Raw genomic sequence first — 230,063 nt, forward strand, 5'->3', positions numbered from 1 at the left:
GCCGGAATCGGCGCGTCCACGAGGAAGAACGGCGGCGCCTCCGCGCCGATGCCCTTGCGCTGCTCGATCTGCGCGAGGGTGCGGCGCGCGAGCTCGGCGCTGGACGCACGCAGTTCGGACTTCGGCATCAGCGAATGCCAGGTCGCGAAGCTCGCGTGGTCCAAATCGCCGCGCTGCTTCGTCCAGTAGGCCTGCGCCTTGTCGTCGAGCGTCTCCATGCGGACCTCGCGCAGCGCCGCCGGGCCATCGGGACCGCCGCTCATCATCATGAAGGTCATGACGCGGCCGAAGGTCTCGTAATCGGTCCAGGTCTCGCCCACGCGCTTGATCTCGGGCACGCTGGCCGGCGAGCCGATCCAGATGAGGATCTCGATGATGCGGCGCGCGATCGCCGGGTCGGTCTCCACGCGCAACAGCTCGCGCAGATGGGTCTCCCCGCGCTCGCCGTACGGCCCGTAGAGGAACACCGACGCGAGCGTGCTCTCGAGCTTCATCGCATGCTGCGGTACGAAGAGCTGCACGTCCTTGCGCAGGAAGGCGCGGTCGATCAACGGGAACGCGCGCACGTCCTGCCTCGCTGCGACGAGCCGGGCGAACTCGAACAGCTGCTGGACATTGGCATCGACCACCGGATCCTTCGGATCGATGGCCGCCAGCGCCTGGGCACCCTTGTCTCGATCGGCATCGTCGATGCCGTTGAGCGTCAGGTAGTCCCCCAGGTCCAGCAGCACCATGCCGTTGGGCTGGGGCGCGCGCAGCTCTTGGTGGAGTTGCTCGCGCAGCAGCGGCAGCACCTGCGGCTTGTTCGCCTTGAAGTAGGCCCACCCCGCGTCCATCTGCCGGTTGTGACGCGCGATGGTGGCGTTGTCATCGTCGGCGCGGATCTCGCGGAGGTACTTCACGTGCGATTGCACTTCCTCCGCCGGAGTGGCCGCGCACGCGCCGCCGATCCCGCTTCCCATCAGCGCGCAGGCGCCCAGCCAGCCGGCGATCGCTCGCCGCATCCTCGTGTTCATCGGAACTCCCTCCGTGGTGATGCGATCCGGGGCCGCTGTCGATCGCGGCGATCGCCCCGGGATTTCTCCGTCCGTGCTCAGTTGCCCGGCCGGCTCTTGGACTTGTAGCTCGTGCCGGCCGGCGTCCAGAACACCGCGCCGACGGACGTCTCGTTGAGGTGGGTGTCCAGGTCGCGCTCCGCGAGCTGCTCGCGCAGGCCTTCCAGCCCGGTCTCCGAATTCAGGATGTAGCCCTCCTCGAGCACATCGCCGTAGTTGGACTCCGTGTTCCCGACGGCCAGCTCGACGAGGTCGTCGACCTCGCTCACGTCCATCGACCAGACATGCACGTCCTGATCGATCGCGAAGGTCTTGATGCGCCACACGGCGCCCTCGTGCGAGAAGAACTGGATCGTGTCGAAGCTGTCCTCGGTGGCCTCCTCCTCCGTGTCGGCGGCATAGCTGCTGCGGATGCTCAGACGGAAGAGGATCAGTTGCGTGGTCATGACAGTCCCATGGCTTGAATGGCGCGCACCAGCGCGGAGAACTCCACCGGTTTGCGGAAGTGGGCCTGGAAACCGGCCTCGAGCGCCTGGCGCTGGTCGGTCTCACGGGCGAAGGCGGTCAAGGCGATGGCGCGGATGTCGCCGCCCTGCCCCGCGGGCAGCTCGCGCACACGGGTCAGCAGCTCGAAGCCGGTCATCTCGGGCATCCCCAGGTCGGAGATCAGCAGGTTCAGATCGGACCCCGGCAGCACGTCCAGCGCCTCGGCACCGCTGGCCGCCGCGGTCACCTGCGCGCCCTGCAGGCCGAGCGCCCGCGCGACCATCTCGCGCACGGTCTCGTCGTCGTCCACGACGAGGATGCGCGCGCCCTTGAGCGAGATCCGGTCCGTCGCGCCCGGATCGGGCGAGGCGCTGGCGAGGTCGCGCGTGACGATGGCCGGCAGCGAGACGATGAATCGCGCGCCCTGCCCCTCGCCGGCGCTCTCGGCGCGCACGTCACCGCCATGCAGTTCGACGAGATTGCGCACGATGGAGAGCCCCAGCCCGAGACCGCCATGGCGCCGTGCCATCGAGCCATCGGCCTGCCGGAAGCGCTCGAAGACATGCGGCAGGAACGCCGGCGCGATGCCCATGCCGGTGTCCTCGACGATCAGGTCCACATGGCTCGCGCCGCCGCGCAGCAGCACGCGCACCTCGCCGCCGCGCGGCGTGAACTTGATCGCGTTGGACAGCAGGTTGGACACGACCTGCTGCAGCCGGTCGGCATCGCCCATCACCGTGGCGCCCGCGTCGACGGCGACGTCCGCGGTCATCTGCACGCCGGCACGCTCGGCCGCCGGCGCGAGCAGCTCCACCGCCGCCAGCGTGAAGCTCGCCGCCGACACCGGCGCGACCTCCAGGCTGAGCTTGCCCGTGGTGATGCGGCTCATGTCCAGCAGGTCCTCGATCAGCTGCGCCTGCGCCTTGGCGCTGCGCTCGATGACGTCGATGCCCTTCTTGAGGTCGGCCGGCTCGTCGCCGAACTTGCGCCGCAGGATGTGGACCCATCCGGTGATCGCGCTCAGCGGCGTGCGCAGCTCATGCGACAGCGTGGCGAGGAACTCGTCCTTGACCAGCCCCGCCTGCTCGGCGGCCAGGCGCGCGGTGCGCTCGCTCTCGAGCAGCCGCGTGCGCTCGACCATCGCCTCGCGCGACGCGGCGTACAGCCGCGCGTTGTCGATGGCGACGGCGGCCTGGCTGGCGATGCCCTCGGCCAGGCGCTCGCTGCGCTCGGTGAAGACGCACACGTCCTCGTGTCCGAAGAACAGGCCGCCGAGGACCTCCCCCGATCGGCTGGTCACCGGCACCGCCAGGTAGCTGCGCACCGGCAGGTGGCCCGGCGGCTTGCCGTGATGCGGCCCCCACTGGCCGTAGCGCGCATCGGCCATCACGTCGTCCAGCCGGATCGTGGGCTCGCCACGGAAGGTCGGTCCGAACAGCGCCGTGGGCCGCGGATGGCCCAGCTTGTCGAAGTGCTTGCGGTCCGCGCCGGACAACGCGTAGAGCAGGTAGGCCTCGCCCTGGTCGTCCACGCCGTTGTAGAAGAACGCGCCGAAGCGAGCGCCGGTCAGCTCGGTGGCCGCGTCGGTCACGCGCTGCACCAGCGCGCCGATGTCCAGCTCGGCCGACAGCGCCGCGCCGGTGCGGTTGAGCGTCTCCAGCGTGCGGGCCTCCTCGCGCAGCGCGGCCTCGGCCCGGGTGCGCTCCAGCGCTTCCCAGCAGCGCGCCACGACGATCTTCACCAGCGCGATCTCGTCATCGGTCCAATGCCGCGCCTCGCGCTGATGCACGGCCATCGCGGCGACGAAGCGTCCGTCCTTGTGCAAGGGCACGCAGATGACCGACTGGATGCTGGTGCGCGCGTAGGCGCTGAGATCGGTGTCGGCGGTGACCGGGTCGCGGTCGACGTCGTGGTTCACGAAGGCCTGGTCGGCGCGCATCTGCCGCAGCACCTCCTGGCCGAAGTCGCCGAAGCGGTAGGTCCCGACGATGCTGGCGACGCCGTCGTTGAAGTCGCCGATGACATCGAAGGTGTCCTGGTCGCCGCGCACCGTCGCATAGGCACAGCGGTTGGCGCCGAGATGCCGGCCCAGCCGCTCGGCGGTGACACGCATCACGTCGGCGGGCTCGGTGATCGCGCGCGTGGCCTGGGCCAGCGCGTCGAGGAAGGCCAGCCGGCGCGAGGCCAGCACCTTCTCGGTCGTCTCGGCGAAGGTGACCAGCACGCCGGCCGCGCGGCCCGCGTCGTCGCGCACCGCGCTGTAGGAGAAATTGAAGAAGACGTCCTCGGGATACCCGAAGCGGTCGATGGTCAGCTTGAAGTCATCGAAGCCCATCGGCGCGCCCGCCAGCGCCTGCTGCCACATCGGGCCGATCGTGGGCCAGATCTCGGCCCAGGTCTCGGACGCGCGCCCACCGAGCGCGGGCTCGGCCTTGTCGCCGAGGATCGGGCGATAGGCGTCGTTGAAGATCTGGATGTGCTCCTCGCCCCAGGCCAGGTACATCGGCAACTGGCATTCGAGCATCGTCGCCACGACGCTGCGCAGCGCGGCAGGCCAACGCTCGAAGGGCCCCAGCGGCGTGCGTGCCCAGTCGAAGGCGCGCACGCGGTCGGCCATGTCGCCCCGGAGGGAGGCCAGGGCCGGGAAGGAAGAGGAATCACCCATGACGCGCATAACGCGCGAGCATAGCCGCGCTCAGCTCAGATCGGCCTCGCGATCTCTCCGCCCGACAGCGTGGCCGCGACGGCGACGATCAGCGCCAGTTCCGGCCCCGTGAAGAAGTCCTTGTCGAAGGCCTCGGAATCCAGGATGCCGACGATGCGGCGATCGGCATCGAACAGCGGCAGGCAGGCCTCGGCCTTCACCTTGGGATCGCAGGTGTAGTAGCCGCCGCCCTCGGCCACGAAGGCCGCCACGTCGTTGATCAGCCGCGCGCGGCCGCTCAGGCCCACGGCGCTGTTGTTGCTGCCTGCGGCAAAGGCCTCGGTCAACGGGAACTCGGCGCGGCTCTCCGCACCGAAGTAGGCCAGCTTCACCAGCACCGGCTCGCCGTCGGGCTTGCGTCGCGCCTGATAGACGCCGAACCAGTGGCTGGCGCTGTGCGCGCGGTAGTAGCGCGTGACGATGGTGGCCTCGGCGACCAGGCGCTGGTTGTCCACCGAGGGCGCGCCCAGCAGGCCGGTGAGGTCGTAAGGCTGCTCGGCCAGTTGCCCGAACAGCGAGCACGCCCCACCCTCGCCCAGCTCCGGCACTCGGTAGCGCCAGGCCACCTCGGTGTCGGCCAGCGCCTGCGGCGTCAGCAGCGCCTGCAGCGCGGCCTGATGGGCGGCGACGAGCGCGGAGAAGTCCGCGGGCAGCGCCGCGGCGGCGAGGTCGGCGCGAAGGCCGCTGGCGTCGAGGTAGAGGTCGTGGTTCATGAATCAGGGATCAGGGAAGCGCCGAAAGGTCCAGCTCCCAAGTTTCGCCGATCAGGTCCAACCCGAATCCCTGGAAGGCTTCTGTGCCGGTGAGCCGATAGCCCGCCTTGCGATAGATGTGCTTGGCCGCGTCGAGCTGGCTGTTGGTCCACAGACGAACGCGTCGATAACCGGCCTCGCGCGCGAAGCGGTGGCACTCGGCCACGAGCCGGTCGCCCAGACCCAGCCCGCGCGCCGAGGGTTCCACCAGCAGCAGTCGCAACTGGGCCGTGCCCTCGATGGGCGCGTCGCTCGCCTCGTCGCGGGCCTGCACCAGCGCCACGCTGCCGATGTTCAGGCCGTCGCGCTCGGCGATCCAGCAAGCCTCGCGGCGAGCATCAAAACGCTCGATGAAATCAGCGGCGATGCGCGCGACGAGCGCCTCGAAGCGCATGTCGAATTGGTACTCCCGCGCGTACAGCGCGCCATGCCGCGCGACGATCCAGCCCAGATCGCCGGGCCGATGGGACCGCAGGATGAAGCCGCCCCGCGCGGGTTTGGCCGCGGCCTCGTCCGGCGATTCGAGCAGCGCCTGCACGCGCCGGAAGGCCTGCAGCAGCTCGGTCTGCTGCGCCTCGCCCAGCGCCTCGAGCAGTTCCCCCACCTGGGCCTGCGAGCGTTTCTCCAGCGGCTTGAACGCCTTGCGCCCGGCCGGACTCAGTTGCAGCAGCGACTGCCGCGCGTCCACCGCGCTGCGCGTGGCGCGCACCAGATCGCGTTCCTTGAGGTCGCGCAGCAGCCGGCTCAGGTAGCCCGCATCCAGGTCCAGCAATCGCCCCAGCTCGGTCGCGGTGAGCCCCTCGGCCTGCTCCAGATGGGCGAGCTCGAACAGGATGCGGCCCTCGGTCAGGCTGAACGGCGAGTCGAGCAGTCCCTCGTTGAGCACGCCGATGCGGCGCGTGTAGAAGCGGTTGAAGCGCCGGACGGCTTCGATGCGGTCGAGATCGGTCATGGCCGCATGCTCCGCCATTTGGTTGCTTTTGGCAAGTATTTGATTGCCTCGTGGAATTCTGCGGATGTGAGGAATTGGCCGCGAATGCGTCGATTCATCGGCCGCGCCAGCGCCGGCGGCGACGCTTCGCCATGCTTCAATCCGCGCTTTCCAGACATCAACCGATGCGTCGACATCGGATCAGGGAGTTCCGGGCATGTCCGCCACCTTCTCGCGCCGGCGCTCGCACGCGCTGGCCGCGCTCGCTTTCGCGGCGCTCTCCACGCTCGCCGCATTCGCTTCGACGGCTCATGCCGCGCAGGCCGCCCAGTCAGCCCAGACCGCCTCGGTGCCGCTGCTCGATGAGCTGGAGCAGTCGGTGCGCGCCGAAGGTGGCTTCATGAAGGAGCTCACCGAGGAAGGCATCGCCGATGTGCGCCGCAAGCTGGCCGCAGGCGAGACGCCTTCGGGGGTTGATTACGGCCTGCTGATCAGCAAGCTGGTCGAGGAATGCCAGGACGAGGCGGTCGAACATCCGGACCGCGCGCTGCGCAAGATCGCCCTCGCGCTGAAGCTGGCCGATGCCTGGCGGGACCGGTTCGATAACTGGGACTCGATCGTGCGCCGCAATGAAGCGACGGCGCTGATGTGGCGCTGGCTGCTGTTGGGCCAAGACGCGGACCGCCAACTGGCGCATCGCCATCACGCGCTCAACGACGAGACCGAGACCATCCCCAAGGACCGCGGCATGGGCGCCTATTTCCTGGGCGCCGAATACGAGCAACTGGCCATGGCCGCCCAGAAGCTGGGGCGCCCGCGCGAAGCGCAGGTCGCGCTGCTTCGCCAGGGCCTGGCGGTCCATCAGGCCGGCTACGCGCGCTATCGCGACGGCTTCGATTCCACCGTCGGCCTGAACGCGCTCTACGGCAAGTTCCCGTTCGTCACCGGCGGCTCGATGCTGGCCGAGGTCATGGACGAATGGCTCGCGGCGCTGCGCGATCGCCCGCCGCAGGCACAGGCACGCTCCGGCACCAGCGTCGCCGGACCGCTCTTCCTGCTGGGCCGCGACGACGAGGCCGTGGTCTGGCTCAAGCGCTACCTCCGCCAGGACGAGGCCGAGGACGCCGCGCAGATCGCGGCACTCGCCGGTCTGCCCGATGCGCCGCCCGACGCCCGGGCCCAGGTCCAGGCCATGCGGCGCGAGGGCCGTTGCATGACCGTGATCCACACCAGCGAGTTCCAGGCTTTCTCGCACCGCGCGCCGCGCCGCGCCGCCGAGGTCCGCGACCTCGCCTGCGCGGGCGTGTCGCCCGGGGATTCGCCCAATGTCAGCCGCGCGATGTCGCAGTTGGGCCGCGCGGATTGAGGGTCGATGCTGAGGCTCAATGCCTCGGTGTGCGATCCCTGTATGCCGCGGGCGTGGGGCGGATCGTCGGCGCGCTGTGGCTGGCGCTGAAGTTGCCGGGTCTTGCGGTCAGCAATACCGCCAGCAGGTCGGTCACCTTCAGCGGCTTGTAGAGCAGCCGGTTGAATCCCGCCTGGCCGGCCTTCTCGTCGGTGATCTCGGGACCGCCGCCCGTCAGGCACACGTACATCACGTGACGGCCCGCCTCCGCGTCGATCAGCTTGGCCTCGGCCACCACCTCCAGCCCGTTCATGTCGGGCATGTCGAAGTCCACGAAGACCAGTTCCGGCTTGAACAGCTTGGACAGCCGCAGTCCCACCCGGCCGCTGTAGGCCACCGAGGTCGCGCAGCCATAGCAGCGGAACAGCTCGCTGAGGCTGCGCGCGCCCTCGGGATCGTCATCGATCACGAGGACGCGCAGGGCGTGAGGCGATGTGTCCGACATCGTTGATTTCTCCGTGAATGCAACACGACGCAACAGCAGTAGGCACGCGACGAAGCGCGTCCGGCTCCCGCCGTCCGTCCATACCCTGATTTGGCAATCAGCGTGCCCGCTCCTCCCCTCCTAAACCCACCCCTGTCAGCGTTGTCGCGCGGCTAAAGTCGATCGGTTGAGCCGCGTTCAGACGGCCGGGAGTCGCTCATGAGCGTCTTGGAAGAAGGGGTGGCCGTGGTCCCGGCCGAGCATCTCAACGCGATGCTGCTGGCCTTGCACGCACTGCGCCGAGGAGACCCCGACATCCGCCTGCCGTTCCACTGGACCGGCGTGGCGGGCAAGCTGGCCGACGCGTTCAACGAGGTCGTGGAGCAGAACGCGACGATGGCCGCGGAGCTCTCGCGGCTGCGCCAGGTCGTCGGCCGCGAGGGGCGGCTCAAGCAGCGCGCCGCGCTGCGCGAGACGCGCGGCTTCTGGGGCCAGCAGGTCGACTGCATCAACGCGCTCATCGACGACCTCGTCCACCCGACCAGCGAGGCCGCCCGCGTCATCGGCGCCGTGGCCGAGGGCGACCTGACCAAGTCCATGGCGCTCGAAGTCGACAACCGCCCGCTGCAGGGTGAGTTCCTGCACACCGCCAAGACCATCAACCGCATGGTCGAGCAGCTCGGCGACTTCTCCGCCGAGGTGACCCGCGTGGCGCGCGAGGTCGGCACCGAGGGCAAGCTCGGCGGTCAGGCCGAGGTGCAGGGCGTCGCTGGCACGTGGAAGGACCTGACCGACTCGGTCAACTCGATGGCCGGCAACCTCACCGCGCAGGTCCGCAACATCGCCGACGTGACCACCGCCGTCGCCCAGGGCGACCTGTCCAAGAAGATCGACGTCGACGTCAAGGGCGAGTTCCTGACGCTGAAGAACACCATCAACACGATGGTCGACCAGCTGCGCTCGTTCGCGTCCGAGGTCACGCGCGTGGCGCGTGAGGTCGGCACCGAGGGCTCGCTCGGCGGCCAGGCCCGCGTGGAGGGCGTCTCGGGGACGTGGAAGGACCTGACGGACTCCGTGAACTCCATGGCCGGCAACCTGACCTCGCAGGTGCGCAACATCGCCGACGTGACCAAGGCCGTGGCTGCGGGCGACCTCTCCAAGAAGATCACCGTCGACGTCAAGGGCGAGATCCTCGAGCTCAAGAACACCGTCAACACGATGGTGGACCAGCTGCGCTCCTTCGCCGCGGAAGTGACCCGCGTGGCGCGCGAGGTCGGCACCGAGGGCAAGCTCGGCGGCCAGGCCGACGTGCAGGGCGTCGCCGGCACGTGGAAGGACCTGACCGAGTCCGTGAACTTCATGGCCGGCAACCTGACCTCGCAGGTCCGCAACATCGCCGAGGTGACCACCGCCGTGGCCGCGGGCGACCTCTCCAAGAAGATCACCGTCGACGTCAAGGGCGAGATCCTGGAGCTCAAGAACACCGTCAACACGATGGTGGACCAGCTGCGCTCCTTCGCCGCGGAGGTGACCCGCGTGGCGCGTGAGGTCGGCACCGAGGGCAAGCTCGGCGGACAGGCCGATGTGCAGGGCGTCGCCGGCACGTGGAAGGACCTGACCGACTCCGTGAACTCGATGGCGTCCAACCTGACCTCGCAGGTGCGCAACATCGCCGACGTGACCAAGGCCGTGGCCGCGGGTGACCTCTCCAAGAAGATCACCGTGGACGTGCTCGGTGAGATCCTGGAGCTCAAGACCACGATCAACACGATGGTGGACCAGCTGTCCTCCTTCGCCGCGGAAGTGACCCGCGTGGCGCGAGAGGTCGGCACCGAGGGCCGGCTGGGCGGACAGGCCACGGTGCGCGGCGTCTCCGGCACGTGGAAAGACCTGACCGACAACGTGAACTTCATGGCCGGCAACCTGACCGGCCAGGTGCGCGGCATCGCCAAGGTCGTGACCGCGGTGGCCAACGGCGACCTCGCGCAGAAGCTGACCGTGGAGGCCAAGGGCGAGATCGCCGCGTTGGCCGACACCATCAACTCGATGACCGACACGCTGGCGATCTTCGCCGACCAGGTCACGACCGTCGCGCGCGAGGTGGGCGTGGAAGGCAAGCTCGGCGGTCAGGCCAAGGTGCCGGGCGCCTCGGGCACGTGGAAGGGCCTGACGGAGAACGTCAACGAGCTTGCCGCCAACCTGACCACGCAGGTGCGCGCGATCGCGGAGGTCGCCACCGCCGTGACGCAGGGCGACCTGACGCGCTCCATCACCGTGGAGACGCAGGGCGAGGTCGCCGCGCTCAAGGACACGATCAACGAGATGATCGTCAACCTCAAGGACACGACGCAGAAGAACACCGAGCAGGACTGGCTCAAGACCAACCTCGCCAAGTTCAGCCGGATGCTGCAGGGCCAGAAGGACCTGGTCACCGTCGGCCAGCTGATCCTCAGCGAGCTCGCGCCCGTCGTCGGCGTGCAGCAGGCCGAGTTCTACGTGATGAACATGCGCGGCGAGATGCCGCGCCTGAAGCTGATCGCGAGCTACGCCTCGGGCGGGCTGTCCACGCACGGCAAGGAGCTCGCGCTGGGCCAGGGCCTGGTCGGCCAGTGCGCGCTGGACCAGGAGAAGATCCTGCTGGCCAACGTGCCCGGCAGCGCCTTCCGCGTGGCCTCGGGCCTGAGCGAATCCGCGGCGATGGAAGTGCTGGTGCTGCCCGTGGTCTTCGAGGGCCGCGTGCGCGCGGTGCTGGAGCTGGCCTCGCTGGAGCGCTTCAACCCGACCCACCAGGCCTTCCTGGACCAGCTCACCGAATCGATCGGCATCGTGATCAACACGATCGAGGCCAGCACGCGGACCGAGGACCTGCTGATCCAGTCGCAATCGCTGGCCGAGGAGCTGCAGCGCCGGCAACAGGAACTGCAGCAGACCAACGGCGAGTTGCAGGAGAAGGCCCAGCTGCTGGCCCATCAGAACCAGGAGGTCGAGCGCAAGAACACCGAGGTCGAGCAGGCCCGCCAGGCGCTGGAGGAAAAGGCCGAGCAACTCGCGCTGACGTCCAAGTACAAGTCCGAGTTCCTGGCCAACATGTCGCACGAGCTGCGCACCCCGCTGAACTCGCTGCTGATCCTGTCGGACCAGCTCTGCAAGAACAGCGAGGGCAACCTGACGCTCAAGCAGGTGGAGTTCTCCAAGACCATCCACGCGTCGGGCAACGACCTGCTGATGCTGATCAACGACATCCTGGACCTGTCCAAGATCGAGTCCGGCACGGTGGCCGTCGACGTCAGCGAGCTGCGCCTGGACGAGCTGCAGCGCTCGGTGGAACGCAGCTTCCGCCACTTCGCGGAGTCCAAGCACGTGGGCTTCGCCGTCGAGATGGCCGCGCCGCTGCCCAAGGCGCTGGTCACCGACGTCAAGCGGCTGCAGCAGATCATCAAGAACCTGCTGTCCAACGCCTTCAAGTTCACGCACCAGGGCCAGGTCACCTTCGCCGTCACGGCCGCGAGCGAGGGCTGGTCCGCCGACAACGAGGCGCTCAATCACGCGAGCCAGGTCATCGCGTTCTCGGTGGCCGACACCGGCATCGGCATCTCCGCCGACAAGCAGCAGATCATCTTCGAGGCCTTCCAGCAGGCCGACGGCTCGACCTCGCGCAAGTACGGCGGCACCGGGCTGGGCCTGGCGATCAGCCGCGAGCTGGCCCGGTTGCTGGGCGGTGAGATCAAGCTGGTGAGCGCGCCGGGCCATGGCTCGACCTTCACGCTGTACCTGCCGCAGCACTACGCGCCGGCGCGCAGCCCGCGCGCCCGGGCACCGAGCGCTGGCCGAGCGGCCTCGGCCGCGGCCCTGGACGCGGGATCGCGCGCGATGGCGGCCGACGCGCCGACCTCGATCAGCGCAGCCGAGCTCGCCGAGGCGGCCGTGCAGCGCGCCGCGGCGCGACGCGCCCCGCCCGCCCACGGATCGACGGGAGCCGGCGGGTCCGTCGCGCGCCAGGCCGGTCCGGGCGATCCCACCCACGACGACGACGCGGCGGCGCTCGACCCGCATCGCGTGCAGATGGACACGCCGCCAGACAGCATCGTCTTCGCCAACGTCGCCAAGGACGACCGCGACGACATCGGCAGCGGCGACCGCGTGGTGCTGATCGTCGAGAACGACCTCGCCTTCGCCCGCGTGCTGCTCGACGCGGCGCGCCAGGGCGGGATGAAGGGCCTGGTGGCGACCACCGGCGCGGCGGCGCTCACGATGGCGCAGGAGTTCCGGCCCAGCCTCGTCACGCTGGACATCTTCCTGCCCGACATGCAGGGCTGGCGCGTGCTGGACCGGCTCAAGTCCGGCCCGGACACCCGCCACCTGCCGGTGTGCGTGGTCTCCACCGACGACGCGCGCGATCGCGCGCTGCAGGCCGGCGCGCTCGGTTTCCTGTCCAAGCCGCTACAGTCGCGCGATGACGTCGAGGACGCGCTGCGTGACCTGCAGCGCTACCTGGACCGCCCGCAGCGCCGGCTCGCCGTGGCGATGGCCGACGGTCCCGCGCGTCAGGCGCTGCTCGAGCCCCTGGCGCGCGACGTGGAGACCGTCTTCATCGCCGACGCCGAACAGGCACGCGCGCTGCTGCCCGGCGCGGACGCGCTGCTGGTGGACGCGGCCCAGGGATGGATCGGACCGCAGGACGTGCTCGACGCGATCGAGCGCCGCCCCGGCACGCTGCCGCTGCCGGTCGTGGCGGTGAACGCGCTCCCGGTGGCCAGTGCGGCCGCAGGGGCCGACGCCGTCATCACCGGCGGCGACGACCCGGCCCGGCGCTGGTCGCGGCCGGTGGGATTGCCGGTCAGCCTCGCCGCGGGCACCGATGCCGCGCGGGCCGCGCTGGCGCTCGCGCTGCATCGACCGCAGACCGACATGGACGACGACGAGCGCCGCGCCTTGCATGACGCGCAGCAGGCGCGCTGTCCGCTCATGGGCCGCAAGGCGCTGATCGTCGACGACGACATGCGCAACATCTTCGCGCTGGCCACGGTGCTGGACGGGCACGGCATGGTCATCGTCTCGGCCGACAACGGCCGCGAGGCGATCCGGCTCGTGCAGGAGGACCCGTCCATCGACATCGTGCTGATGGACATCATGATGCCGGAGATGGATGGACTGGAGACCATGCAGCAGATCCGGCGCCTGCCGCGCGGGCGCGAGCTGCCGATGATCGCCGTCACCGCCAAGGCGATGAAGGGCGACCGCCAGAAGTGCATCGAGGCGGGCGCCTGGGACTACCTGTCCAAGCCCGTCGATCCGGCCAACATGCTGACCGTGCTCCGAGGCTGGCTATGCCGTTGAGCGCCCTCTTCGACGGCTATGCGACGCCGGACGCGGCCGAGCGCGCGAGCATCCTGATCGTCGACGACCTGCCCGAGAAGCTGCTCGTCTTCGAGACCATCCTGGCCGATCTCGACCAGCACCTGGTCATCGCGCGCTCGGGCAGCGAGGCGCTGCGTGAGGTGCTGCGCCAGCAGTTCGCGGTGATCCTGATGGACGTGAACATGCCCGGCATCGACGGGCTGGAGACGGCCCGGCTGATCCGCGGTTATCGGCGCTCGGCGCACACGCCCATCATCTTCGTCACCGCCTACGCCGACGAGCTGCAGACGGCGCAGGGCTATTCGCTCGGCGCGGTCGACTACATCCTCTCGCCGGTCATCCCGGACATGCTGCGCAGCAAGGTGCGGGTCTTCGTCGACCTGTTCATCATGCAGCAGCGCCTGCGGCAGCAGGCACTGGAGCGCATCGCCATCGCGCGCGCCGAGGCCGCGCAGCGCGCCGCCGAGGAGAACACGCGCCGCTCGATCTTCCTGGCGCAGGCCGGGCGCGAGCTGGCCGACTCGCTGGACGCCGACGTCGCGATGCGACGGCTGCTCACGCTGCTCGTGCCGCGTTTCGCGCCGCGCGCGCTGCTGTGGCTGCGCGACGCGGGCCACGGCCACGAGCGCGTGCTGCGCTGCGACGCGCCGACCGCCGCGGGCGAGCCGCCGCTGCTGATGGAGGGCCGCGAGCAGATGCTCAGCGAGGTGCTCTACAACGCCGCGCGCAGCGCGCTGGACGATGAGGAGCCGGCCTCGCGCGCGCTGCTGCGCCGCGAGACCACGAGCGGCGTGGCGCTTCCGCTGGTGGCCGGCGAGCGCGAGCTCGGCGCGCTGCTGCTGGTGGATCCGCATGAGCCGCCGGACTGGCCGACGCTCGAGGAGCTGGCCGGCCGCGCCGCCATCGCGTTCGAGAACGCCCGGCTCTACGGCGCGCTGCAGGCGGAGATCGTCGAGCGCCGGCAGGCCGAGTCCGAGCTGCTCGAGGCCAGCCGCCGCAAGGATGAGTTCCTGGCGATGCTGTCGCACGAGCTGCGCAACCCGCTCGCGCCGATCCGTGGCGCGATCGAGGTCATGCGGGCGCTGTCGTCGACCTCATCGACCTCATCGACCTCCGCCCTCGGCGCGGGCGCGCAGGCACTGCCTGCCGCGGACCGCGCGCGCCGCCTGGTCGACGCCATCGCGATCACCGATCGCCAGACCCGGCACCTGACCCGCCTGGTGGACGAGCTGCTGGACGTCGCCCGGATCAGCCAGGGCAAGATCGTGCTGAAGACGGAGACGCTCGATCTGCGCGACATCGTGCGCCAGGGCCTGGAGCAGGTGCGCGCGCTGATCGACGAGCACCACCAGCAGCTCCGGCTGGACCTGCCCGATCGGCCCGCGCGCGTGCGCGGCGACGCCGCCCGGCTGATCCAGGTCGTGACCAACCTGCTGCACAACGCGTCCAAGTACACCGAACCCGGCGGCCACATCGCGCTGAGCCTGGCGCAGGAGGACGACGGCTTCGTGCTGTCCGTGCGGGACAACGGTCGCGGCATCGAGGCGTCGCTGCTGCCGCATGTCTTCGAGTTGTTCGAGCAGGGCCCGCGTGGGCTGGACCGCAATCAGGGCGGACTGGGCGTCGGGCTGACCCTGGTGCAGCGCCTCGTGCAGCTGCATCACGGCGAGGTCGAGGCGCTCAGCGATGGCCCCGGTCAGGGCTCGGAGTTCCGCATCCGCTTGCCGGCCGCATCGTCGGATGACGCCGTGTCCGAATTGCCGCAAGAGCCGAGAGGGTCGATCGCGGAAGCGACGTCGCACGCGACCCTGGCATCCGCCGTGGCGTCACGGGCCGTGCCGTCGCCGCGCGCCGATGAACCGGGCGCGCCGGCGCGGGCCGACGCCTGCCAGGTCCTCGTCGTCGACGACAACCGCGACGCGGCTGATTCGATGGCGGTGTTCCTCGAGCTGGCGGGCTTCGAGACCCAGGTCGAACTCGATGGCCCCGGGGCGATCGACCGGGCGGCGACGCATGGGCCCGAGGTGGTGCTGCTGGACATCGGCCTGCCGGGGCTCGATGGCTACGAGGTCGCGCGACGGCTGCGCGCGCTGCCCGGCGGCGATCGCTGCCTGCTGATCGCGCTGACCGGTTACGGCCAGCAGGACGATCGTCGCCGTGCGCACGAGGCCGGGTTCGACGTGCACCTCGTCAAGCCGGCGGACCCGGATGCGGTGGTCGAACTGATCCAGGAATGGCGCCATCGAGACAGGACCGAGCGCCGATCCGAACCTTCACTGCGGTGAACGGGCGCGCGCCGCGCCGCACTACGCCGCTCCCCAGCCATGTCGAGCCAGGTCTTGCCCATGCCGGGCCGCGTCGCGCGCCCGGCCGGAGACCGTTCATGTCCCTTCCGTCCGCTCTGCCCCGTTCGTCCACGCCCCGTATCCTGAGCCGCCTCTCGAACGACCTTCCGCCTGCCTCAAGCTGCTTCGCCTGATCGCGCGCGTGCGCCATCTCGACGGCCCCGATGACATCGCCAGCGGCATTCCGGCCGCGATGTCCAAGGCGCAGGCACCGTTCGTGGAGCTCGGGCTGCTCGGTCTGTTCTTCCCGCCCGTGGCCCTGGGGCTCGCCGCCCCGGGCATCGCCCTCACGCTGGGCGGCAGCGTGGGGGGCGCTGTCAATGAGGCCCGGCGCGAGCGCTACCTCGGCGAGGACGCCCCGCCCGCGGTGAAGGCGGCGGCCCTCGGCAATCTGGGCGCCGACCTGCGCGAGCGCGGTCTGGGCCGGGTGCTCGGCGACGTCGCCCGACGGTTCGAGGCGCCCGGCCACCCGTTCATCCGCGCCGACTCCCGCGCGGCGCTCACCGACCTCGCGGCGGTGATCGTCGAGCGGCGAGCTCGGCACGGGTACGAGCGCCACGCCGCCCCGGCATGAAAAAAGGGACGGCTCCCCAGCCGTCCCTTCCCGGTTCACCGGCCCCGCCGAGGCGAGGCCGCCACACGGCGATCAGCCGTGCTTCGCGTCGAAGAACTGTTCGTCCTCGGTGGAACCCTTCAGCGCCGCGGTCGACGCCTGCGCCTCGATCGTGGTGGTGACCGCGTCGAAGTAACCCGTGCCCACCTCGCGCTGATGCTTCACGGCGGTGAAGCCCTTCTCGGCAGCGGCGAATTCCGCTTCCTGCAGCTCGACGAAGGCGCTCATGTTGTTGCGCGCGTAGCCGTAGGCCAGGTTGAACATCGAGTAGTTCAGGCTGTGGAAACCGGCCAGCGTGATGAACTGGAACTTGTAGCCCATGGCGCCCAGCTCGCGCTGGAACTTGGCGATCGTGGCGTCGTCCAGGTTCTTCTTCCAGTTGAAGGACGGCGAGCAGTTGTAGGCCAGCAGCTTGCCGGGGAACTTCGCATGGATGGCCTCGGCGAAGGCCTTGGCGAAAGCCAGGTCGGGCTTGCCGGTCTCGCACCAGATCATGTCGGCGTACGGCGCGTAGGCCAGGCCGCGGCTGATCGCCTGGTCCACGCCGTTGCGGGTGCGGAAGAAGCCCTCGACGGTGCGCTCGCCGGTGCAGAACGGCTTGTCGTTGTCGTCGATGTCGCTGGTGACCAGGTCGCCGGCCTCGGCGTCGGTACGCGCCAGCAGCACGGTGGGCACGCCCATCGTGTCGGCCGCCAGACGCGCTGCGACCAGCTTGGCCACCGCCTCACGCGTCGGCACCAGCACCTTGCCGCCCATGTGGCCGCACTTCTTCGCGGCGGCGAGCTGGTCCTCGAAGTGCACGCCCGAGGCGCCCGCCTCGATCATGGCCTTCATCAGCTCGAACGCGTTGAGCACGCCACCGAAGCCGGCTTCCGCGTCGGCCACGATCGGGGCGAAGTAGTCGATGTCGCTCTTGCCCTCGGACCACTGGATCTCGTCGGCGCGCTTGAAGGTCGCGTTGATCTTCTTCACGACCTTCGGCACCGAGTCCACCGAGTACAGCGACTGGTCGGGGTACATCTCGCCGTTGCTGTTGGCGTCGCCGGCGACCTGCCAGCCCGACAGGTAGATGGCCTTCAGGCCGGCCTTGACCTGCTGCATGGCCTGGTTGCCGGTCAGCGCGCCCAGCGCGTTGATGAAGGGCTCGGTGTTGACCAGGCTCCACAGCTTCTCGGCGCCGCGCTTGGCCAGCGTGTGCTCGATCGGCAGCGAACCGCGCAGGCGAACCACGTCCGCGGCGCTGTAGCCGCGCTGGATGCCCTTCCAGCGGGGGTTTTCCGCCCAGTCCTTCTCGAGGGCGGCGATCTGCTGTTCGCGGGTCAAGGTCGTCATGGTGAGCTCCTGTAGGTATGAACTTGCTGAGAGAAAAAACGAAAACCGATGGGCTCAAATCTAGGCGCCTCGACCGGGGGCGTGGAGCTTTATGTCTTATATAAGACTTAATTTTTTATCTTTCAAAATCAATAACTTGCAGAACAAAAACCGGATTGTGAGAGTGACTCTTCCATCATGAGAAATCTTGCGGCGGTGCAGCACGCGACTTTTTTGCATGCCGCAAAGAACTTTTCATGATTCGAAATTTGACGGTTTCGGGCTGCCCTGCGAACTTCCACCTGCCGTACAAGCGACTAGCCGCCCGTGCCGCGACCTGATCCCAGGCCGCCGCGTACCGGAACACCGGTCGCAAGACGCGGCACCTCGGCGATCGGACCGATCTCGCGGCGACCTTTCCCTAGGAGAGAAAAATGATTGGTGCACTCGTTCCCATGGCGTCGAAGCTCATTGGCGGTCAAGCACTGGGCGGCATCGTCGGCGGCCAGGGCGGCGGCATCGGCGGCGCGATCGGCGGCGTGGTCAACACGCTCACCGGCGGCCTGTTCGGCAACGTGATGAAGGGACTGGGCGGCATCTTCGGCTGACCCTCGCAGACATTCCCCACCCCGACGCCCCGTGAGGGGCGTCCTTCCAGGAGAACACCATGATCGGCCTGATCGGCGAAGCCATCGGCGGCATCAAGCGACTGGTGGAAGGACCTTCCGCCTCCGACATCATCAGGAAGTCCGGCCTGCAGGGCGACATCGCGGCGAGCAACGCCGCACGCGGCCTGTCCGCGGGCCTGATGAACCACTCGATGCAAGGACTCTGCGGCCTGTTCCGCTGAGCCCGCGCCAGAACGACAAAAGGGGCGTCCTTCGGGACGCCCCTTTCTCATTGGCGCGGTGGACGCCGGACGTCCACGCCAGGGATCAGTCGAGCTTGAGCTTCTGCGTCTCGACGACCTTCTTGTAGACCGCGTACTCGGCCTTGATCTGCTCGGTGAATTGCTCGGGGGTGTTGCCGATCACGATGGAGCCGGTTTCCTCGATGCGCTTCTTGACCTCGGGCATCTCGACGGTCTTGCGGGCCGCCTCGTTGATCTTGGCCACGACCTCCTTGGGCAGGTTCTTCGGACCCAGGATGCCGTAATAGGCCATGCGGTTCACGGGCTCCAGGCCGAGCTCCTTGAAGGTCGGCACGTTGGGCAGCACGGCCAGGCGCTGCGGCGCGGCCACGGCGATGGCCACCAGGCGGCCGTCCTTGATGAAGGGCAGCGCCGAGGGCAGGTTGTCGAAGATCATCGGCACCTGGCCGGCAACGGTGTCGTTCAGGGCCGGGCCGGCGCCGCGATACGGGATGTGCGTGACGAAGACCCCGGTCAGGCTCTTGTACAACTCCATCTGCAGGTGGCCGATGCCGCCGGTGCCCGAGGTGGAATAGCTGTACTTGCCGGGGTTCTTCTTGAGCTCCGCGACGAAGGCCTTGTAGTCCTTGGCCGGGAACGACGGATGGACGGCGATGACGTTGGGCGTGGCCGCCAGGTTCACGATCGGCGTGAAGTCCGTCAGCGGGTTGTACGGCGTCTTCGGGTTGATGGCCGGGTTTGTGGCCGTGGTGGACACCGTGGCCACACCCAGCGAATAGCCGTCGGGCGCGGACTTGGCCGTGTCGTTGGCGCCGATGATGCCGCCGCCGCCGGCCTTGTTCTCGACGATCATGGTCTGGCCCAGCGGGCCGGAGATGTGCTGCGCGACGACGCGGGCGACGATGTCGGTGGTGCCGCCCGGCGCGAACGGGACGACCAGCTTGACCGGCTTGTTGGGATAGGACTGCGCGAGCGCCGCAGCGCAGGACAGCGACAACGTGCTCAACAGCAGGCCGTGTTGAAGGATCGAGCGACGGTTCATGGGCTCCTCGTCTTCTGAAGGATGGGGGATCGGCAGAGCTTAAGTATCCCGATGTATCGCCCGGGCTAGCGGAACTACGTAGAGACCTCACCGGGAGGGCGGGAAAGCGCTGGCACACTCTGTCGCCCCCTTCGAGTCTTCCGATGTTGCTGCTGTTGCCTGACTTCCTGCTGATCGTGGCCGGCTTCGTCCTGTGCCGCTACACGCCGCTGGACCGCCCGGTCTGGGAGGCCGCCGAGAAGCTGGTGTACTTCCTGCTGTTCCCGGTGCTGCTGTTCAATTCGATCTCGCGCAGCAGCCTGTCGCCGGGCGACACGATGGCGCTGATGGGCGGGGGGCTGGGCGTGATGCTGACCGGCATCGCGCTGGCCTTTGCGCTGCGCTGGGTGCCAGGTGTTGACGCGAGGACGCATGCGTCGGGCTCGCAGGTGGCCTTCCGGTTCAATTCCTTCGTCGCGCTGGCGCTGGCGGAGCGGCTCTACGGCGCGCAAGGCGTGGCGTGGATCGCGATGATCGTGGCGGTGTGCGTGCCGGTGGCCAACGTGGCGGCGGTGTACCCGCTGGCGCGCCATGGCGGGCACGGCTACCTGCGCGAGCTGGCGCGCAATCCGCTGATCGTGTCGACCTTGGCGGGGCTGGCCGCCAACCTGCTGGGGCTGCGGCTGCCCGAGCCGGCCGCCATCTCCTTGCAGAAGATCGGCCTGGCCGCGCTGCCGCTGGGGCTGATGGCGGTGGGCGCGGGGCTGCGGCTGGGCGCGCTGAAGGATGCGCCATGGCTGGCGACGGCGCTGCTGTCGATCCGGCACGTCGTGCTGCCGCTGGTCGCGCTGCTGATCGGCCATCTGCTGGCGCTGCCGGCGCCGCAGGCGGCGTTGCTGCTGGCGTTCGCCGCGATGCCCACGGCGTCGAGCGCCTACGTGCTGGCGGTGCGCATGGGCGGCAACGGGCCGTTCGTCGCGGGACTGGTCACCGTGTCCACGCTGTTGGGGATGATCGTGCTGCCGTTGTGGCTGGCGCTGGTGACCGGATCCCCCTAGCCACCGCCAGTTCGCCGCCGCCCCTCCATCCCTTCAGGGCCGCGCCCCGCGATCCTGCGCCAACGCCCAATCGATGTGCTCCGCCAGCAGCTCCGACGCGTTCGGACGCACGGCGCCGAGGGCCTCGCGCAGACGGGCCCGGAGCTCCGGCGCCAGGTCTTGCCTCAGCGCGTTGCCCATCGCCACGGCGAGATTGCGGCGCCAGCGCGCGTGACCGATGCGTCGGATCGCCGATCCCTCGGTGCGACGCAAGAAGCTCGCCTCGTCCCAGGCCCACAGCTCGAGCAGCGACGCATGCCCCAGCGGCTCGCGCCACTCGAAGTCCGGCAGCGCGTTCCTGCGCGCGAACTTGTTCCACGGACACGCCAGCTGGCAGTCGTCGCAGCCGTAGATCCGGTTGCCGATGGCCGCGCGGAACTCCACCGGAATCGGTCCATCCTGCTCGATCGTCAGGTAGCTGATGCAGCGCCGCGCGTCGAGCCGGTACGGGGCGACGATCGCCCCCGTCGGACACGCGTCGAGGCAGGCGCGGCACTGGCCGCAATGCGCGGTCACCGGCTCGCTGGGCGGCAACGGCAGGTCCAGGTAGATCTCCCCGAGGAAGAACATCGAGCCGCTGTCCCGATGCAGCGTCAAGGTGTGCTTGCCGCGCCATCCGATGCCCGAACGGCTCGCGAGCTCGACCTCGAGCACCGGCGCCGAATCGGTGAACACGCGGTGCCCCATCGGCCCCAGGCGCTGCTGGAGCCGATCGGCGAGCTGCTGCAGGCGCTGGCGCAGCACCTTGTGATAGTCCCGGCCCCGCGCGTACAGCGAGACCTGGGCCCGCGCGGGATCCCGCATCGCGGCCCATTCGCGGTCCTGCCAGTCGTCGCCGGCGGCCTCGGGCAGGTAGTCCATGCGCGCGGTCAGGATGCTGATGGTCCCGGGCACCAGCTCCGCGGGACGCGCGCGCTTGAGGCCATGCGCGGCCATGTACTGCATCTCGCCATGGAAACCGGCGTCCAGCCAGGCCTGCAAACCTGCTTCCGCATCGCTCAGATCGACGAGTGCGACGCCAATCTGTGAGAATCCGAGCTCATGCGCCCAGGCGCGGACCTCGACCATCAGCGCGGCCAGCGCGTCGGGGTCTCGGGAGGGGCTCGGCATCGCGTCGCCGGACGCGCCGGGCCGCGGGGTGTTGATCAAGGAATTCATCGCTGTTGAGCATTCTAGAAACCCGCCCTTACCGTTGGCCCGACGAGGCCGCCTGCGAACGATTCGCCCAGGCGTTGGCCCGCTGTCCGCAGATCGTGGACCTGAGCATCGAGCTCGATGGCGGCCTGGGCGCCGGCAAGACCAGCCTCGTGCGCCACCTGCTGCGCGCGCTGGGCGTCACCGGCCGCATCAAGAGCCCGAGCTACGCCGTCGTCGAGGACTATGCGCCACCGGGGCTGGCCGGCGCGCCCGCCCACCATTTCGACTTCTACCGCTTCAGCGATCCGCGCGAGTGGGAGGACGCGGGCTTCCGCGATCTCTTCGCCGCGCCGGGTCTCAAGCTCAGCGAATGGCCGGAGAAGGCCGCCGGGATGTTGCCCCCGGCTGATCTGCGCGTGCTGATCGAGGTCAACGCCGACGACAGCCGCGACGTTCGCGTTGAAGCCCGCACGGCCCGCGGCCAGGCGGTGCTGGCCGAACTCGATACCCGTCTCGATCCCCGAATCGACCCCCGCCTCACAGGACAGGAGCCATGACCGGTCTGCCGCCCTCCACGAAAGATCGGAACGATCCGCTGATCGCCCTGCCCTCGCGCGGACGCCGCAAGGCGCTGGGCCGGATGGGCGCGGTGGTGCTGAGCTTCCCGGTGCTGCCGGCCCTGCCCGCGCTGGCCGCGGCCGGCTCGGCCAGCATCGTCGCGGTGCGGGTCTGGCCCGCGAGCGACTACACGCGCGTGACGATCGAATCCGATCGCCCGCTCGCCGCCAAGAGCTTCCTGGCGGTGAATCCCGACCGGCTGGTGATCGACGTCGACGGACTCGCGCTGGACGCGGGGCTCAAGGACCTGCTGGGCAAGATCAAGCCGGACGATCCGTACATCGCCGGCGTGCGGGTCGGACAGAACCAGCCGCGCGTGGTGCGCATCGTGCTGGACCTGAAACAGCCGGTGGCGCCGCAGGTCTTCACGATCGAGCCGGTGGCGGCCTACAAGAACCGGCTGGTGCTGGACCTGTATCCGACCCGCGAGCGCGACCCGCTGCTGGACCTGGTCCGCGGCAAGGAAGCGGCGGAGACGGCCGCGGCGCAGTCGGTGAACGACGCGCTGGGTGAGCTGATCGGGCGCATCGACCGGCCGCTGAGCGCGGCATCCGCGGCCGAGCAGGCGGCGAGCGCCGTGGCGACAGCGCCGCAACGCCCGGCCAGCGCGGTCGCGCGGATCGACACGCCACCGCCGGTGACGCCGCCGCTCAAGGAAGCGGCGCCGGAGATGAGCCAGACCAAGCTGGACCGGTTGATCGTGATCGCGATCGATCCGGGGCATGGGGGCGAGGATCCGGGCGCGATCGGTCCGACGGGTCTGCGTGAGAAGGACGTGGTGCTGGCGATCGGCAAGAAGCTGCGGGACCGGCTCAACAGCAATCCGCGCATCCGCGTGATGATGACGCGCGATGCCGATTTCTTCGTGCCGCTGGGCGAGCGCGTGCGCAAGGCGCGGCGGGTGCAGGCCGACCTGTTCGTGTCCATCCACGCCGACGCGTTCATCACGCCCAAGGCGCGCGGGGCCTCGGTGTTCGCGCTGTCCACGAGCGGGGCGAGCTCGACGGCGGCGCGCTGGATGGCGGACAAGGAGAACGCGGCGGACGTGATCGGCGGCGTCAACAGCAAGGCCGTGAAGGACGCGGGCGTGCTGCGGGCGATGCTGGACATGAGCACGTCGGCGCAGATCAAGGACAGCCTGAAGCTGGGCGGCGAGGTGCTGGGGCAGATCGGCAAGCTGGCCAAGCTGCACAAGGGCAGCGTGGAGCAGGCGGGATTCGCGGTGCTGAAGGCGCCCGACGTGCCGTCCATCCTGGTGGAGACGGCGTTCATCTCCAATCCGGAGGAAGAGGCGAAGCTGCGCGACCCGGACTATCAGGACGACCTGGTGAAGGCGCTGGCCATCGGCATCGCCCGCTACTTCGCGAAGAATCCGCCGCTCGCGGCGAGACATCGGGCGTTGTGAGCGCCCGGCGCTCACAACGCTTCGCGTGAACGGCTGAACTCCCACCCCATCCTCGCCCTCCAAGCGGGCGGGCTCGCCGTCACCCCGCCCCGCCCGCCCCCAAGGGGCGGGTGAGCGTCGACGGCTCTCTGACCATGACTGGCTGCGCGGCCTATGAAAAACGGGGCCGCAGCCGCGTTCCGTGTCTGTCGGTTCAGTCGATCATTTCCCCACTTGCCTCGGCATGGCAGACGCCGTGATCACCTGGTGAGCGGACTCGGGGGGCGAGCGTGATTCAGCCCTTGCGCTTGACCGAGCGCCCGCGTGGCTCCTGAAGCCGCTCGGGAGTCGAGATGCCGGTCTCGGGCAACAACGTGCCGAAGCCGTCAAGCACGATCACCACCCCTGTGGCCGTCCGGATGCTGAGTTGCAGCTCCGCGCCCATGGCGGACACATACTTCCGCAGCGTCGAAAGCAGCATGTCGCTTCGTTTCTCCAGTTGAGCGACTGCGTTCTGCTTGATCTGAAGAACGTCAGCCAGTTCGGTCTGTGTCTTCTCGAGAGCGCGACGAGCCTCGGCCAAAGTTTCGGCGTATCGAATCATGTCGTCAGCCATTTCTCGACTCTTGGCCTCGACCTTCGCGCGACGTTCCGGCGGAAGCGCGGCAACGATGCTTTTGAGTGATCGGCTCATTTTCATTTCCTCTTGGACGTATCGGTCCGTTCGAACTTTCGAGCCAGGTGATCGGCAAAGCGCCGATCGGCCACGCGGATCAACTGCTCGTAGAACAATCCGCAGCTCCTGCCCTGCTTGGCTCCCGCCACCAACACGCAGGCTTGCCGATCAGGATCAAACGCGAATGCAGCGCGCCAGACTTCCCTGCCTGCATTTGCGGTGAACCGCAGTTCCTTCATGTTTGGAAACTTGGAGCCATGAAGCGTGTCCACATGGGGCCTGCCTGTCATGGGTCCGGACAACTCGATGGCCCCAGCCGCACCGACGAGTGCATCCTGGACATCAAGTTCAAACGCTTCGAACTCGGCCACGAATTCATCGTGGAAGAAGACATCCCATGCGTCGGGAGAACAGTGGGCTGAAGTCAAAACCATAACCTTTGCGTGATATCACGTCAAGGTGATGGTAGAGAGCACTAGTGCGCTCCGGCGCGTTTCTCCCCCATCGCCGCGCCCGGCCAACCTTCAGGGGGAGAGCGTCAGCGAAGTGAAAGGCTTTCGCCCATGAAGAACGGGGCCGAAGCCCCGTTCTTCCTAGCCATCGGCGCAGCCGATCACTTCCCCACTTGCGTCGGCATCGCCGGCGCCGTCGTGCGCTGGATCGGTTTCCAGGTCTTCAGGCGTTCCAGCACGTTGGCCACCGCGGCCTCGAGCTGCACGTCGCGACCCGCGTTGACCTGCACCGGGTCCAGATCGACGTCGATGTCGGGCGACACGCCTTCGTTCTCGATGCGCCACTCGCCTTCCGGCGTGAAGAAGCGGAAGAACGGCACCACCAGCGACCCACCGTCGATCAGGTTCGGATTGGCCGAGATCCCGATCAATCCGCCCCAGGTCCGCTTGCCGATCAGCGGGCCCAGCCCTGTGCGCTTGAACGCATACGGCATGAAGTCCCCGCCCGAGCCCGCGTCCTGGTCGATCAGCATCGCCTTGGGCCCGTAGATCGCGCCGGCCGGCGTGTCGTAGATCAGGCCATCGCGGTCCTTCCAGCTGCCCAGGTAGGCGCGGTTGAGCAGCTCGGTCACGTAGTTGGCCGCCTGGCCGCCGCCATTGCGACGGTCATCGACGATCAACCCCGGCTTGTCCACCTGCGCGAAGAACATCCGGTTGAAGTGCTGGAAGCCCGGACCCGCCGTGTCCGGCATGTACACGTAGGCGATCTTGCCGCCGCTCAGACGATCCACTTCCTCGCGGTTGTGGTCGATCCACGCCCACTGGCGCAGACGCGACTCGGTGGCCACCGGCTCGACGGTCACCCGGCGGGCGCCCTGCCCGTTCGCGTTGATCGACACCGTCAGCTGCACCGGCTTGCCCACCGTGTTCTCCAGCGCCTGGTACAGGTTGCGCGACCCGTCCACCGCCTGGCCGTTGACCGCCAGCAAGTAGTCGCCTTCCTTCACACCCACGCCCGGCGCGGCCAGCGGCGCCTTCAGGTAGGGATCCCAGCGGTCGCCCTTGAGGATCTTCCTGATGCGGTACTTGCCGTTCTCCAGGCTGAAGTCCGCGCCGAGCAGGCCGACCGCGACACGCGGCTCCTGGAACACGTCGCCACCGCCCACGCGGTTGTGGCCGACCTGCAGCTCGCCGATCATCTCCACGAGCAGGTCGTTCAGGTCCTCGCGACGCTGCACACCCGCCACCAGCGGCGCGTAGCGCTGATACACGCCCTGCCAGTCGAGCTGATGCAGCTTGGGATCGTAGAAGTACTCCTTCTCCATCCACCAGGTCTCGTCGAAGATCTGACGCCACTCGGCGCGCGGGTCGATGCGCGTCTTCAGCCCCGACAAATCGATGCTCTTGGTGTCGATCTTCTCGCGCGCGTCGGAGATCTCCAGACGCCCGCCGCCCAGGTTCAGCAGGATCTTCTTGCCGTCGGCGCTAAGGCTGTAGTCCTCGACCTGCGGCTTCACCAGCTTGGTCTTCTTCTCCTCGAAGTCGAAGCGGTAAAGATCGCCCTTGCGGCCGTTGCCGCCGTCGGCCTCGATGGACGCGCCCGGCTGCTTGCGCTCGACATAGAACAGCGCGCCGTCATCGGCCACGCCCAGATTGTCATAACGCGCGGTGGCCACCGGCAGACCCACGATGCGGTCCTTCAGGCCGGCGAAGTCGATGCGCACCGGCTTGACCTTTGGCTTGACGTCCTTGCCCTCGTCCTTCTTGCCGTCCTTGCCGTCCTTCTCGGGCTTGTCGCCCTTCTCGGACTTCTCGGACTTCTCCGCCTTGTCGGACTTGTCAGACTTGTCGTCCTTGTCCTCATCCGCCTTCTTGTCCCTGGACTCCTCGTCGCCGGCCTTGGGCTCGAGCGGCGACTTGCCGTCCGCGCGCAGCACCGCCGCGTACAGGCCCATGCGCACGGCGCGTTCCTGCGTGGACATGTCCAGGCCCACCTGCGCGGGTCCCGAGTTGATCGACGCGGCGAAGAACAGCACGTCGCCCTTGGTCGAGAACACCGGCAGGTTGGCGTGGCTCAGTCCGTCGGTGACGGTGTGCTGCTGTCCGGTCTGGAAGTCGACGACGCGGACCTGGCTGAAGAAGTTCCTGCCGATCACCGTGTAGGCCAGATAGCGGCCATCAGGCGAGAAGCTGACGTCCATGCCGCCGCGGCGCTCGCTGGTGTCGATCTTCGCGAGCTTGCCCGACTGCGCGCCGGTCAGCGGCAGCTGGAACAGGTTGAGGTGGTTGTCCTGCAGGATCAGGCGCGCGCCGTCGGGCGACCAGTCCATCAGCGTGTAATACCCGGTCTCGGGCAGCAGGATCTTGCGGGTGGGCTTGTTGGCGGCCTGATCGCCGAGCTGATCGCGGATCACGACCTGATGGCGCATGCCGGGCTCGTCGGAGACGTAGGCGACCTGCTGGCCGTCGGGGCTCCACAAGCCGTCCTTCTCACGCACGCCCGAGGTCTGCGTCAGGTTGCGCACCACGCCGTCCTTCACCGGCACGGTGAAGATCTCGCCGCGCGCGCTGATCACCACGCGCTTGCCGGTGGCCGACAGCGACGCATTGGTGATGGTCTTGGACGCGTCCTTCCACTGCACGCGGGCCTGGGTGCTGGACTCGTTGAGCGCGATGCTCAGGAAGCGCGGCGCGCCGCCGTCCAGGCCGATCTCCTTGAGCTGACCGCCCACCTCGTAGACGATGCGCCCGTCGCGGCCGTCGGCGCCGCGCACGTCCCAGACGGTTTCCTTCGTCAGCTGGCGCAGCGCCTTGGTCTTCGTGTTGAACGCGAAGAGATTGGCCGCGCCGTCGTTGCGATCGGAGATGAAGACGACCTCGTCGCCCATCCAGATCGGGTTGCTGTCGGTGGCGTTGACATGGGGGATCTGCTCCCAGGTCTTGCCCTTGGGATCGATGATCCAGATCGGCGGCGTGGTGCCGCCGCGGCTCTGGCGCCAGCCGCTCGGGCCGGAGTACGCCGCGTTGTACGGGCGATAGGCCAGCTTGCTGCCGTCGGGCGACCACACGCCCTCATAGGCGACGGCCTCCATGACCTTGTGCTCGAAGCCGCCGTCGACGCCGACCTCGAACAGCTGCTTGCTGCGGTTGTTCAGCACCTCGCGCGCGGAGGCGAACAGCACCCGCTTGCCGTCGGGGCTCCAGCCGGTGACCTGGTCCGCGGACGGATGCCAGGTCAGGCGCCGCGGCTGACCGCCGGCGGCGGCGATCACGTAGACATCGACATTGCCGTCATACGCGGCGGAGAACGCGATCCACTGGCCATCGGGCGAGAAGCGCGGCGCGAACTCCGGCGCGGCGTGACCCGCGAGTCGGCGCGGCTGGCTGCCGTCGCGGTTGGCGATCCACAGATCGCCGCCGTAGACGAAGGCCAGATGGCGCGCCGACACGGCGGGCTCGCGCAACAGCATGGTGACGGCGGGTGCCGGCGCCGTGGCGGTGGCCGTGGCGGAAGCGGTCGATGTCGCGGCCTGTTGGGCTTGCGCGGGCGCGGCCGCGATCGCGGCGGTCAGGCTCAGGGCCAGGGTGGCGGCCTTGCTGATGAGGCGGTGTTGCATGGAGCGTTGTCGGCGGTGAAAGCAGCGGGCGAGGATAGCCCTGCGCTTTCACCGTGACGAAGCTCACCCCCGTGCTTTGCGCGCCAGGCGCCTCGGTGTTTTCCCGTGGGCGCTCACGCGGCCGGCGTGGGTTTCGCGCGCGAGGCCTTCCATCCGCCGTACAGCGCGATGAGGCCGGGGATCAGGATCATGGCCCAGATGATCTTGGACAGATGCGTCTGCACGAACGGGATATTGCCGAAGAGGTAGCCCGCGAGCGTGAGGCCGACGACCCAGATGACGCCGCCGGCGACGTTGTAGGCGGTGAAGCGGCTGCGGGTCATCTCGGCCACGCCGGCCACGAAGGGCGCGAAGGTGCGGATGAACGGCATGAAGCGCGCCAGGATGATGGTGACGCCGCCGTGCTTCTCGTAGAACTCATGCGCGGCGTCGAAGGCCCGCTTGTTGAAGAAGCGCGACTGCTCCCACTGGAAGACCTTGGGGCCGAAGTAGCGCCCGATCGTGTAGTTGCACTGGTCGCCGAGGATGGCGGCGACGAGCAGCACCGTGATGGCCAGCGGCAGGCTCATCATGCCGGTGCCGCACAGCGCGCCGACGACGAACAGCAGCGAGTCCCCCGGCAGGAAGGGCATCACGACGAGCCCGGTCTCGACGAAGACGATCAGGAAGAGCAGCGCGTAGACCCACAGGCCGTAGGCGGTCACGAACTCGGCGAGGTGCTTGTCGACGTGGAGGATGAAGTCGACGAGGAAGTACATCAGGTCCATGGGCGCGGATTATGGCGGGCGCTTCCTGAAGCACTTGTGAAGAAACGCGAGATCCGCCAACCCGGTTTTGCTGTGTGCCCCACCGCACACACGGCCGCGCCTGCCCCGCCCCTCTAGCCCCCGAGCGACACCCAAGGCACCGGCGCGCAGGCCGAGTACGGGCATTGCGGCGCCTCCAGGAAGCAGGCGAATGTCGGCGCGCCCGCATGGCCGCCGTCCGGCCGCGGCCAGACACGCCCGAGCCAGCCTCGACTGACCCCCATCGACCAGTGCCCGAACGAGGTGTACATCGTGGGGAGAAAGCCCCGCCCTCGGCAGCCGGGCATCGCGAGGGCTCCTCCGAGACGTGCCGGCGAGGGTCCGCCCAGGGGCGCGAACCGGATGAGGTACATGACTCAGCTCCTGACAAGCTCGGCGGGCACATCGCGATGTCGTCGTTCCGGATCTAGGTGCCCAGTGGCTTCGCGTCGGAGATCTCGATCTCCGCGTCATTGAAGTCGTTGTCGGTCCAATCCTCAAAGGCCAGTTTCACGCCCTTGTCTGTGACGGTGGTCCGCCCGTGGTCGCGCTTGTCGGCGTTGTCCGTGCTTCCGGCGCGGTGTATCTTGTCGTCTTCCGTCTTGATTCGGAACTCGACCGTCGACCCGGGTTCGGCATCGATCCATTTGCTCGAGCCCTTGCCCGACTTGGCGCGGTCCAGGTCCTTCCATTCCCCGCCCTCCGTCCGGTACTGCACCATGCTGTCGCTGGAGGACTCGCCGCCCTTGAGATCGATCTGGAGCCGGCCGCTCTCACCGACGACATAACCGCCCTTCGAGTCGCTCCATCCGCCCTTGGACAGATCGCCGACTTGCCCGGGTCCCCCGGCCATGGCAGGCGTCCCGAATCCACCGGTCATGGCAGGCGTCCCGAAAGCCTGCGAGGCCATCATCCTCAGGGAGTTCTGGAGGCCGTAGGCGTAGGCCATCATCCCTGTCTCGTCGCCGTAGCCGAAGGGCATCCCTGACTGGCCGCCGACGCCGAAGGGCATGCCTCCCAGCCATTGGCAGCTGTACCCCATCGAATAGTTCGCGTAGAGCGGATACGCGGAAGCCGGGAAGCAGCCTCCCCACGGCGCGTGGGTCGCGACGCCGCCCATGCCCATCGGCGTGAGCGAGTAGGACTGCGACAGGCCGGTGTACATCGGCTGATTGAAGACCATGGATCGATTCCTTCCATTGTTGAGGGCACCTGAGCGCGGGGCTGCTCGGTCCAACCCGATCACCACGCCTTCCGGAAAGCGCGGCAGTACCCCCTTTTGCCCGACCGGTTCTACCTGTCCGCACGACACCCTTCGCAACGAACGCCCGCGATCTCCACGCGTCCGGATGGCCTCGCGATCCGAGGGCCGGTTCCAGGTGCACCGGTGATCGGCGACGCGCTTCACCGACTTGGACTTGTGGTCTGACCGACTGGACCAGGTGGGTGACGTCGCGGTCACCGACTCATCGATGTGATGGAAGAAATGACTATCGACGGGACATGAGGCCGGTCGAAGAATGAGGTCGAGACCGGAGCGCTCACCCTCGGCGCGATCTACCTGACCTCCCGATCGCTGCTCGCGCCCATCGCGCTGCACTTCAGCGTCAACATGCTGCTGGCGCAGACCGCGCCGCAGTCCTACTGGATCGCACCGCCACTCGTCGACTCCATCCGCTGGCAATGGTTCTACGCCTGCCCTTGGGGCTTCCTCCTCGCGGGCGCCGTGTTCCTGCTCTGGTTCACGCTCAAACGAACGGCGACATCGCACCGGTCCACCGGTTGAGACGACCTGTCTCTACAATCCGCCCCCATGGATGACACCCTCGCCCCGACGGCGGACTCCGCGACCGCGCAGGGTCCCGCCGCATCCGGCGCACGCCGCGCGATCCGCGAGCTTCCCGATGAACTGATTTCGCAGATCGCCGCCGGCGAGGTCGTCGAACGCCCATCCTCCGTCGTCCGCGAGCTCGTCGACAACGCCCTGGACGCCGGCGCCTCCCAGATCCAGCTCAAGCTCATCGCCGGCGGCATCCGCTCCCTCATCGTCGAGGACGACGGCGCCGGCATCCCCGATGGCGAACTCCCGCTCGCCATCAAGCGCCACGCCACCAGCAAGATCGGCACGCTCGACGACCTCGAGGCCGTCGTCACCATGGGCTTCCGCGGCGAGGCCCTCGCCGCCGTCTCCTCCATCGCCGAGCTCGCCATCGTCTCGCGCTTCCACGGCGCCGCCCACGCCTGGCGCCTGGAAGCCCGCACCGGCGAGCTCAGCCCCGCCGCCCGCGCCAGAGGCACCTCCGTCGAGGTCCGCGAGCTCTTCTTCAACACGCCCGCGCGCCGCAAGTTCCTCAAGAGCGAGAGCACCGAGCTCGCCCACTGCCTCGAGGCGCTGCGCCGTCACGCGCTGGCCCGGCCCGACGTCGGCTTCGCCGTCTGGCACGAGGGCAAGCTCGTCGACCAATGGCGCGCCGCGCCGCTGCCCCAGCGCATCGCCGAGGTCCTCAACGAGGACTTCATCGCCCAGAGCCGCGAGGTCCTCACCGAGGTCGGCCCGATGCGCATCCACGGCCGCGTCGGCCTGCCCGAGGCCGCCCGCAGCCGCGCGGACATGCAGTACGTCTACGTCAACGGCCGCTACGTGCGCGACAAGCTGATCGCGCACGCCATCCGCTCCGCCTTCGACGACGTCCTGCACGGCCACCGTCAACCGACCTACGTGCTGTTCATCGACGTCCAGCCCGAGCTCGTCGACGTCAACGTCCATCCGACCAAGATCGAGGTCCGCTTCCGCGACGGCCGCGAGATCCACCAGCAGGTGCGCCGCGCCGTGGTGGCCGCGCTCGCGCTGTCGCGCACCGAGGACGCCACGCCCGAAGCCGCGCCCGCAACCTCCGGCCGTGAACGCTGGTCCGGCACGCCCGCCTGGGAACGCCCGATGGACGGCGCCGCCGCCCCTGAGAGCAGCAGCGGCACCGCCGGCACCGCGCCCGGCCTCGCCGCCTACGAGCCGCCCGCGCCTTACCACGCGCCCTCCGCCCGCTTCGCCGGCCCCGAGGGCTGGCGCGCGCCGATCCCCACCCGCGCCCAGACCGCGCTCGCGCTCGAGCAGGCCGAGGCGCTGTACGCGTCCGGCCCGAGCGCCGGGCTCCCGGCCGCGGCCGGCGCGCCCTCGGCGTCGTTGTCGATGCTGGCCGGCGCACCGCCCTCCCCGCTGCCGTCCAGCCAGGCCGGCGAGTGGCCGCTCGGACGCGCGATCGCTCAGATCCAGGGCATCTACGTGCTGGCCGAGAACGCGCAGGGCCTGGTGATCGTCGACATGCACGCCGCCCATGAGCGCGTCGTCTACGAACGCCTGAAGACCGCGCTGGGCGAGACCCGCATCGATTCCCAGCCGCTGCTGATCCCGGTGACCTTCGCCGCGACGCCATCCGAGATCGCCACCGCCGAGGCCCAGGCCGACACGCTGCGCCGGCTCGGCCTGGACATCTCGCCGCTCTCGGCCAAGGTGCTGGCCGTGCGCGAGCGCCCGGCGCTGCTGTCCGGCGGCGACGTCGTCGAACTCGCGCGCGGCGTGCTCGCCGAACTCGCGCAGTTCGACGCCAGCCATGCCATCGAACGCGCGCAGCATGAGATCCTCGCGACCATGGCCTGCCACGGCGCCGTGCGTGCGAACCGCCAACTGACCCTCGACGAGATGAACGCGCTGCTGCGCGACATGGAACGCACGGAACGCGCCGACCAGTGCAACCATGGCCGTCCGACCTGGCGCCAACTGACCGTGCGCGACCTGGACGGGCTCTTCCTGCGCGGGCGCTGAGTTCGCCGACTCACCGCCCTTCGATCCGCTCCCTCCCGCTGTCCGTTCCAGGTTTCCCGTTTTCCGTTCCCGATTTCCGTTTTTCGATTTCCCGGCGCCCACCCTTTCACCAGAAGCAGTACCGACATGGCCACGCTCAAGCTCAACAAGAACAAACCGGCCGATGCCAAGTCCGACGGCTCGACCGACAAGGGTCCCCGCCGCGCGCCGCTGCGCGGCAAGGGCGTCAACAAGCCCCGCCCGACGCTCGCCCAGGCGCAGACCGACCGCGCCGAACGCGAGGCCGCGTATCAGCAGCGCCGCGCCGAGGAAGGCCGCCAGGATCGCCGCGGCCCGCCGGGACGTGATGACCGTCGCGATGACCGCCGGGGTTCGGGCGACCGCCCGCGCTTCGAAGGCGACCGTCCGCGCCGCGATGACCGCGGTGGCGATCGTTATGGCGATCGTCCGCAGCGCCCGCAAGGCGATCGTCCCCAGGGTGACCGCCCCTACGGCGACCGTCCCCGCTTCGAGGGCGACCGCCCGCGCCGCGATGATCGCGGCGGCGATCGCTATGGCGACCGTCCGCAGCGCCCGCAAGGCGACCGTCCCCAGGGTGACCGGCCCTACGGTGACCGCCCCCGCTTCGAGGGCGACCGCCCGCGCCGCGATGACCGCGGCGGCGATCGCTATGGCGACCGTCCGCGACGCGATGACCGCGGCGGTGACCGTTACGGCCGCCCGCCGGAAGGCTCGCGCTACGGCGACGATCGCCCGCGCCGCGCGCCCTATGGCGATCGCGGCGATCGCAACGATCGCGGCCAGGCGCCGTTCTCCGACGCCCACGCCCGCGCCGAACGCGAGGAACGCGCCGAGCGCACCGACCGTCCGCGCCAGCCCGACGCGCCGCGTCAGCCCGCGCCCGCGCGCCTGGCCGATCCGGATGCCGGCGAGCGCCTGTCCAAGCGCATGAGCGAGCTCGGCCTGGCCTCGCGCCGCGAGGCCGACGAATGGATCGAGGCCGGCTGGGTCACCGTCGACGGCGAGCCCGCGACGCTGGGCCAGCGTGTCGGTCCCGACGCGAGGATCGAGGTCGATCCCGCCGCCCGCGAGCAGCAGGCGCAGCGCGTCACCATCCTGCTGCACAAGCCCATCGGCTACGTCTCGGGTCAGGCCGAGGACGGCTACGAGCCCGCGTCGGTGCTGGTCAAGGCCGACACGCATTGGGGCGAGGATCCCTCCAAGATCCAGTGGGCCCCGGGCCACGGACGCAGCCTGGCCCCCGCCGGCCGCCTGGACATCGACTCCACCGGTCTGCTGGTGCTGACACAGGACGGCCGCATCGCGCGCCACCTGATCGGCGAGGATTCCGACGTCGAGAAGGAATACCTGGTGCGCGTCGCCGTCGAGAACGGTGACCCCGAGCAGCATCCGCAGCATCAGCTCGATCCCCGCGCGATCGCGCTGCTGAACCACGGCCTGGAGCTCGACGGCGTGCAGCTCAAGCCCGCCAAGGTGAGCTGGGCCAACGAGGACCAGCTGCGTTTCGTCCTGCGCGAGGGCCGCAAGCGCCAGATCCGCCGGATGTGCGAGATGGTCGGCCTGAAGGTGCTGGCGCTCAAGCGCGTGCGCATCGGCCGCATTCCGCTGGGCCAGCTGCCCGCCGGCCAATGGCGCTACCTGGCGCCGTGGGAGCGCTTCTGAGCGCGTCAGGCCCGGCCAGTTCCCCGGAGCCGTCGGTGCCATCGGGCCCAACGAGCGCGCTGACGCCACTGTGCCTCGCCGGTCCGACCGGCTGCGGCAAGACGGCCGCCGCCCTGGCGATCGCGCGGCATCAGCGCGTGGAGATCATCAGCGTGGATTCCGCGCTGGTGTACCGCGGCATGGACATCGGCACGGCCAAGCCCACGCCCGAGGAGCTCGCGGCGGTCCCGCATCACCTGATCGACATCCTCGAGCCCACCGAGAGCTACTCGGCCGCGCAGTTCGTCCGTGACGCGCTGCGCCTGGTGCCCGAGATCCAGGCCCGCGGCGCGCGACCGCTGCTCGTGGGCGGGACGATGCTGTACTTCAAGGCGCTGTTCGACGGCCTGTCGGAGCTGCCACAGGCCGATCCCGCGCTGCGCGCGCAACTCGATGCAGACGCCGCGCGCGAGGGCTGGCCCGCGATGCACGCGCGGCTGGCGACGCTCGATCCGGCGACCGCCGCGCGCCTGGCGCCGCTGGACGCGCAGCGCATCCAGCGCGCGCTGGAGGTGTGCCTGCTGAGCGGGGAGCCGATGTCGGTGCTGTATGGGCGGCAGCGCTCGCAGGGCGTGGACTGGCCGCTGCTGTCGCTGGAGCCCTCGGACGCGGCGCGCGCCTGGCTGCACGCGCGGCTGGCGCAGCGGTTCACGCTGATGCTCGAGCAGGGCTTCGTCGACGAGGTGCGGCGCCTGCGCGCGCGCGCCGATCTGCACCTGGGCCTGCCGTCGATGCGTTGCGTCGGTTATCGGCAGGCCTGGGAGCTGCTGGACCAGAACGAGGCATCGCCCGATCTGGCCGCCTTGCAGGAACTCGGCACTGCCGCGACACGGCAGCTCGCCAAGCGCCAGATCACCTGGCTGCGCAGCATGCCGACCCGGCAGATCGTGCCGGCCGAGGCGCCTGGCGCGCTGGACCAGCTGATCGCGCTGTCGCGCGCCTCCTGAGGCGACCCACCTGTTCAGGTGGTCCACACCCTTTTTCGAGTGGGTTGGGCGCATCCCGACCTCCTGCCGCACCGCGCCACCTGCGCTGCCCCGGCCGAGGGCCACAATCGCCGGATCGCGTTACCGCGCCGGCGCCACCGCCGGCTGCCTTGCCCGACGATGGACGTTCCCCTGCTGACCGCCTCCGGCCTGACCAAGCGTTATGGCGCGCACACGCTCTTCGAACACCTCTCGCTGACGCTCCATCGTGGCGAGATGCTCGCGCTGCTGGGCGAATCGGGCAGCGGCAAGTCGACGCTGCTCAACGGACTGGCCGCGCTGGAGCCGCTGGATCGGGGCCAGGTCGTGCTCGAAGGGCGGGATCTGCTCGCGCTGGACGAGTCAGGCCAGGCGAAGCTCCGCCGCGAGCAGCTCGGTTTCGTCTTCCAGGCCTTCCACGTCCTGCCCCACCTGAGCGTGTTCGACAACGTCGCGCTGCCGCTGCTGCTGCAGGGCCGGCCCGATCCGGCGCGCGTGGCGCAGATGCTCGACGCGGTCGGCCTCAACGCCCAGGCCCGGCACCTGCCGCGCCAGCTGTCCGGCGGTCAGTTGCAGCGCGTGGCCATCGCCCGTGCATTGGTGCACCGGCCCGTGCTGGTGCTGGCCGACGAACCCACCGGCAACCTCGATCCCGCGCACGCCGACCAGGTCCTGGCGCTGCTGCGCGACCAGTTGCGCGAGCAGCGCGCGGCCTGCCTGCTGGTGACGCACTCGGCGCACGCGGCCGCGATGGCCGATCGCCGGCTGCGGCTCGAGAACGGCCACCTCGTCGAGGTCTGAGCCCGCATGGCCGACCTGCCGCCCTCCTCCGCCGCCCCGGGCGCGCTGCGCCGCGCGTGGGGCTGGTGGTGGCAGCTCTCCTGGCCCGCGCTGCGCCTGCAGTGGGGCCGCCAGCTCGCCGCGCTGCTGACGATCGCGCTGGGTCTGGCGCTCGCCGGCGCGGTGCACTGGATCAACGCCTCCGCCCTCGCCCAGTTCGAGTCCGCCGCGCGCCAGAGCAGCGCGCAAGCCGATCTGGAGCTCGTGGCCGCGCCCGGCGCGGCGCCACTGTCGGACCGCCTGTTCGCTGAGCTCGCCGCCCGCGACGACATCTCCGCGCTGGCCCCGCGCCTGGACGCCAGCATCCGGATCCAGGCCAAGGACGGTCAATGGCAGCGCGTGCGGCTGATCGGGCTGGACCTGCTGCAGCTGGGCGCCTTCCACCCGCAATGGCTGCCCCGGCTGGACGGCGCCGACCTGGGACGTGCGCTGCGCGAGCCGGCGCTGCTGGTCAGCGACGCGGCCTGGACGCGGCTGGGCTGGGAAGCAGGCGCGGCACTGCGCCTGGACCTGCCCGGCGAACCCGATCCGGTGCCGGTCGCCGGCCGCGTGCCGGATCGCCAGCAGGCGCTGGTGATCGTCGACATCGCCTGGGCGCAGCAGATGCTGCGCCGCGAGAGCCAGCTCGACGCGATCCTGCTGCGGCTGTCGGCCGGCCAGGCCGGTCGGGCGCCATCGGCCTGGCCGCCGGGCGTGACCGCGCGCGCCCCGAGCGACGAGGCCCGCCAGCAGGCCGACGAGGCGCGCCGGCTCACGCGCGCCTACCGGCTCAACCTGGGCGTGCTGTCGCTGATGGCGCTGTTCGTCGGCGCCTTCATGGTCTTCGCCGTGCACAGCCTGTCGGTGGCGCAGCGCCTGCCTCAGCTCGCGCTGCTGGGCGTGCTCGGCATGAGCGCGCGCCAGCGCCTGGCGCTGCTGATGTCGGAAGCGCTGCTGCTGGGCCTGGCCGGCGCGGTGCTCGGCCTGGGGCTGGCGGTGGCGCTGGCGGAACTCGGCCTGCACGCGCTCGGTGGCGACCTCGGCAGCGGCCTGACGGGCCTGAGCGGCGCGCGGCCGGCGCTGACGATGTCGCCCGCCTCGATCGCGGGCCTGCTCGCGCTCGGGCCGCTGGTGAGCCTGGGCGCCGCGGCACTGCCGCTGATGCGGTTGCGCCGGCTGCCCGTCGCGCAGGTGCTCAAGGGCCTGGGCAGCGGGCAGGCGTCGGGGCGCGGCTGGTGGTTCGGGCCGCTGCTGCTGGCCGCGGCGCTGCCGCTGGCGGCGATGCCGATGGTCGCGGGCCTGCCGCTGGGCGCGTACGCGGCCATGGTGGCGCTGCTGCTGGGCGCGCTGGGCACCGTGCCGCTCGTGCTGCGCGCGATCACCGGGTTGCTGCGCGGCTGGGCGGCGCGCCGCGCGCTGCCGCTGCTGGCCGTGGAGCGCGCCCGCGACCAGGCCGGCGAGGCCGGCCGCCTGATCGCCGGCGTGCTGGTCGCGCTGGCACTCGCGGTGGCGATGCTGGTCATGGTGGCGAGCTTCCGCCAGTCGCTGGACCAATGGCTGACGGACATGCTGCCGGCCGATCTCTACCTGCGCCAGACCGCGCGCGACAGCGCCCAGCAGGGGCAGCCGATGCCGCCGGGTCTGGCCGCGTCCGCCGCGGCGCTGGCGGGCGTCGAGCGCGTGGCCGCGCAACGCACGCGCGCCGTGGGCCTGACGGTGCGCGGCATGACCGGCAGCACCACGCTGCTGGCGCGGCCGCTGGACCACCGGCTGCCGCTGCAGGGCGCGGCGGTCGCGCTGCCGGCGGGCGTGACGCCGGTCTACATCAACGAGGCGATGCGCGACGAACTCCGCCTGAGACCGGGCGACCGCTTCATGCTGCGCCTGGACGGCCGGCAGTTGCCAGTCGCGGTCAAGGCGATCTGGCGCGACTACAGCCGCCAGTCCGGCGCGGTGCTGATGGCGCGCGAGGACTGGGCGCGGGTCAGCGGCGACGGCGCGGTCACCGAGCTGGCCGTGTGGCTGCGTCCGGGCGCGGATCCCGTGGCCGTGCAACAGGCGCTGCGCGCGGCCTCGGGCGCGCCGGAGTCGCTGGAGATCGCTTCGGCCGGCGAGCTGCGGCGCTTCTCGCTGGCGATCTTCGACCGCAGTTTCGCGATCACCTACTGGCTGCAGGCGGTCGGGCTGGGCCTGGGGCTGTTCGGCGTCGCGGCCAGCCTGTCGGCGCAGCTGCTGGCGCGACGGCGCGAATTCGGCCTGCTGCTGCATCTGGGCCTGACCCGCGCGATGCTGCGCCGGCTGGTGCTGGCGGAAACGCTGCTGCAGGCCGTGGCCGGCGCGCTGATGGGCTTGCTCGTGGGCCTGGCGATCAGCGCGGTGCTGGTGTACCGGCTCAACCCGCAGAGCTTCCACTGGAGCATGGACGGGACGATTCCCGGCTGGCGCGTCGCGGCGCTGCTCGCCGCCAGCCTGCTGGCCACCGGCGCCACGGCCGCCTGGGCCAGCGCGCGGGCGCTGCGGGCCGGCCAGGGCGAGGCGCTGCGCGCCGTGCGGGAGGATTGGTGATGATCGGACGACGCCCGCTGCTGGGCGCCCTCGCGGGCATGGGGATCACGCGGCCAGGCTCGTCCATCGCGCAGGCCGCACCGGCCGCACGGGCCGATGCGCCGGTGGCCGCGACGGAAGACGCCCTGTCCGACGCCCCGCTGCGGTTCCCGCGCGACCACGGCGCGCACCCCGAGACCCGCGTCGAGTGGTGGTACGTCACCGGCGTACTCTTCATCGGCGACGGCTCGCGGGCACCGATTCCCGCCGGCACGCGCCCGGACTTCGGCTTCCAGCTGACCTTCTTCCGCGTGCGCAACGACCTGCGTCGGCCCTTGTCGCCCGGGGGCTCGGCGTTCTCGCCGGCGCAGCTGATGCTCGCCCACGCGGCGCTGTCGGACCTGGGACAGCAGCGCCTGCTGCACGACGAGCAGGTCCTGCGCCACGGCTTCGCCAACGCCCGCGCCGAGACCGACGACACCCGCGTGCGGCTGACCGGCTGGCGCCTGACGCGCTCGGACGGTCCGGCCGGCCACAGCCGCTACACGCTGGCCATGCCCAGCGAGCGCGGGGGTTTCGCGCTCGCGCTGACGCTGGACGCGCCCCAGCCGCCGCTGCTGCAGGGCCGCGAGGGCTGGTCGCGCAAGGGCCCCGGCGCGCAACAGGCCAGCCGCTACGTCAGCGAGCCGCAATTGAGCGGCGGCGGTCAATTGGCGCTGCGCGAGGGCGGCACGCGCGAGGTCCGCGCCCGCGCCTGGCTCGATCACGAGTGGAGCAACCAGTACCTGGGCCGCGGCGCCGAGGCCGCCCCCGACCGCGCGGTCGGCTGGGACTGGCTGGGGCTGAACCTGGACGACGGCTCGTCGATGACGCTGTTCCAGATGCGCGGCGCCGATGGCGCGGTGGTCTGGACCGGCGGCAGCTGGCGCGCGGCGCCGGACAGCGGGGGATCGGCCGCACGCGCCTCGGCGCCCCTCGACTTCGAGCAGCAGCTGCGCTTCGAGCCGCTGGCGCACTGGCGCAGCCCGGTCAGCCTGGCGAGCTATCCGACGCGCTGGCGCATCCACACGCCGCGCGGCGTGTTCCTCGTCGAGGCGGCCTACGCCGCGCAAGAGGTGGACGCCCGGCGCAGCACCGGCTTCCCGTACTGGGAAGGCGTCGCCCGCCTGACCGACGAGTCCGGCCGGACGCTGGGCTGGGGCTATCTCGAGATGACCGGCTACGCCGGCCGCGTGCCGCTGTAGCGGTTGCGCCCGGACGGCATCGCCGCGTACGCGCGCACGCAGTTGCATCCTGCGCCGCGGGCCATCGCCAGCGCCTGACGGGCTTGCTGCAGCAGCTGATCCGCGCCTTGCTGCGGCTCGCGCCGCCAGTCCTGCCAATGCGCCAGGCCCAGGCTCGCGCTCAAGGGCAGCGCCTGCCCTGACCAGCGGTAATCCAGCGTGGCCACGCGCGAGCGCACCCGGTCCGCGGCGTCCAGCGCGCCCAGCGGGTCCGTGCACGGCAGGTAGGCGGCCCAGACCCCACGCGGCAGCGGCAGCAGCCAGTCGCCGCCGCGCAGCTGCTGGCGCACCAGTTGATCGAGCCGCTCATCCAGCGCCTGCAGGCACTCGCTGCCGTACTGCTGGTGGAACCGCGCCCAGGGATCGAGTTCCAGCAGCATCAGCACGCCGTCGTGGCGGTGGCGCTGCGCGCGCGCGGCCTCGCGTTTGAGGCCGTCCATCAGTTGCGCTTCGTCGGCCGCGGCGATGCGCGCCGGTTGCGTCCCGCGGGCCGACCAGCGCCTCCGCACCATCGCCCACCAGCCCTTCGGGCTCCTGTCCGAGTCTTCCGCCATGACTGCACGCCTTTGCCGGAGATGAGGATTGATTGCAGCACAAGAGCAAGCCGCGCGCCGCCCCCTGGAGCGGGGGAGGATAGGCGCTCGCGCGACGCCGCGGCGCATCAGATGTAACGAGTCGGGGCTTCGCGGGACGGCGCGCGCACGACCGCGCGCCCTGCCCTACAGTTGTCGGCTGTGTCCAGCATCCGCGGTCCCGCCGCCCTGCCCGTGCACGACCCTTCCGAGCCCGTGATCGACACCGCGCGCGCCGCACGCCCCAGCGCCGGCGACCTGCCGATGACCGCCGTCGTGGCCGCGCTGCTGGTGCTGCTGGCCGGCCTGGTGATGACGCTCAGCGCGATGCTCTGGAACCGCAACCGCGTCGTGTCCGAGGCGCATCGGCTGCTGGACGCCCAGGCGGAACGGCTGGAGCGCGACATCGTGCAGCGCTTCATCCAGCCCGTGTACGGCCTCAAGGGCGCGCGCGGCGCGATCGCCGCGCTGCACGGCCGGGTCGATCGCCAGGCCTTCCGCGCCTACGTCCAATCCCGCGACCTGCCGCGCGAGTTCCCCGGCGTGCGGGGATTCGGTTTCGTGCCACGCGTGATGCGCACCGAGCTGTCCGCCTTCGTCGCGGCCGAGCGCGCGGACGGCGCGCCGCAGTTCTCGGTGCGCGGCATGAGCCACGCCGCCCCCGACCTCTTCGTCGTGGCGCACATCGAGCCGCTGTCCAAGAACTACCCCGCCTGGGGCTTCGACCTGGGTTCCGAGGGCATCCGGCGGCGAGCCATCGAGCACGCCATCCTCACCGGCGAGGCGACACTGTCCGCGCCGGTGCCGCTGGTGCAGGACCGCGCGCACGGTCCCGGCATGCTGCTGCTGGTGCCGGTCTTCCGCGAGGGCGCCGATCCGATCGACGCGGTGCAGCGGCGCCGCGCGCTGCTGGGCCTGCTGTACGCGCCGCTGGTGGCGCAGGAGATCCTGCACGGCCTCAAGGAGGGCCTGGCCGACGCGCCGATGGACTTCCGGCTGATCGTCGACGACCACACCGCCACCGAGGACCTGCTGCTGGACTCCGCCACCGGCATCCAGCCGCTGGATGCGCCGGTCACCGCGCAGCCCGGTTTCGACAACCGCGTCGTGACCCAGCTGCGTCACCTGGAGATCGCGGGGCGCGCATTCCGGCTGGAGACGGCGCTGAACGCGGCCTACGAGCGCCGCGTGATCGACGCCGCCGGCTGGGGACCGGGGCTGATCGGCCTGATCCTGACGACGCTGCTGGCGGCCACGACCTACCTGCTGGCCGCGGGACGCGCCCGCGCGCAGGCGCTCGCCGATGCGATGACCGAAGACCTGCGCCGCCTGACGCTGGACCAGCAGGCGATGCTGGACGCGGACGTCATCGCCATCGCCAAGCTGCGGGGCCGGCGCATCGTGTGGAAGAACCGGGCGCTGGAGCGGCTGTTCGGCTACGGCGAGGACGAGATGCAGGACCTCCCCGTGCGCGAGCTCTACCTCGACGAGGAGACCTTCCTCGCGCTGGGCCAGAACGCCTACCCGGTGCTGCGCCGCGGCGGGCATTTCCGCACGCAGCTGCAAATGCGGCGCAAGGACGCCAGCCTCGTGTGGGTCGACCTGAACGGCGTGGCGCTGCCGGGCGAGCGCGACACCACGTTGTGGATGATGGCCGACATCACGCAGAGCAAGGCCTACGAGGCGCGCGTCGAGCGCGCCGCGTTCCACGACGCGCTCACCGGGCTGCCCAACCGCGTGCTGCTGTCGGACCGGCTGCGCCAGGCGATGGCCGCCGCGCAGCGCCAGGAGATGACGGTGGCGGTGGCCTACCTGGACCTGGACGGCTTCAAGGCCGTCAACGACACGCACGGCCACGACGCGGGCGACGAGGTGCTCAAGGAGATCGCGCGCCGGCTGGCCTCGGGCATCCGCGCCTCCGACACCGCCGCGCGGCTGGGCGGCGACGAATTCGTCGTGCTGCTCACGCCGCTGCCCTCGCCCGCCGATAGCCGCACCACCTGCGAGCGGCTGCTGCGCGGCATCCTCGCGCCGATCCGGCTGTCCAACGGCGCCACGGTGCAGGTCGGCAGCAGCTTCGGCGTCGCGCACTTTCCGCTGGACGGAGTGGAGGCGGAGATGCTGATGGGCCGCGCCGATCAGACGATGTTCGAGTCCAAGCGCGCCGGCCGCTGCCGCATCCGCTGGCTCAACGGCGCGCGCGAGCCGGATGAGCTCGACCTGTCTGACTTGCGGCAGCCCGGCGCGGCGGCGGCTACAGTGGCCCGATGACCATCCTCCTCACCCCCCGCCTGCGGCTCGAGCCGATGGCCGACTCGCACCTCGACGGCCTGTTCGAGATGAACCGCGACCCCGAGGTCATGCGCTACATCACCGGCAAGCCGGACACGCGCGAGGACACGCAGCTCATGATCGAACGCGTCAAGGCGCGCTGGGCCGAATGGGGTTACAGCTGGTGGACCTTCATCGAGCGGGACAGCGGCCTGATCGTCGGCGCGGGCTGCGTGCAGCACATCGGCCGCGACCGCGCCAATCCGCACGAGCTCGGCTGGCGGCTGCGCCGCGACCGCTGGGACCGCGGTTATGCGTCGGAGGCCGCGCGGCGGATGACGGCCTTCGCGATCGATGAACTGCGCGCGCCGCAGCTCGTTGCGTTCTGCGACCCGGACAACGCCGGCTCCGCGCACGTGATGACCAAGCTCGGCATGCGCTTCCGTGCGATCGAGCACTGGTACGACTTCGACGGCGCGCTGTACGGCATGACGGCCGAGGAATGGCGCGCCTCGCCGGCCTCGCGTCAGGCCGCCGACGAGATCGCCGCCAGCGGATCCGGCGCGGGCGCGGCCCCTCAGAGCCCGCCGACGAAGTAGCGCTTCAGGCCCGACAGGATCATCTCCACGGCGATGGCCGTCAGCACGAGGCCCATCAGCTTCTCCAGCGCGGAGACGACCGAGTCGCCCAGCAGCTTGCGGATGCGGTCGGCCAGGATCAGCGCCAGGAACGAGATCACCATCGCCGTGAACAGCGCGCCGATCCATTCGGCCACGCGGTCGGGCTGGCGCGAGGCCAGCAGCAGCACCGTCGCCATCGCCGAGGGGCCGGCCAGCAGCGGCACGGCCAGCGGGAAGATGAACGGTTCCTTGCCGGTCTCCATGCCGTAGGCGGACTCTCCGGCGTGGCTGAAGATCATCCGGATCGCGATGATGATCAGGATCACGCCGCCGGCCACCTCCAGCGAGCGCTCCGACAGGTGCATCAGGCGCAGGAAGCCCTCGCCCAGGAACATGAACGCGAGCAGCACCGCGAAGGCGATGCCGACCTCGCGCAGCGCGACCTTCAGCCGGCGCTCGCGCGGCACCGATCGCATGATCGGGATGAAGATCGGCAGGCTGCCGAGCGGGTCCAGCACCAGCAGCAGCAGGATGAGGGCGGAGAGAAAACTGTGATCCATGGGGCGGGATTCTCGCCGAAGCCGCCGGGTCTAGGCCAGTCGTTGGCGACGCGCCACGCACGCTTTGTTCATTCGGCGCCATAGAATCGCAATAATTCCTCGCCACGATCCCGTCCGTGAACAAGATGACCAGAAAGTTGGACACCTCCGCCACCCGCAAGACCGCCGCCGCGTCGGCGCCGTCCCAGCCGGCGTCCAAACCCTCGGCCTCCGCGCCTCCGCGGGCGCTGGGTCCGGTCTCGCTCGACGCGATCGACCTGCGCATCCTGGAGGCGCTGCAGCGCGATGGGCGGATGTCCAATGTCGACCTGGCGGCGCAGGTGCATCTGTCGGCACCGCAGTGTTTTCGCCGGGTGCGCGCGCTCGAGGAGCGCGGCGTGCTGCGCGGCTACCGCGCCGATGTGGCCCCGCTGGCGCTGGGCCTGGGAGTGACGGCCTACGTCAGCCTCAACATCACCGCGCAGGCGTTCGCGCGGGTGCGGGAGATCGAGTCGCTGATCCGCGACTTCCCCGAGATCCTGGAATGCCACACCGTGTCGGGCGACTCGGACTACCTGCTCAAGGTGGTGGCCCGCGACCTGCAGGCGCTGTCCAAGTTCCTGACCGACAAGCTGATGCAGCTGGACGGCGTGGCGGACGTGCGCTCGATGATCTGCCTGGAAGAGATCAAGCCACCGGCGGGGCTTCCGGTGGCTTGAGCGCGGCGCCTCAAACCTCGGATTCCATGATCTCGGGGCCGTGCTGGGCTGAGCGACGCGGCCCCATCACGGCGTCGATCGCCCCCAGCGTGTGGAACAGCGTGGACCGCTGACGCGCCAGGTGGATGAGTTCTTCGGACGGCGCCCCGCTCAAGGAGGACGTCTCCTTCCGGCTGAGCGCTGAGATTCGGTCCGTCACACGATCCATCTCCTTGCGCGCGGTCGCGACGAGGCCGGACTCGGCGCCATGCGCCTGGTGCAGACGCGCTTGCCGCGCCGACGTCATGGCCTTGAACGCCTGGGCCATTGCAGCCGTCACCAGTCGCGACACCTCCGCCTCGCGGTCACGGCGATCGGCGGCGCCGGACGCCCGGGCGCGCTCGCGCAACTTGTCGACCAGCGGCGCCATCTGATCCGTGAGCTTCAGAAGGTTTTGCTGGGACTCTCGAGGCTTGCCGGGGCGCTTCCTGTTCAGCGTCATGGTCAGGCGGTGGTGGAGGTCGATCTCATCCAGCAAGCCGGACAACGTCCGGGTCAGGGGGCCCGAGCGCCCCGCCTCGTTCAGGGCGCTCTCGCTGCGGGCTGTCGCGAGGTTCTTCTCCAAGGCCCGCGCACGCTCGGTGCCGACACCGCCGCTCCCTCTCAGATCCGGCGCGGAAGCTGACCTCGGCAGGCCCCGAGGTGGCGAAGGCAATCGGGCCAGCTGACGGCGCTGGACTTCCTCGCGGAGCCTGTCGACGTTCTGGCGTTCCAAGCGTCGACGAATCGGCTCGCCGCGAGACGACAGGTCCTTGGGCGGTGACGGCAATTGAGCCAGTTGCAGGAGCAGCAGCTCGTCGCCGATCTCCTCGCCCCCCTTGGTCACGCGTTGCGCGGCGGATGCTTGAGGCTGCTGCGCCAGCGCCGTGACCGGGAGCGGCGTCACCGTGGCCGTGGGCGTCGTCGTGGGCGTCAGCACAGGCCGACGCTGGACGTTCGCGGGCACCGGCTGATCCATGACGGTCGGACTATCCCCGCGCGCCGGCTCGTCCCGGATCCCTTTTGGGGATGTCTCCTCCCGGATGTCGATGAGGAGCGGGGCCTCCTGGCCCGCCGGTTCGCCCGGCGACTGGGCGGCCTCGTAGATGAGGTCCATCACCGCCTCGAGCTCGCGCTCCTGTCCCTGCGCGTATGCCGAGCCGCGGAGGTCTCGCGCGTCCTGCACGAACTCGCGTTGGCTTCGCGCGAACTGGCCCGGCGATGGCATGGGCGTACCGCTCTCCCGCGACTCGCGTCGCATGTCGTCGGCCTCGCCCAACGCATTCAAGCCGGCGATCACCGCGCCGGACTCGGTGGCGCCGTCGTGACAGATCACGCCCAGCGTCCGGCCCTCCTCGCCGCATCGGTTCTTCGCCAGACTGGCATCGATCCGCTTGAGATCCTCCACGAAGCTCATGCCATCCTCGGGCCTGGTCTTCACGTCGTGCATGCGGATCAGCCGATGCTCGGGCGGCTCACCGGGAATGTTGAGGTTCAAGGCCAGCAGCCAGCTGCCGTCGTTCGTCTCGCCGGCCAATCGGATGGCTTCGGCGTGGGCCGTTCTCCCGTTCCCCATCGGCAACTCGCCGATGACGGACTGACCCGTGTGCTTCAGCGCGGCGAAGAAGGCCGGCTCCGGTTGGCCCGGCGCCGGATGCGCCAGAACCATGTCGGAGACGTCGCTTTCCAGGATCTCGGCCGCCGAGCCGAAGAAGGCCTGCGGATCCAGTTTCGTGGGGGTGAAGGTGGGCGGGAGCGCCGGCCTCGAGGGCGCGGCGGACGGCGTGCGAGGCGGAGGCCCTCCCGCCTGCGGGTGCCGCGTGTAGGCCGGATGCGGCGCGAAGAAGGCCTGCGGCGGATGGGACGGATACGGGACGTAGCTCTGCGGCATGCCGGGCAGTCCGGGTGGCGCCGCGAACTGCACGATGGGCGGCATCCAGGGTGAAGCGTTGAATCGCGTGGCGTTCAGCATCGGAGCGACCAGCCCATGCAGCGCCTGACCGACCGAAGCCATCGCCACCGACAGCAGATGGGCGGGATTCACGCCCGGCGCCAGCGGCGGCCAGGCTGCAACGCGGGGATCGCAGGGATAGTGGCCGAAGTGCGCGGAGACCGGCTGCCCCACTCCGCCCAGCATGGGGAGGGAGGTCGAATAGACGATGGTGTGGCTCATGGCGGGGTCGGACCGGCTCCGCCGACGCGCGCGTCGCGGCGTGGGGCCATCCGGGGAGGTGGAGGACGGGGTTTGGTGTGAGCGCCCCGTGCCGCAGTTCGGCCGTCGGCCCGCGCACCGATCCTCAACCGCGCGGGTGATGCGCCGCGTGCAGGGCCTTGAGCCGCTCCCGGGCCACATGGGTGTAGATCTGCGTCGTGGACAGGTCCGCATGCCCCAGCAGCAGCTGCACGGCCCGCAGATCCGCGCCATGGTTGAGCAGGTGCGTGGCAAACGCATGCCGCAGCGTGTGCGGCGAGATCGGGCTGGTGATGCCCGCGATCCGTGCGTATTTCTTGACGATCCGCCAGAAGCTCTCCCGCGTCATGGCTTGACCGAATCGGCTCAGGAACAGGTCATCGGTGCCGCGCGCGCTGAGCAGTTGCGTGCGCGCCTCCTGCAGGTAGCGCATCAGCCAGGCATGGGCCTCCTCGCCGAACGGCACCAGGCGCTCCTTGTCGCCCTTGCCGGTCACGCGCAGCACTGCCTCGCGCAGGCCCACGTGCACGCTCTTGAGCGTGACCAGCTCGCTCACGCGCAGGCCGCTGGCGTACATCAGCTCCAGCATCGCCCGATCGCGCAGGCCCTGGGCCGTGCCGACGTCAGGCGCTTCGAGCAGGCTTTCCACCTGCTGTTGCGACAGCGTCTTGGGCACGCGCATCGGCTGCTTCGCGGTGATCAGCTTGAGCGTCGGATCGCGCTCGATGCGGCGCTCGCGCAGCGCCCAGCGGAAATAGCGCTTGAACACCGACAGGCGCCGATTCGCCGAGCTCGCCTTGCCGCCCTCGTGCCGCGCCGAGGCATACCCAAGCAGGTCGAGCTCCTCGATCTCATCCATCGCGCGGCCGCGCTGCGCGGCGGCCCAGTCGGCCAGGAGCTGGAGGTCACGCCGATACGCCAGCTGGCTGTTCCGCGACAAGCCCTCCTCGATCCACAGCGATTCGATGAACGCGTCGATCGCCTGCTGGCTGCGCGCGCGCGCGGCGCTCATCACCGGCGATTCGTCAGGGGACTTCGAACTCGACATGCCGCGCATGATGCCAGCGCCGCAACGGTCGAAAAGCGGGTGGAAAAAAAAGGGGTCCGCGCCACCACGCGCGGACCCCACGGAGCAACCGCCACAGGCAGCGGTCGGTTGGGAGGGAAACGTTGAGAAAGCGGTCGTCGATCAGCCGATGCGCACCGGCACGAAGATCTTGTCGCCGCCGCGCTGCACCAGCAGCGCCACCGATTTCTCGGCACCCTTGACGGCATTGCGCACCTGGTCGATCGATTGCACCGGCGTGCCGTTGACGGCCAGCAGCACGTCGCCCGGACGCACGCCCGCGCGCGCCGCGGCGCTGCCGTCGCCGACCTCCTGGATCAGCAGCCCATCGCGCGTGCCCAGCTGGCGGCGTTCCTCGGGCTGCAGCGGACGCAGCGCCAAGCCCAGCTTGCCGTGGTCGGCATCGGCGTCACTCGATCCCTTGGCCGCGAGCTTGGCGGACTTGTCGTTCGCGTCGCCCAGCGTGGCGGTGATCGTCTCGCGCTTGCCGTTGCGCCACACGTCGATGTCGACCTTGTCGCCCGGCAGGGACTGGTCCACCAGCGCCGGCAGGTCGCCGCTGGACACGATGCGCTGGCCCTTGAAGCCCAGGATCACATCCCCCGAGCGCAGGCCGGCCTTGGCCGCCGGACCGTTGTCCTCGACATTGGCCACCAGCGCGCCCTCGGGACGATCCAGCTTGAAGGAGTCGGCGAAGCCCTGGTTGACTTCCTGCACCATCACGCCGAGCTTGGCGTGCTGCACCTTGCCGCCCTTCTCGATCTGCGTGCGGACCTTGTTGGCGACCTCGACGGGAATGGCGAAGGACAGGCCCTGGTACCCGCCCGATGCGCTGTAGATCTGCGAGTTGATGCCCACGACCTCGCCCCGCGCGTTGAACAGCGGCCCGCCCGAGTTGCCCGGGTTGATCGCCACGTCCGTCTGCAGGAAGGGCACACGGCTCTCGTCCGGACCCAGCGAGCGGCCCTTGGCGCTGATCACGCCGGCGCTGACGCTGTTCTCGAAACCGAAGGGCGAGCCGATGGCCAGCACCCATTCACCCACGCGCAGGTCGCGCGTGGCGCCCAGGCGCACCGTGGGCAGGTTCTTGGCCTCGATCTTGAGCACGGCGACATCGGTGGACTTGTCGCTGCCCAGCACCTTGGCGCGGAACTCGCGTCGGTCGGTCAGCTTGACCACGACGTCCTGCGCGTCCTGCACGACGTGCGCGTTCGTGAGGATCACGCCATCGGCGCTGACGATGAACCCCGAGCCCTGGCCGCGGATCTCGCGGCTGCCGCCGCTGCCACCATTGCCGCCCTCGCCGCCATTGGGCCCGCCGGGCATGCCCGGGACGCCGAAGCGGCGGAAGAATTCATAGAACGGGTCGTCCGGATCGATCTGCGGCGCGCGCGCCGCGCGTGTCTTCACGGTGCCCGACACGCTGATGTTGACCACCGCCGGGCCCTGCGCCGCGGCGATCTGCGCGAAGTCCGGCATGCCTGCGGGCGGCGGCGTGAAGTTGCCCGCCGGGGCGGCCGCGTTGGCCGTCGGCGTCGTCACCGCCGCCACCTGCGTGCCGTCCGAGCCGGCCGACACGGACGCGCTCGGCGTCTCGGTCTGCGCGACCGGCATCAGCTTGGCGTTGCGCATCGCGAGCGCACCGCCCGCGGCTCCCAGCACGCCAGCCGCGGCCAGCGCCCACACGAGTTTCTTCACCGGAATCATCTTCTCCACTTGAGCCATCTGAACCTCCAGATTTGCTGCCGGCCGCCGGGTCCTGGGACCCTGCGCCGATTCGATGGCTTGAAGTGTGAGGAGCTTGGCTTAGGTCGCTCTTAATCCCGGAAAGGTCGTCGTGAAGGGCAAGTAAAGCCGAGCGAGCCGGGCGTCAAGCGGGCGGCAGCGCAGGCGGTTCGACCGGGGTCAAGGGCAATGGAGACGGCCCCTGCGGCACGCGCGACAAGGGCATCGCCAGCTCCACGCGCAACCCGCCCAGCGCGGTGCTGTGCCCCAGGCGCAGCGTGGCGCCGTGGTCGTCGGCGATGCTGCGCACCAGCGCCAGGCCCAGGCCGGTGCCCGGTGCCTGCTGCGCCTGCGCCTCGGAACGGTAGAAGCGATCGAACACGCGCCCGCGTTCCGCGTCGGGGATGCCCGGACCATCGTCCTCGACGACGAGCAGCGCCTGGCCGCCGCTGCGCTCCAGGCTCAGGTCCACGCGGCGGCGTCCGTACTTCACGCCGTTGTCGATCAGGTTGCGCAGCAGCATCGTCAGCGCCTCGCGATGGCCGTCCACGCGGGCCGGATCGCAGCGCCCCAGCCCGAGGTCCACCCCGCGCGCCTGGGCCAGCGTCGCCGCGTCGACGACCGCGTCGCGGCACAGCGCATCCAGCGCGATAGGCTGCATCGGCGCCTGCGCCTTGGCGCTGTCCTGTCGCGCCAGCGCGAGCAGCTGCTCGATCAGGTGGGACGCGCGGTCGATGCCCGAGCCCAGCTTCTCCAGCGCCTGCGCGCGCGCCGTGTCGTCCGGCGCGCGCCGCACCGACTGCAGCTGCAGCTTGAGCGCGGCCAGCGGCGAGCGCAGCTCATGCGCGGCGTCGGCCACGAACTGCTGCTGCTGCTCGAAGGCCTGCCGCACGCGGTCCAGCAGCGCGTTGAGCTCGGTGACCAGCGGCTGGACCTCCGCGGGCAGGTCCTCCTCGTCCACCGGGGCGAGGTCCTGCGCCACGCGGCGCGACAGCTGCTGGCGCACGCGCTCCAGCGGCGCCAGCGAGTGCGACACCACCCACCACACCACGAGCGCCAGCATCGGCAGCATCAGCGCCGTGGGCAGCGCGGTGCGCCACGCGAGCTGGCCCGCCATGCGCTGTCGCACCGCGATGTCCTGCGCGACCTGCACGACCTGGAACCGGCCCTGCACCGCGAAGACGCGATAACGCTTGCCGCGCAACGCGACATTGGAGAAGCCCAGCACCGCGCGCTGCGGCAGCCAGTCCGGCCCGGCGGAGCGGTACAGCGGCGTGCCGTCCAGCCCCCAGACCTGCACGATCAGGTCGATGCTCTGTTCCTCGCCCAGCGGCAGCGGCAGGCCCGTGCCCATGCCCGCGCGCAGCGACAGCGCGACCTGCTGCATCTGGTAGTCGAAGATCTCGTCGGTCTCCATGAGCGCGTTGCGATACGCGCTCATGCCCTGGATCAGCGCGCTGGTCAGCATCGCCGCCAGCAGGAACAGCAGCAGCCGGTAACGCAGCGAGCGCGGCAGCAGCGCGAAACGGCCGCGCCGCGGCGCGTCGGATCCGTCCACCGCGTTCATTCCTTGGGCACGCGGTAACCCACGCCGCGCACGTTCTGGATCAGCTCGGCGCCGAGCTTCTTGCGCAGCCCGTGGATGTAGACCTCGACCGCGTTGCTGCTGATCTCGTCCTTCCAGCCGTAGAGCTTCTCCTCGAGCTGCTGGCGCGACAGCACGATGCCCGGGCGCGCGATCAGCGGCTCCAGCACGGCCCATTCGCGCTGCGACAGCGTGACGGGATGCCCGTGCGCGGTGACCTCGCGCGTGGCCGGGTTGATGCTCACGCCCATGTGCTCGTAGACCGGCTCGGCGCGGCCGGCCGCGCGTCGCAGCAGCGCGCGGATGCGCGCCAGCAGCTCATCGAGCTCGAAGGGCTTGAGCACGTAGTCGTCGGCGCCGGCATCCAGCCCCGCCACGCGCTGGGCGGTGGCGTCGCGCGCGGTGGCGATCAGCACCGGCACGGTCTGCTTGCGCCCGCGCAGGGCCTGCAGCACGCCCATGCCGTCGCGCTTGGGCAGGCCCAGGTCCAGGATCACGAGGTCGTAGGTCTGGGACTGCAGCGCGGTGTCGGCGATCTCGCCGTCGCGCACCCAGTCCACGGCATAACCCTCGGCGCGCAGCAGCTCGAGCAGCTGCTCGCCAATCATGAGGTCGTCTTCCACCAGCAGGAGTCGCATGGGCGCGATTGTGCACGGGCGCCGGACGGCGGGGGATCAGGACTGCCGGGGCGCCGCGATCAACGCGCGGATGACCGCCTTCGCAAACCGCGCCTCGAGTTGCCGGGGATCGGGCCGGTCGTCAGGCCGGCCCAGGATCATCGGCGACGCCTCGATCTCGCGATCCAGTTGCCGGCGCGCACGGCGGAAATCGCCGACGCCGCCCCCCGCGACCCGGCGAGCCCATTCCTTGCGCGCCGGGTACGCGCAGTCCAGGAAGGCCCGGTTGACGGACCGATGGACGATGAGCGCGAACTGCGCCGGCATGAGGTCGCGGTGTCGCGGGTCGACGCCCAGATAGGCCGAGGCCAGGCTGGCGCCGATGCGCCGGGCATGGCCAAGCACCTCGTTGCCCTTCTGCTCCTTCGGACCGAAGTGCTTGCGCCACCAGCCCGGCAGTCCGCCCGGGCGCCCCATTCGTTGCGACAGCCCGGCGACGCTCTTCTGGTTCAGCTTCTCGAGGCGGGTCCAGAAGCCAGGCGTCGGCTCGGCGCCCGGAATGGGCGGCGCGGTGTTCTGCGGCGCGGTGTTGGGCAGCGTGGTGTTGGGCGGCGCGGCCTCGGGCGGGAGGCGCAGGATCGGCGAGGGCTCCAGGCGCATCGTCGCCCGGCCCGCGCTGAGATGGGCGATGGCCGTGTCACTGCGACGACGCTCGGCCACGTCGCGAACGGGCGCCGGCGCCGGGTCGGGAGACGGCGCCGGGGAAGGCTCTGGGGATGGCGGCGGCGGTGGCGGAGGTGGCAGCGGCAAATGAAGCACCGAGGTCGCCTGCGGTTTCATGACGGGAACTCCTTCGACCCGCCAGCGGGGCCGCCGCGCTGGGTGGTCGCCCGTCCCCCGAGCACCCGACACCCGACGGCCATCCCGGCGTCATTCCCCCTGTGCCCCATCCGACACGCGACCGCGCCCGATTCCATGACTACAATGCGCGCCTGTCAGGAGAGAGCCCCCTCGCGGGGGCCGCCGAAGGCGCAGTGGCACTGGCGATCCCACGCTGCGAACGCTCAGGCAAAAGGACTGGCAAAACGCCCGAGACATCGGGCGTCCTCACTGGAGAGAGGCGGGGCGGACCATCACCGGTCGAGCCCGTCCACCGAAGGGGCAAGCCGACGGCCAACCGCCGATGGCCAATCTCTCAGGTAAAGCGGACAGCGAGGGCATTTCCCCCACCCGGGCGTGACACGGTCACGATCGGCGTGGTCACGACGAATGCCCTCGGAGCGAGACATGTCCGCTGATCAGTCCCTGAACACGCCCCTGCACAAGACCCCCCTGCACGCGCTCCACGTCGAGCTCGGCGCCAAGATGGTGCCCTTCGCCGGCTACGACATGCCGGTCCAGTACCCCGCCGGCGTGATGGCCGAGCACAAGCACACCCGCGCCGCCGCTGGTCTCTTCGACGTCTCCCACATGGGCCAGGTCCTGCTGGTGGGCGATGACGCCGCCGCCGCGCTCGAGACCCTCGTCCCCGTCGACATCGTCGACCTGGGCCTGTTCAAGCAGCGCTACGCGCTGTTCACCGCCGACGACGGCGGCATCCTGGACGACCTGATGGTCGCGCGCCGCACCGACGGCCTGTTCGTCGTCGTCAACGCCGGCTGCCGCGATCAGGACATCGCCCACATGCAGAAGCACCTGTCGGGCCGCTGCGAGGTGCGTCCGATGCCCGAGCAGGCGCTGCTCGCGCTGCAGGGCCCGCAGGCGGTGACGGCGCTGTCGCGCCTGAACGCCGACGTCGCCAAGCTGGTCTTCATGACCGGCGGCTTCTTCGACCTGGACGGCATCCCGACCTTCGTCACCCGCTCGGGCTACACCGGCGAGGACGGCTACGAGATCTCCGTGGCCGCGGACCGCTCGGTGGAACTGGCCCGCAAGCTGCTGGCGCAGCCCGAGGTGATGCCGATCGGCCTGGGCGCGCGCGATTCGCTGCGCCTGGAAGCCGGTCTGTGCCTGTACGGCCATGACATCGACACGACGACCACGCCGGTCGAGGCCTCGCTGACCTGGGCGATCCAGAAGGTGCGCCGCGCCGGCGGCGCCCGTGCCGGCGGATATCCCGGCGCGGCCGTCATCGACCGCCAGTTCGCCGAAGGCGCGGCGCGCAAGCGCGTCGGCCTGGTCAGCTCGGAGCGCATGCCCGTGCGCGAGGGCGCCAAGCTCGTCAACGCCGAGGGTGTCGAGATCGGCGTCGTCACCAGCGGCACGCTGGGCCCGACGGTGGGCAAGCCGGTCGCGCTGGCCTACGTGCAGACGCCTTACGCGGCGCTGGGCACGGAGCTCTTCGCCGAGGTGCGCGGCAAGCGCACGCCGATGACGGTGTCTTCCACGCCGTTCACGCCCAACGGATACTTCCGCGGCTGATCCGCGATCCTGGGTCATCACCCGTTCCGTTTTTCCTCTCTCAACCTTGCGCGACCTTCGCCGGTAGCACGGAGTCTTCCATGAGCATCAAGTACACGCCCGACCACGAGTGGGTCGACACCACCGACGGCATCGCCACCGTGGGCATCACGGTCCACGCGCAGGACGCGCTGGGCGACGTCGTGTTCGTGGACCTGCCCGACGTGGGCAAGTCCTTCGCCGCCAAGGAAGTGGCCGGCGTCGTCGAGTCGGTCAAGGCCGCCGCTGACGTCTACGCCCCGGTCTCGGGCGAGATCGTCGAGGTCAACGAGGCGCTGCGCGCCGACCCGTCGCTGGCCAACACCGACCCGCTGAAGTCGGGCTGGTTCTTCAAGGTCAAGCTGTCCAATCCGTCGGAACTCGATGGCCTGATGGATACGACCGCTTACGACGAGCTCGTGAAGAACTCCTGACCGTCGGCCGTAGAGGCCTCGCTTCGGGCGGGCCGCGTTGTTGCGGATCCTCGCCATAGCGCTGCTATGGCTCCGGTCCGCGCCTAGCGGCCCTTCCCGAATCGAAGCCTCTCCGACCCACGGTCACTGATGACTTCGATTTCATTTCCAGGATCGCCCCGCCATGTCCGCCCTGCCCTCGTTCGCCGAGCTCGAGAACGCCGTCGAGTTCCACGCCCGTCACATCGGTCCCGACGCCCATGACGAAACGCTGATGCTGTCGGCGATCGGCAGCGCCTCGCGCGCCGCGCTGATCGACGCCATCGTCCCGGCCGCCATCAAGCGCGCCGCGAAGATGGACCTGCCCGACGCCGTCACCGAAGCGCGGGCGCTGGCCGAGCTCAAGGCCATCGCGGGCAGGAACCAGATCCTGAAGAGCTTCATCGGCCAGGGCTATCACGGCACGCTCACCCCGGGCGTCATCCTGCGCAACATCCTCGAGAACCCCGCCTGGTACACCGCCTATACGCCCTACCAGGCCGAGATCTCGCAAGGCCGCATGGAAGCGCTGGTCAACTTCCAGACCATGGTCTGCGACCTGACCGGCATGGCCATCGCCAACGCCTCCATGCTGGACGAGGCCACCGCCGCCGCCGAAGGCATGACGCTGGCCGCGCGCATGGCCAAGAGCAAGAGCCAGACCTTCTTCGTCGCCGACGACGTGCTGCCCCAGACGCTGGAAGTCGTGCGCACCCGCGCCGAGCCGCTGGGCATCAACGTGCTGGTCGGACCGGCCGAGGACGCCGGCAAGACCGAGTGCTTCGGCGCGCTGGTCCAGTACCCCGGCGTGACCGGCGTGGTGCGTCCGCTGCAGGCCATCGCCGACGCGGTCCACGCGCACGGCGGCCTCCTGGTGGCCGCGGCTGACCTGCTGGCCCTGACGCTGATCGCCGCCCCCGGCGAGCAAGGCGCCGACATCGCCGTGGGCACGACCCAGCGTTTCGGCATGCCCATGGGCGCCGGCGGCCCGCACGCCGCCTACATGGCCTGCCGCGACGAGTTCAAGCGCTCGCTGCCGGGCCGCCTGGTCGGCGTGTCCGTGGACTCGCACGGCAAGCCCGCCTATCGCCTGTCGCTGCAGACCCGCGAGCAGCACATCCGCCGCGAGAAGGCGACGTCCAACATCTGCACGGCGCAGGTGCTGCCGGCCGTCGTGGCCAGCATGTACGCCGTCTATCACGGCCCGCAGGGCCTGAAGCGCATCGCGCAGCGCGTCGCCGCCTATGCCGCCGTGCTGGCGCAAGGCCTGAAGTCGCTGGGCCTGACGCTGGTCCATGAGACCGCCTTCGACACCGTGCACGTGCGCACCGGCGCGCACACCGGCCCGGTGCTGGCCGCCGCCGTCGCCGCCGGCATGAACCTGCGCCGCGCGGGCGAGGACAGCATCAGCGTCACGCTGGACGAGACCACCACCCGCGCCGACATCCAGGCCGTGCTGACGGTCTTCGCCGAGGGCAAGCCGGTGGCGGACGCCTTCACCGGCGCCGCCGTGGCGACGCTGATCCCGGCCGCGATGGCCCGCACCAGCGCCTACCTGACGCATCCGATCTTCAACATCCACCACTCCGAGACGGAGATGCTGCGCTACATCCGCCTGCTGTCCGACAAGGACCTGGCGCTGGACCGCAGCATGATCCCGCTGGGCTCGTGCACGATGAAGCTCAACGCGACCAGCGAGATGATCCCCATCACCTGGCCCGAGTTCGCGCAGGTGCACCCGTTCGCGCCGCAGAGCCAACTGCAGGGCTACGCCCAGCTGGACCAGCAGCTGACCGCCTGGCTGTGCCAGGCCACCGGCTACGCGGGCGTCTCGCTGCAGCCCAACGCGGGCTCGCAGGGCGAGTACGCCGGCCTGCTGATCATCAAGGCCTGGCACGAGTCGCGCGGCGACGCGCATCGCAAGATCTGCCTGATCCCCGAATCGGCGCACGGCACCAACCCGGCCTCGGCGCAGATGGTGGGCATGCAGGTCGTCGTGACCAAGTGCGACAAGGAAGGCAACATCGACCTGGCCGACCTGAAGGCCAAGTGCGAGCAGCACAGCGCCAACCTCGCCGCGATCATGATCACCTACCCCTCGACGTACGGCGTGTTCGACACGCACGTCAAGGAGATCTGCGCGCTGGTGCATGAACACGGCGGCCGCGTGTACGTCGACGGCGCCAACATGAACGCGCTGGTCGGCATCGCCGCCCCCGGCCAGTTCGGCGGCGACGTGTCCCACCTGAACCTGCACAAGACCTTCTGCATCCCGCACGGCGGCGGCGGCCCCGGCGTCGGCCCGGTCTGCGTGGTCGAGGACCTCGTGCCCTTCCTGCCGGCGCACCGCGCCGCGGGCCTGGGCGAGACGACCGCCATCGGCGCCGTCTCCGCCGCGCCGCTGGGCAACGCGGCCGTGCTGCCGATCTCGTGGATGTACATCCGCATGATGGGCGAGGTCGGCCTGAAGGCCGCGACGGAAACCGCCATCCTGTCGGCCAACTACGTGGCGGCCCGCCTGTCGGACCACTACGACATCCACTTCAGCGGCAACATCGATGGCGTCAAGGGCGGCGGCGTCGCCCACGAGTGCATCCTGGACCTGCGCCCGCTCAAGGACTCCTCCGGCATCTCCGCCGAGGACGTCGCCAAGCGCCTCATCGACTACGGCTTCCACGCGCCCACGCTGTCCTTCCCGGTCGCGGGCACGCTGATGGTCGAGCCGACCGAGAGCGAGTCCAAGTTCGAGCTCGACCGCTTCATCGCCGCGATGATCCAGATCCGCGAGGAGATCGCCAAGGTCGAGTCCGGCGCCTGGTCCAAGACCGACAACCCGCTGGTGAACGCGCCGCACACGGCCGAGAGCCTGCTCACGACCGTGTGGGCCCACGGCTACTCGCGCGACGACGCGGCCTATCCGGTGCCCGCGCTGCGCCACGTGAAGTACTGGTCGCCGGTCGGCCGCGTGGACAACGTCTACGGCGACCGCAACCTGGTCTGTTCCTGCCCCCCGCTGTCGGCCTACGCCGACGAGTGATCGAGGAGAGGTCTCATGGCAGTTTCCGTCTTCGACCTCTTCAAGATCGGCATCGGACCGTCGAGTTCCCACACGGTCGGTCCGATGCGCGCCGCGCGCATGTTCGTGCAACGCCTTCGCCACGAGGGCGTGCTCGACCGCACGGTGCGCGTGGCCACGGCGCTCTACGGCTCGCTCGGCGCCACGGGCAAGGGCCACGGCTCGGACAAGGCCGTGCTGCTGGGCCTCGCCGGCCATGAACCCGACACCGTCGACATCGAGGCCATTCCCGGCATCCTCGACGGCATCCGCGCCGACAAGCGCATCGCGCTGGGCGGCGACCATGTCGTGGCCTTCGACGAGGCCCGCGACCTCGTCATGTACCGCCGCCAGAGCCTGCCGCTGCACGCCAACGGCATGCGCTGCATCGCCTTCGACGCCGAAGGCAACGAGCTGCAGAACCGCGTCTATTACTCGGTCGGCGGCGGCTTCGTCGTCACCGAGGAAGTGCTGGCCGACGGCGCCAAGCAGAAGCAGATCGCGCCCGACACGACGGTGCTGCCCTACCCGTTCAAGACCGGCGCCGAGCTGCTGGCCCTGACGGAGAAGGAGCACTGCTCGATCGCGGAGATCATGCGCCGCAACGAGCGTCACTGGCGCTCCGACGAGGAGACGCGCTCGGGCCTGCTGAAGATCTGGCACGTGATGCAGGAATGCGTGCAGCGCGGCTGCCGCACCGAGGGCATCCTGCCCGGCGGCTTCAAGGTCAAGCGCCGCTCGGCCGCGCTGTACCGCGACCTCGTCGCCCATCCCGAAGCCGCGCTGCGCGACCCGCTGCAGGTGATGGACTGGGTGAACCTCTACGCGCTCGCCGTGAACGAGGAGAACGCCGCCGGCGGCCGCGTCGTGACCGCGCCGACCAACGGCGCCGCGGGCATCGTGCCGGCGGTGCTGCACTACTACGCGCGCTTCGTGCACGGCGCCAACGAGGACGGCGTCATCGACTTCCTGCTGACCGCCGCGGCGATCGGCATCCTCTACAAGGAAAACGCTTCGATCTCCGGCGCGGAGGTCGGCTGCCAGGGCGAGGTGGGCGTGGCGTGCTCGATGGCCGCGGGCGCGCTGTGCGCGGTGATGGGCGGCACGCCGGCCCAGGCCGAGAACGCCGCCGAGATCGGCATGGAGCACCACCTGGGGCTGACCTGCGATCCGGTAGGCGGGCTGGTGCAGATCCCCTGCATCGAGCGCAACGCGATCGCGTCGGTGAAGGCCATCAACGCGGCGCGCATGGCGCTGCGCGGCGACGGCACGCACCACGTGAGCCTGGACAAGGTCATCAAGACGATGCGCGAGACCGGCGCGGACATGATGACCAAGTACAAGGAGACCGCCCGGGGCGGACTCGCGGTGAACATTGTCGAGTGCTGACCCGCCGCTGTCGTCAGGGGGGAGGCCGAGTCGCGTGCCCCGAAAGCCCAGCCTCCGGAATCAATCGCGAGTCGAGCGGCGTACTGCGTCAGCACTCGAGCAAAGGGTCGGTCCGGGGATCCGCCCTCCCGCGGGAGGCCCTGGATCCGCCCCGCCCTCCCTGGGGGAGCGCCGGACCGGAAGTGACGATCAGGCTCAGTAGCTGATCGTCACGGTGACGGTGTCGGTGTAGCTGCCCGGCACGACGTTGGCCAGCGACGGGATCCGGCCGTAGACCGAATGCGACTGCGCGGAGCCGGTGCCGGTGCCATTCTTGGCGCTGGACGACGAGGTGCCGTCGCCCCAGACCGAGCTGCGGCCCGAGTCGACGTAGAGCTGATAGCCCAGCGTGTCGGAGCCGCTCTTCATCGTGCGGGCCGTGAAGTTGGTGGAGCCGCCCGCGTTCGCGCCGGCGTTCAGCGCGACGGTGTAGGGCGTGGTGTTGGAGCAGGTCACGGTCAGCGTGGACGTGGCGTCCAGCGGCACGCCGGCGGCCAGCGGGTCGATCGCGGAACCGAAGTTCAGGTTGGAGCCCGAGACGGTGCACGAGCTCGTGATCGTCGCGGTCACCTGGAAGGTGTTGGTCACCGGCGTGGCCGCGTGGGCTTCCTGGATCGCGCTGAACATCAGGCCGGCGCCGATGGCCAGGCTGCTGAGCAGCATCGCGGTCTTGAACGGGCTCTGACGTTCGGCGCGGATCGCTTTCAGGTACTTGGTGGTGCTCATGTTGTTCCCCCTGTTGACGGAATGAATCTTCCGTTTCAGGCGGTTTCAACGGCAGACACGCTTGCCGTATCGCGCGGTACGGCGATTTCGGCAGCGCGTGTAGGCGATCCACCGACAGCTGACAGCCGGTGGCAGCACCGCGCGCCATGACCTCCCGGGCCTGCTCGACGCGGTGCTACAAACGCGGCCGTGTCGAAATCACGGTGGCTGGCGCGTCGTGAGTCCAGACCCTCTTAAATGCTTCACGGATCCGCGTTGCCCATGACTTCTCACCTTGATCTCCACCGTCGCCGCTGGCTCGCGCTGGGCGTGCTGTGCCTGGGCGTGCTGATGATCGTGCTGGACACGACGATCGTGAACGTGGCGCTGCCGTCGATCCGCGCGGACCTGCATTTCACCGAGACCTCGCTGGTCTGGGTGGTCAACGCCTACATGCTGACCTTCGGCGGCTTCATGCTGCTGGGCGGGCGGCTGGGCGACCTCTACGGGCACCGGCGCATGTTCCTGGCGGGGCTGGCCTTGTTCACCGGCGCGTCGGCTGCCTGCGGGCTGGCCCACACGCAGGAGCTGCTGATCGCGGCGCGCGCGGTGCAGGGGCTGGGCGGCGCGGTGGTGTCGGCGATCTCGCTGTCGCTGATCATGACGATGTTCACGGAACCCGGCGACCGCGCCAAGGCGATGGGCGTGTACGGCTTCGTGTGCGCGGGCGGCGGCAGCATCGGCGTGCTGCTGGGCGGGGTGCTGACCAGCGCGCTGAGCTGGCACTGGATCTTCCTGGTGAACCTGCCGATCGGCGCGATCGTGATCGCGCTGTGCCTGTGGCTGATCGAGCGCGGCGGGCCGACGGCGCCAGATGAGACGCTGGACTGGGCCGGCGCGGTGACGGTGACCGCGTCGCTGATGCTGGCCGTGTACGCGGTGGTGGGCGGCAACGAGGCGGGCTGGACCTCGCCGCGCACGCTGGGACTGCTGGGCGTGTCGGTGGCGCTGATGGCCGTGTTCCTCGTCGTGGAGACGAAGGTCGCGCATCCGCTGATGCCGCTGGGGCTGTTCCGGCTGCGCTCGGTGGCGGTGTCCAACGTGATCGGCGTGTTGTGGGCGGCGGCGATGTTCGCGTGGTTCTTCCTGTCGGCGCTGTACATGCAGCTGGTGCTGGGCTACGACGCGATGCACGTGGGGCTGGGATTCCTGCCGGCCAACCTGATCATGGCGGCGTTCTCGGTGGGGCTGTCGGCAAAGCTGGTGATGCGTTTCGGGCTGCGCAAGCCGCTGTGCGTGGGCTTGCTGCTGGCGGCGCTGGGGCTGGCGCTGTTCGCGCGGGCGCCGGCCGAGGGCGGCTTCTGGCTGGACGTGCTGCCGGGGATGTTGTTGCTGGGCTTGGGCGCGGGTGTGGCGTTCAACCCGGTGCTGCTGGCGGCGATGAGCGAGGTCGCGCCGAGCGAATCGGGGCTGGCCTCGGGAATGGTGAACACGTCCTTCATGCTGGGCGGCTCGCTGGGGCTGGCGGTGCTGGCGAGCCTGGCGGCGTCGCGCACGGCGGACCTGGGCGCGCTCGGTGTGGCGATGCCGGCGGCGCTGGCGGGCGGTTACCGCGTGGCGTTCGCGGTCGGCGCCGTGTTCGCGGCCTCAGGCGGCCTGCTGGCGCTGCTGCTGCGCGAGCCCGCAACGCAGGACGCGGCGGCGGCGCCGGTGGGGCATGCGGGGTGAAGCACCCCGGCCTCGCTCAGCGCGTCACTTCCCCAACAACGGCCACACGTACTTCACCGGCACGGCGTAGCTGATGCCGCTGGGCGCGCTGAGCGCCGATTCGCGGGTGCCCTTGAGCACCACCATGTTCACGATCCCCACCACCTTGCCGGTGCGGATCTCCAGCAGCGGTCCGCCGCTGTTGCCCGGGTACGCCGTCGCGTCCAGCTGCAGGAACTCCATCGGGCCCTCGCGCAACTGGCGCACCGCCCGGTCCGACAGGCTGTTGGCATTGGGCGCCGGCAAGGCCGCCCGCGTGATCGCCGCCACCGTGCCCCGGTGCGTCGCCATCGTCACGCCCAGCGCCGTGCCGATCGGATAACCCATCAGCGCCACCGCGCTGCCCTCGCGCACGACCGGTTGATCGCCGTCGGCCTCCGCCAGCGGCAGCACCCCGACCAGCGCCCCCTTGTCGTCGGCCAGTTCCAGGATCGCGAGGTCCCGAGACGCGTCGCGGCGCAGCAGCTTCACCGCGCGCAGCTGCGGCTGCCCCGAGGCATTGCCCGCCGCGGGCACGGTGATCATCAAATCCTTCTCGACCGGATTCGGGATCACATGCGAGCAGGTCACGATCCGCCGCCCATCCCCCACGACGAACCCCGTGCCGCGGAAACTGAACCGCGGACTGTCCGTCGCCGCGAAGGTCCCCACCGCCACCACCGCCTGCCGGCTGCGGTCGATCAGGTCCGGCAGCGTGTTGGACATCTCCTGCGCCCGTACCGGCGCGCACAGCCCCGCCCAGCCCAGCGCGCCGCCCGCGCCCAGCACCAGGACATCGCGTCGATTGCTCATGCGGCCAGATCCTTCGAGGTGATGCCCATCTCCAGCGTGGAGACGAAGCTGCGCCAGTGGCGGTCCGGTTCGTCGATCCGGAAACCGTAGAAGCTGCCCTGGTCCGTGTCCTTGCGGCGCACCGCGCGCGCGGTCACGTGCGCGGTCTCGTTGTGCCCGAGCTCGATCTCCACCACGCCATCCACCTGCAAGGGCAGATCGTGGTCGCACTCGGCCTGGAAACCGTGCGCCGACACCTCGATGACGTCCAGGTCGAAATGGCCGAGCTGGCTTTCGTTGGCCGCGCGGATGTCCAGATGCCCCGGGCAGCGGATCGAGTAACGCGGGTACTGCCGCAGCGAGCGCCCCAGGTCCTGCCCGCCGCCGCTCAGCATCGGCAGCACCACGCGGAACTGCGGATCCTCGCGGTAGACCGACCACAGCAGCGCCTTCTTGCGGTCGTCCATCTGCGGGAACACCGGCACCACCTGGTTGAAGAAGTGGTCCAGCAGCTCCGGCGTCATGACCGGGTCGTTGGTCGTGTGGAAGCGCCGCTCAGGCAGCCGGATGTTGGGCAGCCGCTGGCGGAAGAAATAGTGGTGGAGGTTCTTCACCGGCGCGCGGCCGCGGTAATGCCGCTCGAAGAGCGCATCCGCCTCGTGCAGGTCCAGCGTCGCGCCCACCGCCGGCGCGCCGTTGGCGAAGTCGTACTCCGCCACGGTCTGCTCCTTGAGCCGCTGGAAGAACAGCAAGGCCTCGTAGAGCTCGATCTTGTCGGGGTTCACGGCGATCACCAGGTGCCGGGTATCGAAGTACTCGGTGCAGTACTGGTGCATGAACTTCATCAGCGGGAACAGGATCGCCCCGCCCGTCTTGCGGAAGGCCGGCGCCACGGCCAGCGCGGAGATCTCGGCGATCTTGCCGCCCTTGGCCCGCACGCCCTCGAGGTCGAAGACCGACTGGAGCGGGAATCCGAACACGCCCTCGCGCACCATCGAGATGGTGCCCACCACCACCCCGTCGTACTTGGCGCACAGCGTCGTGGTCGTCGGCAGCGCGTGATAGATCGTCACGCGCAGCCCGCTGGGGTCGGGCTTCATGAAGCCGCTGCCCACGTAGGCGTCGTGCAGGATGCGGAAACACGCGTCGAGCTCTTCCTGCGTGTCCGCGACCTTCAGCTCCAGCCGCTGCGAGGGCGCGGGATCGCAATCCACCATGCGCCGGTAGATCGCGAAGCGCATCGGCTTGGGCAGCGACGAGAACACCCGTCGCAGCCCCTGGTGAAGCCGCTTGCGAAGACTGGATCGTCGAATCTGGCTCATGACCGTCCCCTCCCCGGGCGCGGTGGTGCCGCCGTCATGCGGTCCGGCGAGACGGCCGGCCCTGGGATCTTCCCAGGACCCGGCGCCTCAACGGATCGCCGCCTGCAGCTTGCGCACCTCGGCTTGTTGCTCGAAATTCGGTCCCAGGTCCGCCAGGCGTTTCAGTTCCGCCTCGGCGTCACCCTTGTTGCCGGCCGCCACGTACAACTGCGCCAGGCGCAGCCGGTACGCCGGAACGGTCGGCGCCTGCTTCACGACTTCCTTCTGCACCTCGATGGCCTTGTCCTTCTGGCCCTTGGCGGCGAGCGCCTCGGCCAGGGTGTCCATGTACGGCGGCACATTGGGGCGCAGCTTGGTCGCTTGCTCGGCAAATTTCAAGCCTTCATCGGCCTTGCCGGCGCGCAGGCGCAGCCAGGCGATGTTGTTGGCCGCCGCCGCGTTGCGCGGATTGACCGCCAGCACGGCCTGATAACGCTGCTCCGCCTCGGGGTAACGGCCCGCGTTCAGCGCCACGTCGCCGACGTGGTACAGGAACAGCTCGTCCGCCTTGTTCTTCGCCAGGAAGGCCGCGCTGTAACGCTCGGCCTCGTCCTTCTTGCCGGCCTCGATCAGCGTGCTGTGCAGGGTGATCGCCAGCTCGGTGTTGGGCACCGTGGCGCCGGCATCGATCGCCATCTGCTCGGCCTTGCGGTACGCCGCGATCGCCGCGGGCAGGTCGCGCCTGGCGCGGGCCACGTCGCCCTCGAGCTTCCAGCCCAGGCCGAACTTCGGCCGGGCCGTCTGCAGGCCCTTCACCGCGGTCATGGCCAGATCGGGGCGCTGCAGCTGCAGGCTCTTCTCGACGACCTTGCGCGCCAGGTCCGGATCGCCCGGATCCACCGCCTGCGCGCGCTTGAGCGCCGCGGCGGCGCCGTCCTTGTCGCCGGCCTGCACCGCCAGGTCCACCAGGCGCAGCGGGCCCAGCGGCGAGCGCGGCTGCAGCGTGGCGACCTTGTTGAAGCTGCTGATCGCCTGCTGGCGGTCGCCGGTGGCGGCCTGCACCTGGCCCAGCAGGTCGACCAGCGTCGGGTTGTCGGGGCTCGCGGTGACGCCTTCCTGCGCCAGCGACAGCGCGGACTTGAAGTCCTTCTTCTCCATCAGCAGCCCGACGGCGGCCTGGCGCGGCGTGGGATCGTCGGGATGCTGCTTGGCGAGCTCGGTCAGGCGCTTGGCCGCGGCGTCGCGGTCGATCAGCTTGTGCGCGAGTTTCAGGCCCATGATGGCCATCTCGGCGCGCAGGTTCTTCGGATCGGCCTTGAGCACCGTCTCGTAACGCGTGACGGCGTCCTCGGCCTTGAGGTCCTGCAGGTCCATCGACGCCAGGCTGTTGGCCGCGGTCATCGAGCCCGGCTCCCGCTTGGCGGCCTCCAGGAAGGCGGCCTTCGCGCCGGCGCGGTCGCCCCGCAGCAGCAGCATGCGCCCGCGCAGCTCCGGCGCCGTCGACGACTTCGGATCCTTCTTGTCCAGCACCGCGATCGCCTGCGTCGCGCCGTCGTAGTCCTTCTGGCGCGCCAGCACGCTGATCAGCGCGATGTCGGCGATGGTGCCCTTGTCCTGCGCCGCGAGCTGGCGCAGCGCGGTCATGCCCGCGGCCGCCTGGCCCTTCTGCATCTGACCCAGCGCCAGCCCCACGCGGCTGCGCACGTCATTGGGATTGAGCTCGGCGGCGCGCGCCAGGAAGCGCTCCGCCTCCGCGCCCTGCCCCTGCTTGAGCCGGATCTCGGCGGCCAGCGCCAGCACCTCGGCCGACGGCGACTTGCCGTCCAGCGCCGGCTGCAGCGTGGCCAGCGCCTGCTCGGTGTCGCCGCCGCGCAGCTGCAGCTGCGCCAGCGCCACGCGCGCGGGCTGCGCGTCCGGTGTCGCCTGGATCAGCTTCGCGTAATGCGATTCGGCCTGGCGCAGGTCGCCATTGGCCTGCGCCACGCGGCCGGCCAGGAACAGCGCGCGTTCGTTGTTCGGGGCGACCTTCAGCAGCGCCTGGGTCAGCTCGGTGGCTTCCTTGATCTGCCCGCCGTCCAACGCGAAGACCGCCGCGTAATAGAAGGTCTGCGCGTGTTGCGGCGCGGCCGCCTTCATCGCGGTGAGCGCCTCCTTGGCGCCGGCCTTGTCGCCGGTGCGCATGAGCTGGTTGATCAGCCCGGCATGCGCGCCCACCAGTTTCTTGTCGACCTCCAGCGCCTTGCGGAAGCTCGCGATGCTCTCGGCGGGCGGCGCCTCCGCCAGCACCTGCAGCTCGCCCTTGAGCAGCCAGGCCTCGCCCGACTGCGGCGACTTGGCCAGCACGCGGTCGATTTCCTCGCGGGCCTCGGGCAGCTTGCCCTCGCTGGTGAGCAGCCGCACGTTGACCAGGCGGACCTGCACGTTGTCCGGCGCGGCGCGGACCGCCGCGTCGGCGGCCTTGCGGGCCTCGGCCAGGCGTTGCTTGGCGACGAAGGCGCCGACCAGCGTGGTCTGCAGGTCGGCCTCGTCGGCGGCGTTCTGCAGATGGCGGGTGCCGAACTGGCCCAGCAGCTCATCGACCTTGCCCTGCATCAGCAGCAGCCGGGCCTGCAGCGCGGCCAGCGCGTCGCCGCTGAAGCCCTGCGACTTGGCCTTCTCGGCCTCGATCGCGGCACCGGCCACATCGCCGCTGTCCAGCAGCGCCTTGGCCAGCAGGTAACGCGCCTCGGCCAGCGAGTCGTCCTTCTGCAGCGCGTTCTTGAGCTGGATGATCGCGGCCTTGTTGTCGCGCTTGTCGAGGTGGGCCTTGGCGGACTTCACCAGGTCCTGCGCCGACTCGCCGAAGCAGCCGGCCAGCAGCAGCGCCGATCCGAGCGCCAGCGCGGTGGCGCCCTGACGCAGCGACCGGCCCTCCCGGCCGATGGAGGTGGAGAGCGGACCGGACTTCTTGCTGGGCTCAGGCTTGCGGGACATGCGTTGTCTCTTTCGCGGTCGAGGAACAGAGGGAACGGAGTGATCGAGGGGATCAGGGCTTCAGCGATTCAAGGGATCGAAGGCGATCGGCGCGTGAGACTCGGGCCGACGGGCCTTCAGGCCGTCACGCTTTCACGCCCAGACGGGCCATCAGATCGTACAGAGTCGGCCGGCTGACCCCGAGCAGGTCAGCCGCCTTGGCGATGTTGCCGTCGGTGCGGGCCAGCGCGGCCACGACGGCCTGGCGCTCGGCGCGTTCGCGCACCGCGCGCAGGTCGAGGTCGGCCTCCTCGACCGGCGCGTCGCCGCCCGCGGGCACCGGCAGGTTGAGGTCGTCGGCGGTGATGCGCTCGCCGTCGGCCATGATCGACGCGCGCTTCATCACGTTCTGCAGCTCGCGCACGTTGCCGGGCCAGCGATGCGCCTCCACCGCGCGGATCGCGTCATCGGCCAGGCGCAGGATGGGCCGGCGCTGCTCGGACGAGAAGCGCCGCAGGAAGGCATGGCTCAGCAGCACCGCGTCGCCGACGCGATCGCGCAACGGCGGGATGTCCACGACGATCTCGGCCAGCCGGTAGAACAAGTCCTCGCGGAACAGGCCCTGCTCGATCTTGGCCTTCAGGTCCTGGTGCGTCGCGCCGACGATGCGCACGTCCACCGGGATCTCCTGGCGTCCGCCCAGGCGCTCGATGCTGCGCTCCTGCAGGAAACGCAGCAGCTTGGCCTGCAGCGGCATCGGCAGATCACCGATCTCGTCGAGCATCAGCGTGCCGCCGTGCGCGGTCTCGATCTTGCCGACGGTCGTCTTGGTCGCGCCGGTGAACGCGCCGCGCTCGTAGCCGAAGAGCTCGCTCTCGAGCAGCGCCTCGGGGATCGCGGCGCAGTTGATCGCCACGAAGCGGCCCTTGCGCTTGGAGGCGTCATGCAGCGACTGCGCCAGCACCTCCTTGCCGGTGCCGCTCTCGCCGAGCAGCAGCACGGTCGCGTCGCTGCCCGAGACGCGCTCGACGGTGCGGCACAGGCGCTGCATCTGCGGATCGCGCGTGATCAACCGGCCGGTGGCCTCGCCGTCCTGCTGCGTGAGCAGGCGCTGGTTCTCCTGCTGCAGCTCGTGCAGCCGCATCGCGCGCTCCACGGTCAGCACGAGCACGTCCGGATCCACCGGCTTGGCCAGGAAGTCGTAAGCGCCCATGCGGATCGCCCGCAGCGCGTTGGTCTGGTCGTTCTGACCGGTCAGCACGATGACCTTGGTGCCGGGCTCCAGCTCGATCAGCTTCTCGAGCAGCCTGAAGCCCTCGGAGGTCGAGTCCTGGTCCGGCGGCAGGCCCAGGTCCATCGTGACCACGGGCGGCTTGTGCCGGCGGAACTGCAGCACGGCGCTGGCGACGTCGTCGGCGGTCACGGACTCGAAGCGGTCCATGGACCACTTGAGCTGCTTCTGCAGCGCGAGGTCGTCCTCGACGATGAGCAGCGATGGGGGTTGCGCGCTCATCGTGCCTGCGCCAGTGCGGCGTCACTGCCCGTCTGGGCGAAAAACAGCGGCAGCAAGATGGTGACCTTGGTGCCTCTTCCGGGCGCGCTTTCCACGTTGATCTTCCCCCCTAGTTCCTGCAGATACTGGTAGCTCTCGTAGGCGCCGATGCCCATGCCCGCCGCCTTCGTCGTCTGGAAGGGCTTGAACAGCCGCTGATCGATGAATTCCTGCGTCATGCCGCAGCCAGTATCTTCCACTTCCACCTGCGCGTGACTGCCCACGCGCTGCAATCGCAGCGTGACGCGGCCGTCGATCGGCGTGGCGTCCAGCGCGTTCTGCACCACGTGGCCGAGCACGCGCTCGATCCGTTCCTCATGGCCGCGCGCGCTGACCTCGTCGCGCAGCTCCAGCTCCAGCGCCCGGCCCTTGCTGACGGCCGCGGCGGCCAGGCGCCGCGCGATCGCCGTCAAGGCCACGCCGCTGGCGCTGCCGTGATGCGGCTTGTCGCCCTCGCGCAATTGCAGCATCAGCTGGCGCATCTTCTCCAGCGAGTTTTCCACCGTGTCCAGCATGTCCTGCTGGAACTCCGGGTTGTCGCGCAGCCGCTTGGCGTTCTTCATCATCAGCGACAGCTGCGTGACGATGTTCTTCAGGTCATGCACGACGAAGGCCGACATGCGGTTGAAGGCCTCGAACTTGCGCGCCTCCAGCAGCGCCTCGGCGGCCTGCATCTGCGCGAGGTAACTCGCCGCCTGACGCGCCGCGGTGCGCAGCAGGTCGCGCACTTCCCAGTCGAGCTCCAGCCGCGTGCGCGGCTGCCCCAGGATCACCCAGCCGGTGAGCGTGCCCGCGTTGAGCAGCGGCACCAGCAGCCAGTGCCGCGCATCCCCGGCCAGCGCGGGATGCAGCGGGGCGTGCTCGTACGCCGCCGGATCGCGGCGCCATTCGTCCAGGTCGACGATCCACGCGCGTTCCTGCAGCAGGTGCAGCAGCGCGGCGTCGGCGTTCAGCACCTGACGGTCGTCGTTGAGGTTCCAGCGCGCGGCCTGCGCGTACTCGGCATCGCCGCCGGAAACCGGTGCCCGCTTGAGCCACAGCGCGCCCGAGGGGCTCTCCACCAGGTGCGCCAGCCCGCGGATCACCGATTCACCGAGCTCCGCCGGCGAGGCGCTCGCGGACAGCATTGCGGTGAAACGCAGCCATTCCTGGCGGTAGTCGTAGCGGTAGCTGAAGAAATGCTTGCTGATGTAGACGCGCAGCTTCGCGCGCAGCGAGCCCGACAGGCCCATCGTCAGCAGCGCCAGCACGCCCACCGCGAGCAGCACCTGCTGCAGCGCCCGGCCCCATTCGCCGCCGGTGTAGCGCACGTAGTAGCCGATGCCCGACACGCCCAGCAGGTACACACCCACGATCAGCAGCGTGGCCGAATGGAAGGCCGCGGTGCGCGAGACATGGAGCTTGTCCAGCCACTTCTTGTGGCGCCGGCTGGCCAGCCACAGCAGCGGCACGGCCAGGCTGTGCACGGCGGCGCGGACGCTGAGCGCGTCGCCGTCGAACTGCTGGAACAGCGAGGCCTGCGAGAACACGAACACGTCGAACGCGAAGACCGCGCCCAGCCCCAGGCTGACCGGCTTGGCGTTCCAGCGGGCGTCGCTGTCGATGTTGCGCAGCATCTGCTCGATCAGCACCAGGCCGAAGACGCCCAGTCCGAGCCACGCCATCGTCATCGGACGCTGCATCTCGGAGAGCGACGCATCGCCCCAGTAGCGCCACAGCGGCAGCGCCACGGCCACCGCCACGCCGGCCCAGGCCAGCCACTGCAGCGGCCGCGCGACGCCGGCGCTGCGCGCCTGGCCGTCGTCGCCGCGCGATTCGATCAGCGCCAGGATGAAGGAGAACCACGCGCCGTAGCGCAGCGCGTCGCACACCGGCAGCAGCACGAGCGCCGGCCAGCCGTGCGCGCCGAGCAGGCCCTGCTCGACCGCCGCGTCCAGCCCCGCCCACAAGGCGCTGAGCAGCAGCGCGATCTCAAGCCGAAGCGCGCGGCGTCGATGCTGGCTGAATTGCGGCAGCACCACGACCGCCAGGGCCAGGTGCGCCAATACCGCGACGATCCCCGACGCGGTGCCGAGGTTCAGGGAAGTTGCCCACATGGATCAGGGTGCGCTCAGCGCGCCCCCCGCCCCGTCAGGACCACGGCCACCGTCTCCAGCATGATCAGCAGATCGAGGAACAGCGTGTGGTTCTTGACGTAGTACAGGTCGTACTGGAGCTTCTCCAGCGAGTCCTCGATGGTCGAGCCGTATTCGTAGCGCACCTGCGCCCAGCCGGTGACGCCCGGCTTCACGCTGTGGCGCACCGCGTAGTACGGGATCTGCGCGACGAGCTCGTCCACGAAGAACGGACGCTCGGGACGCGGACCCACCATGCTCATCTCGCCGCGCAGCACGTTGATCAGCTGCGGCAGCTCGTCGATGCGCACCTTGCGGATGAAGTTGCCGACGCGCGTGACGCGGGCGTCGTTCTTGGTCGCCCACTGGGGGCGGCCGTCCTTCTCGGCGTCGTTGCGCATGCTGCGGAACTTGATCACCTTGAAGGTCGCGCCGTTCAGGCCGACGCGTTCCTGCGTGTAGAAGATGCCGCCGGGCGATTCCAGCTTGATCAGCAGCGCGGTGATCGCCATGATCGGCGCCGTCGCCACCAGCAGCACCAGCGACGAGCACAGGTCGAAGACCCGCTTGACCGCGCTGCGCAGCACGCCCTGGTTGAAGCCGTCACCGAAGATCAGCCAGCCCGCGTGCACGTGGCTGATCTTGATCTGCGCGAGCGTCTTCTCGAAGTAGGTCGCCAGGTCCACGACACGGATGCCGTAGAGCTTGCAATCCAGCAGCTGGCGCAGCGGCATCGAGCCGCCACGGCGCTCGGACAGCGCCACGACGATCTCGTCCACGCCCAGGCGCATCGCGGCGTCGGTCAGGCTTTCGCCCGCGCCCAGCAGCTCATGCGCGGGCACCTGCGGATCGATCTCGTTGGGGCCCGGCAGGAAACCGACGATCTGCGCGTGCGGATCGGCGGCGCGCAGGCTCTCGCTGACGGCCAGCGCGGCGTGGCCGCTGCCGAAGATCAGGATCTTGGTCCGGCCCGCGCCCTGCGCGCCGGAGTGCGCGGCGTAGACGCGGTGCACCATGACCAGCGCGACGGCCAGCATGGCGGTGGAGGTGAGCAGCTCGCGATGCGACACCGTCGCGGGGATCAGGCTGAACAGGCCGTAGGCCAGCGGCAGGCCGATCAGCAACGCGAAGAGCGCGCGGGCGCAGGACTGCGTCAGCGAGCGCTTGTGGGATTGGGAGTAGAGGCCGGACGCCGAGTTGATGACGAACATGCCGCCGGCCAGGGACAGGCCGTAGGACGCCGCGAAGCTCATCATGTGCTCGCCGCTGCCCTGGCTCAGGGCGACCGCGAAGACCGCCGCGACGATCAGGCCCAGGTCGAAGAGCACCTGGATCAGGGTACGACGATGGAGGTAGTGGTTAAAAATTCGAATCATGCCCGTCCCCAAAGCTGGTCACGGCACTCGCTGGGAGTGCTGTCGCCGACCCGGGTGAACCTCTCAGGACTGCTCGCTGCGCGGCGGGTGGCTCCAAGGGGAGACCCCAACTCGCTGCGGGGGGCATCATGCCTCCCACCCCCAGGCTTGAAAGCCCCCCGTTTGCAGGGGCCGCCGCCTTGCAATCCGACTCGGTTGAACCCGTGTCGTCGACCTCCGCCGGATCCCCGAATCGACCCGGTGGCGCGCTGACGGGGGCCATTGTCTGTAGCACCCGGAAGGTGCGAACCCCCTGACTGAATGCTTTCAGGGGCTCTCGTGCGGGAATGCACGCGAGTGAGGGGGTGACCCCTCGATCAGGGGACACGCCGTTGTCGGGCTGTCGTCGCGCTGTCAGAGACGAAACGTGAAGGAATGCGTGAAGGGGTGCGTGACAGGATGACCAAGGTCACGAGCGTGGCGCGGGAGACGAAAAAAAACGCCCACCGAGGTGGGCGTTTCGTCGGTCGCCGCGGCCGCGAGGGCCGGCCGGGTCCGGTGGGGATCAGCGCACGACGGCGAGCTGCTCGCGGTTGCCGCCCTTGTACGTGTACAGGGTCAGCGCGCCGTTCTTGATGTCGCCCTTGGCGTCGAAGGCGATGGTGCCGGTCACGCCCTTGTAATCGGCGGTCTTGGCCAGCACGGGCAGGTAGACCTTGGGATCCGAGGACTTGGCCTTGACCATGGCGTCGACCATCACGTTGACCGCGTCATAGACGTACGGGGCGTAGATCTGGACCTCGACCTTGTACTTGTCCTTGAACTTGGTCTTGAAGGCGTCCAGCGACTTCTTCGACTCGCCTTCCACGCCGCCCGCTTCCGCGCAGACGACCTGGCTGTCGGACACGGTGCCGGCGGCCAGCTTGGGCAGTTCGGCCGTGCAGATGCCGTCGCCGCCCATGAACTTGGCTTCGATGCCCAGCTGCTTCATCTGGCGCAGCATCGGGCCGGCCACGGCGTCCATGCCGCCGAAGAAGACGACGTCGGGCTTCTTGCCCTTCAGGGAGGTCAGGATGGCGGTGAAGTCCGTGGCCTTGTCGTTGGTGAATTCACGACCGACGACCTTGCCGCCCGCGGCCTTGACGCCCTTCTCGAACTCGTCGGCGACGCCCTGGCCGTAGGCGGTGCGGTCGTCGATGACGGCGATCGACTTGCCCTTGAGCTGCGTCACGGCGTACTTGCCCAGCGTGCCGCCCAGGTGCACGTCGTCAGCCACGACGCGGAACGCGGTCTTGTAGCCGTTGCGGGTGTACTTGGGGTTGGTCGCCGACGGCGAGATCTGCGGGATGCCGGCGTCGCTGTAGATCTTGGACGCGGGAATCGTCGTGCCGGAGTTCAGGTGGCCGATGACGCCGTTGACCTTGGAGTCCACCAGCTTCTGCGCGGCGGCCGTGCCCTGCTTCGGATCGCCGGCGTCGTCTTCGGCCAGCAGCTCGAACTTGACCTTCTTGCCGCCGATCGTCACGCCCTTGGCGTTCAGCTCGTCGATGGCCATCTTGGCGCCCAGTTCGTTGTCCTTGCCCAGGTGGGCGATGGCGCCGCTGGTCGGACCGACGTGGCCGATCTTGACCACCGCGTCCTGCGCCATGGCGGCGCCGGTGGCGGCAATGGCGATTGCGCCCACGATCACATTCAGCTTGGATTGCATCTAGGAACCTCCGACTCGGGAATATGTGGAATGACGTTGAGTTCTCAACGCGAGCGACCATACCCCGAAAGGTTGCGGCGTTTCCATAGTGAAAATGCTGTGAACGCGGTCACGGCGCGAGCGTTGTCGCGCCCCTGTCACCGGGGCAAACCCGGATGGTTTTCGCAGGAGTGCGAAGGCGTGCACACCCCTCGCACGTCGTGTGCGGATTTCCGCCCAGTCGACACGGTGTGGCAGCAGAAATCGCCCTGTCCATGGGCTTCCCGGCACCACCGCGACGCAAGGCGGCACCGCCGTGGCGCGGCGGTCGCGAGGCGCTCATCCGGCGCCGCGATGGCTCAAATCGTCGAGGAAATTCCGTGACCGGCGAGCGTCGCGCTCAAGCCGGCATCAAACCGACATCACGCCGACATCACGTGATGATTCAGCGTCAGGCCCAGGGCCTTGTAGGCCTTGAAGCGACCGCGTCCCGCGGCGACCTGATCGGCATCGGCGGAGACCAGCTCCAGCACGCGCTCGAAGCGCTCGAGTCCCGGCGGCACGCCCGGCTCGAAGTTCAGCAAGACCTGGCACCCGGCCAGCGCGTCGAGCTGGTCCGAGAGCAGGATGGGGGTGCGCTCGCGCAGCGGCGCCGGGGTATCGGCGCGCAGCAGCACGTGCGGCAGGAATTCACCGGGCTCGAAGGTCCACAGCGTCTGGTCGAGTCGCTCGAGCAGCCGCATCGGCCCCCACACCCCGACGGTCAGCCCCGCCGCCTGCGTCTTGCGCAGCAGGCGGCAGGCGTAGACCTGGCGGTCGGGCACGCCGGTATAGAAGTTGACCTCCGTCACCGGACCTGCCCTTCCCTTCTTGATGTCCGAGGAACGCGCGCGGCGCTCAGCGGACCTGCGACAGCACGAAGTGCGTCAGCAGACCGACCGGACGGCCCGTGGCGCCCTTGGCGCCGCCGCCCTTCCAGGCGGTACCGGCGATGTCCAGGTGACCCCAGCGGTACTTCGAGGCGAAGCGCTGCAGGAACTTGGCCGCGGTGATGGAACCGCCCTCGCGGCCGGCGACGTTGGCGACGTCGGCGAAGTTGGTCTTCAGGCCGTCGGCGTAGTCGTCGTCCAGCGGCAGGCGCCAGCACGGATCCAGCGCCGTCTCGCCGGCGGCGGACAGCGCCGCGGCCAGTTCGTCGTCGCTGGCGTACATGCCGGAGCGCACGCCGCCCAGCGCGATCACGCAGGCGCCGGTCAGCGTGGCGACGTCGACGACGACCGCGGGCTTGAAGCGCTCGGCGTAGGTCAGCGCGTCGCACAGGATCAGGCGGCCTTCGGCGTCCGTGTTCAGGATCTCGATGGTCTGGCCCGACATCGACGTCACCACGTCACCCGGCTTGACCGCGCGGGCGCTGGGCATGTTCTCGCACGCGGCGATCAGCACGACCAGGTTGATCTTGGGCTTGAGCTCGGCCACGGCGCGCAGCGTGCCCAGCACGGAAGCAGCGCCGCCCATGTCGAACTTCATCTCGTCCATGCCGGCACCCGGCTTGAGCGAGATGCCGCCCGAGTCGAAGGTGATGCCCTTGCCGACCAGCACCACCGGCGCCTGCGTCTTGGCCGCGCCTTCGTACTTGGCGACGATGAAGCGCGGGGGCACGTCGGAGCCCTTGGCCACCGACAGGAACGAGCCCATGCCCAGCTTCTCGATGCCCTTCTGGTCCAGGACCTCGACCTTGATGCCGTGGCTCTTGGTCAGCGCCTTGGTCTGCTCGGCCAGATAGGCCGGCGTGGCGACGTTGGGCGGCAGGTTGGCGGCCTCGCGCGCGACGGCGATGCCCGCGCCGATGGCCTGACCGCGGGTCAGGCCGGCCTTGACGGCCTTGGCGTCATCCTTGGCGTGCAGCAGCGAGATCTTCGCCAGCTTGGACGCGGCGGGCGCGCTGGGCTTGGTTTCCCGGTAGACGTAGGTCGCTTCCTGGGCGGCGAGCACGGACTGCTCGGCCAGGGACTCGGTCAGCTCCGCGGCGAAGCCGGCGTAGGCGATCGAGGCACCGGTCGCGCCCTTGCCCTTGAGCTGGCCCAGCGCGGCGCCCAGCGCCGAACGCGCGGCCTTGAGCGTGGCGCCGCTGGCGGCCACGATCAGACGGGGCGCCTTCAGGCCGGCGGGACGCACCAGCGTCAACACCTGACCCGCCTTCAGCTCGAAGTCGCCGAGCTTGATGGCGTCCTTGATCAGGGCGGAAATGGTCTTGTCGAGCGAAGTCGGCAGGCTGTCGCCCGCGACGACCAGCACCAGGGCGTCGGCAGCGTGCGACGACAGTGCGTCGAGGGACGCGAGCTGAGAGCGAAAGTCCATAATACCGAGAAGTAGATAAAGTGCCCGGATGTTATTCGATTCATCAGTACGCAAAGAACTCGCCCGCAGTTTCGGACTGGCCTTCGTGGTCATCCTGACCATCGTCGTGACGATGCTGCTGGTGCGATCCCTGGGCATGGCGGCCAAGGGCACGGTGGCGCCGCAGCACGTGCTGCTGTCGCTGGGGTATCTGGCCCTCGCCCAGTTGCCGGTCATGCTGAGCCTGTCGCTGTTCGTCGCCGTCGTCATGTCGCTGGGGCGCATGTACAAGGAATCGGAGATGACGATCTGGTTCGCCAGCGGCCTGGGCCTGACGCGCTTCGTGCGGCCGGTGCTGGCGATGGCCTCGCCGGTGCTGCTGGTGGTGGCCGTGCTGATGACCATCGTCTGGCCCTGGAGCAACGACAACAGCGCCCAGCTGCGTGAGCAATTCGAGCAGCGCAGCGACCTGTCGCGCGTTGCGCCGGGCCAGTTCCAGAGCTCCAACGACGGCTCGCGGGTGTTCTTCATCGAGCGCGACCCCGCCGACGAGGCCGCCGCCCGCAACGTCTTCATCATGAACAACACCGAGCACCTGGAGTCGGTGACGACCTCGGCGCGCGGCGCGCTCGTGTACCAGAACAACCAGCGGGTGCTGGTGCTGGACCACGGCCAGCGCAACGACGTGGACCTGCGCAACGGCGACAAGTCGGTGGCGCGCTTCCAGCAGTACAAGGTCGTGGTGGACGACGAGGTGATGCGCGCCGGCGGCACCCGCTCGCCCAAGACGCGCCCGACGCTGGACCTGCTGGCCGACCGCACGCCGCAGAACGACGGCGAGCTGGCCTGGCGCTTCGGCATGATCCTGGGCTGCGTGAACCTGGTGCTGCTGGGCATCGGCATCTCGGCGACCAACCCGCGCCGCGCCAGCAACTGGAACCTGCTCTTCGCGCTGCTGGCGTTCATCGTCTACTTCAACCTGATCAACCTGACGCAGACCTGGGTCGTGGGCAACAAGATGAAGCTGGGACCGGCGCTGCTCGCGCTGCACGGCGGCGCCTTCGCCATCACGATGCTGCTGCTGCTCTGGCGTGAACAGGGCGCCAGGCTCGGCGCGCCGCGCAGCGGCGTGACCCCGGCGCCCGCGGAGGCGCCCGGCTACGACGAGACGATCCAAGGCCCGGTGCCCGCCGGTGTCGTGATCGCGCCGGCCTCGATGTCCTCGTCCACGCCGGGAGTGCCCACATGAAAACCGTCCGGCGGCTGCTGTACCGCGACATCCTGAGCTCCTTCACCCTGGTCATGGCCGGGTTCCTGGCGCTGTTCTTCTTCCTGGACTTCATCGACGACCTGGACCGCTTCCAGCGCCTGGGCCTGGGCATCGGGCTGGCGGTGTGGTCCAGCGCGCTGAAGCTGCCGGGCCGCTTCTACGAGCTGATGCCGATCGCGGTGCTGATCGGCACGATCTTCAGCATGGCGCGCCTGGCTCAGTCCAGCGAGTTCACGATCCTGCGCACCGGCGGCCTGGGGCCGCAGCGCGCGCTGGGGCTGCTCAGCGTGATGGCGCTGGGATTCGCCGTGCTGGCCTTCGTCGTGGGTGACTTCGTCAACCCGTGGGCCGACCGCCAGGCGCAGCTGCTCAAGTCCAGCGCCAGCGGCGGCGTGACCAACGCGCAAGGTGCCTGGATGAAGGACCGCGTCGGCGACTACAGCTACGCGGTGCACGTCGGCCGGGCGCGCTCCAACGGGTTGATGGAGGATGTGCTGATCCTGGAGTTCGACCCCAAGGGCGCGATGGCCACGCGGCTGACGGCGAAGAACGCGACCGTCGACGCCACCGGGCTGTGGAAGCTCAACGACGTGCGCCTGCTGCAGTGGTCGAAAACGCCCGCGCCGCTGAGCCAGCCCGCCGTCGTGACGGCCGCGGCGTCGGCGCCGGCCGACCCGGCGTCGCCGCAGGACAAGCTCGCCGAGAACCCCGCCGTCCACGAGCTGCTGCTGCCGAGCTACCAGTGGCAAAGCTCGCTGCCCTCGGGCGTGGTGTCCGCGGCGGTGCAGCCGACCTGGAACATGTCCACGCTGGAGCTCTATCGCTACACGCGCCACCTGTCCTCGCAGGAACAGAGCTCGGCCCAGCCCGAGATCCAGTTCTGGCGCAAGGCCTTCTATCCGTTCGCGTGCATGGTGATGGTGGCGCTGGCGCTGCCCTTCGCCTACCTGCACTTCCGCTCCGGCGGCATCAGCGTGAAGGTCTTCGGCGGCATCATGCTGGGCATCAGCTTCGTGGTGCTGAACGCCATCACCGGCCACCTGGGGCTGCTGCGCGACTGGACGCCGTGGCTCGTCGCCTCGGCGCCCAGCCTGCTCTACCTGGGCATCTCGATGGGCGCGTTCTATTGGCTGGTGCGCTATCGATGACGGGCGGGATCACCGCCTGCCGGGTCGCTCGACCTCGTCTCACGGAGGACTGCTGATGGACGGTCTGCTGCTCTTCGCCCACGGGGCCCGTGATCCGGCCTGGGCCGCGCCGTTCCAGGCCATTGCCGCGGAACTCCAGGAACGCCGCCCGGACCTCCCGATCGCGCTGGCCTACCTGGAGCTGATGCTCCCCGACATCGCCACCGCCGCCGGCGCGCTGGCCGCGCGCGGCTGCACGCGCATCCAGATCGTGCCGATGTTCCTGGGCGCCAGCGGCCATGTGCGCCGCGACGTCCCGCCGCTGGTGGAACGGCTGCGCGCCGAGCACCCGCGCATCCTCTTCGCGCTGCACGACGCGATCGGCGAGCAGCCCTCGGTGATCCGCGCGATGGCCGGCGCGACGCTGGACCTGATCTCCGCGACCACCCTGCCCGTCGATCCGCTCGATCCCGCCCGGCCGACCGTGCTGCCCCAGCACTGACCGGACCCCACGTGCGATAACCCCCACATGAACCTGCACCAGTTCCGCTTCGTCCAAGAGGCCGCGCGCCGCAACCTCAACCTGACCGAGACGGCCAAGGCGCTGTACACCTCCCAGCCGGGCGTGTCCAAGGCGATCCTGGAGCTCGAGGAAGAGCTCGGCGTGGACATCTTCTCGCGCCACGGCAAGCGCCTGCGCAGCATCACCGAGCCCGGCCGCCAGGTGCTCAAGTCCATCGAGATCATCATGCGCGAGGTGGGCAACCTCAAGCGCATCGGCGAGGAGTACTCCAAGCAGGATGTGGGCACGCTGTCGATCGCCACGACCCACACGCAGGCGCGGTACGTGCTGCCCGGTCCCGTCACGCAGCTGCGCAAGCAGTTCCCGCAGGTCAACATCGGCCTGCATCAGGGCAGCCCGGACCAGGTCGCCCGCATGCTGATCGACGAGACGGCGGACGTGGGCCTGGCCACCGAGTCGCTGTCGCAGTTCGAGGAGCTGGTCACCCTGCCCGCCTACGAATGGCAGCACGTGCTGGTGATGCGCGCCGAGCACCCGCTGGCGCAGGCCGAGCGCATCGACCTGGAGGCGCTGGCGCAGCAGCCGCTCGTGTCCTACCACCCGAGCTTCACCGGCCGCACCCGCATCGACCGCGCCTTCGCGCAACGCCAGCTCACGCCCAACATCGTGCTGGAGGCCATCGACTCGGACGTCATCAAGACCTACGTGCGGCTGGGCCTGGGCGTGGGCATCGTCGCGGAGATGGCCGTGCGCGAGGACCCGCCCGGCGGCGAGCTCGTCTCGCGCCCGCTGGGCCACCTGCTCGGCCAGAACGTCGCGCGCATCGCGTTCAAGCGCGGCGCCTACCTGCGCAACTACGTCTACAGCTTCGCCGAGCTGCTCTCGGACCGCCTCAACCGCACGCTGCTGCAGCGGGCGATGAGCGGCGAGTCCAGCGATTACGACCTGTGATGCCCGCTCCTTGATCCCCGGCCCGTCCAGCGCCTCCCCCGCCGACCCGCCACTCCATCGATGTCCATCATGCGTGTTCACACTCCCGTTCCCGCGAGCCGCCTGCCCCAGCTGGGCGTGACCGTCTTCAGCGTCATGTCGGCGCTGGCGCAGCAGCACCAGGCCGTCAACCTCGGCCAGGGCTTCCCGGACTTCGAGGGCGATCCCGCGCTGCTGGACGCCGTGAACGCCGCGATGCGCGCCGGCCACAACCAGTACCCGCCAATGCCCGGCGTGCCGGCGCTGCGCCAGGCGATCGCCGCCAAGATCCAGGCGCTGTACGGCCACGCCTACGACCCCGACACCGAGATCACCGTCACGGCCGGCGCGACGCAGGCGATCCTGACCGCGCTGCTGGCGGTCGTGCACCCGGGCGACGAGGTCATCGTGCTGGAACCCGCCTATGACAGCTACGCGCCCAACATCGCGCTGGCCGGCGGCGTCATGGTGCCGGTGCCGCTGGACCCGGCGAGCTTCCGCCCCGACTTCGACCGGATCCGCGCCGCGCTGACGCCGCGCACCCGGGCGATCATGATCAACAGCCCGCACAACCCGAGCGGCGCGGTCTGGAGCGCGCAGGAGCTGACGCAACTGGCCGAGCTGCTCGACGGGACCGACGTGCTGCTGATCAGCGACGAGGTCTACGAGCACATGGTCTACGACGGCCAGACGCATCAGAGCGTGTCGCGGCTGCTGTCGCTGGCCGCGCGCAGCTTCGTGGTGTCGAGCTTCGGCAAGACCTATCACGTGACGGGCTGGAAGGTGGGTTACGTGACCGCGCCGGCCCCGCTGATGGCGGAGTTCCGCAAGGTTCACCAGTACAACGTGTTCACGGTGAACTCCGCGATGCAGCACGGCATTGCGGCGTACATGCGCGATCCCGCGCCCTATCTGGGGCTGAGCCACTTCTACCAGCGCAAGCGCGACCGTTTCCGCGCGGGGCTGGCGGACTCCGCCTTCGTGCTGCGCCCCTGCCCGGGCAGCTACTTCCAGAGCGTCGACTACGGCGGCCTGCGGCCCGAACTCGCCGCGCTGGACGACATGGCGATGTGCCAGTGGCTCACACGGGAGATCGGCGTGGCGGCGATTCCGCTGTCGGCCTTCTACAGCGGCGGCAGCGACGCCAAGGTCATCCGCTTCTGCTTCGCGAAGAAGGACGAGACGCTGGATCTCGCGCTCGAACGCCTGAGCGCGCTGCGCTGACCGCGCGGCATCACCCGCCGAACGTCAACCGCCCTTGGCCTTGTCCTGGGGCTCGTCCTCGACCAGCGAGAGGTCCAGGTCCACGCTCTGCGTGAGGCTGGACCGCGGCGGCGCGGGCGTGCCGGGCGCCGGCACGGGAGCCTGCCAGGCCATGGTCGCCATCTGCTCGGGATGGCCGGGCACATCCAGCGGCAGCACCAGGTCCACGGCGTTGCCGTCGATCTCGTGCTCCGCGCGATCGCGTGCCACCGCGTACAGCAGCAGCAGGTCACGATAGGCCGGCAGACCGAGGTCGCCGCTGTATTCCTGGTGGCTGGACAGCAGATCCTGCAGCAGGCTCATCGAGCCCTCCGCGTCAGGCCACGCGGCCTCCAGGCGTTCGACCAGCTCCTCGTGGCGTTCCAGGCCCTCGCCCTCGTTGAGGTCGTCGCTCCAGGACGGCGAGCGCGCATGGAACTGCTCGGCAAAGCGGCTGGCGACGCGGTCGAACGCCTCCCGGTCGCCGCGGCGCTGGTAGAGCTCCATCAGCTTGAGGAAGGGCAGCCCGCTGGCCGCGTCGCGATGGTTCAGGCGCGAGGACAGCAGCTCGATGGCCGCGTCGTCCTGGCCCAGCACCAGGAAGAAATCCACCTGCTGCTCGAGGTCGATCAGTTCCTCGACGGTCACGATGCCGCCGGAGCCGCCCAGGTCCGACGTGAACGGCGCGGGCTGCGTGTCGCCGCGATCCAGTTGCAGGCTCAAGGGCTCCATCGCGTCCAGCGCGGCGAGCGCATCCAGCGCGTCGTCGGCAGCGGTCGTCGGTGGGCGGGCAGACAGCCGGGATGCCGGCATCGCGGGCGCCGTCGCGGGTGTTGTCGGTGGCGCGCTGACGGTCAGCGGCGCGGGCCGCGTGGGCTCGTCCAGCGGCGACAGCGGCATCGGGATCGTCGACGGCGCCGAGGACACGACCGGCCCGTCGCTGGACAGGTGCGACATCAGCGGCGCGGGCGAGCTGTGCGGATCAGTCGGCGTGAACGGCGACGGTCCGGTCGGCACCGGCTGCACCGATTGACTTGGGTCGTGCGGATCCTGGCGGGAATCGCCCAGCCAATGCTGCTCGGATTCACGCTTCTGCAGGCGGTTGCTGCGCCACATCAGCAGGCTGCTCGCGGCCAGCGCCAAGCTCAGCAGACTCAGGCCCAGCACCCAACCCGACGACGCCGAGCCCTTGGCCGCGGCCTGCTCGCGCGCGGCCTGCAACTCCTGGCGCAGCGTGTTCATCGCGGCCAGCGTGCGCTTCTGCTCGGCCTGCATGTCGGCCATCTGCTTCTGCATGACCAGCATCTGCTGGCGGGATTCCTCGGCGGCGCTGGCCGCGCTCGCGGCGGCCTCCGCGGCCAGCAGCGTCGGCGACGGCGTCTGCAGCGCCTCGGCCGGCTCCATCGTCAGACGGGGCGCCGAGGGCCGGGCGGCGCGAGCCTCCGGCGTCTGACGTGTGACACCAGCGCGGATCTGCGGCGTGGGGCCGGGCCTTGCCTCGGCACGGCGCTGCGGTCGACGCGGGCGATCGCCACTGGCGGACGCGGACGGCGTCGCCGCGGCCGCCAGTGAGAGCTCCTGACCCGCGCCCGATCCGGACGGACGCGCCACCGGGTTCTGCGGCGCGCGCGGCTGAGCATCCTGCTGTGCCTGCAACGCGGGCGAGATCGACGGCACCGGCGCCTGGCCGGGGTCGACCATCGGCTCGGCGTTCATGCCGGGCGGATCGATGAAGGCGGTGAACTGGCGCGTGAGCCGGGCCGGACATCCGACGCTGAGCTGCACGGCGACGATGGGCTCATCGATGCGCTGCATGCTGCGCAGCCGGACACCGGTGATGCGATTGGCGTCACCCTCGATCTGCCAGTGCAGGCCGGAGGCGGACAGGGGGTTCTCGCCCGCGGTGACCTCGGCGCGCACGCACTCGGGCGTGAGGGACTCACCGGGGTTGAGCTGGACGGGGAACAGCAGGTTCAGCGGCTGCCCCAGCGACGAGGCCGCCTGGGGCCGGCCGACGCCGAGACTCCAGGCCGGCGCCGACACCATGAGGATGGCGAGCGCGAGAACGCTATGCGTCGGCAACACGCCGCGCGGGTCGTGATGATCTCGATCCATTCCCGCTGTTATTGCTGTTGGTGTGCGTTTCACTCTAGCACGGTGCTCCCCGGGACAAACCCGGAAAAGCGCCCCTCCTTCGTCCCGAATGCGCATCGCCCACGCATCATGCAGGCCTGGGCACGACGCGGGCAAGCGCGCCGCCACTCCCTCACAATAGTCCGCGCATGACCCCGAAGGGGGCGCACCACTTGGGCATCTTCCAGGAGACAGCTGGCTTGTCACGCCAGCGACAAAGCATGAACAGCTCGGTTCTTACAATTTCCGAACGCAACAACATCGAGACGGGTCCGTGGTTTTCCAAGCTGTCACTGCCCTTGCGCAGCGACATTCTGGCGCGAGCCACCGTTCGACGTCTAGCCGATGGCGCGCTGATGTCGGTGCGCGGCGAGCCGGCCGAGGAATGGATCGGCGTGGCCCGCGGCGCGGTGCGCGTCAGCTCGGTGTCGCTGTCGGGCAAGCAGGTGACGCTGACCTACGTGGAGCCCGGCATCTGGTTCGGCGACATCGCCCTCTTCGACGGCCTGCCCCGCACGCACGACGCGAGCGCCCATGGCGAGACCACGCTGCTGGTCATCCGCAAGCCCGACTTCAAGGACCTGCTGCAGCGCCACACGGAGCTGTACGAGGCGCTGCTGCGCCTGAACTGCCGCCGGCTGCGGCTGATGTTCGACCAGGTCGAGGACCTCAACACCCGACCCCTGGCCTCGCGCCTGGCCAAGCAGATCCTGTTGCTCGCGCGCAGCTACGGCGTGACGCAGGGCGAGGAGGTCCGCATCGGCCTGCAGCTGGCACAGGAAGACCTGGCGCAGCTGCTGGGCGCGTCGCGGCAGCGCGTCAATCAGGAGCTCAAGGGCTTCGAGCGCGAAGGCGCGGTGCGCGTCGAGCCGACGCGGCTCGTGGTGCTGAGCAAGGAAAAGCTGCTGGCCATCGCCAATCGCTGAGCGTCCCGCGACCGGTGTCCCGGTCTCCGGGGCGCGTGTTTCACGAATCACGACAACTCCAGGAGACCCCGTGGACGACGCATTCACCGGCACCCGCGCCCTTTCCCATCCGATGGACGCCGAGGCGCTCGCCGCCTGGCTGACGCGCGAGATCGCGGGCTTCGCCGGCCCGCTGACGATCGAGCAGTTCAAGGGCGGCCAATCCAATCCCACCTACAAGCTGATCACGCCGCACGCGACCTACGTGATGCGCGCCAAGCCCGCACCGGTGGCCAAGCTGCTGCCGTCGGCGCACGCGATCGAACGCGAGTTCACCGTGATGCGCGCGCTGGCGGGCTCCGACGTTCCGGTGCCGCGGATGCTGGCGCTGTGCGAGGACGAATCGATCATCGGCCGCGCGTTCTACGTGATGGAGTTCGTGCAGGGCCGCGTGATGTGGGACCAGACGCTGCCGGGCGCCTCCAACCAGGAGCGCGGCGCGATCTATGAGGAGATGAACCGCGTCATCGCCGCGCTGCATCGCGTGGACGTGCGCGCGGTCGGGCTGGAGGCCTACGGCAAGCCGGGCAACTACTTCGAGCGCCAGATCGGCCGCTGGAGCAAGCAGTACCAGGCTTCGATCACCGGGCCCAACGAGGCGATGGACCGCCTGATCGAATGGCTGCCGGCGCACATCCCGGAGTCGGCGCGCGACGAGCGCGAGGTCTCGATCGTGCACGGCGACTACCGGATGGACAACCTCGTGTTCCACCCGACGGAGCCGCGCGTGCTGGCGGTGCTGGACTGGGAGCTGTCGACGCTGGGCCACCCGCTGGCGGATTTCAGCTACCACTGCATGTCGTGGCACATCCTCAAGACGGGCACCGCGCGCGGGCTGGGCGGCGTGGACCTGGCGCCGCTGGGCATCCCGGGCGAGCTGGACTACGTGCGCCGTTACTGCGAGCGCACCGGCCGCGCGGATCCGAAGCTGGTGATGAAGGACTGGAACTTCTACATGGCCTACAACCTGTTCCGCATCTGCGCGATCCTGCAGGGCATCGCCAAGCGCGTGGAGGACGGCACCGCGTCGAGCGCGCAGGCGCGCGAGGCCGCGGCAGGCGCCAAGCCGATGGCGGAACTGGGCTGGCAGATGGCGCAGAAGCTGTCGGCTTGACGGATCCGGACGCGCGCCGAGGACCTTCCTGGCGACGCTCCGCAATCAGTCTTCTGACGCGTCGATTTTCCAGGCTACAATCTGCGGCTTCGTCGGGGCGTAGCGCAGCCTGGTAGCGCATCTGCTTTGGGAGCAGAGGGTCGCGAGTTCGAATCCCGCCGCCCCGACCATTCTCTTCATCGAGCCGCCAAGGACCTGTCCTTCGCGGCTCGATCCATTTCAGCGCCGCCCATCCAGCGGCACCGCCGCGGTCTCCACGAAGATCGACGGCCGGAAGCCCTCGGCGTGACCGCTGGGCGCCTTGCCCGAATCCGAGGCCAGCACCTCGATCGCGCGCGCCGACATGGGCTTGGCGAACAGGTAGCCCTGCAGCTCGTCACAGCCCATCGCCACGAGCTGATCGCGCTGCGCGGGCGTCTCCACCCCCTCGGCCACGACCTTCAACTGCAGCGCGCGCGCCATCTCGATCACCGCGCGCACGATGGCCTGCGCCTCGGGACTGGTGGCCACGTCCGCGACAAAGGCGCGATCGATCTTGAGCTCCTGCGCCGGCAACTGCCGCAGCGCCGCCAGGCTCGAGTAGCCCGTGCCGAAGTCATCGATGGACACGTGCACGCCCAGCGCGCCCAGCCGCTTGAACGCGCGCCCGGTGACCGTCGTGTGCTCCATCGCGACCGATTCGGTGATCTCCACGGTGAATCGCTCCGGCCGCAGCTTGTGCCTGCGCAGGCCCTTCTCCAGCCGGCCGATGAATTCATCCGAGCGCATCTGATAGCCGGACACATTGATCGCGACCCGCATGCGCAGCCCCATCTCGCGCCAGCGCGCGGCCTGCACCAGCGCCGTGTCGGCCACCCAGTCGCCGATCGCGTCGATCAGCCCATAGCGCTCGGCGATCGGGATGAATCGCGCCGGACTCACCATGCCCAGCGTCGGATGTTTCCAGCGCAGCAGCGCCTCGACCGCCGTCACCTGCATCGTGCCGGCGTCCATCTTGGGCTGGTACAGCAGGTCCAGCTCCTTGTTCTTGACGGACTCGCGCAGCTCGCGCGCCAGCGTCAGCTCCTCACGCAGCTCTTCTTCCTGCACCGCGTCGAAGAACGCATGCCCGCTGCCACCCAGCCGCTTCACCGAGCGCATCGCCGTCTGCGCGCGCCGGATCAGCCGGATCGAGCCGCCGTGCTCGGGCGACATCGCCACGCCCACCGACACGCCCACGCTCAACCCCAGCGCGCCGATGACCACGGGCTCGCCCAGCGCTTCCAGCACCTGACGCACCAACGCATCGGTCTGCGACGCCGGGATCTCGCTCCAAAGAGCGAATTCATCCCCCGCCACCCGCCCGACGAGGGCCTTCTTTCCGGCGAGTTGACGCAAGCGTTCGGCGGTGCGCACCAGCACGTGGTCGCCGGCCTCCTTGCCGTGCTCGTCGTTGATCAGCCGGAAGCCGTCCAGGCCGATGTAGAGCAGGCTGCCCTCCCCGCCGCGGCGCTGCAGCGCGTCCAGCGTGGTGGCGAATTCATCCTCGAAGCGGCGTGACAGCAGCAGACCCGTCAGCCGGTCGCGCTGGCGGCGCTGACGCGCGCGACCCAGTCGACCCTGGACCGCCAGGAGCAGCACCAGGGTCAGCGCGGCGCCCAGCAAGACGCCCAGGAGAACCCACATCAGCGTCAACAGCGGCTCCGTCCATCACGAGGGGATGCGCACATGCTAGGCGTTGAACGCGCTTTCGTGCGCTGTCAGCACCGGAATGCGGGGGCCTCGCAACGCCCGACCCCGCCGCCAGCGTGACAAGCCTGACGCATTGACCCCGCTGGGGGCGACAACGGCGCGGTCACGACACCACAACGAGGGAATCGCACACCGACCTTCGGGTTAGGTAGAAACCCCATGTGACCCGCTGTGTCAGCACGATGTCAGCCGGGGACAATGCGCGCTGTTTTTTTGTTTCAAATCAGCGTCCTTCCTGGTCACGAGCCCGGAGCCGGGCGCGGCAAGAACGGGTCAACCCGGAAGGATCGAGCAGAGCATGGCGCTACAGCATTTGACCGACGAGCAGGTACAGACCTGGTCGCGCGCGCAGAAGGACGAGTGGTGGTTCAAGAACGTCTTTCGCGGCGACATGGCGCAGCTCTCGCTGCGATCGGGCTTCACCGGCTTCATGCTGGGCGGCATCCTGGCGGCGACCTCGCTGTACATCGGCGGCAAGACCGGCATCAGCGTGGGCGTGGGCCTGACGTCGGTGATCCTGGCCTTCGCGATGTTCCGCATCTTCGCGACGCTGGGATGGGCGCAGGACTACACGATCCTGGAGAACAACTGCACGCAGTCGATCGCGACGGCCGCGGGCTATGTGGTGTCGCCGCTGTTCTCGTCGCTGGCGGCGTACATGCTGGTCGTCGACCACATCGTGCCGTGGTGGCAGATGATGATCTGGATGGTCGTGATCGCCATCCTGGGCGTGCTCGTGGCCTTCCCGATGAAGCGCCGCTTCATCAACGAGGACCAGCTCCCCTTCCCTGAAGGCCGCGCATGCGGCGTGGTGCTGGACTCGCTGTACACGGGCGAAGGCGGCGAAGGCATCTACAAGGCCAAGCTGCTGGCCAAGGTGGCCGCGGGCGCGGCGCTCTACCAGGCCATCGTCAGCGACGGCTGGATGAAGCTGCTGCAGTTCAAGGTCCTGCGCATGGACAAGTGGGCCGGCATGACCGAGCCCTGGACCTTCCACGAGCGGCTGGACCAGTACTACTACGAGATGGCGGTGAAGGCCGAGCTGTGGATCCCCAAGATCCTGGGCACCGACATCCGCGCGCTGGGCCTGCGTCTGACGCTGGACGCGGCGATGCTGGGCGTGGGCGGGCTGATGGGCATCGCGGTGGCGACGAGCTGCCTGCTGGGCGCCTTCGTCAACTTCGTCGTGCTGGCGCCGATCATGATCCAGGCCGGCGACATCGTGCAGCGCGTGGGCCCGACGGGCGCGCTGATCCCGATCTCGCGCGTGGAGATCGTGAACCAGTGGTCGATGTGGTGGGGCGTGGCCATGATGGTCGCGGGCTCGCTGACGACGCTGCTGGCCAAGCCGGACCTGTTCCTGGCGGTCTTCAAGGTCTTCAAGAAGAAGGACCCGCGCAAGAGCGACGGCACCGACCTGCTGAACCACATCGAGGTGCCGCTGTGGATCTCGTACGTGGGCGTGCCGATCTTCGGCGTGCTGGCGGCGTGGACCTCGCACGCGTTCTTCGGCGTGCCGTTCCTGATGGCGCTGATCTCGCTGCCGCTGATCTTCGTGCTGACGGTGATCTGCACGAACTCGATGGCGCTGACCTCGTGGACGCCCACGGGCGCGCTGTCCAAGATCACGCAGTTCACGATGGGCGCGATCGACCGCTCCAATCCGGCGTCCAACCTGGTGCCGGCGGGGATGACCGCGGAGATCGCCTCCAACGCGGCCAACCTGCTGAGCGACATCAAGCCGGGCTACATGCTGGGCGGCAAGCCGCGTCATCAGGCGATCGGTCACGTGATCGGCGTGGTGGCGGGCGTGCTGTTCTGCGTGCCGCTGTTCTTCCTGCTGTTCGTGCCGAAGAACGCCGATGGCGTGCGCTCGACGTCGACGATCATTTCCGAGCAGTTCTCGATGCCCGCGGCGGTGCAATGGCGCGGCGTGGCGGAGATCATCGCCAACGGGCTGCACAGCCTGCCGGCGTCGGCGCTGATCACGATGGCGATCGCGGCGGCGTGCGCGGTGGTGATCGAGGTGATCAAGATGGCGACGAAGGGCAAGTTCCCGCTGTCGTCGGTGGCGATCGGCCTGGGCGTGGTGCTGCCGCCGGAGTCGACCTTCGCGATGTGGGTCGGCGCGATGATCTTCTTCGTGATGGGCAAGGTCTACAAGACGCCGGGCAGCTCGGGCTGGAAGCGTTGGGTGGACGGTTGCGAGCCGATCTGCGCGGGCCTGATCTCGGGCGCGGCGCTGATGGGCATCGGCAACGCGATCGTGAACGTGCTCATCTGAGTTTGAGCTTGTCGACAGTCGATCGGACAAGGATCGAAGTCGAACTGAAGCACGCGCGCTGGTGACGGCGGTCGGCGTGGCACAATTCGGGCCCTTCGACGGCGTGGGAACGCGGTTGAAGGGCCCGAAGTCCATTCAGGACGCGGGTTCGGTCGCTGACCGATTTCAGTCTGCCCGTAGCTCAACTGGATAGAGCAGCTGCCTTCTAAGCAGCAGGTCGGGGGTTCGAGTCCCTCCGGGCAGGCCAAGTGCTCGCCTCAAGCAGTCACCAGCCCCGGTCGCACCTGCTGCCAGCGCTTGCGCTTGGCATCGGCCTCGCCGAGTTCCGTCGCGGCCACGTAGGTCACGAAGGCCTGGCGAGGCAGCGCCTCGGTGCTGATCTCGCCGCGCAGCACGTACACCGGCACCAGCACGCTCTGCACCTCCGTCGGCGGAATCGCCAGCAGCCCCAGCACCGCCGACGACACCGACACCTTCGCCCGCGCATCAAGCCTGGCCACCATCTCGCTCGCGGCGAAGCGGCGCATCGCTTCCTCGGGCGCCACGCTCTCGCGCGCGCCGATGCGCTCCACGGCGCGCGCGAATCGATAGGCCTGCATCAGCTGCCCATCGGCCCCGACGCTCACCTGCGCCTTCGCGCCCGGCCCCACCAGCGGCACGCCGTCCAGCGCGTAGCGGTAGTTGACCTGCAGCCCGACCACATGACGTTCGCCCTCGCGCTGCTCGCGCGTCGCGCGCATCACCTCGAGCTCCGTCACCGAGTGCAGCTCGGGCTTCGCGTACTCGTCGCCGATCATCGCCATCACGCGCTTGGCAGTGACCATCGCCGCCTCGCGGTCCGGTGCATCGCCCTTGCGATCGCGCCCCTCGGCATCGATGTCCTGGCGCTCGATGCGCAGCGAGTGGCTGGCCTGGTAGACCTCCAGCACCCACGGCTCGTTGCGGCACACGTACCACGGGCCGGCATCCACCACCTCGCCCTTCATGTCGAAACGCGAGGCCAGCTTGGCGACCTTCTCCGCGGTCCAGCTCGGCGGCAGCGCCGTGTACAGCGGCAACTCGCGATTCACGCGGGGCAGCTCGGGGAATTGGATCTTCACGCTCATGTCGTTCTCCTCAGCACGCGCCGCGGGCGTAGTACAGGACCGTCGGGCTGTCGGGATCGGCCGACACGCTGCCCTTGCCCCACCAGTGGTCGTTGTAGGTGTCGGTGCCCGGCGCATCCGCGCGCAGGTAGGCCCATTGCGTGTCCGAGCCCTCCGTGTCCTGGCAGCACTTGATCCACGCGCGGCGCATGGTCTCGCCGTTGTTCAGGTACTGCGCCAGCAGGCGGCCGCGGTCGGGCTCGTCGCCGGTGGTCGTGTGGAAGCCGAGGATGTAATGCAGGCCCTTGAAGACCGGCCAGCCCCATCGGCTGAACACGCCGTTGGCCTCCAGCACGTTGCACGCGTCCAGCGCGATCCACTCCAGTTCCTTGTCGCCCCAGCGGACCTCGGTCGGCTTGACCTTCGCGTCGTCGGTCTTCACGCCGAAGAGGAAACCGCTCGGCGAGCCGTGGCCCGAGAAGAACACCATGTCGACGTTGTCGGCCCAGATGGTGTCCGTGCCCGAGGCGGGCGAGCCCGCGCCCTGCTGCTCGAAGTCGCGATCCCAGGCCAGGTCGTCGCCCCACTGGAAGCGGCGCGTGGCGCTGAGCGTGTTGTAGAAGCCCTCGGCCTGCGGCTTGGTGTTGGTCAGGTTGCCGGCCAGGCCGTGGTACTGGCGCACCCATTCGATTCCGATACTGCCCATGTCATCTCCCCTTTGAACAGCGCGTTGGCTGTGACTGCGAGGGCGCAAAGATGCGCTCGCGCGGCGGGGGCGGACATCCTCAATCGGAAGGACGCCGAGGCTTTCTCGCGGGTCGAGCTAGGGGGGCGAGGGTCAAGCTAGGGGGCCGCGATCAGCGGAGCAGCGAGAGCCACCGCTCAGCGGGACTCGCGCCAGCCCAGCACGCGCGCGGGCAGGAAGAGGATGGCCTTGAGCAGCGCGAAGACGGCCTCGACGCTGAGGCCGATGAGCCTGAACGGCAGTGTGATCAGCCAGGCGAGCGGCCACAGGACGAGCGCCAGCAGGGCCAGCGGCCAGCACAGCACGAAGAGGACCAACCAGAACAGCAGGCCGACGAAGCCCATGACGCACTCCTTGATGCCTTGCGGCGAGGACCGCGCCGAAGGGCGCGGCATGTGGTCACCTTAGCCGGGCGAGGTCCGCATCGCCTCGCCGGCGCGACGGAACGTCGAGCGGGAACGACAGGGTGCAGACAGCGCGACTGGCCAGCAGCTCCCCGGCCATGCACGGCTCAGAGCCGCAACCTCGACCATAGCCTGCCGCCGACAAACGCGGCGCACACCGCGACGGGGACGAGCAGCGTCAGCCAGGTTCCCCATGGCAAGCCGCGCGGCATGCCGCTGCTCGCCACCAACCAGGGCACACCCGTCACGGCGATGGGCACGATCAAGGCTGCCAGCGTCCGCTGCCACGGTCGCCAGCGGCGGACCCGCTCGGGTCGCCACATCGACAGCAGCACCAGGGGCGCGACGGTGACCAGACCCAGGACCAGCATCCGGCCCGCCAGTTGGACGGGCGCGGTGATCATCATGAGCAGCGCCGCCCAGAACATCGAGGCGACATCCGGCGGCGCGGGCGCCAACGACAGGAGGAGCATGAAGGAAGCCAGCCCGCACAGCGGGCCTCCGACCAGGACGAAGAACAACAGAACCGACACCACGAATCGCGTGCGCGACAAGGTCGCCTCCACCCGACCCGATCGATCGCTCAGGGTCTCGCGTACCGGGGGCCGCGCACCATCGGTCGCGCGCGGATCAGTCATCGACATCCGTCAGGCTCGGCAGGTCCAGTTCCAACTCCAACAGCGTCTTCATGCGCGTCGTTCTCCCTTGATGCGCGGCATCATAGGCCCCGTCGCATAATCGCCTGTCCCCTTGGAGCCGCACACGTGAGGGAAGCGCCGCCCATCGACAACGCCCCCGCCTGCCGGTCGTGGCTGGACGCGGAGATGCGCGACTACGCCGACGACCCCTGCAGCGCCCAGCATCGGCTCGTGCCGACGATGCGGCTCTTCGACCTCGTCCTCACCCTGCCCCCAAGCGACTTCGGCGTCGAGCTCGCCTGGCACCTGACCGACCTCTGCGGCGAGCTCTGGCGCTCCGAGCAGATCGAGGCCATCCTCGATGCCGTCCTGCCCTGGGTCGACGCCGGCCACGGCCCCTCGGTCGCCGTCGCGGTGCTCTCGCTGCGCTGCCGCATGCACCTGCGCTTCGGCCGCCTGAATCCCGCGCTCGCGCTGCTCGAGCAGATCACGCGCCGCGCCGCCGCGAGCGAGCGCCCCGTCGATCAGGCCCACTGCCAGCGCGCCATCGGCGGCGCGCTCTCGCTGCAACGCCAGTTTGAGCCCGCCATCGACGCCTTCCGCGAGTCCATCCGGCTCTTCCGCGTCTGCGAGGACCGTGGCCGCTGGGTCGACATCTACGCGTCGATCTCGGTCGCGCATCGCCACCTCGGCCAGCGCGCCGAGGAACAGCGCGTGCTGCGCGAGGGCCTGATGGTGGCCGTCGCCCAGCGCCGCTGGATCTCCGCCTGCAACACCGGCTCGTCGCTGGCCGAGGAGATGCTGATCGACGGTCGCGACGCCGAGGCCGACACGCTGCTGCGCGAGGCCGAGGAGTACCTGCGCCTGGCCGGCGCCGGCGGCGAGCGCATCGCCAAGGAGCTCTACGCCGCGCAGGCCGCCCTCGCCTGGCGCGCCGGCGACGTCGACACCGCCATCGCGCTGATGGTCCGCGTGGTCGCCGACAGCCGGCGCTTCTCGATGCGGCGCCAGGTCGTGCATCGGCTGCAGCAGCTCGCGCGCTGGCAGGAGGACGCCGGCCGGCTCGTCGATGCGCTGGCCTCGTTGCGCGACGCCCATGCACTGGAACTCGAGGACACCCGGGAGAGCAGCCGCATGGACGCGGTCACCGAGCTGCGCCGCATCGAGCTCGGTCACGCGCAGCAGCTCCAGGCGCGCACGCAGGCGCATGCGGACGAACTCGCCGACAAGGCTGAGGCGCTGCAAGCCGCGCTGGACCTGCAGCGCCAGATGCAGGCCGAGCTCATCGAGCGCAGCAAGCTCGCCACGCTGGGCCATCTGCTGGCCGGCGTGGCGCATGAGATGAACACGCCGCTGGGCTCGGCCTTGACGGTGCTGTCCACCGTCACCGAGGTCAACGCGGGACTGGTGGACCGGCTGGCCGAGGGCTCCGTGTCGCGACGTCACTTCACGACCGAGCTCGAACGCTGCCAGGCCAGCGCGGAACTCGCGCGGCGCAATGTCGAGCAAGCCCTGGCCCTCGTGCGGAGCTATCAACACATCGACGCGCGTCACGCGATCGAGCCCACGCGGCGCGTGTCGCTGGCCCGGCTGGTGGACGCGGCCTGGCAGCGCGGCCTGTCGCCGCAAACCCCGCTCACGCTGCGCTGCCGCGCGGAGGTCGAGGTCGAGCTGCCCGCCGAGGCGCTCACCGAGGTCTTGCTGCAGCTCTTCCAGAACGTCGAGCGCCACGCCTACGTCGCGGGGCAGGACGGTGTGGTCGAGGTCGAGGCCTCGCACGCCGCCGGGCAGGTCCGGCTGCGCGTCAGCGACCACGGCCGCGGCATCGCGCCGGAGCTGCTGCCGCGCGTCTTCGATCCCTACGTCTCCACGCAATTCGGCCGCGGACGCAGCGGACTGGGCCTCTTCGTCGCGCAGGTCAGCGTGCTGCAACGCCTGCGCGGACGCATCACCATCACGTCCTCGCCCGGCCAGGGCTGCCGGCTGGACATCGAGTTCCCGGCGCATTGACTCGCCCTGCACGCAATCGCAACAGACGGCACCGCGATTGCCTCCATACTGCGGCCCTTCGTTTTCACTGCGATGCGACGGCCTGCCGGGCTGATCGTCCGTCACTCTTCCCGTCTCGATGTTCCTGACCGCGCTCCGCAAATTCCTGAAGTTCCTGGGCTGGCTGCTGCTCCTGCTGGCGCTGCTGGCGGTGTGGGCGCTGCTGATCGAGCCGCGCTGGGTCGCGCGACGAGACTTGCCGGTGGAGGTCCCGCAGTGGCGTGGACCGCCGGGGCTGAAGGTGGTGGTGGCTTCGGACTGGCACATCGCGCACGAGTTCAAGCGCGTGATGACGATCGCGCGGGCCAATGCGATCGTCGACGAGATCAACGCCGCCCAGCCTGATGTGATCCTGCTGCCGGGCGACTTCATCTCGGGCCGGGGTGAGGACGGCACCACCGCGGCGGATGTCGCGGCCGTGCTTGGCCGGCTGAAGGCCACGCGCGGCGTCTACGCGGTGCTGGGCAATCACGACTGGTGGACCGACAGCAGCGGCTTCAATCGCGCGCTGCGCGCCGCGGGCATCACGGTGCTGCTCAACGAGGCCGTGCCGCTGCCGGGCACCTCGCTGTGGGTGGTAGGCATCGGCGACCGGACCTCGATGCAGAGCGACCCGACCCGCGCGATGCGCCAGCTGCCGCCGGGCGCGCAGGCGCTGACGCTGATGCACGATCCGGCGAGCGCGCGATCTTTCAAGCCGGCGCCGGGCCTGGCGGTGGCGGCGCACACGCACGGGGGCCAGGTCTGGATCCCCTTCTACGGCTCCGCCGTCGCGCCGCACGGCTGGCCCAACGACCAGACGCATGGCTGGGTCAACGTCAACGGACGGCCGGTCTACATCACCAGCGGCCTGGGCGTGAGCATCTACCCGGTGCGCTTCAACATGCGGCCCGAGTGGGTGATATTCACGATGGATGCGCCGAAGCGCGAGCGTTGAAGACGCCTCAGGCGGGCACGATCCGCACCTTCGGCCAGCGCTCGGCGTAGCGCTTCGATGCGGTGCGATCGTTGAAGTCGCGCACACTGGCCCGGGTTGGGTTGCGGCGCACGACCATGGCGAAGAGATCCTCCAGGCCATGCGGCGCGACCACCTGCGGGGCGTCCTCCGCATCGAGCCAGATACCGACCGAGGTCGCGTACTCCGGCCAGGTGCCAACGGCCTCCTCCAACGAGCGCAGCGGCGCGACCGCGTGCCCGAAGTAGGACTCGAACCACAGGTGGACGGCCGCCTGGTTGGTGACCTCCCAAGGCACGCCGGGATGCGCGGCGGCCAGGCGCCGCTGCAGCGCGGCATCTCGCTCAGGCGTCAGATCGCTCGCATCAAAGAACGCGACATCGACATCGGACAGCGCAGAAGGTCGCGTGTGGCCGCTCAGCGCGTCCCACACCGCATTGCGAATCGCGCCCGCGCCGATGCACCAGGACGGCAGTCCCAGGTCCCGCACGGCGCACAGCGCTTGCATGAGCCAGCCACAGTCGAGGACCATCTGCTTCAAGCGCCCTTCCAACGCCACTTCAACGTTCTCCATCGCCGCAGTGTCCATCATCCCGGAGCCCCCATTCAGAGGGAGATCGAGCCCCTCGAGAGCCGCATAGACTGCGCGGCATTTGCAAGTTCACAGGGGAATCCGGGAATGCAACGACGCGCACTGCTGCGACACGCCACGGCCTTCGGCCTCCTTGCCGGCTCCTCGCGCGCGCTCCTCGCGGCGCCCGCGGCCGCAGACCCCGCCGAATTCGCTGCGCCCTTCAATCGCCTGGTCCCCGCCCGTGTATCCGACGAGATCGTCCTGCGTCAGATCGACACCCGATCCGATGGCGTCAGCTGGCGTGAACTCCAGATCCCGCCGGCCACGACCGGCGCCAGCGCCACGGCCCGCACTGAACGCGTCTCCGTGCGCGACGGCGTGCGTGCCATGTACGCGCTGACGAGCGGCCAGCTCTTCGCCAATGTCAAGGTCGAGACCTCGATGCCCGGCCAGTTCGACCGCGACCGCGCCCTGTGCATCAAGGCGATGCGCAACCGGCACCAGGCCCAGGCGGCCACGGTGCAGGCCTGGCTCCCGCAGCAGTCCGCTGAGGTCCAGAGCCGTTTCGCACAGGCGCTCGAACCGGGCCGCGTGCCCTATGAACTGTCCGACGCCCGGGTGCGCGGCATCGACACGCTATGGGCCGGCGACAACCTCTTCGGGGCCAGCGCCTCGCCCGCGATGGTCCACTTCTTCCTCCCTCAAGAAGAAGCCATCGTGACTGCCTACCTGCTGAACCAGAAGGCCAGCGTCTTCAAGACCGCCGCCGACTTCCGCCGGCGCCGCGAGGCCTTCATCGACGGCTACGCCCAGGCGCTCGCCGACGCGATCCGCGCCCGCCGCGAGGGGTGAAATCCCTCCCTCGCGCGTGATAGCCTCGCGCCCCATGTCTCAAGACCCCACCGCCGCGGCGGCCGCGCACGACCCCGACCACGACGATGCCGCTCCCGACCGCGGCCGGGCCTCGCTGCCCGAGGTCCTGCTGCTGGCCAGCGTCTTCGTCATCGCCGCCTGCGGCCTGGTCTATGAACTCGCCGCAGGCGCGCTCGCGAGCTACCTGCTCGGCGACTCCGTCCTGCAGTTCTCGACCATCATCGGCGCCTACCTCTTCGCGATGGGCCTGGGCTCCTGGCTGTCGCGCTTCATCGACCGCCAGCTCATCGCGCACTTCCTGCGCCTGGAGCTGCTCGTGGGCGTCATCGGCGGGCTGATGCCCGCGGCGCTGTTCACCGCGCACAGCCTGCTACCCCCGTCCCAGGTCGCCGGCTTCCGCGTGCTGCTCTACGGCCTGGTGCTGTTGGTGGGCACGCTCGTCGGGCTGGAGATCCCGCTGGTGATGCGCATCCTCAAGCGCCACTTCCGCCAGCGCTACGCGCTCAAGGAACTCGTGTCGCAGGTGCTGACCTTCGACTACCTCGGCGCGCTGCTCGTGGCCGTGGCCTTCCCGCTGCTGCTGGTGCCCAACCTCGGGCTGGTGCGCACGGGGCTGTTCTTCGGCCTGCTCAATGTCGCCGTCGCGGTCTGGGCGCTGTGGATCTTCCGCGCCGAGCTGCGCACCTGGCGCTCGCACGCGCTCACCTGCGCCGTGTCCATCGCCTTGCTCACCGCCGCGATGATCGGCGCTGATCGGCTCAGCACCTGGGCTGAAGACCGCTTCTATGGCGAGCAGATCGTCTTCAAGGAAAGCAGCAGCTACCAGCGCATCGTCGTGACGCAGGGCGCTGGCGGCACGCGCCTGTTCCTCAACGGCAACCTGCAGTTCCACTCGCGCGACGAGTACCGCTATCACGAGGCGCTGGTCCATCCCGCCATGGCCGCGCAGGGCGCGCCGCGCAAGGTGCTGGTGCTGGGCGGCGGTGACGGCATGGCCGTGCGCGAGATCCTCCGCTACCCGTCGGTGCAGCAGGTCACGCTGGTGGAGCTGGATCCGCACATGACGCAGCTGTTCTCGACGATGCCGCTGCTGCGCCAGCTCAACCATGACGCGCTGCGAGATCCCAAGGTCCGCATCGTCAACACCGACGCCTTCGGCTGGCTGGAGACCACGGACGAGACCTTCGATGTCATCGTCATCGACTTCCCCGACCCCAGCAACTTCGCGCTGGGCAAGCTGTACACGGCCAGCTTCTACAAGCTGGTCGATCAGCACCTCAATGCCTCGGGCTTCGCGGTAGTGCAGTCGACCTCGCCGCTCGTGGCACCGCGTGCGTACTGGACCGTGGTCAAGACCATCGAGTCCGTCGGGTTCACCGCGACGCCCTATCACGCGCATGTGCCCAGCTTCGGCGAATGGGGCTACGTGCTGGCGGGCCGCCGGCCGTGGTCCATCCCGCGCAAGCTGCCGGAGGGCCTGCGCTTCCTGAGCATCGACGGCATGCCCGCCCTGCTGAACTTCCCGCCCGACATGGCGCGCCCCGAAGGGCTGGAAGTGAACCGGCTGTCCAACCAGGCGCTGGTCCACGAGTTCGAGCGCGAATGGGGCAAGCTGCATTGAAGCGTCGCGACCTGCTCACGGGCGCGCTGGCCGCCTCATTGCTGCCGATGCTGTCGGCCTGCGGGCGTGACGCGCGTCCCATCGCGGAGCGGCTCGCCGAGCGGCTCGGCGATCTGCCCGGCGGCTGGACCGGCGCGAACTGGGAGCGCGGTCATCGGCTGCGCGGCGCCCTGCCCACTTGGGCGGCGGCAGCGGAAACGCCGCGGCGCGCGCAGGTGCTGGTGCTGGGCGCCGGCATCGCGGGACTGGCCTGCGCGAGGCGGCTGCGCCTGAGCGGAGTGGACGTCGCGCTGCTGGATCTCGAGGACCAACCCGGTGGCAACAGCCGCGGCCATCGCATCGGTGCGGGCGAGACCCTCGGCGCGGGTTTGCGTTGCCCGCTCGGCGCGCATTACCTGCCCACGCCGGGACCCGAGGCGGTCGAGGTGCGCGCGCTGCTGGAGGATCTCGGGCTCGCGCGCCAGGAACACGGCCGCTGGGTCTTCGAAGAGCGCTGGCTCTGCCACAGCCCGCAGGAGCGGCTGTGGTGGCAGGACCAGTGGGTCGACGGGTTGCTGCCGCCGGCGGAGACGCCCGAGGTGCAGGCGCAGTACCACCGCTTCGGCGAGCTGGTCGATCAGGCGCGGCGCGAGGTGGGCTTCGCGATGCCGAGCACGCATCACGCGTGGACACCGGCGCATCAGGCGCTGGACGCGCAGACCTTCGCCGCGTGGCTGGAGGCGCAACAGCTCACCGCCGAGCCCTTGCGCTGGTATCTGGACTACTGCTGCCGCGACGACTACGGCGCGGATGCGTCTCAGGTGTCGGCCTGGGCGGGGCTGCATTACTTCGGCAGCCGGCATGGATTCATGAGCGGCGAGGAGCGCGAGGCCGTGCTGACATGGCCGCAGGGCAACGGGTGGTTGTCGGAACGGCTGGCCGCGCCGCTGGCCGACCGTTTCCACGGCGGGCGCACGGCGCTGCGCGTGCGCGAGGAACGTCATGGCGTGCAGGTGCTCGTCTGGAACGCGGACGCCGACACGGTGGAGCGCTGGGAGGCCGACCAGGTCGTGCTGGCGATGCCGCTGTTCATCGCCGCCCGCTTGCCCGAGCAGCCGCCGGCCGCGCTGACGGAAGCGGCTTCTGCGATGCGATATGCGCCGTGGCTGGTCGCCAACCTGCTGCTGGACGCGCCGCCGCTGGAGCGACTGGGCGCGCCGCTGTCCTGGGACAACGTGGCGTATGGCGGCGAGGCCTTGGGCTACGTGAACGCGGCGCAGCAGGACCTGGATCCGAGCCGAGGTCCGATGGTGCTGACGGCCTACCGCGCGCTGCGGGAATCGCAGCGCAAGGATCTGTTGCAGGACGACTGGCGCGCGTGGGCGGGCCGCGTGCTGGCCGATCTTGCGCCGATGCATCCGGACCTGCCGGAGCGGCTGCAGCGCATCGAACTGATGCGTTACGGCCACGCAATGAGCATCCCGCATCCGGGCTTGCGCGGGTCGGCGGCGCTGGCGGCGCTGCGCGAGCGCGCGCAGGGACGGCTGCATGTGGCGCACGCGGACCTCGCGGGCTACTCGGTGTTCGAGGAGGCGTTCACGCAGGGGGAGGTGGTGGCGGCGAGGATGCTGAAACGCGGGTGATCAGCCGGGTGCCGCAGGTCGAAGTTTTCAAACCGTGGATTCATCAGGCACAGTCCACCCCCACGGAGGACAAGTCGACATGAGAATCCTGACCCTGCTTGCCATGATCGCGACGCTGACCCTGACGGGTTGCGCCAGCAGCTACATCGCCCCCGGCGCCAAGGCCGACCTGCAGGCCTTCGCGCCCGCGTCGATCCAGGCCGGCTTCGCCGCCAAGCCGACCGCGCCCTTCCCCGCCGCGATCGCCGCGGTCCGCGTGCAGTCCTCGGGCTACGCCAACTACCACCTGCGTCAATCCGGCGGCGCGTACGGCGCTGGCCGCTACTCCGTCGTCACGACCCGCGAGGTTGAGAGCGACAGCCAGTTCGAACGCATCGCCCGCCTGCCGCAGGTCAGCGGCATCGTGGCCATCAACCGCATGCTGCTACCGCAGCAGCTCGACAGCGACAAGGAACTCCGCGAGGCCGCGGCGCGGCTGCAAGGCGACCTGCTGCTGATCTACACCTTCGACACCACCTTCTTCGACACCGACGCCGCGCGCCCGATCACGCTGTTGACGCTGGGCCTGGCGCCGACCAAGACCATCTACGTCACGACGACAGCCTCGGCCCTGCTGATGGACACGCGGACGGGCTATGTCTACTCGGCCTACGAGGCTACGAAGAAGTCGGAGACCTCCGCCAGCGCCTGGAGCAGCAACGAGAACGCCGACAAGGCCCGCCGCGCCAACGAGCAGGCGGCCTTCGATCAGCTCGTCGACCAGTTCGCCAACTCGTGGGACCAGCTCCTGGCGCGGCATCTGAAAAAGCCGGCGGGCTGACGCCGCTGGCAACGCCATCCAGTTGCTCGGGGATCACGGGAAGATCGCGTGCACGCCTCGATCCCGGATCATCCGAAGCAGCCTGAGCTCCGCGCCATGTGGAGCCCGGCCCAAGCCTTGCTCCCACCGCCGATAGCGCCGCGCAGTCGTGTTGAGCATCCTCGCGAGCGTGTACTCGTTGTACGAGGTCTGCTCGCGGATGGCGCGGAAGTCCTCGACGGTCAGCGGTTCCGGCGGCGGCATCGCCGCATGCTCGAGACGACACATCGCTTCATCGCTGAACGCTCCTCCAGCATGAAACTCCCGACTCATCCGGAGCATCTCTTCAATGAGCTCGTTCTTGCGCTTGCGCATCACAAATCGCCTCCTTCAAGTTGTTGCGTTTCACCATGACCTCCAAGCTTTCCGCCGAGCTTGCGATCAATTCCCTCGCGACTGCACGGCAGTACAGCAGGGTCTCCCGATCCACGTTTTCCATCGCGTTCTTGGCAAAGCCCTTGACGAAGAACCAAGGCCCACCTGGCCGGTTCGCGACGATCACGCGATAGCCGCCTCGCTTGCCAGCCCCGGATCGTGCGATCCGCTTCTTCACGAGGCCACTACCCAAATCTGCTTCTGATCAGGCCCCGTGCCATTTCGTCCACAGCGCGGCACAGGTCTCGCTCGCTCAAGACCTGCTTGCTCATCCATCGTTGAAACCCCGACACCAAGTAGACCGTCCCCGCCATGGCGACCCCCACGCACTGCGATGTCGATCAGTGCCAGGTCTTGTCCCGGCGAGACTCGCTCCGAAGTCGGCCTTCCGATGGGGGATGCGTCTCGGTCCTTGAGGTGACAGCCAGGCGCGCCATCCCTGCGCACAATGGGCGTCCTTCCCGTTGTTCCAGGTGACGCATGCCTCACGACCTCGACCAAGCCATCCTGCTCGCCCCGGCCGGCGGCCACCGATTCGCCGGCGCGACCTCGCCCGCCTACGCCAACATGGTCGGCCCCTTCGGCGGCACCACCAGCGCCGCGATGCTCAACGCGGCCCTGCTGCACCCGGAACGCCTGGGTGAGCCCATCGCGCTCACGGTCAACTTCTGCAGCCCGCTCGTCGATGGCAACTTCGAGATCGACGCGCTCCCGGCACGCACCAACCGCTCCACGCAGCATTGGGTCCTCGAGCTCCTGCAGGGCGGCGAGGTCGCCGCCACCGGCACCGCCGTCTTCGCGCAACGCCGCGACACCTGGTCCGCCCCCGAGGCGACGCTCCCCGCCGACGTCCCGCCCGCGGCCGGGCTGCCCTCACTGCCCAAGGTCGGCTTCCTGCCGGCCTGGGTGTCGCGCTACGACATGCGCTTCCTGCCCGGCTTCGCGCCCGGCCCCTTCGACGGCCAGGAGCAATCGCACTCCGTCAGCCGCTACTGGGTGCGCGACGAACCCGCACGGCCGATGGACTTCCCGTCCCTCGCCGCGATCTGCGACAGCTTCTTCCCGCGCATCTTCGTGCGACGCAGAAAACCCGGCGCCATCGGCACCGTCTCGTTGACGACCTACTTCCACGCGGACGCCGCGCTGCTCGCCGAGCAAGGCGACCGGCACGTGCTCGCGATGGCCCGGGCGCTGAACTTCCGCAATGGCTACTTCGACCAGACCGCCGAGGTCTGGAGCGACCACGGCCAGTTGCTGGCCTCCACGCATCAGATGGTCTATTTCAAGGAATGAGCTCAGCCGCCCGTCACGGGCGGGGAGATTCAACCGGCCATCACGGGCGGGAAGATTCAACCGCCCGTCACGGGCGGGAAGAAGGCGATCTCCGAGCCGTCGGCCACCGGCGTGTCCTCCGGCAGGATCTGCTGATTGAGCGCGCAGCGGATGGCCCGCCCGCGCGCCAGCGCCTCGGCATGGGCCGCGTCGCTCGCGATCAACGCGTCGCGCAGCGACCCCAGCGTCGCGCCCGCGTGATGCGCGATGCGCTCGTCGGTCCCCAGGGCTTCGCGCAGCGCGGCAAAGTAACGCACGGTGATCGTCATCTCAACATCCGCCCGAAGGCTCAGAACAAGTCGTTGAAGGGCAGGAAGCGCAGCACCTGCCCCGGCTCGACGGTCGCGCCCGGCGGCAGGTCGATCAGCCCGTCGGCCCAGGCCGCCGAGCTCATCACGCCTGAGCTCTGATTGCCGAAGAGCTGCAGCCCGCCCGCGTCGCTGAGCTTCGCGCGCAGGAACTCGCGGCGCTTGTCGGCCTTGGTCCAGGTGAACTCCGCCGGCAGCTGGAAGCCACGCGGCAAGAGCTGCGTCGCGCCCTGCAGGCGCAGCAGCACCGGGCGCACGAAGAGCAGGAAGGTCACGAAGCTCGACACCGGATTGCCCGGCAAGCCCATGAACCAGGTGCGTCCGCCCTGACTGGTCACCTCGCCGAAGGCCAGCGGCTTGCCCGGCTTGATCGCGATCTGCCAGAGGTCCAGCCGCCCCTCGCGCTCGAGCGCTGGCTTGAGGTGGTCCTCCTCGCCGACGGAGACCCCGCCCGAGCTCAGGATCAGGTCCGCGTCGCTGGCCGCGTCGCGCAACGCGGCGCGTGTGGCCTCCAGCGAGTCGGGCACGATGCCCAGGTCGCGCACCTCGCAGCCCATCGCCAGCAGCAGCGCGTGCAAGGTCGTGCGGTTGGAGTTGTAGATCTGACCCGGACCCAGCGGATGACCCGGCAGCACCAGTTCGTCGCCCGTCGAGAACAGCGCCACGCGCGGCCTCGCGGCCACGGTCAAGGTCGCGGCACCGGCCGTCGCGGCCAGTCCGAGCGAGGCCGCGTTCAGACGCGCCCCCGCGGTGAGCACCGTCTGACCGGTGCGCAGGTCCTCGCCCCGACGGCGAATGTGTTGGCCCGGGACCAGCGGCCCCAGGAGACGGACCTGCCCCAGTCCGGGCGCCGAGCCCGCGGCCGGTTCGGCGATCGCCTCGCATTGCTCCTGCATCAGCACGGAGTCCGCGCCCTCAGGCACCGTCGCGCCGGTGAAGATGCGCGCGGCCGTGCCCGGCTGCAAGGGCGTGGGCACGGAGCCCGCCGCCACGCGCTGCGAGAGGGGCAGCACCGCGCCCTCCCCGCCCAGCGCCGCGACGTCCGCCGCGCGCATCGCGTAGCCATCCATCGCGCTGTTGTCGTACGGCGGCACATCCAGCGGCGACGCCAGGTCCTGCGCCAGCACGCGCCCGCGCGCCAGCGGCGTCGACACCGGCTCGGTCCGCCCCAGCGGCGCGACCTGCGACAGCAGGCGTTCGAGCGCCTCCTCCATCGGCATCATCGGCGCGCGTGGCGCGGCCGGCATGGGGGTGGTCTCAGACATGCTCGACGATGAACTGCTTGACCTGATCGACCGAGACCGGCAGCACCGTCACGCGCTTGGGGCGCGATTCCAGGTCGGCCAGCGCGACGGGACGCGGCGGCACCAGGCCGAGCGCTTCCTCGATGGAGGCGGCGAACTTGGCCGGCAGCGCGGTCTCCAGCACCAGCATGGTCACGCCGGGCTGTCGCCGCGCCAGCGCGACCTTCAGGCCGTCCGCCGTGTGGGTGTCGATGACGACGCCGTACTGCGCGTGGCACTCCCGGATCGTCGCGATGCGGTCCTCATGGGTGCTGCGGCCCGAGACGAAGCCGTATTGCCCGGCGATGCGGGCGCGCTCCTCGGCGGTGATCTCGAAGAAGCCGCGCGTGGCCAGCTCCTCGCCGAACAGGCGCTTCACGCGCTCGCCGTCGCGCTCCAGCAGGTCGAACACGAAACGCTCGAAGTTGCTGGCCTTGGAGATGTCCATCGACGGGCTGGAGGTCTCCAGCGTGTGTTCGGCGCCGCGCGGGCGATAGACGCCGGTGCGGAAGAACTCGTCGAGCACGTCGTTCTCGTTGGTCGCGACGACCAGCTGGTCGATCGGCAAACCCATCATCCGGGCGACGTGCCCCGCGCAGACATTGCCGAAGTTGCCCGACGGCACGGTGAAGCTGACCCGTTCCGCGTCGCTCTTCGTGGCCTGGAAGTAGGCAGCGAAGTAGTAGACGACCTGCGCCAGCAGACGCGCCCAGTTGATCGAGTTGACCGTGCCGATGCGCTGGCCGCGCTTGAACGCGAGGTCGTTGGAGACGGCCTTGACGATGTCCTGGCAGTCGTCGAACACGCCCTGCACGGCGATGTTGTGGATGTTGGGGTCCTGCAGGCTGAACATCTGAGCCTGCTGGAACGGGCTCATGCGACCGTGCGGGCTTAGCATGAAGACCTGGATGCCGGCCTTGCCGCGCATCGCGTACTCGGCCGCGCTGCCGGTGTCGCCGGAGGTCGCGCCGAGGATGTTGAGCGTCTCGCCGCGGCGGCCGAGCTCGTACTCGAACAGCTGGCCGAGCAGCTGCATGGCCATGTCCTTGAAGGCGAGCGTCGGGCCGTTGGACAGGGCGACCAGCGCCAGGCCCGGCTCCAGCGGCTTGAGCGGCGTGATCTGCGGCGTGCCGAAGACGGCCTCGGTGTAGGTGCGCGCGGTGATCGCCTTCAGGTCGGCGGCGGGGATGTCGTCGATGTACAGCGACAGGATCTCGAACGCGAGTTCCGCGTAGGACAGGCCGCGCCAGCGCGCGAGCGTGGCGGCGTCAATCGTCGGATACGCGGTCGGCAGGTACAGCCCGCCATCGGGCGCCAGGCCCTCCAGCAGGATGTCGCAGAAGTGGCGCTCGGTCTTGTCGCCGCGGGTGCTGAGGTATTTCACGCCAGCTCTTCCTTGCGCAGCTTCACGATCGGCGCCAGCACCGTGTCCAGCGCCTGCATCTTCGCGAGCGCCACGCTCATGCGGCCCTCGCGCGTGTCGTGCGTCAGGATGATCAGGTCGGTCTGGCTCTCGCCCTCGGCCGATTCGCGCTGCAGCACCGCGTCGATGCTGATCTCGTGCTCGGCCAGGATCGTCGTGATGCGCGACAGCACCCCCGCCTGGTCCGCCACGCGCAGGCGCAGGTAGAACGCCGTCTGCACCTGATCCATCGGCAGGATCGGCGTGTCGTTCATCGCATCGGGCTGGAAGGCCAGGTGCGGCACGCGATGGTCCGGATCGGCCGTCGCCAGGCGCGTGATGTCCACCAGGTCGGCGATCACCGCCGAGGCCGTCGGCTCCGCGCCCGCGCCCTTGCCGTAATACAGCGTCGTGCCCACCGCGTCAGCCTGCACCAGCACCGCGTTCATCGCGCCCTCGACGTTGGCGATCAGCCGGCCCGCCGGGATCAGCGTCGGATGCACGCGCAGCTCGATGCCCTGCTCGCGGCGGCGCGCGATGCCCAGCAGCTTGATGCGATAACCCAGTTGCTCCGCGTACTTGATGTCCGTGGCCTGCAGCGCGGTGATGCCCTCGACATGGGCCTGCTCGAACTGCACCGGGATGCCGAACGCGATCGCGCCCATGATCGTGGCCTTGTGCGCCGCGTCCACGCCCTCGATGTCGAAGGTCGGATCCGCCTCCGCGTAACCCAGGCGCTGCGCCTCCTTGAGCACCGTGCCGAAGTCCAGTCCCTTGGAGCGCATCTCCGACAGGATGAAGTTGGTCGTGCCGTTGATGATCCCGGCGATCCACTCGATGCGGTTGGCCGTCAGGCCCTCGCGCAGCGCCTTGATGATCGGGATGCCGCCGGCCACCGCCGCCTCGAAGGCGACCATCACGCCCTTCTCGCGGGCCGCGGCGAAGATCTCGCTGCCATGCACCGCCAGCAGCGCCTTGTTGGCCGTGACCACGTGCTTGCCGGCCTTGATCGCGTCCAGCACCAGCGTGCGCGCGATGCCGTAACCGCCGATCAGCTCGACGACGATGTCGATCTCGGGATTGGCGATCACCTCGCGCGCGTCCGCCACCACCGGGCAGGCGTCGCCGACGATGCTGCGCGCGCGCTCGACGTCGAGGTCCGCCACCATCGCGATCTCGATGCCGCGGCCGGCGCGTCCGCGGATCTCCGCCTGGTTGCGGTTCAGCACGTGGAACGTGCCGCCACCGACGGTGCCAATGCCCAGCAGGCCAACTTTGATCGGGTTCATCGTCATGGGTCTTTCAGAAGATCGGGGGGTCAGCGTCCGTGGCGTTTGCGATAGGTCGCCAGGAAGCGCTCGATGCGGCCGACGGCGTCACGGAGATCGTCCGTGTTGGGCAGGAACACGAGCCGGAAATGATCGGGAGACTTCCAGTTGAAGCCCGTCCCCTGGACGATCAGCACCTTTTCCTCGGCCAGCAGCTCGTAGGCGAACTGCTGGTCGTCCTCGATCGGATAGATCTTGGGGTCGAGGCGGGGGAACATGTACAGCGCGGCCTTGGGCTTGACGACGCTCACGCCCGGGATCTGCGACAGCAGCTCGTAGGCGAGATCGCGTTGACGCGCCAGCCGGCCGCCCGGCGCCACCAGGTCCTTGATCGACTGGTAGCCGCCCAGGGCGGTCTGGATCGCGAGCTGCCCCGGCGTGTTCGCGCACAGGCGCATCGAGGCCAGCATGTTCAGCCCCGTGATGTAGTCCAGCGCATGGCGCTTGTCGCCCGAGACCACCATCCAGCCGGCGCGGTAGCCGCAGCTGCGGTAGTTCTTGGACAGGCCGTTGAAGGTCAGCGTCAGCACGTCGTCCGACAGCGCGGCGATGCTGGTGTGCACGTGGCCGTCGTACAGCGTCTTGTCGTAGATCTCGTCGGCCAGGATGATCAGCTGATGCTGGCGCGCGAGCTCGACGATCTCCCGCAGCAGCGGCTCGGGATACAGCGCCCCCGTCGGATTGTTCGGGTTGATCACGACAATCGCCTTGGTGCGCGGCGTGATCTTGGCCCGGATGTCGGCGATGTCGGGGAACCAGTCGCTGGACTCGTCGCAGACGTAATGCACCGGGTTGCCGCCAGAGAGCGCCACGGCGGCGGTATAGAGCGGGTAATCGGGCGCGGGCAGCAGGACCTCGTCGCCGTTGTCCAGCATCGCGTTCAGCGCCATCACGATCAGCTCGGACGCGCCGTTGCCCAGATAGACATCATCGACGGCCACGCCGCGGATGCCCTTCTCCTGACAGTAATGCACCACCGCCTTGCGCGGCGCGAACAGGCCCTTGGAATCCGTGTAGCCGGCCGCGTCGGGCAGGTTGCGGATCATGTCCTGGACAATCTCGTCAGGCGGCATCAGGCCGAAGGCGGCGATGTTGCCGATGTTCAGCTTGATGATCTTCTGCCCCTCTTCCTCCATCTGCCGGGCCTTGTCCAGCACGGGTCCGCGGATGTCGTAACAGACATTGGCCAATTTGCTGGACTTGGTGACGGTTCTCAAGATGGCTCCGGTCGAGGTTTCGGGGATTCCACAGGGGGAATGCCAGGGGAAAATCGGGAACCATCGATTTAAACACAGGGTTATCGCGGGTAATCGCACCGCCGCGCGGCGGCACCCTGCGTCGCTGCCAAAATCACCCTCAATGAAATTTCAACCCGACCAGCCGCTGGGCGGCAACATGATCTCCGCGCACGACCTGCACCACGTGTGGGTCAACGGCGTCGAGCAGGCGCACAGCGTGCTCGTTCCCTGGCAGGGGCAACCTGAGGCCTGGAACGTCCGGCGTTTCGAGGACCTCACCGAGGCCCACTTCGAACGCATCCTCGCGCTCAAGCCCGAACTGGTGATCTTCGGCAGCGGCTCGAAGATCCGGTTCGCGAGACCGGCGCTGTACCGGGGGCTGATCCAGGCACGCATCGGCATGGAAACCATGGACATCGGCGCGGCCTGCCGCACCTACAACGTGCTGGCCAGCGAAGGCCGGGCCGTGCTCGCGGCGCTGCTCATCGAGGCCTGAACGACGCGCCGACCACACCGCGTCGCCCGCCGCGGCGCGGGGTGCGACCGCGGCCGCGCACCTCTCTGAGGGAGCGCTCTGACTCGTCCATGTCAGCCCGGCCAGAGAAGGACCCATTCAACGTATAATCGCTGGCTATGCCCGCCCGGGCACATCTCTCTGAAGAACGCCACATGACGCCAGCGCTCAACAAACCCCTCCCGGATATTGAAGCTCTTGCCACGGGAGGCGTGAAGTTCACACCCCAAGCCTTCGTGGGCAAGGTCGTGGTGCTGTACTTCTACCCGAAGGACAACACCCCGGGCTGCACCACCGAGGCGATGCAGTTCCGCGACCATCACAAGGAATTCGTGAAGGCCGGCGCCGTCGTGCTGGGGGTCTCCCGCGACAACATGGCCTCGCACGACAAGTTCAAGCAGAACCTCGAGCTGCCTTTCGAACTGATCGCCGACACCGAGGAAAAACTTTGCCACATGTTCGGTGTGGTGAAGAACAAGATCATGTACGGCAAGAAAGTCAAAGGCATTGAACGCTCGACTTTCCTGATCGACGCCCAAGGCATCTTGCGCGAGGAATGGCGCGGGATCAAGGTCGCCGGTCACGTCGAGGAAGTCCTCAAGGCCGTCAAGGCCCTGAAGAAGGAAGCCGCCTGATCTTCTTTCGCCCGTCACGGGCGGACGCCGGGAGTTGTGCATAATCAGCCGCATGCCCCTGTGCCTGATCGCAGCGAATGAATCCCCGAAGACAAGCCGCACCGGTCCCGGTGCGGCTTTTTGTCTTCTGGGCGCCGCGCGCGAGTCCGGGCCCCGCGTTGCCGCCGATACCTCCGGCAGCGCCGCCGCCCGTCAGGCCCGGGGCATGACCCCTGGTCCGCATCGACCCAGGCTCATCAAGCAAGTCGTCCCACCCCGCACATGCCACTGCCCAAGCCTCCGACCAAGCGCGCCAGCCGCCTAGATTCCGATTCCTTCGCGACCAACCTGTCGCCCAGCAAACGTCCTCCCGCGCTCGAGGCCCCGTCCGCTCCGCTCGCTGCCTCGCGCGCCGAGACCCCCGTGCCCGCCGCCAGCGCGCCCGCGCCGACCTCGAGTCCCGTGAGCACGGCGAGCCCCGCGCCCGCGCGTCAGCGCACCGAGCCGGTGGAAGCCCGCGGCGGCAACTCGCCGTCGCTGGCGCTGGTCCCGCCCGCCTCGGACAAGACCCCGGCGAAGAAGGCCGCCCCGAGCCGCGCCAAGGCGCGCAAGACCGTCGGCGACCCGAAACTGTTCGTGCTCGACACCAACGTGCTGATGCACGACCCGATGTCGCTGTTCCGCTTCGAGGAACACGACATCTACCTGCCGATGATCACGCTCGAGGAGCTGGACGGCCACAAGAAGGGCATGACCGAGGTCGCCCGCAACGTGCGCCAGGTCAGCCGCGACCTGGACGCGCTGGCGGCCTCGCTCAAGTCGAGCTCCATCGAGGAGATGTCCAAGGGCCTGCCGCTGGACCAGACCGGTCACCGCGAGGCCGGCGGCAAGCTGTTCTTCCAGACCACGCTGTTCGAGACGCCGCTGCCGCAGGGCCTGCCCCAGGGCAAGGCCGACAACCAGATCCTGGGCGTCGTGCAGGCGCTCAAGGCGCAGCAACCCGGCCGCGAAGTCGTGCTGGTGTCCAAGGACATCAACATGCGCATCAAGGCCCGCGCGCTGGGCCTGCCGGCGGAGGATTACCGCAACGACAAGACGCTCGAGGACTCCGACCTGCTCTACACCGGCGTACAGGCGCTGCCGGCGGACTTCTGGGAGCGTCACGGCAAGACGATGGAGAGCTGGCAGCAAGGCGGCACCACGTTCTACCGGATCAGCGGTCCGCTGGTGCCCACGCTGCTGATCAATCAGCTGGTCTACCTGGAAGCGCCCGGCGCCGCGCCGCTGTACGCGAAGGTGCAGGAGATCACCGGCAAGACCGCCGTGCTGCGCACGCTCAAGGACTACGGCCACCAGAAGCATTCGGTGTGGGGCGTGGCCTCGCGCAACCGCGAGCAGAACTTCGCGCTGAACCTGCTGATGGATCCGGACTGCGACTTCGTCACGCTGACCGGCTCCGCCGGCACCGGCAAGACGCTGATGACGCTGGCCGCGGGCCTGTCGCAGGTGCTCGACGAGCGCCGCTACAGCGAGATCATCGTGACCCGCGTGACCGTGCCCGTCGGTGAGGACATCGGTTTCCTGCCCGGCACGGAAGAGGAAAAGATGGGCCCGTGGATGGGCGCGCTCGACGACAACCTGGAAGTGCTGGCGCGCGGCGACAGCACCGCCGGCGAGTGGGGTCGCGCGGCCACCAACGACCTGGTGCGCAGCAAGATCAAGATCAAGAGCCTGAACTTCATGCGCGGGCGCACGTTCCTGAACAAGTACGTGATCATCGACGAGGCGCAGAACCTGACGCCCAAGCAGATGAAGACGCTGATCACCCGCGCGGGCCCCGGCACGAAGATCGTCTGCCTGGGCAACCTGGCGCAGATCGACACGCCGTATCTGACCGAAGGCAGCTCGGGTCTGACCTTCGCGGTCGACAAGTTCAAGGGCTGGGCCCACAGCGGCCACGTCACGCTCGCGCGCGGCGAGCGCTCGCGGCTCGCGGACTTCGCGTCCGAGGTGCTCTGAGCGCCTCGCCCGCCCGGCGTCCTGCACGACAGAGCCACCCCTCGGGGTGGCTTTTCTCTTTTGGGGGAGGACGCTGTCAATCCTCCGGCGTCAGCCGGGATTGCGCGGTCTCCTCCGCGGCGCCTTCATCGCGGCGCAACTGGTAGAAGATGAACGCCGCCATCGCGGCCATCGCGCCCAGGGCCAGGTAGGTGCCATGGAAGGCCGGCACGATCGCCGCGCCCTCGGTGCGTGGAAGCCCGTGCGAGAACAGCAGCAGGAAGGCGCTGGACGTCGCCACGCCCAGGCTCATCGACAATTGCATCACCACCGCCAGCAGGCTGTTGCCCGCGCTGGCGGTGCGCTCGTCGAGGTCGCCCAGCGTCAGCGTGTTCATCGCGGTGAACTGCATGCTGTTGATCATGCCAAACAGACCGAGGTGGATCGCCAGCCACACGTGCCCGACCCCGCGCGGGATCAGCGCGAAGCTCGCGATCAGCACCCCGAGCAGCAGCGTGTTGACGATCAGCACCCGGCGGTAGCCAGCGCGCCGGATGAGCCGGATCGCCAGCGTCTTGGTGAACATCGCGCCCAGCACCGACGGGATCATCGACAGCCCCGCCTCGCTGGGCGAGAAGCCCAGGCCGACCTGCAGGAACAGCGGCGTGAGGAAAGGCGTGGCCCCGCTGCCCAGCCGCGCGAAGACGTTGCCCAGCAAGCCGATGCGGAAGGTCGGCACCGCGAAGAGCGCGGGCGAGAACAGCGGCTCGTCGCTGCGTGTCGCATGCAGCCAGTAGGCCATCATGCAGGCCACGCCCGCGACCAGCATCACGAAGCACACGGCCACGCTGACGACATGTTCGCCGAAGCCCTGGAGCGCCAGCGACAGCAGCATCAGCCCCACGCTGAACAGCCCGTAGCCGCCCCAGTCGAAACGCCGCCCGATTGGCCCCTTGATCTGCGGCATGTAGCGCCGGCACGCGAAGGCGCCGGCCAGCCCCACCGGCAGGTTGATCAGGAAGATCCAATGCCAGCTCGCGAATTCCACGAGCACCCCGCCCAGCGTCGGCCCGAGCAGCGGACCGACCAGCCCGGGCAGGCTGATGAAGGTCATCACGGTCAGGAACTCTCCCTTCGGGAAGGCGCGCAGCACCACCAGCCGCCCGACCGGCACCAGCAAGGCGCCGCCCACCCCTTGCACGACCCGCGCCGCCACCAGCACATGCAGGCTGGGCGAGACCGCGCATGCCAGCGACCCCAAACTGAACAGGCCGATCGCCCAAAGGAACACCGTGCGGGTGCCAAAGCGGTCCGCCAGCCACCCGGAAGCAGGGATCAGCAAGGCCACCGTCAGCAGGTAGGCCACGACCGCCGACTGCATCCGCAGCGGGTCCTCGCCCAGATCCTTCGCCATGCCGGGCAGCGCCGTGTTCAGGATCGTCGTGTCCAGCGTCTGCATGAAGAAGGCCAACGCGACCACCCACGGCAGCCAGCGCCGCGTCGCATCGTCCAGCCTCGGCCGCCCCAAGACATCGAGCGGCGTCGTCGAGGAGCCTGAGGACGAGGGCGATGGCGGCGGCGATGGCGGCGGGGTCTGGGCAGGCGGCATCCGCCAAGTATCGAACGGTGCCAGCGTAGGATGTGCGCCTATCGCGGCGTTCGATGGCCGCCAGATGTTCCATGCGCTTCTACGTCTCCGATCTCGACGGGACCCTGCTCGATCCGCAGGCCCAACTCTCGCCCGCGACCCGCGCGGGCCTCACCGAACTGCTGGCCGAAGGCCTGGCCTTCACCGTCGCCAGCGCCCGCCACGTGGTGTCGATCGCCCGCATCCTGGAAGGCCTGCCCATCTCGCTGCCCGTGGTGTCCTCCAACGGCGCCTACATCAGCGACCTGCGCACCGGCCGGCATGAACTGGTCAACGCCATGGAACCCTCACTGGGTCAGGCGATCTTCGCGCTGGTCCGCCGCCACGGCCTCATGCCTTTCATCGCCACCCACGGCCCCAAGGGCGATCAACTGTTCTGGCAAGACGTCCAGAACGAGGGCCAGCAACGCTTCGTCACCGAACGCCAGCGCAACGCCGATCCGCGACTGCGCCATGTCGAACGGATGCAGGACGAACTCGTCGATCCGCTCGTCACCATGCTCGTCGTCGGCCGCGCACCCGAACTCGAAGCCCTCCAGGCCGAGATCCTCGCCACCTGCGGCGACCTCGTCACCACCCACCTCGCCGAGGACATCTACATGCCAGGCTGGCCCTGGCTCAACATCCACGACCGGCGAGCGAGCAAGGATCAGGCGATCAAGACACTCGCCGAGCGCTACGCCCTGCATGAACGCGAACTCGTCGTCTTCGGCGACCAGGTCAACGACCTGTCCATGCTCAAGTCCGCGCATCACGCCATCGCCATGTCCAACGCCAGCGACGACGTCAAACAAGCCGCCCACCGCATCATCGGCTTCCACCACGAAGACGCCGTCGTCCACTTCATCCGCGACGATTGGCGGGCGTTGATGAAACGCTAACCCCCCTTTGACTGCGCTCCGTCACCCGCAGGGGGCCCGGGAGCCGCGCCCGATGCTCGCAGGTCCCGTCTCCCGGGCCCCCTGCGGGTGACTCCGATCTCGCTGTCTGCCTCGTGGTGCGTGCCGCCATCCGCATGCTGTGCGTCAGGGCTTGCCCGGCATCAGGTCACGAATCTGCTCCAGCGCGCCAGGATCATCCAGCGTGATCAGATCGCCCGGGTCCCGCTGCTCACACACCGCCTGGATCGCACGGCGCAACAACTTGCCCGAACGCGTCTTCGGAAGCAGCGTCACGAAACGCACCCGCGACGGCCTCGCCACCGCACCCAGTTGCTGATCCACGCGCTTGAGGATCTCGCCCTCCAGCGCCAATGCATCCGCCGGTGTCGCGGCCCGCGTCGGATCCTTCAGCACCGCGAAAGCCATCGCGACCTGACCCTTGAGCGCATCAGCCACACCCACCACCGCCACCTCCGCCACCGCGGCGTGTCCGGCAATGCACTCCTCGATCTCGCGCGTGCCTAACCGATGGCCCGCCACGTTGATCACGTCATCGCTGCGGCCCAGGATGAAGTAGTACCCGTCCTCATCGCGCAGCGCCCAGTCGAAGGTCGAGTACACCTGCTTGCCCGGCACGCTGGACCAGTAGGTGCGCACGAATCGCTCGTCATCGCGCCACACCGTCTGCATGCAGCCTGGCGGCAGCGGGAACGCAATGGCCAGCAAACCCTTCTGATTCGGCGCATCCAGCACCTCGCCGGTCCGCTCGTCCAGCAACTGCACCCGATACCCATACATCGGCACGCCCGGTGAGCCCCATTTCGGCTCGGCGCCCTCGCCGCCCTCCACACCCCGGGCCAGCGTCAGGATCGGCCAGCCGGTCTCCGTTTGCCAATAGTTGTCGATGACCGGCTTGCCCAGCGCGTCGGCGATCCAGCGCGCGGTCGGCTCATCCAACGGCTCGCCAGCCAGGAACAGCGCCCGCAGCGACGACAGGTCATGTCGCGTCAGGCAAGCCGGATCCTGCTTCTTGAGCACGCGCACCGCGGTGGGCGCGCTGAACATCACGCTCACGCGGTACTGCTCCACGAGCCGCCACCACACGGCGGCATCGGGGCTCACGGGCGTGCCCTCGTACATCAGCGTGGCCATGCCGGCGATGAGCGGCCCGTAGACGATGTAGCTGTGGCCGACCACCCACCCGATGTCGCTGGTGGAGAAGAAGGTCTCGCCCGCCCTTCCGTCGTAGATGTGCGCCATGCTCGCGGCCAGCGCCACCGCGTAGCCGCCGACATCGCGCTGCACGCCCTTGGGCTTGCCCGTCGTGCCGCTGGTGTAGAGCGTGTAGCTCACGGCCTCCGAGGGCAGCCACTCGCAGGGCACGCGCGTGCCGAGCAGCCGCGCGCGATGCGCGGCGTAGTCGAGGTCGCGCGCCGCGTCGCGCTCGAAGGCGCTCAACCCGCGATCGATCATCAGCACCTTGGCAGGCGGATGCGCCGCGAGCCGGATGGCCTCGTCCAGCAGCGGCTTGTAGGGCACCACGCGGCCATTGCGGCTGCCCGCGTCGGCGCTGACGATCAGCACGGGCTCCGCATCGTCGATGCGGTTGGCCAGCGCGTGGCTGGCGAAGCCGCCGAACACCACCGAATGGATCGCCCCGATCCGCGCGCAGGCCAGCATCGCGAACGCGGCTTCGGGAATCATCGGCAGATAGATCAGCACGCGATCTCCGACGCCCACGCCCTGCTCGCGCAGGATCGCGGCCATCGCTTCGACCTCGGCCTGCAGCTCCGCGAAGCGATAGACGCGCTCCTGGCCGACCTCGCTCGACACCCAGATCAGCGCGGCATCGTCGGGCCGCGTGGCCGCGTGACGGTCGACCGCGTTGTGGCACAGGTTCGTGCGTCCGCCGACGAACCAGCGCGCGAACGGCGGCCGGCTCGCATCGCAGACCTGATCGAAGGGGCGCTCCCAGTCGATGAGGCGAGCCTGCTCGGTCCAGAAGCCGTCGGGATCGCCCATCGAGCGCTCGTACATCGCCGCGTAACTTGACGTCATCTTGATCTCCTCGGTCGTTCGCGTCCGCCCTGAGCGGGTCTTGCGCGAATTACGCACGGATCCTCGCACCAGGAGCTTTTCTGAAACTTTCGTTCACAACGATTCGAGGGGGTGCTGTGGTCCAATCCGGGTTTTTCCTGGGACCGGTCTCGTGGCCACGCCCGGACTTTCCCTAGGCAAGCGCCGCCCTGCGGGCATTCGCGCTTGACCGGTACGGAGATGGTGCCTAGTCTCCGCGCCCAACAACGATGAGAACTGTTCGCTCTTCCCGCTCTGCTCCCCCTCGCAAGTCGCTCCAGCGCGCCATGGCCGCACTGGGGCTGATCTGCGCCGTGGCCAGCAGCAGTTGCTGGGCGCAACAGTCGACCTCGTCCACCAACGACAAGCCCGCCGTCAAGGCCGCGACGGCCAAGTCCGCGCAGAAATCCGCCAGCAAGCCGGTCGCGAAGAAGACCGCCGAGCCGAAGAACAGCAAGTCGTCGAAGGACGCGAAGAACACGAAGTCCGCGGCCAAGGGCAAGGCGTCCAAGGCTGACGAGGACAAGGTCGCCGCAGCCGATGCCGTCGTCGAGAAGACCGCGGACAAGGCGGGCTCGGCAAAACCCGACACCAAGGTCGCTGACCGGTCCGCGGACAAGCCGGTCGAGAAGACCGCCGACAAGTCCACCACCGCCAAGACCGACGTCGCGCCGCCCGCCGGCACGATGATGGGCGCCTACGGCCAGAGCCTGATGCGTCCGAGCGCGAGCACCACGGCCGCCGTCACGACGGTCGCCGCCGCCGGCACCGCTGCGACGCTGGTGGCTGCCACGCAGAACGCGCCCGCCGCGACGCCGGTCCCGTCGACCGCGTCCGCCCTGCCCCCGACGGCGCTGATGGGTGCAGCCGCGGGCAATGCCAACGCCAGCGATGCCGTCACGCGTTTCCTGCAGCAGCGCGGCATCGTCGCGCAGGCGCAGACCGGTGCGGAACCGTCGTCGCCCGGCCTGCTGAACAAGGTGCGCGACAACGCGTCCGACCTGGTGCTGTCGGCGATGAACTTCCTGGGCGTCCCGTACAAGCGGGGCGGCAACTCGGTCAACAACGGCTTCGACTGCAGCGGCTTCACGCGTCACATCTTCGAGATGAGCGTGGGCCTGGTGCTCCCCCGCCGTGCCGACGAGCAGGCCAAGCTGTCCAGCCTGGTGCCGATCAAGAAGGAAGACCTCAAGCCGGGCGACCTGGTCTTCTTCAACACGATGCGCGCGACGTTCTCGCACGTCGGCATCTATGTCGGCGAGGGCAAGTTCATCCACTCGCCGCGCGTCGGCGGCGCCGTGCGTGTCGAGGACATGCGCGAGGCCTACTGGGCCAAGCGTTTCACCGGTGCGCGCCGCGCCGACCTGAACCAGACGCCGGGCACCTGACCCCGCGCTGCCGGCGCCCCTCGCGCGCCGGCCCATCCGCAGACAAGCCCTGACATGCCGGGTCATCGAACCCGGCTATGCTGCGCCCCAGCGCCGCCCGCCGCGATCCTCCGCGAGCCACCTTGTCCGCCGTCCTCGATCCCGCCCAGACTCCGCTGCACCGCGCCCCCGACCAGATGGGGCAGGCCCTGTTGCTGGCCGTGCTGCTGCACGTGCTGCTGCTGCTGGCGGTTGGCAACGCGCCGGGTGGCTCGGCCAAGCCGGGCGAAGGCGCCTGGGGGCCGCTGAACGTGCGCCTGCAGGGCGATCGATTCGAGCCAGGATCCGGCGAACCGGCGACCGTGCTGCCCGAGCGCGGCCCGCCCGGCGACGCGAAGCAGCCGCGCTTCGGCGGCACCGTGCGGGAGCAGCCGCCCACGCCCGAGGAACTGAAGACCCCGGGCGCGGCGCGTCAGGGCCAATGGCGCCAGCAGACCGGCGATGAGCTGATCGGCGACATCGCCGAGGAACGCAGCGCGCCGCCGGAGCCCGCACCGGCCAAACCGACGCCGAAGCCGACGCCCAGACCGGCAACGACGCCCACGCCCAAGCCCACCCCTGCGCTCAAACCAGCGCCGACGCCCTCGCCGATTCCCGCGGCCGAGGCGCCGCCTGCCGCGCCGGAGGTGACGACGCTGACCACGCCGACCGAGTCGTCGGTGACCGCGCCGACGCGGATCGCGCCATCACGGGATGCGGCGCCTGTCCGTCCGACGCTGCCTTCCGAGGGCCTGCAGGCCCCCTCCTCGGAGTTGAACCTGCCGGAGCGGCCCGCGCCGATGCTCAGCGAGACGCCGACGACCGTGCGCCGCCTGGACCGCGCCCCGATCGAGCGCACCGTCACGCCCCCGATGCCCAACGAGCTGAAGGCGCCGGCCGAATTGCCGCCGCTGACGCCCGTGGCGCCGGCGCCCACGCCAGCTCCCGCACCCGTGCCAAGCCCGGCACCTGCGCCCAAGCCCCTGGCCGCACCGCCGGCGCCGGCGCCGACACCTACACCGCAAGTCACGCCTGCGCCTCCCGCGGCGACACCCGCGCCTACGCCAGCGCCGAGGCCGCAAGCGGCCCCGACCACGACGCCGCCGACGCCGCAACCGCGCGTGGCACCGACGCCCTCGGCGGCGCCGGCCAACCGGATCTCGCTGGACGGCTCGAGCTCACCGACGTCGACGCAGCCCAGCGTCGGCGCGCCGGACGCGGGCGCGCGGGTCGGTCACGACGTGGCGACGCCGGCATCCACGCCACCCAACGCGCCCAAGCTCAATCTCGACCTGAATCCGTCGCGCGGTCCGATGCGGCCGAAGGGCGCTTCGTCGGGGCTGATCCAGGCGGTGCCCAAGCCGCCGGAGGACAAGGATCCGCTGGCCGAGGAAATGCGCAAGGCGGGCCAGCAGGACTGCCGCAAGGCCTATGCGGACAAGGGGCTGCTGGCGGTGGTGCCGCTGGTCCGCGACGCGGCACGCGACAAGGGCTGCCGCTGGTGATGGCCTGAAGGCTCGGCGGGGCCTTCGCGTTGTGCGATTCCCGCGTCAGTTCCCTCTGGAGAACGGCCGCGCGTGAAATCTCTGCTATAGTCCGAGTCTTCGTTGGGGGGGTAGCTCAGCTGGGAGAGCGTCGCGTTCGCAATGCGAAGGTCGGGAGTTCGATCCTCCTCCTCTCCACCAACAAATCCGAAAGGGGTCGCACCGCAAGGCGCGACCCCTTTCTCTTTCTGCGGCTCAGCCCTCCACGCCGATCACCGCACCACGCCAGCCCGCTCCAGCATCGCGTGCAGCAGCACGTTGCAGCCGGCCGTGATGTGCTCGGGCTTGGCGTCCTCGTTCTCGTTGTGGCTGATGCCGTCCTTGCAGGGGATGAAGATCATCCCGGCCGGCGCCAGCCTCGCCATGTAGACCGCGTCATGCCCCGCGCCCGACACCGCCGGCATGTGCGAGTAACCCAGCTTCTCCGCCGCGCGCCCCACCGCCTCGACGCAGTCCGGATGGAAGCCGATCGCCGAGTAGCTCGACACCAGCTCGATCCCCACCTCCACCCCGTGCTCGCGCGCCACCCGCGCGGCGAAGGCCTTCACCTCGTCGGCCATCTGATCGACCAGCGCGTCCGTCGCGTTGCGCAGGTCGATGCTGAACTTCACCCGGCCCGGGATCACGTTGCGGCTGTTCGGGAACACCTGCACCATGCCCACCGTCCCGCGCCCGTGCGGCGGATGCCGATGCGCGGCTTCCACCACGTCCTGCATGATCCGCGTCGCGGCCAGCAGCGCATCCTTGCGCAGCGCCATCGGCGTCGGCCCCGCGTGCGCCTCCATGCCGGTGACCGTGCAATCGAACCAGCGGATGCCCAGCACGCCCTGCACCACGCCAATCACCTTGTCGTTGTCCTCCAGCACCGGCCCCTGCTCGATGTGGGTCTCGAAGTAGGCCCCCATCGGATGATCGCCGGGCTCCTGCTCGCCGATGTAGCCGATGCGCGCGAGCTCGTCGCGCACCGTCTTGCCCTCGACATCGGTCGCCGCATACGCGTGTTCCAGCGTGAAGGCCTTGGCGAAGACCCCCGAGCCCATCATCACCGGCACGAAGCGCGAGCCCTCCTCGTTGGTCCAGAACGCGACCTCGATTGGCGCTTTCGTCTCGATGCCGTGATCGTTGAGCGTGCGCACCACTTCCAGCCCCGCGAGCACGCCATAGTTCCCATCGAACTTCCCGCCGGTGGGCTGGGTGTCGATGTGACTGCCCGTCATGATCGGCGGCAGCGCGTTGTTGCGCCCCGGCCGCCGCATGAAGCCGTTGCCGATCTTGTCGATGGTGACCGTCATGCCGGCCTCGCGCGCCCAGCGCGTGACCAGGTCCCGCCCCTCGCGATCAAGGTCAGTCAGCGTCAGCCGGCACACGCCGCCCTTGGGCGTGGCGCCAATGCGGGCCAGCGCCATCAGCGACTCCCAGAGCCGATCCCCATTGATGCGCAGCCCGTCCAGTGAGGTCGAGGCCGAGGTCGTGGTCGTGGTCTTCATGTCCATCACCGACTCCTTGCTTCAGCGCGCGACGGCCGTCGGCGCCAGGTCCTGCGAGCGCGCCTGCGCCGCCTTGAAGTGAGGCCCGAAGGGCGGACGCTTGAGATAACGGCCCTTGCCCGCCTCGGCGCGCAGATCCCCGTCCGCGTACACCACCCGGCCCTGGCTGATCGTGTGGCTGGGGATGCCGCGCACGGTGCGGCCTTCGAAGATGTTGAAGTCGTTGCGGCTGTGGTGCGTCCTGGCCGACAAGGTCTTCGTCGCCTGCGGATCCCACAGCACCAGGTCGGCATCGGCGCCCGGCGCGATCACGCCCTTGCGCGGATAGAGGTTGAAGAGCTGCGCGCAGTTGGCCGACGTGATCGCGACGAACTCGCTGGGCGTGAGCCGCCCTGTGTTGACGCCCGCATCCCAGATCACCGCCATGCGTTCCTCGATGCCGCCGCAACCGTTGGGGATCCTCGCGAAGTTCTCGCGGCCCGCGGCCTTCTGGTCGGCGCAGAAGGTGCAATGGTCCGTCGCCGTCGTGTGCAGCTGACCGCTCTGCAGCCCGCGCCACAGGAACTCCTGATGGATCTTGGGCCGGAACGGCGGGCTCATCACATAGGCCGCGGCGGTGGCGAAGTCAGGATGCCGATACACGCTGTCGTCGATCAGCAGGTGACCCGCGAGCACCTCGCCATACACGCGCTGCCCCCGCGCGCGAGCGCGGGCAATCGCCTCGGCGGCCTCGATGCACGAGACATGCACGATGTAGATCGGCACGCCCAGCACGTCGGCGATCGCGATCGCGCGGTTGGCGGCTTCGCCCTCCACCATCGGCGGACGCGACAGCGGATGGCCCTCGGGCCCGGTGATGCCCATCTTGGCCACCTCCTGCTGCAGCAGGTAGACCAGCTCGCCGTTCTCCGCGTGCACGGTGGGCATCGCGCCGAGCTCCAGCGCTCGGCGGAAGCTGTTCACCAGCGTCTCGTCGTCACACATGATGGCGTTCTTGTAGGCCATGAAGTGCTTGAAGCTGTTGATGCCCTCCTCGGCCACCAGCCGCCCCATGTCGGCATGCACGCTGTCGCTCCACCAGGTCACGGCGACGTGGAAGCCGTAGTCGGCGGCGGACTTCTCCGCCCAGCCGCGCCATTGCTGGTAGGCCTCCATCAGCGGCTGCTGCGGATTGGGGATGACGAAGTCGATGATGCTCGTCGTGCCGCCGGCCAGTCCCGCGGCGGTGCCGCTGAAGAAGTCGTCCTGCGTCACCGTGCCCATGAAGGGCAGCTGCATGTGGGTGTGCGGATCGATGCCGCCGGGCAGCAGGTAGCGGCCTGTGCCGTCGAGCAGCTCGCAGCCGGCCGGCGCCTCGCGCGCGGCGGCCTCGCCCACGGCGGCGATGCGGCCGTCCACGCACAGCACATCGGCCGGCGTCTCGCGGTCGGCGTTGACGACCGTCGCGCCGCGGATCAGGAGGGGCTTGTTCATCGGGGATCTCCTCACGCAGTGGCCGGAACCGGCCGGGTCCGCGCGCCCATGGCCACGCGATAGACCACCGCCGCGATCGCCATGCCGACGAACCAGGCGTAGGTGTAGATCAGCTTGAAGGGCTCGGCCACGTCGCCGAAGCGCGCCGGCATCGCCGCGTTCAGGAAGCCCGGCAGGTTGGGCAGCACGCCCAGCACGAAGGCCAGCAGCGCCGCCCAGTTCCAGCCCGAGCCGTAGCTGTAGCGCCCGCCCTCGCGGTAGAGCTCGTCGACGTGCAGCTCGGTGCGGCGGATCAGGTAGTAGTCGACGATCAGGATGCCGGCCACCGGGCCGAGCAGCGCCGAGTACCCGATCAGCCACGTGAAGATGTAGCCCTGCGTGGACTCGAGGATCTTCCACGGCATCATCGCCAGCGCCAGTCCCGCGGTGATGAAGCCGCCGGTGCGATACGAGATCCGGCGCGGCGCCAGCGCCGAGAAATCGAAGGCCGGGCCGACGAGGTTGGCCGCGAGGTTCACGCTGACGGTGTCGATCAACAGCACGATCAGCGCGATGAGCACCGCCGCGCCGGTCATCCGGCTGGCGAGATCCACCGGATCCCAGATCGCCTTGCCGTAGATGACGACGGTCGCGGAGGTCACGATCACCGCGAGCGCGGCCAGCAGCCCCATCGGCGCGGGCAGGCCGACGGCCTGTCCGACGAGCTGGTCCCGCTGCGAGCGGGCGAAGCGCGTGAAGTCGGGGATGTTCAGCGCGAGCGTGGCCCAGAAGCCGACCATCGCCGTCAGCGACGGCCAGAACACCGCCCAGAACTGACCGGCCTTCCGGCCGCCCTCGACGAACTGCGAGGGCTGATCGAGGATGGGACCGAAGCCGCCCGCGCGCTGCCACGCCCAGCCCAGCAGCACGAAGCAGATGACGATCTTGATCGGCGCGGTGTAGGTCTCAAGCTTGCGGATCGACTCGATGCCGTGGACGACGAAATACAGCTGCAGCGCCCAGAACACGAGGAAACACGCGAGCTGTCCGGCGGTGATGCCCAGACCGGGCAGCGGATCGGCATCGAGCGGGCGGCCCAGCAGCGTGCCGATGAGCGTGTAGATCATCATTCCGCCGAACCAGGTCTGGATCCCGTACCAGCCGCAGGCCACGAGCGCGCGCAGCAGCGCCGGCAGCCGGGCGCCGCGCGTGCCGAAGGACGCGCGGGCCAGCACCGCGTAGGGAATGCCGTGCTTCGCGCCCGCGTGACCGATCAGCAGCATCGGGATCAGCACGATGAAATTGCCGAGGAACACCGTCGCGACGGCCTGGCTCCAGGACATGCCGGACTCGATCAGTCCCGCGGCCAGCGTATAGGCGGGAATGCACATCACCATGCCCACCCACAGCGCGGCGAAGTGATACCAGCGCCAGGTGCGCTGCTCGGGCCGCGTGGGGGCGAGGTCGGCGTTGAAGAGCTGCTCGCTGCCGGACGCGACGTTCGATGCGCTCGGTGCGCTCGATGCGGTTGAAGCGTTCATGCGACCCCCTGCAGCGTTTCGGTCGCGGCTGCGCCGCTCGCTGCACTCGCACAGACGGCGCCCGGGTTGTTCGGATGCGTCGTCCAGTTGGCGTACTCGCCGCTCACCGGCAGCCCGGTCCGTTTGTCGATCTCACCGGGGCGGAGCGCGCGCATCGTGATCGTGTCAGGCACCGGGCAGATGGAGACGCACAGGTTGCAACCCACGCACTCCTCGTCCTTGACCTCGAAGTGACGTCGCCCGTCCTTGGTCGCGCTGATCGCCTGGTGCGAAGTGTCCTCGCAGACCACGTGGCAGCGGCCGCACTGGATGCAGCTGTCCTGGTTGATGACGGCCTTCTCGACGTGGTTGAGGTTCAGCGCCTTCCAGTCCTTGACCGTCGGCGTGGCGCGGCCGCGCAGCTCCTCCACCGACCGCATCCCGTGCGCGTCGAGGTAGTTGGACAAGCCGTCGCAGAGGTCCTGCACGATCTTGAAGCCGTAGACCATCGCGGCGGTGCAGACCTGCACATTGCCCGCGCCCAGCGCGATGAACTCGGCCGCGTCGCGCCAGGTGGTGACGCCGCCGATGCCCGAGATGGGCAGTCCCGCGGTCAGCGGATCGCGCGCGATCTCGGCCACCATGTTCAGCGCGATGGGCTTCACCGCCGGGCCGCAGTACCCGCCGTGCGAGCCCCAGCCATCGGTGCTGGGCAGCATCGTGAGGCGATCGAGGTCCACGCCCATGATGGAGTTGATCGTGTTGATCAGGCTGACCGCGTCCGCGCCGCCGGCCTTGGCCGCGCGCGCCGGGTGGCGCACGTCGGTGATGTTGGGCGTCAGCTTCACGATCGTGGGCAGTCGCGAGTAGTGCTTGCACCATTGGGCGATGCGCTGGATGTACTCGGGCACCTGGCCCACGGCCGCGCCCATGCCGCGCTCGCTCATGCCATGCGGGCAGCCGAAGTTGAGCTCGATCCCGTCGGCCCCGGTGTCCTCGACCATCGGCAGGATGCGCTTCCAGGCCACCTCGTCGACGGGCACCATCAGCGACACCACCATCGCGCGATCCGGCCACGCGCGCTTGACCCGCGCGATCTCCTCGAGGTTGGTGCGCAGCGGCCGATCGGTGATCAGCTCGATGTTGTTCAGGCCGATGACGCGGCGGTCCTGCGACATCAGCGTGGCGTAACGCGGACCGCTCACGTTGACCACGGGCGGATCCTCGCCCAGCGTCTTCCACACGACGCCGCCCCAGCCGGCCTCGAACGCGCGGGTGACGTTGATCTCCTTGTCGGTCGGCGGCGCGGAGGCCAGCCAGAACGGGTTCGGACTCTTGATGCCCACGAAGGTGCTGGTGAGATCAGCCACGTTGGACCTCCTGAAGGCTGGCGGGGGTGCTGGCAGGAATGCTGACCGGAGCGCTGGCCGTGAGCGTCCCGTCGCGCAGCGCGGCATCGATGGACACCGCCGCGCGCTTGCCGTGCTCGACGGCCTCCACCGTCAGGTCGCGGCCGCCAGGGCGGCAATCGCCGCCGGCCCACACGCGTGGATGGCTGGTACGGCCTTCCTCGTCCGTGCCGATGCGGCCACCGACCCGCGCGATCGACGCGCCCATGGGCTCGTCGAGGGGCTCGTCGATGGGATCGCCGACGAAACTCTGGCCGATGGCCTGAAGCACCATGTCGGCGGCGAGCGTGAAGGTCTCGCCGGTCTCCACGAGCCGGCCGCCCTGCTCCGCCGTCGCCGCGAAGCGCATCCCGGTGACACGCCCCTGTTCACCGAGCACCGCGGCCGGCTTGGCCCAGTGGCGCACGGTGACACCATTCGTCTGCGCCCAGCGCACCTCGACCTCCGACGCGGACAGCGAGGCCGGTCCGCGCCGATAGACCATCGTGACTTCCTCGGCGCCCAGCAGCCGGGCCTGCACCGCGGCGTCCACCGCGGTCATTCCGCCGCCGATGACCACGACGCGCCGTCCGATCGGCACCCGCGACGGATCGCTCTGCCGAAGCTCGGCGATGAAGTCCACCGCGGCGCGCAGGCCCTCCAAGGGCGGTGTCTCGATGCCCAGCGCGTTCACGCCCGCCAGGCCGAGACCGAGGAACACCGCGTCGAAGTCCGCGAGCAGCGCATCGAGCGTGAAGTCCCGGCCGAGCTGCTGATCGCAGCGCGGCTCGATGCCGCCGATCGACAGCAGCCAGTCGATCTCGCGCTGCGCGAAGTCGCCCGCCGTCTTGTAGGTGGCGAGTCCGTACTCGTTGAGCCCGCCGAGCTTGGGCTTCGCGTCGAGCAGCACCACGTCATGCCCGCGCCGCGCCAGGCCGTGCGCGCAGGCCAGGCCGGCGGGACCCGCGCCGACAACGGCGATGCGCCGCCCCGTCGAAGGGGCTCGCGTGAACAGCGGCGCGCCGGACCCGGCGGCCTGTTCCGAGAGATGCGCATCGGTCGCGTGCCGCTGCAGGAGACCGATCTCCACGGGCTTGTCCTCGTGCCGGTTGCGCACGCAGGCCTGCTCGCACAGGACCTCGGTCGGACAGACCCGCGCGCACATGCCGCCCAGCGGGTTGGCCTCGAGGATGGCGCGCGCCGCGCCGCGAAGGTTGTCCTGCGCGATGCGCTGGATGAAGGTCGGGATGTCGATGCCCGTGGGACAGGCCGTGATGCACGGCGCATCGAAGCAGTAGTAGCAGCGCTCCGACTCGATCCGTGCCTGCGCGGGCGTGAGCGGGGGATGGGCATCGCAGAAGTTGCGGGCGTAATCGGCGGCGTCCAGCCGTCCGGCGCGCGGCCCACTGCGAGGGGATTCGTCCGACGTGTGTTGCGATTGCGTGTTCGTCATCTCGTCCTCGTTCCCACCCTGACCGGGCAGTACGCCGACGATATTTACTCATGCGTAAAACTTTGACCATCGCGTAAAAACCCGATGGAGACGAGATGGGGCGTCACCGCCCACAATCGGTGCATGGACGAGTTGTTGACCCCACCGCAGCGCAAACCCCGCGCGACACGCCTGCGCAAGCAGGAGCAGATCCTGGCCGAGGCCGAACGGCAGTTCGCGCGTTTCGGCTTCGAAGGGGTCTCGCTGGACAGCATCGCCGCGGCGCTCGAGATCAGCCGGCAGAACATGCTGTACTACTACGCGAGCAAGGAGGAGCTGTACGTCGCCGTGCTCGACAGCGTGCTGGCGTCCTGGCTCGAGAGCATGGACACGCTGGCCCGCGAGCACGATCCCGAAGCGGCGATCAGCGCCTACATCCGCGCCAAGCTGCGCTTCTCGCGCGAGCGTCCGAGCGGCTCGGCCGTCTTCACGCGCGAGGTGATGACCGGCGCGCCGCGCTACGCGGAGCAGCTCGCCAACAGCGTGGTGCCGCATCTGCGCGCCAACGTGCGCACCTTCGAGCGCTGGGCCAGGCAGGGACTGGTGGCGCGCGTGGACTTCACGCACCTGATGTTCCTGATCTGGTCCTCGACCCAGGCCTACGCCGACCTGGGCCCGCAGTTCGCCGTCGTGATGGGCAAGACGCAGCTCTCCGACAAGGACTTCGACGCCGCGCATGCGCTGATCACCAGCGTGGTGATGAAGAGCTTGCGCGACTGATCCCCTGCGGTTACACACATTCGGTCGGTTTTCGAACAGAATCGCCAGCTATCGCCCCCCGCCACCAGGCCCTGACCTCTCCCGGGACCTGATCGGCGCCTCGATAGCGGATCGCCTGTCCAGCGCTCCGCGCCTCCGTGCTCCGGTCCACCCCTCATCGACGATGCGGCGGATTCGCCGTGGAGAGGCCGATCATTGACAGCCCGCGACGGCGACCGCCGCCTTGCCAGCCTAGACCGCCCTGAGCGCCCCGGACGCCCGGAACTCCCCCGGCTGCCCGGCCTCGGCCCCGGCGCGCTCGCGCAGGCGCTCGCCTCGCTGCTCTGGATCCCTCAGGCCGCCCTCGTCGCGCTGGCCGTGCAACGCCTGGCCGATGGCGGCGGCCTGCGAGACGTCACCGCTGCGGCACTCGGCCTGCTCGCGCTCGGCCTGCTGCGTGCCGCGCTGGAGGCCTGGGGCGCTCGTCAGGTCCATCGCCGCGCGCGGCAGGCGCTGTCGGCCTTGCGCGCCGAGGCCATCGCGGCCCTCGCCCGCCGCTCCCCGCTGGACCGCGACCGCGCGCCTTCGGGTGAGACGGCATCGCTGCTCGCCGAGCAGGCCGAGGCGCTCGTGCCATGGTTGAGCCGACATCGCGGGGCGCGGTACCGCGCGATGCTCGTGCCGCCGCTGATCGCGCTGGCGGTGGGCAGCCAGTCCTGGGCGGCCGCGCTGATCCTGATTGGCGCGATGCCGCTGATTCCGCTGTTCATGGCCCTCATCGGCTGGCGCGCCCAGGCCGCCAGCGAGGCGCACCTCGTCGAGCTCAGCCGCATGAATGCCTTCCTGCTCGATCGGCTGCGCGGCCTGTCGACGATCCGCGCGCTCGGCGCGGTGGACCTGACCGCGCGGCGGCTGCGCGACAGCGCCGAATCGCTGCGCGAGCGCGCCATGCGCGTGCTGCGGATCGCCTTCCTGTCCTCGGCCGCGCTCGAGCTGTTCTCGGCGCTGGGCGTGGCGCTGGTCGCGGTCTACGTCGGTTTCCACCTGCTGGGCCCGCTGGGCGGCATCGGCGCCTGGGGGCAACGCCTGACCCTGGGCGAGGGGCTCTTCGTCCTGATGCTCGCGCCGGCCTTCTTCGAGCCGCTGCGCGAGCTCGCCGCCGTCTGGCACGATCGCGCCGCCGGCGAAGCGGCGTTGGCGCGGCTTGAGCGACATCGCCATGCCGGCGTGCCGCTGCCAGGCGCGCTCGGGGCCGGTGAGCCACCGTCCGCACCCCACGGCAAGGCCGGGGTGGACGTCAACATCGACCAGCTCCGCTTCGGCCACGCGGGCGAGCCGCCGCTCCTCGACGGCTTCACGCTGCGGATCCCCGCCGGCGAGCGCGTGGCCCTCGTGGGGCCGAGCGGCGCGGGCAAATCCACGCTGCTGGCGCTGATCGCCGGCCTGCTGCCGGCCTCGGGCGGCGAGATCCGCGTCGGCGACGTCCCGGTCGACGAGGCCCATGCCCAGCAGCTTCGCGCGCGCATGGCCTGGATCGGCCAGGGCCCGCACGTCTTCGCGGGCACGGTCCAGCGGAATGTCTCGCTGGACCGGCCCGGCGTGGGGCGCGTGGAAGTCCTGGATGCGCTGGCCCTGGCCGCGCTGGACGAGGTCGCGCAAGCGCTGCCCGAAGGCACGCTCGGCGAGCGCGGCATCGGGCTGTCCGGCGGCGAACTGGTGCGCCTGGCATTGGCGCGCGCCGCAGTTCATGCCGACGCGCGACTGCTGCTCGTGGATGAGCCCACCGCGCACCTGGACCCGCGCACCGCCGATGCTGTCATCGAGGCCCTGCTCCGGCTGGCTCGCGATCGCACGCTGATCGTCGCCACGCATGACCCGGCGCTCATCGCGCGCATGGATCGCGCGATCACGTTGAACGCTGGCAGCACCGGTAGTGCGACGCCGGACACGGTTGCCGAAGCGCCCTCGGAAGCGCCATCGGAAACCCACGTCGCGCTCGGGAGCACCGCATGAGGCGCTCGCGTGCGCGAACCCGTGGCCTGCGCGCCCTGGCGCGCGTGCTGCTCGCCACCGCCGGTCCGCGCCTGCTCCTGGGCACCGCGCTCGCCGTGCTCACCGTGCTGGCCGGCATCGCGCTGCTCGGGCTGTCGGGCTGGTTCATCACCGCCGCGGGCCTGGCCGGTCTCACCGCCGGTGCCGCGGCCTTCAACGTCTTCGTGCCCAGCGCGGGCATCCGGCTGCTTGCGCTGGTCCGCACCGCCAGCCGTTACGGCGAGCGCGTGTGGACCCACGACGCCGCGCTGGCCGCGCTGGCCGCCTTGCGCGAGCGGCTCTTTGTCGGATGGGCTCGGCCCGAGGCCGCGCGGCGCCTGCACCGCCGCCCCGCGCGGCTGCTGTTGCGGCTCACCGCCGACATCGACGCGCTCGAATCGATCGTGCTGCGCATCGCTGTGCCCCTCGCGGCGGCGATCGGCGCCGCGGCGCTGGCCGCCGTGCTGGTCGGCGCGCTCGATGCGCGGCTGGGGCTGGTCCTCGGCGCGTGGCTGACGCTGGTGGGACTGGGCGTGACCGCGCGCACCGCGCGCCGGGCCCAGCCCCTGGCCTTGCGCCGCGCGGTCGCGATCGAGCGCCTGCGCGAGCAGGCCATCGACCTCAGCGCCGGCCAGACCGAGCTCGTGATGGCGGGCCGCCTGCAGGCGCACTGCGAGGCCCTGCGCGCGACCGACGCGCGGCTGGCACGCGCCGATCTCGCATTGCAGGACCTGGAGACGCGCACCGGCGCCGCCTTCTCGATCGCCGGCAGCGTCACCTTGAGCGCGGTGCTGCTCGCCGCCGCCGCGCTGGTCGAACGCGGCCGCCTGGACGCGCCCGCCGCCGCGCTGGCGCTGCTCGTGACCCTGGCCGCGATGGAGCCGTTCGCCGCGCTGCGCCGAGGCGCGATCGAGGCCGGCCGTGGCGCGCTGGCGGCGCGTCGGCTCGCCCCAGCGCTCATCGAGGATGTTCCTCGCGCCACCACCGCGCCCGAGGCCGGGCTCGCCTGCTCGCTCACCGGCGTGCGCGCCCTGCACGAAGGCGCTCAGAGCCACGCGCTGCGCGACCTGCATCTGCGCGTGGCGCTGGGCGAGCGCATCGCCGTGATCGGCGCCAGCGGCGCGGGCAAGTCGACCTTGCTGTCGCTGATCGCGGGCGAGCTCAGCCCGATCGCCGGCAGCGTGCGCACGCTGCCCGCCGCGTGGCTGACGCAACGCACCGAGCTGTTCCAGGACAGCCTCGCCGACAACCTGCGCCTGGCCGATGTCGACGCCGACGATGAGCGGCTCGCGCAAGTGCTGCGCGCGGCAGGACTGACCGACGACGTCGCGCGTTTCGCGCGCGGCCTGGACACGCCGCTGGGCGAAGGCGGACTGGGCCTGTCGGGCGGGCAGGCGCGGCGGCTGTCGCTCGCTCGCCTGCTGCTGCGTCCTGCCCGGCTGTGGCTGCTCGACGAGCCCACCGAAGGCCTCGACGAAGCGACCGCGCGCGATGTGCTCGCCCGGCTGCGCGAGCAGGCCCAGGGCCGCACGCTGCTGATCGCCACGCACCTGGCGCGCGAGGCGAGGCTCGCCGACCGGCTGCTGGTGCTGGAGCGCGGCCGCCTGCGCGCCGACCTGCGCCGCGGCACGCCCGGCTTCGACGAGGCGCTCGCGGCCCTGCGCGGCCCTCGCGGGCCCTGACCCGCCGATTCCACTGCCCCATTTCACCGATCCCACTCGATCCCTTGCCACCACAAGACCTCAGGAGGATTCACCATGGAGCTCGATGTCGTCGGCCTGTCGCGATTGCAATTCGCGATGACCGCGCTGTACCACTTCCTCTTCGTGCCGCTCACGCTCGGCCTGTCGATCCTGCTGGCGATCATGGAGACGGTCTACGTGATGACCGGCCGCCCGATCTGGAAGCAGATGACGCAGTTCTGGGGCGTGCTCTTCGGCATCAACTTCGCGTTGGGCGTCTCCACCGGCATCGTCATGGAGTTTCAGTTCGGCATGAACTGGAGCTACTACAGCCACTATGTCGGCGACATCTTCGGCGCCCCGCTCGCGATCGAGGGCCTCATGGCCTTCTTCCTCGAGGCGACCTTCGTGGGCCTGTTCTTCTTCGGCTGGGAGCGGCTGTCGCGGCGCGCGCACTGCATCGTCACGTGGCTGACCGCGCTGGGCACCAACTTCTCCGCGCTCTGGATCCTGATCGCCAACGGCTGGATGCAGAACCCGGTGGGCGCCAAGCTCAATCCGCAGACGATGCGCATGGAGGTCAGCGACTTCGCGCAAGTCCTCTTCAACCCCGTGGCGCAGGCCAAGTTCGTGCACACCGTGTCGGCGGGCTATGTGGTGGCCGCGCTGTTCGTGCTCGGCGTCTCGGCCTGGTACCTGCTCAAGGGCCGACACCTCGAGCTGGCCAGGCGCTCGATGACGGTGGCGGCCTCGTTCGGACTGGCCTCGTCGCTGTCGGTGGTCGTGCTTGGCGACGAGAGCGGCTACCTGTCGTCCGAGCATCAGAAGATGAAGCTCGCGGCGATCGAGGCGATGTGGCACACCGAGCCCGCGCCGGCGCCATTCACCGCCTTCGGGCTGCCGGACCAGGACGCGCGCGAGACCCATTACGCGATCCAGATCCCCTGGGTGATGGGCCTGATCGGTACGCGCTCCCTGACCGAGCAGATCCCCGGGATCCTCGACCTCGTGCAACTCGCCGAGCGGCGGATCCGCGAGGGCCAGTCGGCCTATGACACGCTGCAGAAGATCCGCGCGCTGCCGCCGGGCACCGCGGTACCCGCGGCGCTGAGCCAGGAGTTCGACCGGATGAGCCCGTCGCTGGGCTATGCGTTGCTGCTCAAGCGCTACGTCGACGATCCGCGCCAGGCCACGGACGAGCAGGTGAAGAAGGCCGCGTGGGACACCGTGCCGCAGGTCGCGCCGCTGTACTGGTCCTTCCGCGTGATGGTCGGGCTGGGCCTGTTCTTCATCGTGCTGACCGCGACCTTCTTCGTGCTGTCGGCGCGGCGCCGGCTCGATGCGCATCCGTGGCTGCTCAAGGTCGCGGTGTGGTCCATCCCGCTGCCGTGGATCGCCGCGGAATGCGGCTGGATCGTGGCCGAGCTCGGCCGCCAGCCCTGGGCCGTCGAGGGCGTGCTGCCCACGGCGGTGGCCGTGTCGCACCTGGGCATCGAGACGGTGCTGTTCACGCTGCTCGGCTTCGTGGCGATCTACACGGTGCTCATCGTCGTGGAGATGAAGCTGATGCTCGCGGCCATCCGCAAGGGACCGCGCGAGCTGCCCGCACCGACGCCCGCGCACGAGGTGCCGCTGGTCGGCAAGGTCCACGCCGTCTGATCCGCCGGCCCGCAACGAACCGGAGAACCTCATGATCCTTCACACCTTGCTGGACTACGACACGCTGCGCGTCATCTGGTGGCTGCTGCTCGGCGTGCTGCTGATCGGCTTCGCGGTGACCGACGGCTTCGACCTGGGCGTGGGCACGCTGCTGCCCTTCGTCGCGCGCGAGGACGTCGAGCGCCGCGTCGTCATCAACACCATCGGCCCGATCTGGGAAGGCAACCAGGTCTGGCTGGTGCTGGGCGGCGGCGCGATCTTCGCGGCCTGGCCCCACATCTACGCGATGTCCTTCTCGGGCTTCTACCTCGCGATGTTCGCGGCGCTCTTCGCGCTGATCCTGCGCCCCGTCGGCTTCAAGTACCGCAGCAAGCGCGAGAGCCCGCGCTGGCGATCGAGCTGGGACTGGTGCCTGTTCATCGGCGGTTTCGTGCCCTCGCTGATCTTCGGCGTGGCCATCGGCAACGTGCTGCAGGGCGTGCCCTTCCACTTCACGCCCGACATGCGCATGATCTACGAGGGCAGCTTCCTCGGCCTGCTCAATCCGTTCGCGATCCTGTGCGGGCTGGTGTCGGTGGCCATGCTGGTGATGCACGGCGGCGCGTGGCTGTCCGTGCGCACCGACGGCGCGGTGGCCGATCGTGCCCGGCGTTTCGCGACCGTCGCCGCGATCGCGACGATCGTGCTCTACGCGCTGGGCGGCCTGCTCGTGTGGCAGTGGGTCGGCGGTTTCCAATGGAGCAGCCCTCACATCGCCAACGGCCCGTCCAATCCGCTGATGAAGACCGTGCAGTCGGGCGTGGCCGGCGGCTGGCTTGCCAACTACGCGGCGCACCCGTGGACGATGGCTGCGCCGGCGCTGGGCTTTCTCGGCGCGTTGCTGGCGCTGCTGGGCCTGCGCGCGCGCTGGGAAGGCCTGACGGTGATCTTCAGCGGCCTGTCCATCGCCGGGATCATCCTCAGCGTGGGCGCGTCGATGTTCCCGTTCATCGTGCCGTCGTCGACCCACCTGCCCTCCGCGCTGACGGTCTGGGACGCGTCCTCCAGCCATCTGACGCTGTTCATCATGCTGGTGTGCGCCATCGTGTTCGTGCCGATCATCCTTGCCTACACCGCCTGGGTGTACAGCGTCATCTGGGGCAAGGTCCGGCCCCATGACATCACGCATGGCGACCACGCCTACTGACCGGTCCGTTCACCCCAATTTCGGGGGATCGGATTTCCCGTTCCCCGTCAACGACTTGAAAGGAAGAGCTCATGTGGTACTTCGCCTGGATCCTCGGCCTGCCGCTGGCGGCGGGCTTCGCGGTGCTCAATGCGATGTGGTACGAATTGATGGATGACGAGGCCCAGCGCAAACGCGTACGGCAAGGCGGACGCGGCTGAGGCTTGATCGGCCACGGTCTGGCGCGCGGCTGAGCACGCCTTCACGATGTCTGCAAGCGCGGTGCCGGAATCCCCCGGATGGGCGGTCGGGCACCCGCTTGCGCGGTTGCGGCGCGCGCGGGGACAGGTCTAGTATTGATCGCTCCTCCCCGGCATCCGTGGGCCTCGCGCCCACAGGCCGGGAGCCCGCCGCCTCGCGGCCCACCGCCCTCCAGGAGCACCCCATGCTTGAACTGATCGGCGCGATTCTCGTGGGCGCCTTCGCCCTGACCTTCGGGGTCCTGTGCATCGGTCCCATGATGCTGACGCCCGAGGACCGGTGACAGGCTGACGCGGTGACAGGCACAGGGCTTGCCGTCATGGCAGGTCATGAAGGTCACCGTACTCACCGTCAACCTGCACAAGGGCTTCGGATTCTTCAATCGCCGCTTCATCCTGCACGAGTTGCGGGACGCGGTACGGGCCGTCTCGGCGGACGTCGTCTTCCTGCAGGAAGTGCTCGGCGAGCATGAACTGCATGCGGCGCGCGTCCCCACGTGGCCGCAGACGCCCCATTACGAGTTCCTCGCGGACAGCCTCTGGAGCGACTTCGCGTATGGCCGCAACGCGGTCTATCCGCAAGGCCACCACGGCAACGCGCTGCTGTCCAAGTTCGCCATCACGCATCACACCAACCATGACGTCTCGGTCGAAGGGCCGGAACGTCGCGGTTTGCTGCACAGCGTGCTGAAGCTGTCGGACGGGCGCGAGCTGCACGCGATCTGCGTTCATCTCGGCCTGCGCGAATCCCACCGGCAGCGGCAGGTGCAGCGCCTGTGCCAGCTCATCGACAGCCTGCCGCCGGACGACCCGGTGATCGTCGCGGGCGATTTCAATGACTGGCGCCAGCGCGCGCATCGGCTGCTGAGCCGCTGCGCCGGCCTGAATGAGGTGTTCGTGAAGGCCAACGGCTCGGCGGCGCGAACCTTCCCTGCGCGCTTCCCGCTGCTGGCGCTGGACCGCATCTACGTGCGCGGCGCGACGGTGGAGCACCCCATCGTGCTGCCACGCCGCCCCTGGTCGCATCTGTCTGACCATGCGCCGCTGGCCGCGGAGATCCGCCTGTGAAGCGCCCGGACTGGACCACGGGCAACGCGATCGAGCTGCTCGAGAACGGCGAGGAGTTCTTCCCCGCCGTCTTCGCCGCCATCGAATCGGCCCGGCGCGAGGTCCTCATCGAGACCTTCATCCTCTTCGAGGACAAAGTCGGCCTGGCGCTGCGCGAGGTGCTGATCGCGGCCGCGCGGCGCGGCGTGCATGTCGAGATGACCGTCGACGGTTTCGGCTCCCCGGAGCTGTCGGAGGCCTTCGTGCGCGGGCTCACCGACGTGGGCGCGAAGCTGCACGTCTTCGATCCGCCGCCGCGGCTGTCGCGCCGCTTGAAGCCTTTCCGGCGGCTGCATCGCAAGATCGTCGTGGTGGATGGGGAACTCGGCTTCATCGGCGGCATCAACTACTCCGCCGATCACCTGATCGAGGACGGCCCCGAGTCCAAGCAGGATTACGCCGTGCGGATGCGCGGCCCGGTGGTCGAGCAGCTGCGTGTCGTCACGCGCGAGATCCTCGCGACCGCGACCCCGGAGAGCCCGTCAGCCGGACCGACCGCGCAGCGGCGCTGGTGGTCCAGCCGCGCGCGCGAGCCCCGCGGTCACGCGCGGGGGCGAGCTCACACCGGCGGCGAATCGCACGGGCTCAGCGGCGCCAAGGCAGTCATCGTCACGCGGGACAACCATCACCACCGCGACGACATCGAGCGCATGTACCGCCTGGCGCTGCACGCGGCCAAGCGCGAGGTGATCATCGCCAATGCCTACTTCTTCCCCGGCTTCCTGCTCCTGCGCAGCATGCAGCGCGCGGCCAGGCGGGGCGTGGACGTCCATCTGATCCTGCAAGGCCAGCCCGACATCGCCTGGGCACGCTGGGCCGCGCAGATGGTCTACGGCCGGCTGATGCGCTCGGGCGTGCACATCCACGAGTACTGCGAGCGCCCGATGCACGGCAAGGTCGCGCTGGTGGACGACACGTGGGCGACGGTGGGATCGAGCAACCTCGATCCGCTGAGCCTGTCGCTGAACCTGGAGGCCAACGTGATCGTCGAGGACGCGGCCTTCAACCGCGACCTGCGCGAGAAGCTGCAGCCGCTGATGCGCGATCAGTGCCGGCGCCTGAAGCTCGAGGAGACGCACGTGCATCGCTGGTGGTGGCGGCTGGGCGTGGGCGCGATCGTCTTCCACGTGATGCGGCATTTCCCGCGCTGGCTGGCGCGACTGCCGCGACAGACGCAGCCGGTGATGCCGGCCGCCGACACGCCGGTGGTGGTGAGCGCGCCGCAGATGCCGGCGGCGGAGGCCTGGCAATGGCACGGCACGAAGCGCTTGAGCGAAGAAGCGGCGGAGTGAGCGGCGCGGTGGGCGGCCCGCCTGCGCCCTCTGGCACCGCCGCGCGTTCCTCACGCTGGCGTCGCGCGCTGGGCGCGGTGTTCGCGGTCGCCGTCGTCGCGCTGCTGGCGTGGGCGGCGCACCAGGTCGATTGGGACGAGGTCGGCGACGCGTTGCGGCAGCTGCCCGCGGGCGTGTTGATCGCGGCCGCGGCGCTGTGCGCGCTCAGCCACCTGATCTACGGCGGCTACGACCTGATCGGCAAGCGCTGGACGGGTCACGGCCTGCCCGCGCGACGGGTGATGCTGATCACCTTCATCAGCTACGCGTTCAACCTCAACCTCGGCTCGCTGGTGGGCGGTGTCGCGATGCGGCTGCGCCTGTACGCGCGCGAGGGTCTGCGCCAGCCCGTTCCCGCGAAGATCCTGGCGTTGAGCATGGCGTCCAACTGGCTGGGCTACGGGCTGCTCGCGGGCGGTCTGTTCCTCTTCGGCTGGCTGGCGCCGCCGACGGACTGGCACATCGACGCCGAGGCGCTGCGCGGGCTGGGCGCGTTGATGTGGGCGATCGTGGCGGGCTACCTGGCGCTGTGCGCGTTCTCGCCGCGGCGCGAGTTCACGCTGCGCGGTCATGTGTTCTTCGTGCCGAGCCTGCGCATCGCGGCGATGCAGCTGGCCATCGCGTCGGCCAACTGGCTGACGATCGGCGCGGTGTTGTGGGTGCTGCTGCAGCAAGGCGTGGATTACGGCCACACGCTGGCGGTGTTGCTGGTGGCGGCGGTGGCTGGCGTCATCGCGCATGTGCCGGCGGGGCTGGGCGTGCTGGAAGGCGTCTTCGTCGCCTTCCTCGGTCCGCAGCTCGGTCAAGGCCAGGTGCTGGCCGCGCTGATCGCGTACCGCGCGCTGTACTACCTCGCGCCGCTGTCCATCGCGGCGGTGGCGTATTTCGTGCTGGAGGCCAGGGCGAGGCGTTGACGGGGAACGCGAAGGCCAGGCATCCCCCTTGCTCTCCACGTCGCCAGACACGGCTTCCCAAGGGACTCGACATGCCCACCCCAATCATCACCACCCACACCACCACCGCAGCCAACCGCCGCGTCAGTCTCATCGCGGGACTGATCCTCGGCGTCACCGCCACCATGGCGCTGAGTGCCGCGCAAGCCGCCGACGAGGCCGGCAAGGGCACGGGCAGCGAGCGCCCCGGCGCGGTCAAGTCCGCCATCGCCAAGACCATCGGCCGCGTGCGGCTGGACGGCGACATGCTCGCCGTCCTGAGCGCGCATGAATCCCTGCGGCCCAAGGCCATCGAGAAGGTCGACGTGGCCGCGGCCCGCGCCAACCCGACGATCGCCGACGCCGTCAACGCGCTGCTGCGCAAGAACAACCGCAGCACCGATCCCGCCCAGCTCGTGCCCGGCGTGACCAGCGCCGACATCACCGTGCAAGGCGCCACCGGCCCGCTGCCCGCCCGCGTCTTCACGCCCGCCGGCCCGGGGCCCTTCCCCGTCGTCGTCTACTTCCACGGCGGCGGCTGGGTGATCGCCGATCGCGTCGTCTACGACGCCAGCGCCCGCGGCATCGCCAAGCAGGCGCAAGCGGTGGTCGTGTCCGTCGACTACCGCCGCGCGCCGGAGGCCAAGTTCCCCGCCGCCTGGGACGACGCGCTGGCCGCGTATCGATGGGCACTCGCCAACGGCGCCACGCTCAAGGGCGACACCAGCCGCGTCGCGCTGGCCGGCGAGAGCGCCGGCGGCAATCTGGCGCTGGCCACCGCGATCGCCGCGCGCGACGCCGGCCTGCAACGGCCCGCGCACGTGCTGGCGATCTATCCGGTCACGCAGACCAGCCTCAACACCGAGTCCTACCTGGAGAACGCCATCGCCCAGCCGCTCAACCGCGCGATGGTCGAGTGGTTCATCGACAAGCTGCTGGTGGACAAGGAACAGCTCAAGGACTGGCGCCTGAACCTCGTCGATGCCAGCCTCGCCGGACTGCCGCCGGTCACGCTGATCAGCGCGCGCGTGGATCCGCTGCGCTCGGACAGCGCCAAGATGGAAGACGCGCTGCGCAAGGCCGATGTGCTGGTCGAGCGCCGCGACTACGAGGGCGTCACCCACGAGTTCTTCGGCACCGCCGCGGTCGTCGAGAAGGCCCGCAACGCGCAGGCCTTCGCCGGCGAGCGCCTGCGCAAGGCCTTCGGCGGCTGAACTCCGGCGTTCATACCAGCGTCGACGTTCACGCCGACGCTGACGCCGACGCTGACGCCGACGCCGACGCGGTCAGTGGCCGTTGCTGTCCACGTAGGGCAGCAGCGCGCTGACCATCGGCGCGACGAGCTCGCGCAGCAGGACGCCCAGTCCGCCCGCGACCGCGATGACCACCATCGCCAGCGCCAGCCGCGTGATCAGGCGACGGTGTCCGGTCTTGACGATGAAGGACAGGCTGAACGCGAGGCTGGTCAGCGATGCCAGCACCGCGCCGTTGGCCGCGACGTCGAAGCCGATCGCGCCCTGCGCGGCCATGCTCGCGGCCGCGGCCACCGCGCTCGCGCTGGACAGCAGGCCGCCGATGACGGTGACCAGGTAGAAGCCGCCCTCGCCGAACTCGCGCTGCATCACGCGGCCGACCACGTGCAGCAGCAGGAACAGCACGCCGTAGCGCAAGGCCACCGGCAGCGAGAACGGCAGCTCCAGCTTGATGTCCGCGACGTCGTCGGTCGCCCCGCTGCGGCGCGACAGCAGGCTCAGCAGCACGAAGCCGGCGGCGGCCAGCACCATGAACGAGAACGCCGCCGCCGCGTTCACGAAGGCCAGCGGCGTGAGGATCAGCAGCAGGACCGCGTTGCGCATCACCATCGCCGCCACGGCGACGAGCACGGCGCGGTAGGCGCCCTCGGCGAAGCGGCCGGCGGTCTCGCGCACCCGCGTGGCCATCTCCACCACGGTGAAGTTGCTGTTGACCAGGCCGCCGAAGAAGGCCGACAGCTCCGCGCCCTTGGAGCCATACAGCTTCCACAGGATGTAGTTCACGAAGCCGATGCTGGCGATCAGGATCACGGTCACCCACGCCGCGCGCGGCTCGATCAGCCGCCACGGGCCGACCGCGCCGGTGGGCAGCGCCGGGTAGATCACGATGGCCAGGATCGCGAGCAGCAGCGCGGAGCGCACCTCGCCCTCGGTCAGGCCCATGGACAGGCCCGAGAGGCGTTCCTTCCACGCGAGCAGCGCGGTGGTGCTCACCATCACCGCCGCGGGCGTGACGGTGTGACCGAGCCCGCAGAGGATGCCCGCCATGCAGGTCACGAGCATCGCCGCCGAGGTCGTGAGCTCGGGGCCGTGGCCGCCGCGCATCGTGTGCACGTTCAGCGGGACGGCCAGGCCGGCGGCCAGCAGCAGGCTCAGCAGCGCGTAATGCTCGCCGAGCGAGCCGCCCAGCGCGCCCAGCAACGCGATGAACCCGAAGGTGCGCAGCCCCGCTTCCTTGCCGCGCCGCTCGCGCTCCAGCCCCAGCAGCAGCCCCAGCGACAGCGCGAGCGCCAGCCGGATGAGGATCTCGAGGTAGGGCCAGTCCGCGTTGGGCAGCGGGGTCGAGGTCGGGAGCGCGATCGTCATCGGGCCAGGGTACCGCAGAGCCCGCGTGCGGCTCAAGGCCTGGAACCGTTCCCGAAAACCCGGCGTGCCGATCTCGCCGATCCCGTGGCTACACCGCCCAGCGCAGCATCGGCGCGGGCACCGACACCGGCGCGTGCTCGCGCGGTGCGACCTCGTCGCGGTCCGGCGCGCTCAGCACGCGATCCAGCAGCCGCTGCTCCAGCGCCGCGAAGGCCGCGTCGCGCCGGCGCGGACGCGGCAGATCGATGCGCAGGTCCAGCGCCAGCCGGCCGTCCTCGATCAGCAGCACGCGATCGGCCAGCGCCACCGCCTCGGCCACGTCGTGCGTGACCAGCAGCGCGGTGAAACCGTGCTGGCGCCAGAGCGATTCGATCAGCTGCTGCATGTCGATGCGCGTGAGCGCGTCCAGCGCGCCCAGCGGCTCGTCCAGCAGCAGCAGCCGCGGCGCATGCACCAGCGCGCGCGCCAGCGCCACGCGTTGCCGCTGACCGCCCGACAGCCGCGCCGGCCATTCGCTGGCGCGGTCCGCGAGGCCCACCTGCGCGAGCGCCTGCCTTGCCCGGCGAGGCCCGTCGGCATCGGTCAGTCCGAGCGCCACGTTGTCCAGCACGCGCGCCCACGGCAGCAGCCGCGCGTCCTGGAACATGAAGCGCGTGTCCGCCGCCTCGCCCGCCGACAGCGCGCCCGCGCTGGGCGCGTCCAGTCCGGCGAGCAAGCGCAGCAAGGTGCTCTTGCCGCAGCCGCTGCGGCCGATCACCGCGACGAACTCGCCGGGCGCGACGCGCAGGTCGATGCCGTGCAAGACCTGGCGATCGCCGAAGGCCTTGCCCAGGCCGTCCAGCGACACGGCCTGTCCGCCGGCGCGGGTCGTGCCCCGCTCGACCGCCGCGGGCGGGGATGCGGATGCGGGACGCGCGGCGGGCTCTGCCCCCTGCCGCCGCGCGGCCGGCACCGTGTCCTCGGCCAGCGCCGCGGGTTGGGAGTCCTGCGCATCGGCCAGGACGTCGATCTCGGTCACGCTCATCATGTCTGGTACCCCGGATGCCAGCGCAGCCAGGCGCGCTCCAGCGCCTGGGCCGCGACGTCGGCCAACTTGCCCAGCAGCGCGTAGATCAGGATGCCGACCAGCACCACGTCCGTCTGCAGGAACTCCCGCGCGTTCATCGTCATGTAGCCGATGCCGCTCTGCGCCGAGATCGTCTCGGCCACGATCAGCAGCACCCACATCAGCCCCAGCGAGAAACGCAGGCCCACGAGGATGGACGCCGTCGCGCCGGGCAGGATCACCTGCCGGTACAGCGCCCAGCCGCGCAGCCCGTACGAGCGCGCCATCTCGATCAGATCGCGGTCCACACCGCGGATGCCGTGGAAGGTGTTGAGGTAGACGGGGAAGAACACCCCCAGCGCGACCAGGAACAGCTTGGCTGTTTCGTCGATGCCGAACCACAGGATCACCAGCGGGATCAGCGCCAGCGGCGGGATGTTGCGCAGCATCTGCAGCGTCGTGTCGAGCGCGGTCTCGGCCCAGCGCTGCGAGCCGGTCAGCAGCCCCAGGAGCAGGCCCAGCCCGCCCCCGACCGCGAAGCCGAGGAAGGCCCGCCCCGTGCTCACTGCCAGATGGCGCCACAACTCGCCCGACACCGCGAGCTCCCACGCCGCGCGCGCCACCGACGACGGCGCCGGCAGGACGCGCGTGGACAGCCAGCCGGCCTGCGCGCTCACCTGCCACACCACGAAGACGGCGAGCGGCACCAGCCAGGGCACGACGCCCTTCAGGGCGACGGCACGCATGTCAGCTCGCCGCGGCCAGCTTGGCCGGGCCGGGCACGTAGTGGTTGGCGACGATCTCGCCGAAGGGGCCCGTCAGCTTGGGCGCGCTGAGCTTCTCGCGCACGGCCAGCGGCAGCAGCGGGAACACCAGCTCGGCGAAGCGATAGGCCTCTTCCAGGTGCGGATAGCCGCTGAGCACGAAGTACTCCAGCCCCAGCGCCGCGTACTCCTGGATGCGGTCCGCCACCTGCTGCGGATTGCCCACGAGCGCCGTGCCCGCGCCGCCGCGCACCAGGCCCACGCCGGCCCACAGATTGGGCGAGATCTCCAGCCCCGCGCGGATGTCGTTTTTGTCGAAGCGTCCGCCGTGCAGTTCCGCCATCCGCCGCTGGCCCACCGAGTCCATGGCGGCGAACTTGGCCTGCGCCGCGGCGATCACGTCCTCGTCCAGATGCTGGACCAGCTGGCCCGCGGCGGCCCAGGCCTCCTCCTCGGTCTCGCGCACGATCACGTGCAGGCGGATGCCGTACTCGAGCGTGCGGCCCTTGGCCGCGGCCGCGCGGCGCACCTCGCCGATCTTCTCGGCCACCGCCTGGGGCGGCTCGCCCCAGGTCAGGTAGGTGTCGACCTGCTCGGCCGCGAGGTCGATCGCCGGACCCGACGAGCCGCCGAAGAAGACCGGCGGATACGGCGTGTTGATCGGCGGGTACAGCAGCTTGCCGCCCTTCACGCGGAGCTGCTCGCCGTCGAAGTCGATGGCCTCGCCCGCATGGCTGGCGCGCAGCACATCGCGCCACACGGTGAGGAACTCGGTGGACAGCGCGTAGCGCTCCTCATGCGGCAGGAAAAGGCCGTCTCCCGCCAGCTCCTCGGGATCGCCGCCGGTGACCAGGTTGACGAGCAGCCGACCGCCGGACAGCCGGTCCAGCGTGGCGGCCATGCGCGCCGATTGCACCGGCTGCACCAGGCCCGGCCGCAGCGCGACGAGGAACTTCAGCCGGCGCGTGGCCTCGATGAGGCTGGCCGCGACGATCCAGCTGTCCTCGCAGCTGCGTCCGGTGGGCAGCAGCACGCCCTCGTAGCCGAGGCTGTCGGCGGCGATGGCGACCTGGCGGTAGTAGTCGAAGTCCGCGACGCGCGCGCCCTTGGACGTGCCGAGATAACGCGAATCGCCGTGGGTGGGGATGAACCAGAGGATCTTCATGGGGGAGGTCTCGCGGAGCTGATCGGGGGTGGCTGAAGGACTTACTTGGCGGCGGTGCGGACCGTCTTGGGCAGCGCGTCGGCGATGCGGATGGGCTTGGGGATCAGCTTCAGCGCATGGAAGGCGTCGGCGATCTTCTGCTGCTCGGCGGCGATGGCCGGCGTGATCAGCTGGATGCCGTAGGAGAAGCGCGTCGCGGCGAGCTCGGTGGTGGACACGTCCAGCCCGATCTGCGGCGCGAGCAGCGCGGCCACGGCGCCCGTGTTGGCCTGCGACCAGCGGTCGAGCTTGGCCAGTTCGTCGACGATGGCCTGGATGACCTGCGGGTGCTTGTCGGCGTAGGTCCTCGCGGCGAGGTAGAACTGGTGATTGGCGACAACGCCCTGCCCATCGGCCACGACGCGCGCGCCGAGCTGGCGCTCCGCGGCCGCGAGGAAGGGATCCCAGATCACCCAGGCGTCGACGGCGCCGCGCTCGAAGGCGGCGCGCGCATCGGCCGGCGGCAGATAGACGACCTGGATGTCGCTGTACTTCAGGCCCTGCTTCTCCAGCAGCTTGACCAGCAGGTAATGGACGTTGGAGCCCTTGTTCAGCGCGATCTTCTTGCCCTTGAGGTCGGCGAGCGTGCGAATCGGTGAGTCCTTGGGCACGACCAGCGCCTCGGCGGTCGGCGCGGGCGGCTGGTTGGCGACGTAGACCAGGTCAGCGCCGGCGGCCTGCGCGAAGATCGGCGGCGCCTCGCCCACGGTGCCGAAGTCGATCGAGCCGACGTTCAGTCCCTCGAGCAACTGCGGGCCGGCGGGGAACTCGGTCCACTTGACCGTGATGCCCAGCGGTGCGAGTCGCTTCTCCAGGTCGCCCTTGGCCTTGAGCACGGTCAGCGTGCCGTACTTCTGGAAGCCGATGCGCAGCTCGGCGGGGTTGGCGGGCGCGGCGGTCTGCGCGTGCGCATTGCCGATGAGCGCGCCGAACGAGGCGAGTGAAGCGCTCAGCGCGGTGACCAGGGCCAGCGCTTGGCGGCGGGAGAGGAGTCCTTGCATCGTGGGCTTTCCGAAGTGGTGGAGCGAGAAGGGGATGGCAGGGGATCAGAGGACCAGCGCGGGCCGCGCGAGCGCTTCCAGTGCGACGGGGACCGGGACGCGGTCGCGCACCTGGGCGGCGCCGGAGAGCAGGCGGCGGGCGATGTCGTCGCCGATGACGTAGGCGCCGGCGGCGTCCTTGGCGATCTGCGCGTCGGCCGCGTAGACGCCGTCGACGTGTGATCGCGCGCCGAGCGCGGAGAGCACCGGCAGCAGGCCGTAGTCGAGCGCGAGCAGGTGCGCCAGGCTGCCGCCGGTGGCCAGCGTCCAGACCGACTTGCCGGCCAGGCCGTCTTGCGGCAGCAGGTCGAGGAAGACCTTGAGCAGGCCGCTGTAGGCGGCCTTGTAGATGGGCGTGGCGAGCACGATGACCTTCGCCTGGGCCACGGATTCGATCGCGCCGCGGATGGCGGGATCCTCGACATCGGCATGCAGCAGCGGCTGGGCCGGCAGGTCGCGCAGGCGCAGCGTGCGGGTGGACAGCCCGTGGTGATGCAGGCGCTCGGCGGCAGCACCGAGCAAGGCGCCGGAGCGCGAGGTCTGGCTCGGGCTCGCGGCGATGAGGAGGACGGGAGCGGTGGCGGTGGTGGTCATGGCAGGGAAGGCAGCAGGAATCGCCTCATTCTGCGAACCACCCTTCCGTCACCGAACGAACAAGAACGTCGATGCTTAGGCGCTTTGCGGCTATCCACGGGTCTGCGGACCGCCCACGCCGCTGGCCCTGGCCCCCGCCCTCTCCCGCTTCGCGGGCGAGGGGGCCCAATGCGCACCGATTGACACGGTTGCTCTCCCCCGCAAGCGGGCGAGGGAGTCCAAAGCGCGCCGGTCGATCGCCCTCTCCTGCGAAGCGGGAGAGGGAGGGGTGAGGGCTCGTGATCGACAGCGAGCCCTGCCCCGAGCCCTCACCCCCCGCCCTCTCCCGCTTCGCGGGCGAGGGGGCCTAAGGCGCACCGATTGACACCGTTGCTCTCCCGCTTCGCGGGCGAGGGGGGCGAGCGTTCAGCTCAACCGCTCCAACTCCCGCAACACCTCGCCGCGCAGATCCGCGACCGCGGCGCTGTCGCGCCCACGCGGATGCACCAGCGGTACGTCGATCCGCCGCACCACGCGCCCGGGCGCTGCACCCAGCACCAGCACGCGATCAGCCAGCAGCACCGCCTCCTCCACGTCATGCGTCACCAAGATCAAGCTGGTCCCATGCCTGGCCGCGACCTCCCGCACCAGATCCTGCAGCCGCATCCGCGTGAACGCATCCAGCGCGGAGAACGGCTCATCCAGCAGCAGCACGCGCGGCCGCGTGTACAACGCTCGCGCAATCGCCGCGCGCTGCGCCTGACCGCCCGACAGTTGCCTCGGCAACGCATCGCCCAGCTCCGCGAGCCCGACCTCACGCAGCAGCGTCGCGACCCAGGCCTCGTCATGCCCCTGCCCCAGGTCGAACCCGACGTTCTCCGCCACGGTCAACCAGGGAAACAAGCGCGGCTCCTGGAACACCACGCCGATCTCGCGATCCGGTCCGCGCCGCGCGCGCCCATCGAGCCGCACCTCGCCGTCGAAGTCCGGGTCCAGCCCCGCGACGATCCGCAGCAAGGTGCTCTTGCCGCAGCCGCTCGCCCCGACCAGGCCCAGCACCCGCCCGGCAGCCAGCTCGAAATGGACGTCCTGCAGCACAGGCAGATCCCATTGCCCGCGAGGAAAGCGCTTCGCGCGCACGGTGACGGTCAACACGCTCATGCGGCGCCTCCAAAACTGTCGCGCCAATGCAGCGCGCGTTGCTCGACCGCGGCCATCAGGCCGTCGGTCAACTTGCCCAGCAGCGCCAGCAGCACGATCGCCGCGAACACCAGATCGGCCCGGCCGGTCTCACGACCATCGGTCAACAGATACCCCAGGCCCCGGCTCGCTGCGATCAGCTCCGCCGCGACCATGAACATCCACGCCAGGCTCAAGCCATTGCGCAAGCCCGTCAGCAGCGCCGGCAACGCCGCGGGCAGCAGCACGCGACGCGCCAGCGCCGCGGCACCCAGTCCCCGCAGCCGCGCGACCTCCACCAGCTTCCGGTCCACATCCCGGAACCCGGCCGCCACGCCCATGTAGACGGGGAAGAACGCACCGATCGCGATCAACGCGATCTTGGACGCCTCGTCGATGCCCAGCCACAGCAGCAACACCGGCACCCAGGCGAGCGACGGAATCGCGCGCAGCGCCTGGAAGCTCGGCGTCAGCACCGCCGCCGCCGTCGACGACAAGCCGACCAGCGCGCCCAGCAGCACCGCCAGCACGGCGCCCACGCCGAACCCCGCCGCCACGCGCAAGGTGCTGGCGATCACGTGACTCCCCAGTTGCCCATCCCGCCCCATCTGAACGAGCGCCGCGACCACGTCGCTGGGCGCAGGCAGCAAGTGGGGCGCGATCCAGCCCCAGCGCACCGCGGCCTCGGCCAGCGCCAGCAGCAGCAGCGGCGGCAGCACGCCCAGGACGCCCGACATGCGCGGGCTCACGCCTTGATCAGACCGGCCGAGAAGCGCGTGTCGACCAGATCCGCGATCGCGCGATTCAGGTCCGCGCCGGGCTTGACCAATTGCTCCGCGCTCAGGATCGGCGCCGCGGCCTGCAAGGCCTTCACATGCTCGTCCGACGGCAACGGCCGCGAGAAGTCCGTGCGCAGCTTCACCTGCAGCAACGCCACCGGCAGGCTGACCTTGGCCTCTTCCGACAGGATGCGCGCGGCCTCCGAGGGGTTGGCCTGTGTCCAGGCGCGGGCGCGCTCATACGCGGCGATCACGCGGCGCACCACCTGCGGGTGGCGGCCGAGGAACTCCTCGCGCACGTTCAGGAAGCCGTAGGTGTTGAAGCCGACGTTGCGATACAGCAGCCGCGAGCCCGCATCGAGCTCGCTCGCCGCCATCAGCGGATCCAGGCCGGCCCAGGCGTCCACGCGGCCCTGCTCCAGCGCCGCGCGCCCATCGGCGTGCTGCAGCGCGACGTGCTCGATGTCGCCGCGCTTCAGGCCCACCGTGTGCAGCGCGCGCAGCAGGAACAGATAGGGATCGGTGCCCTTGGTCGCCGCGATCTTCCGGCCCTTGAGGTCCGCCAGCGAGCGGATGCCCGAGTCCGGCCGCACCACGAGCGCCGTCCATTCAGGCCGCGAGAAGATGTAGGGCGCGCGAATCGGATTGCCGTTGGCCCGCGCGAGCAGCGCCGCGAGGCCGGCGGTGGAGCCGATGTCGATGCTGCCGGCGTTCAGGTACTCCAACGCGCGATTGCTGCCCGCGCTCAGGACCCAGCGCACATCGACGCCGTCCTTGCGCAGGTCCTCCTCCAGCCAGCCGAATCGCCGCAGCACCAGGCTGGTCGGCGAGTAGTAGGCGTAGTCCAGCCGGAGCTCCTTGGGCAGCGGGCCGCCCTGCTCCTTCGCCTGAGCCTGGGCGAACGCCCCCGTCGACGTCAGGCCCGCGGCCAGCCCCGCACCGAGTCCGGCACCAAGCACCAACACGTCGCGGCGCGACCAGGCAGTCTTGTTCTTCGAATCGATCGTCATGCGACGGGCTCCGTCAAGGGAATGGTCAGGGAAGTCTGGGAAAGATCGGTCGTGTCGGTCGTGTCGGCCGTGTCGGTCGTGGAGGGCGCCACGGCGCTCGCCTCCGCCGGCACGTCGATCCGCACGCGCCGACCGGCATGCGTGTCGGGGAGCCGATCGCCTCGTTGGAAGAGGCGCGATCGCAGCGTCGCTGGCGCGGCCTCCTGCTCGGCCTCGGGGCGATAACGGCCACGGCGTCGCAACTCCGGCACGACCAGATCGACGACGTCGCGGAAAGTCTCATGCGCCAGCGCGTACGCGAGGTTGAATCCGTCCAGGCCGGTCGCGTCCTGCCAGGCGATCAGCTGATCGGCGATCTCCGCCGGATCACCGACGAATACGGGACCTCGCCCGCCCAGTCCGATGAACGCGGCCGCCTCGCCCACGGTCCAGCGCCGGGTGGGGTCCGCGCTGCTGAACGACGCGAGCGCCGTCCGGCCGGCCTGCGTGTCGAGGTAGTCGATCGTCGCGTCCAGCGGATAACGGCTGAAGTCCACGCCGGTCCAGCCCGACAACAGCGCGAGCGCGGCCTCGACGTCGACATGGCGCTTCAGGTCTTCATGCTTGGCATGCGCCTCGGCGCTGGTGGGCGCGGTGATGATCAGCGCCTGGCCGTAGATCAGCACGTCGTCGCGTGCGCGTCCCTGTGCCTGCGCCGCGTCGCGCAAGCCGTCCACATACCCCCGCACGACGGCCGTGCTGGGCCCGCTGACGAAGACGCACTCGGCGTGCCGCCCCGCGAAGGCGCGTCCACGGCTGGAGGTCCCGGCCTGGAACAGCACCGGCGTGCGCTGCGGCGAGGGCTCGCACAGGTGCACGCCCGGGACCTGGTAGTGCTCGCCGCGATGCGCGATCGGATGCACCTTCGCCGGATCGGTAAAGACGCGGCCGGCCTTGTCGCGCCGCACCGCGCCGTCCTCCCAGCTCAGCTCCCACAGCTTGTAGACGACGTCGAGGTACTCGTCGGCGAGGTCGTAGCGCTCGTCATGCGCGCGCTGCGCCGCGTGACCGAGGTTGCGCGCGGCGCTGTCGAGGTAGCCCGTGACGATGTTCCAGCCGATGCGCCCGCGCGTCAGGTGGTCCAGCGTCGACATCCGCCGCGCGAAGCTGTACGGCGGCTCATAGGTCAGCGCCACGGTGACGCCGAAACCCAGGTGCCGGGTCACCGACGCCATCAGCGGCACCAGCACCAGCGGATCGTTCAGCGGCACTTGCACCGCGTGGCGCAGCGCCGCGTCAGGCGTGCTGCCGAAGACGTCGTACACGCCCAGCACGTCGGCCAGGAACACGCTGTCGAAGCCGCCGCGCTCCAGCAGCCGCGCCAGCTCGATCCAGTAGTCCGGATCGGTGTAGCGATGCGACTCGTCGCGCGGATGCGTCCACAGCCCCGGCGACTGGTGGCCCACCGTGTTCATCGCGAACGCGTTGAACCGGATGGGTCTTGGCTCTGCCGCGCTCATTGCAGGAAGGCCGGGCGCGCGTAGCCGGGGAACTTCTGCTCCAGCACCGCCTTGAACTCCGGCGCGCGGAACGCATCAGCCAGTGCCTTCGTCCAGGGCTGCTGCTTGTCCTTGCCCTTGACGGCCAGCACCAGCATGTAGTGATCGGGCGTCTTCTCCAGCAGCAGCGCGTCGGTGAGCTTCAGCCCGCTGGAGATCGCGAAGTTGCCGTTGACGATCGCGTACTCGGCATCGTCCAGCGTGCGCGGGATCTGCGCGGCCTCGATGGGCTGCAGCTTCAGGTTCAGCGGATTGGCGGCGATGTCCTTCTCGGTCACGCGGATCGGATCGGCACCGGGCTTGAGCGTGATGAGCTTCTGATCGGCCAGCAGCGCCAGTCCATGCGCGAGGTTGGCCGGATCGTTGGCCAGCGTGATGCGGTCGCCGGGCTTCACATCGGCCAGCCGCTTGCGCTTCTTCGAGTAGATCCCGAACGGCGCCATCGGCCCTTGCACGACATCGACGATGTCCACGCCGCGGTCCTCGCGGAAGCGGTTCAGGTAGGTGATGTGCTGGAAGAAGTTGGCATCCAGCGCGCCCTGCGCCAGCGCGATGTTGGGCTGCACGTAGTCGTTGAACTCGACCAGCTTCACCGTGTAGCCGCGCTTCTCCAGCAGCGGCTTGATGCCCTGGCGCAGCACCTCGATGTTGGACCCGGCGGTGGCGCCGATGGTCAGTTCCTTCTTGTCCTGCGCATGGACCAGCGGCGTGGAGAGCGCGGAGGCGCTCAGCGCCAGGGCCAGGGCCAGCAGCGTGCGGCGGGCGACGGTCATCGGGATTCCCTTTCTGGTTCTCAACGTTTGTCCAGCCGCCGCGCGATGCGGTGGCCGGTGATCTGGATCAGCTGCACGAGCGCGACGAGGATGGCCACGGTGAGCACCATCACGTCGGTCTGGAAGCGGTAGTAGCCGTAGCGGATGGCGAGGTCGCCGATGCCGCCGCCGCCAACCACGCCGGCGACCGCGGAATACGACAGGAAGCTGATCGCCAGCACCGTCAGCGCGCTCACCAGGCCGGCGCGGGACTCGCGCACCAGCACGCGCCAGACGATCTGCGTCTGCGACGCGCCCATCGCCTGCGCGGCCTCGATGACGCCGCGCGGCACCTCGCGCAGGCATTGCTCGACCAGGCGCGCGAAGTACGGGATGGCCGCGAAGGACAGCGGCACCGCCGCCGCCAGTGGGCCGATGGAGGTGCCGGCGATCACGCGCGTGATCGGCACCAGCGCCACCAGCAGGATGATGAAGGGGAAGCTGCGCACGGTGTTCACCACCGCGTTGATCACGCGGTGCAGCAGCACCGCGCCGCGGCGCGCCGACAGCGCCTGGCCCGGGCTCAGCAGGAAGAGCAGCACGCCCAGCGGTCCGCCGAGCAGCACCGCCGCGCTCAGCCCGATGGCCAGCATCAGCGCGGTCTGGCCCAGCGCGGTCCAGAGCTCGGGCAGCAGCCCGACGAGGTTCTCAAGCATGGCGGACCTCCCGGCGTCCGATCGAGGCGATGACCACGGCGGCGTCCTCCGCGGACGCGGCCAGCGCGGCGAGGCTCGCGGCCTGGCGCTGCAGCCGCGCGAGCTCCAGCCCCAGCGGGGAGCGCGCCTGATGCCACGCGTCGGCGACGTCGAACTGCTCGACGATCCGGCCATCGGCGATGACCGCCGCACGGCGGCAAAGCGTCTGCACCACCTCCAGCTCATGCGTGACGACGACGATCGTGACGCCCAGCCGCACGTTGATGTCGGCCAGCGTGGCGAGCAGCTCGCGCGTGGTCTCGGCGTCCAGCGCCGAGGTCGGCTCATCGCACAGCAGCACGTCGGGCTGCGGCGCCAGGGCCCGCGCGATCGCCACCCGCTGCTTCTGACCGCCGCTGAGCTGCGCCGGGTAGTGATCGGCCTTGTCGGACAGGCCGACCAGCGCGAGGCACTCGGCCACACGCTCGGCAATGCGCCTGGCGAGCTCGCGGCGCGAGCCCTTGGCGTGCAGCTGCAGCGGGAAGGCGACATTCTCGGCGGCCGTCGCGTTCTGCAGCAGGTTGAACTGCTGGAAGATCATGCCCAGCCGCTGCCGCTCACGGCGCAGGTCGGCGGGAGCGAGCGCGGTGAGATCGCGTCCGCCGACCTGCACGCGACCGCCATCGGGCCGCTCCAGCAGGTTGATCAGGCGCAGCAGCGTGGACTTGCCCGCGCCGCTCTTGCCGATCAGGCCGAGGATCTCGCCCGGTCGCACGCTGAGGCTCACGTCGCGCACGGCGTCGAAACGCGCGCCGCCGGGCAGCGCGAAGGACTTGGACACCCCGTCGAGGCGGATCAGCGGTTCGGTCATGGCGTGCGCCTCGCTCAGGAGTAGGCCGTCGGCTCGGGAATGCGGCCGTCGAGGTCGAAGCGCCCGATGTCGCGCAGCTTGTAGTCGACCGGGTCATGCAGCGTGTGCACGCGCGCGTTGCGCCAGAAGCGATCCAGCCCGAACTCGGCCGAGGTGCTGCGCGCGCCGGTCAACTCGAAGAGCTGGCTGCCGATCTCCACCCCGGCGCGATGCGCCAGGACCTTGGCCTCGGCGCCGGCCACGGCGACCTCGCCGCGTTCCTGCGCGGTCAGCGCCTCGCCGCGATCGAGCGCGCGGCGCAGGCGATCCACTGCCTCGGCCGACACCGCCTGCGCAGCGCGCACCTTCAATCGCAGATCACCCCAGCGGTGCTGCACCAGTGGATCGTCGACAGCGCGCGCGACGCCCGAGGCGGACCATGCGCGGCCGCGCTCGACCAAGTAGCGGCGCGCCTCGTCGAGCGCGCCCTCCGCCAGGCCCAGGTAGAGCTGGGTCATGATCAGCTGCGCGATCTGGGAACGCAGCGTCGCGCGCGGCGTGGGTCCCTGCCCCGGCAGCTGCAGCAGTTCCTCGTCGGCCAGCCGCACGCCGTCGAAGCGCACCGTGCCGCTGTCGGTCTGACGTTGACCGAAGGCGTCCCAGTCCTGCTCGACCCGCACGCCCTCGCGCCGCGTCGGCACGATGCCGATGAGGAAGCCGCCCTCCTCCGTCGTCGCCGACACCGTGAGCCGATCCGAGCCGAGCGCGCCCGAGCAGAAGCCCTTCACGCCTCGCAGGCGCCAGCCGCCGTCCTCGCGCGACGCGGTGAGCCGCGTGTCGGCCGGATTGAGCGCGTTGCCCCAGAACAGGCGCTGCTCGGCGGTCTCGCGCAGATGACGCGCGCCGTGCGTGCCCGCGGCGGGTCCGCCATAGAGCGACACGCCGTAGAGCTGCAGATGGTGGAAGGCCAGCACATGGGCCAGCGCGCTGTCGACACGAGCCAGGCGGCGCACGACCTCGAGGAACTCGGGGACGCTGCCGCCCAGGCCGCCATGCGCGTCGGGGATGGTCAGCGCGAGCAGGCCGCTGGCGCGGATCAGCTCGCGCTGCTCGGCGGCATGACCGCCCTCGCGATCGCGCCGCACGGCCGTCGCGGCCAGCTGCGCGGCCACGTGGTCAAGACCCGGCCCCAGCAGGTGGGCCAGCGTCGGCGAGGAAAAAGAAAGCGGCGACGCGTCGCTGGCGCGGCGCAAGGCGGAGGAAGCGGTCATCGGCAGGGCCATCCGAGCACCCGAAGGCGCGATGCCGCCGAGTGTTCCCGCCCGCCGCTTCAGACCGAAGCGACGATTTCGCCTTTGCTTATGCGCTCCGTTGCGCGCCCTGTCGCGCGCTCAGACCCAGGTGCTGGCGTTCTTGGCCGCCTGCGCGTTGCTTTGAATGCCCACGGCCTGTTCCATCGCGCGCAGGACCTGCGCGCACTGCTCGATGTGGCGCTTGTCGGGATGCCACGGGCCGACCGCGTCCCCGCTGCTCTGCAGGTTCGCGTTCTTCGTGTAGACGACGCGCCATAGCGTCTGCTTGATGTCCCCGGCGTTCATGGCGCGCAGTATTCCAAGCAGTCCGGCGCCGAGGCAGAGGCCGACGGCGACACCTCGTGTGGTCGATTGCCCTACAAGGGGGCGATGGCGGGCGAATGGCGGCACCGAGGGCGCGAAGTCGTGCGGAACTTCCGGGCTTGCCCCAGGGCAGTGCGTCGCTTGGGGCTGTTAATCTGCCATTCATGAACCTGTTGCTCGCCGAAGACGATGCCATCCTGGCCGACGCCCTGTGTGAACAGATGCGCGCCAGCGGCTTCACCGTGGAGCACGCGCCCAATGGCGCGGTCGCGCAGTACCTGCTCGCCAAGCAGCAATTCGAGGTGGTCGTGCTCGACCTCGGGCTGCCGATGGTCAGCGGACTGGACGTGCTCAAGCAGCTGCGCCAGACCGACGCCTCGCTGCCGGTGCTGATCCTGACCGCGCTGGACAGCCTCGAGGACCGGGTGGCCGGGCTCAACGCCGGCGCCGACGACTACCTCACCAAACCCTTCGATTTCCCCGAGCTCGAGGCCCGGTTGCGCGCGCTGCTGCGCCGCAGCCGCGCGCTCAAGGCCAGCACCGAACTGGGCCAGCTCAGCATGCAGCGCGAGACGCGCAGCGCGCAGGTCCGCGGCGAGATGCTGGAGCTCAGCCCTCGCGAATTCGACCTGCTGGACCTGCTGCTCACGCACCAGGGCCGCGTGATCACGAAGGAGCAGATCAACCAGGCCTGGGCCGGCGACCGCGGCGGCGCGGCCGCGATCGCCTCGGCGGCGGATTCGGGCGCGGCCACCAACGCGGTGGAGGTCTACATCCACCGCCTGCGACGCAAGCTCGAAGGCGCGCAGGTGGCCATCCGCACCGTGCGCGGACTGGGCTACCTGCTGGAGCTGGAGCGGGGCTGAGCGGTGGCCCCGTCGCGCTTCTCGCTCAAGCGCCAGCTGCTGCTGTGGCTGCTGCTGCCGCAGATCGTGCTGTGGCTCGCCGGCGCGGTCTTCAGCTACCGGCTCGCGGTGCGCTACGCCAACGAGGCCGTCGATGCCACGCTGCTGCAGGCCTCGCGCTCGCTGTCGCGCCAGGTCAAGCCCATCGGCAACGGACTGCTGATCGACTTCCCGCGCGCCGCGCAGGACGTGCTCGAGGCCGACCCCAACGACAAGCTGCTGTACACGGTGAGCTCGCCGCCGGGCAAGTTCATCCTCGGCAACCGCAACCTGCCCAGCCCGCCGGCCCTGGCGGCCAGCCCGCCGCTGGGCCAGGCGCAGTTCTACGACGGCGAGATCGAGACCGAGAACGGCCGCACCGGCGCCGCGGTGCGCGTGGCCGCGGTGTACCAGCAGTTCGGCGACAACCCCCAGGCGCAGCAGACGATGCTGGTGCAGGTCGCCCGCTCCAGCGCCAATCGCGAGCTGCTTGCGCGCCGGCTGCTGATCGACACCATGCTGCCGCTGTCCATCCTGATCGTGCTGATGAGCATGATCGTGTGGGCTGGCGTGGGCGCGGGCCTGGCGCCGATCGCGCGGCTGCGCCGACTGGTCGAGGGCCGCAAGCCCAATGACCTGCGCCCCATCCAGCTCGACGCCGCGCCGCAGGAACTGCGCTCGCTGGCGCAGGCGATCAACGACCTGCTGGAGGCCGTCAGCCACAACGTGCAGGGCCAGCGCCGCTTCATCAGCGACGCCGCCCATCAATTGCGCACGCCGCTGGCCGGGCTCAAGAGCCAGAGCGAGCTCGCGCTGGCCGAGGCCCCGCCCGGCCCGCTCACGGTGCGCCTGGCCCGCGTGCATGAGAGCGCCACGCGCAGTGCTCACCTCGTCAACCAGCTGCTGGCGCTGGCGCGCGCGGAGCCCGAATCCGCGATGCGCCAGGCGCAGGTGCGCGTGGACCTCGGCCGGCTCGCGCGCGAGGTCACGGCGGAGCTGGTGCCGCGCGCGCTCGCGCTCAATGTCGACCTCGGCTACGACGGTCCCGACGGCGACCCCGACTGCGCCACGGCCTCGCAACTCGAGGAACGGCTGCGCCAGGCCGACGCCGCCGAGGACGACGATGCTCGAGACCCCTCGTCCGATCTCCCGGTGACAGTGACCGGCGTGCCGCTGCTGTTGCGCGAGGCGCTCGTGAACCTCGTCGACAACGCGCTGCGCTACGCGGGACGCGGCGCGCGCGTCACCGTGCAGGTGCGTCGCGCGCGCGATCAGGCCGAACTCATCGTCACCGACAATGGCCCCGGCATCCCCGACGCCCTGCGGGAGCAGGTCTTCGAGCGCTTCTTCCGCGGCACCCACGAGGGCAACGGCTGCGGACTGGGCCTGGCGATCGTCAAGGAGATCGTCGAGCGCCACGGTGGCCGCATCACGCTGGCCCCGGCCGCGCCGCGCGGACTGCGCGTGTCGATGCGCCTGCCGCTGACTGCGGGCTGAGCGCCGGCTGGCGCCCGCCGGCACCCGGCACCCGGCACCCGCGATTCGCTTTACGCCATCCGCCCAAGCGCACCAGACCAGCGCCTGCAGCGCGCAGCGCGCACGCAACACGGCATACGAAGGTGTGATGGCGCACCAAGCTGCTAGTGGTAAGCACCAATTTAGTTTCATTAATGGAAAATTAAAGTTCAGCCCGCATGCAAGAAAGATAAACGTCTGATTAACGGCGGCACGCCAGGAGCGCCGTTGAGCGGACCCACACCGGAGACTGAACATGACCCGCATGACCCGAATTGGGCGCGCTCCGCGCCTGGGCGCCACCACCCTGTCCGCCGCCGCCGGCCTGCTGATGGCCGCCGGATCCGCCCACGCCCTCGACTACACCGGCTACTTCCGCGCCGGTCCCGGCGGCACCACCGACGGCGGCGCCAGCCGCGCCTGCTACGCCCTGAACGGCGGCACCGCGGGCATGAAGTACCGCCTGGGCAACGAGTGCGACATCTACGGCGAGTTCCAGCTCGCGCAGGGCTTCAAGAAGGACGGCATCGACTACAAGGTCGTGCTGATGACGGACTACTTCAATCCGCATTCGGACGCCGACGACGCCAAGCACCTGCGCCTGGCGCAGATGTACGCCGAGGCCAAGGGCTTCGACTTCGCTCCCGAGGCCACCGTGTGGGCCGGCAAGGAACGCGGCCGCCGCGGTGACGTCCACATCGTCGACACCTACTTCACCGAGATGGCCGGCATCGGCGCCGGCTTCAAGGGCTTGAACGTCGGCCCGGGCAAGCTCGGCGTGGCGTACTACACCAACGACAAGGACAACAACCAGCGTCCCGCGCACCGCGGCAACGTCGAGTACGTCGACATCAACACCAACCCCGACGGCACGCTCGCGCTGTTCGGCACGGCCACGAAGTCGCAGTTCGCCGGTGGCACCAACGGCTGGGGCCTGACCGCCAAGCATGTGCAGAGCAACCTGCTGGGCTCGTCGTTCAACAACGTGCTGTGGGTGCAGTACGCCCAGGGCTCGGCCGGTCTGAACTCCAACTTCGGCAACCAGACCGACACGTCGGCGGCCAAGAAGTTCCGCGTCGTCGAATCGGTCAACTTCCAGCAAGGCGCCTGGGGCGGCATGGGCATGCTGCTGTGGGCCAACGAGAAGGACAACGCCGGCAAGGCCACGGTGTCGACATCGGTCGGCGGACGTGTGTCCTACGCGGTCACCCGCAACTTCAAGCTGCTGACCGAGGCCGGCGTGTCGCAATACAAGCCCGATGGCGGTGAACGCGCCCGGCTCACGAAGGTGACCTTCGCGCCGACGCTGTCCACCGGCCCGGCCCTGATGGACCGACCCGAGTTCCGCCTCTATGTCACCCACGCCAAGTGGAACAAGGCCGCCGGCAACGTGACCGGTGTGGCCGGCTACGACGGCGAGACCTCCGGCACCAGCTTCGGCGCGCAGGTCGAAGTCTGGTTCTGACACGACGGACGTCGAACAGGCGGTGACCTCGGTCCCGCCTCATCCGACATCCCATGACAACATTCGCTCCAACTTCCTGACGACACGGAGACAACGGAATGACGAAGCTCAAGCAACTTTCCCAGGCCGCGGCGCTGTGCGCGCTGATGGCCGCCGGCGCGGCGCACGCCGGTGAGGTCGAGGTCCTGCACTGGTGGACCAGCGGCGGCGAGGCCAAGGCCGCCACCGCGCTGAAGGCCACGCTGCAGAAGCAGGGCCACACCTGGAAGGACTTCGCGGTGGCCGGCGGCGGCGGCGACTCGGCCATGACGGTGCTGAAGTCGCGCGTCGTGTCGGGCAACGCCCCGGCCGCGGCGCAGATCAAGGGCCCGTCGCTGCAGGAATGGGCGCGCGAAGGCGTGCTGACCAACGTCGACGCGGTGGCCAAGGCCGGCAAGTGGGATGAGGTCATCCCGCCGGTGGTCGCCAACATCATGAAGTACCAGGGTCACTACATCGCCGCGCCGGTCAACGTGCACCGCGTGAACTGGCTGTGGGCCAACCCCGAGGCGCTGAAGAAGGCCGGCGCCAAGCTGCCCACCACCTGGGACGAGTTCTTCGTCACCGCCGAGGCCCTGAAGAAGGCCGGCATCATCCCCGTGGCGCACGGCGGCCAGAACTGGCAGGACTTCACCGTCTTCGAATCCGTCGCGCTGGGCGTGGGCGGCGTGGACTTCTACAAGAAGGCGCTGGTGCAGCTCGATCCGGCCACGCTGACCGGTCCGCAGATGGAGAAGGTGCTGACGACCTTCAAGCGCATCAAGGACTACACCGACAAGAACGCCCCGGGCCGCGACTGGAACCTGGCCACCGCGATGGTGATCAAGGGCGAGGCCGGCATGCAGCTGATGGGCGACTGGGCCAAGGGCGAGTTCATCGCCGCGGGCAAGGCGCCGGGCAAGGACTTCATCTGCGCGGCCGCTCCGGGCACGCAGAAGGCCTTCACCTTCAACATCGACTCCTTCGCGCTGTTCAAGCTGAAGAACGCCGCCAACGAGAAGGCCCAGCAGGACCTGGCCACCGCGATCATGTCGCCCGAGTTCCAGGAGCTGTTCAACCTGAACAAGGGCTCGATCCCGGTGCGCACCGGCATGAAGATGGACAAGTTCGACGACTGCGCCAAGCAGTCCGCCGCGGACTTCGCCGCCGACGCCAAGTCCGGCACGCTGGTCCCGTCGATCGCGCACGGCATGGCGGTGCCCGCCGCCGCCGAGGGCGCGATGAAGGACGTCGTGAGCCAGTTCTGGAACAGCGACAAGATGACGGCCAAGGACGCGCAGACGCGCCTGGCCGCCGCCGCCAAGTCCAAGTGATCCAGTGATCCATTGATCTAGTGATCCGGTAAGCAAGCCCTTCTCGCGGGGGCTGGGCCCACGGCCTCGCCCCCGCCCTTCTCCTCCAGGAACGCGTCCGCGCGACGCGCTCCCTCCCCAGGTCCGCTCCTCCGCATGTCCGCTTCCCGAGCCCCGCGCAGTCCCTGGCTTCCCAAGCTGGTGGTCGCGCCGACCTTCCTGATCTCCTTCCTGTTCATCTACGGCCTGATGGCGTGGAACGGCTATCTGTCCGTGTCCGCGTCGCGGCTGCTGCCCAACTACGAGTTCGTCGGGCTGGACCAGTACCGCGCGCTGTTCGACAACGAACGCTGGTGGCTCGCGCTGACCAACCTGGGCATCTTCGGCGGCCTGTTCATCGGCGGCGCGATGGTCGTGGGCCTGCTGCTGGCGATCCTGCTCGACCAGAAGATCCGCGGCGAAGGCGTGCTGCGCACCGTCTACCTGTATCCGATGGCGCTGTCGTTCATCGTGACGGGCACGGCGTGGAAGTGGATCCTCAACCCGGGCCTGGGCATCGAGCACCTGATGCAGCAGTGGGGCTTCGAGAACTTCAGCTTCGGCTGGCTGGTCGATCCCGACATGGCGATCTACTGCGTCGTGATCGCCGGCATCTGGCAGTCCTCGGGCTTCGTGATGGCGCTGTTCCTGGCGGGGCTGCGCGGCATCGACGATTCGATCATCAAGGCCGCGCAGGTCGACGGCGCCTCGCTGCCGCGCATCTACTGGCGCATCATCATCCCGACGCTGCGCCCGGTGTTCTTCTCCACGCTGATGGTGGTGGCGCACCTGGCCATCAAGAGCTTCGACCTGGTGATGGCGCTGACCGCGGGCGGCCCCGGCTACGCGACCGACCTGCCGGCGACCTTCATGTACACGATGGCGTTCTCGCGCGGCCAGATCGGCCTGGGCGCGGCCAGCGCCACGATGATGCTGGCCACGATCGCTGCCATCGTCGTCCCCTACCTCTATTCCGAGCTCCGCTCGAAGCAGTAAGACAGCGAGCGTCGCGACATGAGCGCTTCTTCCCTCCCCTCCCCGTCGACCGCCGCGTCGACCTCCCGCCGCCTCACCGCGCAGCGCGTGCTGCTCTGGGTGGTGCTGGCCCTGTTCGCCTTCTTCTTCCTGCTGCCGCTGTACGTGATGGTCAGCACCTCGCTCAAGGGCATGGACGAGGTGCGCAACGGCACGCTGATGTCGATCCCGATGAGTCCGTCGCTGGATGCCTGGTCCAAGGCCTGGACCAGCGCCTGCACCGGCACCGACTGCGGCGGCCTGAAGCCCTTCTTCCTGAACTCGGTGCTGATGGTGGTGCCGGCGGTGCTGATCTCCACGGCGCTGGGCGCGCTCAACGGCTACGTGCTGACGAAGTGGCGCTTCCGCGGCAGCGAGCTGCTCTTCGCGCTGCTGCTGTTCGGCGTGTTCATGCCGATGCAGGTGGTGCTGCTGCCGATGAGCCAGGTGCTGGGCACGCTGGGCATCGCGAGCTCGGTCTGGGGGCTGATCCTCGTGCACGTGCTCGCGGGCATGCCGTCCACGACGCTGTTCTTCCGCAACTACTACGCTGGGCTGCCCGATGAGCTGATCAAGGCCGCGACGCTGGACGGCGCCTCGTTCTGGCAGATCTTCTGGCGCATCGTGGTGCCGCTGTCCACGCCCATCCTCGTGGTCACGCTGATCTGGCAGTTCACCGCGATCTGGAACGACTTCCTGTATGGCGTCGTGTTCTCGGGCGCGGACAGCAAGCCGATCACCGTCGGGCTGAACAACCTGGCCAACACGTCCAGCTCCGTCAAGGAATACAACGTGGACATGGCCGCGGCGCTGATCGCCGCGCTGCCGACGCTCGTGGTCTACGTCGTCGCGGGCAAGTATTTCGTGCGCGGGCTCACCGCCGGCGCCGTCAAGGGTTAAGAGGAGTCAAGCATGGGCGCGCTCGCCATTTCTCAGGTCCGCAAGAGCTACGGCTCGGCCGACATCCTCAAGGGCATCGATCTGTCGATCGAGGCCGGCGAATTCCTGATCCTCGTGGGCCCGTCGGGCTGCGGCAAATCCACGCTGCTGGCGATGATCGCCGGGCTGGAGCACCCGACCTCGGGTTCGATCCACATCGGCGATCGCGACGTCACCTACGCGCCGAGCAAGGACCGCGACATCGCGATGGTGTTCCAGAGCTACGCGCTCTATCCCAACATGAACGTCGCGCAGAACATCGCCTTCGGGCTGGAGATGCGCAAGGTGCCCAAGGCCCAGCGCGACGAGACCGTCCAGCGCGTGGCCAAGATGCTGCAGATCTCGCACCTGCTGGATCGCAAGCCGGGGCAGCTGTCCGGCGGCCAGCGTCAGCGCGTCGCGATGGGCCGCGCGCTGGCGCGCGATCCCAAGCTGTTCCTCTTCGACGAGCCGCTGTCCAACCTCGACGCGAAGCTGCGCATCGAGATGCGCGCCGAGATCAAGCTGCTGCACCAGCGCACGAAGACCACCACCGTGTACGTCACGCACGACCAGGTCGAGGCGATGACGCTGGGCGACCGCATCGCGGTGATGCGTGATGGGCTCGTGCAGCAGTTCGGCACGCCCGAGGAGATCTACACACGCCCGGCCAATCGCTTCGTGGCCGAGTTCATCGGCTCGCCGACGATGAACTTCGTCAACGCGCGTCAGGACGGCGGCGGTCTCGCGGCCAACGGCCAGGCGGTGCCGGTGAACGCGGCGCAGCAGGCGGCGATCGGCTCGGCGAGCGCGGCGGGCGAGGTCCTCTACGGCATCCGTCCGGAGCACATCGGCCTGAGCGGCCAGGGCGACAGCCTGGGCGTGCCCGGCACGCTGAAGATGATCGAGCCCACCGGGCCCGAGACCTACCTGCTGGTCGACACCCCGATGGGGCCGGTCACCTCGCGCGTGGCGGGGAACCCGCACCTGCGGGTCGGGGACGCGGTGCGCCTGCACTGGGAAGCGGCGGCGGCGCATCTGTTCGACGCGAAGGACGAGCGCCGCCTGGCGTGATCGGCCGCGCGCGCAGCCACAGGGTCTGCGCCGCGAGCACCGCGGCCAGCGCCAGCGCGACCCAGGCCGACACGTCCGCGCCCGCCTGCGTCGACGTGCGCTGCTTGACATACACGCCCACCAGTCCCCACACCGCCGCGGCCGCGTAGGCCAGCGCGGCGGGACCGGTGCCGGGCGCGTGCAGCCGCGCGTTGGCCACGAGCAGCAGCAACGCGGCCAGGGCCCAGAGCACCAGCGTCCACGGCAGTTGATCCTGCGTGGGCAGCAGTTGCTCGGCCACGATGACCTGCGCGGTGTTGAGGAAGGCGGCGAGCGACAGCCAGCCCGCGTGCAGCGCCAGCGGCATCACCGCGAGCCAGGACTGCGCGCCGCGCGGCACCGCGCGCGCCACCAGCATCAGCGCCCACAGCAGGCACACCAGCGACAGCCAGATGATGGCCAGCGCCAGCCAGAACCATTGGCGCGAGAACACGATCATCCAGCTCGCCGTCAACGCGAAGCCCAGCACCACGAGCCAGTGGCCGCGATGCGAGTCGGCATGGCCCTCTCGATCAGGCACCGCGCGATGCCCGCGCAGCAGCCACACGGCGAAGACCAGGTCCAGCAGGAAGATCACGCCCCAGATCGAGAACGCGTAGCCGTCGGCCACGAGCAGCGTCGGGAAACGATCGGAGATCGCGGCGTTGTCCGGGCCGAAGAAGCCGCGCTGCGAGGCCCAGGCCACCAGGGGCATGGACAGCGCGGCGATGAAGACGAGCAAGTGGTGCATGGGCCATTCTCGGCAAGTCGCGTTCCGCCTCCCGCGAACGCGGTTATCACTGGGTTTGCATACAGCCTATGATGCGCACCCATGTCCACCGCCGATGTCTTCGCCGAACTCAATCCCGAGCAGCGCTCCGCCGTGGAGCACGGCCTGGACGGCGCCTCCTCGGACGGCCCGCTGCTGGTGATCGCGGGCGCGGGATCGGGCAAGACCAAGACGCTGGCCGCGCGCGTGGCGCGGCTGATCCAGGAAGGCGCCGATCCGCAACGCCTGCTGCTGCTGACCTTCTCGCGCCGCGCTGCGGGCGAGATGGAGCGCCGCGCCGGCCGGGTGCTGCACCGCGCGCTCGGACTGCGCGCGACGCAGGCACCGCCGCGTTTCCCGTGGGCGGGCACCTTCCATGGCGTCGGCGCGCGGCTGCTGCGCGAGTACGCCCATTGCATCGGCCTGGCGCCCAACTTCACGATCCTGGACCGCGCCGACGCCGAGGACCTGATGGGCCTGCAGCGACAGGCGCTGGGCCTGGCCGAGACCGCTGAGCGTTTCCCGCTGAAGTCCACCTGCCTGTCGATCTACTCGCGCGTGGTCAACAGCGAGGCGCGGCTGGACCAGGTGCTGCAGGAGTACTTCCCCTGGTGCTTCCCGGTGCATGACGGCTTGAAGCAGCTCTTCCGGGCCTATGTCGAGGACAAGCAGCGCCAGCAGCTGCTGGACTACGACGACCTGCTGCTGTACTGGGCCGAGCTGATGAGCGACGAGCGGCTCGCCACGGAGCTCGGCGATCGCTTCCAGCATGTGCTGGTGGACGAGTACCAGGACACCAACCGGCTGCAGGCGACGATCCTGAAGCGGCTCAAGCCGCGCGGGGAGCGGCTGACGGTGGTCGGCGACGACGCGCAGGCGATCTATTCGTTCCGCGCGGCGGAGGTGCGCAACATCCTGGAGTTCCCCGTGCAGTTCGAGCCCACCGCGCGTGTCATCGCGCTGGAGCGCAACTACCGCTCCACGCAACCGATCCTGGACGCGTCCAACGCGGTGATCGCGATGGCGCGGGATCGGCACGACAAGCAGCTGTGGACCGACAAGGTGTCCAGCGAGCGGCCGCAGCTGGTCACCGTCGACGACGAGGCGCGTCAGGCGCAGTGGGTGGCGGACAAGGTGCTGGAGCGTCGCGAGCAGGGCCTGCGGCTCAAGCGCCAGGCCGTGCTGTTCCGGACCTCGAGCCACAGCGCGCCGCTGGAGCTGGAGCTGACGCGGCGCAACATCCCGTTCGTGAAGTTCGGCGGTCTGAAATTCCTCGAGAGCACGCATGTGAAGGACGTGCTCAGCGTGCTGCGCTGGGCGGAGAACCCACGCGGGCGGCTGGCGGGTTTCCGCGTGGCGCAGCTGCTGCCGGGATTCGGTCCGGCGAGCGCGCGGCGCCTGCTCGATGCGATGTCCCCGGCGGCGGACCCGGCGCAGGCGCTGCGCGACTTCGAGCCGCCGCGCGCGGCGGCCGCGTCCTGGGAAGCGCTGCGCACGCTGATGCTGCGGCTGCTGGAGCGGTCGGAATGGCCGATGGACCTGGAGGACGCGGTCGAGTGGTACGCGCCGCACCTGGAGCGGCTGAATGACGACGCGCCGGTGCGGCTGGCCGATCTGGAGCAGGTGACGCGGATCGCGCAGGGCTATGGGTCGCGGGAGCGCTTCCTGACGGAGCTGACGCTGGATCCGCCCGAGGCGAGCAGCGACGAGTCGGGCGTGCCCTTGAAGGACGAGGACTACCTGATCCTGTCGACGATCCACTCGGCCAAGGGCCAGGAGTGGAATGCGGTGTACCTGCTCAACTGCGTCGATGGCTGCATGCCGTCGGACCTGAGCACCGGGGCGCAGGCGCAGATCGAGGAAGAGAGACGGCTGCTGTACGTGGCGATGACGCGGGCGAAGGATCACCTGGCGGTGATGACGCCGCAGCGCTTCTACGTGACGCAGCAGACGCGACATGGCGACCGCCACCTGTACGCGAGCGTGTCGAGGTTCCTGCCCGGGAAGGTGGTGCGCCACTTCGACAAGGTCGGCCCGGCGAACCAGGCGCAGGCGCCCTTGCCCGAGCTGGTCCGACCGGCGCTGGATGTGGCGGCGAAGCTGCGCAAGGCGTGGGAGTGAACCGGGTCGTCAGGAACGCGGCATGCCATAGGTGCCAGACCGCCGACGTAACGCTCGTTACGGCAAGCCCTGATCGACGCCGCGCGGGGAGAACTTAAACTGCGCGGCGGTCAACCCGTTGTCCGCCCGCCCCGTTCCCCTGCCACGACTGCCCGCCCCACCGCCGTGACGATCCGCCATACCGTCCTCAGCACCCTCGCCCACACCAACTGGCGCCTCGCCGCGCCAGCCCTGCTCCTGACCTGCGCGTGCCTGATCGTCGAGGCGGCCAGCGACGACCCCGAAGTCGTCGTCCCCACCGCCACGCCGTACACCGCCTCGATCAGCCCGTCCGGCGTCGTGACCCCCGCCCCGGCGGCCAGCGCGTCGCCCTACACGCCGGATGCCGTCTCGCCCGGCGGCGTGGTCAAGGCCCCGATCGTCGCCATCGCACCGCCCACGACCTCCCCCGCGCCCGGCACCGCCCCTGGCAACATCCCTGGCAACGTCATCACGCCCGGCGTGCCGGCGGCCGCCGAGGCGCCGCTCATGAAGCTGCCGGTCAACGCGCGCCACATGCTCGTCATCGACGACAGCGGACGCGTGCTGATGGCCAAGGACGCCGACGCCGTCGTGCCCATCGCCTCGCTGACCAAGCTGATGACGGCCATGGTGGTGCTCGACGCCAACCAGGACATGCGCGAGGAGATCCGCATCGACGACGCCGACGTCGACCGCCTCAAGCACAGCAAGTCCCGCGTGCGCGTGGGCGCGACGATGAGCCGCGAGGCGGCGCTCGAACTGGCGCTGATCTCCTCGGAGAACCGCGCCGCGTCCGCGCTGGCCCGCCACTACCCCGGCGGCATGCCGGCCTACGAGGCCGCCGTCACCGCCAAGATCCGCGCGCTGGGCTTGACGCACACCGCGCTGGCCGACCCCACCGGCCTGTCGCCCGGCAACACGTCCACCGCCATCGAGATGGCGCGCATCGCCGCCGCCGCGGCGCGCTACCCCGCGATCGCGCGCATCAGCAGCGACAAGTCGAGCGAGGTGGAAATCAACGGCCGCCCCCGCGAGCTGCGCAACACCAACCACCTCGTCGGCGCCAAGGGCTGGGACATCCGCCTGTCCAAGACCGGCTACACCGAGGAAGCCGGCCGCTGCCTGGCCATGCGCATGAAGAGCGGCGGCCAGACCATCACGGTCATCCTGCTCGACGCCGACGGCTCGGCGCAGCGCCTGCGCGACGCCGCCGCCATCCGCAAGTCGCTGGCCAAGATGGCCGCGGCCTGATCGACTGACTTTCGCCACGATCGCCAAGACCGCCACGAGCGATCGCCCTCCGGCCCCGGGCCGGTGACACCAGGAGTTCCCATGAACCGCCGTCACTGGCTGGGCGCCGCAAGCGCCTGCGCCGCCGCATGGCCGCTCGCCGGCCGCGCACAGTCTGCTGCGACATCCGCTGCAACACCCGCGACGCCCTTCGCCGAGACGCCCCGCCCCGCGCGCATGCGCGTCTCGTCCGATCGCATCGTCGACATCACCGTCTGCACGCGCCCCTTCCGCGAGCAAGGTCCACGCATCGAGGCCCAGCGCCTGCACGGCAAGACGGTCATCCACCATTACGGTCATGGCGGCGCGGGCTGGTCCTTGTCCTGGGGGTCGGCGACGCTGGGCGCGCAGCCGCTGATCCGTGAGACGGGCGCGCGCCGCATCGCCGTGATCGGCTGCGGCGCGATCGGCCTGACCACCGCGCGCGTGGCGCAGCGCGCCGGGCTGAAAGTGCGCATCTATTGCCGCGAGCGTCCGCCGGAGGTCGCATCGACCTTCGCGACCGGCATGTGGTCCCCGGACTCGCGCATCGTCACCGAAGCCCACGCGACGCCCGCGTTCAACGCCGGCTGGGAGCGCATGGCGCGGCACAGCTTCCGCGCGTGGCAGGACCTGCTGGGCATGAACGGCTCGCCGGTCGAATGGCGCGATGGCTACGTGCTCTCGGACACGCCGTTCGATCAGCCGCTGGCCAATGGCAACGCGCACGGCAGCGCGACCGAACCCGACTACCCCGACCTGCTCGACCTGATCCCGGATCTGCATCCGCGCTCGGTCGCGTTGGCCCCGTCACAGCATCCCTTTCCGGTCGCGCATGCGCGGCGCTTCACGCAGATGACCTTCAACATCCGGCCCTATCAACGGATGCTGTTCGAGGATTTCCTGCGCGAAGGCGGCGAGATCGTCACGCGCGATTTCGCCCAGTCGCGTGAGCTGGCCGCGCTCCCCGAACGGGTGATCGTGAATTGCACCGGCTACGGCGCGCGGGCCCTGTTCGGCGACGACTCGCTCATCCCGGTGCGCGGCCAGATCGCCCGGCTGGTGCCGCAATCCGAGGTCGACTACATGGTCGCCTGGCGCGGCCACAACCTGATGGTCGTGCCGCGCCGCGACGGCCTGCTGGTCCAGGCGCAAGGCGAGCACGACTTCAACAATGCCGACCGCCGCGTCGATCGCGCGATGAGCGAGGCGGCGGTCGCGCGCCTCGCAGAATTGTTCGTCTGAGCGCATCAGACAACGTCATCCCAAACCGATCAAGGTTGGTCGCGATGCGTCGTTCCAGCAACGCCGTTCGACCACGAGGACTCCTAGCATTCGCGACTCCCTTCATTGCATGTCCAGGAGTCCACGCATGCACCCTCATTCCGCTCACGCCACCGTCGTCACGCCCATCCCGGCACCACCGCCTGACCTCACCCTGGTGATGTACCGACTCGACCAGGTGGTCGCCGAAACCCACAAGCTGCGGGAAGACACGCGCCATGGCCTCGCTCAGGTCCATGACGAGCTTCGAACCATGCGCAAGGACCAGGAGGGTTTTCGCCGAGAACTCGCCGACCATCGCGTCGAGCATCAGCGCATCCGAAATGAGTTCAAGGATGAACTCAACGCGCAGCGACTCGAGTTCAGGAAGTCGATTGACGAAATGATGAATCGCAACAGCGCCGAGATGGAAAAGATGTTCGCCCGCGTGCTCACCACCGTCGACGACCGCATCAAGATCAGCGGGCAGGCGTCCGACCTCCGCCTGTTCAAGTGGTGCGCGGGCTCGGCCGCCACCTCGTCCGCGGCCACCAGCGGACTGGCCTACGCCATCTCGCGATTCCTCTCATGAGACCGCCCCGGGGAGGCGCCACTCGCGCCTCCCTCCGGCACCCGCAGTAGGCCCTGTCCTACCCGCGCCGTGAGCCGTCGGAGCTACTGTCGAGCCATCTCGGCAGACTGCGTCCGGCATCATGGTCCACCCCTCCTCTCCTGCGACGGATCTGCCGCCGTCCAGCACCCACTCGAGCGCCAGTTCGAGCGCTCCGCCCGGTGCCGCCCCGCCCGCCGCGCCCAAGCGCAAGCGTCGCCGCCCGCCGCGGCTGTCCTACGCCGCCTGGCGCCAGTTCCTGCAGATCGCCAAGCCCTATTGGCTCGGCGACCAGCGCAAGGCCGCCTGGGGCCTGCTGCTGCTGATGATCGTGCTGATGCTGTGCGAGACGCAGCTGGCCGTGATGCTCAACGACAAGACCGGCGAGATGACCTCCGCCCTGGCCGAGCGCAATCACTCGCGCTTCTGGCACGCCGTGCGCGACAGCCTCATCGTGCTGGGATTCGCCGTGCCGGTGTACGCCTTCTACTACTACATGCGGGACGCCTTCTCCAACCACTGGCGGCGATGGCTCACCGGCCGATTCCTCGACGGTTATCTCGACGGGCGCAAGTACTACGAGATCGGCACCGGCGCGGCCGGCGACATCGACAACCCCGACCAGCGCATCTCCGAGGACATCAACACCTTCACCGGCCGCTCCACCCACTTCATGCTGCTGATGCTGGGATCGCTGATGCAGCTGGTGGCCTTCTGCGCGGTGCTGTGGTCGCTGTCCAAGCTGCTGGTGGCCTTCCTCGTCGTGTACGCGACCGTGGGCACCTTCCTCGCGCTCTACGTCTTCGGCTCGCCGCTGATCCAGCTGAACTTCTGGCAACTGCGCCGCGAGGCCGACTTCCGCTTCGGCCTGATGCGCCTGCGCGAGAACGCCGAATCCATCGCGTTCTACCGCGGCGAGCCGCAGGAGCGCGCCCACATCGAGCATCGCTTCGAGTCGGTCTACCAGAACTACTGGAAGCTGATCCGCAAGCAGCGCGCGCTCAACCTGTTCCAGCGCGGCTTCAGCCAGCTCACTTTGGTCGTCCCCAGCGTGATCCTGGCCGAGCGCGTGCTGTCGGGCGACCTCGAGGTCGGTGCCGCGGTGCAGGCCGCCGGTGCCTTCGCCGCGGTGCTCACGGCGGTCTCGCTGATCGTGGACAACTTCGAGAGCCTGAGCCGCTTCGTCGCCGGCATCGACCGGCTGCATGCGCTGTCGGACGCGATGCGCGCGCGCAAGCCCCGGCAGGAGCGCGAACGCGAGCGCATCACCAGCGCCCATGCCGAGCAGCTCGCGCTGCGCGAGCTGACGCTGTACACGCCGCAGTTCGACCGGCTGCTGGTCGAGAAGCTCAACGTCGCGCTGAAACCCGGCGAGAGCCTGCTCATCACCGGCGTCAGCGGTTGCGGCAAGAGCTCGCTGCTGCGCGCGATCGCCGGTCTGTGGCGCAGCGGCGAAGGCACCATCGAGCATCCGCCGCTGGAGGACGTCTTCTTCCTGCCGCAACGGCCCTATCTGCAGCCCGGCACGCTGCGCAGCCAGATGATCTATCCGGACACGAGCACCGAGCTCGATGACGACGCGCTGCGCGCGATCCTGGCCGAGGTGAACCTGCCGGACCTCGCCGACCGCGTGGGCGGACTGGATGCGGTGCAGGACTGGGAGAAGCAGCTGTCCATGGGCGAGCAGCAGCGCCTGGCCTTCGCGCGCGTGCTGGTGCGCACGCCGCGGATGGTCATCCTGGACGAGGCCACCAGCGCGCTGGACACACGCAACGAGAGTCGCCTGTATGAGCGGCTGTGCCGCGACGGCATCACGCTGGTGAGCATCGCGCACCGTCATGGCGTGCTGCGGCACCACAGCCACGTGCTACACCTGCGGGGTGGCGGCGCGTGGTCGCTGCACGCGGCCGAGGGGTATGACTTCGACGCCGCCGATGCCGAGGCGGCCGAGGCGATCACCGCGGCGACCGCGGTACCGCCGACTGCGCCGATCGAGGCGGCCGAGGCGACCGAGGTGGCCGCGCCGGTCGAGTCGGCCGACCGTCCACGAAAGGATCCTGAATGACGATGAGCTGGACCGACGAAGTACTGCAGACGCTGCGCTCGGAGTTCTCCGACATTCCCGATGTCGAGCAGATCACCCGCATCACGCTGCGGCTGCTGCTAGCGGCGGTGCTCGGTGGCTGCCTGGGCTATCAGCGCGAGCAGCACGGCAAGGCCGCGGGCATGCGCACGCACATGCTGGTCGCGCTGGGCGCGGCGCTGTTCGTGCTCGTTCCTCAGCAGGGCGGCATGGCCCTGGGCGACATGAGCCGCGTGTTGCAGGGCGTGATCGCGGGCATCGGCTTCCTGGGCGCGGGCGCGATCCTCAAGCTCAAGGACGAGGAGCAGGTCCACGGCCTGACGACCGCCGCCGGCATCTGGCTGACCGCCGCCATCGGCGTGGCCTGCGGCCTGGGCCGCGAGGCGACGGCCGTGCTGAGCATGCTGCTGGCCCTGGCGATCTTGGAACTGCTGCCCAAGTTCGCCCGGCCGCGCAAGCATCACAAGGCGCGCGCCACCTCGCCGGTCGAGGAACGCGCGGACCCGCCGCTGGACTGAGCCGCCGCCGACTCCGGCACTTTCATCGCCGAGGGCACCGGCGTGGGCCGCTTGGTCAGCGAGCTGCCCAGCCGGGTGCTGAGCTTCATGCGGTTGTTGATGGCCCACCCACTCGCATCGAGGATCGGACCGAGGCTGCGCTGACGCAGCTTGAGCCAGGCGATCAGCATGCTGGGCCCGGAGATCGACACCACGATGCCCAGCACCGCCAGCGGAATCCACCAGCCCAGATCGACGAAGCGCCCGAAGACGCCCACGATCACCGTGCTGATGCTGCCCAGCGCCACGCCCAGCGCGGCCACGGTGCCCACATCGACACGCCGTGCCGGGACACCGGGCACACCCGAACCCAGCGCGCCGCCGGTGACTCCTGACGCGCCCGCGACGGGAGCCGCGGCCTGCGCGCCGGCCACCCCCGGCTGATCGGCGGTGGCGATGCGCCCGGCCCACTGGCCCATGCGCCCCTGCTGCGTCGAGTCGCTGGCCGCGGCGCGCTTGGCGACCTGCTCCTCCACCAGCCTCACGAGCTTCTTGTACGGCGACAGGAAAGCCTGTCCGACGCTGATCGGGTTCTCGATCACCTTGACGATGCGCGCGTCCCAATCCTTGCCGTCGCGGTCATAGAACAGCCCGTTGCGCCCGATGAAGAGGAAGTCGACGTCGCCCGCGCTCACCACGGCGACGATCGTGCGCTTCTGGTTCAGCCGCACGCACTCGGCGTAGACCAGGTAGGCCTTGGCCAGACCCGCGATCGGCGCGTGCTTCGCAGGATCGGCGACCTCCACGCACAGCTCGCAGGCGCGGCCGTCGATGAAGAGCGTGCCGGCCTGGAAGACCGCGCCCCGCCCTTCGTAGAAGTCCTCGAAGGACACGAAGTTGCGCGCCAGCCGCAGCAGGTCGCGCTGCAGCAGCACGAGTTTCTCCAGGTCGTTGAGCGCGGCGTGACGCGGCGCGGCGGCGCGGTCCTCCTCGATCACGCGGAGCAGGCGCACACGCGTCTGCTCGAGATCGTCGTGCAACAGCGCCGCGACGGTGTCCACGCCCAGCGCGGCCACCGGCCCGGCAGGTTGCGCTCGCAGCCAGTCGCGGCAGGCCTGCACCTGGGCCTTCAGCGCGCGCCAATCGGCCTCGTCGATCTCGACCGCGTCGCGGCCCAGGAGCACACGCACCGCCTGCTCGCGCAGCGCCGTCAACGCGGACTGCCACGCCGGATTGGCCCGCTCGTCCAGCGGCAGCGGCGCGCCGGGGCCGACCGGAGCCGCGGGCAGCTGACGCAGTGCGCCGGTCTCCAGCGAGAGCAGTTCGCCCGCATGGCGCTTGAGCTGCTCGGGATCCGTGGCGTTGAGGGTCGCGGCCGCCGAGGCGTCATAGCTGGCCAGCCGGCAGCGCGCGAAGAAGTCCTCGACCTTGTCGTGCACGGCCTGCACCGCCATCGCCGCGGCGCGCTTGCCGGCGCACCCGGCCTCGCCTTCCGCGTGCCAGGCCAGGAGCGTCGCGGCCTGGTCGAGGAAGGCCTCGATGCGGGTCTCGTCGATGCCGGGCTCGCCGCCAGCATCGGCGACCGCGCCCAGCGTGTCGGCGATGCGTTGCGCGAGGGCGCGATCCGCCGCTTGCTCGAAGGCGGACACGGGCACGATGCCGTCGCCGTTCTGGCGCTCGGCGGCCAAGTGGGACTGGCGCTCGCGGATGTCCTCGAGCCCGATGTCCGCGCGCGGTTCGTGCCCCGCGAGCGCATGGGTGCGCTGCAGTTCCTCGGCCAGCGCGCGGCCCTCGTCGGTCGCGGCCAGCGAGGCCAGCGCGAGCCGCTCATCGCCGCGCAGCAGCGGCGTCCAGTCGGCCAGTCGCGCGCCCACCCATTCACAGGCCGCGATCAGCTCGGGCGCGCGGATGCGTCCGTCGCGATCGAGGTCGATCAGGTCCAGCGTCCGTTCATCGAATTCGAGACCGCGCGTGGGACAAGCGAGCGCGACCCAGCGCTTCTGATCGAGGTCACGCAGATGCAGGAGGTCGTCGGCGGTGCTCAGAAGCGCCTGATCGGCGCCGCCCGCCCGGAAGAATCGCCAGGGATATGTCATCGGTGCGCAGGATGCGGCAAGTCCCATGCCCCGCCCCGCGAGCGCCGCCTCGCGCGTGCGAGTGCTGCACCGTCCCTCGCTCGCGCGACGCGGGAATGACAGTTGCCGCCAGGTTTGTTAGGGTGGTCGGTCCGGCGCCCCGGAGCTCAGCATGGACATCGATACCGTCTCTTACGTCTTCCAGAGCCTGGACGGCACGTTCACGATCAAGCCGCGCCTGTCCAGGCGTTGGCGCGTGAAACACGACAGCATGCCGTGGGGCGACTCGTTCGCCTCGGCGGAGGAAGCGGCGCGCGCCGTGTCCAAGGCCTTCGGCGTGCCCGCCGACCTGCGCGAATGGACCGAGGTCGGCGATTTCCACACCGACGTCGGCGGTTTTCACCCCTGAGCCCGTTCAGGCACGACCAGGCACGATCAGCCGCGATCAGGTGCGCTCAGGCGCCGCCCACACCACCCCGCCACCCACCGCGTGGCAACGCGCGTCCGCGGGCATGCCGGCTGACGTGGTGCCCGTGAACGCCCCAAAGGCCGGCAGGATCATCAGGTCCGGCGTCTCGCAGAAGCACGCGAGCCGCTGACGCTCGTGGGCACGGCCATGCAGCGTCACCGCCGGATGCAGGTGGCCGGCCAGCGCGTAGGCGCCGGCCACGGTCCGCGGATGGTGGTTGGCCGCGAAAGGCGGCATCGCATGCGGCTCATCCTCGATCCGGATGCGCAGCGAGGCCGGCGGATCGCCGGCGCGGCTGTCATGGTTGCCGCGGATCAACACCACCTCGACCGCCGCGTGACGCTCGCGCCAGCGATGCACCGGATCGAGCACCCGGGCCTGCTGCGCCGCGGCGGCGTGCAGGAAGTCCCCCAGCACGACCAGTCGCGCCGCGCGCGTGGCCTCAAGCACCGCGCTCAGGCGATCGAGGTTGTCCTGCGTCGTGCCGGAGGGCACCGGCTGACCGAGCGCCCGGAAGGTCGCGGCCTTGCCCAGATGCACGTCGGCCACGAAGACCGTGCCCGTCGCCGGCCACCACAACGCGCGCTGCGGCAGCAGCCAGACGCGCTCGCCGGCCAGCGTGCGGGCGAGCGCGCCCTCGGGGACGTCGACATCGAGTGACATCCCGCGATCATCGCCCGGCCGCGCCGTGTTCATCGGCCCTCAACGCGCGGCATCGGCGTTGCGCTCCAGGTCGGCGACCATGCGGGCGATGCGATCGGCCAGCGACTCGTTGCTGAGCTTCTCGCGGAAGCGCTCGACCATCAGCGGGAAGGCCAGCGGCGTCGGCCGGCGTAGAGGCTGCACGCGCAGCGTCTGCGCGCTCATGCGGGCCAGCGCCGCCGCGAGATGGCGAACGTCGAGCTCCTGCGTCAGCAGCTCCTGGCGCGCCTGCACGAGCAGCTGGTTGTCGGGGTCGTGCTGTTGGAAGACCTCGAAGAACAGCGAGGCCGAGGCCTGCAGCTGCCGATTGCTGCGTCGCTCGCCGGGGTGACTCTGGAAGATGAGCCCCGAGATGCGCGCGATCTCGCGGAAGCGCCGACGAGCGAGCTCGGTGGCGTTCAGGCTCTCGAGGACCTCGCGCAGCAGCGCGTCCATCGGCGAGAGCGTGAGCAGACCCGGCAGGCGTTCCGCCCAATCGATCGGCTTGGCGCTGAGCAGCTCCAGGCCGTAATCGTTCAGCGCGATGGAGAAGGTGCCCGTCTCCGGCTGCGCCGCGCGCCAGGCCAGCAGGCCCGCCAGGCCCAGGTGCACCTGGCGGCCGGCGAAGGGATAGAGGAACAGGTGCCAGCCCTCGCGGGACTTGAGCGTCTCGGCGACCAGCACGTCGGGCGTGGGCAGGTGCGACCAGCGGCGTTGCAGCTCGAGCAGCGGTCGCACGCAGCGCATCTCCGGCGCGTCGTATCGGTCCTGATCCGCCGCGGCCAGCTCGCGCAGCACCGCGTCGGCCAGCGTGCTCGACAGCGGCATGCGTCCGCCATTCCATCGCGGCACCGCGGCGCGTCCGGCCGTCGCGCGGCGCACGAAGGCGGTCATCTGCTCCACGCGCACCAGTTCCAGCAGGCGCCCGCTGAACAGGAAGGCGTCGCCGGGACGCAGCCGCGCGATGAAGCCCTCCTCCACCGTGCCGAGCTTGCCGCCGCTCAGGTACTGCACGCTGATGGCGGCATCGCTGACGATGGTGCCGATGTTGACGCGGTGTCGGCGGGCCAGGCGCGCATCGGGCACGCGCCACAGGCCGGTCTCGTCGGGCACGACGCGGTGATAGTCCGGATAGGCCGTCAGCGACGGGCCGCCCTGGCGCACGAAGTCCAGGCACCAGGCCCAGGACGCGGGGGTGAGCGTCTCATAGGCCACGGTGCCGCGGATCTCGTCGAGCAACGCGTCGGGCTCGAAGCCGCCGCCCAGTGCGACCGTGACCAGGTGCTGCACCAGCACGTCCAGCGGCGCGACGGGACTGTGGCGCGCCTCGATCTGGCCGGCGCGCACGGCATCGCGCGCGGCGGCGGCCTCGACCAGTTCCAGGCTGTGCGTGGGGACCAGCGTGATCCGCGACGGCCGGCCCGGCGCGTGGCCCGATCGCCCGGCGCGTTGCACCAGGCGGGCCACGCCCTTGGCCGAGCCGATCTGCAGCACGCGGTCCACCGGCAGGAAGTCCACGCCCAGGTCCAGGCTCGACGTGCATACGGCCGCCTTCAAGCGCCCTTCCTTGAGCCCGAGCTCGACCCACTCGCGCACCTCGCGGTCCAGCGATCCGTGGTGCAGCGCGATCACGCCGGCCCAGTCGGGGCGCGCTTCCAGCAGGGCGAGATACCAGCGCTCGGCCTGCGAGCGCATGTTGGTGAAGACCAGGCAGCTCGCGCTCTCCTCGATCGCCTCGACCACTTGCGGCAGCATCCGCAGGCCCAGGTGACCGGCCCAGGCGAATCGCTCGACGGTCTCGGGCAGCAGCGTGTCGATCAGCAGCGTCTTGTCGGTCTCGCCCTGGACCAGCACGGCGTCGGGTGTCTCGCGTCCCACCAACGTGCGCAAGGCCTCGTCCAGGTTGCCCAGCGTCGCCGACAACCCCCAGGTCATCAGCGCACTGCCACGGCCGCTGGCCCTCACCCCCGCCCTCTCCCGCCCTGCGGGAGAGGGGGCAAGAGGAGCGCTTCGTTCATCGCGGAAGCGGCGAAGGCGGGCCAGCGCGAGCTGGGTCTGCACGCCGCGCTTGTTGCCCATCAGCTCATGCCATTCGTCGACGACGACCAGGCGCACCTGACCGAGCTGCTCGCGCGCATCGGCGCGCGACAGCAGCAGCGACAGGCTCTCCGGCGTCGTCACGAGCACCGTCGGCAGCCGCCGGTCCTGCGCGGCGCGCTGCGCGGACGTCGTGTCGCCGCTGCGCAGCCCGGCGGTCCAACCGGGACACAGATCCGCCATCGGCCGCGTCAGCGCGCGCAGCGTGTCCGCGGCCAGCGCCCGCATCGGCGTGATCCAGAGCACGGTGAGCGGTGGCGCAACGGTCTTGCCGGCGATCTCGCGGGCCTGCGCGCCCACCGTCTCGCGCAAGGCCGCGAGCGCGCCCAGCCACACCGCCAGCGTCTTGCCGCTGCCGGTGCTCGAATGCAGTAGCCCGCTGCGACCCCGCGCCATCTCCTCCCAGACGCGACGCTGGAACGGGAAGGCGGTCCAGCCTTGGGTAGCGACCCAGTCGTCGATCGGCGCGAGGCCGGCGGGGCGCGATGGGGGACGCGCTGTGGGGCGCGCTCCGGTGCGCGCTGCAGGTCGTGCCGCCCTCATGCCGCGCCCTCGGGCAGGAGCGCCTGCAGCGACTGCAGCGTGTCGGCCTCGTCGACCGGCTTGTCCTCCCGCCGTCGCAGCATGCGGGGGAAGCGCACGGCGATGCCGCTCTTGTGCCGGCCGCTGCGCGCGATCCCTTCGAAGCCCAGCTCGAACACCATCGTCGGCGTGACGCTGCGCACCGGGCCGAAGCTCTCCACGGTGGTCTTGCGGATGACGGCGTCGACATCGCGGATCTCCGCGTCGGTCAGCCCCGAGTAGGCCTTCGCGAACGGCACCAGCGCGCGCGCCGGATCCTCCGGCGGACCGTTCCAGACCGCGAAGGTGTAGTCGGTGTAGAGGCTCGCGCGCCGCCCGTGGCCGCGCTGCGCGTAGATCAGCACCGCGTCCACGGACAGCGGATCGATCTTCCATTTCCACCACACGCCGACATCCTTCGTCCGCCCGACGCCATAACGCGCGTCCAGTCGCTTGAGCATCATCCCCTCCACGCCGAGCGCCCTCGCCTGCTCGCGCTCGCGCGCCAGCGACGCCCAGTCGGCGCCGGTCAGGCGCGGGCTCAGCACGAGCCCGGGCAGCGGATGCGCCGCCACCAGCTGTTCCAGGCGCTCTCGACGCTCGCGCTGCGGGCGCTCGCGCAGGTCCTCGCCGTCGTGCTCCAGCAGGTCATACACGCACAGCGCGACCGGCAGGTCCCGCAGCAGCTTCGGCCCCAGCGTCTTGCGGCCCAGGCGGCGCTGCAGCTCGGCGAAGGGCGCGGCGCGGCCCTCGCGCCAGACGAGGATCTCGCCGTCCAGCACCGTGCCCGAGGGCAGCGCCTCGCCCATCGCGCGCAACTCGGGAAAGCGGTCGGTGACGAGCTCCTCACCGCGCGACCAGATCGCGACCTCGCCGCCACGGCACACCAGTTGCGCCCGGATGCCGTCCCACTTCCACTCGACCAGCCAGTCCTCGGCCGGCCCCAGGCTCTCATCGAAACGCGCGAGCGGCAGCGACAGCGGATGCGCGAGGAAGAATGGATAGGGCTGAAGTCCGCGCGACGGCCGCCCTCCTCCCGCCTCAGCGCCGCCGGCAAGCGGCAGCCCGTCCGGGCCGAGTTCGATCGCGCCCTCGAGCTCGGGCGCGACCAGGGCCTCGTAATCCGCGGCGGCCGGGCGCGCGCCGGGCTGCGTGTAGCCCATCAGACGTTGCGCGACGAGCTTGGCGTCCACGCCGCTGATCGCCGCGAGCGCCTGCGTGACCTGCAGCCGCGACACCCCCACGCGGAAGGCGCCGGTGATCAGCTTGCCGTGCACGAAACGCTGCTCGGGCGCCAGCGCCGCCCACTGGCCCTGCAACGCAATCGCGAGCGCCTCCGGCGGCTGACCGCGCAGCGGCAGCAGGTGCTGCGTCATCCAGTCCGCCAATGAGCGCTCGAACATCGCGGTCGGCTCGGGCAGCAGCAAGGCGATCGTCTCCGCGAGGTCGCCGACAGCTTCGTAGCTCTCGTCGAACAGCCATTCCGGCAGCCCCGCGACCAGCCGCGCCTGCTCACGCAGGAAGCGCGAGGGCACGAGTTGCCGAGGCTTGCCGCCCGCCAGGAAAAAGACCGCCCAGGCGGCGTCCGCGGCCGGCGCCGCGCGCAGGTAGGCCTGCAGCGCGGCCTGCTTGGCGCGCTGCGAGGTCGACGCGTCCAGCTCGCGATACAGCGCGGCGAAGGCCTTCACGCGTCGTTCTCCTCGATGCCTTCGGCCGGCTCGGCCGGCTTGGACTGCTCGGACTTCTCGGACTGCTCATCCGGCCCACCCTCCTCGGCCTCCTCGCCGTACTCGGTCTTGAAGGCCTGCGCGTCCAGGCCCAGCTCGCGCAGCCAGCGCACCATCACCGGCACGCTGCCATGCGTGACGAAGACCCGCTCCGCGCCGGTGCCGCGGATGGCCGCCATCAGGCCCGGCCAGTCCGCGTGGTCAGACACGACGAATCCCCGGTCCACGCCCCGTCGGCGCCGCGTGCCGCGCAGCTGCATCCAGCCGCTGGCGAAGGCGTCCGAGGGGTCGCTGCCGAAACGCCGTATCCACGGCGAGCGTCCGGCCGACGGCGGCGCGATGACCAGCGCGCGGGCGAGCGCCGCCTTGTCCAGCGCCGGATCCGCGGCGTGAAAGGTCGGCGGCAACGCCACGCCCGCGGCGCGATAGACGGCATTGAGCGGCTCGACCGCCCCGTGCGCCACGATCGGGCCGATGGACGCATCCACGCCGTGCAGCAGCCGCTGCGCCTTGCCCAGCGCGTAGGCGTAGAGGACCGACGCCCGTCCGGCGGCCGCGTTGGCGCGCCACCACGCGTCGATCTCGGCGAAGAGCGCGGCCTGCGATGGCCATCGGTAGATCGGCAGCCCGAAGGTGGATTCGGTGATGAAGGTGTCGCAGCGCACCGGCTCGAACGGTGCGCAGGTGCCGTCCGCCTCCAGCTTGTAGTCGCCCGAGGCCACCCAGACCCGGCCGGCGTGTTCCAGCCGCACCTGCGCGGATCCGAGCACGTGTCCGGCGGGATGCAGCGAGACGCGAACGCCGTGGTGCTCGATGACCTCGCCGTAGGCCAGCGTCTGCAGCGTGATGTCCTCGCCCAGGCGCCGGCGCAGGATGGCCGCGCTGTCGTGATGCGCCAGGTAGTGGCCATGCCCCATGCGCGCGTGGTCGCTGTGCCCGTGCGTGATCACGGCACGGTCCACCGGCCGCCAGGGGTCGATGTAGAAGTCGCCCGGCGGGCAGTAGAGCCCGGCGGGCCGGGCGACGACGAGATCGCCGGGTCGATCGCCGGGCAGGTCGCAGGACAGGTCGCTGGGAAGGCTGGCCATGACGCCCGATGCTAGTGCGCGCGCCGCGCCGCGCCTGTAGGACGAGCCCGCGACCGGTGAGGATCCCCTACACTGCCTCGGCGTTCATCCACCATGGCCCGGCGCCTGCCGACCGGGCTTCTCCAGGGAGGGAAAGGGATGGGTCGTGTCTCCGACTGGTTGCTGCGACACCGCCGCACCGCGTGGCTGCTCGCCGCGGGGGTGGCGCTGGCGCTGGGTGTCGCCGCGAGCGAGACCCACCGACGCTCGCTCGAGCACGATTTCCGCCGCACCCTGGCCAATGCCGCCCAGCGCGAGGCGATCGCGCTGCAGGGCCTGACGCTGACCGGCAAGGGCATGGGCGCGGTGGTGCTGGCCGGCCAGCTCAATCCCGCGCTCAAGACCGCGGCGGCGCTCACCGACACCACCGAGGCGCGCCGCGACCGGCCCGCCTTCGACACGCTGGAGGTCATCGGCACCAGCGTCGGCGCGCAGCTGGCCTATGTCGTCAATGCACGCGGCCGGATCATCGCGGCCTGGGACGACGAGGGCGTCTCCCCGATCGGGCTGGACGTCAGCTTCCGCCAGTACTACCGCCAGGCCATGCGCGGACAGCCCAACGTCTTCGCCGGCATCAGCATCACCACCGGCCAGCGCGCCTTCTGGCTGGCCGCGCCGATCTACCGCCAGCCCGGCCAGAGCGGCGAGATCGTCGGCGTCCTGGCCGCGCGGCTCTACGCCGACGCGCTGGATCGTTTCCTGGACACGCGCAGCTACGCCGGCGCGCTGCTCGTGTCGCCGCAGGGCGTGGTGCTCGCGGCCAGCCGCCCGGACTGGCGCATGAGCCTGGACGGCACCTCGACGCCGCAGCGTGCCAAGGCGCTTACCGGCGGCGGCCAGTTCGGCAAGCTCTTCGAGGACCCGTCGCGCGCGCACAGCCTGCCCTTCGCGCTGGGCGGGCCGACCGTGGAGGTCGACGGCACCCGCCACGCGGCCGTCCAGGCGGACGTGGCCTGGAACGACCCGTCCGGCCCCTGGCGCCTGGTGCTGCTCGGTGACCTGGACGCGCTGGAGCCCAGCGCCACGCGCGTGGGCATCGCCGCGCTGGTGGCGCTGTTGGCCTTCGGGCTGCTCGCGGCGTCCTTGCGCAGCCTGGCCCACGGCGCCGCGCGCGAGCGCAAGGAGCTGGAACTCCAGGACCAGCACCACCAGTTGCAGGCGGCGCTGGCCGAGCGCGAACGCGCGCAGGACGCGCTGCAGCGGGCCAAGGAGGACGCCGAGGACGCCACGCGCGCCAAGTCCGATTTCCTGGCCAACATGAGCCACGAGATCCGCACCCCGATGAACGCGATCATCGGCATGTCCCACCTGGCGCTGCAGACCGGCCTGGACACCCGCCAGCGCAACTACATCGAGAAGGTGCACCGCTCGGCCGAGAACCTGCTGGGCGTGATCGACGACATCCTGGACTTCAGCCGCATCGAGGCCGGCAAGCTCAGCCTGGAATGCGTGCCCTTCCGCATGGAGGACGTGCTCGACCACCTGGTCAACCTGATCGGCTTCCGCGTCGAGGACAAGGGCCTGGAGCTGCTGCTGAACGTGCCGCCGGACCTGCCCACCGCGCTGGTCGGCGATCCGCTGCGGCTCGGGCAGGTGCTGGTCAACCTCGGCAACAACGCGGCCAAGTTCACCGAACGCGGCGAGATCATCGTGGGCATCGAGTCGATGACGCTGGGCGCCAAGGAGGCCGGTGCCTCGCTGGACGCGGTGTGCACACCCGAGGTCGAGCTGCATTTCTGGGTCCGCGACACCGGCATCGGCATGACGCCCGAGCAGCAGGCGCGGCTCTTCCAGAGCTTCAGCCAGGCCGACAGCTCCACGACGCGCAAGTACGGCGGCAGCGGGCTGGGACTGGCGATTTGCAAGCAGCTCGTGGAGATGATGGGCGGGCGCATCTGGCTGGAATCGGCGCCGGGCGTGGGCTCGACCTTCCACTTCAGCGCGCGCTTCGCGCTCCAGCCGGAGGGTTCCGATCTGCCGGCGCGGCGCGCGCTGATGGCCCATGAGCTGGCGCGCCTGCGCACGCTGGTCGTCGACGACAACCGCGCCGCGCGCGAGATCCTGTCCACGCTGGGCGCGAGCTTCGGGCTGGATGTCAGCACCGCGGCCGACGGCGCCGCGGCGATCCGCGACGCCGAGCGCGCGCAGTCCGACGGGCAGCCCTACTCGCTGGTGCTGATGGACTGGCAGATGCCGGTGCTCGATGGCCTGGCCGCCACGCGCCAGCTGGGCGACGGGCGCCTGGAGACGCCCCCGGCGGTGGTGCTGGTGACCTCCTTCGGCCGCGACGACTCGCTGACCGCCGCGCTGGCCGCCGCCGGCCATGGGCCGGGCGGCGCGCGCCGTCCGGTGCTGCTGACCAAGCCGGTGACGGCCTCCACGCTGTTGAGCGCGATCGGCGAGGCGCTCGGCCATGTCGACCTGCCGCTGCCCGCGGCGCAACGCCGGCGTGACTCGGCGCGCGAGGCCATGCGCGCGCTGGCCGGCGCCCGCATCCTGGTGGCCGAGGACAACGAGCTCAACCAGGAACTGGCCGCCGCGCTGCTGGAGGACGCCGGCATCCACGTCACGCTGGCGGCGCACGGCCGCATCGCGCTGGAGCTGCTCGCGGCCTCCCCCGAGGGCTTCGACGGCGTGCTGATGGACTGCCAGATGCCGGTGCTGGACGGCTACGCGGCGACCCGCGCGCTGCGCGCGGATCCGCGCTGGCGCGCGCTGCCGGTGATCGCGATGACCGCCAACGCGATGAGCGGCGACCGGGAGAAGGTCCTGGCCGCCGGGATGAACGACCACATCCCCAAGCCGCTCAACGTCGACCTGCTGTTCGAGACCCTCGCCCGCTGGGTCCGCCCGGCGATGCCGAGCGCGGCCGTGCCGATGGACACGCGCTCCGGCGCGGGTGGCCGTGTCGACACGCGCTCCGGGGCGGGTGTCCGCGTCGACGCGCACTCTGGCGCGGGCGGGCGCGTGGACACGCGCCGAGGCGGCCAGGCCCCCGAGGAGGAGGTCCGCGACGACCTGCCCCAGATCGCCGGACTGGACACGCAGGCCGGTCTGGCCACGGCCGGCGGCCACCTGCCGCTGTACCGCAAGCTGCTGCGCACCTTCCACGACTCGCAGAGCGACTTCGCCGCGAGCTTCGCCGAGGCCGCCACCGCGGCCGATCACGCGACGATGACCCGGCTGGCGCATTCGCTGCGCGGCGCGGCGGGCACGCTGGGCGCGCGGCCGCTCGCCGCGGCGGCGCATGCGCTGGAGCAGGCCTGCGCGCAACGCGTGAGCGCCGCGGAGCGCGAACCGCTGCTCGTGCGCGCCCAGTCGCTGCTGGCCACGCTGCTGGTCTCGCTGGGCCGGCACCTGGCACGCGAGGCGATGCTGGCGGCGGCGTCGCCGGGGGCATCCTCCACCGGGACCGGCCCGTCGGCGTCGCAGGCCCCGGCAGTCCTGGACGACGCCTCGCGCGCGCGGCTGCAGGACACGATCGCGCGGCTCGCGGCGCTGCTCGAGGACAGCGACTCGGCCGCCGCCGACGCGGCGCAGGCGCTGTCCGAGCTGCTCGACCGCCTGCCGCTGCCCACGGCGCGGCTGCGGGGACTGCGCCGCGCGGCCGATGCCGCGGCGCGATTCGATTTCGACGCGGCGCTGGCGCTGCTGGCCATCGACGCCGCCGAGTCCGCCTCGCCCGCCGATCCGCGTTCCTCGTCCGGGAGTCCCGCATGAGCCCCTTTTCCACGCTCACCTCGACGTCGGCCTCAGGTCCCTCGCCCGCCGCGCTCGCCGACCCCACCGACGGCGCGACCGTGCTCGTCGTCGACGACACGCCGGACAACCTCACGCTGATGAGCGAGCTGCTGCGCGACCGCTACCGCGTGAAGATCGCCAATCATGGCGAGAAGGCGCTGCGCATCGCGGCGGCCGAGCCGCGCCCCGACCTGATCCTGCTGGACGTCATGATGCCGGGCATGGACGGGTACGAGGTCTGCGAGCGGCTCAAGGCCGATCCGGCCACGCGCGACGTGCCGGTGATCTTCCTGACCGCGCGCTCCGACGTCGCCGACGAGACGCGCGGCCTGGCGATGGGCGCGGTGGACTACATCACCAAGCCGATCAGCCCGCCCATCGTGCGGGCGCGGGTGCGCACGCACCTGCGGCTCAAGGCCAGCGCGGACTTCCTGCGCGACAAGGCCGCGTACCTGGAAGCGGAGGTCGCGCGCCGGGGCGCGGAGCTCGCGGCGATCCAGGACGTGACCATCCTGGCCATGGCCTCGCTGGCGGAGACGCGCGACAGCGACACCGGCAACCACATCCGCCGCACGCAGCATTACGTCAAGGCCCTGGCCGTGGCGCTGCGCGAGCAGCCGGCGCTGCGCGAGCTGCTGACGCCGGAGTACGTGGCGACGCTGTTCAAGTCGGCACCGCTGCACGACATCGGCAAGATCGGCATTCCGGATCGCATCCTGCTCAAGCCCGGGCGGTTCACGCCGGCCGAGTTCGAGATCATGAAGGCCCATCCCGCGCTGGGCCGCGACGCGATCGCGCAGGCCGAGGCCCAGCTCGGCACGCCGGTGCTGTTCCTGTCCATGGCCAAGGACATCGCCTACGGCCACCAGGAGAAGTGGGACGGCTCGGGCTACCCGGAGGGGCTGCGCGGCGAGGCCATTCCGCTCGCGGCCCGCCTGATGGCCCTGGCGGACGTCTACGACGCGTTGATCAGCCGCCGCGTGTACAAGCCGGCGATGTCGCATCGGGAGGCGCTGGGGATCATCGTCGAGGGCCGCGGCACGCACTTCGACCCCGTCGTCGTCGACGCGTTCATCCGCATCCAGGACGAGTTCCAGGACATCGCCCGCCGCTTCGCCGACGACGACGAGACCCTGCAGCGCAAGCAGGACTGGATAGACACCGCCAACGCGCCGCTGCCCGAAGCCTGATCGAGGCTTGACCGGGGCTTGATCGACGGCGAGCGCCATGGAGAATCGCCCGCCATGCGCCGCTCCACCCTCCTGTCGCCCGCCGTCGTGCCGGCCGTCATCGTCCCCCTTGCCATCCTGGCCGCGCTCGGCACCTTCAGCACCGCGTCCCACGCCCAGCAGCCCCGCCCGGTGACACCACGCGGACCGCTGGACGCGCAGGAGCAGAACAACATCGCGGTGTTCCGCCGCGTGTCGCCGTCGGTGGTGCACATCACGACGCTGTCGCAGCAGCGGGACTTCTTCTCGCGCAACGTGACCGAGGTGCCCAGCGGCACCGGCTCCGGGTTCTTCTGGGACGAGCAGGGGCACATCGTCACCAACTTCCATGTGATCCGCGGCGCGTCCGCGGCCAAGGTGACGCTGTCGGACCAGAGTTCGTTCGATGCGCGGCTCGTGGGGGTTGATCCGGACCGCGACCTCGCCGTGCTGCGCATCACCGCGCCGCGCGAACGCCTGCTGCCCGTGCCCATGGGCAGCAGCCGCGAGCTGCTCGTGGGACAGACGGTGTACGCGATCGGCAACCCGTTCGGCCTGGACCAGACCCTGACGCGCGGCATCGTGTCGGCGCTCAACCGCGAGATCGAGTCGCTGACCCAGCGCACCATCCGCAACGCCATCCAGACCGACGCGGCGATCAACCCGGGCAACTCGGGCGGTCCGCTGCTGGACTCGGCCGGGCGGCTGATCGGCGTGAACACGTCCATCTTCAGCCCCAGCGGCGGCAGCAACGGCATCGGGTTCGCGATCCCCGCCGACGAGGTCAACCGCGTCGTCCCGCAGCTGATCCAGCACGGGCGCGTGATCCGCCCGGCGCTGGGCCTGACGGCCGGCACCGAGCAGCTGCGCCAGGTGCTGCGCCTGCCCAAGGGCGTGGTGCTGATCGGCCTGCAGGCCGGCGGCGCCGCGCAGCGCGCCGGGCTGAAACCGTTCATGCGCGGACGCGACGGCCGCATCGTCGGCGGCGACGTGATCACCGCGGTCAACGGCACGCCGGTGTCCGATCTGGACACGCTGCTCAATGAACTCGAGGAGCGCCAGATCGGCGAGAAGATCACCCTCACCGTGTGGAACGGCGGCAAGACCCGGCAGGTGCAGGCGCAGCTCACGAGCGACTGAGCCCCGCGGATGGCCACCGGCCGTGGCAGCTCGGGCACCTCGCCTACCTCATCCGGCGATAACCCTGGCGCCGCCCCGGTCCGGGCACCCCGCCTAGACTGCGCGCCCATGCACCCACGTCTTTCGATCCTCGACCTCGCGCCCATCGTCGAGGGCGGCACGGCCGCCCAGGCGCTCCACGACAGCACCACGCTCGCGCAGCACGCGGAGCGCCTGGGCTACACCCGCTACTGGGTCGCCGAGCACCACAACATGGAGGGCGTCGCCTCGTCCGCCACGGCCGTGCTGATCGGCCAGATCGCGGGCGCCACCTCGACGATCCGCGTCGGCTCGGGCGGCATCATGCTGCCCAACCACGCCCCGCTGACCATCGCCGAGCAGTTCGGCACGCTGGCCACGCTGTTCCCCGGCCGCATCGACCTGGGCCTGGGGCGCGCGCCCGGCACCGACGGGCCCACGATGCGCGCGCTGCGCCGCCACCTGGCCACTGCGCACGAGGACCGTTTCCCCGAGGACGTGCTGGAGCTGATCGCCTACCTCGCACCCGAGCAGCCGGGCCAGGTCGTGCGCGCGATCCCCGGCCAGGGCACCGAGGTGCCGGTCTGGCTGCTGGGATCGAGCCTGTACGGCGCGCAGTTGGCCGCCTACCTGGGGCTGCCCTTCGCGTTCGCCTCGCACTTCGCGCCGTCGATGCTGATGCAGGCGCTGGAGATGTACCGCGCGCAGTACCGCCCCAGCGCGCGTCATCCGACGCCCTATGCGATGGTCGGCCTGAACGTGGTGGTGGCCGACACCGACGCGCAGGCGCAGCACCTGTTCACCTCGCTGCAGCAGCGCTTCCTGGGCATGCAGCGCGGCCAGCGCGGGCCGCTGCCGCGACCGATCGACAGCATGGACACGCAGTGGACCGCCGGCGAGAAGCTGGCGGTCGAGCGCATGCTGGCGGAGTCCATCGTGGGGTCGCCGCGCACGGTCCGCGAGGGCCTGCAGGCCACGCTCGAGCGCACCGGCGCGGACGAGTTCATCGTCGCCTGCGCGGTGCACGACGCCGCGGCGCGGCGGCGTTCGTACGAGCTGCTGGCGGGCATCGCCGCGGGCACGCACGGCCTCTGATCCGGCCCGGCGTGCGCAAGGCGCAGCGCTCTCCCTGATCCCGGTCAGCGCACCGGCACGCACGCGGCAGGCCGGGCGCGCGCGGCCTCAACTTCGCCGATAGGCGTGCGCGGGCGGGCTTGGGACGATGCGGGGTATTGCCCACTTCGAGCGCCGCCGCATGTCTGCCTGCTTCCTTGCCCGCCTCCGCTTGCTTCCCGTCGCGCCCCGGCGTCGCCAGGCCGGCTTCACCCTGCTGGAGATCAGCTTCGTTCTGGTCGTCGCGGGCGGCCTGTCCATCGGCGCGCTGGAGATGCTGCGCTTCCAGCAGATGGTCGAACAGGGCCGCCATGCCGGCGAGCGCCTGGCCGTCCTGCGCGAGGGCGCAGCGGCCTACACCCGGGACCATGGCCGCGAGATCCTGGCCCAGGTGCCCGATCATCAGCGCTGCGCGGAGGTCGACCTGTCCAGCGCCAGCGCCGTCGCGACCCCGGCAGGGGGGGCGTCCGCCCTGGCGGGCTGCGGGCTGAAGATCGACGGTCAGTCCGTGGCCAACGTCTACCAGCCCACCATCGCCGAGCTGCAGGCCCTCGGTTACGTGCGGCTCACCGATGACCTGCCCTTCATCCACGGCGACACCATCGTCGACGGGCACACCGGCACGCAGGCCGTGCCGCGGTGGCGTGTGTCGACACGCTGCAGCCGCCACTGCGCCCCGCCGACCGGAACGGTCGCGGACGCGCCCAAGCCGGTGTTCTCGTTGATGCTGTTCAACTCCCAGCCCTTCTTCCCGCAGGGCAAGCTGCAGTACGGACAGGCCGCGCAGCTCAAGGCCGCGATCCAGGCCATCGGCCCCGACGCGCTGATCGCGCCGCCGGGCAGCTCGCCGAAGGTCTCGCGCAAGCTGCGCAGCGCGGCAGGCCAACCCGCCACCAATCCCCTGCGTGATGCTGAAGACGGTGTCCCCGGCGTGCTGGCCACGCTGACCTATGTGGACACCAACGCGTCGCGCGCCGCCGCGCCGCCCACCAGTTGCGGCGGGACCTCCGGCGTCACCTGCCAGGACGGCTCCGCGCCGCCGACCCAGTCCTGGGACTTCAACGGCAAGGATCTGGGCAACGTCGCCAACCTCGAGGTGACTCGGGACCTCAGCGTGGCCGAGTACCTCCAAGCGGGCAAGCGCCTGGTCGCCGGCACGCCACCTCGCCCGTTGCGCGCCACCGACCAGTACGTCGCGGCACGCGCGCACGTCCCCCCTGCGACGCTGGAAGTCAACGGCAATGCCTACATCGACCGGGACCTGACGGTCGGGCCGAGAGCCAGCTTCGGCGGCCGGGAGGCTGCCCTGGCCCGCGCGGACTTGCGGGTGGCCAACGGCCATCTGAAGACGGATGCCGGCAGCTTGATCGTCGAAGGTGGCATCGGCGACTTCTCGGGCGGCATCGGCGCCTTCAGCAGCGCCGACATCGGAGGCATCCGCCTGCCGACGATCCGCCAGCCCGGCACGCCATGCGGAGCGGCCAACCTGGGTCTCTATCGCGCCCAGGACGGCGTGATGCACCTGGTGGTGTGCCGCCCGCGTCAGCGGGACAGCTGGGGCCAAGCCTTGCCCGCCGCCACGCGCCAAGGCATCTGGACCCTGTCCAGCGACGGGCGAACGGAGGCCGAGATCTTCGCCCGGCCCGTCGCGCCCTGAACGGGCGGGTCAGTCCGCCCGCCTCAGCCCACCCGCATCAGCCCACCCACTTGCGCGCGTTGCGGAACATGCGCATCCAGGGGCTGAACTCGGCCGTGTCGCCCGCGGTCCAGCTCATCTGGACATTGCGGAACACGCGCTCCGGATGCGGCATCAGCGCGGTGAAGCGGCCATCGGCCGTGGTCACCGCGGTCAGGCCTTGCGGGCTGCCGTTGGGGTTGAGCGGGTACTGCTCGGTGGGCTGACCGTCGCCGTCGACGTAACGCATCGCGCGCAGCACCTGCTCGGGGTTGCCGCGCTGCGAGAAGTCCGCGAAGCCCTCACCGTGCGCCACCGCGATCGGCAGCCGGCTGCCGGCCATGCCGGTGAAGAAGATGCTCGGCGACTCGACGATCTCGACCTGCGCCAGGCGGGCCTCGAACTGCTCGCTGCGGTTGCGGACGAACTTCGGCCAGTGCTCGGCGCCCGGGATCATCGGCGACAGCGCCGCCAGCATCTGGCAGCCGTTGCACACGCCCAGCGCGAAGCTGTCGGAGCGCGCGAAGAAGCCCTCGAAGGCCGCCTTCAGCACCGGGTTGAACAGGATGGACCGCGCCCAGCCCTCGCCCGCGCCCAGCGTGTCGCCGTAGCTGAAACCGCCGCAGGCGATGAAGCCCTTGAAGTCCTTCAGATCGACCGCGCCGGCCTGCAGGTCGCTCATGTGCACGTCGTAGGCATCGAAGCCGGCCTGCGCCATCGCATAGGCCATCTCGACATGCGAGTTCACGCCCTGCTCGCGCAGGATCGCGACCTTGGGCCGCACGCCGCTGGCGATGAACGGCGCGGCGACGTCGTCCTTGACGTCGAAGCTCGGCAGCCAGTGCAGGCCCTGGCCCGGGGTCTTGGACAGCGCGTGTTCCTGGTCGGCGCAGGCCGGGTTGTCGCGGTCGCGCGAGATGCGCCACGCCACCTGGTCCCACTCCTGCTGCAGCTCGTGCAACGGCGCGGCGAACACCTTCTTCGCGTCGCGCCAGACCTCGGCCTGCCGCGTGTCGTTGGTCTTGCCCACGACGTGCGACTGCCTGGACAGCCCATGCGCGCGCAGCGTCTGCAGCACGGCGTCGCGGTCGGCGGTGGCCACCTGCAGCACGGCGCCGAGTTCCTCGTTGAACAGCGCCTTGAGCGTCAGTTCGTCGCGGCGGCCGCTGACCTGCGAGGCCCAGTTCTTGGAGTCGCCCATCTCCGCGCGGCTGTCGCTGATGCCGTCGCCCTCGGTGACGAGCATGTCCACGTTCAGGCTGACGCCGCGCTGGCCGGCGAAGGCCATCTCCAGGGCCGCGGCGAACAGGCCGCCGTCGCTGCGGTCGTGGTACGCCAGCAGCTTGCCCTGGCCGCGCAGGTCGTTGACCGCGGCCACCAGCGAAGTCAGCAGGGCCGGATCGTCCAGGTCGGGCACCTCGGGGCCGAACTGGTTCAGCGTCTGCGCCAGGATCGAGCCGCCCATGCGCATGCGGCCCTGGCCCAGGTCGACCAGCACCAGCGTGGTGTCACCGTCGCGCAGTTGCGGTGTCAGCGTGCCCCGCACGTCGGCGATCGAGGCGAAGGCCGACACGATCAGCGACACCGGCGCGGTGACCTGTTTCGTGGCGCCGTCCTCGGACCAGCGGGTGCGCATCGACAGGGAATCCTTGCCCACCGGGATGGACACGCCCAGCGCCGGGCACAGTTCCATGCCGACGGCCTTGACGGTGTCATACAGCGCGGCGTCCTCGCCGGGCTCGCCGCAGGCGGCCATCCAGTTGGCGGACAGCTTCACGCGCGACAGCTCGATCGGCGCGGCCAGCAGGTTGGTGATGGCCTCGGCCACGGCCATGCGGCCCGACGCGGGGCCGTCCACGGCCGCCAGCGGCGTGCGCTCGCCCATGCTCATCGCCTCGCCGGCGAAGCCCTTGAAGTCGGCCAGCGTGACCGCGCAGTCGGCCACCGGCACCTGCCACGGGCCGACCATCTGGTCGCGATGGTTCAGGCCGCCGACGGTGCGGTCGCCGATGGTGACCAGGAAACGCTTGCTCGCCACGGTCGGGTGGCGCAGCACGGTGCGCGCGGCGGTGGCCAGCTCGACGCCGTCCAGCGTCAGCGTGCCGCCCGAGCGCGTCACGCGCTGGACGTCGCGGTGCATCTTGGGCGGCTTGCCCAGCAGCACGTCCATCGGCATGTCGATGGCGCGCTCGCCCTGGGCGCCGTCCTCCAGCACCAGCTCGCGGGACTCGGTCGTCACGCCGACGACCGCGAACGGGCAGCGCTCGCGTTCGCACATCGCGGTGAAGAGGTCGAGGCTCTCAGGCGCGATCGCCAGGACGTAACGCTCCTGGCTCTCGTTGCACCAGATCTCCTTGGGCGCGAGGCCGCTCTCCTCCAGCGGGACCTTGCGCAGGTCGAAGGTCGCTCCGCGGCCGGCGTCGTTCACCAGTTCGGGGAAGGCATTGGAGATGCCGCCCGCGCCGACGTCGTGCACGGCGAGGATGGGGTTGCGCTCGGCCAGGCCCCAGCAGTGGTTCAGGACCTCCTGCACGCGGCGCTGGATCTCGGGGTTGCCGCGCTGGACCGAGTCGAAGTCCAGGTCGGCCGTGTTGGTGCCGGCGGCCATCGAGCTGGCGGCGCTGCCGCCCATGCCGATGCGCATGCCCGGGCCGCCGAGCTGGATCAGCAGCGAACCGGCGGGGAACTCGATCTTCCTGGTCAGGTCCGAGCGGATCGCGCCGACACCGCCGGCGATCATGATCGGCTTGTGATACCCGCGGCGGATGCCGTCGACGTCCTGCTCATAGACGCGGAAGTAGCCGCCCAGCGCGGGACGGCCGAACTCGTTGTTGAACGCGGCGCCGCCCAGCGGTCCCTCGGTCATGATCTGCCGCGCGCTGGCGATGTGCGCGGGCTTGCCGACCGGGCTCTTTTCCCAGGGCTCGTCCAGGCCGGGCAGGTGCAGGTTGGACACCGAGAAGCCGGTCAGGCCGGCCTTGGGCTTGGCGCCGCGGCCGGTGGCGCCCTCGTCGCGGATCTCGCCGCCGGCGCCCGTGGAGGCGCCCGGGTGCGGGGAGATGGCCGTCGGGTGGTTGTGCGTCTCGACCTTCATCAGCACGTGCGCGGTCTCGGCACGGGCTTCGTACTTCGGCGCGCGCTGGTCGCCGGCGGGCATCCAGCGCTCGATCGCGTGGCCTTCCATCACCGCGGCGTTGTCCGCGTAGGCGATCACCGTGTGCTGCGGGTGCAGCTTCTCGGTGTTGCGGATCATGCCGAACAGCGACAGCGGCTGAGCCTCGCCGTCGATGGTGAACTGGGCGTTGAAGATCTTGTGGCGGCAGTGCTCGCTGTTGGCCTGCGCGAACATCATGAGCTCGACGTCGCTCGGGTTGCGGCCGAGCTTGGTGAAGGCAGCCACGAGGTAGTCGATCTCGTCGTCGGACAGGGCCAGGCCCCAGGCGCCGTTGGCCTCGTCCAGCGCGGCGCGGCCGCGGCCCTGCACGTCCACGTGCGCCAGCGGCTGGGCCTGCTTGTCGTCGAAGAGATGGGCGGCGTCCTCGCGCGACAGCAGCACGCTCTCGGTCATGCGGTCGTGCAGCAGCTCGGCGCAGGCGACGAGCTCGGCCTCGGTCAGCGGCTTGGCGCCGCCGGTCAGGCCAGCGAGCAGACCGGACTTGAGCGTCAGGCGGAACTCGGTGACGCGCTCCACGCGGTGGATGGCCAGGCCGCAGTTGTGGGCGATGTCGGTGGCCTTGGAGGCCCAGGGGCTCAGCGTGCCCAGGCGCGGGGCCACGACGATCAGGCCGCCGTCGGCCGGGCCTTCATAGGCATCGCCGTAGTTCAGCAGCGCGGCCAGCTTGTCGCGTCCCTCGGCGTCGAGCGCCGCGTCGGTCCAGACCCAGTGGACGTGACGCGCGTGGACCGCGGTGATGCGGTCGCTGACGGCCTGCAGGCGCGCCAGCAGCGCCGCGGCTCGGAAGGACGAGAGGGCATTGCCCCCCTCGAAGTGAATCAGATGCTTGGAGGAGGTGGTGCTGGCCATGGGATCCCAGGGGGTTGCGCCGCGCGCGCCGCGGCGGTGAAGCCCGACATTCTAGCCAGCGCCACCGGCCGACCCGGGTTTACCCCCTGCGGGCGCCCTCCTCCGAGGGACGCCTCAATGGCAATCGCTCAGGCGGCGTAGCGCGATGTGCATCTGCTGGTCGGTGAGTTTGCCGCGCGCGGGCTGCACCCAGACGCCGGGTTCGCCGGTGGTCAGCGACTTCAGCTTGACGACCTTGACCGGCTCCGGCTGCGAGGGCCGCTCGGGATCGAGCGACCACCAGCCATCGGCCACGGTGCAGGTCATGCCTTCGTCGACCGCGGCCGGGGCCGCGTGCGCAAGGTTCATGACACATGACATCAACAGGCCAGCAACAACAGGCAACTTCACACCAACTCCCTGGAACATTATTCGAGTGAGCGAATGTATCGAAGTGACATGACGTAACCGCCCCGGGATTTCACGATTCGCCCAAGACGCACACCCCTAGATGGGGGATGTCGTTCGATGCGAGCACGAAAATGGCAGGAACCGAGGGTCATCCCCTAGGCGACCGGGCTCTTCCAAGCGGCGGATGGCGGCGGTCATGGCTTGTCGCTACATTGGTCGGCTTTCGGACTCGACGGCCGCCTCCCATGAAGCTGGCGTCCCCGGGTCGTTCATCGCCACTGGAGACCACCATGTCCCGCAAGACCCCCATCGCGCATTACCGCAACATCGGCATCTCGGCGCACATCGACGCCGGCAAGACGACGACGACGGAGCGCATCCTGTTCTACACCGGGGTCAATCACAAGATCGGCGAGGTGCACGACGGCGCCGCGACGATGGACTGGATGGAGCAGGAACAGGAACGCGGCATCACGATCACGTCGGCCGCGACGACCTGCTTCTGGAAGGGCATGGAGCTCGGTTATCCGGAGCACCGCATCAACATCATCGACACCCCCGGGCACGTGGACTTCACGATCGAGGTCGAGCGCTCGATGCGGGTGCTGGACGGCGCGGTGATGGTGTATGACTCGGTGGGCGGCGTGCAGCCGCAGTCCGAGACCGTCTGGCGCCAGGCCAACAAGTACAAGGTGCCGCGACTGGCCTTCGTCAACAAGATGGACCGCATCGGCGCGGACTTCTACCGGGTGCGCCAGATGATGGTGGACCGGCTCAAGGCCAACCCGGTGCCGATCGTGCTGCCCATCGGCGCGGAAGACCAGTTCAAGGGCGTGATCGACCTGCTGAAGATGAAGGCGATCATCTGGGACGAGGCCTCGCAGGGCATGAAGTTCGAGTACCAGGAGATCCCGGCTGATCTGAAGGCCAAGGCCGAGGAATGGCGCGAGAAGATGGTCGAGGCTGCGGCCGAGGCCGACGAGGCGCTGATGAACAAGTACCTCGAGGGCGAGACGCTCAGCGAGGACGAGATCAAGCGCGCGATCCGTCAGCGCACGATCGCCGGCGAGATCCAGCCGATGCTGTGCGGCACGGCGTTCAAGAACAAGGGCGTGCAGCGGATGCTGGACGCGGTGATCGACTTCATGCCGTCGCCCGCCGACATCCCGCCGGTCGGCGGCACCGATGACGACGATCAGCCGGTGACCCGCGAGCGCACCGACGAGGAGAAGTTCTCCGCGCTGGCCTTCAAGCTGATGACCGACCCGTACGTCGGTCAGCTGACCTTCGTGCGCGTGTACTCGGGCATCCTGAAATCGGGCGACTCGGTCTACAACCCGACGCGCGGCAAGAAGGAGCGCATCGGCCGGATCCTGCAGATGCACGCCAACCAGCGTGAGGAGATCAAGGAGATCCTGGCCGGTGACATCGCCGCCTGCGTGGGCCTGAAGGACGTCACCACGGGCGAGACGCTGTGCGACCCAGACGCGATCATCACGCTGGAGAAGATGGTCTTCCCCGAGCCGGTGATCTCGCAGGCGGTGGAGCCCAAGACCAAGGCGGACCAGGAGAAGATGGGCCTGGCGCTGGGCCGCCTGGCGTCGGAGGATCCGTCCTTCCGCGTGCGCACGGACGAGGAGTCGGGGCAGACGATCATCTCGGGGATGGGCGAGCTGCACCTGGAGATCATCGTCGACCGGATGAAGCGCGAGTTCAGCGTCGAGGCCAACGTGGGCAAGCCGCAGGTGGCGTATCGCGAGACGGTGCGCAAGAAGGTCGAGGACGTCGAGGGCAAGTTCGTGCGCCAGTCCGGCGGCAAGGGCCAGTACGGTCACGTGGTGCTGACGGTGGAGCCGCAGGAAGCGGGCAAGGGCTTCGAGTTCGTCGATGCGATCAAGGGCGGCGTGGTGCCGCGCGAGTACATCCCGGCGGTCGAGAAGGGCGTGATCGACACCTTGCCCAACGGCGTGCTGGCGGGGTATCCGGTGGTGGACGTGAAGGTGACGCTGACCTTCGGCTCGTACCACGACGTGGACTCCAACGAGAACGCGTTCAAGATGGCCGCGTCGATGGGCTTCAAGGAAGCCTGCCGCCGGGCGAATCCGGTGATCCTGGAGCCGATGATGGCCGTGGAGGTGGAGACGCCGGAGGACTACGCGGGCACGGTGATGGGGGACCTGTCCAGCCGACGCGGCATGGTGCAGGGCATGGACGACATGATCGGCGGCGGCAAGATCATCAAGGCCGAGGTGCCGCTGTCGGAGATGTTCGGGTACTCCACCGCGCTGCGCTCGGCCACGCAGGGCCGCGCGACGTACACGATGGAGTTCAAGCATTACAGCGAGGCACCGAAGAACGTCGCGGACGCGATCATGACCGCTCGCGCGAAGTGACCGGGACGGTCACACGGTGAGAACGGAACGGGCCGCGAAAGCGGCCCGTTTTTCATCCGCCGTCGGCCTTGCGTCGAGAGCGACACGAATCTTTGCCGCTCAGCCATCAGCGTCGGAGGCGCGGCGGGAAAGATGCCGCGATGTCCATTCGCATGTGAGCTCCCATGCCCGATTCGCCGATCGAGAACAGCGCCCTCCCCGCTGCCCTCCCCGCTTCCGACGTTGTTCCCCACGCCTTCGCCGCCTCCGACCGTCGTGGTTTCCTGACCCGCCTGGCGGGCCTCGCCGCGATGGGCAGCGCCTTGCCGTTGGCCGCTTGCGGCGGCGGCACCGAGGACCAGGCCGCGCTGCGCTTCGTCAACGCGACGGTCGACTACGCGACGGCGGACTTCTGGGTCGGCAGCGAGACCGCGATCTCCGGCCTGGCCAATGGCGGCACCGCCAGCGGCTACGGCAGCGAGGACAGCGGCACGCTGCAGGTCGCGCTGCACGCGGCGGGCTCGTCCAGCGCGGTGTTCTCGGCGTCCCGCGACTTCGCGGCCGACAGCTACACCTCGGTGATCGCCTACGGCTCGCTGGCCACCAGCCTGACCTTCCGCTTCCTGGACGAATCGAACGCGGCCGCGGCGAGCGGCAGCTTCAATGTCCGCGCCTTCCACGCCGCGCCGTCGCTGGGCGCGCTCGATGTCTACATCACCAACACGAGCAGCCTGGGCGGTCTGTCACCGACGCTGAGCGTGAGCACGTCGGGCGAGCTGTCGAGCTTCGTGACGCTGACGGCGGGCACCTACCGGATCCGCATCACCAAGACCGGCGACCAGTCCAGCGTGCTGTACGACTACACGGCCGGGCTGACGGTGAGCGGCACCACGGTGCTGACGCTGGCGATCGTGCCGCGCAGCAGCGGCTCGCTGCCCAACCTCGCGGCGCTGCCGGAGCAGAACTCACCGCTGGTGTTGGTGAACGCGCTGGCTTGAGGCGATCGATCCTCAAAGCTCGCCGGCGAGCGTCGGCAGACCGGAATCGCGGATCTGGTCGTCGATGGAAGGCAGACTCTTGCGCGCGGCCGCGAGGTCCTGCCGCGCACGCGGCTGATCGTCCATCTTGCGCCAGTACAGGCTGCGCCCATACAGCGCCCACGGGTGTCCCGGTTCCAGCGCGATCGCGGCATCGAAGGCCGCTTTCGCGCGCGGCAGATCGCCGAGGCGCAGCAGCGTCCATCCCAGCGAGTCCTGGAAGGCCGAGCTCTTCGCGTTGACCTCGACGGCGCGCTCGCAATCCTTCAACGCGAGCGGCAGCTCGAGCTTGCGCGTCGTGCGCATGAAGCAGCGCTCGTTGTAGGCGTGGCCCAGCTTCACGTCGCGCGGATGGGTGGAGATCCAGGACGCCCACTGCTGATCAGCTTCGGGCACGCGACCCATGAGGTTGTAGGTCCACGCCATGAGGTAGCGCTCGTCTGCGTCGCGCGACAGGCTGGCGTCGAGCCGCGCGAGTTCCGCGAGCGCCTCGTCGGGTTGGTTGTCGCGAACCAGCACATGCACGCGCGTGAGCCGCGCCTGCGACAGCGAAGGGTCCAGGCGCAGCGCCTCATCGGCATCCCGCAGCGCGCCGGCACGCTGCCCGATCCCGTAGCGTCCCTGGGCGCGGATCTGGTACTGCATCGCCACATCCGGCCGGTGGGCGATGGCGCGGTCCATCAGCTCGACCGCCAGGGCGAAGTCCTTGGCCGCGACGGCCAGCGTGCCGCGACGCACGAGCAGGTCGGCCTCGTCCTGCTGCGGCGTCGCGGGGACGGCGGCGAACTTCGTGTCGAACTGGTTCTTCGCGGCGCCCTCGCGCGCGGTGAAGACATCACCGCCGTTCCAGGTCGCGTAGACGCGGCGTTGGTGGTAAGACACGTAGACGCGGTGCGCGAGCAGGTAGTCCACGCCGAGCATCACGTCGAAGTCGCCCTCGCTGGCGAAGTCCTCGACTTCCAGGCGCTGGTCGGTGATGCGTTCGCCGCCGAGCTGGAAGCTGTCGATGTCGGTGAGCCAGCGGCGCGTCGGCTCGCCCGGCGTTCCGGAGGACATCGGCTGCCATCGATCCCGGGCGATGCCGGCCTTGCGCGCGGCGCCGGTGGACAGCGTGGTGTGCTGCGCGCCGGTGCTGAGGATGGCGGTCACCGGCTTGTCGTTGATCCGGATCGGGACACGGACCATGGTGTCGCGGTCATCGCGCGCGGGGGACATGGGGGTCTCGATGACGGGGGCGTCGCCGGCCCAGTAGGCGAGGCTGGCCTTGTCGCAATCGCCCTGGGGGAAGACCAGGCGCACGACGCCGCGGGCGAGGTCGTACTCGGTGTCGCCGGCGGCGAGCACGTTGCGGCCGAGGATGCCCTGGAGGTTGAGGCCCAGGTTGGCCTCGGTCACGACGAAGCTGACCTTCTCGACCTCGACATTGCCGAAGCCGAGCCGGTTCACGACGGTGGTGTGGGCCTCGATGTTCTCGCCGTTGCCGGAGAGGTGCATGCCGAAGGGGAGCATGGCCAGCGGCAGCTTGAGCGCCTTGGCGGGCTCGGGGAGCAGGACGGAGAACTGCGCGGTGGTGGCCACCATCATGGGCAGTTCCTGCCCGTTGATCTTCACGATGGCGACGACGCGGTTCTGGACCACGTGGACCGGGATCGTGGTCGGCTGCATCTTGCACTCGCCCGCCCAGACGACGGGCGCGATCAAACAGGCGGCCAGCACGGCCGCCTTCCTCATTCCTGGCACTCGCGCGCGGGTCATGGCTCGACGGGCATTGTCGGCAGGCCCATGCCACGGATCTGTTCGTCGATGCGGGGAGCGCTCCGGCGCGCAGCCGCGGCGTCCTCTTGCGAGCGCTGCGCGTCGCCCTCCTGGCGCCAGTACATGGCGCGCCCATAGCGCGCCGTGGCATGGTCGGACTTCAGCGAGATCGCCGAGTCGAACGCGTCCTTGGCGCGCGGCAGGTCGCCCATTCGAAGGCGCGTCCAGCCCAATGCTGCGTGTGCCATCGGACTCTCGGCATCGAGTTCCACAGCTCGTTCGCAGTCCCTCAATGCCAGCCCCAACTCGAGGTCGCGCCCGGTGCGCAGGAGGCAACGCTGGCGATAGGACCGGCCGAGTTGGGCATCGCGCGGGTGGGTCTCGAACCAGGCGTCCCATTGCCGGAGCGCCTCCGGTACGCGCCCGATGCGTCCGTAGGCGACCGCCATGGAGGCCCGGAGGTTGGCATCGCGTCGCACGAGGCCATCGACCCGCGCCAGATCGGCGAACGCGGCGTCGTGGCCGGCAGGGGTTCTCGCCAGCACGTACGCACGCATGAGCAGCGCATCCACGGACTCCGGGTTCATTCTGAGCATCTCATTCGTGTCCGAGAGGGCCAGCTCGGTCTGACCTGCGCCGTCATGCGCCTCGGCTCGAATCAGGAGATACGCGGGGACGTCGGGTTTGCTCGCGATGACACCATCCATCAGGAAGATGGCCAGCGAGAAGTCTCGCTCGGAGACCGCCTGCGCCGCGCGGCTCGCGATGGCATCGGCGTCGGCCTGATCCGACGAGGCTGACACGGCGGCGAAGCTTGCATCGAAGTTGTTCTCGACCGCACCTTCGCGCGGGGTGAATACGGCGCCGCCGTTCCAGGTCGCATAGACCTTGCCCCGCAGGAAGGACACGTAGACGCGATGCGCGAGCAGATAGTCCACGCCAAGCGTCATGCCGAAATCCGCTTCGCTGGCGAAGTCCTCGACGCCCAGGCGCTGATGCGTGATGCGCTCTCCGCCGAACTGGAAGCTCTCGATGTCCGCCATCCAGGCCGAGGCGGGCCCGCTGTCGGCAACGGGCACCAGACGATCCTTCGAGATCCCGGCCTTGCGCGCGGCGCCCAGCGAGAGCAGCGTGTGGGCCGAGCCCGTCGAGAGCATGGCCGTGACGGTCCTGTCGTTGATCGAGACCGGGACGCGGATCATCTTGTCGCGTCGATTGCGCGGCGCGAGCATGGGGACTTCGATGACGGGCGCATCACCAGCCCAGTAGACGGGATGGTGATGCTCGCAGTCTCCCTTGGGCATGACCAGCCGCACGAAGCCGCGGGCGAGGTCGTACTCGATGTCGCCGACGGCGATGAGGTCGCGGCCGATCACGCCCTTGAGATGGGGACCCAGACGCAGGTCGGCCACGGCGAAGGTGATGCCGCTGAAATTGATGTTGCCGAGGTTGACCCGATCCACGTGGGCGGTCTGGGCCTCGAGGTTCTCTCCGTTGCCCGACAGGCGCGTGCCGAAGGGCAGCATCTCGAGCGGCAGCTTCAAGGCTTGGACGACATCGGGCTGGAGCATGGAGAAATCGGCGCTGGTGGAGACCAGCATCGGCATGGCCAGGCCGTTGATGCGTGCGATGGCGACGACGCGGTTCTGGACCACCTGGACCGGGAGCGTCGCCGATTCCACCTTGCACTCGCCCGCCCAGACGACGGGCGCGATCAAACAGGCGGCCAGCACGGCCGCCTTCCTCATTGCTCGCACAACAGACTCCCTCTTGGATTTGGCGGCGGACTCTACGTCACTTCGCCGCCTCCGGGAACGTCGGCAGCTTGCTGATATCGCGCGGGTCGTGCTGGATGATGATCGTGGCCTTGAGGTTCTTCTCGATGCCCTTGATGCGCTGGATCGACGCGATCGTCTGCGCGCGGTCGTCGTTGAAACTCGGCACGCCCTCGTTCACGTAGTTCTCGTGGAAGTGCGCCGCGTCGCCGCTCAGCACCACCGGCCCCATGCCCTTCAAGCGCACCAGCAGCATCGTGTGTCCCGGCGTGTGCCCCGGCGCTCGAAGGATCATCACCGTGCCGTCGCCGAAGACGTCCTTGTCCGCGGTCAGCTGCTCGACCTTGCGCTTCTCCGCGATCCACTCCTCGAAGCCCTTGGCATTCGCGCCAGCCAGCGGCGGCGTCGCGGTGATGCCTTCCCAGTCCTTCTTGCCGATGAGCAGCGTCGCGTTCTTCAACGGGCCGAGCTGCCCCGTGTGATCGGCGTGGAAATGGCTGATGCCGACGTACTTCACCTCGGCGGGATCGACCTTGATCTGCTTGAGCAGATCGGCCAGCGGCTTGTTGGTCGCGTTGGGCACCGAGCCCGGCAAGTAGCCGGTGTCCCAGACCATCACGTCGTTGCCGTGACGGATCACGTAGCAGCTGAAGGTGAAGGGCTTGGCGGTCTCGGTGTAGGCGTAGGTGTCGGTGAAACGACGCGGGTCGTTGCTGCCGTTGCCGCATTCGAGCCGCGTGAGCGTGACCTCCTGGGCCGCCGCCGACAAGGAACACAAGGCGCCCGCCACGAGCGCCATCCACAAGCGTGAGTTCATCGTGTCTCCAGTCTCCCGCGACCTTGCGGAAGCGGGGCTGACCATACACCCATCCGATGAATCACGCCCTCAGGCGCTCAGCGCGGCGCGCGCGTCTGGCGTGGGTCGTCCTTCGCCGAGGCAAGCGGAACGAAACCGAAGCTGCTCTCGTCCGCCTGCAGCAGATAGTCGATGGGCACGTACGCCGACCCGACGCGACCGGGCACAACATCGCGGCGACTGATCCGTGCGATCACAGCGCCATCGGCGCCCACCGTCAGCCGGGCCGGATCATCGAAGGCATCGAGCGTGGTCGCCTCGGGCCCGAGCGCGCCAATGCGGAACACCTGGTGCGTGTAATGACGGCCTCCGAAATGGCCGCACAGCATCACGTATCGATCCGCGAGCACCGAGACCGCGGGAAGCTTCCCGCAGCCTGGCTCCAGCGGCAGGGTCTGCAGGTACACCGGCTCATCGCCGTCCGCGCGCAGCCGAATGATGGTCACTGTTGAACGCGGCGCCAATTCGGGCGGCCGCGCCAGAACCTCCGCCGGTTGGGACTCGAAGCGGAAGCGATAGCCCTTGAGATCGACGCTGGTCGTGGCAGTGGGGGTCTGCGCCTGGACCGATCCGGCCATCATCGTGACGCCGATCGTCACGCTGATCGACAGCAAGGCCTGACGCGCCCTCGTGGACGCCGCCTTGCGCGCGATGAAATCCATCCCTCTCTCCTGAAACTTCAAGGCCCTGCGAATGGGGCCCATGGGGTGAAGGCTGGCTCGATCACTGGCTGGCAAGGGGCCGGATTCTCGCCCCGCGCGCACGCCCCTCGCACTGCCATTCGTCATGCCCTGGCAAACCCTTCCGCGTGAACAAGGGGGTGGCGAATATGCTGCCGGCACTCTTCATCCCAGGGTGCCGCATGCCTGTCCAGACGCTCACGAAGCCGACGATTTCGTCCCTCTTCACCGTCACGCCCGCCCGCGCGGGCGTGATCGCTTTCGGCCTCGCGCTCCAGGCCGCCGCCTTCGCCGCTGACGCCCCGCCCGCTCCCGCCGCCGCGGCCTCCGCGCCCGCCGCAGCCGCCGCCAAGTGGAACGTCAACCAGCCCCCGGGCGACAAGCGCGTTGCCAAGCTCGACGTGCGCTCCGGCACCTGGATGTCCGTCGACGTCAGCCCCGACGGCAAGCGCATCGTCTTCGACCTCCTCGGCGACCTCTACGTCATGCCCATCGAGGGCGGCGAGGCCAAGGCCCTCACCCACTCCATGGCCTGGGAGATCCAACCCCGCTTCTCCCCCGACGGCTCTCAGATCGCCTTCGTCTCCGACGCCGGCGGCGGCGACAACATCTGGGTCATGAACGCCGACGGCTCCAACCCGCGCGCCCTCACCACCGAGGACTTCCGCCTCCTCAACAACCCCGTCTGGCATCCCTCCGGCAAGTACATCGCCGCCCGCAAGCACTTCACCGGCACCCGCTCGCTGGGCTCCGGCGAGATCTGGCTCTATCACGTCGACGGCGGCAAGGGCCAGCAGCTCAACGAGAAGCCCAACTGGCAGAAGGACCTCGGCGAACCCGCCCTCTCCCCCGACGGCAAGTACCTCTACTACTCCCAGGACAGCACCCCGGGCCGCCAGTTCGAATACAACAAGGACAGCAACGGCGAGATCTTTCGCATCTACCGCCAGGACCTGACCGACGGCACCAGCGAGGCCTTCGTCACCGGCGCCGGCGGCGCGATCCGCCCCACCCCCTCGCCCGACGGCAAGACCCTCGCCTTCATCCGCCGCCTCCGCGACGCCACCGGCAGCCGCACCACGCTCTTCCTCAAGGACCTCAAGACCGGCCGCGAGACCCCCGCCTGGACGGGCCTCGAGCGCGACCTGCAGGAGTCCTGGTCCGTGCACGGCGTCTACCCCGGCATCGCCTGGACCCCCGACAGCAAGCAGATCGTCGCCTGGGCCCAGGGCAAGCTCTGGCGCATCGACCCGGTCAAGGGCTCGACCGCCGAGATCCCCTTCCACGTCGCCGATGAACGCCAGTTCACCCCCGCCGTGCGCTTCGCCCATGAGGTCGCGCCCGCCACCTTCGATTCGAAGATGCTGCGCTGGGTCAAGGTCGCGCCCGACGGCAAGAGCGTCGTCTTCTCCGCCGCCGGCTACCTCTATACAAGCGCGCTGCGCGACGGCCTGCCCGTCGGCGAATCCCGCCGCCTGACCTCGCAGACCGAGCGCTTCGAGTACTTCCCAGCCTACTCGCGCGATGGCCGCCAGCTCGTCTATCTCGGCTGGAACGACGCCGAGCAGGGCCGCGTGCGGGTGCTGGACCTGGCCTCGGGCCGCGACACCGTCGTCACGCCCGACGCCGGCAAGTACCTCGCTCCCGCCTTCTCGCCCGACGGCAAGTCCGTCGCGTACCAGAAGGCCAAGGGCGGCTACCTGACCTCGCCCTGGAACAGCCTGGAGCCCGGCATCTACGTCGCCGCCGTCGACGGCAAGACCGCGCCCCGGCGCGTCAGCAAGGACGGCGAGGCCCCGCAGTTCGGCGCCGACAACGACACGCTCTTCGTCACCCGCCGCCAGCAGACCGGTGAGGTCGATTCGAATCACCAGCTCATCCGGCTGAACCTGGCCGACCGCAGGGAGGTGGCCGTCGCCAAGAGCGAATTCGCCACACGCTTCACCGTCTCGCCCGACGGCCAGTGGCTGGGCTTCACCGAGCGCTTCCACACCTACGTCACGGCGCTCGCCCCTGCGGGCAAGCTGCAGACGGTCGGCCCCAAGGCCGAGGCGATGCCGGTGAAGAAGCTCGACGTCAACGCCGGCGACGACCTGCAATGGTCGGGCGACGGCAAGACCCGGCCCTACGCGCTGCACTACGCGCTGGGCAACGAGCTCTTCACCGTGCCCTTGGCGCAGGCGCTGCAACCGGGCTTCAAGCCCGCCGAGCGCGGCGCCCCGATCCAGCTGACGCTGACCGCCGACAAGCCCAAGGGCCGCGTGGCCATCGTCGGCGCGCGCATCGTCACGATGAACGCCGCCAAGCCCGATGAGGTCATCGAGGACGGCGCCATCCTCGTGGACGGCGACCGCATCGCCGCGATCGGGCCGCGCTCATCGGTGACCATCCCCGCCGGGACCGAGACCATCCAGGCCGCCGGGAAGACCGTCATCCCCGGCCTGATCGACGCGCACTGGCACGGCACGATGGCCGAGAGCGAGATCGTCCCGCAGCAGAGCTGGATCAACTACGCCTCGCTCGCCTTCGGCCTGACCACGCTGCACGACCCGTCCAACCGCACCAGCGACATCTACACGCAGTCCGAGATGCAGCGCACCGGCCGCGTCGTCGGCCCGCGCATCTTCTCGACGGGCACGGTGCTGTACGGCGCCAAGTCGGACTTCTCCGCGGTCATCAACAGCCTGGACGACGCGCAGACGCATCTGAAGCGGCTCAAGGCCGCGGGCGCCATCAGCGTCAAGAGCTACAACCAGCCGCGTCGCGATCAGCGCCAGCAGGTGCTCGAGGCCGCGCGCGAGACGCAGATGATGGTCGTGCCCGAGGGCGGGTCGCTGTTCCAGCTGAACATGAACATGGTCATCGACGGCCACACCGGCATCGAGCACGCGCTGCCCGTGGGCAAGGTCTATGAGGACGTGAAGCAGCTCTGGCCGCAGACGCAGGTCGGCTACACACCCACGCTGAACGTCGCCTACGGCGGCCTGGACGGCGAGCATTACTGGTACGCGCGTACCGACGTGTGGCGTCATCCGATCCTGAGCAAGTTCGTGCCCAAGGCCGTGCTGGAGCCGCGCAGCGTGCGTCGCGAGACGGCGCCGGAGGAGGACTTCAACGTCATCCAGGTGGCGAGGACGGCGACCGAGCTGCAGCGCGCGGGCGTGTCGGTGAACATCGGCGCGCACGGCCAGCGCGAGGGCCTGGGCGCGCACTGGGAGCTGTGGATGATGGGCCTGGGCGGCATGACCTCGCTGGAGGCCATCCGCACCGCGACGCTCAATCCGGCGCGTTACCTGGGGCTGGACAAGGACATCGGCTCACTGGAGCCGGGCAAGCTCGCCGACCTGGTGATCCTGGACGGCGACGTGCTCAAGGACATCCGTCAGAGCGACAGGATCGCCAAGGTCATGCAGGGCGGCCGCGTCTTCGACATCCCGTCGATGAACGAGGTCTGGCCCGCGAAGAAGCCGCGCAAGCCCTTCTTCTTCGACGGCGCCAATGCCCAGGCGCCGGTGGACGCGGAAGCGGCCGGCGTCGAGGAAGGCCACGGGCACGGGGACTGACGCCCCCCCGCTCACACGCCGAAGACGCCGGATGGCGGGGGCGTCATCGCGGCGCCGCCCGCGTGGCCGGGGACCAGCGCGTTGACGATCAGGTCGAGCTGGTGGGCCAGCGTGTCGATGCGCGCGTTGAGCTCATCGCGCGCGTGGGCGCTGTCGGCGAGCTGCTGCTTGAGCTCGTTCAAGGCCGCCTGCGCCTGATCGCCCAGCGCCTGCAGCTGCGCGCCGTTGTGCGCCTGCGCGTCGTCGAGCTTCTGGTCGACATGCTTGAGCACGTCCTGCTGCCGGTCGTCGATCAGGTGCTGCAACGCGCCCAGCTCGTCGTTCGCCTTCCCGGCGAGACCGTCCACCTTCGCGTCCAGTTGATGCTTCTGGTCGGCGAGCTGATGCTCGAACCGATCGATCCTGGACAAGCCCACCGCGCCGAGCGCGCCCATGCCCGCCAACATCACCGCGCCGTGCCCCAGCAGGGCCGGCCATCCCAGCGCCTCACCCGAGGAGGTCCCGGCGACGGCGCCGGACGGCACCTGCGTGTCATGAGAGGCGATGTCCGGCATCGTGGGCCCGGTGAGCGCCTCGACCGGCGCCGGAGAGCTGTTCGATTCGCCGGGTTCCGCCGCCTGCCAGAGAGCCTGGTTGAGCGCCTCGTCCGACGCGGGTTCGATCGCGGCAACCGCGGGGACTGCGGCGTCAGTGGACGCGTCCGTCGAACGGGAGTGTCTGAGGCGGGAATCGGAATGCGCGGTCATGGTCACGGCCTTTCGTTGGAAAAGCCGGGAGTGTCCTGACCTATCCCGGTCAGGGCACTCGCACGCACGGGTGGGCGTCGCAAGATTCCCCCACCACTTCTAGCTAGGTGAATAGCTCAAATGTGCCAGTCAACCACCTGGGACTGACTGCCATCGGGCGCTTCGCCCCGAGGGATCACGCCTTCCCGGTCGAGCCGAAACCGCCCTCGCCGCGCGAGGACGCATCGAAGTCGTCAACAACGCGGAACTGCGGCTGCACCACCGGCACGATGACCATCTGCGCGATGCGCTCCATCGGCTGGATCGTGAACGTGTCCTTGCCGCGGTTCCACACGCTGACCATCAGCTGGCCCTGGTAGTCCGAGTCGATCAGCCCCACCAGGTTGCCCAGCACGACCCCGTGCTTGTGACCCAGGCCCGAGCGCGGCAGGATCATCGCGGCCAGGCCCGCATCGCCGATGTGGATGGCCAGGCCCGTCGGCACCAGCACGGTGTCGCCGGGCGCCAGCGTGATGGCCTCGTCCAGGCAGGCGCGCAGGTCCAGGCCGGCACTGCCGGTCGTCGCGTAGGCGGGGAGCTGCTCGGCCATGCGGCGGTCGAGCACCTTCAGATCGATGGTGGTCATGGGATCAGGCAGGGGATCAACAGGAAGGGAAACAGAAAGGGAAACCGGTCGCCGGATCGCTGCGCGCGATCAGGCGTTGTAGGTCGTGAGCCGCTGCGCGATCTCGCGCACCAGCTCGCGCGCCAGCGTCAGCTTGTCGGCGCGCGACAGCTCGCGCTCGCCGCGCGCGTCGACCAGCGTCAGCGCGTTGTCGTCCTGGCCGAAGGTCGCCGGACCGACGTTGGCCACGATCAGCGGCACGTTCTTGCGCTGGCGCTTCTCGCGCGCATGCTTGATCAGGTCCTGGCTCTCCGCCGCGAAGCCCACGCACAGCGGCGGATGCGCCAGCGCGGCGACCGTGGCCAGGATGTCGGGGTTCTCGGCCAGTTCCAGCGCGGGCGCGACCGCCTCACCGGCCTTGGCGTTCTTCTTGATCTTGTGCTCCGCCGCCTGCGCCGGACGCCAGTCCGCCACCGCCGCCGTCGCCACGAACACGTGATGCGTGGCCGCGCGCGGCAGCACCGCATCGAGCATCTCGCGCGCGCTCTGCACATTCACGCGCGTCACGCCCAGCGGCGTGGGCAGGTGCACCGGACCGGCCACCAGCGTGACCTCGGCGCCCGCCTCCGCGGCCGCGCGCGCGATGGCGAAGCCCATCTTGCCGCTGGAGCGGTTGGTGATGCCGCGCACCGGATCGATCGCCTCGTAGGTCGGCCCCGCCGTGATCAGCAGCTTGCGACCCGCCAGCACCTTGGACTGGAAGTGCGAGATCACGTGCTCCAGCAACTGCTGGGGCTCGAGCATCCGCCCGTCGCCGACCTCGCCGCAGGCCTGGTCGCCGGAGCCCACGCCCAGCACCTTCGCGCCGTCCGCCTGCACCTGCGCCAGGTTGCGCTGCGTGGCCGGATGGGCCCACATCTCGCGGTTCATCGCGGGCGCGAGCAGCAGCGCGCACTCGTGGGCCGGACGGGCCAGCGCGGTCAGCGACAGCAGCTCATCGGCGCGCCCCTGCGCGAGCTTGGCGATCATGTCCGCGCTCGCCGGCGCGATCAGCATCACGTCGGCCTCGCGCGTGAGGTTGATGTGCGCCATGTTGTTCTCGGGCCGCGCGTCCCATTGGCTCGTGAACACGGGCCGGTTGGACAGCGCCTGCATGGTCACCGGCGTGATGAAGGCCTCGGCGGCCTCCGTCATGACGACCTGCACCGTCGCGCCGGCCTTCACGAACAGACGCGTGAGCTCGGCGATCTTGTAGCAGGCGATGCCGCCGGACAGGCCCAGCAGGATGTGCCGGCCGGCAAGGGAGTTGGATTCGGACATGGTGCGGAACTCTACCAGCGCGACCCTCGCGGCCCGCCCTGAAAGGCCTTGCAGGTCGGGCCCGGCCTGACCTTGGTCACGGCCGGACGGGGCCTCAGCCCTTGCGCTTGAACACCAGGTCCCAGACGCCGTGGCCCAGCTTCAGGCCGCGATTCTCGAACTTGGTCAGCGGGCGGTAGGCCGGCTTGTCGGCGTAGCCGTCAGCGCGCTCGGAGCTGTTGACCAGGTCCGGATCGGCGCTGAGGACTTCCAGCATCTGCTGCGCGTAGGGTTCCCAGTCGGTGGCCAGGTGCAGGTAGCCGCCCGGAGCGAGGTGCTCGACCAGCTTGGCCACGAACGGCGGCTGCACGAGGCGGCGCTTGTTGTGGCGCTTCTTGTGCCAGGGATCGGGGAAGTAGATGTGCACGCCGGCCAGCGAGCCCTTGGGGATCATGTGGTCCAGCACCTCGACGGCGTCGTGCTGGAAGATGCGGATGTTGGGGATGTCCTGCTCGCCGATCAGCTTGAGCAGCGCGCCCACGCCGGGTTCATGGACCTCGCAGCCGATGAAGTCGACGTCTGGGAGCGTCCGCGCGATCTGGGCGGTCGGGCCGCCCATGCCGAAGCCGATCTCGAAGACCACCGGCGCCTGGCGGCCGAAGGTGGCGGCGTAATCCAGCGGCTCGGGCTTGAACGGGAGCACGAATCTCGGGCCCAGCTCGGCCAGCGCCTTCACCTGTCCGGTCCCCATGCGCCCGGCGCGCACGACGAAGCTGCGGATGCGGGCCTTGGGGTGGTTGACGCCCTCGCCTTCGGGCGCGTCGGTGGGATCGATGGAATCGGACATGGCAGGAATCAGAAATGAGGCCGGAATTCTACAGACCGGCATTTGCACCGGTGGCCTGACTGGGAGCCCTCACCCCCCGCCCTCTCCCGCTTCGCGGGCGAGGGGGCTTCAGTGGCCGACTGCCGAAAAGCCCCTCTCCCGCGAAGCGGGAGAGGGGTTGGGGTGAGGGCTCGTGTGAGTCAGCCCAGTTCCGCCATGACCAGTGCCGAAGGCGACCACGACGGGGCGTCATCGATGGTGATCGCCGCGAGGACCTGCGCGATCGCGCGGTCCGCCGAGGCTTCATCGGCCGCGTGCACGAAGGCGATCGGGTCGCCCGCGTTCACCTCGTCGCCCAGCTGCGCGAAGCCATCCAGCCCGACGCGCATGTCCAGCGCATCGCCCGGCAGGCGGCGGCCACCGCCCAGCTCCACGATGACCAGCCCGATGTCCCGCGTGTTCATGCCGACCACCCGACCCGCGCGCAGCGCGGGAATCGGACGCACGACCGGCGCAGCCGTCAGATGCGCCTCCGGACGCTCCAGCAGATCCGCCGGACCACCCAGCGCCGCGACCATGCGGGCGAAGCGCTCCGCCGCGGCACCGCTGTCCAGCGCCGCCTGCAGCTTCACGCGCGCCGCGGCCGTGTCGGGCGCGAGCCCGCCCAGCACCAGCATCTCCGCGCACAGCGCCAGCGTCAGCTCATGCGTGCGCGCCTCGCGAGGCCGGCGGCCGGTCAGGTAGTCGATGGCGCCGCGCACTTCAAGGGCGTTGCCGACTTCCTGTCCCAGCACCTGGTTCATGTCGGTGATCAGCGCGCGCGTACGCAGGCCCGCGCCGCCTGCCACATCGACGATGCTCCGCGCCAGCTCCTGGCCGAATTCGGGCGTCGCCGCGAACGCGCCGTTGCCGCACTTGATGTCCATCGCCAGGCCCTGCAGGCCCGCGGCGAGTTTCTTGGACAGGATGCTCGCGGTGATCAGCGGCACGCTCTCGACGGTGGCGGTGATGTCGCGCACCGCGTAGAAGCGCTTGTCGGCCGGCGCCAGGTCGCTGGTCTGGCCGATGATGGCGCAGCCCAGCGTGCGCACGATGCGGTCGAAGTCCGCGGGCGCCGGTGTCGTCGTGTAGCCGGGGATCGCCTCGAGCTTGTCGACGGTGCCGCCCGTGTGCCCCAGGCCGCGTCCCGCGATCATCGGCACGTAGCCGCCGCAGGCCGCCACCATCGGCGCGATCATGAGGCTGAGCTTGTCGCCCACACCGCCGCTCGAATGCTTGTCCAGCACCGGTCCCGGCATGTCGTCCCACCGCAGCACGCGGCCGCTGTGCATCATCGCGCGGGTCAGCGCGACGGCCTCGTCGCGGCCCATGCCGCGCAGGAACACCGCCATGCCCAGCGCGGCCACCTGGCCCTCGCTCCAGCTGCCGTCCACGAGTCCGCGCACGAAGTGCTGGATCTGCGTCTCGTCCAGCGCGAGACCTTCGCGCTTGGCGCGAATGATTTCCTGAGCCAGCATGTCAGTACGCGGCGTTGGCGGCGTTGTCAGCTCCGGCGGCCACGCTGCCTTCACCGGCCAGCACCGCCTCGATGTCGCCCAGCAGCCCGCTCGCGCCGAAGCGCAGGCGCTGCGGCGTCAACGCGCCCTCGCCCAGGTGCTCGGCGGCGAGCTGCAGGTAGGCCGTGGCATCCGCCACCGAGCGGATCCCGCCCGAGGCCTTGAAGCCCGCGTTGCCCAGGCCGCTGCCCGCGATCTCGCGCAGCATCGTGGCCGCCGCGGCCGGCGTCGCCGACACCGGGCTCTTGCCGGTGCTCGTCTTGACGAAATCCGCGCCGGCCATCAGCGCCTGGCGCGTGGCCTCGGCGATGCGCGCGGTCGAGCCCAGCTCGCCGGACTCGATGATGACCTTCAACGTCAACGGGCGCGTCGCGTGACGCACCTCGGCCAGGAACTCGCCCACCTCCGTGGACTGACCCGCCATCAGCGCCTTGTACGGCAGCACCACGTCGACCTCCTGCGCGCCGGCCTGCGCGATCGCATCGATCTCGGCGAGCACGCGTGGCAGATCCAGGCTGCCGTCGGGGAAGTTCGCGACCGCCGCGACGCGGATGTCCGCGGGCAGCGCCGCGCGCGCCTGCGCGACGAATCGCGGCCACACGCACACGGCGGCCACGTGACCGCGGTCCGCCGCGCCGACGGCGCGCGCGCACAGCGCGTCGATGTCGGCGGCGGTGTCGCCGTCATTCAGGCTGGTCAGATCCAGGCATCGCAGCGCCAGGCGCGCCGCGTGTTGCAGACTCATCTCGGTCTTCATCTACTGCTCCCAAGGAGCAGCGCCAACCTTGGCGCCGCCCGCGCCCGATCTTGCGCCTTCGCGCGATCAGGCCTTCAGCGAATCCAGCGTCGCCAGCGAGGCCAAATACTGGCCCAGGTAGGCCGCGGCGCGGTCACCCGAGGTCTTGGCCTGCTGCAGCGTCAGCGCGTGCGTCAGGGCCTCGTCGGACATGCCGGCGGCCATGTTGGTGATGAGCGCCAGGCCCGCGACGCGCAGACCGGCGTGACGCGCCAGGATGGTCTCCGGCACGGTGCTCATGCCCACGGCATCGGCGCCCCAGGCGGCGAACATGCGGATCTCGGCCGGCGTCTCGAAGTGCGGACCGACGGCCCACACGTACACGCCCTCGGTGAGCACCATGTTGTGCTCGCGCGCGACCTTGAAGCCCTGCTGGCGCAGCTCGGCGTCATAGGCGACGCTCATGTCGCAGAAGCGGTCGCTGCCCGGCAGGCCCGTCAGCGGCGAGCGCTGCGGCGCGTTGATGTGGTCCGAGATCAGCATCAGGCTGCCCGGAGGCTGGTGCGAGCGCAGGCTGCCCGACGCGTTCGTCAGCACCAGCACCTTCACGCCCCAGGCCTTCAGGCTGCGGATCGCGCCGGCCATGCCGGTGCAGTCGCCGCTCTCGTAGGTGTGCGCGCGGCCGCGCAGCATCGCCACGCGTTGCTGGCCGACGCGGCCCACGGCGATCTCGGCCACGTGGCCCTCGACCTTGGGTTGCGGGAACGCGGGCAGTTGCGCGTAGGGCAGGTGCTTCACGTCCTGCAGCTGATCGACGGCGCCGGACCAGCCGGAGCCCAGCACCACGGCGACTTCGGGACCTTGCTCGCCGAAGGTGGACTTCAGCGTGGCGAGGCTGGTGGTGATGGCGGCGTCGAGCTCGGCGCCGTGCAGGGGCATGGACATGGTTCTCTCTCCTGTCGCGGCCGGACATCGGCCGCGCCTGTGGTCGTTCAGTTGTCGTTCAGTTCTTCAGATGGTCCGGACCGAAGCTCGCCGGCAGCAGCTGCTCCAGGGTCCAGTGCGCGCGCACGCCCGAGGCGTCGCCCGCGATCACGATCAGTTCCTCGGGCTGCGCGAACTCGCGCAGCTTCTGGCGGCAGCCGCCGCAGGGCGTGATGATCTCCGAACCCGCGCCGGTCACCATCACCACGCGGGCGACGCGACCGCCGGCCATGATCATGTGGCCCAGCGCGTTGGTCTCCGCGCACCACCCTTGCGGGTAGGCGGCGTTCTCGATGTTGCAGCCGGCGTGGATGCGGCCCTGCTCGTCCAGCACCGCGGCGCCGACGAAGTACTTCGAGTACGGCGCATGCGAGTGCTGGCGCGCGTCGAGCGCGGCCTGGAGCAGGCGCTCGACGAGCTCGGGCGCGACACCCTTCGCCGCGAGCGACGCGATCAGGTCCTGCGAGGCCGCCATGCTCAGCGCTCCTTCACGTAGGGCTTGCTCAACGCCTTGGGCGCGATCGCCTGACCGATGAAGCCGGCCAGCAGCACCACCGTCAGGATGTAGGGCAGCGCCTGGATCAGCTGCACCGGCACCTCGCCGATGCCCGGCAGCGACACGCCCTGCAGGCGGATCGCCACGGCGTCCAGGAAGCCGAACAGCAGGCACGCGCACAGCGTGGGCACCGGTTTCCACTTGCCGAAGATCATCGCGGCCAGCGCGATGAAACCGCGGCCCGCGGTCATGTTGGGCGAGAACGAGGCGTTCTGCGCCAGCGTCAGGTAGGCGCCGCCCAGGCCGCACAGGATGCCGTTGAGCGCCAGCGCCGTGTAGCGCAGCCGCGGCACGGACACGCCCGCGGCGTCGACCATCGCGGGGTTCTCGCCGACCGCGCGCAGGCGCAGGCCCGGGCGCGTGCGCTCCAGGAAGAACCACACCGCCACCACGAGCGCGAACGCCAGGTAGACCAGCGCGTTGTGGCTCAGCAGGCCGTGCCCGATGACCGACGCGAACCAGCTGCCCGGCGTGGGCTCGGCCCACTGCGGCAGCAGGCCGGTGATGCGCTGCTCCGCGCCGATGGGCGGCGTCTGGCCGCCCTGCGCGAACCAGGCGATACCCAGCACGACGGTCAGGCCCGCGGCCACCATGTTCAGCGCCACGCCCGAGACCACCTGGTCCCCGCGGTGCGTCACCGTGGCGAAGCCGTGCACCATCGACATCGCGATGGCCACGCCGATCGCGGCGAGCAGGCCCAGCGTCGTCGAATGCGACACGCTGGCCACCGCGGCCGCGGCGAACGCGGCCGACAGCATCTTGCCTTCCAGCCCGATGTCGACGACGCCGGAGCGCTCCGACAGCAGACCCGCCAACGCGGCGAACAGCAGCGGCGTGGTGACGCGCAGCGTCGACGCCAGCACGGAGCCGATCAGCACCTCATCCATGGGACTTCCCCTCCGCGGCGCGCTGCTTGCGCGCGAATGCCCCGTAGAGCCGCGCGAACATCGGCGCGCTCACCATCGCCATTGCGCCGGCGAACAGCACGATCAGGCCCTGCACGGTCACCACCATCTCGCGGCTGAAGCCGGGGACCTCGAACGAGACCTCGACCCCGCCCTGATACAGCGTGCCGAACAGCAGCGACGCCAGGATGATGCCCACCGGATGGTTGCGGCCCATCAGCGCCACGGCGATGCCGGTGAACCCGGCGCCGGCGACGAAGTCCAGCGTCAGCTTGCCCTGCACGCCGGCGATCTCGTTGACGCCGACCAGGCCGGCCAGCGCGCCCGACAGCCCCATCGCCGCCAGCACCTGCCAGCGCGGACGGATGCCGGCGTAATGCGCGGCGCTCGGGTTCGCGCCCACCGCGCGCAGCACGTAACCGGCGCGGCTCTTCCACAGGAACCACCAGACGAAGACGCTGGCGGCCAGCGCCAGCAGGATCGACAGGTTCAGCGGCGAGGACGGCCATTCGACGCCCAGCTTGGCCAGCAGCTCATGCACCGCGGGCATGCGGGCGGACTCCGCGAACGCGTCGCTCTCCACCGACATCGAGCCCGCCGGGCGCAGCCAGTTCACCAGCAGGTAGCCGTTGAGCCCCGCGGCGAGGAAGTTGAACATGATGGTCGTGATGACCACGTGGCTGCCGCGCCAGGCCTGCAGGTAACCGGGCACCGCGGCCCAGACCATGCCGAAGAGCGCGGCCGCCAGGATCGCCAGCGGGATCATCACGAAGCCGGGCAGCTTGGGCGCCAGCCACAGCGACAGCAGCGCCACGCCGATGCCGCCCAGCGTCGCCTGCCCTTCCCCGCCAATGTTGAACAGCCCGCCGTGGAAGGCGACCGCCACCGCGAGGCCGGTGAAGATGAAGGTCGTCGTGTAGTAGAGCGTGTAGCCCAGGCCGCGCGCGCTGCCCAGCGCGCCGTCCAGCAGCACCGTCAGCGCCTGCACCGGGCTCGCGCCGATCAGCAGCACCACGCCGCCGGCCACCGCCAGCGCGATCAGCAGGTTCCACAGCGGCAGCAGGACGAGGTCCATCCAGCGCGGCATCTGCAAGGCTTGGGCGCTCATGCGGCTTTCTCTTGGGTGGGGGACGCCGACATCAGCAGGCCCAGGTTCTTCTCGGAGCACTCGTCGATGGCGAGCTCACCGGTGATGCGGCCGGCGTTCATGACCACGACGCGATCGGCCAGCGCCAGGATCTCGTCGAGCTCGCTGGACACGACCAGGATCGCGCAACCCGCGTCGCGCAGGCGGCGCAGCTGGTTGTGGATGAATTCGATGGCGCCGATGTCCACGCCGCGCGTGGGCTGGCCCACCAGCAGCACCGCGGGCTGCTGCCCGATCTCGCGCGCCAGGATCAGCTTCTGCTGGTTGCCGCCGGAGAACTTCGACGAACCCAGCTCCGCGTTGCGCGGGCGCACGTCGAAGCGCTCCATCATCTCGGCGGTCTGCGCGCGCAGGTGGCGCTGGTTCATCGCCAGGCCGAACGGGCCGGCGCAGTACTGGTCCTGCTCGTGATAACCGAGCGCGGCCGTCTCCCATGCGGGGAAGCTCAGCACCATGCCCAGCGCGTGGCGATCCTCGGGCACATGCGCGAGCTTGAGCTCGCGCGCCGTGCGCGGGTCCATCCACGACGCCGCGTGGAAATCGCGGCCCGCCACGTGCAGCGCGCCGGCATCGGGCGCGCGCATGCCGGCCAGCACCTCGAGCAGCTCGCTCTGGCCGTTGCCCGACACACCGGCCACGCCGACGATCTCGCCCGGACGCAGCCACAGCGTCGCGTTGCTCAGCAGGTGCACGCCGGAGCCGCTGTCGCTGGCCACGGTCAGGCCCTCGGCGCGCAGCACGGGCTGGTCCGATTGCGGCTTCACCGCGCCGCCGTCGCGGCCCAGCTGGACCTTGCGGCCGACCATGCTCTCGGCCAGGTCCTCGGGATCGGTCTCGCCGATGGCGCAGGTCTTGATCACGGTCCCGGCGCGCATCACGGTCACGGCGTCACACAGCGCCATCACCTCGCGCAGCTTGTGCGTGATCAGCAGGATGGTCGTGCCGCGCTCGCGCAGGCGGCGCAGCACCTCGAAGAGCTGGTCCGTCTCCTGCGGCGTCAGCACCGCGGTGGGCTCGTCCAGGATCAGGATGCGGGCGCCGCGGTACAGCGCCTTGAGGATCTCCAGCCGCTGCATCTCGCCGACCGGCAGATCCGCCACGGTGGCGTCCAGGCGCACCGTCAGGCCGGTGTCGCGCATCAGCGTCTCGAGCTCGCGGCGCACCTGCTTCTTGGCGCGCGACAGGAAGAACGCGGGCTCCGCGCCCAGCATCACGTTGTCCAGCGCCGAGAGCGTGTCCACCAGCATGAAGTGCTGATGCACCATGCCGATGCCCAGCGCGATCGCCTGATGCGAGTTGGCGATGCTCACGCGCTGGCCATCCACTTCGATGTGACCCTCGTCGGCGTGGTAGTAGCCGTAGAGGATCGCCATCAGCGTGCTCTTGCCGGCGCCGTTCTCGCCGACGAGGCCGTGCACCGTGCCGCGCTCGACGGCCAGGCTCACCGCCCGGTTGGCCTGCACCGCGCCGAAGCGCTTGGAGATGTCGCACAGACGGACCGCGGGCGCGGCGGCGCCGCGTGGGGACTGTGTCATGTCAGGAACGCTCGCTCGCGGGGGTCAGTTCTTGCAGGCGTTGTCGGCCATGTAGTCGGCCACCTTGATCTTGCCGGCGATGATGTCCGCCTTGTACGCGTCCAGCTTGGTCTTCACCGCGGGGGCGATCAGCTTGGCGTTGTTGGCGTCGACGGCGTATTCCACGCCGCCTTCCTTCAGGCCCAGCACGCTGATGCCGGGCTTCCATTCCTTGAGCACGTTGTAGACGGCGACGTCCACGCGCTTGACCATAGAGCTCAGCATCGTGCCGGGCTGCAGGTGGTTCTGATTGCTGTCCACGCCGATGGCGAACTTGTTGGCGTCCTTGGCGGCCTGGTACACGCCCACGCCGGTGCCGCCGGCCGCGGCGAAGACCACGTCCACGCCCTTGGCGAACTGCGCCTTGGCCAGCTCGCCGCCGCGGGTCGGATCGTTCCAGGCGGAAGCGGTCGTGCCGGTCATGTTCTTGAAGACCTCGACCTTGGCGTTGGCCGCCTTGGCGCCCTGCTCATAGCCGCACTCGAACTTGCGGATCAGCGGGATGTCCATGCCGCCGACGAAACCGACCTTGCCGGTCTTGCTGGTCAGCGCGGCCAGCGCGCCGACGAGGAAGCTGCCTTCCTGTTCCTTGAACAGCACCGACTGCACGTTGGGCTGGTTGACCTTCTCATCGATGATCACGAACTTCGTCTTGGGGAAGTCCTTGGCCACCTGGTTCAGCGCCGACGCCTGCGCGAAACCCACCGAGATGATGGGGCTGGCGCCCCGCTCGGCCATGCGGCGGATCGCCTGCACGCGCTGGGTCTCGTTGCTGATCTCGAACTCGAGGTACTTGCCGCCGGTGTCCTTCTTCCACTGCTCGACGCCGCGATAGGCGGCCTCGTTGAACGATTTGTCGAACTTGCCGCCCATGTCGAAGATCACCGCGGGGGTGGTCTGCGCGGCCGCGGCGCCAGCCGTCAGCGTCAGGGCCAGGCCAGCCGCGAGGGGAGAGAACGACGACAGGAAGGACTTCATCATTTGCGGTCTCGATGCGAAGGGTGAGGAGCAGCCGGGCATTCTAAGAAGGCGCGAGTGTAAGCGAGGTCCAGGAAAACGCTAAACGTTTGCGGGCTCATCAAATCGAGGGTCTCCCCACTATTTCAAGCCATTGCGATCCCTGGGAAAAGTGGGTAGCGACAAGCACATCCCGTGCCCATCCGCCGCCTCGTTCGACGGGTCCGCCATGCGCCCCCGGGTTGAGCGAACCTTCACCCCGGTTCTTCCTGGCAAGTTGAGAATCACTATCATTTAGAATGTTTCGCTTCGCAAGCCCGCAGGCTCCTCCCGAGATCCCCACGACATGAGCGCTGTCCTTTCCTCCCCCACCCTCGCGCAGGCCGCCATCGGCCGGGCGCACCGCGTCCAGGCGCTGCAGGCCCCGGCCCATGCGCCGGAATGGAAACAGATGCTGGAGGAGCTGGGCTTCGTCGCCGGTGAGCACGTGGCCGTGCTGGCGCGCGCGATGCCGGGCGCGGACCCGCTGGTCGTGCGCATCGGGCAGTCGACCTTCGCGCTGCGCAAGGCCGAAGCCGATTGCGTGCTGCTGGAGGACACCACCGCCGAGGGGCTGATCGCCGCCAACGCCGCCGACAGCGCCACGAACGGACAGGCCGGAGCCGCCCATGCGTGAATCGGTCGTCCACATCCATCCCGCGGGACCGCTGCTGGCGCTGGTCGGCAACCCGAACTGCGGCAAGACCGCCCTCTTCAACCGCCTGACCGGCAGCCGCCAGAAGGTCGCCAACTACGCCGGCGTGACCGTCGAGCGCAAGGAAGGCCGCCTGAAGACCGCCGCGGGCAAGCTGCTGCGCGTGCTGGACCTGCCGGGAACGTACTCGCTGTACCCGCGCTCGCCCGATGAGCGCGTCACCGTGGACGTCCTGGCCGGACGCGCCCAGGGCGAGAAACGCCCCGACCTGATCGTCTGCGTGCTGGACGCGACCAACCTGCGCCGCAACCTGCGGCTGTTCCTGTCGGTGCAGCGCCAGGGGCTGCCCTGCGTGGTCGCGCTGAACATGGCCGACCTGGCCCAGCGCCGCGGCATCGAGATCAACACGGCCAAGCTCTCCGAGCTGCTGGGCGTGCCGGTGATCCGGACCGTCGCCACCGACGGCGACGGCCTGGACGAGCTGCGCGAGGTGCTGGACGATCCCCAGCAATGGCGCACTGGCTCGAACGTGGCCGAGGGCGACGACACCGCGCGCATCAACCAGATCCTGAAGGCGCTCGGTCTGGACGCACTGCAGGGCGAGCTGCCCAGCGACAAGGTCGACCGCGTCGTGCTGCATCCGGTGGTGGGCCCGATCCTGCTGGCCGTGCTGCTGTTCCTGCTGTTCCAGGCGGTGTTCGCATGGGCCGAGGTGCCCAAGGAATGGATCGAGACCGGCATCGGCTGGCTCGGCGAGCAGGCCGGGGCGCTGCTGCCCGAGGGTCACCTGCGCAGCCTGGTCGTCGACGGCCTGATCGCGGGCGTGGGCGGCGTGCTGGTGTTCCTGCCGCAGATCCTGATCCTGTTCTTCTTCATCCTGATCCTCGAGGAATCGGGCTACCTGCCGCGCGCCGCCTTCCTGCTGGACCGGCTGATGGGCTCGGTGGGCCTGTCGGGCCGCAGCTTCATCCCGCTGCTGTCGAGCTTCGCGTGCGCGATTCCCGGGATCATGGCCACGCGCTCGATCGCCAATCCGCGCGACCGGCTCGTGACCATCCTGATCGCGCCGCTGATGACCTGCTCGGCGCGGCTGCCGGTGTATGCACTGCTGATCGGCGCCTTCATCCCGCAGCGCGAGCTGTGGGCGGGCATCGAGCTGCAAGGGCTGGTGCTCTTCGTCCTGTACTTCGCCGGGATCATCGCGGCGATGGCCGTGGCGTGGCTGCTCAAGCGCTTCACCGACGCGGGCCGCCAGGTGCGTCCCCTGATGATGGAGCTGCCCAGCTACCACTGGCCGCATGCGCGCAACGTCGCCATCGGACTGTGGCAACGCGCGGAGATCTTCATCAAGCGCGTGGGCGGCATCATCCTGGCGCTGACGCTGCTGCTGTGGGTGCTGTCGACCTTCCCCGGCGCGCCCGAGGGCGCCACCGGGCCGGCCATCGAGTACAGCTTCGCCGGCTACCTGGGCCGCGGACTGGCGACGATCTTCGAGCCGATCGGCTTCAACTGGCAGATCAGCCTGGCGCTGGTGCCGGGCATGGCCGCCCGCGAGATCGCGGTGAGCGCGCTGGGCACGGTGTACTCGCTGTCGGCCACCGGCGACGAGGCCGCGCAGGCGCTGACGCCGCTGATCGCCTCGACCTGGGGCCTGCCCACGGCCTTCTCGCTGCTGGCGTGGTTCATCTTCGCGCCGCAGTGCGTGTCGACGATCGCGGCGGTCAAGCGCGAGACCGGCGGCTACAAGATCCCCGCGATCATGCTGGCCTACCTGTTCGGCCTGGCCTACTTCGCCTCCTGGGTGACCTTCCACGTGAGCCGATGGCTGCTGGGCTGACCGCTTCGTTTCCAGGCTGACATGCAAGGGCGCCCGTCGCATCGACCGGCGCCCTTGCGCATCATGGCCTTGGTCATGGGGGTGTCGACGAGGCTATGCTCGCGCCCATGACGATTCGCCCCACCACCCTGAGCGCGCTGGCCATGGCCGCGCTGACCACCCTCGGCGCGCTGAGCGCCGCGCCCGCGCTGGCCGCCGATGCCGCCAGCAGCCCCGCGGCCGCCAAGCCGGTGCGGGCCGTCATCAAGCCTGATCCCGATGCCGGCGTCGACGCCGACACCCGTTTCCAGCGCCTGGCCAACGACTACATCGAGGCCCTGTGGCGCCTGGACCCGGACGCCGCCATCGGTGCGGGCCGGTATGAATTCGCCGATCAGTTGCCCGCGCCGGACCGCGCGATGCGCGCGCGCTCGCTGGCCTTCGCCAACGACTGGCTCAAGCGCTTCGAGGCCGTCGACGCGACGACGCTGGGCGCGTCCTCGCGCACCGACCTGGGCCAGTTGCTCAACAAGCTGCGCAGCGACCGCTTCCAGCTGACCGAGCTGCGCGAGTACGAGTGGAATCCGTCCTACCTGAACATCGCCGGCCCGATCGACTACATCCTGGCCACGGACTACGCGCCGCTGCCGGTGCGGCTCAAGACGATCTCGGCGCGCCTGGCGCAGGTGCCCGCCTACTACCGCGCCGGCGCGTCGCTGCTCAAGCAGCCGACGCTGGAGCACACCCAGCTCGCCATCGACCAGGCGCCGGGCGTGCTGAGCGTGCTCGATGAAGTGGCCAAGGCCGCGCAGGGACCGGACGCCGCGTCGCTGACGCCGGCCGAGCGCAAGCTGCTGAATGACCGCATCGCCGCGGCCAAGCTCGCGGTCGAGGGCTATCGGGGGCAGCTGCGCAAGCTGCTCGCCGACGGCCAGGCCAGCGGCAAGGCCCGCAGCTTCCGGCTCGGCCAGGCGCTGTACGAGAAGAAATTCGGCTACGACATCCAGTCCCGGCATTCGGCCGAGCAGATGTACCAGCGCGCGCTCAAGGCCCGCGAGGAGCTGCTCACGCGGATGGCGCAGCTGTCCGATGAGCTCTGGACGAAGACGCTGGGCGATGCGCCCAAGCCCGAGGACCGCTTCGCCAAGATCGGCGCGGTGATCGGCAAGCTCAGCGAGCGCCACGTCAAGCGCGAGGACTTCGTCAAGGAGATCCGCGCGCAGATCCCGCAGCTGGAGCGCTGGATCACCGACCACGACCTGCTCACGCAGGACGCGAGCAAGCCGCTGATCGTGCGCGAGACGCCGGTCTACCAGCGCGGCGTGGCCGGCGCCGGCATCGAGGCTCCCGGCCCCTATCGCCCGCAGGACCGCACGTACTACAACGTCACGCCGCTGGACGACCTCACGCCCGAGCAGGCCGAGAGCTCGCTGCGCGAGTACAACCACTGGATCCTGCAGATCCTGAACATCCACGAGGCGGTGCCGGGCCATTACACGCAGCTGGTCTACGCCAACAAGTCGCCCTCGCTGGTCAAGACGCTCTTCGGCAACGGCGCGATGGTCGAGGGCTGGGCCGTCTTCGGCGAACGCATGATGCTCGAGTCGGGCTACGGCGGGAACGCGCCCGAGATGTGGCTGATGTGGGGCAAGTGGAACCTGCGCAGCGTCACCAACACCATCCTCGACTACAGCGTCCACGTGCTCGGCATGACCGAGGCCCAGGCGCTGGATCTGCTCCAGCGCCAGGCCTTCCAGACCGAACGCGAGGCCCGCGAGAAATGGCGCCGCGTGCAGCTGACCTCGGTCCAGCTCACCAGCTACTTCAGCGGCTACAGCGACATCATGGAACTGCGCGAGCAACGCAAGCAGGCGCTGGGCAAGGACTTCAAGATCAAGGCCTTCAACGAACAGTTCCTGAGCTACGGGAATGCGCCGGTGTCGGTGATCTCGGAGCTGATGTCGCAACCCGCGGTCAAGCCCGCCGCGACGACCAAGCCATGAGCGCGAACCCGGACACCCCCACGGAGGTCCGGGTCCTCGAGGCCCGCATCACCGAGCTTGAGATCAAGGCCTCGTTCTCCGAGGACCTGGTCGATCATCTCAACGACCAGGTCGCCAGGCAGCAGGAACAGATCGACGCGCTCGTGCGTGAGGTCATGCAACTGCGGCGACAAGTCCCCGAGGGCCGCTCGGACGGTCCGGGCAACTTGCGGGACGATTTGCCGCCGCATTACTGAGCGAGACGCCGCTTGAAGCCCCTCGCCCGCGAAGCGGGAGAGGGGTTGGGGTGAGGGCTCGTGTGGGGGCACGGAGCCCTTCGCAGAGCCCTCACCCCCCCGCCCTCTCCCGCTTCGCGGGCGAGGGGGCCATCAGCCCGCTCAGGCCGCCGGCCGAGCAGGGATGTTCAATCCCCGCTTGACCGCATCACGCGCCAGGAACGCTTCCAGCACGCGCTGCACGTTCTTGAACTCGCTGAAGCCCACCAGCTCGCCCGCGCCGTAGAACCCCACCAGGTTGTTCACCCACGGCCAGATCGCGATGTCCGCGATCGTGTACTCGTCGCCCATGATCCAGCCGCGACCGGTCAGGTGCTTCTCCAGCACGCCCAGCAGACGCTTGGACTCGTTGAGATAACGGTCACGCGGACGCTTGTCCTCGTAATCCTTGCCCGCGAACTTGTGGAAGAACCCCACCTGTCCAAACATCGGGCCGATCCCGCCCATCTGGAACATCACCCACTGCAAGGTCTCATACCGGCGCGCCGCATCCGTCGGCATCAGACGCCCCGTCTTCTCCGCCAGATACACCAGGATCGCGCCCGACTCGAACAGCGGCAGCGGCTCGCCCCCCGGCCCGTCCGGATCAATGATCGCGGGAATCTTGTTGTTCGGATTCAGCGACAGGAACTCCGGCGTCAGCTGGTCATCCGTCTGGAAGCTCACCAGATGCGGCTCATACGGCAGCCCCAGCTCCTCCAGCGCGATCGACACCTTCACGCCATTGGGCGTGGGCAGCGAATACAACTGCAGCCGCTCCGGGTGCTGCGCGGGCCACTTCTTCGTGATGGGGAATCGGGACAGATCCGTCATGAGGCTTCTCGAGGTTGAAAGGCGGAGCGGACCATTCTCGACGCCCCTCGAGAGACCTTGCGCACCACGGGTCAATGCCGCTCGTGCTCGCGCGCTCGACGCGAGCCGGGTCTTGCCCCTCACCCCTCACCCGCTCACCGCATCACTTCAAGGGCGCGGCGAAACGATCCCATCTCGGCGCCCAGCGCCCCTTGATGTCCGCCGACACCAGCACCCGATGCGCCTGCCCGATGATCAGCCGGCGCGGCACCAGCCCGATGTAGCGCGAGTCCTGGCTGTTGTCCCGGTTGTCGCCCATCATGAAGAACGCATCGGCGGGCACCACCACCGGACCGAAATCGCGCGGCGCGTTCAGCGCGGGCAGGAACTGCACGATGCGCTCCTGACCGCCCCATTGCTCGACCTCGCGCACCCCGCGCACCTCGACCCCGGGGACCAGCGCCTCCGCGACCTCCCCCACCGGCGCGTACGTCGCCGCCTCGCCGTTGAGGATCAGTCGGTCGCCACGCAGCTCGACCACATCGCCGGGCACCGCCACCACGCGCTTGATCAGCCGCGTGCCGTCGCGCGGCGAGCTGAAGGTCACCACATCCCCGCGCCGGGGCTCGCCCACGCGGCGCAGCGACAAATCGGTCAGCGGCACTTTCCAGTCATAGGCCGTCCGATCGACGAAGACGACATCGCCTTCCAGGATCGTCGGCCGCATCGAGCCGCTGGGCACCGGATTCCAGTCCGCGATCGCCGTGCGGAAGAACAGGAAACCAGCCACGAACAGCAGGAAGCTCCGGTTCTCGCGGAGCCAGGCGGCAACAGGGATCTTCATCGCAATCTCCAAGCAGGTGTCCGAGGGAGTGGATCGAGCCAACAACGAAGCCCCAGTGTGTCCAGCCGGATCGCGACGTGGGACCGCGTGCGGCGATTGGCGGGAATCGGTGCATCAATGGCGAAAGCGCGGCGGCCAGCGCATCCCGACGGATCCGCCATGTGAACCTGTCGGCAAGCTGTCCGCGCCCTGCTGACCTTCGTCTCGCGCGGGAAGCGCCCCCCATAATCCCGCCCCATGCGCAAGCACCTCCTGCACTTGCTGCTCCCGCTGTTCATGCTGCTGTCGCAGCAGGGCGCGGTGTGGCATGGCATCGGTCACCTCACCGATGCGCGCGGGCATGGCCCCGCCAGCACGAGCGTCGCGCAAGACGACGAGCACCTCGCCCACGCCGATCCGGACACCTTGTCCAGCGATCAGTTGTGCGAGGTCTGCCTGGCCTTCGACGACCTCGCCGCCTCGGCCCGCGCCGAGGCCCCGGTGCTCGCGCTGGCCGACGGCGCGCATGTCCAGGCCGCGGCGATCACGCCCGACTCGCACTCGCTGCCCGCGCCCGCGCCGCGCAGCCGCGGGCCGCCGCTGGCGATCTGATCCTCCCGCCCGTCGCACCGCCTGTTCTCCCGCACCGCGTGAGATCCGGCCGGCCTGCGTCCGTCCGACATCAGATCTCCAGAGCCACCACCATGACTGCTCCTCGCCTGCGCGTGCTCGCGCTGTCCGTTTCCATCGCCTATCCGCTGCTCGCCGCCGTCCCCGCCTTCGCGCAGGACGACGCCGCCAGCGCTGAAGCCTCCTCCACCAATGCCTCGTCCGCTACAGCCGGCACGCCGCTTCCCACCGTGCAGGTGCAAGGCGCGCGCAACCGACTGGATGCGGCCCGCAATGGCCTGTCGCCCGACACCGGCAGCACGGTCTACAAGTTCGACAAGGCCGATCTCGGCCGCCTGCCCCAGGGCGACGACACGCCGCTCAACCAGGTCCTGCTGCAGACGCCCGGCGTGGTGCAGGACTCCTACGGCGGCCTGCATGTGCGTGGCGACCATGCCAACCTGCAGTACCGCATCAACGGCGTCGTGATCCCCGAAGCCATCAGCGGCTTCGGTCAGACGCTGGAGACGCGATTCGCCGACAGCATCAGCCTGCTCACCGGCGCGCTGCCGGCGCAATACGGCTACCGGACCGCCGGCATCGTCGACATCACCACGAAAGGCGTGGGCGAGGACGACAAGCCCCTGGCCGGCAGCGTCGGCGTGACGCTCGGCACGCAGCGCACGCGCGAGCTGGACCTGTCCCTGCACGGCAGCCAGGGCCGGCTGAGCTACGAGTTCAGCGGGTCCTACCTCGGCAACGACCTGGGCATCGAGAACCCCACCGCGTCGCGCGACGCGCTGCACGACCGCACGCATCAGGGCAAGGCCTTCGGCCTCGTGTCCTACCTGCTGGGCGAGGACAGCCGCATCACCGCGATGGCCGGCGTCACCAACAACCGATTCCAGATCCCCAACTCGCCGGGCCAGTCCACGGCCTTCACGCTGGACAACACGCCGGACAAGGACTCGTCCACGCTGGACGCGCGCCAGCGCGAGCGCAACCGATTCGCTGTCGTCAGCTTCCAGAGCACGCTCGGCGAGCAGGTCGACTACCAGGTCTCGCTGTTCCACCGCACGACCGATGTCCACTACACGCCCGACGCCGTCGGCGACCTGCAGTACCTGGGCGTGGCCGCCGACATCCTGCGCCGCAACGAGGCCAACGGCCTGCAGGCCGACGCGAGCTACCGGCTCAACGCCACGCACACCGTGCGCACCGGGCTCTTCGCGCAGCGCGAGCACGCCAGCACGCGCAACGACGCGCTGGTCTTCCCTGCCGATGACGACGGCAACCAGACGTCCTCCACGCCCGTGTCCATCGCCGACAGCGCGCGGCTGGGCGGGCATCTCTGGGGCGCCTACCTGCAGGACGAATGGAAGCTCGCGCGCGGCCTGACGTTCAACTACGGCGCCCGGTACGACGAGGTCGACACGGTCAGCAAGGAACACCAGCTCAGCCCGCGCGCCGGACTGGTGTGGGATGCCACGCCGACGCTGCGCGTGCACGCGGGCTACGCGCGCTACTTCACGCCGCCGCCGACCGAGAAGATCGACACCACCTCGGTGGACGCCTTCGCCGGCACGACCAACGCGCTGCCCTCGGACGCCAACACCGCGGTGCGCGCGGAGCGCTCGAACTACTACGACGCCGGTGCGGCGTGGCAGGTCACGCCCAAGCTGACGCTGGGCGTCGACGGGTACTACCGCGCGGTGCGCCACCTGCAGGACGAGGGCCAGTTCGGCAACGCGCTGATCTACTCGGCCTTCAACTACGCGCAGGGCCGCATCTACGGCGTGGACCTGTCGGCCAGCTACAAGGAGCGCGACTGGTCCGCCTATGCCAACCTGGGCACCGTGCACGCGCGGGCGCGCCAGGTCGAGACCGGCCAGTTCAACTTCGAGCAGGACGAGCTCGACTTCATCGCCAACCACTGGGTCCACCTGGATCACGAGCAGAAGCTGAGCGCCTCGGCCGGCGTGAATGTCCGCCTGGACGAGGGCTACACGCTGGGCGCGAGCGCGCTGTTCGGGTCGGGGCTGCGCAACGGTTTCGCCAACACCACGCACCTGCCCTCGTACACCGCGGTGAACGCCGATGTCAGCAAGACCTTCGCCCTGGGCGGTGGCGGACCGGTGGAAGCGCGCCTGTCGGTGCTGAACCTGTTCGACAAGGTCTACCAACTGCGCGATGGCTCGGGCATTGGCGTGGGCGCGCCGCAGTACGGCCAGCGCCGCACGGTCTACGTGAGCCTGACCAAGTCGTTCTGACCTGGGCTGCCGTGCGTGGCCCTGTCGCCTGTATCGGGTGAACGTGGGCCGCCGCACGGTGCCTGAGGGCGGGACGCGCTAGGCTGCGATGCATGACCGCATCGCCGCCCGATGAACTGCATGCCCCCGCTGACGTCTGGGATCAGCGTTACGCCGCGCACCCGCTGAGCCGCCAGGAAGCCTGGCTGAGCGGCTGGCAGCATCGCCTGCCGGGTGTGCGGCGCGCGCTGGACATCGGCTGCGGCGACGGCTGGGAGACCGCGGCGCTGCTGGAGCTGGAGGTGGAGGTCACCGCCACGGACATCTCGGCGGAGGCGCTGGCGCGATGCCGGCAGCAATCGCCGCGGGCGCGGCATGTCCTGGCTGATGTGCGCGCGATGCCGATGCTGGCGGACGGCGAGTTCGACCTGGCCGTGGCGCAGTTGTCGCTGCATTACTTCGACCGCGAGGACACGTGCCGGGCGCTGTGCGAGATCGCGCGGGTGCTCGCGCCCGAAGGCAAGCTCATCGGCTGCGTGAACGCCGAGGATGACTGGCACTACGGCGCGCCGGATGAGGCCGCGTCCTGGACGCTGACGACCGTGGACGGTGTGGCCAAGCAGTTCTTCACGCGCGAGAAGCTGGAGGACGTCCTCACCGCCTGCTTCGACATTGACCACCTCAACAAGCGCACGCTCAGCCGCTACGGCAAGCCGAAGTCGGTGTGGGAGTTCTTCTGCCACCGCAAGCCAGATTGAAGCCCGATTGAAGCCCGATTGAAGCCACATTGAGCCCACATTGAGCCCCTCGCCCGCGAAGCGGGAGAGGGGTTGGGGTGAGGGCTCGCGTGATGGCAGGGTGCCCTTCGGAGAGCCCTCACCCCCCGCCCTCTCCCGCTTCGCGGGCGAGGGGGCTCAATGCTCACGCCACCTGAAATGCGGTCACTGCGGCGCGTCGCTCAAGGTCCTCAGGAACGCGACGATGTCCTGCACCTCGCGCTCGCTCAGCGACGGCTTGCCGCCGCGCGCGCCGCCGAAGGGGCGCTCCATGTTGAGGTTGTCGCGGTATCGCGCCGGCAGGTCGTCATAAGGCACGACACGCCCCTTCGCATCGCGTGCGTAGAAGCGCTCCGGGTTCGTGTCGCGCTGCGCGTAGAAGCGCACCGCCGCCTCCAGCGAGCGCATCGCGCCGTTGTGGAAGAACACCTGCCGCGTCGCCACGTTGCGCAGCGACGGCGTCTTGAACAGGCCGCAGTACTCCGGGTGATCCTGGAGATCGGTGCGCAGCGGGCCGCAAGTGCCCAGGTCGTGGAAGGCGGGATCGCGGTTGGCCGGGATCGCCGGATTGCGCGGCACGCCGATCGCGATGTGGCCCATGTCGGTGAACAGCGGGAACGCGCCGCGCTTGATCGCGCTGATGTGGCACGACGCGCAGTTGCCCTTGTCGCGGGCCTCGAAGAGCGCCAGACCGCGCGTCTCGGCCGGCGTCAACCTGCCCTTGCCGCGCAGATAGGCGTCGTAGCGGCTGTTGAACGGTGCGAAGTCCTTGGGGTTCTGCTGGAAGACTTCCAGCGACAGGACCAGCGCGTTCCATGCGAGCTCGGCGTCGTCGAACAGATGCGGCCCGAAGGCCTCGCGCATCGCCGCCGCGTTGGGCGACGCCGCGAGCCGCCGCACCACCGCGCCGCGGTCGGTGTTGGCCATCTCGAACGGTGACAGCAAGGGCGCCTCGGCCTGCTCGTGCGCCGACGCGGCGCGTCCGTCCCACGCGAAGCCGCCGGTGGGGCCCTGGTCCAGGCTGTCGTCGCCGTCGTTGTCGAAGAAGTGCTCGGTGAAGGCCGGCGTCTGCTGGCGGTAGCGCAGCGAGGGCACGGCGCGCAGCCCCGGCACATGGCCGCTCGCGCCGCCCCGCTGGACGGCCAGGCCGTTGGGCGGCCCGTAGGCCAGGGCCGGGTCGTGGCAGGACGCGCAGGCCATCGTGCCGGACGCGGACAGCACCTTGTCGGCGAAGAGCCGCCGCCCGAGCCCGGTCAGCGTGGCCGCGTCGGGCTTGCGCTCGAAGGCCGTGGCGTAGAACGGTCGGGTCGCGGGTGCGGTCGCAGCCAGCGCGGCCGCATGACCGGGCCGCCCGCCCAGCAGCAGTCCAAGGGCCACGCAAGCCAGCGCGCCCGTCAGCACGCCCAAGGTCAAAACAAGCCCATTTTCACGGGAAAGAGAAAGATTCATAACAGCTTCATCACGACGCACGCAGGAAATGTGCGCAAACAGCGGTGTACCGGTACGGAATGACACGGACGTGTCATGCGGCGAAAGGAAGCTGCGCGCCATTCGCCAATCACTCCTGTGGAGTCAGCCAGATGAAGATCACTTCCCGCGATACCCGCGTCGTTCCCGCCCCTCGTCTCAAACTCGCCCTCACCCCGCTCGCGCTGGGCGCGATGCTGGCGCTGGGCGGCTGTTTCGGCCATGACGGAGAGGACGCGCCGATGGACACCACCGCCGCGCTGCAGAGCAAGGTGCAGAACATCGTCGTGATCTACGCCGAGAACCGCGCCTTCGACAACCTGTACGGCAACTTCGCCGGCGCCGACGGCCTGTCCACCGTGGTCGGCGCGGACGGCAAGCCGACCGCGGCCTACATCCCGCAGAAGGACCGCAACGGCCAGGCCCTCGCCACGCTGCCGCCGGTCTGGGGCGGCGTCACCGCGCCGGGCAGCACCGTGACCGTGTCGCAGGCGCAGAGCGCCGGCCTGGCCAACGCGCCCTTCAACATCGGCACCGCGTTCAAGGCCAGCGCCAACGCGACGATCGACGGCAGCGTCGTCACGCGCGACCTGTACCACCGCTTCTTCGAGAACCAGATGCAGATCAACGGCGGCAAGAACGACATGTTCGCCGCGTTCGCCGACTCGGGCGGCCTGGTCATGGGCTACTTCGACTACAGCGCCTCGCCGCTCTACAAGCTGGCCCAGCAGTACACGCTGGCCGATCACTTCTTCCAGGGCGCGTTCGGCGGGTCCTTCCTGAACCACCAGTACCTGATCTGCGCCTGCGCGCCGGAGTACCCCAACGCCGACACCGCCGCGGCCAAGCCCACGATCCAGATCCTGGACAAGAACGCCGACGGCTCGTACACGTCCAACCTCACGCTGTCCGCCACCAGCAAGGCTTCCGCGCTGGACGGCGCGCCGAGCTTCGCGGGCTCGGGCAACATCACGCCGGCCAACTACTTCGGCGACAACAAGTTCTACGCGGTCAACACGATGCAGCCCGCGTTCCAGCCCAGCGGCAACGCGCCGGCGGACGTCAGCGGCAACAACGCGCTGTACGCCGACGCGACCAAGAACACCACGCTGCCCGCGCAGCTGCAGAAGAACATCGGCGACCTGCTCAGCGCCAAGAGCGTGAGCTGGGCCTGGTACGCCGGCTCGTGGAACGCCGCCGTGAAGGACGGTCAGCAGGCGGCGGCGGCCAAGCGCACGGTGATCTACGCGGGCAACGCCAGCGGCGTGGCCGCCACGGACGCGGTGGACTTCCAGACCCACCATCACCCGTTCAACTTCTACGCCAACATGGATCCGGTCACGCACGCCAGCGATCGCGCGACCCACCTGAAGGACTACGACGACCTGGTGAAGGACGCGGCCGCGGGCTCCCTGCCGGCGGTGAGCTTCTACAAGCCCGAGGGCCTGTACAACCAGCATCCGGGTTACGCCAACATCGCCAACGCGGACCAGAAGATCGCCGATCTCGTGGCCAAGCTGCAGGCCAGCCCGCAGTGGAAGAACATGGTGATCGTCGTGACCTACGACGAGAACGGCGGTCAGTGGGACCACGTCGCCCCGCCCAAGGGCGACAAGCTCGGCCCGGGCACGCGCATCCCGGCGCTGATCATCTCGCCCTACTCGAAGAAGGGCACGGTCGACCACACGCAATACGACACCGCCTCGGTGCTGCGCCTGATCACGCGCCGCTTCGGCCTGGACCTGCTGCCCGGCCTCAAGCAGCGTGACGACGCGCTCACCGCCGCTGGCGGCCAGCCGATGGGCGACATGACGCAGGCGTTGAACCTGCAATAAGACCAAACGCGGCGCAACGCACCGGAGGAAGGGCATGCCCCTTCTTCCGGCCCCGATTAATCTTTTCGCTTGCCATTCATTTGCGTGCAAAGTAAATTTCGCACCCATGGCACGCACCAAACCCACCGTCACCGGCAAGCAGCAGAAAGCCAGCAGCGCCTCCGCCGCCTGCGTGCCGCAGCAGATCGACGAGCAGCTCTGCTTCGCGATCTACTCGACGATGCTGGGTCTGAACAAGGTCTACCGCGAGCTGCTCAAGGACCTCGAGCTCACCTATCCGCAGTACCTCGTGATGCTGGTGCTGTGGGAACGCGACGGCCTGACCGTCGGTGAGATCGCCGAGCGCGTGTTCCTCGACTCGCCCACCGTCACGCCGCTGCTCAAGCGACTGGAGGCCGCGGGCCTCGTCAGCCGGGACCGTTCTCCGCTGGACGAGCGCCAGGTGCTGATCACGCTGACGGACGCCGGCCGCGGACTGCGCAAGCGCTCCACCCACCTGCCGCAGTGCATCGTCGATGCCTCGGACACGGAGCTGGCCGAAATCATCGAGCTCCGCGACCGCCTGCTCGCGCTGCGCGAGCGCATGGCCCGCAAGGCCGGCACCTCCAGCTGAACGCCGCTTCAAGATCGCTCATCCGCGTCGCCCCACCAAATCCTTCGCATGCAAATGATTAGCAAGCAATCCAGAGTTCACCTTCCCACCCACCCCACCACCACACCCCTGAAGGAGCCCACCATGAACGCCATCGCCACCCTCGCCCGCCAATCGCGTCGTCAACTGCTGGTGCTGTCCACGCTGGCCGTCGCCATCGCCGGCGTGGTCGCCACGCCGGCCTTCGCCGCGGACAAGGCCGCCCGCGTCAGCGCGCCGCTCTCGAGCGCCCAGCCCGCGGGCAGCTACATCACGACGAAGGACGGCGTGCAGCTCTACTACAAGGATTGGGGTCCGAAGAACGGCCAGCCCATCGTGTTCAGCCACGGCTGGCCGCTGAACAGCGACAGCTGGGAAGCGCAGATGATCTTCCTGGCCGATCAGGGCTATCGCGTCATTGCCCATGACCGCCGTGGCCACGGCCGCTCCAGCCAGCCCTGGGACGGCAATGACATGGACCACTACGCCGACGACCTGGCCACCGTCATCGAGACGCTGGACCTGAAGAACGCCGTGCTGGTGGGCTTCTCCACGGGCGGCGGCGAGGTCGCCCGCTACATCGGCCGCCACGGCACG

General features: G+C 69.8%; 182 protein-coding genes, 3 tRNA genes and 2 riboswitches (2 of these 187 only partly in view). Of the genes, 90 read left to right on the forward strand and 95 right to left on the reverse strand.

The genetic code is table 11. The features are described 5' to 3' along the window. The 5 genes from ACNI65_RS12380 to ACNI65_RS12400 form a co-directional block, all read right to left on the reverse strand. Positions 1 to 1,016, reverse strand: the 5' portion of a protein-coding gene (locus tag ACNI65_RS12380; protein WP_416763381.1) for a hypothetical protein. 145 nt of this gene lie to the left of the window's left edge; the window shows 1,016 of its 1,161 coding nt (coding positions 1-1,016); its start codon is at positions 1,014 to 1,016; its stop codon lies off the left edge, out of view. A 77-nt stretch (positions 1,017 to 1,093) separates the two neighbouring features. Then, entirely contained in the window at positions 1,094 to 1,501 is a 408-nt protein-coding gene (locus tag ACNI65_RS12385) for a hypothetical protein (protein ID WP_416763383.1), read from the reverse strand. Beyond that, entirely contained in the window at positions 1,498 to 4,206 is a 2,709-nt protein-coding gene (locus tag ACNI65_RS12390; RefSeq protein WP_416763385.1) for an ATP-binding protein, read from the reverse strand. The genes ACNI65_RS12385 and ACNI65_RS12390 overlap by 4 nt, the downstream gene beginning before the upstream one ends. Before the next feature lie 35 nt (positions 4,207 to 4,241). Further along, a complete protein-coding gene (locus ACNI65_RS12395) occupies positions 4,242 to 4,958 on the reverse strand; it encodes a GAF domain-containing protein (RefSeq protein ID WP_416763386.1) in 717 nt (238 codons plus the stop codon). A gap of 10 nt (positions 4,959 to 4,968) precedes the next feature. Further along, complete coding sequence (locus ACNI65_RS12400; protein WP_416763387.1) at positions 4,969 to 5,949, reverse strand: bifunctional helix-turn-helix transcriptional regulator/GNAT family N-acetyltransferase; 981 nt, start codon at positions 5,947 to 5,949, stop codon at positions 4,969 to 4,971. A 196-nt stretch (positions 5,950 to 6,145) separates the two neighbouring features. Between ACNI65_RS12400 and ACNI65_RS12405 the strand changes: the two genes are divergently transcribed. Then, on the forward strand, positions 6,146 to 7,294 hold the full coding sequence (locus ACNI65_RS12405) for a hypothetical protein (protein WP_416763388.1): 1,149 nt from the start codon (positions 6,146 to 6,148) through the stop codon (positions 7,292 to 7,294). A 16-nt stretch (positions 7,295 to 7,310) separates the two neighbouring features. Here ACNI65_RS12405 and ACNI65_RS12410 read toward each other — a convergent pair whose 3' ends face one another. Further along, entirely contained in the window at positions 7,311 to 7,778 is a 468-nt protein-coding gene (locus ACNI65_RS12410; RefSeq protein WP_416763389.1) for a response regulator, read from the reverse strand. 198 nt (positions 7,779 to 7,976) lie between these two features. Here ACNI65_RS12410 and ACNI65_RS12415 point away from each other — a divergent pair, with 198 nt between their 5' ends. The 3 genes from ACNI65_RS12415 to ACNI65_RS12425 all read left to right on the forward strand — a co-directional run bounded on the left by ACNI65_RS12415 (position 7,977) and on the right by ACNI65_RS12425 (position 16,034). Then, positions 7,977 to 13,094 carry a HAMP domain-containing protein gene (locus ACNI65_RS12415; protein WP_416763390.1) on the forward strand — a complete coding sequence of 1,706 codons (5,118 nt, stop codon included), beginning with the start codon at positions 7,977 to 7,979 and terminating at the stop codon, positions 13,092 to 13,094. Next, a complete protein-coding gene (locus ACNI65_RS12420) occupies positions 13,085 to 15,400 on the forward strand; it encodes a response regulator (protein WP_416763391.1) in 2,316 nt (771 codons plus the stop codon). Before ACNI65_RS12415 ends, ACNI65_RS12420 begins: the two co-directional genes overlap by 10 nt. A gap of 202 nt (positions 15,401 to 15,602) precedes the next feature. Next, complete coding sequence (locus ACNI65_RS12425; RefSeq protein WP_416763392.1) at positions 15,603 to 16,034, forward strand: hypothetical protein; 432 nt, start codon at positions 15,603 to 15,605, stop codon at positions 16,032 to 16,034. A gap of 72 nt (positions 16,035 to 16,106) precedes the next feature. Here ACNI65_RS12425 and aceA read toward each other — a convergent pair whose 3' ends face one another. Next, positions 16,107 to 17,405, reverse strand: coding sequence for an isocitrate lyase (gene aceA / locus ACNI65_RS12430; protein ID WP_416763393.1), 1,299 nt, complete (start codon positions 17,403 to 17,405; stop codon positions 16,107 to 16,109). Between the two features lie 434 nt (positions 17,406 to 17,839). Between aceA and ACNI65_RS12435 the strand changes: the two genes are divergently transcribed. Then, entirely contained in the window at positions 17,840 to 17,992 is a 153-nt protein-coding gene (locus tag ACNI65_RS12435) for a hypothetical protein (RefSeq protein WP_416763394.1), read from the forward strand. Positions 17,993 to 18,051: 59 nt separating this feature from the next. Beyond that, entirely contained in the window at positions 18,052 to 18,234 is a 183-nt protein-coding gene (locus ACNI65_RS12440; protein ID WP_416763395.1) for a hypothetical protein, read from the forward strand. An 85-nt stretch (positions 18,235 to 18,319) separates the two neighbouring features. Here ACNI65_RS12440 and ACNI65_RS12445 read toward each other — a convergent pair whose 3' ends face one another. Further along, positions 18,320 to 19,297 (reverse strand): tripartite tricarboxylate transporter substrate binding protein BugE, encoded by a 978-nt coding sequence (locus ACNI65_RS12445; RefSeq protein WP_416763396.1) that lies wholly within the window; start codon positions 19,295 to 19,297, stop codon positions 18,320 to 18,322. A 143-nt stretch (positions 19,298 to 19,440) separates the two neighbouring features. Between ACNI65_RS12445 and ACNI65_RS12450 the strand changes: the two genes are divergently transcribed. After that, positions 19,441 to 20,334 (forward strand): AEC family transporter, encoded by an 894-nt coding sequence (locus ACNI65_RS12450; protein WP_416763397.1) that lies wholly within the window; start codon positions 19,441 to 19,443, stop codon positions 20,332 to 20,334. Positions 20,335 to 20,367: 33 nt separating this feature from the next. Here ACNI65_RS12450 and queG read toward each other — a convergent pair whose 3' ends face one another. Next, a complete protein-coding gene (queG, locus tag ACNI65_RS12455) occupies positions 20,368 to 21,441 on the reverse strand; it encodes a tRNA epoxyqueuosine(34) reductase QueG (protein ID WP_416763619.1) in 1,074 nt (357 codons plus the stop codon). A 95-nt stretch (positions 21,442 to 21,536) separates the two neighbouring features. Here queG and tsaE point away from each other — a divergent pair, with 95 nt between their 5' ends. Further along, positions 21,537 to 22,067 carry a tRNA (adenosine(37)-N6)-threonylcarbamoyltransferase complex ATPase subunit type 1 TsaE gene (tsaE, locus tag ACNI65_RS12460; protein ID WP_416763398.1) on the forward strand — a complete coding sequence of 177 codons (531 nt, stop codon included), beginning with the start codon at positions 21,537 to 21,539 and terminating at the stop codon, positions 22,065 to 22,067. Continuing rightward, positions 22,064 to 23,533, forward strand: coding sequence for an N-acetylmuramoyl-L-alanine amidase (locus tag ACNI65_RS12465; RefSeq protein ID WP_416763399.1), 1,470 nt, complete (start codon positions 22,064 to 22,066; stop codon positions 23,531 to 23,533). Before tsaE ends, ACNI65_RS12465 begins: the two co-directional genes overlap by 4 nt. A gap of 274 nt (positions 23,534 to 23,807) precedes the next feature. On the opposite strand, the gene ACNI65_RS12470 is transcribed toward ACNI65_RS12465, so the two are convergent. The 5 genes from ACNI65_RS12470 to ACNI65_RS12490 all read right to left on the reverse strand — a co-directional run bounded on the left by ACNI65_RS12470 (position 23,808) and on the right by ACNI65_RS12490 (position 30,450). Continuing rightward, positions 23,808 to 24,206 (reverse strand): transcriptional regulator, encoded by a 399-nt coding sequence (locus ACNI65_RS12470; protein ID WP_416763400.1) that lies wholly within the window; start codon positions 24,204 to 24,206, stop codon positions 23,808 to 23,810. A 2-nt stretch (positions 24,207 to 24,208) separates the two neighbouring features. Then, a complete protein-coding gene (locus ACNI65_RS12475) occupies positions 24,209 to 24,559 on the reverse strand; it encodes a type II toxin-antitoxin system RelE/ParE family toxin (RefSeq protein ID WP_416763401.1) in 351 nt (116 codons plus the stop codon). A gap of 242 nt (positions 24,560 to 24,801) precedes the next feature. Further along, entirely contained in the window at positions 24,802 to 28,257 is a 3,456-nt protein-coding gene (locus ACNI65_RS12480; protein WP_416763402.1) for a S41 family peptidase, read from the reverse strand. Positions 28,258 to 28,370: 113 nt separating this feature from the next. Further along, a complete protein-coding gene (locus ACNI65_RS12485) occupies positions 28,371 to 29,024 on the reverse strand; it encodes a DedA family protein (protein WP_416763403.1) in 654 nt (217 codons plus the stop codon). A 445-nt stretch (positions 29,025 to 29,469) separates the two neighbouring features. Then, entirely contained in the window at positions 29,470 to 30,450 is a 981-nt protein-coding gene (locus ACNI65_RS12490; RefSeq protein ID WP_416763404.1) for a hypothetical protein, read from the reverse strand. Positions 30,451 to 30,654: 204 nt separating this feature from the next. On the opposite strand from ACNI65_RS12490, the gene ACNI65_RS12495 reads away from it, so the two are divergent. The 7 genes from ACNI65_RS12495 (at position 30,655) to ACNI65_RS12525 (ending at position 40,156) form a co-directional block, all read left to right on the forward strand. After that, positions 30,655 to 30,828 (forward strand): hypothetical protein, encoded by a 174-nt coding sequence (locus ACNI65_RS12495; RefSeq protein ID WP_416763405.1) that lies wholly within the window; start codon positions 30,655 to 30,657, stop codon positions 30,826 to 30,828. Between the two features lie 27 nt (positions 30,829 to 30,855). Continuing rightward, the gene (gene mutL / locus ACNI65_RS12500; RefSeq protein ID WP_416763406.1) at positions 30,856 to 32,862 is read left to right on the forward strand and encodes a DNA mismatch repair endonuclease MutL; all 2,007 of its coding nucleotides are present in this window, start codon (positions 30,856 to 30,858) and stop codon (positions 32,860 to 32,862) included. A gap of 126 nt (positions 32,863 to 32,988) precedes the next feature. After that, positions 32,989 to 34,545 carry a pseudouridine synthase gene (locus ACNI65_RS12505; RefSeq protein WP_416763407.1) on the forward strand — a complete coding sequence of 519 codons (1,557 nt, stop codon included), beginning with the start codon at positions 32,989 to 32,991 and terminating at the stop codon, positions 34,543 to 34,545. A gap of 35 nt (positions 34,546 to 34,580) precedes the next feature. Next, on the forward strand, positions 34,581 to 35,531 hold the full coding sequence (miaA, locus tag ACNI65_RS12510; protein WP_416763408.1) for a tRNA (adenosine(37)-N6)-dimethylallyltransferase MiaA: 951 nt from the start codon (positions 34,581 to 34,583) through the stop codon (positions 35,529 to 35,531). A 159-nt stretch (positions 35,532 to 35,690) separates the two neighbouring features. Beyond that, positions 35,691 to 36,350 (forward strand): ABC transporter ATP-binding protein, encoded by a 660-nt coding sequence (locus tag ACNI65_RS12515; RefSeq protein WP_416763409.1) that lies wholly within the window; start codon positions 35,691 to 35,693, stop codon positions 36,348 to 36,350. A gap of 6 nt (positions 36,351 to 36,356) precedes the next feature. Beyond that, positions 36,357 to 38,933: an FtsX-like permease family protein gene (locus ACNI65_RS12520; protein ID WP_416763410.1), complete on the forward strand. Its 2,577-nt coding sequence runs from the start codon at positions 36,357 to 36,359 to the stop codon at positions 38,931 to 38,933. Next, positions 38,933 to 40,156 carry a lipocalin-like domain-containing protein gene (locus ACNI65_RS12525; RefSeq protein ID WP_416763411.1) on the forward strand — a complete coding sequence of 408 codons (1,224 nt, stop codon included), beginning with the start codon at positions 38,933 to 38,935 and terminating at the stop codon, positions 40,154 to 40,156. Before ACNI65_RS12520 ends, ACNI65_RS12525 begins: the two co-directional genes overlap by 1 nt. On the opposite strand, the gene ACNI65_RS12530 is transcribed toward ACNI65_RS12525, so the two are convergent. After that, a complete protein-coding gene (locus ACNI65_RS12530; protein ID WP_416763412.1) occupies positions 40,132 to 40,749 on the reverse strand; it encodes a GGDEF domain-containing protein in 618 nt (205 codons plus the stop codon). The two genes, ACNI65_RS12525 and ACNI65_RS12530, sit on opposite strands and share 25 nt — an antisense overlap. A 180-nt stretch (positions 40,750 to 40,929) precedes the next feature. On the opposite strand from ACNI65_RS12530, the gene ACNI65_RS12535 reads away from it, so the two are divergent. Together ACNI65_RS12535 and ACNI65_RS12540 are read left to right on the forward strand one after the other, a co-directional pair. Continuing rightward, positions 40,930 to 43,038 carry a CHASE domain-containing protein gene (locus ACNI65_RS12535; RefSeq protein WP_416763413.1) on the forward strand — a complete coding sequence of 703 codons (2,109 nt, stop codon included), beginning with the start codon at positions 40,930 to 40,932 and terminating at the stop codon, positions 43,036 to 43,038. Further along, on the forward strand, positions 43,035 to 43,637 hold the full coding sequence (locus tag ACNI65_RS12540; protein WP_416763414.1) for a GNAT family N-acetyltransferase: 603 nt from the start codon (positions 43,035 to 43,037) through the stop codon (positions 43,635 to 43,637). Before ACNI65_RS12535 ends, ACNI65_RS12540 begins: the two co-directional genes overlap by 4 nt. Here the strand turns inward: ACNI65_RS12540 and ACNI65_RS12545 are convergent. Then, a complete protein-coding gene (locus ACNI65_RS12545; protein ID WP_416763415.1) occupies positions 43,616 to 44,218 on the reverse strand; it encodes a MarC family protein in 603 nt (200 codons plus the stop codon). The two genes, ACNI65_RS12540 and ACNI65_RS12545, sit on opposite strands and share 22 nt — an antisense overlap. Positions 44,219 to 44,334: 116 nt before the next feature. Between ACNI65_RS12545 and ACNI65_RS12550 the strand changes: the two genes are divergently transcribed. Then, the gene (locus tag ACNI65_RS12550) at positions 44,335 to 44,916 is read left to right on the forward strand and encodes an Lrp/AsnC family transcriptional regulator (RefSeq protein ID WP_416763416.1); all 582 of its coding nucleotides are present in this window, start codon (positions 44,335 to 44,337) and stop codon (positions 44,914 to 44,916) included. A gap of 10 nt (positions 44,917 to 44,926) precedes the next feature. Here ACNI65_RS12550 and ACNI65_RS12555 read toward each other — a convergent pair whose 3' ends face one another. The 6 genes from ACNI65_RS12555 to ACNI65_RS12580 form a co-directional block, all read right to left on the reverse strand. After that, complete coding sequence (locus ACNI65_RS12555; RefSeq protein WP_416763417.1) at positions 44,927 to 47,107, reverse strand: hypothetical protein; 2,181 nt, start codon at positions 47,105 to 47,107, stop codon at positions 44,927 to 44,929. Positions 47,108 to 47,231: 124 nt separating this feature from the next. Beyond that, on the reverse strand, positions 47,232 to 48,173 hold the full coding sequence (xerD, locus tag ACNI65_RS12560; protein ID WP_416763418.1) for a site-specific tyrosine recombinase XerD: 942 nt from the start codon (positions 48,171 to 48,173) through the stop codon (positions 47,232 to 47,234). A 141-nt stretch (positions 48,174 to 48,314) separates the two neighbouring features. Further along, the gene (locus ACNI65_RS12565) at positions 48,315 to 49,916 is read right to left on the reverse strand and encodes a Do family serine endopeptidase (RefSeq protein ID WP_416763419.1); all 1,602 of its coding nucleotides are present in this window, start codon (positions 49,914 to 49,916) and stop codon (positions 48,315 to 48,317) included. A 145-nt stretch (positions 49,917 to 50,061) separates the two neighbouring features. Continuing rightward, positions 50,062 to 51,474, reverse strand: coding sequence for an ATP-binding protein (locus ACNI65_RS12570; RefSeq protein WP_416763420.1), 1,413 nt, complete (start codon positions 51,472 to 51,474; stop codon positions 50,062 to 50,064). 5 nt (positions 51,475 to 51,479) lie between these two features. Then, entirely contained in the window at positions 51,480 to 52,139 is a 660-nt protein-coding gene (locus ACNI65_RS12575; RefSeq protein WP_416763421.1) for a response regulator, read from the reverse strand. A 36-nt stretch (positions 52,140 to 52,175) separates the two neighbouring features. Further along, a complete protein-coding gene (locus ACNI65_RS12580; protein WP_416763422.1) occupies positions 52,176 to 52,838 on the reverse strand; it encodes a hypothetical protein in 663 nt (220 codons plus the stop codon). 266 nt (positions 52,839 to 53,104) lie between these two features. After that, positions 53,105 to 53,208: riboswitch (glycine riboswitch) on the forward strand. A 10-nt stretch (positions 53,209 to 53,218) separates the two neighbouring features. After that, positions 53,219 to 53,340: riboswitch (glycine riboswitch) on the forward strand. A 65-nt stretch (positions 53,341 to 53,405) separates the two neighbouring features. Between ACNI65_RS12580 and gcvT the strand changes: the two genes are divergently transcribed. The 4 genes from gcvT (at position 53,406) to ACNI65_RS12600 (ending at position 59,453) form a co-directional block, all read left to right on the forward strand. After that, positions 53,406 to 54,539, forward strand: a complete 1,134-nt coding sequence (gcvT, locus tag ACNI65_RS12585) for a glycine cleavage system aminomethyltransferase GcvT (RefSeq protein ID WP_416763423.1) — start codon at positions 53,406 to 53,408, stop codon at positions 54,537 to 54,539. Between the two features lie 80 nt (positions 54,540 to 54,619). Continuing rightward, positions 54,620 to 54,991: a glycine cleavage system protein GcvH gene (gene gcvH / locus ACNI65_RS12590; protein ID WP_416763424.1), complete on the forward strand. Its 372-nt coding sequence runs from the start codon at positions 54,620 to 54,622 to the stop codon at positions 54,989 to 54,991. A gap of 163 nt (positions 54,992 to 55,154) precedes the next feature. Then, entirely contained in the window at positions 55,155 to 58,046 is a 2,892-nt protein-coding gene (gcvP, locus tag ACNI65_RS12595) for an aminomethyl-transferring glycine dehydrogenase (protein ID WP_416763425.1), read from the forward strand. A gap of 15 nt (positions 58,047 to 58,061) precedes the next feature. Further along, positions 58,062 to 59,453, forward strand: coding sequence for an L-serine ammonia-lyase (locus ACNI65_RS12600; RefSeq protein ID WP_416763426.1), 1,392 nt, complete (start codon positions 58,062 to 58,064; stop codon positions 59,451 to 59,453). A 195-nt stretch (positions 59,454 to 59,648) separates the two neighbouring features. On the opposite strand, the gene ACNI65_RS12605 is transcribed toward ACNI65_RS12600, so the two are convergent. Then, entirely contained in the window at positions 59,649 to 60,218 is a 570-nt protein-coding gene (locus ACNI65_RS12605) for a spore coat U domain-containing protein (protein ID WP_416763427.1), read from the reverse strand. 261 nt (positions 60,219 to 60,479) lie between these two features. On the opposite strand from ACNI65_RS12605, the gene ACNI65_RS12610 reads away from it, so the two are divergent. After that, positions 60,480 to 61,925: an MFS transporter gene (locus ACNI65_RS12610; RefSeq protein WP_416763428.1), complete on the forward strand. Its 1,446-nt coding sequence runs from the start codon at positions 60,480 to 60,482 to the stop codon at positions 61,923 to 61,925. A gap of 24 nt (positions 61,926 to 61,949) precedes the next feature. Here ACNI65_RS12610 and ACNI65_RS12615 read toward each other — a convergent pair whose 3' ends face one another. From ACNI65_RS12615 to ACNI65_RS12655, 9 genes are all read right to left on the reverse strand, one after another. Then, a complete protein-coding gene (locus ACNI65_RS12615; RefSeq protein ID WP_416763429.1) occupies positions 61,950 to 62,756 on the reverse strand; it encodes a S1 family peptidase in 807 nt (268 codons plus the stop codon). Further along, a complete protein-coding gene (locus ACNI65_RS12620) occupies positions 62,753 to 64,057 on the reverse strand; it encodes a GNAT family N-acetyltransferase (protein ID WP_416763430.1) in 1,305 nt (434 codons plus the stop codon). The genes ACNI65_RS12615 and ACNI65_RS12620 overlap by 4 nt, the downstream gene beginning before the upstream one ends. Before the next feature lie 87 nt (positions 64,058 to 64,144). After that, entirely contained in the window at positions 64,145 to 67,009 is a 2,865-nt protein-coding gene (gene prsT / locus ACNI65_RS12625) for an XrtA/PEP-CTERM system TPR-repeat protein PrsT (protein WP_416763431.1), read from the reverse strand. 124 nt (positions 67,010 to 67,133) lie between these two features. Then, positions 67,134 to 68,501: a PEP-CTERM-box response regulator transcription factor gene (gene prsR, locus ACNI65_RS12630; RefSeq protein ID WP_416763432.1), complete on the reverse strand. Its 1,368-nt coding sequence runs from the start codon at positions 68,499 to 68,501 to the stop codon at positions 67,134 to 67,136. Then, on the reverse strand, positions 68,498 to 70,636 hold the full coding sequence (gene prsK / locus ACNI65_RS12635; RefSeq protein ID WP_416763433.1) for an XrtA/PEP-CTERM system histidine kinase PrsK: 2,139 nt from the start codon (positions 70,634 to 70,636) through the stop codon (positions 68,498 to 68,500). Before prsK ends, prsR begins: the two co-directional genes overlap by 4 nt. A gap of 14 nt (positions 70,637 to 70,650) precedes the next feature. Next, entirely contained in the window at positions 70,651 to 72,030 is a 1,380-nt protein-coding gene (locus tag ACNI65_RS12640) for a TIGR03013 family XrtA/PEP-CTERM system glycosyltransferase (protein WP_416763434.1), read from the reverse strand. A gap of 544 nt (positions 72,031 to 72,574) precedes the next feature. Then, entirely contained in the window at positions 72,575 to 73,717 is a 1,143-nt protein-coding gene (locus tag ACNI65_RS12645) for a branched-chain amino acid ABC transporter substrate-binding protein (RefSeq protein WP_416763435.1), read from the reverse strand. A gap of 401 nt (positions 73,718 to 74,118) precedes the next feature. After that, entirely contained in the window at positions 74,119 to 74,547 is a 429-nt protein-coding gene (locus ACNI65_RS12650; RefSeq protein WP_416763436.1) for a DNA polymerase III subunit chi, read from the reverse strand. Positions 74,548 to 74,593: 46 nt separating this feature from the next. After that, complete coding sequence (locus ACNI65_RS12655; protein ID WP_416763437.1) at positions 74,594 to 76,054, reverse strand: leucyl aminopeptidase; 1,461 nt, start codon at positions 76,052 to 76,054, stop codon at positions 74,594 to 74,596. Between the two features lie 28 nt (positions 76,055 to 76,082). On the opposite strand from ACNI65_RS12655, the gene lptF reads away from it, so the two are divergent. The 5 genes from lptF (at position 76,083) to ACNI65_RS12680 (ending at position 81,146) form a co-directional block, all read left to right on the forward strand. Further along, the gene (gene lptF / locus ACNI65_RS12660) at positions 76,083 to 77,282 is read left to right on the forward strand and encodes an LPS export ABC transporter permease LptF (RefSeq protein WP_416763438.1); all 1,200 of its coding nucleotides are present in this window, start codon (positions 76,083 to 76,085) and stop codon (positions 77,280 to 77,282) included. Continuing rightward, complete coding sequence (locus tag ACNI65_RS12665; RefSeq protein WP_416763439.1) at positions 77,279 to 78,451, forward strand: LptF/LptG family permease; 1,173 nt, start codon at positions 77,279 to 77,281, stop codon at positions 78,449 to 78,451. Before lptF ends, ACNI65_RS12665 begins: the two co-directional genes overlap by 4 nt. A 55-nt stretch (positions 78,452 to 78,506) precedes the next feature. Further along, positions 78,507 to 78,932: a sirohydrochlorin chelatase gene (locus ACNI65_RS12670; RefSeq protein ID WP_416763440.1), complete on the forward strand. Its 426-nt coding sequence runs from the start codon at positions 78,507 to 78,509 to the stop codon at positions 78,930 to 78,932. Positions 78,933 to 78,959: 27 nt separating this feature from the next. Next, on the forward strand, positions 78,960 to 79,904 hold the full coding sequence (locus ACNI65_RS12675; protein ID WP_416763441.1) for a CysB family HTH-type transcriptional regulator: 945 nt from the start codon (positions 78,960 to 78,962) through the stop codon (positions 79,902 to 79,904). Between the two features lie 69 nt (positions 79,905 to 79,973). Further along, positions 79,974 to 81,146, forward strand: coding sequence for a pyridoxal phosphate-dependent aminotransferase (locus ACNI65_RS12680; RefSeq protein ID WP_416763442.1), 1,173 nt, complete (start codon positions 79,974 to 79,976; stop codon positions 81,144 to 81,146). Positions 81,147 to 81,170: 24 nt separating this feature from the next. On the opposite strand, the gene ACNI65_RS12685 is transcribed toward ACNI65_RS12680, so the two are convergent. Next, positions 81,171 to 83,279, reverse strand: a complete 2,109-nt coding sequence (locus tag ACNI65_RS12685) for a FimV family protein (protein ID WP_416763443.1) — start codon at positions 83,277 to 83,279, stop codon at positions 81,171 to 81,173. A gap of 239 nt (positions 83,280 to 83,518) precedes the next feature. On the opposite strand from ACNI65_RS12685, the gene ACNI65_RS12690 reads away from it, so the two are divergent. From ACNI65_RS12690 to ACNI65_RS12700, 3 genes are all read left to right on the forward strand, one after another. Then, positions 83,519 to 84,223, forward strand: coding sequence for a Crp/Fnr family transcriptional regulator (locus tag ACNI65_RS12690; protein WP_416763444.1), 705 nt, complete (start codon positions 83,519 to 83,521; stop codon positions 84,221 to 84,223). Between the two features lie 112 nt (positions 84,224 to 84,335). Beyond that, entirely contained in the window at positions 84,336 to 85,376 is a 1,041-nt protein-coding gene (locus tag ACNI65_RS12695) for a phosphotransferase family protein (RefSeq protein ID WP_416763620.1), read from the forward strand. Between the two features lie 93 nt (positions 85,377 to 85,469). Further along, a tRNA-Pro gene (locus ACNI65_RS12700) sits at positions 85,470 to 85,546 on the forward strand. Between the two features lie 49 nt (positions 85,547 to 85,595). Here the strand turns inward: ACNI65_RS12700 and ACNI65_RS12705 are convergent. Then, positions 85,596 to 87,041: a putative bifunctional diguanylate cyclase/phosphodiesterase gene (locus ACNI65_RS12705; protein ID WP_416763445.1), complete on the reverse strand. Its 1,446-nt coding sequence runs from the start codon at positions 87,039 to 87,041 to the stop codon at positions 85,596 to 85,598. 364 nt (positions 87,042 to 87,405) lie between these two features. Between ACNI65_RS12705 and ACNI65_RS12710 the strand changes: the two genes are divergently transcribed. Together ACNI65_RS12710 and ACNI65_RS12715 are read left to right on the forward strand one after the other, a co-directional pair. Then, positions 87,406 to 89,391, forward strand: coding sequence for an OPT family oligopeptide transporter (locus ACNI65_RS12710; RefSeq protein ID WP_416763446.1), 1,986 nt, complete (start codon positions 87,406 to 87,408; stop codon positions 89,389 to 89,391). 170 nt (positions 89,392 to 89,561) lie between these two features. Further along, positions 89,562 to 89,638, forward strand: a tRNA-Arg gene (locus ACNI65_RS12715). Positions 89,639 to 89,648: 10 nt separating this feature from the next. Here the strand turns inward: ACNI65_RS12715 and ACNI65_RS12720 are convergent. The 4 genes from ACNI65_RS12720 to ACNI65_RS12735 all read right to left on the reverse strand — a co-directional run bounded on the left by ACNI65_RS12720 (position 89,649) and on the right by ACNI65_RS12735 (position 92,263). Then, positions 89,649 to 90,497, reverse strand: a complete 849-nt coding sequence (locus tag ACNI65_RS12720; protein ID WP_416763447.1) for a hypothetical protein — start codon at positions 90,495 to 90,497, stop codon at positions 89,649 to 89,651. A 10-nt stretch (positions 90,498 to 90,507) separates the two neighbouring features. Then, entirely contained in the window at positions 90,508 to 91,182 is a 675-nt protein-coding gene (locus ACNI65_RS12725; RefSeq protein ID WP_416763448.1) for a DUF6345 domain-containing protein, read from the reverse strand. Positions 91,183 to 91,358: 176 nt separating this feature from the next. Next, a complete protein-coding gene (locus ACNI65_RS12730) occupies positions 91,359 to 91,616 on the reverse strand; it encodes a hypothetical protein (RefSeq protein WP_416763449.1) in 258 nt (85 codons plus the stop codon). A gap of 116 nt (positions 91,617 to 91,732) precedes the next feature. Next, positions 91,733 to 92,263 carry a hypothetical protein gene (locus tag ACNI65_RS12735; protein WP_416763450.1) on the reverse strand — a complete coding sequence of 177 codons (531 nt, stop codon included), beginning with the start codon at positions 92,261 to 92,263 and terminating at the stop codon, positions 91,733 to 91,735. Positions 92,264 to 92,389: 126 nt separating this feature from the next. Between ACNI65_RS12735 and ACNI65_RS12740 the strand changes: the two genes are divergently transcribed. Then, the gene (locus ACNI65_RS12740) at positions 92,390 to 94,273 is read left to right on the forward strand and encodes a sensor histidine kinase (RefSeq protein ID WP_416763451.1); all 1,884 of its coding nucleotides are present in this window, start codon (positions 92,390 to 92,392) and stop codon (positions 94,271 to 94,273) included. Positions 94,274 to 94,391: 118 nt separating this feature from the next. Beyond that, positions 94,392 to 95,249, forward strand: coding sequence for a metallophosphoesterase (locus ACNI65_RS12745; RefSeq protein ID WP_416763452.1), 858 nt, complete (start codon positions 94,392 to 94,394; stop codon positions 95,247 to 95,249). Positions 95,250 to 95,256: 7 nt separating this feature from the next. Here the strand turns inward: ACNI65_RS12745 and ACNI65_RS12750 are convergent, their stop codons facing one another. Further along, positions 95,257 to 95,841: a nucleotidyltransferase family protein gene (locus ACNI65_RS12750; RefSeq protein ID WP_416763453.1), complete on the reverse strand. Its 585-nt coding sequence runs from the start codon at positions 95,839 to 95,841 to the stop codon at positions 95,257 to 95,259. 105 nt (positions 95,842 to 95,946) lie between these two features. On the opposite strand from ACNI65_RS12750, the gene ACNI65_RS12755 reads away from it, so the two are divergent. From ACNI65_RS12755 to ACNI65_RS12770, 4 genes are all read left to right on the forward strand, one after another. Beyond that, positions 95,947 to 96,693, forward strand: coding sequence for a hypothetical protein (locus tag ACNI65_RS12755; protein WP_416763454.1), 747 nt, complete (start codon positions 95,947 to 95,949; stop codon positions 96,691 to 96,693). Between the two features lie 34 nt (positions 96,694 to 96,727). After that, positions 96,728 to 98,335: a polyamine aminopropyltransferase gene (locus ACNI65_RS12760; protein ID WP_416763455.1), complete on the forward strand. Its 1,608-nt coding sequence runs from the start codon at positions 96,728 to 96,730 to the stop codon at positions 98,333 to 98,335. Further along, positions 98,332 to 99,957, forward strand: coding sequence for a flavin monoamine oxidase family protein (locus ACNI65_RS12765; protein ID WP_416763456.1), 1,626 nt, complete (start codon positions 98,332 to 98,334; stop codon positions 99,955 to 99,957). The genes ACNI65_RS12760 and ACNI65_RS12765 overlap by 4 nt, the downstream gene beginning before the upstream one ends. Before the next feature lie 79 nt (positions 99,958 to 100,036). After that, positions 100,037 to 100,777 (forward strand): hypothetical protein, encoded by a 741-nt coding sequence (locus tag ACNI65_RS12770; RefSeq protein WP_416763457.1) that lies wholly within the window; start codon positions 100,037 to 100,039, stop codon positions 100,775 to 100,777. 33 nt (positions 100,778 to 100,810) lie between these two features. Here the strand turns inward: ACNI65_RS12770 and ACNI65_RS12775 are convergent, their stop codons facing one another. Both ACNI65_RS12775 and ACNI65_RS12780 read right to left on the reverse strand, forming a co-directional pair. Next, complete coding sequence (locus tag ACNI65_RS12775) at positions 100,811 to 101,131, reverse strand: helix-turn-helix domain-containing protein (RefSeq protein WP_416763458.1); 321 nt, start codon at positions 101,129 to 101,131, stop codon at positions 100,811 to 100,813. Beyond that, on the reverse strand, positions 101,103 to 101,384 hold the full coding sequence (locus ACNI65_RS12780; protein ID WP_416763459.1) for a type II toxin-antitoxin system RelE/ParE family toxin: 282 nt from the start codon (positions 101,382 to 101,384) through the stop codon (positions 101,103 to 101,105). Before ACNI65_RS12780 ends, ACNI65_RS12775 begins: the two co-directional genes overlap by 29 nt. A gap of 287 nt (positions 101,385 to 101,671) precedes the next feature. Here ACNI65_RS12780 and ACNI65_RS12785 point away from each other — a divergent pair, with 287 nt between their 5' ends. Continuing rightward, complete coding sequence (locus ACNI65_RS12785; RefSeq protein ID WP_416763460.1) at positions 101,672 to 102,484, forward strand: acyl-CoA thioesterase; 813 nt, start codon at positions 101,672 to 101,674, stop codon at positions 102,482 to 102,484. A gap of 56 nt (positions 102,485 to 102,540) precedes the next feature. Here ACNI65_RS12785 and moaD read toward each other — a convergent pair whose 3' ends face one another. Genes moaD through ACNI65_RS12810 form a run of 5 tightly spaced genes read right to left on the reverse strand, consistent with a single transcriptional unit; the run spans position 102,541 to position 108,061 of the window. Continuing rightward, entirely contained in the window at positions 102,541 to 102,792 is a 252-nt protein-coding gene (moaD, locus tag ACNI65_RS12790; RefSeq protein WP_416763461.1) for a molybdopterin converting factor subunit 1, read from the reverse strand. Positions 102,793 to 102,812: 20 nt separating this feature from the next. Further along, positions 102,813 to 104,096 (reverse strand): gephyrin-like molybdotransferase Glp, encoded by a 1,284-nt coding sequence (gene glp, locus ACNI65_RS12795; protein WP_416763462.1) that lies wholly within the window; start codon positions 104,094 to 104,096, stop codon positions 102,813 to 102,815. Beyond that, the gene (gene thrC / locus ACNI65_RS12800; protein WP_416763463.1) at positions 104,089 to 105,498 is read right to left on the reverse strand and encodes a threonine synthase; all 1,410 of its coding nucleotides are present in this window, start codon (positions 105,496 to 105,498) and stop codon (positions 104,089 to 104,091) included. The genes glp and thrC overlap by 8 nt, the downstream gene beginning before the upstream one ends. Beyond that, entirely contained in the window at positions 105,495 to 106,805 is a 1,311-nt protein-coding gene (locus ACNI65_RS12805) for a homoserine dehydrogenase (protein ID WP_416763464.1), read from the reverse strand. Before ACNI65_RS12805 ends, thrC begins: the two co-directional genes overlap by 4 nt. 29 nt (positions 106,806 to 106,834) lie before the next feature. Beyond that, on the reverse strand, positions 106,835 to 108,061 hold the full coding sequence (locus ACNI65_RS12810) for a pyridoxal phosphate-dependent aminotransferase (RefSeq protein ID WP_416763465.1): 1,227 nt from the start codon (positions 108,059 to 108,061) through the stop codon (positions 106,835 to 106,837). A 142-nt stretch (positions 108,062 to 108,203) separates the two neighbouring features. Between ACNI65_RS12810 and ACNI65_RS12815 the strand changes: the two genes are divergently transcribed. The 3 genes from ACNI65_RS12815 (at position 108,204) to ACNI65_RS12825 (ending at position 111,229) form a co-directional block, all read left to right on the forward strand. Next, complete coding sequence (locus tag ACNI65_RS12815) at positions 108,204 to 108,578, forward strand: Mth938-like domain-containing protein (protein WP_416763466.1); 375 nt, start codon at positions 108,204 to 108,206, stop codon at positions 108,576 to 108,578. Positions 108,579 to 108,751: 173 nt separating this feature from the next. Beyond that, positions 108,752 to 109,231 (forward strand): peroxiredoxin, encoded by a 480-nt coding sequence (locus ACNI65_RS12820; protein WP_416763467.1) that lies wholly within the window; start codon positions 108,752 to 108,754, stop codon positions 109,229 to 109,231. 261 nt (positions 109,232 to 109,492) lie between these two features. Beyond that, on the forward strand, positions 109,493 to 111,229 hold the full coding sequence (locus tag ACNI65_RS12825) for a PhoH family protein (RefSeq protein ID WP_416763468.1): 1,737 nt from the start codon (positions 109,493 to 109,495) through the stop codon (positions 111,227 to 111,229). A gap of 76 nt (positions 111,230 to 111,305) precedes the next feature. Here the strand turns inward: ACNI65_RS12825 and mdtD are convergent, their stop codons facing one another. After that, complete coding sequence (gene mdtD / locus ACNI65_RS12830) at positions 111,306 to 112,817, reverse strand: multidrug transporter subunit MdtD (RefSeq protein ID WP_416763469.1); 1,512 nt, start codon at positions 112,815 to 112,817, stop codon at positions 111,306 to 111,308. A gap of 53 nt (positions 112,818 to 112,870) precedes the next feature. Here mdtD and ACNI65_RS12835 point away from each other — a divergent pair, with 53 nt between their 5' ends. Then, a complete protein-coding gene (locus tag ACNI65_RS12835; protein ID WP_416763470.1) occupies positions 112,871 to 113,737 on the forward strand; it encodes an HAD family hydrolase in 867 nt (288 codons plus the stop codon). A gap of 144 nt (positions 113,738 to 113,881) precedes the next feature. Here the strand turns inward: ACNI65_RS12835 and ACNI65_RS12840 are convergent, their stop codons facing one another. Then, a complete protein-coding gene (locus tag ACNI65_RS12840) occupies positions 113,882 to 115,795 on the reverse strand; it encodes a propionate--CoA ligase (RefSeq protein ID WP_416763471.1) in 1,914 nt (637 codons plus the stop codon). 305 nt (positions 115,796 to 116,100) lie between these two features. On the opposite strand from ACNI65_RS12840, the gene ACNI65_RS12845 reads away from it, so the two are divergent. The 3 genes from ACNI65_RS12845 to ACNI65_RS12855 all read left to right on the forward strand — a co-directional run bounded on the left by ACNI65_RS12845 (position 116,101) and on the right by ACNI65_RS12855 (position 118,904). Next, entirely contained in the window at positions 116,101 to 117,201 is a 1,101-nt protein-coding gene (locus ACNI65_RS12845; RefSeq protein ID WP_416763472.1) for an NlpC/P60 family protein, read from the forward strand. A 122-nt stretch (positions 117,202 to 117,323) separates the two neighbouring features. Next, positions 117,324 to 118,724: a hypothetical protein gene (locus ACNI65_RS12850; protein ID WP_416763473.1), complete on the forward strand. Its 1,401-nt coding sequence runs from the start codon at positions 117,324 to 117,326 to the stop codon at positions 118,722 to 118,724. A gap of 104 nt (positions 118,725 to 118,828) precedes the next feature. Continuing rightward, positions 118,829 to 118,904: transfer RNA gene (locus ACNI65_RS12855), tRNA-Ala, on the forward strand. Between the two features lie 71 nt (positions 118,905 to 118,975). Here the strand turns inward: ACNI65_RS12855 and ACNI65_RS12860 are convergent. Genes ACNI65_RS12860 through ACNI65_RS12880 form a run of 5 tightly spaced genes read right to left on the reverse strand, consistent with a single transcriptional unit; the run spans position 118,976 to position 126,063 of the window. Further along, a complete protein-coding gene (locus ACNI65_RS12860; protein WP_416763474.1) occupies positions 118,976 to 120,256 on the reverse strand; it encodes a Zn-dependent hydrolase in 1,281 nt (426 codons plus the stop codon). A gap of 15 nt (positions 120,257 to 120,271) precedes the next feature. Continuing rightward, the gene (hydA, locus tag ACNI65_RS12865) at positions 120,272 to 121,723 is read right to left on the reverse strand and encodes a dihydropyrimidinase (protein ID WP_416763475.1); all 1,452 of its coding nucleotides are present in this window, start codon (positions 121,721 to 121,723) and stop codon (positions 120,272 to 120,274) included. An 11-nt stretch (positions 121,724 to 121,734) separates the two neighbouring features. Continuing rightward, the gene (locus ACNI65_RS12870) at positions 121,735 to 123,243 is read right to left on the reverse strand and encodes an NCS1 family nucleobase:cation symporter-1 (RefSeq protein WP_416763476.1); all 1,509 of its coding nucleotides are present in this window, start codon (positions 123,241 to 123,243) and stop codon (positions 121,735 to 121,737) included. Beyond that, the gene (gene preA, locus ACNI65_RS12875) at positions 123,240 to 124,592 is read right to left on the reverse strand and encodes an NAD-dependent dihydropyrimidine dehydrogenase subunit PreA (protein WP_416763477.1); all 1,353 of its coding nucleotides are present in this window, start codon (positions 124,590 to 124,592) and stop codon (positions 123,240 to 123,242) included. Before preA ends, ACNI65_RS12870 begins: the two co-directional genes overlap by 4 nt. Beyond that, the gene (locus ACNI65_RS12880) at positions 124,585 to 126,063 is read right to left on the reverse strand and encodes an NAD(P)-dependent oxidoreductase (RefSeq protein ID WP_416763478.1); all 1,479 of its coding nucleotides are present in this window, start codon (positions 126,061 to 126,063) and stop codon (positions 124,585 to 124,587) included. The genes preA and ACNI65_RS12880 overlap by 8 nt, the downstream gene beginning before the upstream one ends. Before the next feature lie 123 nt (positions 126,064 to 126,186). Between ACNI65_RS12880 and ACNI65_RS12885 the strand changes: the two genes are divergently transcribed. The 10 genes from ACNI65_RS12885 to ACNI65_RS12930 all read left to right on the forward strand — a co-directional run bounded on the left by ACNI65_RS12885 (position 126,187) and on the right by ACNI65_RS12930 (position 138,182). After that, positions 126,187 to 126,822 (forward strand): TetR/AcrR family transcriptional regulator, encoded by a 636-nt coding sequence (locus ACNI65_RS12885; RefSeq protein WP_416763479.1) that lies wholly within the window; start codon positions 126,187 to 126,189, stop codon positions 126,820 to 126,822. A gap of 195 nt (positions 126,823 to 127,017) precedes the next feature. Next, complete coding sequence (gene cydD / locus ACNI65_RS12890) at positions 127,018 to 128,814, forward strand: thiol reductant ABC exporter subunit CydD (protein ID WP_416763480.1); 1,797 nt, start codon at positions 127,018 to 127,020, stop codon at positions 128,812 to 128,814. Further along, positions 128,811 to 130,514 (forward strand): ATP-binding cassette domain-containing protein, encoded by a 1,704-nt coding sequence (locus ACNI65_RS12895; RefSeq protein WP_416763481.1) that lies wholly within the window; start codon positions 128,811 to 128,813, stop codon positions 130,512 to 130,514. Before cydD ends, ACNI65_RS12895 begins: the two co-directional genes overlap by 4 nt. 75 nt (positions 130,515 to 130,589) lie before the next feature. Further along, the gene (locus ACNI65_RS12900) at positions 130,590 to 132,173 is read left to right on the forward strand and encodes a cytochrome ubiquinol oxidase subunit I (protein WP_416763482.1); all 1,584 of its coding nucleotides are present in this window, start codon (positions 130,590 to 130,592) and stop codon (positions 132,171 to 132,173) included. A gap of 31 nt (positions 132,174 to 132,204) precedes the next feature. Continuing rightward, positions 132,205 to 133,359 carry a cytochrome d ubiquinol oxidase subunit II gene (cydB, locus tag ACNI65_RS12905; RefSeq protein ID WP_416763483.1) on the forward strand — a complete coding sequence of 385 codons (1,155 nt, stop codon included), beginning with the start codon at positions 132,205 to 132,207 and terminating at the stop codon, positions 133,357 to 133,359. 71 nt (positions 133,360 to 133,430) lie between these two features. Then, entirely contained in the window at positions 133,431 to 133,559 is a 129-nt protein-coding gene (gene cydX / locus ACNI65_RS12910; RefSeq protein ID WP_099864460.1) for a cytochrome bd-I oxidase subunit CydX, read from the forward strand. Between the two features lie 369 nt (positions 133,560 to 133,928). Then, entirely contained in the window at positions 133,929 to 134,666 is a 738-nt protein-coding gene (locus ACNI65_RS12915; RefSeq protein ID WP_416763484.1) for an endonuclease/exonuclease/phosphatase family protein, read from the forward strand. Then, positions 134,663 to 135,997: a cardiolipin synthase ClsB gene (gene clsB / locus ACNI65_RS12920; RefSeq protein WP_416763485.1), complete on the forward strand. Its 1,335-nt coding sequence runs from the start codon at positions 134,663 to 134,665 to the stop codon at positions 135,995 to 135,997. The genes ACNI65_RS12915 and clsB overlap by 4 nt, the downstream gene beginning before the upstream one ends. Next, positions 135,994 to 136,950: a lysylphosphatidylglycerol synthase domain-containing protein gene (locus tag ACNI65_RS12925; protein WP_416763486.1), complete on the forward strand. Its 957-nt coding sequence runs from the start codon at positions 135,994 to 135,996 to the stop codon at positions 136,948 to 136,950. The genes clsB and ACNI65_RS12925 overlap by 4 nt, the downstream gene beginning before the upstream one ends. A gap of 71 nt (positions 136,951 to 137,021) precedes the next feature. Beyond that, positions 137,022 to 138,182, forward strand: a complete 1,161-nt coding sequence (locus ACNI65_RS12930) for an alpha/beta hydrolase (RefSeq protein ID WP_416763487.1) — start codon at positions 137,022 to 137,024, stop codon at positions 138,180 to 138,182. A 72-nt stretch (positions 138,183 to 138,254) separates the two neighbouring features. On the opposite strand, the gene ACNI65_RS12935 is transcribed toward ACNI65_RS12930, so the two are convergent. The 15 genes from ACNI65_RS12935 to ACNI65_RS13005 form a co-directional block, all read right to left on the reverse strand. Further along, a complete protein-coding gene (locus ACNI65_RS12935) occupies positions 138,255 to 139,586 on the reverse strand; it encodes an MgtC/SapB family protein (RefSeq protein ID WP_416763488.1) in 1,332 nt (443 codons plus the stop codon). Between the two features lie 88 nt (positions 139,587 to 139,674). Next, complete coding sequence (locus tag ACNI65_RS12940; protein ID WP_416763621.1) at positions 139,675 to 140,610, reverse strand: ATP-binding cassette domain-containing protein; 936 nt, start codon at positions 140,608 to 140,610, stop codon at positions 139,675 to 139,677. After that, positions 140,610 to 141,377 carry an aliphatic sulfonate ABC transporter permease SsuC gene (gene ssuC, locus ACNI65_RS12945; protein ID WP_416763489.1) on the reverse strand — a complete coding sequence of 256 codons (768 nt, stop codon included), beginning with the start codon at positions 141,375 to 141,377 and terminating at the stop codon, positions 140,610 to 140,612. The genes ACNI65_RS12940 and ssuC overlap by 1 nt, the downstream gene beginning before the upstream one ends. A 1-nt stretch (position 141,378) precedes the next feature. Next, positions 141,379 to 142,560, reverse strand: a complete 1,182-nt coding sequence (gene ssuD / locus ACNI65_RS12950; RefSeq protein WP_416763490.1) for an FMNH2-dependent alkanesulfonate monooxygenase — start codon at positions 142,558 to 142,560, stop codon at positions 141,379 to 141,381. A gap of 41 nt (positions 142,561 to 142,601) precedes the next feature. After that, complete coding sequence (locus ACNI65_RS12955; RefSeq protein WP_416763491.1) at positions 142,602 to 143,600, reverse strand: sulfonate ABC transporter substrate-binding protein; 999 nt, start codon at positions 143,598 to 143,600, stop codon at positions 142,602 to 142,604. Between the two features lie 45 nt (positions 143,601 to 143,645). Then, the gene (ssuE, locus tag ACNI65_RS12960) at positions 143,646 to 144,233 is read right to left on the reverse strand and encodes an NADPH-dependent FMN reductase (RefSeq protein ID WP_416763492.1); all 588 of its coding nucleotides are present in this window, start codon (positions 144,231 to 144,233) and stop codon (positions 143,646 to 143,648) included. 405 nt (positions 144,234 to 144,638) lie between these two features. After that, a complete protein-coding gene (locus tag ACNI65_RS12965) occupies positions 144,639 to 145,373 on the reverse strand; it encodes an ABC transporter ATP-binding protein (RefSeq protein WP_416763493.1) in 735 nt (244 codons plus the stop codon). Further along, positions 145,370 to 146,128 carry an ABC transporter permease gene (locus ACNI65_RS12970; RefSeq protein WP_416763494.1) on the reverse strand — a complete coding sequence of 253 codons (759 nt, stop codon included), beginning with the start codon at positions 146,126 to 146,128 and terminating at the stop codon, positions 145,370 to 145,372. Before ACNI65_RS12970 ends, ACNI65_RS12965 begins: the two co-directional genes overlap by 4 nt. 8 nt (positions 146,129 to 146,136) lie before the next feature. After that, positions 146,137 to 147,180: an aliphatic sulfonate ABC transporter substrate-binding protein gene (locus ACNI65_RS12975; protein WP_416763495.1), complete on the reverse strand. Its 1,044-nt coding sequence runs from the start codon at positions 147,178 to 147,180 to the stop codon at positions 146,137 to 146,139. Continuing rightward, positions 147,177 to 148,679 carry an LLM class flavin-dependent oxidoreductase gene (locus tag ACNI65_RS12980; protein WP_416763496.1) on the reverse strand — a complete coding sequence of 501 codons (1,503 nt, stop codon included), beginning with the start codon at positions 148,677 to 148,679 and terminating at the stop codon, positions 147,177 to 147,179. The genes ACNI65_RS12975 and ACNI65_RS12980 overlap by 4 nt, the downstream gene beginning before the upstream one ends. Next, a complete protein-coding gene (locus tag ACNI65_RS12985) occupies positions 148,676 to 149,491 on the reverse strand; it encodes a MetQ/NlpA family ABC transporter substrate-binding protein (RefSeq protein WP_416763497.1) in 816 nt (271 codons plus the stop codon). Before ACNI65_RS12985 ends, ACNI65_RS12980 begins: the two co-directional genes overlap by 4 nt. A gap of 20 nt (positions 149,492 to 149,511) precedes the next feature. Beyond that, positions 149,512 to 150,186 (reverse strand): methionine ABC transporter permease, encoded by a 675-nt coding sequence (locus ACNI65_RS12990; RefSeq protein ID WP_416763498.1) that lies wholly within the window; start codon positions 150,184 to 150,186, stop codon positions 149,512 to 149,514. Beyond that, complete coding sequence (locus ACNI65_RS12995; RefSeq protein ID WP_416763499.1) at positions 150,179 to 151,036, reverse strand: methionine ABC transporter ATP-binding protein; 858 nt, start codon at positions 151,034 to 151,036, stop codon at positions 150,179 to 150,181. The genes ACNI65_RS12990 and ACNI65_RS12995 overlap by 8 nt, the downstream gene beginning before the upstream one ends. Before the next feature lie 14 nt (positions 151,037 to 151,050). Further along, entirely contained in the window at positions 151,051 to 152,286 is a 1,236-nt protein-coding gene (locus tag ACNI65_RS13000; protein WP_416763500.1) for an acyl-CoA dehydrogenase family protein, read from the reverse strand. Positions 152,287 to 152,406: 120 nt separating this feature from the next. Next, positions 152,407 to 152,613 carry a hypothetical protein gene (locus ACNI65_RS13005; RefSeq protein ID WP_416763501.1) on the reverse strand — a complete coding sequence of 69 codons (207 nt, stop codon included), beginning with the start codon at positions 152,611 to 152,613 and terminating at the stop codon, positions 152,407 to 152,409. Positions 152,614 to 152,795: 182 nt separating this feature from the next. Between ACNI65_RS13005 and ACNI65_RS13010 the strand changes: the two genes are divergently transcribed. The 7 genes from ACNI65_RS13010 (at position 152,796) to ACNI65_RS13040 (ending at position 160,871) form a co-directional block, all read left to right on the forward strand. Further along, complete coding sequence (locus tag ACNI65_RS13010; RefSeq protein WP_416763502.1) at positions 152,796 to 153,497, forward strand: response regulator transcription factor; 702 nt, start codon at positions 152,796 to 152,798, stop codon at positions 153,495 to 153,497. A gap of 3 nt (positions 153,498 to 153,500) precedes the next feature. Beyond that, positions 153,501 to 155,012: a sensor histidine kinase gene (locus tag ACNI65_RS13015; protein WP_416763503.1), complete on the forward strand. Its 1,512-nt coding sequence runs from the start codon at positions 153,501 to 153,503 to the stop codon at positions 155,010 to 155,012. A gap of 274 nt (positions 155,013 to 155,286) precedes the next feature. After that, positions 155,287 to 156,495, forward strand: a complete 1,209-nt coding sequence (locus tag ACNI65_RS13020) for a maltoporin (protein ID WP_416763504.1) — start codon at positions 155,287 to 155,289, stop codon at positions 156,493 to 156,495. A gap of 98 nt (positions 156,496 to 156,593) precedes the next feature. Continuing rightward, positions 156,594 to 157,847, forward strand: coding sequence for an ABC transporter substrate-binding protein (locus ACNI65_RS13025; RefSeq protein ID WP_416763505.1), 1,254 nt, complete (start codon positions 156,594 to 156,596; stop codon positions 157,845 to 157,847). A gap of 135 nt (positions 157,848 to 157,982) precedes the next feature. Beyond that, positions 157,983 to 158,861: a carbohydrate ABC transporter permease gene (locus tag ACNI65_RS13030; protein ID WP_416763506.1), complete on the forward strand. Its 879-nt coding sequence runs from the start codon at positions 157,983 to 157,985 to the stop codon at positions 158,859 to 158,861. Positions 158,862 to 158,879: 18 nt separating this feature from the next. Beyond that, complete coding sequence (locus ACNI65_RS13035; protein WP_416763507.1) at positions 158,880 to 159,779, forward strand: carbohydrate ABC transporter permease; 900 nt, start codon at positions 158,880 to 158,882, stop codon at positions 159,777 to 159,779. Between the two features lie 12 nt (positions 159,780 to 159,791). Continuing rightward, positions 159,792 to 160,871 (forward strand): ABC transporter ATP-binding protein, encoded by a 1,080-nt coding sequence (locus tag ACNI65_RS13040; protein ID WP_416763508.1) that lies wholly within the window; start codon positions 159,792 to 159,794, stop codon positions 160,869 to 160,871. Here the strand turns inward: ACNI65_RS13040 and ACNI65_RS13045 are convergent. Next, positions 160,756 to 161,640 carry a hypothetical protein gene (locus ACNI65_RS13045; RefSeq protein ID WP_416763509.1) on the reverse strand — a complete coding sequence of 295 codons (885 nt, stop codon included), beginning with the start codon at positions 161,638 to 161,640 and terminating at the stop codon, positions 160,756 to 160,758. The two genes, ACNI65_RS13040 and ACNI65_RS13045, sit on opposite strands and share 116 nt — an antisense overlap. Before the next feature lie 81 nt (positions 161,641 to 161,721). Between ACNI65_RS13045 and ACNI65_RS13050 the strand changes: the two genes are divergently transcribed. The 6 genes from ACNI65_RS13050 to ACNI65_RS13075 all read left to right on the forward strand — a co-directional run bounded on the left by ACNI65_RS13050 (position 161,722) and on the right by ACNI65_RS13075 (position 169,543). Then, a complete protein-coding gene (locus ACNI65_RS13050) occupies positions 161,722 to 163,779 on the forward strand; it encodes an ATP-dependent helicase (protein ID WP_416763510.1) in 2,058 nt (685 codons plus the stop codon). A 165-nt stretch (positions 163,780 to 163,944) separates the two neighbouring features. Then, a complete protein-coding gene (locus ACNI65_RS13055; protein ID WP_416763511.1) occupies positions 163,945 to 165,051 on the forward strand; it encodes a serine hydrolase in 1,107 nt (368 codons plus the stop codon). 81 nt (positions 165,052 to 165,132) lie between these two features. Further along, positions 165,133 to 166,314: an NAD(P)/FAD-dependent oxidoreductase gene (locus tag ACNI65_RS13060; RefSeq protein ID WP_416763512.1), complete on the forward strand. Its 1,182-nt coding sequence runs from the start codon at positions 165,133 to 165,135 to the stop codon at positions 166,312 to 166,314. Positions 166,315 to 166,531: 217 nt separating this feature from the next. Then, positions 166,532 to 166,924: a hypothetical protein gene (locus ACNI65_RS13065; RefSeq protein ID WP_416763513.1), complete on the forward strand. Its 393-nt coding sequence runs from the start codon at positions 166,532 to 166,534 to the stop codon at positions 166,922 to 166,924. 121 nt (positions 166,925 to 167,045) lie between these two features. Beyond that, positions 167,046 to 169,007 (forward strand): ABC transporter ATP-binding protein/permease, encoded by a 1,962-nt coding sequence (locus tag ACNI65_RS13070; protein WP_416763514.1) that lies wholly within the window; start codon positions 167,046 to 167,048, stop codon positions 169,005 to 169,007. Then, on the forward strand, positions 169,004 to 169,543 hold the full coding sequence (locus ACNI65_RS13075; RefSeq protein WP_416763515.1) for an MgtC/SapB family protein: 540 nt from the start codon (positions 169,004 to 169,006) through the stop codon (positions 169,541 to 169,543). The genes ACNI65_RS13070 and ACNI65_RS13075 overlap by 4 nt, the downstream gene beginning before the upstream one ends. Here ACNI65_RS13075 and ACNI65_RS13080 read toward each other — a convergent pair. Next, positions 169,486 to 171,618, reverse strand: coding sequence for a hypothetical protein (locus ACNI65_RS13080; RefSeq protein WP_416763516.1), 2,133 nt, complete (start codon positions 171,616 to 171,618; stop codon positions 169,486 to 169,488). The genes ACNI65_RS13075 and ACNI65_RS13080 overlap by 58 nt on opposite strands. Positions 171,619 to 171,769: 151 nt before the next feature. Here ACNI65_RS13080 and ACNI65_RS13085 point away from each other — a divergent pair, with 151 nt between their 5' ends. Beyond that, positions 171,770 to 172,006 (forward strand): hypothetical protein, encoded by a 237-nt coding sequence (locus tag ACNI65_RS13085; RefSeq protein WP_416763517.1) that lies wholly within the window; start codon positions 171,770 to 171,772, stop codon positions 172,004 to 172,006. 36 nt (positions 172,007 to 172,042) lie between these two features. Here the strand turns inward: ACNI65_RS13085 and pdeM are convergent, their stop codons facing one another. Genes pdeM through ACNI65_RS13105 form a run of 4 tightly spaced genes read right to left on the reverse strand, consistent with a single transcriptional unit; the run spans position 172,043 to position 178,220 of the window. Continuing rightward, positions 172,043 to 172,729, reverse strand: a complete 687-nt coding sequence (pdeM, locus tag ACNI65_RS13090; RefSeq protein WP_416763518.1) for a ligase-associated DNA damage response endonuclease PdeM — start codon at positions 172,727 to 172,729, stop codon at positions 172,043 to 172,045. 39 nt (positions 172,730 to 172,768) lie between these two features. Beyond that, positions 172,769 to 175,387, reverse strand: a complete 2,619-nt coding sequence (locus ACNI65_RS13095) for a ligase-associated DNA damage response DEXH box helicase (protein WP_416763519.1) — start codon at positions 175,385 to 175,387, stop codon at positions 172,769 to 172,771. Beyond that, on the reverse strand, positions 175,384 to 177,093 hold the full coding sequence (locus ACNI65_RS13100; protein ID WP_416763520.1) for an ATP-dependent DNA ligase: 1,710 nt from the start codon (positions 177,091 to 177,093) through the stop codon (positions 175,384 to 175,386). Before ACNI65_RS13100 ends, ACNI65_RS13095 begins: the two co-directional genes overlap by 4 nt. Then, on the reverse strand, positions 177,090 to 178,220 hold the full coding sequence (locus ACNI65_RS13105; protein ID WP_416763521.1) for a ligase-associated DNA damage response exonuclease: 1,131 nt from the start codon (positions 178,218 to 178,220) through the stop codon (positions 177,090 to 177,092). The genes ACNI65_RS13100 and ACNI65_RS13105 overlap by 4 nt, the downstream gene beginning before the upstream one ends. A gap of 138 nt (positions 178,221 to 178,358) precedes the next feature. On the opposite strand from ACNI65_RS13105, the gene ACNI65_RS13110 reads away from it, so the two are divergent. The 5 genes from ACNI65_RS13110 to ACNI65_RS13130 all read left to right on the forward strand — a co-directional run bounded on the left by ACNI65_RS13110 (position 178,359) and on the right by ACNI65_RS13130 (position 187,136). Continuing rightward, complete coding sequence (locus tag ACNI65_RS13110) at positions 178,359 to 181,979, forward strand: response regulator (protein ID WP_416763522.1); 3,621 nt, start codon at positions 178,359 to 178,361, stop codon at positions 181,977 to 181,979. Then, positions 181,976 to 183,190 (forward strand): response regulator, encoded by a 1,215-nt coding sequence (locus tag ACNI65_RS13115; protein ID WP_416763523.1) that lies wholly within the window; start codon positions 181,976 to 181,978, stop codon positions 183,188 to 183,190. Before ACNI65_RS13110 ends, ACNI65_RS13115 begins: the two co-directional genes overlap by 4 nt. 54 nt (positions 183,191 to 183,244) lie before the next feature. After that, positions 183,245 to 184,348, forward strand: coding sequence for a S1C family serine protease (locus ACNI65_RS13120; RefSeq protein ID WP_416763524.1), 1,104 nt, complete (start codon positions 183,245 to 183,247; stop codon positions 184,346 to 184,348). Positions 184,349 to 184,456: 108 nt separating this feature from the next. Next, positions 184,457 to 185,461 (forward strand): LLM class flavin-dependent oxidoreductase, encoded by a 1,005-nt coding sequence (locus ACNI65_RS13125; RefSeq protein ID WP_416763525.1) that lies wholly within the window; start codon positions 184,457 to 184,459, stop codon positions 185,459 to 185,461. A 160-nt stretch (positions 185,462 to 185,621) separates the two neighbouring features. Next, on the forward strand, positions 185,622 to 187,136 hold the full coding sequence (locus ACNI65_RS13130) for a type II secretion system protein (RefSeq protein WP_416757100.1): 1,515 nt from the start codon (positions 185,622 to 185,624) through the stop codon (positions 187,134 to 187,136). Between the two features lie 37 nt (positions 187,137 to 187,173). Here ACNI65_RS13130 and purL read toward each other — a convergent pair whose 3' ends face one another. After that, the gene (purL, locus tag ACNI65_RS13135) at positions 187,174 to 191,178 is read right to left on the reverse strand and encodes a phosphoribosylformylglycinamidine synthase (protein WP_416757102.1); all 4,005 of its coding nucleotides are present in this window, start codon (positions 191,176 to 191,178) and stop codon (positions 187,174 to 187,176) included. A 114-nt stretch (positions 191,179 to 191,292) separates the two neighbouring features. Beyond that, entirely contained in the window at positions 191,293 to 191,526 is a 234-nt protein-coding gene (locus ACNI65_RS13140) for a hypothetical protein (protein WP_416757104.1), read from the reverse strand. Between the two features lie 332 nt (positions 191,527 to 191,858). Between ACNI65_RS13140 and fusA the strand changes: the two genes are divergently transcribed. After that, positions 191,859 to 193,961: an elongation factor G gene (gene fusA / locus ACNI65_RS13145; RefSeq protein WP_416757106.1), complete on the forward strand. Its 2,103-nt coding sequence runs from the start codon at positions 191,859 to 191,861 to the stop codon at positions 193,959 to 193,961. A gap of 164 nt (positions 193,962 to 194,125) precedes the next feature. Next, positions 194,126 to 194,938, forward strand: coding sequence for a DUF4397 domain-containing protein (locus ACNI65_RS13150; RefSeq protein ID WP_416757107.1), 813 nt, complete (start codon positions 194,126 to 194,128; stop codon positions 194,936 to 194,938). A gap of 12 nt (positions 194,939 to 194,950) precedes the next feature. On the opposite strand, the gene ACNI65_RS13155 is transcribed toward ACNI65_RS13150, so the two are convergent. From ACNI65_RS13155 to ACNI65_RS13170, 4 genes are all read right to left on the reverse strand, one after another. After that, on the reverse strand, positions 194,951 to 196,708 hold the full coding sequence (locus ACNI65_RS13155; protein WP_416757109.1) for an aspartyl protease family protein: 1,758 nt from the start codon (positions 196,706 to 196,708) through the stop codon (positions 194,951 to 194,953). 20 nt (positions 196,709 to 196,728) lie between these two features. Continuing rightward, positions 196,729 to 198,465 (reverse strand): aspartyl protease family protein, encoded by a 1,737-nt coding sequence (locus tag ACNI65_RS13160; protein WP_416757110.1) that lies wholly within the window; start codon positions 198,463 to 198,465, stop codon positions 196,729 to 196,731. A gap of 61 nt (positions 198,466 to 198,526) precedes the next feature. Beyond that, positions 198,527 to 199,324 carry an N-acyl homoserine lactonase family protein gene (locus ACNI65_RS13165; RefSeq protein ID WP_416757112.1) on the reverse strand — a complete coding sequence of 266 codons (798 nt, stop codon included), beginning with the start codon at positions 199,322 to 199,324 and terminating at the stop codon, positions 198,527 to 198,529. A gap of 77 nt (positions 199,325 to 199,401) precedes the next feature. After that, positions 199,402 to 200,025, reverse strand: a complete 624-nt coding sequence (locus ACNI65_RS13170; protein WP_416757113.1) for a hypothetical protein — start codon at positions 200,023 to 200,025, stop codon at positions 199,402 to 199,404. Between the two features lie 200 nt (positions 200,026 to 200,225). On the opposite strand from ACNI65_RS13170, the gene ACNI65_RS13175 reads away from it, so the two are divergent. Then, entirely contained in the window at positions 200,226 to 203,606 is a 3,381-nt protein-coding gene (locus ACNI65_RS13175; RefSeq protein ID WP_416757114.1) for an amidohydrolase family protein, read from the forward strand. Positions 203,607 to 203,617: 11 nt separating this feature from the next. Here ACNI65_RS13175 and ACNI65_RS13180 read toward each other — a convergent pair whose 3' ends face one another. From ACNI65_RS13180 to ACNI65_RS13235, 12 genes are all read right to left on the reverse strand, one after another. Beyond that, positions 203,618 to 204,352 (reverse strand): hypothetical protein, encoded by a 735-nt coding sequence (locus ACNI65_RS13180; protein WP_416757115.1) that lies wholly within the window; start codon positions 204,350 to 204,352, stop codon positions 203,618 to 203,620. A gap of 175 nt (positions 204,353 to 204,527) precedes the next feature. Continuing rightward, positions 204,528 to 204,977 carry a dUTP diphosphatase gene (gene dut / locus ACNI65_RS13185; RefSeq protein WP_416757116.1) on the reverse strand — a complete coding sequence of 150 codons (450 nt, stop codon included), beginning with the start codon at positions 204,975 to 204,977 and terminating at the stop codon, positions 204,528 to 204,530. Between the two features lie 69 nt (positions 204,978 to 205,046). After that, complete coding sequence (coaBC, locus tag ACNI65_RS13190) at positions 205,047 to 206,276, reverse strand: bifunctional phosphopantothenoylcysteine decarboxylase/phosphopantothenate--cysteine ligase CoaBC (RefSeq protein WP_416757117.1); 1,230 nt, start codon at positions 206,274 to 206,276, stop codon at positions 205,047 to 205,049. Positions 206,277 to 206,370: 94 nt separating this feature from the next. Then, positions 206,371 to 207,102: a tRNA (guanosine(46)-N7)-methyltransferase TrmB gene (gene trmB, locus ACNI65_RS13195; RefSeq protein ID WP_416757118.1), complete on the reverse strand. Its 732-nt coding sequence runs from the start codon at positions 207,100 to 207,102 to the stop codon at positions 206,371 to 206,373. Between the two features lie 179 nt (positions 207,103 to 207,281). After that, positions 207,282 to 208,598, reverse strand: a complete 1,317-nt coding sequence (deoA, locus tag ACNI65_RS13200; protein WP_416757120.1) for a thymidine phosphorylase — start codon at positions 208,596 to 208,598, stop codon at positions 207,282 to 207,284. A gap of 1 nt (position 208,599) precedes the next feature. Next, entirely contained in the window at positions 208,600 to 209,382 is a 783-nt protein-coding gene (gene deoC, locus ACNI65_RS13205; protein ID WP_416757122.1) for a deoxyribose-phosphate aldolase, read from the reverse strand. Positions 209,383 to 209,460: 78 nt separating this feature from the next. Then, positions 209,461 to 210,318, reverse strand: coding sequence for a purine-nucleoside phosphorylase (locus tag ACNI65_RS13210; protein WP_416757123.1), 858 nt, complete (start codon positions 210,316 to 210,318; stop codon positions 209,461 to 209,463). A 58-nt stretch (positions 210,319 to 210,376) separates the two neighbouring features. Then, the gene (gene cdd / locus ACNI65_RS13215) at positions 210,377 to 210,832 is read right to left on the reverse strand and encodes a cytidine deaminase (RefSeq protein ID WP_416757124.1); all 456 of its coding nucleotides are present in this window, start codon (positions 210,830 to 210,832) and stop codon (positions 210,377 to 210,379) included. A gap of 2 nt (positions 210,833 to 210,834) precedes the next feature. Next, positions 210,835 to 211,800, reverse strand: a complete 966-nt coding sequence (locus ACNI65_RS13220) for an ABC transporter permease (RefSeq protein WP_416757125.1) — start codon at positions 211,798 to 211,800, stop codon at positions 210,835 to 210,837. Further along, positions 211,793 to 212,926 carry an ABC transporter permease gene (locus ACNI65_RS13225; protein WP_416757127.1) on the reverse strand — a complete coding sequence of 378 codons (1,134 nt, stop codon included), beginning with the start codon at positions 212,924 to 212,926 and terminating at the stop codon, positions 211,793 to 211,795. Before ACNI65_RS13225 ends, ACNI65_RS13220 begins: the two co-directional genes overlap by 8 nt. Then, entirely contained in the window at positions 212,923 to 214,500 is a 1,578-nt protein-coding gene (locus tag ACNI65_RS13230) for an ABC transporter ATP-binding protein (protein ID WP_416757129.1), read from the reverse strand. Before ACNI65_RS13230 ends, ACNI65_RS13225 begins: the two co-directional genes overlap by 4 nt. A 24-nt stretch (positions 214,501 to 214,524) precedes the next feature. After that, a complete protein-coding gene (locus tag ACNI65_RS13235) occupies positions 214,525 to 215,520 on the reverse strand; it encodes a BMP family lipoprotein (RefSeq protein ID WP_416757130.1) in 996 nt (331 codons plus the stop codon). A gap of 322 nt (positions 215,521 to 215,842) precedes the next feature. Between ACNI65_RS13235 and ACNI65_RS13240 the strand changes: the two genes are divergently transcribed. From ACNI65_RS13240 to ACNI65_RS13255, 4 genes are all read left to right on the forward strand, one after another. Next, a complete protein-coding gene (locus ACNI65_RS13240) occupies positions 215,843 to 216,172 on the forward strand; it encodes a FeoA family protein (protein ID WP_416757131.1) in 330 nt (109 codons plus the stop codon). Beyond that, on the forward strand, positions 216,165 to 218,027 hold the full coding sequence (gene feoB / locus ACNI65_RS13245) for a ferrous iron transporter B (RefSeq protein ID WP_416757132.1): 1,863 nt from the start codon (positions 216,165 to 216,167) through the stop codon (positions 218,025 to 218,027). The genes ACNI65_RS13240 and feoB overlap by 8 nt, the downstream gene beginning before the upstream one ends. 107 nt (positions 218,028 to 218,134) lie before the next feature. Next, the gene (locus ACNI65_RS13250) at positions 218,135 to 220,009 is read left to right on the forward strand and encodes a DUF885 domain-containing protein (protein WP_416757134.1); all 1,875 of its coding nucleotides are present in this window, start codon (positions 218,135 to 218,137) and stop codon (positions 220,007 to 220,009) included. Further along, on the forward strand, positions 220,006 to 220,245 hold the full coding sequence (locus ACNI65_RS13255) for a SlyX family protein (protein WP_416757136.1): 240 nt from the start codon (positions 220,006 to 220,008) through the stop codon (positions 220,243 to 220,245). Before ACNI65_RS13250 ends, ACNI65_RS13255 begins: the two co-directional genes overlap by 4 nt. Before the next feature lie 141 nt (positions 220,246 to 220,386). Here ACNI65_RS13255 and ACNI65_RS13260 read toward each other — a convergent pair whose 3' ends face one another. Continuing rightward, positions 220,387 to 221,097 carry a glutathione S-transferase N-terminal domain-containing protein gene (locus ACNI65_RS13260; protein WP_416757138.1) on the reverse strand — a complete coding sequence of 237 codons (711 nt, stop codon included), beginning with the start codon at positions 221,095 to 221,097 and terminating at the stop codon, positions 220,387 to 220,389. 142 nt (positions 221,098 to 221,239) lie between these two features. After that, positions 221,240 to 221,920: a signal peptidase I gene (gene lepB, locus ACNI65_RS13265; RefSeq protein ID WP_416757139.1), complete on the reverse strand. Its 681-nt coding sequence runs from the start codon at positions 221,918 to 221,920 to the stop codon at positions 221,240 to 221,242. Positions 221,921 to 222,157: 237 nt separating this feature from the next. Here lepB and ACNI65_RS13270 point away from each other — a divergent pair, with 237 nt between their 5' ends. The 3 genes from ACNI65_RS13270 (at position 222,158) to ACNI65_RS13280 (ending at position 225,515) form a co-directional block, all read left to right on the forward strand. Next, the gene (locus ACNI65_RS13270; protein WP_416757141.1) at positions 222,158 to 222,511 is read left to right on the forward strand and encodes a hypothetical protein; all 354 of its coding nucleotides are present in this window, start codon (positions 222,158 to 222,160) and stop codon (positions 222,509 to 222,511) included. Between the two features lie 92 nt (positions 222,512 to 222,603). Then, entirely contained in the window at positions 222,604 to 224,778 is a 2,175-nt protein-coding gene (locus ACNI65_RS13275; RefSeq protein WP_416757142.1) for a TonB-dependent receptor, read from the forward strand. A gap of 92 nt (positions 224,779 to 224,870) precedes the next feature. Then, positions 224,871 to 225,515 (forward strand): class I SAM-dependent methyltransferase, encoded by a 645-nt coding sequence (locus ACNI65_RS13280; RefSeq protein ID WP_416757144.1) that lies wholly within the window; start codon positions 224,871 to 224,873, stop codon positions 225,513 to 225,515. 183 nt (positions 225,516 to 225,698) lie between these two features. Here ACNI65_RS13280 and ACNI65_RS13285 read toward each other — a convergent pair whose 3' ends face one another. After that, positions 225,699 to 226,982, reverse strand: coding sequence for a cytochrome-c peroxidase (locus ACNI65_RS13285; RefSeq protein ID WP_416757146.1), 1,284 nt, complete (start codon positions 226,980 to 226,982; stop codon positions 225,699 to 225,701). A 131-nt stretch (positions 226,983 to 227,113) separates the two neighbouring features. On the opposite strand from ACNI65_RS13285, the gene acpA reads away from it, so the two are divergent. The 3 genes from acpA to ACNI65_RS13300 form a co-directional block, all read left to right on the forward strand. Beyond that, positions 227,114 to 228,835, forward strand: a complete 1,722-nt coding sequence (acpA, locus tag ACNI65_RS13290) for an acid phosphatase (RefSeq protein ID WP_416757148.1) — start codon at positions 227,114 to 227,116, stop codon at positions 228,833 to 228,835. 106 nt (positions 228,836 to 228,941) lie between these two features. After that, the gene (locus ACNI65_RS13295; RefSeq protein ID WP_416757150.1) at positions 228,942 to 229,448 is read left to right on the forward strand and encodes a MarR family winged helix-turn-helix transcriptional regulator; all 507 of its coding nucleotides are present in this window, start codon (positions 228,942 to 228,944) and stop codon (positions 229,446 to 229,448) included. 123 nt (positions 229,449 to 229,571) lie between these two features. Next, positions 229,572 to 230,063: the 5' end (the start) of an alpha/beta fold hydrolase gene (locus ACNI65_RS13300; RefSeq protein WP_416757151.1), read on the forward strand. The gene runs 495 nt beyond the window's last position; only the first 492 of its 987 coding nucleotides appear in the window; the start codon lies at positions 229,572 to 229,574; its stop codon lies off the right edge, out of view.

This window comes from Roseateles sp. So40a (assembly GCF_048081605.1).
Classification (GTDB): domain Bacteria; phylum Pseudomonadota; class Gammaproteobacteria; order Burkholderiales; family Burkholderiaceae_C; genus Roseateles.

Bases quoted from the DNA above. Each gene is read 5' to 3' on its own strand.
- ACNI65_RS12385 (WP_416763383.1), bottom strand. From the start codon at position 1,501: ATGACCACGCAACTGATCCTCTTCCGTCTGAGCATCCGCAGCAGCTAT.
- ACNI65_RS12390 (WP_416763385.1), bottom strand. From the start codon at position 4,206: ATGGGTGATTCCTCTTCCTTCCCGGCCCTGGCCTCCCTCCGGGGCGAC.
- ACNI65_RS12395 (WP_416763386.1), bottom strand. From the start codon at position 4,958: ATGAACCACGACCTCTACCTCGACGCCAGCGGCCTTCGCGCCGACCTC.
- ACNI65_RS12400 (WP_416763387.1), bottom strand. From the start codon at position 5,949: ATGACCGATCTCGACCGCATCGAAGCCGTCCGGCGCTTCAACCGCTTC.
- ACNI65_RS12405 (WP_416763388.1), top strand. From the start codon at position 6,146: ATGTCCGCCACCTTCTCGCGCCGGCGCTCGCACGCGCTGGCCGCGCTC.
- ACNI65_RS12410 (WP_416763389.1), bottom strand. From the start codon at position 7,778: ATGTCGGACACATCGCCTCACGCCCTGCGCGTCCTCGTGATCGATGAC.
- ACNI65_RS12415 (WP_416763390.1), top strand. From the start codon at position 7,977: ATGAGCGTCTTGGAAGAAGGGGTGGCCGTGGTCCCGGCCGAGCATCTC.
- ACNI65_RS12420 (WP_416763391.1), top strand. From the start codon at position 13,085: ATGCCGTTGAGCGCCCTCTTCGACGGCTATGCGACGCCGGACGCGGCC.
- aceA (WP_416763393.1), bottom strand. From the start codon at position 17,405: ATGACGACCTTGACCCGCGAACAGCAGATCGCCGCCCTCGAGAAGGAC.
- ACNI65_RS12435 (WP_416763394.1), top strand. From the start codon at position 17,840: ATGGCGTCGAAGCTCATTGGCGGTCAAGCACTGGGCGGCATCGTCGGC.
- ACNI65_RS12440 (WP_416763395.1), top strand. From the start codon at position 18,052: ATGATCGGCCTGATCGGCGAAGCCATCGGCGGCATCAAGCGACTGGTG.
- ACNI65_RS12445 (WP_416763396.1), bottom strand. From the start codon at position 19,297: ATGAACCGTCGCTCGATCCTTCAACACGGCCTGCTGTTGAGCACGTTG.
- ACNI65_RS12450 (WP_416763397.1), top strand. From the start codon at position 19,441: ATGTTGCTGCTGTTGCCTGACTTCCTGCTGATCGTGGCCGGCTTCGTC.
- queG (WP_416763619.1), bottom strand. From the start codon at position 21,441: ATGGTCGAGGTCCGCGCCTGGGCGCATGAGCTCGGATTCTCACAGATT.
- ACNI65_RS12465 (WP_416763399.1), top strand. From the start codon at position 22,064: ATGACCGGTCTGCCGCCCTCCACGAAAGATCGGAACGATCCGCTGATC.
- ACNI65_RS12470 (WP_416763400.1), bottom strand. From the start codon at position 24,206: ATGAGCCGATCACTCAAAAGCATCGTTGCCGCGCTTCCGCCGGAACGT.
- ACNI65_RS12480 (WP_416763402.1), bottom strand. From the start codon at position 28,257: ATGCAACACCGCCTCATCAGCAAGGCCGCCACCCTGGCCCTGAGCCTG.
- ACNI65_RS12485 (WP_416763403.1), bottom strand. From the start codon at position 29,024: ATGGACCTGATGTACTTCCTCGTCGACTTCATCCTCCACGTCGACAAG.
- ACNI65_RS12495 (WP_416763405.1), top strand. From the start codon at position 30,655: ATGCTGCTGGCGCAGACCGCGCCGCAGTCCTACTGGATCGCACCGCCA.
- mutL (WP_416763406.1), top strand. From the start codon at position 30,856: ATGGATGACACCCTCGCCCCGACGGCGGACTCCGCGACCGCGCAGGGT.
- ACNI65_RS12505 (WP_416763407.1), top strand. From the start codon at position 32,989: ATGGCCACGCTCAAGCTCAACAAGAACAAACCGGCCGATGCCAAGTCC.
- ACNI65_RS12515 (WP_416763409.1), top strand. From the start codon at position 35,691: ATGGACGTTCCCCTGCTGACCGCCTCCGGCCTGACCAAGCGTTATGGC.
- ACNI65_RS12520 (WP_416763410.1), top strand. From the start codon at position 36,357: ATGGCCGACCTGCCGCCCTCCTCCGCCGCCCCGGGCGCGCTGCGCCGC.
- ACNI65_RS12525 (WP_416763411.1), top strand. From the start codon at position 38,933: ATGATCGGACGACGCCCGCTGCTGGGCGCCCTCGCGGGCATGGGGATC.
- ACNI65_RS12530 (WP_416763412.1), bottom strand. From the start codon at position 40,749: ATGGCGGAAGACTCGGACAGGAGCCCGAAGGGCTGGTGGGCGATGGTG.
- ACNI65_RS12540 (WP_416763414.1), top strand. From the start codon at position 43,035: ATGACCATCCTCCTCACCCCCCGCCTGCGGCTCGAGCCGATGGCCGAC.
- ACNI65_RS12545 (WP_416763415.1), bottom strand. From the start codon at position 44,218: ATGGATCACAGTTTTCTCTCCGCCCTCATCCTGCTGCTGCTGGTGCTG.
- ACNI65_RS12555 (WP_416763417.1), bottom strand. From the start codon at position 47,107: ATGAGCCACACCATCGTCTATTCGACCTCCCTCCCCATGCTGGGCGGA.
- xerD (WP_416763418.1), bottom strand. From the start codon at position 48,173: ATGTCGAGTTCGAAGTCCCCTGACGAATCGCCGGTGATGAGCGCCGCG.
- ACNI65_RS12565 (WP_416763419.1), bottom strand. From the start codon at position 49,916: ATGGCTCAAGTGGAGAAGATGATTCCGGTGAAGAAACTCGTGTGGGCG.
- ACNI65_RS12575 (WP_416763421.1), bottom strand. From the start codon at position 52,139: ATGCGACTCCTGCTGGTGGAAGACGACCTCATGATTGGCGAGCAGCTG.
- gcvT (WP_416763423.1), top strand. From the start codon at position 53,406: ATGTCCGCTGATCAGTCCCTGAACACGCCCCTGCACAAGACCCCCCTG.
- gcvH (WP_416763424.1), top strand. From the start codon at position 54,620: ATGAGCATCAAGTACACGCCCGACCACGAGTGGGTCGACACCACCGAC.
- gcvP (WP_416763425.1), top strand. From the start codon at position 55,155: ATGTCCGCCCTGCCCTCGTTCGCCGAGCTCGAGAACGCCGTCGAGTTC.
- ACNI65_RS12600 (WP_416763426.1), top strand. From the start codon at position 58,062: ATGGCAGTTTCCGTCTTCGACCTCTTCAAGATCGGCATCGGACCGTCG.
- ACNI65_RS12605 (WP_416763427.1), bottom strand. From the start codon at position 60,218: ATGAGCACCACCAAGTACCTGAAAGCGATCCGCGCCGAACGTCAGAGC.
- ACNI65_RS12610 (WP_416763428.1), top strand. From the start codon at position 60,480: ATGACTTCTCACCTTGATCTCCACCGTCGCCGCTGGCTCGCGCTGGGC.
- ACNI65_RS12615 (WP_416763429.1), bottom strand. From the start codon at position 62,756: ATGAGCAATCGACGCGATGTCCTGGTGCTGGGCGCGGGCGGCGCGCTG.
- ACNI65_RS12620 (WP_416763430.1), bottom strand. From the start codon at position 64,057: ATGAGCCAGATTCGACGATCCAGTCTTCGCAAGCGGCTTCACCAGGGG.
- prsT (WP_416763431.1), bottom strand. From the start codon at position 67,009: ATGTCCCGCAAGCCTGAGCCCAGCAAGAAGTCCGGTCCGCTCTCCACC.
- prsR (WP_416763432.1), bottom strand. From the start codon at position 68,501: ATGAGCGCGCAACCCCCATCGCTGCTCATCGTCGAGGACGACCTCGCG.
- prsK (WP_416763433.1), bottom strand. From the start codon at position 70,636: ATGTGGGCAACTTCCCTGAACCTCGGCACCGCGTCGGGGATCGTCGCG.
- ACNI65_RS12640 (WP_416763434.1), bottom strand. From the start codon at position 72,030: ATGATTCGAATTTTTAACCACTACCTCCATCGTCGTACCCTGATCCAG.
- ACNI65_RS12645 (WP_416763435.1), bottom strand. From the start codon at position 73,717: ATGCAATCCAAGCTGAATGTGATCGTGGGCGCAATCGCCATTGCCGCC.
- ACNI65_RS12655 (WP_416763437.1), bottom strand. From the start codon at position 76,054: ATGGACTTTCGCTCTCAGCTCGCGTCCCTCGACGCACTGTCGTCGCAC.
- lptF (WP_416763438.1), top strand. From the start codon at position 76,083: ATGTTATTCGATTCATCAGTACGCAAAGAACTCGCCCGCAGTTTCGGA.
- ACNI65_RS12665 (WP_416763439.1), top strand. From the start codon at position 77,279: ATGAAAACCGTCCGGCGGCTGCTGTACCGCGACATCCTGAGCTCCTTC.
- ACNI65_RS12670 (WP_416763440.1), top strand. From the start codon at position 78,507: ATGGACGGTCTGCTGCTCTTCGCCCACGGGGCCCGTGATCCGGCCTGG.
- ACNI65_RS12675 (WP_416763441.1), top strand. From the start codon at position 78,960: ATGAACCTGCACCAGTTCCGCTTCGTCCAAGAGGCCGCGCGCCGCAAC.
- ACNI65_RS12680 (WP_416763442.1), top strand. From the start codon at position 79,974: ATGCGTGTTCACACTCCCGTTCCCGCGAGCCGCCTGCCCCAGCTGGGC.
- ACNI65_RS12685 (WP_416763443.1), bottom strand. From the start codon at position 83,279: ATGGATCGAGATCATCACGACCCGCGCGGCGTGTTGCCGACGCATAGC.
- ACNI65_RS12690 (WP_416763444.1), top strand. From the start codon at position 83,519: ATGAACAGCTCGGTTCTTACAATTTCCGAACGCAACAACATCGAGACG.
- ACNI65_RS12695 (WP_416763620.1), top strand. From the start codon at position 84,336: ATGGACGCCGAGGCGCTCGCCGCCTGGCTGACGCGCGAGATCGCGGGC.
- ACNI65_RS12705 (WP_416763445.1), bottom strand. From the start codon at position 87,041: ATGTGGGTTCTCCTGGGCGTCTTGCTGGGCGCCGCGCTGACCCTGGTG.
- ACNI65_RS12710 (WP_416763446.1), top strand. From the start codon at position 87,406: ATGGCGCTACAGCATTTGACCGACGAGCAGGTACAGACCTGGTCGCGC.
- ACNI65_RS12720 (WP_416763447.1), bottom strand. From the start codon at position 90,497: ATGAGCGTGAAGATCCAATTCCCCGAGCTGCCCCGCGTGAATCGCGAG.
- ACNI65_RS12725 (WP_416763448.1), bottom strand. From the start codon at position 91,182: ATGGGCAGTATCGGAATCGAATGGGTGCGCCAGTACCACGGCCTGGCC.
- ACNI65_RS12730 (WP_416763449.1), bottom strand. From the start codon at position 91,616: ATGCCGCGCCCTTCGGCGCGGTCCTCGCCGCAAGGCATCAAGGAGTGC.
- ACNI65_RS12735 (WP_416763450.1), bottom strand. From the start codon at position 92,263: ATGACTGATCCGCGCGCGACCGATGGTGCGCGGCCCCCGGTACGCGAG.
- ACNI65_RS12745 (WP_416763452.1), top strand. From the start codon at position 94,392: ATGTTCCTGACCGCGCTCCGCAAATTCCTGAAGTTCCTGGGCTGGCTG.
- ACNI65_RS12750 (WP_416763453.1), bottom strand. From the start codon at position 95,841: ATGGAGAACGTTGAAGTGGCGTTGGAAGGGCGCTTGAAGCAGATGGTC.
- ACNI65_RS12755 (WP_416763454.1), top strand. From the start codon at position 95,947: ATGCAACGACGCGCACTGCTGCGACACGCCACGGCCTTCGGCCTCCTT.
- ACNI65_RS12760 (WP_416763455.1), top strand. From the start codon at position 96,728: ATGTCTCAAGACCCCACCGCCGCGGCGGCCGCGCACGACCCCGACCAC.
- ACNI65_RS12770 (WP_416763457.1), top strand. From the start codon at position 100,037: ATGAGAATCCTGACCCTGCTTGCCATGATCGCGACGCTGACCCTGACG.
- ACNI65_RS12775 (WP_416763458.1), bottom strand. From the start codon at position 101,131: ATGCGCAAGCGCAAGAACGAGCTCATTGAAGAGATGCTCCGGATGAGT.
- ACNI65_RS12785 (WP_416763460.1), top strand. From the start codon at position 101,672: ATGCCTCACGACCTCGACCAAGCCATCCTGCTCGCCCCGGCCGGCGGC.
- moaD (WP_416763461.1), bottom strand. From the start codon at position 102,792: ATGACGATCACCGTGCGTTACTTTGCCGCGCTGCGCGAAGCCCTGGGG.
- glp (WP_416763462.1), bottom strand. From the start codon at position 104,096: ATGTCTGAGACCACCCCCATGCCGGCCGCGCCACGCGCGCCGATGATG.
- ACNI65_RS12805 (WP_416763464.1), bottom strand. From the start codon at position 106,805: ATGAACCCGATCAAAGTTGGCCTGCTGGGCATTGGCACCGTCGGTGGC.
- ACNI65_RS12815 (WP_416763466.1), top strand. From the start codon at position 108,204: ATGAAATTTCAACCCGACCAGCCGCTGGGCGGCAACATGATCTCCGCG.
- ACNI65_RS12820 (WP_416763467.1), top strand. From the start codon at position 108,752: ATGACGCCAGCGCTCAACAAACCCCTCCCGGATATTGAAGCTCTTGCC.
- ACNI65_RS12825 (WP_416763468.1), top strand. From the start codon at position 109,493: ATGCCACTGCCCAAGCCTCCGACCAAGCGCGCCAGCCGCCTAGATTCC.
- mdtD (WP_416763469.1), bottom strand. From the start codon at position 112,817: ATGCCGCCTGCCCAGACCCCGCCGCCATCGCCGCCGCCATCGCCCTCG.
- ACNI65_RS12835 (WP_416763470.1), top strand. From the start codon at position 112,871: ATGGCCGCCAGATGTTCCATGCGCTTCTACGTCTCCGATCTCGACGGG.
- ACNI65_RS12840 (WP_416763471.1), bottom strand. From the start codon at position 115,795: ATGACGTCAAGTTACGCGGCGATGTACGAGCGCTCGATGGGCGATCCC.
- ACNI65_RS12845 (WP_416763472.1), top strand. From the start codon at position 116,101: ATGGCCGCACTGGGGCTGATCTGCGCCGTGGCCAGCAGCAGTTGCTGG.
- ACNI65_RS12860 (WP_416763474.1), bottom strand. From the start codon at position 120,256: ATGGACATGAAGACCACGACCACGACCTCGGCCTCGACCTCACTGGAC.
- hydA (WP_416763475.1), bottom strand. From the start codon at position 121,723: ATGAACAAGCCCCTCCTGATCCGCGGCGCGACGGTCGTCAACGCCGAC.
- ACNI65_RS12870 (WP_416763476.1), bottom strand. From the start codon at position 123,243: ATGAACGCTTCAACCGCATCGAGCGCACCGAGCGCATCGAACGTCGCG.
- ACNI65_RS12880 (WP_416763478.1), bottom strand. From the start codon at position 126,063: ATGACGAACACGCAATCGCAACACACGTCGGACGAATCCCCTCGCAGT.
- ACNI65_RS12885 (WP_416763479.1), top strand. From the start codon at position 126,187: ATGGACGAGTTGTTGACCCCACCGCAGCGCAAACCCCGCGCGACACGC.
- ACNI65_RS12895 (WP_416763481.1), top strand. From the start codon at position 128,811: ATGAGGCGCTCGCGTGCGCGAACCCGTGGCCTGCGCGCCCTGGCGCGC.
- ACNI65_RS12900 (WP_416763482.1), top strand. From the start codon at position 130,590: ATGGAGCTCGATGTCGTCGGCCTGTCGCGATTGCAATTCGCGATGACC.
- cydB (WP_416763483.1), top strand. From the start codon at position 132,205: ATGATCCTTCACACCTTGCTGGACTACGACACGCTGCGCGTCATCTGG.
- cydX (WP_099864460.1), top strand. From the start codon at position 133,431: ATGTGGTACTTCGCCTGGATCCTCGGCCTGCCGCTGGCGGCGGGCTTC.
- ACNI65_RS12915 (WP_416763484.1), top strand. From the start codon at position 133,929: ATGAAGGTCACCGTACTCACCGTCAACCTGCACAAGGGCTTCGGATTC.
- ACNI65_RS12930 (WP_416763487.1), top strand. From the start codon at position 137,022: ATGCCCACCCCAATCATCACCACCCACACCACCACCGCAGCCAACCGC.
- ACNI65_RS12935 (WP_416763488.1), bottom strand. From the start codon at position 139,586: ATGACGATCGCGCTCCCGACCTCGACCCCGCTGCCCAACGCGGACTGG.
- ACNI65_RS12940 (WP_416763621.1), bottom strand. From the start codon at position 140,610: ATGAGCGTGACCGAGATCGACGTCCTGGCCGATGCGCAGGACTCCCAA.
- ssuC (WP_416763489.1), bottom strand. From the start codon at position 141,377: ATGCGTGCCGTCGCCCTGAAGGGCGTCGTGCCCTGGCTGGTGCCGCTC.
- ssuD (WP_416763490.1), bottom strand. From the start codon at position 142,560: ATGAAGATCCTCTGGTTCATCCCCACCCACGGCGATTCGCGTTATCTC.
- ACNI65_RS12955 (WP_416763491.1), bottom strand. From the start codon at position 143,600: ATGCAAGGACTCCTCTCCCGCCGCCAAGCGCTGGCCCTGGTCACCGCG.
- ssuE (WP_416763492.1), bottom strand. From the start codon at position 144,233: ATGACCACCACCGCCACCGCTCCCGTCCTCCTCATCGCCGCGAGCCCG.
- ACNI65_RS12965 (WP_416763493.1), bottom strand. From the start codon at position 145,373: ATGAGCGTGTTGACCGTCACCGTGCGCGCGAAGCGCTTTCCTCGCGGG.
- ACNI65_RS12970 (WP_416763494.1), bottom strand. From the start codon at position 146,128: ATGTCGGGCGTCCTGGGCGTGCTGCCGCCGCTGCTGCTGCTGGCGCTG.
- ACNI65_RS12975 (WP_416763495.1), bottom strand. From the start codon at position 147,180: ATGACGATCGATTCGAAGAACAAGACTGCCTGGTCGCGCCGCGACGTG.
- ACNI65_RS12980 (WP_416763496.1), bottom strand. From the start codon at position 148,679: ATGAGCGCGGCAGAGCCAAGACCCATCCGGTTCAACGCGTTCGCGATG.
- ACNI65_RS12985 (WP_416763497.1), bottom strand. From the start codon at position 149,491: ATGACCGTCGCCCGCCGCACGCTGCTGGCCCTGGCCCTGGCGCTGAGC.
- ACNI65_RS12990 (WP_416763498.1), bottom strand. From the start codon at position 150,186: ATGCTTGAGAACCTCGTCGGGCTGCTGCCCGAGCTCTGGACCGCGCTG.
- ACNI65_RS12995 (WP_416763499.1), bottom strand. From the start codon at position 151,036: ATGACCGAACCGCTGATCCGCCTCGACGGGGTGTCCAAGTCCTTCGCG.
- ACNI65_RS13000 (WP_416763500.1), bottom strand. From the start codon at position 152,286: ATGACCGCTTCCTCCGCCTTGCGCCGCGCCAGCGACGCGTCGCCGCTT.
- ACNI65_RS13005 (WP_416763501.1), bottom strand. From the start codon at position 152,613: ATGAACGCCGGGGACATCAAGCAGACGCTATGGCGCGTCGTCTACACG.
- ACNI65_RS13010 (WP_416763502.1), top strand. From the start codon at position 152,796: ATGAACCTGTTGCTCGCCGAAGACGATGCCATCCTGGCCGACGCCCTG.
- ACNI65_RS13020 (WP_416763504.1), top strand. From the start codon at position 155,287: ATGACCCGCATGACCCGAATTGGGCGCGCTCCGCGCCTGGGCGCCACC.
- ACNI65_RS13025 (WP_416763505.1), top strand. From the start codon at position 156,594: ATGACGAAGCTCAAGCAACTTTCCCAGGCCGCGGCGCTGTGCGCGCTG.
- ACNI65_RS13030 (WP_416763506.1), top strand. From the start codon at position 157,983: ATGTCCGCTTCCCGAGCCCCGCGCAGTCCCTGGCTTCCCAAGCTGGTG.
- ACNI65_RS13035 (WP_416763507.1), top strand. From the start codon at position 158,880: ATGAGCGCTTCTTCCCTCCCCTCCCCGTCGACCGCCGCGTCGACCTCC.
- ACNI65_RS13040 (WP_416763508.1), top strand. From the start codon at position 159,792: ATGGGCGCGCTCGCCATTTCTCAGGTCCGCAAGAGCTACGGCTCGGCC.
- ACNI65_RS13045 (WP_416763509.1), bottom strand. From the start codon at position 161,640: ATGCACCACTTGCTCGTCTTCATCGCCGCGCTGTCCATGCCCCTGGTG.
- ACNI65_RS13050 (WP_416763510.1), top strand. From the start codon at position 161,722: ATGTCCACCGCCGATGTCTTCGCCGAACTCAATCCCGAGCAGCGCTCC.
- ACNI65_RS13060 (WP_416763512.1), top strand. From the start codon at position 165,133: ATGAACCGCCGTCACTGGCTGGGCGCCGCAAGCGCCTGCGCCGCCGCA.
- ACNI65_RS13070 (WP_416763514.1), top strand. From the start codon at position 167,046: ATGGTCCACCCCTCCTCTCCTGCGACGGATCTGCCGCCGTCCAGCACC.
- ACNI65_RS13075 (WP_416763515.1), top strand. From the start codon at position 169,004: ATGACGATGAGCTGGACCGACGAAGTACTGCAGACGCTGCGCTCGGAG.
- ACNI65_RS13080 (WP_416763516.1), bottom strand. From the start codon at position 171,618: ATGACATATCCCTGGCGATTCTTCCGGGCGGGCGGCGCCGATCAGGCG.
- ACNI65_RS13085 (WP_416763517.1), top strand. From the start codon at position 171,770: ATGGACATCGATACCGTCTCTTACGTCTTCCAGAGCCTGGACGGCACG.
- pdeM (WP_416763518.1), bottom strand. From the start codon at position 172,729: ATGTCACTCGATGTCGACGTCCCCGAGGGCGCGCTCGCCCGCACGCTG.
- ACNI65_RS13095 (WP_416763519.1), bottom strand. From the start codon at position 175,387: ATGAGGGCGGCACGACCTGCAGCGCGCACCGGAGCGCGCCCCACAGCG.
- ACNI65_RS13105 (WP_416763521.1), bottom strand. From the start codon at position 178,220: ATGGCCAGCCTTCCCAGCGACCTGTCCTGCGACCTGCCCGGCGATCGA.
- ACNI65_RS13110 (WP_416763522.1), top strand. From the start codon at position 178,359: ATGGGTCGTGTCTCCGACTGGTTGCTGCGACACCGCCGCACCGCGTGG.
- ACNI65_RS13115 (WP_416763523.1), top strand. From the start codon at position 181,976: ATGAGCCCCTTTTCCACGCTCACCTCGACGTCGGCCTCAGGTCCCTCG.
- ACNI65_RS13120 (WP_416763524.1), top strand. From the start codon at position 183,245: ATGCGCCGCTCCACCCTCCTGTCGCCCGCCGTCGTGCCGGCCGTCATC.
- ACNI65_RS13125 (WP_416763525.1), top strand. From the start codon at position 184,457: ATGCACCCACGTCTTTCGATCCTCGACCTCGCGCCCATCGTCGAGGGC.
- ACNI65_RS13130 (WP_416757100.1), top strand. From the start codon at position 185,622: ATGTCTGCCTGCTTCCTTGCCCGCCTCCGCTTGCTTCCCGTCGCGCCC.
- purL (WP_416757102.1), bottom strand. From the start codon at position 191,178: ATGGCCAGCACCACCTCCTCCAAGCATCTGATTCACTTCGAGGGGGGC.
- ACNI65_RS13140 (WP_416757104.1), bottom strand. From the start codon at position 191,526: ATGAACCTTGCGCACGCGGCCCCGGCCGCGGTCGACGAAGGCATGACC.
- fusA (WP_416757106.1), top strand. From the start codon at position 191,859: ATGTCCCGCAAGACCCCCATCGCGCATTACCGCAACATCGGCATCTCG.
- ACNI65_RS13150 (WP_416757107.1), top strand. From the start codon at position 194,126: ATGCCCGATTCGCCGATCGAGAACAGCGCCCTCCCCGCTGCCCTCCCC.
- ACNI65_RS13155 (WP_416757109.1), bottom strand. From the start codon at position 196,708: ATGAGGAAGGCGGCCGTGCTGGCCGCCTGTTTGATCGCGCCCGTCGTC.
- ACNI65_RS13165 (WP_416757112.1), bottom strand. From the start codon at position 199,324: ATGAACTCACGCTTGTGGATGGCGCTCGTGGCGGGCGCCTTGTGTTCC.
- ACNI65_RS13170 (WP_416757113.1), bottom strand. From the start codon at position 200,025: ATGGATTTCATCGCGCGCAAGGCGGCGTCCACGAGGGCGCGTCAGGCC.
- ACNI65_RS13175 (WP_416757114.1), top strand. From the start codon at position 200,226: ATGCCTGTCCAGACGCTCACGAAGCCGACGATTTCGTCCCTCTTCACC.
- ACNI65_RS13180 (WP_416757115.1), bottom strand. From the start codon at position 204,352: ATGACCGCGCATTCCGATTCCCGCCTCAGACACTCCCGTTCGACGGAC.
- dut (WP_416757116.1), bottom strand. From the start codon at position 204,977: ATGACCACCATCGATCTGAAGGTGCTCGACCGCCGCATGGCCGAGCAG.
- coaBC (WP_416757117.1), bottom strand. From the start codon at position 206,276: ATGTCCGAATCCAACTCCCTTGCCGGCCGGCACATCCTGCTGGGCCTG.
- trmB (WP_416757118.1), bottom strand. From the start codon at position 207,102: ATGTCCGATTCCATCGATCCCACCGACGCGCCCGAAGGCGAGGGCGTC.
- deoA (WP_416757120.1), bottom strand. From the start codon at position 208,598: ATGCTGGCTCAGGAAATCATTCGCGCCAAGCGCGAAGGTCTCGCGCTG.
- deoC (WP_416757122.1), bottom strand. From the start codon at position 209,382: ATGAGTCTGCAACACGCGGCGCGCCTGGCGCTGCGATGCCTGGATCTG.
- ACNI65_RS13210 (WP_416757123.1), bottom strand. From the start codon at position 210,318: ATGTCCATGCCCCTGCACGGCGCCGAGCTCGACGCCGCCATCACCACC.
- cdd (WP_416757124.1), bottom strand. From the start codon at position 210,832: ATGGCGGCCTCGCAGGACCTGATCGCGTCGCTCGCGGCGAAGGGTGTC.
- ACNI65_RS13220 (WP_416757125.1), bottom strand. From the start codon at position 211,800: ATGGATGAGGTGCTGATCGGCTCCGTGCTGGCGTCGACGCTGCGCGTC.
- ACNI65_RS13225 (WP_416757127.1), bottom strand. From the start codon at position 212,926: ATGAGCGCCCAAGCCTTGCAGATGCCGCGCTGGATGGACCTCGTCCTG.
- ACNI65_RS13230 (WP_416757129.1), bottom strand. From the start codon at position 214,500: ATGACACAGTCCCCACGCGGCGCCGCCGCGCCCGCGGTCCGTCTGTGC.
- ACNI65_RS13235 (WP_416757130.1), bottom strand. From the start codon at position 215,520: ATGATGAAGTCCTTCCTGTCGTCGTTCTCTCCCCTCGCGGCTGGCCTG.
- ACNI65_RS13240 (WP_416757131.1), top strand. From the start codon at position 215,843: ATGAGCGCTGTCCTTTCCTCCCCCACCCTCGCGCAGGCCGCCATCGGC.
- feoB (WP_416757132.1), top strand. From the start codon at position 216,165: ATGCGTGAATCGGTCGTCCACATCCATCCCGCGGGACCGCTGCTGGCG.
- ACNI65_RS13250 (WP_416757134.1), top strand. From the start codon at position 218,135: ATGACGATTCGCCCCACCACCCTGAGCGCGCTGGCCATGGCCGCGCTG.
- ACNI65_RS13255 (WP_416757136.1), top strand. From the start codon at position 220,006: ATGAGCGCGAACCCGGACACCCCCACGGAGGTCCGGGTCCTCGAGGCC.
- ACNI65_RS13260 (WP_416757138.1), bottom strand. From the start codon at position 221,097: ATGACGGATCTGTCCCGATTCCCCATCACGAAGAAGTGGCCCGCGCAG.
- lepB (WP_416757139.1), bottom strand. From the start codon at position 221,920: ATGAAGATCCCTGTTGCCGCCTGGCTCCGCGAGAACCGGAGCTTCCTG.
- ACNI65_RS13270 (WP_416757141.1), top strand. From the start codon at position 222,158: ATGCGCAAGCACCTCCTGCACTTGCTGCTCCCGCTGTTCATGCTGCTG.
- ACNI65_RS13275 (WP_416757142.1), top strand. From the start codon at position 222,604: ATGACTGCTCCTCGCCTGCGCGTGCTCGCGCTGTCCGTTTCCATCGCC.
- ACNI65_RS13280 (WP_416757144.1), top strand. From the start codon at position 224,871: ATGACCGCATCGCCGCCCGATGAACTGCATGCCCCCGCTGACGTCTGG.
- ACNI65_RS13285 (WP_416757146.1), bottom strand. From the start codon at position 226,982: ATGAATCTTTCTCTTTCCCGTGAAAATGGGCTTGTTTTGACCTTGGGC.
- acpA (WP_416757148.1), top strand. From the start codon at position 227,114: ATGAAGATCACTTCCCGCGATACCCGCGTCGTTCCCGCCCCTCGTCTC.
- ACNI65_RS13295 (WP_416757150.1), top strand. From the start codon at position 228,942: ATGGCACGCACCAAACCCACCGTCACCGGCAAGCAGCAGAAAGCCAGC.